This window comes from Ruegeria sp. BB1, assembly GCF_056539465.1.
The window spans coordinates 1-230686 of the sequence record NZ_JBQFVB010000004.1; the positions used below are offsets into that span (position 1 = coordinate 1).

221 protein-coding genes, 5 tRNA genes and 1 pseudogene (1 of these 227 cut by a window edge) are annotated in these 230686 nt (G+C 55.8%); 108 read left to right on the plus strand and 119 right to left on the minus strand.

Going from position 1 to position 230686, the window contains the following annotated elements:
* Positions 1-164 precede the first annotated feature (164 nt).
* From ACR0AL_RS10935 to pdxR, 4 genes are all read right to left on the minus strand, one after another.
* Positions 165-1166, minus strand: coding sequence for a HupE/UreJ family protein (locus ACR0AL_RS10935; RefSeq protein WP_480662987.1), 1002 nt, complete (start codon positions 1164-1166; stop codon positions 165-167).
* The gene (locus ACR0AL_RS10940; RefSeq protein ID WP_170350145.1) at positions 1163-1984 is read right to left on the minus strand and encodes a peptidylprolyl isomerase; all 822 of its coding nucleotides are present in this window, start codon (positions 1982-1984) and stop codon (positions 1163-1165) included. Before ACR0AL_RS10940 ends, ACR0AL_RS10935 begins: the two co-directional genes overlap by 4 nt.
* 126 nt (positions 1985-2110) lie before the next feature.
* Entirely contained in the window at positions 2111-4030 is a 1920-nt protein-coding gene (locus ACR0AL_RS10945; protein ID WP_480662989.1) for a DUF3604 domain-containing protein, read from the minus strand.
* A gap of 139 nt (positions 4031-4169) precedes the next feature.
* The gene (pdxR, locus tag ACR0AL_RS10950) at positions 4170-5573 is read right to left on the minus strand and encodes a MocR-like pyridoxine biosynthesis transcription factor PdxR (protein ID WP_480640988.1); all 1404 of its coding nucleotides are present in this window, start codon (positions 5571-5573) and stop codon (positions 4170-4172) included.
* A gap of 93 nt (positions 5574-5666) precedes the next feature.
* Here pdxR and ACR0AL_RS10955 point away from each other — a divergent pair, with 93 nt between their 5' ends.
* The 3 genes from ACR0AL_RS10955 (at position 5667) to ACR0AL_RS10965 (ending at position 10419) form a co-directional block, all read left to right on the plus strand.
* Positions 5667-6317: a pyridoxamine 5'-phosphate oxidase family protein gene (locus ACR0AL_RS10955; RefSeq protein ID WP_170350148.1), complete on the plus strand. Its 651-nt coding sequence runs from the start codon at positions 5667-5669 to the stop codon at positions 6315-6317.
* A gap of 9 nt (positions 6318-6326) precedes the next feature.
* Positions 6327-7097 (plus strand): pyridoxine 5'-phosphate synthase, encoded by a 771-nt coding sequence (locus ACR0AL_RS10960; protein WP_480662991.1) that lies wholly within the window; start codon positions 6327-6329, stop codon positions 7095-7097.
* 136 nt (positions 7098-7233) lie between these two features.
* A complete protein-coding gene (locus ACR0AL_RS10965; RefSeq protein ID WP_480662993.1) occupies positions 7234-10419 on the plus strand; it encodes an ATP-binding protein in 3186 nt (1061 codons plus the stop codon).
* Positions 10420-10437: 18 nt separating this feature from the next.
* Here ACR0AL_RS10965 and ACR0AL_RS10970 read toward each other — a convergent pair whose 3' ends face one another.
* Both ACR0AL_RS10970 and ACR0AL_RS10975 read right to left on the minus strand, forming a co-directional pair.
* Positions 10438-12672, minus strand: a complete 2235-nt coding sequence (locus ACR0AL_RS10970) for a CHASE2 domain-containing protein (RefSeq protein WP_480662995.1) — start codon at positions 12670-12672, stop codon at positions 10438-10440.
* A 106-nt stretch (positions 12673-12778) separates the two neighbouring features.
* On the minus strand, positions 12779-13651 hold the full coding sequence (locus tag ACR0AL_RS10975) for a FecR family protein (protein ID WP_480662997.1): 873 nt from the start codon (positions 13649-13651) through the stop codon (positions 12779-12781).
* A gap of 474 nt (positions 13652-14125) precedes the next feature.
* On the opposite strand from ACR0AL_RS10975, the gene ACR0AL_RS10980 reads away from it, so the two are divergent.
* From ACR0AL_RS10980 to ACR0AL_RS10990, 3 genes are all read left to right on the plus strand, one after another.
* Positions 14126-14215 (plus strand) — tRNA-Ser (locus tag ACR0AL_RS10980).
* Between the two features lie 189 nt (positions 14216-14404).
* Complete coding sequence (locus tag ACR0AL_RS10985) at positions 14405-14965, plus strand: DUF4365 domain-containing protein (protein WP_480662999.1); 561 nt, start codon at positions 14405-14407, stop codon at positions 14963-14965.
* A 2-nt stretch (positions 14966-14967) separates the two neighbouring features.
* On the plus strand, positions 14968-16098 hold the full coding sequence (locus ACR0AL_RS10990) for a hypothetical protein (protein WP_480663001.1): 1131 nt from the start codon (positions 14968-14970) through the stop codon (positions 16096-16098).
* Positions 16099-16560: 462 nt separating this feature from the next.
* Here ACR0AL_RS10990 and ACR0AL_RS10995 read toward each other — a convergent pair whose 3' ends face one another.
* The 8 genes from ACR0AL_RS10995 to ald form a co-directional block, all read right to left on the minus strand.
* Positions 16561-16776, minus strand: coding sequence for a helix-turn-helix domain-containing protein (locus ACR0AL_RS10995; protein ID WP_480663243.1), 216 nt, complete (start codon positions 16774-16776; stop codon positions 16561-16563).
* Between the two features lie 268 nt (positions 16777-17044).
* Positions 17045-18520 (minus strand): NAD-dependent succinate-semialdehyde dehydrogenase, encoded by a 1476-nt coding sequence (locus tag ACR0AL_RS11000; protein WP_480663003.1) that lies wholly within the window; start codon positions 18518-18520, stop codon positions 17045-17047.
* A 1-nt stretch (position 18521) separates the two neighbouring features.
* Positions 18522-19799: a 4-aminobutyrate--2-oxoglutarate transaminase gene (locus tag ACR0AL_RS11005; RefSeq protein ID WP_480663005.1), complete on the minus strand. Its 1278-nt coding sequence runs from the start codon at positions 19797-19799 to the stop codon at positions 18522-18524.
* A 104-nt stretch (positions 19800-19903) separates the two neighbouring features.
* Complete coding sequence (locus tag ACR0AL_RS11010; RefSeq protein WP_480663007.1) at positions 19904-20923, minus strand: ABC transporter substrate-binding protein; 1020 nt, start codon at positions 20921-20923, stop codon at positions 19904-19906.
* Positions 20924-20942: 19 nt separating this feature from the next.
* The gene (locus tag ACR0AL_RS11015; protein WP_170403489.1) at positions 20943-21737 is read right to left on the minus strand and encodes an ABC transporter permease; all 795 of its coding nucleotides are present in this window, start codon (positions 21735-21737) and stop codon (positions 20943-20945) included.
* On the minus strand, positions 21737-22618 hold the full coding sequence (locus ACR0AL_RS11020) for an ABC transporter permease (RefSeq protein WP_480663010.1): 882 nt from the start codon (positions 22616-22618) through the stop codon (positions 21737-21739). The genes ACR0AL_RS11015 and ACR0AL_RS11020 overlap by 1 nt, the downstream gene beginning before the upstream one ends.
* A gap of 3 nt (positions 22619-22621) precedes the next feature.
* On the minus strand, positions 22622-23800 hold the full coding sequence (locus ACR0AL_RS11025) for an ABC transporter ATP-binding protein (protein ID WP_480663012.1): 1179 nt from the start codon (positions 23798-23800) through the stop codon (positions 22622-22624).
* 6 nt (positions 23801-23806) lie between these two features.
* Entirely contained in the window at positions 23807-24922 is a 1116-nt protein-coding gene (ald, locus tag ACR0AL_RS11030; protein WP_480663014.1) for an alanine dehydrogenase, read from the minus strand.
* A 184-nt stretch (positions 24923-25106) separates the two neighbouring features.
* Between ald and ACR0AL_RS11035 the strand changes: the two genes are divergently transcribed.
* Positions 25107-26477 carry an aminotransferase gene (locus ACR0AL_RS11035; protein WP_480663016.1) on the plus strand — a complete coding sequence of 457 codons (1371 nt, stop codon included), beginning with the start codon at positions 25107-25109 and terminating at the stop codon, positions 26475-26477.
* Positions 26478-26482: 5 nt separating this feature from the next.
* A complete protein-coding gene (gene aguB / locus ACR0AL_RS11040) occupies positions 26483-27364 on the plus strand; it encodes an N-carbamoylputrescine amidase (protein ID WP_480663017.1) in 882 nt (293 codons plus the stop codon).
* A gap of 82 nt (positions 27365-27446) precedes the next feature.
* Here aguB and ACR0AL_RS11045 read toward each other — a convergent pair whose 3' ends face one another.
* Genes ACR0AL_RS11045 through ACR0AL_RS11060 form a run of 4 tightly spaced genes read right to left on the minus strand, consistent with a single transcriptional unit; the run spans position 27447 to position 32162 of the window.
* Complete coding sequence (locus ACR0AL_RS11045; protein WP_480663019.1) at positions 27447-28553, minus strand: agmatine deiminase family protein; 1107 nt, start codon at positions 28551-28553, stop codon at positions 27447-27449.
* 8 nt (positions 28554-28561) lie between these two features.
* Positions 28562-29491: an ABC transporter permease gene (locus ACR0AL_RS11050; RefSeq protein WP_480663021.1), complete on the minus strand. Its 930-nt coding sequence runs from the start codon at positions 29489-29491 to the stop codon at positions 28562-28564.
* Entirely contained in the window at positions 29488-30495 is a 1008-nt protein-coding gene (locus ACR0AL_RS11055) for an ABC transporter permease (protein WP_480663023.1), read from the minus strand. Before ACR0AL_RS11055 ends, ACR0AL_RS11050 begins: the two co-directional genes overlap by 4 nt.
* An 11-nt stretch (positions 30496-30506) precedes the next feature.
* Positions 30507-32162 carry an ABC transporter substrate-binding protein gene (locus ACR0AL_RS11060; protein ID WP_480663025.1) on the minus strand — a complete coding sequence of 552 codons (1656 nt, stop codon included), beginning with the start codon at positions 32160-32162 and terminating at the stop codon, positions 30507-30509.
* A 210-nt stretch (positions 32163-32372) separates the two neighbouring features.
* Here ACR0AL_RS11060 and ACR0AL_RS11065 point away from each other — a divergent pair, with 210 nt between their 5' ends.
* Positions 32373-33362 carry an ABC transporter ATP-binding protein gene (locus ACR0AL_RS11065; RefSeq protein WP_480663027.1) on the plus strand — a complete coding sequence of 330 codons (990 nt, stop codon included), beginning with the start codon at positions 32373-32375 and terminating at the stop codon, positions 33360-33362.
* Positions 33359-34378 carry an ABC transporter ATP-binding protein gene (locus ACR0AL_RS11070; protein WP_480663028.1) on the plus strand — a complete coding sequence of 340 codons (1020 nt, stop codon included), beginning with the start codon at positions 33359-33361 and terminating at the stop codon, positions 34376-34378. Before ACR0AL_RS11065 ends, ACR0AL_RS11070 begins: the two co-directional genes overlap by 4 nt.
* Here ACR0AL_RS11070 and ACR0AL_RS11075 read toward each other — a convergent pair.
* Positions 34324-35241 carry a LysR family transcriptional regulator gene (locus tag ACR0AL_RS11075; protein WP_480663030.1) on the minus strand — a complete coding sequence of 306 codons (918 nt, stop codon included), beginning with the start codon at positions 35239-35241 and terminating at the stop codon, positions 34324-34326. The genes ACR0AL_RS11070 and ACR0AL_RS11075 overlap by 55 nt on opposite strands.
* 102 nt (positions 35242-35343) lie before the next feature.
* Here ACR0AL_RS11075 and ACR0AL_RS11080 point away from each other — a divergent pair, with 102 nt between their 5' ends.
* From ACR0AL_RS11080 to ACR0AL_RS11090, 3 genes are read left to right on the plus strand one after another with little or no spacing between them, the layout of a single operon-like run.
* Positions 35344-36360 (plus strand): agmatine deiminase family protein, encoded by a 1017-nt coding sequence (locus tag ACR0AL_RS11080; RefSeq protein WP_480663032.1) that lies wholly within the window; start codon positions 35344-35346, stop codon positions 36358-36360.
* Entirely contained in the window at positions 36357-37406 is a 1050-nt protein-coding gene (locus ACR0AL_RS11085; protein WP_480663034.1) for an agmatine deiminase family protein, read from the plus strand. Before ACR0AL_RS11080 ends, ACR0AL_RS11085 begins: the two co-directional genes overlap by 4 nt.
* A gap of 23 nt (positions 37407-37429) precedes the next feature.
* A complete protein-coding gene (locus ACR0AL_RS11090) occupies positions 37430-38350 on the plus strand; it encodes a helix-turn-helix transcriptional regulator (RefSeq protein WP_480663245.1) in 921 nt (306 codons plus the stop codon).
* 3 nt (positions 38351-38353) lie between these two features.
* On the opposite strand, the gene ACR0AL_RS11095 is transcribed toward ACR0AL_RS11090, so the two are convergent.
* From ACR0AL_RS11095 to ACR0AL_RS11110, 4 genes are all read right to left on the minus strand, one after another.
* Entirely contained in the window at positions 38354-40021 is a 1668-nt protein-coding gene (locus tag ACR0AL_RS11095) for an amidohydrolase (RefSeq protein ID WP_480663036.1), read from the minus strand.
* Between the two features lie 57 nt (positions 40022-40078).
* On the minus strand, positions 40079-41338 hold the full coding sequence (locus tag ACR0AL_RS11100; RefSeq protein WP_480663038.1) for a M20 family metallo-hydrolase: 1260 nt from the start codon (positions 41336-41338) through the stop codon (positions 40079-40081).
* 144 nt (positions 41339-41482) lie between these two features.
* Positions 41483-42784, minus strand: coding sequence for an NAD(P)/FAD-dependent oxidoreductase (locus tag ACR0AL_RS11105; protein ID WP_480663040.1), 1302 nt, complete (start codon positions 42782-42784; stop codon positions 41483-41485).
* Positions 42777-44285 (minus strand): aldehyde dehydrogenase family protein, encoded by a 1509-nt coding sequence (locus ACR0AL_RS11110; protein ID WP_480663042.1) that lies wholly within the window; start codon positions 44283-44285, stop codon positions 42777-42779. Before ACR0AL_RS11110 ends, ACR0AL_RS11105 begins: the two co-directional genes overlap by 8 nt.
* Before the next feature lie 205 nt (positions 44286-44490).
* Here ACR0AL_RS11110 and ACR0AL_RS11115 point away from each other — a divergent pair, with 205 nt between their 5' ends.
* Positions 44491-44937, plus strand: coding sequence for a hypothetical protein (locus tag ACR0AL_RS11115; RefSeq protein WP_480663044.1), 447 nt, complete (start codon positions 44491-44493; stop codon positions 44935-44937).
* 305 nt (positions 44938-45242) lie between these two features.
* Here the strand turns inward: ACR0AL_RS11115 and ACR0AL_RS11120 are convergent, their stop codons facing one another.
* The 20 genes from ACR0AL_RS11120 to ACR0AL_RS11215 all read right to left on the minus strand — a co-directional run bounded on the left by ACR0AL_RS11120 (position 45243) and on the right by ACR0AL_RS11215 (position 65635).
* Positions 45243-46145, minus strand: a complete 903-nt coding sequence (locus ACR0AL_RS11120) for an FAD:protein FMN transferase (protein WP_170350152.1) — start codon at positions 46143-46145, stop codon at positions 45243-45245.
* A complete protein-coding gene (locus tag ACR0AL_RS11125) occupies positions 46142-46657 on the minus strand; it encodes a nitrous oxide reductase accessory protein NosL (RefSeq protein ID WP_170350153.1) in 516 nt (171 codons plus the stop codon). Before ACR0AL_RS11125 ends, ACR0AL_RS11120 begins: the two co-directional genes overlap by 4 nt.
* A complete protein-coding gene (locus tag ACR0AL_RS11130; protein ID WP_170350154.1) occupies positions 46654-47475 on the minus strand; it encodes an ABC transporter permease in 822 nt (273 codons plus the stop codon). The genes ACR0AL_RS11125 and ACR0AL_RS11130 overlap by 4 nt, the downstream gene beginning before the upstream one ends.
* Positions 47472-48365, minus strand: a complete 894-nt coding sequence (locus ACR0AL_RS11135) for an ABC transporter ATP-binding protein (protein WP_170350155.1) — start codon at positions 48363-48365, stop codon at positions 47472-47474. Before ACR0AL_RS11135 ends, ACR0AL_RS11130 begins: the two co-directional genes overlap by 4 nt.
* The gene (locus tag ACR0AL_RS11140; RefSeq protein WP_480663046.1) at positions 48355-49611 is read right to left on the minus strand and encodes a nitrous oxide reductase family maturation protein NosD; all 1257 of its coding nucleotides are present in this window, start codon (positions 49609-49611) and stop codon (positions 48355-48357) included. The genes ACR0AL_RS11135 and ACR0AL_RS11140 overlap by 11 nt, the downstream gene beginning before the upstream one ends.
* A 3-nt stretch (positions 49612-49614) precedes the next feature.
* Positions 49615-51522 carry a TAT-dependent nitrous-oxide reductase gene (gene nosZ / locus ACR0AL_RS11145; protein WP_170359395.1) on the minus strand — a complete coding sequence of 636 codons (1908 nt, stop codon included), beginning with the start codon at positions 51520-51522 and terminating at the stop codon, positions 49615-49617.
* Between the two features lie 16 nt (positions 51523-51538).
* Positions 51539-53662, minus strand: coding sequence for a NosR/NirI family protein (locus tag ACR0AL_RS11150; RefSeq protein ID WP_174821564.1), 2124 nt, complete (start codon positions 53660-53662; stop codon positions 51539-51541).
* A 44-nt stretch (positions 53663-53706) separates the two neighbouring features.
* Positions 53707-54111 (minus strand): DUF2946 family protein, encoded by a 405-nt coding sequence (locus tag ACR0AL_RS11155; RefSeq protein WP_480663048.1) that lies wholly within the window; start codon positions 54109-54111, stop codon positions 53707-53709.
* Between the two features lie 148 nt (positions 54112-54259).
* Entirely contained in the window at positions 54260-54523 is a 264-nt protein-coding gene (locus tag ACR0AL_RS11160; RefSeq protein ID WP_170350160.1) for a hypothetical protein, read from the minus strand.
* Complete coding sequence (locus tag ACR0AL_RS11165) at positions 54480-56033, minus strand: cytochrome D1 domain-containing protein (protein ID WP_480663050.1); 1554 nt, start codon at positions 56031-56033, stop codon at positions 54480-54482. The genes ACR0AL_RS11160 and ACR0AL_RS11165 overlap by 44 nt, the downstream gene beginning before the upstream one ends.
* Positions 56008-57222 carry a heme d1 biosynthesis radical SAM protein NirJ gene (gene nirJ / locus ACR0AL_RS11170; protein WP_170359403.1) on the minus strand — a complete coding sequence of 405 codons (1215 nt, stop codon included), beginning with the start codon at positions 57220-57222 and terminating at the stop codon, positions 56008-56010. Before nirJ ends, ACR0AL_RS11165 begins: the two co-directional genes overlap by 26 nt.
* A 3-nt stretch (positions 57223-57225) precedes the next feature.
* Positions 57226-57708, minus strand: a complete 483-nt coding sequence (gene ahbB, locus ACR0AL_RS11175; RefSeq protein ID WP_170350163.1) for a siroheme decarboxylase subunit beta — start codon at positions 57706-57708, stop codon at positions 57226-57228.
* Positions 57705-58154 carry an Lrp/AsnC family transcriptional regulator gene (locus tag ACR0AL_RS11180; RefSeq protein WP_170350164.1) on the minus strand — a complete coding sequence of 150 codons (450 nt, stop codon included), beginning with the start codon at positions 58152-58154 and terminating at the stop codon, positions 57705-57707. The genes ahbB (ACR0AL_RS11175) and ACR0AL_RS11180 overlap by 4 nt, the downstream gene beginning before the upstream one ends.
* A complete protein-coding gene (ahbB, locus tag ACR0AL_RS11185; protein ID WP_170350165.1) occupies positions 58151-59140 on the minus strand; it encodes a siroheme decarboxylase subunit beta in 990 nt (329 codons plus the stop codon). The genes ACR0AL_RS11180 and ahbB (ACR0AL_RS11185) overlap by 4 nt, the downstream gene beginning before the upstream one ends.
* 4 nt (positions 59141-59144) lie before the next feature.
* Complete coding sequence (locus tag ACR0AL_RS11190) at positions 59145-60290, minus strand: cytochrome D1 domain-containing protein (RefSeq protein ID WP_480663052.1); 1146 nt, start codon at positions 60288-60290, stop codon at positions 59145-59147.
* On the minus strand, positions 60287-60595 hold the full coding sequence (locus ACR0AL_RS11195) for a c-type cytochrome (protein ID WP_254438747.1): 309 nt from the start codon (positions 60593-60595) through the stop codon (positions 60287-60289). The genes ACR0AL_RS11190 and ACR0AL_RS11195 overlap by 4 nt, the downstream gene beginning before the upstream one ends.
* Positions 60596-60641: 46 nt before the next feature.
* The gene (cobA, locus tag ACR0AL_RS11200) at positions 60642-61403 is read right to left on the minus strand and encodes a uroporphyrinogen-III C-methyltransferase (RefSeq protein WP_480663054.1); all 762 of its coding nucleotides are present in this window, start codon (positions 61401-61403) and stop codon (positions 60642-60644) included.
* A gap of 189 nt (positions 61404-61592) precedes the next feature.
* Complete coding sequence (locus tag ACR0AL_RS11205) at positions 61593-61994, minus strand: cupredoxin domain-containing protein (RefSeq protein ID WP_480663056.1); 402 nt, start codon at positions 61992-61994, stop codon at positions 61593-61595.
* A gap of 56 nt (positions 61995-62050) precedes the next feature.
* Entirely contained in the window at positions 62051-63835 is a 1785-nt protein-coding gene (locus ACR0AL_RS11210; protein ID WP_480663058.1) for a NapC/NirT family cytochrome c, read from the minus strand.
* Between the two features lie 123 nt (positions 63836-63958).
* Positions 63959-65635, minus strand: coding sequence for a cytochrome D1 domain-containing protein (locus ACR0AL_RS11215; RefSeq protein WP_480663060.1), 1677 nt, complete (start codon positions 65633-65635; stop codon positions 63959-63961).
* 238 nt (positions 65636-65873) lie between these two features.
* Between ACR0AL_RS11215 and ACR0AL_RS11220 the strand changes: the two genes are divergently transcribed.
* The 7 genes from ACR0AL_RS11220 (at position 65874) to ACR0AL_RS11250 (ending at position 72534) form a co-directional block, all read left to right on the plus strand.
* A complete protein-coding gene (locus tag ACR0AL_RS11220; protein WP_480663062.1) occupies positions 65874-67055 on the plus strand; it encodes an NnrS family protein in 1182 nt (393 codons plus the stop codon).
* A 99-nt stretch (positions 67056-67154) separates the two neighbouring features.
* A complete protein-coding gene (locus ACR0AL_RS11225; protein WP_170350172.1) occupies positions 67155-67604 on the plus strand; it encodes a c-type cytochrome in 450 nt (149 codons plus the stop codon).
* 16 nt (positions 67605-67620) lie between these two features.
* Complete coding sequence (locus ACR0AL_RS11230) at positions 67621-68988, plus strand: cbb3-type cytochrome c oxidase subunit I (RefSeq protein ID WP_170350173.1); 1368 nt, start codon at positions 67621-67623, stop codon at positions 68986-68988.
* A gap of 5 nt (positions 68989-68993) precedes the next feature.
* Entirely contained in the window at positions 68994-69803 is an 810-nt protein-coding gene (locus tag ACR0AL_RS11235) for a CbbQ/NirQ/NorQ/GpvN family protein (RefSeq protein ID WP_170350174.1), read from the plus strand.
* Positions 69804-69812: 9 nt separating this feature from the next.
* Positions 69813-71735: a nitric oxide reductase activation protein NorD gene (locus ACR0AL_RS11240; protein ID WP_170350175.1), complete on the plus strand. Its 1923-nt coding sequence runs from the start codon at positions 69813-69815 to the stop codon at positions 71733-71735.
* Positions 71732-72280, plus strand: a complete 549-nt coding sequence (locus ACR0AL_RS11245; protein ID WP_170350176.1) for a cytochrome c oxidase subunit 3 — start codon at positions 71732-71734, stop codon at positions 72278-72280. Before ACR0AL_RS11240 ends, ACR0AL_RS11245 begins: the two co-directional genes overlap by 4 nt.
* A 5-nt stretch (positions 72281-72285) precedes the next feature.
* Positions 72286-72534: a nitric oxide reductase F protein gene (locus ACR0AL_RS11250; RefSeq protein WP_480663064.1), complete on the plus strand. Its 249-nt coding sequence runs from the start codon at positions 72286-72288 to the stop codon at positions 72532-72534.
* A 56-nt stretch (positions 72535-72590) separates the two neighbouring features.
* On the opposite strand, the gene hemA is transcribed toward ACR0AL_RS11250, so the two are convergent.
* Positions 72591-73814 (minus strand): 5-aminolevulinate synthase, encoded by a 1224-nt coding sequence (gene hemA / locus ACR0AL_RS11255; protein WP_170350178.1) that lies wholly within the window; start codon positions 73812-73814, stop codon positions 72591-72593.
* Between the two features lie 178 nt (positions 73815-73992).
* On the opposite strand from hemA, the gene ACR0AL_RS11260 reads away from it, so the two are divergent.
* Positions 73993-74685, plus strand: a complete 693-nt coding sequence (locus ACR0AL_RS11260) for a Crp/Fnr family transcriptional regulator (protein WP_170350179.1) — start codon at positions 73993-73995, stop codon at positions 74683-74685.
* Between the two features lie 271 nt (positions 74686-74956).
* On the opposite strand, the gene ACR0AL_RS11265 is transcribed toward ACR0AL_RS11260, so the two are convergent.
* The 4 genes from ACR0AL_RS11265 to ACR0AL_RS11280 form a co-directional block, all read right to left on the minus strand.
* Positions 74957-75454: a GNAT family N-acetyltransferase gene (locus tag ACR0AL_RS11265; protein ID WP_170350180.1), complete on the minus strand. Its 498-nt coding sequence runs from the start codon at positions 75452-75454 to the stop codon at positions 74957-74959.
* An 81-nt stretch (positions 75455-75535) separates the two neighbouring features.
* Positions 75536-76039 carry an outer membrane protein gene (locus tag ACR0AL_RS11270; protein ID WP_480663066.1) on the minus strand — a complete coding sequence of 168 codons (504 nt, stop codon included), beginning with the start codon at positions 76037-76039 and terminating at the stop codon, positions 75536-75538.
* Positions 76040-76182: 143 nt separating this feature from the next.
* Positions 76183-76575, minus strand: a complete 393-nt coding sequence (locus ACR0AL_RS11275) for a hypothetical protein (protein WP_480663068.1) — start codon at positions 76573-76575, stop codon at positions 76183-76185.
* 101 nt (positions 76576-76676) lie between these two features.
* Positions 76677-77870 (minus strand): NAD(P)-dependent alcohol dehydrogenase, encoded by a 1194-nt coding sequence (locus tag ACR0AL_RS11280; RefSeq protein WP_480663070.1) that lies wholly within the window; start codon positions 77868-77870, stop codon positions 76677-76679.
* A gap of 366 nt (positions 77871-78236) precedes the next feature.
* Between ACR0AL_RS11280 and ACR0AL_RS11285 the strand changes: the two genes are divergently transcribed.
* The 4 genes from ACR0AL_RS11285 (at position 78237) to ACR0AL_RS11300 (ending at position 82884) form a co-directional block, all read left to right on the plus strand.
* Positions 78237-78998 (plus strand): TetR/AcrR family transcriptional regulator, encoded by a 762-nt coding sequence (locus ACR0AL_RS11285; protein ID WP_170350184.1) that lies wholly within the window; start codon positions 78237-78239, stop codon positions 78996-78998.
* Positions 78999-79033: 35 nt separating this feature from the next.
* Positions 79034-79603: a chloramphenicol phosphotransferase CPT family protein gene (locus tag ACR0AL_RS11290; RefSeq protein WP_480663072.1), complete on the plus strand. Its 570-nt coding sequence runs from the start codon at positions 79034-79036 to the stop codon at positions 79601-79603.
* 941 nt (positions 79604-80544) lie between these two features.
* Positions 80545-80940: a hypothetical protein gene (locus tag ACR0AL_RS11295; protein WP_170350186.1), complete on the plus strand. Its 396-nt coding sequence runs from the start codon at positions 80545-80547 to the stop codon at positions 80938-80940.
* Positions 80941-81366: 426 nt separating this feature from the next.
* Positions 81367-82884, plus strand: coding sequence for an AMP-binding protein (locus ACR0AL_RS11300; RefSeq protein ID WP_480663074.1), 1518 nt, complete (start codon positions 81367-81369; stop codon positions 82882-82884).
* A 29-nt stretch (positions 82885-82913) separates the two neighbouring features.
* On the opposite strand, the gene ACR0AL_RS11305 is transcribed toward ACR0AL_RS11300, so the two are convergent.
* Positions 82914-83114, minus strand: a complete 201-nt coding sequence (locus tag ACR0AL_RS11305) for a hypothetical protein (protein ID WP_170350188.1) — start codon at positions 83112-83114, stop codon at positions 82914-82916.
* Positions 83115-83242: 128 nt separating this feature from the next.
* On the opposite strand from ACR0AL_RS11305, the gene ACR0AL_RS11310 reads away from it, so the two are divergent.
* The 5 genes from ACR0AL_RS11310 (at position 83243) to ACR0AL_RS11330 (ending at position 89558) form a co-directional block, all read left to right on the plus strand.
* Complete coding sequence (locus ACR0AL_RS11310; RefSeq protein ID WP_480663076.1) at positions 83243-84973, plus strand: sensor histidine kinase; 1731 nt, start codon at positions 83243-83245, stop codon at positions 84971-84973.
* Positions 84970-86310: a sigma-54-dependent transcriptional regulator gene (locus ACR0AL_RS11315; protein ID WP_480663078.1), complete on the plus strand. Its 1341-nt coding sequence runs from the start codon at positions 84970-84972 to the stop codon at positions 86308-86310. The genes ACR0AL_RS11310 and ACR0AL_RS11315 overlap by 4 nt, the downstream gene beginning before the upstream one ends.
* A 125-nt stretch (positions 86311-86435) precedes the next feature.
* Positions 86436-87446, plus strand: coding sequence for a TRAP transporter substrate-binding protein DctP (gene dctP / locus ACR0AL_RS11320; RefSeq protein ID WP_170350191.1), 1011 nt, complete (start codon positions 86436-86438; stop codon positions 87444-87446).
* Positions 87447-87513: 67 nt separating this feature from the next.
* The gene (locus ACR0AL_RS11325) at positions 87514-88146 is read left to right on the plus strand and encodes a TRAP transporter small permease subunit (RefSeq protein ID WP_170350192.1); all 633 of its coding nucleotides are present in this window, start codon (positions 87514-87516) and stop codon (positions 88144-88146) included.
* A gap of 11 nt (positions 88147-88157) precedes the next feature.
* Positions 88158-89558 (plus strand): TRAP transporter large permease, encoded by a 1401-nt coding sequence (locus ACR0AL_RS11330; RefSeq protein ID WP_170350193.1) that lies wholly within the window; start codon positions 88158-88160, stop codon positions 89556-89558.
* A gap of 164 nt (positions 89559-89722) precedes the next feature.
* Here ACR0AL_RS11330 and ACR0AL_RS11335 read toward each other — a convergent pair whose 3' ends face one another.
* Positions 89723-90685: a LysR family transcriptional regulator gene (locus ACR0AL_RS11335; protein ID WP_480663080.1), complete on the minus strand. Its 963-nt coding sequence runs from the start codon at positions 90683-90685 to the stop codon at positions 89723-89725.
* 116 nt (positions 90686-90801) lie between these two features.
* Here ACR0AL_RS11335 and ACR0AL_RS11340 point away from each other — a divergent pair, with 116 nt between their 5' ends.
* The gene (locus ACR0AL_RS11340; RefSeq protein WP_170350195.1) at positions 90802-91695 is read left to right on the plus strand and encodes a dimethylarginine dimethylaminohydrolase family protein; all 894 of its coding nucleotides are present in this window, start codon (positions 90802-90804) and stop codon (positions 91693-91695) included.
* Between the two features lie 856 nt (positions 91696-92551).
* Here ACR0AL_RS11340 and ACR0AL_RS11345 read toward each other — a convergent pair.
* The 8 genes from ACR0AL_RS11345 to ACR0AL_RS11380 all read right to left on the minus strand — a co-directional run bounded on the left by ACR0AL_RS11345 (position 92552) and on the right by ACR0AL_RS11380 (position 103083).
* The gene (locus ACR0AL_RS11345) at positions 92552-94036 is read right to left on the minus strand and encodes a SpoVR family protein (RefSeq protein WP_480647860.1); all 1485 of its coding nucleotides are present in this window, start codon (positions 94034-94036) and stop codon (positions 92552-92554) included.
* Positions 94029-95351, minus strand: a complete 1323-nt coding sequence (locus ACR0AL_RS11350; protein ID WP_170350197.1) for a YeaH/YhbH family protein — start codon at positions 95349-95351, stop codon at positions 94029-94031. Before ACR0AL_RS11350 ends, ACR0AL_RS11345 begins: the two co-directional genes overlap by 8 nt.
* A 15-nt stretch (positions 95352-95366) precedes the next feature.
* Positions 95367-97301: a PrkA family serine protein kinase gene (locus ACR0AL_RS11355; RefSeq protein WP_170359454.1), complete on the minus strand. Its 1935-nt coding sequence runs from the start codon at positions 97299-97301 to the stop codon at positions 95367-95369.
* Between the two features lie 889 nt (positions 97302-98190).
* Positions 98191-98772 carry a GNAT family N-acetyltransferase gene (locus tag ACR0AL_RS11360; RefSeq protein WP_170377254.1) on the minus strand — a complete coding sequence of 194 codons (582 nt, stop codon included), beginning with the start codon at positions 98770-98772 and terminating at the stop codon, positions 98191-98193.
* A 19-nt stretch (positions 98773-98791) separates the two neighbouring features.
* Positions 98792-99277: a GNAT family N-acetyltransferase gene (locus ACR0AL_RS11365; RefSeq protein WP_480663083.1), complete on the minus strand. Its 486-nt coding sequence runs from the start codon at positions 99275-99277 to the stop codon at positions 98792-98794.
* Positions 99278-99598: 321 nt separating this feature from the next.
* Positions 99599-100867, minus strand: a complete 1269-nt coding sequence (locus ACR0AL_RS11370) for an O-antigen ligase domain-containing protein (protein ID WP_480663247.1) — start codon at positions 100865-100867, stop codon at positions 99599-99601.
* A 5-nt stretch (positions 100868-100872) separates the two neighbouring features.
* On the minus strand, positions 100873-102354 hold the full coding sequence (locus ACR0AL_RS11375; protein ID WP_170350202.1) for a GumC domain-containing protein: 1482 nt from the start codon (positions 102352-102354) through the stop codon (positions 100873-100875).
* Between the two features lie 114 nt (positions 102355-102468).
* Positions 102469-103083, minus strand: a complete 615-nt coding sequence (locus ACR0AL_RS11380) for a response regulator transcription factor (RefSeq protein ID WP_170350203.1) — start codon at positions 103081-103083, stop codon at positions 102469-102471.
* A gap of 252 nt (positions 103084-103335) precedes the next feature.
* Between ACR0AL_RS11380 and ACR0AL_RS11385 the strand changes: the two genes are divergently transcribed.
* The 4 genes from ACR0AL_RS11385 (at position 103336) to ACR0AL_RS11400 (ending at position 108802) form a co-directional block, all read left to right on the plus strand.
* Positions 103336-104709, plus strand: coding sequence for a WecB/TagA/CpsF family glycosyltransferase (locus tag ACR0AL_RS11385; protein ID WP_367647927.1), 1374 nt, complete (start codon positions 103336-103338; stop codon positions 104707-104709).
* A 20-nt stretch (positions 104710-104729) separates the two neighbouring features.
* Entirely contained in the window at positions 104730-105611 is an 882-nt protein-coding gene (locus tag ACR0AL_RS11390; protein WP_170350204.1) for a UTP--glucose-1-phosphate uridylyltransferase, read from the plus strand.
* Positions 105612-105712: 101 nt separating this feature from the next.
* Positions 105713-106219, plus strand: coding sequence for a putative pterin-binding protein (locus tag ACR0AL_RS11395; RefSeq protein WP_170350205.1), 507 nt, complete (start codon positions 105713-105715; stop codon positions 106217-106219).
* A 132-nt stretch (positions 106220-106351) separates the two neighbouring features.
* Positions 106352-108802: an ATP-binding protein gene (locus tag ACR0AL_RS11400; protein ID WP_480663249.1), complete on the plus strand. Its 2451-nt coding sequence runs from the start codon at positions 106352-106354 to the stop codon at positions 108800-108802.
* A gap of 1 nt (position 108803) precedes the next feature.
* On the opposite strand, the gene ACR0AL_RS11405 is transcribed toward ACR0AL_RS11400, so the two are convergent.
* Entirely contained in the window at positions 108804-110033 is a 1230-nt protein-coding gene (locus ACR0AL_RS11405) for a polysaccharide biosynthesis/export family protein (protein WP_425081578.1), read from the minus strand.
* A gap of 195 nt (positions 110034-110228) precedes the next feature.
* Between ACR0AL_RS11405 and ACR0AL_RS11410 the strand changes: the two genes are divergently transcribed.
* From ACR0AL_RS11410 to ACR0AL_RS11425, 4 genes are read left to right on the plus strand one after another with little or no spacing between them, the layout of a single operon-like run.
* Positions 110229-111467, plus strand: a complete 1239-nt coding sequence (locus tag ACR0AL_RS11410) for an oligosaccharide flippase family protein (protein ID WP_480663085.1) — start codon at positions 110229-110231, stop codon at positions 111465-111467.
* Positions 111464-112378, plus strand: a complete 915-nt coding sequence (locus tag ACR0AL_RS11415) for a glycosyltransferase family 2 protein (RefSeq protein ID WP_480663087.1) — start codon at positions 111464-111466, stop codon at positions 112376-112378. The genes ACR0AL_RS11410 and ACR0AL_RS11415 overlap by 4 nt, the downstream gene beginning before the upstream one ends.
* A gap of 20 nt (positions 112379-112398) precedes the next feature.
* On the plus strand, positions 112399-113385 hold the full coding sequence (locus ACR0AL_RS11420) for a glycosyltransferase family 2 protein (protein WP_480663089.1): 987 nt from the start codon (positions 112399-112401) through the stop codon (positions 113383-113385).
* Positions 113386-113398: 13 nt separating this feature from the next.
* Positions 113399-114310 carry a glycosyltransferase family 4 protein gene (locus ACR0AL_RS11425; RefSeq protein WP_480663091.1) on the plus strand — a complete coding sequence of 304 codons (912 nt, stop codon included), beginning with the start codon at positions 113399-113401 and terminating at the stop codon, positions 114308-114310.
* Between the two features lie 541 nt (positions 114311-114851).
* Here ACR0AL_RS11425 and ACR0AL_RS11430 read toward each other — a convergent pair.
* A tRNA-Thr gene (locus ACR0AL_RS11430) sits at positions 114852-114926 on the minus strand.
* 83 nt (positions 114927-115009) lie between these two features.
* Between ACR0AL_RS11430 and ACR0AL_RS11435 the strand changes: the two genes are divergently transcribed.
* The 9 genes from ACR0AL_RS11435 to ACR0AL_RS11475 all read left to right on the plus strand — a co-directional run bounded on the left by ACR0AL_RS11435 (position 115010) and on the right by ACR0AL_RS11475 (position 120806).
* Positions 115010-115165 (plus strand): hypothetical protein, encoded by a 156-nt coding sequence (locus tag ACR0AL_RS11435; protein ID WP_170350212.1) that lies wholly within the window; start codon positions 115010-115012, stop codon positions 115163-115165.
* 6 nt (positions 115166-115171) lie between these two features.
* A complete protein-coding gene (gene murA, locus ACR0AL_RS11440) occupies positions 115172-116440 on the plus strand; it encodes a UDP-N-acetylglucosamine 1-carboxyvinyltransferase (RefSeq protein WP_170350213.1) in 1269 nt (422 codons plus the stop codon).
* Positions 116437-116913 (plus strand): DUF2948 family protein, encoded by a 477-nt coding sequence (locus tag ACR0AL_RS11445; protein WP_170359514.1) that lies wholly within the window; start codon positions 116437-116439, stop codon positions 116911-116913. Before murA ends, ACR0AL_RS11445 begins: the two co-directional genes overlap by 4 nt.
* Positions 116914-117432, plus strand: a complete 519-nt coding sequence (locus ACR0AL_RS11450) for a GNAT family N-acetyltransferase (protein WP_480663093.1) — start codon at positions 116914-116916, stop codon at positions 117430-117432.
* A gap of 60 nt (positions 117433-117492) precedes the next feature.
* A complete protein-coding gene (gene hisD / locus ACR0AL_RS11455; RefSeq protein ID WP_480663095.1) occupies positions 117493-118791 on the plus strand; it encodes a histidinol dehydrogenase in 1299 nt (432 codons plus the stop codon).
* Between the two features lie 92 nt (positions 118792-118883).
* Positions 118884-119363 carry a UPF0262 family protein gene (locus ACR0AL_RS11460; protein ID WP_480663097.1) on the plus strand — a complete coding sequence of 160 codons (480 nt, stop codon included), beginning with the start codon at positions 118884-118886 and terminating at the stop codon, positions 119361-119363.
* A gap of 3 nt (positions 119364-119366) precedes the next feature.
* Positions 119367-119819 (plus strand): arsenate-mycothiol transferase ArsC, encoded by a 453-nt coding sequence (locus ACR0AL_RS11465; RefSeq protein ID WP_170350218.1) that lies wholly within the window; start codon positions 119367-119369, stop codon positions 119817-119819.
* Between the two features lie 2 nt (positions 119820-119821).
* Positions 119822-120220: a ketosteroid isomerase-related protein gene (locus ACR0AL_RS11470; RefSeq protein ID WP_170377293.1), complete on the plus strand. Its 399-nt coding sequence runs from the start codon at positions 119822-119824 to the stop codon at positions 120218-120220.
* The gene (locus ACR0AL_RS11475; RefSeq protein ID WP_480663099.1) at positions 120213-120806 is read left to right on the plus strand and encodes a GNAT family N-acetyltransferase; all 594 of its coding nucleotides are present in this window, start codon (positions 120213-120215) and stop codon (positions 120804-120806) included. Before ACR0AL_RS11470 ends, ACR0AL_RS11475 begins: the two co-directional genes overlap by 8 nt.
* 93 nt (positions 120807-120899) lie before the next feature.
* Here ACR0AL_RS11475 and ACR0AL_RS11480 read toward each other — a convergent pair whose 3' ends face one another.
* Positions 120900-121220, minus strand: a complete 321-nt coding sequence (locus ACR0AL_RS11480; RefSeq protein WP_170350221.1) for a hypothetical protein — start codon at positions 121218-121220, stop codon at positions 120900-120902.
* Positions 121221-121526: 306 nt separating this feature from the next.
* Here ACR0AL_RS11480 and ACR0AL_RS11485 point away from each other — a divergent pair, with 306 nt between their 5' ends.
* From ACR0AL_RS11485 to ACR0AL_RS11520, 8 genes are all read left to right on the plus strand, one after another.
* Positions 121527-122402, plus strand: coding sequence for a carbon-nitrogen hydrolase family protein (locus ACR0AL_RS11485; RefSeq protein ID WP_480663101.1), 876 nt, complete (start codon positions 121527-121529; stop codon positions 122400-122402).
* Positions 122403-122493: 91 nt separating this feature from the next.
* On the plus strand, positions 122494-122712 hold the full coding sequence (gene infA, locus ACR0AL_RS11490) for a translation initiation factor IF-1 (RefSeq protein ID WP_005978431.1): 219 nt from the start codon (positions 122494-122496) through the stop codon (positions 122710-122712).
* An 11-nt stretch (positions 122713-122723) separates the two neighbouring features.
* Positions 122724-123302 (plus strand): Maf family protein, encoded by a 579-nt coding sequence (locus ACR0AL_RS11495; RefSeq protein WP_480663103.1) that lies wholly within the window; start codon positions 122724-122726, stop codon positions 123300-123302.
* Positions 123299-124321, plus strand: coding sequence for a ribonuclease E/G (locus ACR0AL_RS11500; protein WP_480663105.1), 1023 nt, complete (start codon positions 123299-123301; stop codon positions 124319-124321). The genes ACR0AL_RS11495 and ACR0AL_RS11500 overlap by 4 nt, the downstream gene beginning before the upstream one ends.
* On the plus strand, positions 124318-124500 hold the full coding sequence (locus tag ACR0AL_RS11505; protein ID WP_170350225.1) for a DNA gyrase inhibitor YacG: 183 nt from the start codon (positions 124318-124320) through the stop codon (positions 124498-124500). The genes ACR0AL_RS11500 and ACR0AL_RS11505 overlap by 4 nt, the downstream gene beginning before the upstream one ends.
* A 79-nt stretch (positions 124501-124579) precedes the next feature.
* Positions 124580-124654, plus strand: a tRNA-Phe gene (locus ACR0AL_RS11510).
* A 280-nt stretch (positions 124655-124934) separates the two neighbouring features.
* Entirely contained in the window at positions 124935-125603 is a 669-nt protein-coding gene (locus ACR0AL_RS11515) for an ATP-binding protein (RefSeq protein ID WP_480663107.1), read from the plus strand.
* 8 nt (positions 125604-125611) lie between these two features.
* Positions 125612-125932 carry a hypothetical protein gene (locus ACR0AL_RS11520; RefSeq protein ID WP_480647880.1) on the plus strand — a complete coding sequence of 107 codons (321 nt, stop codon included), beginning with the start codon at positions 125612-125614 and terminating at the stop codon, positions 125930-125932.
* 112 nt (positions 125933-126044) lie between these two features.
* On the opposite strand, the gene ACR0AL_RS11525 is transcribed toward ACR0AL_RS11520, so the two are convergent.
* From ACR0AL_RS11525 to ACR0AL_RS11550, 6 genes are all read right to left on the minus strand, one after another.
* Positions 126045-126121: transfer RNA gene (locus ACR0AL_RS11525), tRNA-Met, on the minus strand.
* Between the two features lie 83 nt (positions 126122-126204).
* Positions 126205-127179, minus strand: coding sequence for an alpha/beta fold hydrolase (locus tag ACR0AL_RS11530; protein ID WP_170350226.1), 975 nt, complete (start codon positions 127177-127179; stop codon positions 126205-126207).
* Position 127180: 1 nt separating this feature from the next.
* Positions 127181-128653 carry a flavin-containing monooxygenase gene (locus tag ACR0AL_RS11535; protein WP_480663109.1) on the minus strand — a complete coding sequence of 491 codons (1473 nt, stop codon included), beginning with the start codon at positions 128651-128653 and terminating at the stop codon, positions 127181-127183.
* A 133-nt stretch (positions 128654-128786) separates the two neighbouring features.
* The gene (locus ACR0AL_RS11540) at positions 128787-129026 is read right to left on the minus strand and encodes a hypothetical protein (protein ID WP_170350228.1); all 240 of its coding nucleotides are present in this window, start codon (positions 129024-129026) and stop codon (positions 128787-128789) included.
* 33 nt (positions 129027-129059) lie between these two features.
* On the minus strand, positions 129060-130214 hold the full coding sequence (locus tag ACR0AL_RS11545; protein ID WP_170350229.1) for an aromatic ring-hydroxylating oxygenase subunit alpha: 1155 nt from the start codon (positions 130212-130214) through the stop codon (positions 129060-129062).
* Positions 130215-130313: 99 nt separating this feature from the next.
* Complete coding sequence (locus tag ACR0AL_RS11550) at positions 130314-131219, minus strand: LysR substrate-binding domain-containing protein (protein ID WP_170350230.1); 906 nt, start codon at positions 131217-131219, stop codon at positions 130314-130316.
* Positions 131220-131767: 548 nt separating this feature from the next.
* Between ACR0AL_RS11550 and ACR0AL_RS11555 the strand changes: the two genes are divergently transcribed.
* From ACR0AL_RS11555 to ACR0AL_RS11565, 3 genes are all read left to right on the plus strand, one after another.
* On the plus strand, positions 131768-132274 hold the full coding sequence (locus tag ACR0AL_RS11555) for a hypothetical protein (RefSeq protein ID WP_480663112.1): 507 nt from the start codon (positions 131768-131770) through the stop codon (positions 132272-132274).
* A 115-nt stretch (positions 132275-132389) separates the two neighbouring features.
* Positions 132390-134021, plus strand: coding sequence for a bifunctional aspartate transaminase/aspartate 4-decarboxylase (locus ACR0AL_RS11560; RefSeq protein WP_480663114.1), 1632 nt, complete (start codon positions 132390-132392; stop codon positions 134019-134021).
* A 29-nt stretch (positions 134022-134050) separates the two neighbouring features.
* The gene (locus tag ACR0AL_RS11565) at positions 134051-135724 is read left to right on the plus strand and encodes an aspartate:alanine exchanger family transporter (protein ID WP_170350233.1); all 1674 of its coding nucleotides are present in this window, start codon (positions 134051-134053) and stop codon (positions 135722-135724) included.
* Position 135725: 1 nt separating this feature from the next.
* On the opposite strand, the gene aspT is transcribed toward ACR0AL_RS11565, so the two are convergent.
* Complete coding sequence (gene aspT, locus ACR0AL_RS11570; RefSeq protein ID WP_170350234.1) at positions 135726-137426, minus strand: aspartate-alanine antiporter; 1701 nt, start codon at positions 137424-137426, stop codon at positions 135726-135728.
* 472 nt (positions 137427-137898) lie between these two features.
* Between aspT and ACR0AL_RS11575 the strand changes: the two genes are divergently transcribed.
* A complete protein-coding gene (locus ACR0AL_RS11575; RefSeq protein WP_170350235.1) occupies positions 137899-139071 on the plus strand; it encodes an SGNH/GDSL hydrolase family protein in 1173 nt (390 codons plus the stop codon).
* 659 nt (positions 139072-139730) lie between these two features.
* Here ACR0AL_RS11575 and ACR0AL_RS11580 read toward each other — a convergent pair.
* Positions 139731-140741 carry a LacI family DNA-binding transcriptional regulator gene (locus ACR0AL_RS11580; RefSeq protein ID WP_480647887.1) on the minus strand — a complete coding sequence of 337 codons (1011 nt, stop codon included), beginning with the start codon at positions 140739-140741 and terminating at the stop codon, positions 139731-139733.
* A 211-nt stretch (positions 140742-140952) separates the two neighbouring features.
* Here ACR0AL_RS11580 and ACR0AL_RS11585 point away from each other — a divergent pair, with 211 nt between their 5' ends.
* The 6 genes from ACR0AL_RS11585 (at position 140953) to ACR0AL_RS11610 (ending at position 147013) form a co-directional block, all read left to right on the plus strand.
* Positions 140953-142221, plus strand: a complete 1269-nt coding sequence (locus tag ACR0AL_RS11585) for an ABC transporter substrate-binding protein (RefSeq protein ID WP_480647889.1) — start codon at positions 140953-140955, stop codon at positions 142219-142221.
* Positions 142222-142297: 76 nt separating this feature from the next.
* The gene (locus ACR0AL_RS11590; protein WP_170350238.1) at positions 142298-143143 is read left to right on the plus strand and encodes a carbohydrate ABC transporter permease; all 846 of its coding nucleotides are present in this window, start codon (positions 142298-142300) and stop codon (positions 143141-143143) included.
* A complete protein-coding gene (locus ACR0AL_RS11595; protein ID WP_117871523.1) occupies positions 143140-143976 on the plus strand; it encodes a carbohydrate ABC transporter permease in 837 nt (278 codons plus the stop codon). Before ACR0AL_RS11590 ends, ACR0AL_RS11595 begins: the two co-directional genes overlap by 4 nt.
* Positions 143977-143999: 23 nt before the next feature.
* The gene (locus ACR0AL_RS11600; RefSeq protein ID WP_170350239.1) at positions 144000-145040 is read left to right on the plus strand and encodes an ABC transporter ATP-binding protein; all 1041 of its coding nucleotides are present in this window, start codon (positions 144000-144002) and stop codon (positions 145038-145040) included.
* A gap of 12 nt (positions 145041-145052) precedes the next feature.
* A complete protein-coding gene (locus ACR0AL_RS11605) occupies positions 145053-146330 on the plus strand; it encodes an MGH1-like glycoside hydrolase domain-containing protein (RefSeq protein ID WP_480663116.1) in 1278 nt (425 codons plus the stop codon).
* Positions 146327-147013: a D-lyxose/D-mannose family sugar isomerase gene (locus tag ACR0AL_RS11610; protein ID WP_480663118.1), complete on the plus strand. Its 687-nt coding sequence runs from the start codon at positions 146327-146329 to the stop codon at positions 147011-147013. Before ACR0AL_RS11605 ends, ACR0AL_RS11610 begins: the two co-directional genes overlap by 4 nt.
* Positions 147014-147404: 391 nt before the next feature.
* Here ACR0AL_RS11610 and ACR0AL_RS11615 read toward each other — a convergent pair whose 3' ends face one another.
* Positions 147405-148304: a LysR family transcriptional regulator gene (locus ACR0AL_RS11615; RefSeq protein WP_480663120.1), complete on the minus strand. Its 900-nt coding sequence runs from the start codon at positions 148302-148304 to the stop codon at positions 147405-147407.
* A gap of 96 nt (positions 148305-148400) precedes the next feature.
* On the opposite strand from ACR0AL_RS11615, the gene ACR0AL_RS11620 reads away from it, so the two are divergent.
* Both ACR0AL_RS11620 and ACR0AL_RS11625 read left to right on the plus strand, forming a co-directional pair.
* The gene (locus ACR0AL_RS11620) at positions 148401-149048 is read left to right on the plus strand and encodes a class I SAM-dependent methyltransferase (protein WP_170350242.1); all 648 of its coding nucleotides are present in this window, start codon (positions 148401-148403) and stop codon (positions 149046-149048) included.
* A 66-nt stretch (positions 149049-149114) separates the two neighbouring features.
* The gene (locus ACR0AL_RS11625; protein WP_480648036.1) at positions 149115-149588 is read left to right on the plus strand and encodes a GNAT family N-acetyltransferase; all 474 of its coding nucleotides are present in this window, start codon (positions 149115-149117) and stop codon (positions 149586-149588) included.
* On the opposite strand, the gene ACR0AL_RS11630 is transcribed toward ACR0AL_RS11625, so the two are convergent.
* Positions 149555-150706 (minus strand): AraC family transcriptional regulator, encoded by a 1152-nt coding sequence (locus ACR0AL_RS11630; protein ID WP_480663122.1) that lies wholly within the window; start codon positions 150704-150706, stop codon positions 149555-149557. The genes ACR0AL_RS11625 and ACR0AL_RS11630 overlap by 34 nt on opposite strands.
* Here ACR0AL_RS11630 and ACR0AL_RS11635 point away from each other — a divergent pair.
* The 3 genes from ACR0AL_RS11635 (at position 150700) to ACR0AL_RS11645 (ending at position 152542) form a co-directional block, all read left to right on the plus strand.
* Positions 150700-151527, plus strand: a complete 828-nt coding sequence (locus tag ACR0AL_RS11635) for a Rossmann-fold NAD(P)-binding domain-containing protein (protein ID WP_480663124.1) — start codon at positions 150700-150702, stop codon at positions 151525-151527. The genes ACR0AL_RS11630 and ACR0AL_RS11635 overlap by 7 nt on opposite strands.
* Positions 151528-151555: 28 nt before the next feature.
* Positions 151556-151960, plus strand: coding sequence for a DUF4345 domain-containing protein (locus tag ACR0AL_RS11640; protein WP_480647901.1), 405 nt, complete (start codon positions 151556-151558; stop codon positions 151958-151960).
* A gap of 174 nt (positions 151961-152134) precedes the next feature.
* On the plus strand, positions 152135-152542 hold the full coding sequence (locus tag ACR0AL_RS11645; protein WP_170350246.1) for a (R)-mandelonitrile lyase: 408 nt from the start codon (positions 152135-152137) through the stop codon (positions 152540-152542).
* A gap of 173 nt (positions 152543-152715) precedes the next feature.
* Here ACR0AL_RS11645 and ACR0AL_RS11650 read toward each other — a convergent pair whose 3' ends face one another.
* The 3 genes from ACR0AL_RS11650 to ACR0AL_RS11660 all read right to left on the minus strand — a co-directional run bounded on the left by ACR0AL_RS11650 (position 152716) and on the right by ACR0AL_RS11660 (position 154646).
* Positions 152716-152928 carry a hypothetical protein gene (locus ACR0AL_RS11650; RefSeq protein WP_480663125.1) on the minus strand — a complete coding sequence of 71 codons (213 nt, stop codon included), beginning with the start codon at positions 152926-152928 and terminating at the stop codon, positions 152716-152718.
* Positions 152929-153434: 506 nt separating this feature from the next.
* Positions 153435-153788, minus strand: coding sequence for a putative quinol monooxygenase (locus tag ACR0AL_RS11655; RefSeq protein ID WP_480663127.1), 354 nt, complete (start codon positions 153786-153788; stop codon positions 153435-153437).
* 96 nt (positions 153789-153884) lie between these two features.
* Positions 153885-154646, minus strand: a complete 762-nt coding sequence (locus ACR0AL_RS11660) for an IclR family transcriptional regulator (protein ID WP_170397014.1) — start codon at positions 154644-154646, stop codon at positions 153885-153887.
* A 70-nt stretch (positions 154647-154716) separates the two neighbouring features.
* Between ACR0AL_RS11660 and ACR0AL_RS11665 the strand changes: the two genes are divergently transcribed.
* The 3 genes from ACR0AL_RS11665 to ACR0AL_RS11675 are packed head-to-tail and all read left to right on the plus strand — an operon-like array spanning position 154717 to position 156902.
* Positions 154717-156072 carry a selenium-binding family protein gene (locus tag ACR0AL_RS11665; RefSeq protein WP_170377337.1) on the plus strand — a complete coding sequence of 452 codons (1356 nt, stop codon included), beginning with the start codon at positions 154717-154719 and terminating at the stop codon, positions 156070-156072.
* Entirely contained in the window at positions 156069-156434 is a 366-nt protein-coding gene (locus ACR0AL_RS11670) for a 2Fe-2S iron-sulfur cluster-binding protein (RefSeq protein WP_170377340.1), read from the plus strand. The genes ACR0AL_RS11665 and ACR0AL_RS11670 overlap by 4 nt, the downstream gene beginning before the upstream one ends.
* Before the next feature lie 3 nt (positions 156435-156437).
* Positions 156438-156902 carry a CoA-binding protein gene (locus ACR0AL_RS11675; RefSeq protein ID WP_480663129.1) on the plus strand — a complete coding sequence of 155 codons (465 nt, stop codon included), beginning with the start codon at positions 156438-156440 and terminating at the stop codon, positions 156900-156902.
* A gap of 417 nt (positions 156903-157319) precedes the next feature.
* On the opposite strand, the gene ACR0AL_RS11680 is transcribed toward ACR0AL_RS11675, so the two are convergent.
* The 5 genes from ACR0AL_RS11680 to ACR0AL_RS11700 all read right to left on the minus strand — a co-directional run bounded on the left by ACR0AL_RS11680 (position 157320) and on the right by ACR0AL_RS11700 (position 163739).
* Positions 157320-158216, minus strand: coding sequence for an NAD(P)-dependent oxidoreductase (locus tag ACR0AL_RS11680; RefSeq protein ID WP_480663131.1), 897 nt, complete (start codon positions 158214-158216; stop codon positions 157320-157322).
* A gap of 348 nt (positions 158217-158564) precedes the next feature.
* Entirely contained in the window at positions 158565-159602 is a 1038-nt protein-coding gene (locus tag ACR0AL_RS11685) for a TRAP transporter substrate-binding protein (RefSeq protein WP_170350253.1), read from the minus strand.
* 67 nt (positions 159603-159669) lie between these two features.
* On the minus strand, positions 159670-160998 hold the full coding sequence (locus ACR0AL_RS11690) for a TRAP transporter large permease (RefSeq protein WP_170350254.1): 1329 nt from the start codon (positions 160996-160998) through the stop codon (positions 159670-159672).
* Positions 160995-161555, minus strand: coding sequence for a TRAP transporter small permease subunit (locus ACR0AL_RS11695; RefSeq protein WP_170362787.1), 561 nt, complete (start codon positions 161553-161555; stop codon positions 160995-160997). The genes ACR0AL_RS11690 and ACR0AL_RS11695 overlap by 4 nt, the downstream gene beginning before the upstream one ends.
* A 1284-nt stretch (positions 161556-162839) precedes the next feature.
* The gene (locus tag ACR0AL_RS11700; protein WP_480647909.1) at positions 162840-163739 is read right to left on the minus strand and encodes a LysR family transcriptional regulator; all 900 of its coding nucleotides are present in this window, start codon (positions 163737-163739) and stop codon (positions 162840-162842) included.
* Positions 163740-163855: 116 nt separating this feature from the next.
* Between ACR0AL_RS11700 and ACR0AL_RS11705 the strand changes: the two genes are divergently transcribed.
* The 4 genes and pseudogenes from ACR0AL_RS11705 (at position 163856) to ACR0AL_RS11720 (ending at position 166359) form a co-directional block, all read left to right on the plus strand.
* Positions 163856-164410 (plus strand): NAD(P)H-dependent oxidoreductase, encoded by a 555-nt coding sequence (locus ACR0AL_RS11705; RefSeq protein WP_170350256.1) that lies wholly within the window; start codon positions 163856-163858, stop codon positions 164408-164410.
* Positions 164411-164444: 34 nt separating this feature from the next.
* Positions 164445-165182 (plus strand): SDR family NAD(P)-dependent oxidoreductase, encoded by a 738-nt coding sequence (locus tag ACR0AL_RS11710; RefSeq protein ID WP_480663132.1) that lies wholly within the window; start codon positions 164445-164447, stop codon positions 165180-165182.
* A gap of 425 nt (positions 165183-165607) precedes the next feature.
* Positions 165608-165811: pseudogene (locus ACR0AL_RS11715) on the plus strand (integrase); the annotation flags it as partial.
* Positions 165812-165822: 11 nt separating this feature from the next.
* Complete coding sequence (locus tag ACR0AL_RS11720; protein WP_480663134.1) at positions 165823-166359, plus strand: adenylate/guanylate cyclase domain-containing protein; 537 nt, start codon at positions 165823-165825, stop codon at positions 166357-166359.
* A gap of 199 nt (positions 166360-166558) precedes the next feature.
* Here ACR0AL_RS11720 and ACR0AL_RS11725 read toward each other — a convergent pair whose 3' ends face one another.
* From ACR0AL_RS11725 to ACR0AL_RS11735, 3 genes are all read right to left on the minus strand, one after another.
* Positions 166559-166966: a universal stress protein gene (locus tag ACR0AL_RS11725; protein ID WP_170397468.1), complete on the minus strand. Its 408-nt coding sequence runs from the start codon at positions 166964-166966 to the stop codon at positions 166559-166561.
* Positions 166967-167026: 60 nt separating this feature from the next.
* A complete protein-coding gene (locus tag ACR0AL_RS11730) occupies positions 167027-167476 on the minus strand; it encodes a phasin family protein (protein WP_480663136.1) in 450 nt (149 codons plus the stop codon).
* 131 nt (positions 167477-167607) lie between these two features.
* The gene (locus tag ACR0AL_RS11735; RefSeq protein ID WP_480663138.1) at positions 167608-168078 is read right to left on the minus strand and encodes a c-type cytochrome; all 471 of its coding nucleotides are present in this window, start codon (positions 168076-168078) and stop codon (positions 167608-167610) included.
* Between the two features lie 263 nt (positions 168079-168341).
* On the opposite strand from ACR0AL_RS11735, the gene ACR0AL_RS11740 reads away from it, so the two are divergent.
* The gene (locus ACR0AL_RS11740) at positions 168342-169562 is read left to right on the plus strand and encodes an APC family permease (protein ID WP_170550711.1); all 1221 of its coding nucleotides are present in this window, start codon (positions 168342-168344) and stop codon (positions 169560-169562) included.
* A gap of 48 nt (positions 169563-169610) precedes the next feature.
* Entirely contained in the window at positions 169611-171227 is a 1617-nt protein-coding gene (locus ACR0AL_RS11745) for an MFS transporter (RefSeq protein WP_170550713.1), read from the plus strand.
* A 9-nt stretch (positions 171228-171236) separates the two neighbouring features.
* Here the strand turns inward: ACR0AL_RS11745 and ACR0AL_RS11750 are convergent, their stop codons facing one another.
* The 8 genes from ACR0AL_RS11750 to ACR0AL_RS11785 all read right to left on the minus strand — a co-directional run bounded on the left by ACR0AL_RS11750 (position 171237) and on the right by ACR0AL_RS11785 (position 181233).
* Positions 171237-172811, minus strand: coding sequence for a trypsin-like peptidase domain-containing protein (locus ACR0AL_RS11750; protein WP_480663141.1), 1575 nt, complete (start codon positions 172809-172811; stop codon positions 171237-171239).
* A gap of 150 nt (positions 172812-172961) precedes the next feature.
* Positions 172962-173465: an Hsp20/alpha crystallin family protein gene (locus ACR0AL_RS11755; protein ID WP_170533370.1), complete on the minus strand. Its 504-nt coding sequence runs from the start codon at positions 173463-173465 to the stop codon at positions 172962-172964.
* 196 nt (positions 173466-173661) lie between these two features.
* Positions 173662-174780, minus strand: coding sequence for an ABC transporter permease (locus tag ACR0AL_RS11760; protein ID WP_480663143.1), 1119 nt, complete (start codon positions 174778-174780; stop codon positions 173662-173664).
* Positions 174781-177477 carry a ribosome-associated ATPase/putative transporter RbbA gene (gene rbbA, locus ACR0AL_RS11765; protein WP_480663145.1) on the minus strand — a complete coding sequence of 899 codons (2697 nt, stop codon included), beginning with the start codon at positions 177475-177477 and terminating at the stop codon, positions 174781-174783.
* The gene (locus ACR0AL_RS11770) at positions 177474-178469 is read right to left on the minus strand and encodes an HlyD family secretion protein (RefSeq protein WP_480663147.1); all 996 of its coding nucleotides are present in this window, start codon (positions 178467-178469) and stop codon (positions 177474-177476) included. The genes rbbA and ACR0AL_RS11770 overlap by 4 nt, the downstream gene beginning before the upstream one ends.
* A gap of 347 nt (positions 178470-178816) precedes the next feature.
* Positions 178817-179356 carry a SnoaL-like domain-containing protein gene (locus ACR0AL_RS11775; RefSeq protein WP_480647929.1) on the minus strand — a complete coding sequence of 180 codons (540 nt, stop codon included), beginning with the start codon at positions 179354-179356 and terminating at the stop codon, positions 178817-178819.
* Between the two features lie 296 nt (positions 179357-179652).
* Entirely contained in the window at positions 179653-180438 is a 786-nt protein-coding gene (locus ACR0AL_RS11780) for a formate/nitrite transporter family protein (protein WP_480647931.1), read from the minus strand.
* A gap of 348 nt (positions 180439-180786) precedes the next feature.
* Complete coding sequence (locus ACR0AL_RS11785) at positions 180787-181233, minus strand: universal stress protein (protein WP_058283451.1); 447 nt, start codon at positions 181231-181233, stop codon at positions 180787-180789.
* A 375-nt stretch (positions 181234-181608) separates the two neighbouring features.
* Between ACR0AL_RS11785 and ACR0AL_RS11790 the strand changes: the two genes are divergently transcribed.
* Both ACR0AL_RS11790 and ACR0AL_RS11795 read left to right on the plus strand, forming a co-directional pair.
* Positions 181609-181989, plus strand: coding sequence for a hypothetical protein (locus ACR0AL_RS11790; protein ID WP_170377375.1), 381 nt, complete (start codon positions 181609-181611; stop codon positions 181987-181989).
* 133 nt (positions 181990-182122) lie between these two features.
* Complete coding sequence (locus ACR0AL_RS11795; RefSeq protein ID WP_480647935.1) at positions 182123-182647, plus strand: flavodoxin domain-containing protein; 525 nt, start codon at positions 182123-182125, stop codon at positions 182645-182647.
* 428 nt (positions 182648-183075) lie between these two features.
* Here ACR0AL_RS11795 and ACR0AL_RS11800 read toward each other — a convergent pair whose 3' ends face one another.
* Positions 183076-184410 (minus strand): tetratricopeptide repeat protein, encoded by a 1335-nt coding sequence (locus ACR0AL_RS11800; protein ID WP_480663149.1) that lies wholly within the window; start codon positions 184408-184410, stop codon positions 183076-183078.
* Between the two features lie 99 nt (positions 184411-184509).
* Here ACR0AL_RS11800 and ACR0AL_RS11805 point away from each other — a divergent pair, with 99 nt between their 5' ends.
* The 5 genes from ACR0AL_RS11805 to ACR0AL_RS11825 all read left to right on the plus strand — a co-directional run bounded on the left by ACR0AL_RS11805 (position 184510) and on the right by ACR0AL_RS11825 (position 188792).
* Positions 184510-184728, plus strand: a complete 219-nt coding sequence (locus ACR0AL_RS11805; protein WP_170350274.1) for a hypothetical protein — start codon at positions 184510-184512, stop codon at positions 184726-184728.
* Positions 184729-184753: 25 nt separating this feature from the next.
* Positions 184754-186220, plus strand: coding sequence for a guanitoxin biosynthesis MBL fold metallo-hydrolase GntH (gntH, locus tag ACR0AL_RS11810; protein ID WP_217353331.1), 1467 nt, complete (start codon positions 184754-184756; stop codon positions 186218-186220).
* 14 nt (positions 186221-186234) lie between these two features.
* Positions 186235-187215 carry a CobW family GTP-binding protein gene (locus ACR0AL_RS11815; RefSeq protein WP_480663151.1) on the plus strand — a complete coding sequence of 327 codons (981 nt, stop codon included), beginning with the start codon at positions 186235-186237 and terminating at the stop codon, positions 187213-187215.
* Between the two features lie 165 nt (positions 187216-187380).
* Positions 187381-188145, plus strand: coding sequence for a transporter (locus ACR0AL_RS11820; protein WP_480663153.1), 765 nt, complete (start codon positions 187381-187383; stop codon positions 188143-188145).
* Positions 188146-188312: 167 nt separating this feature from the next.
* Positions 188313-188792 (plus strand): hypothetical protein, encoded by a 480-nt coding sequence (locus ACR0AL_RS11825; RefSeq protein WP_170350276.1) that lies wholly within the window; start codon positions 188313-188315, stop codon positions 188790-188792.
* Here the strand turns inward: ACR0AL_RS11825 and ACR0AL_RS11830 are convergent.
* From ACR0AL_RS11830 to ACR0AL_RS11845, 4 genes are all read right to left on the minus strand, one after another.
* A complete protein-coding gene (locus ACR0AL_RS11830; protein WP_480647941.1) occupies positions 188776-189621 on the minus strand; it encodes a hypothetical protein in 846 nt (281 codons plus the stop codon). The two genes, ACR0AL_RS11825 and ACR0AL_RS11830, sit on opposite strands and share 17 nt — an antisense overlap.
* 76 nt (positions 189622-189697) lie before the next feature.
* Complete coding sequence (locus ACR0AL_RS11835; RefSeq protein WP_226689575.1) at positions 189698-191344, minus strand: arylsulfatase; 1647 nt, start codon at positions 191342-191344, stop codon at positions 189698-189700.
* 864 nt (positions 191345-192208) lie between these two features.
* Positions 192209-192284 (minus strand) — tRNA-Ala (locus ACR0AL_RS11840).
* A 141-nt stretch (positions 192285-192425) separates the two neighbouring features.
* On the minus strand, positions 192426-192752 hold the full coding sequence (locus tag ACR0AL_RS11845) for a TIGR02300 family protein (protein WP_170350278.1): 327 nt from the start codon (positions 192750-192752) through the stop codon (positions 192426-192428).
* Positions 192753-192852: 100 nt separating this feature from the next.
* Between ACR0AL_RS11845 and ACR0AL_RS11850 the strand changes: the two genes are divergently transcribed.
* The 3 genes from ACR0AL_RS11850 (at position 192853) to ACR0AL_RS11860 (ending at position 195465) form a co-directional block, all read left to right on the plus strand.
* A complete protein-coding gene (locus tag ACR0AL_RS11850) occupies positions 192853-193548 on the plus strand; it encodes a M48 family metallopeptidase (RefSeq protein ID WP_226688892.1) in 696 nt (231 codons plus the stop codon).
* Positions 193549-193578: 30 nt separating this feature from the next.
* The gene (locus ACR0AL_RS11855) at positions 193579-194226 is read left to right on the plus strand and encodes a GntR family transcriptional regulator (RefSeq protein WP_170350280.1); all 648 of its coding nucleotides are present in this window, start codon (positions 193579-193581) and stop codon (positions 194224-194226) included.
* Positions 194227-194337: 111 nt separating this feature from the next.
* The gene (locus ACR0AL_RS11860; RefSeq protein ID WP_170398516.1) at positions 194338-195465 is read left to right on the plus strand and encodes a lytic murein transglycosylase; all 1128 of its coding nucleotides are present in this window, start codon (positions 194338-194340) and stop codon (positions 195463-195465) included.
* A gap of 4 nt (positions 195466-195469) precedes the next feature.
* Here the strand turns inward: ACR0AL_RS11860 and ACR0AL_RS11865 are convergent, their stop codons facing one another.
* Complete coding sequence (locus tag ACR0AL_RS11865) at positions 195470-196432, minus strand: acetyl-CoA carboxylase carboxyltransferase subunit alpha (RefSeq protein WP_170350282.1); 963 nt, start codon at positions 196430-196432, stop codon at positions 195470-195472.
* Positions 196433-196553: 121 nt separating this feature from the next.
* On the opposite strand from ACR0AL_RS11865, the gene ACR0AL_RS11870 reads away from it, so the two are divergent.
* Complete coding sequence (locus ACR0AL_RS11870; protein ID WP_480663155.1) at positions 196554-197387, plus strand: AraC family transcriptional regulator; 834 nt, start codon at positions 196554-196556, stop codon at positions 197385-197387.
* A gap of 1 nt (position 197388) precedes the next feature.
* Here the strand turns inward: ACR0AL_RS11870 and ACR0AL_RS11875 are convergent, their stop codons facing one another.
* A complete protein-coding gene (locus tag ACR0AL_RS11875; RefSeq protein WP_480663157.1) occupies positions 197389-197985 on the minus strand; it encodes a LysE family translocator in 597 nt (198 codons plus the stop codon).
* A 73-nt stretch (positions 197986-198058) separates the two neighbouring features.
* Between ACR0AL_RS11875 and ACR0AL_RS11880 the strand changes: the two genes are divergently transcribed.
* Both ACR0AL_RS11880 and ACR0AL_RS11885 read left to right on the plus strand, forming a co-directional pair.
* A complete protein-coding gene (locus ACR0AL_RS11880) occupies positions 198059-198511 on the plus strand; it encodes an Lrp/AsnC family transcriptional regulator (RefSeq protein ID WP_170350285.1) in 453 nt (150 codons plus the stop codon).
* 117 nt (positions 198512-198628) lie between these two features.
* Positions 198629-199207 carry a PA14 domain-containing protein gene (locus tag ACR0AL_RS11885; RefSeq protein ID WP_170350286.1) on the plus strand — a complete coding sequence of 193 codons (579 nt, stop codon included), beginning with the start codon at positions 198629-198631 and terminating at the stop codon, positions 199205-199207.
* Positions 199208-199243: 36 nt separating this feature from the next.
* On the opposite strand, the gene ACR0AL_RS11890 is transcribed toward ACR0AL_RS11885, so the two are convergent.
* Complete coding sequence (locus ACR0AL_RS11890) at positions 199244-200203, minus strand: L-malyl-CoA/beta-methylmalyl-CoA lyase (RefSeq protein WP_170359907.1); 960 nt, start codon at positions 200201-200203, stop codon at positions 199244-199246.
* 295 nt (positions 200204-200498) lie between these two features.
* Between ACR0AL_RS11890 and dgcN the strand changes: the two genes are divergently transcribed.
* The 3 genes from dgcN (at position 200499) to ACR0AL_RS11905 (ending at position 203466) form a co-directional block, all read left to right on the plus strand.
* The gene (gene dgcN / locus ACR0AL_RS11895) at positions 200499-201500 is read left to right on the plus strand and encodes an N-acetyltransferase DgcN (RefSeq protein ID WP_480663159.1); all 1002 of its coding nucleotides are present in this window, start codon (positions 200499-200501) and stop codon (positions 201498-201500) included.
* A gap of 63 nt (positions 201501-201563) precedes the next feature.
* On the plus strand, positions 201564-202529 hold the full coding sequence (gene dgcA / locus ACR0AL_RS11900) for an N-acetyl-D-Glu racemase DgcA (RefSeq protein WP_480663161.1): 966 nt from the start codon (positions 201564-201566) through the stop codon (positions 202527-202529).
* Positions 202530-202605: 76 nt separating this feature from the next.
* Entirely contained in the window at positions 202606-203466 is an 861-nt protein-coding gene (locus tag ACR0AL_RS11905; RefSeq protein WP_480663163.1) for a D-amino-acid transaminase, read from the plus strand.
* Between the two features lie 44 nt (positions 203467-203510).
* On the opposite strand, the gene ACR0AL_RS11910 is transcribed toward ACR0AL_RS11905, so the two are convergent.
* The 3 genes from ACR0AL_RS11910 to ACR0AL_RS11920 form a co-directional block, all read right to left on the minus strand.
* The gene (locus tag ACR0AL_RS11910) at positions 203511-203825 is read right to left on the minus strand and encodes a DUF1244 domain-containing protein (RefSeq protein WP_480663166.1); all 315 of its coding nucleotides are present in this window, start codon (positions 203823-203825) and stop codon (positions 203511-203513) included.
* Positions 203826-203930: 105 nt separating this feature from the next.
* The gene (locus ACR0AL_RS11915; protein ID WP_170359919.1) at positions 203931-204170 is read right to left on the minus strand and encodes a DUF6868 family protein; all 240 of its coding nucleotides are present in this window, start codon (positions 204168-204170) and stop codon (positions 203931-203933) included.
* Positions 204171-204256: 86 nt separating this feature from the next.
* Entirely contained in the window at positions 204257-204994 is a 738-nt protein-coding gene (locus ACR0AL_RS11920; RefSeq protein ID WP_480663168.1) for an N-formylglutamate amidohydrolase, read from the minus strand.
* Positions 204995-205127: 133 nt separating this feature from the next.
* Here ACR0AL_RS11920 and pyk point away from each other — a divergent pair, with 133 nt between their 5' ends.
* A complete protein-coding gene (pyk, locus tag ACR0AL_RS11925) occupies positions 205128-206573 on the plus strand; it encodes a pyruvate kinase (protein ID WP_480663170.1) in 1446 nt (481 codons plus the stop codon).
* A 48-nt stretch (positions 206574-206621) separates the two neighbouring features.
* Here pyk and ACR0AL_RS11930 read toward each other — a convergent pair whose 3' ends face one another.
* A complete protein-coding gene (locus ACR0AL_RS11930; protein ID WP_174818870.1) occupies positions 206622-207065 on the minus strand; it encodes an Lrp/AsnC family transcriptional regulator in 444 nt (147 codons plus the stop codon).
* A gap of 199 nt (positions 207066-207264) precedes the next feature.
* On the opposite strand from ACR0AL_RS11930, the gene ACR0AL_RS11935 reads away from it, so the two are divergent.
* The 4 genes from ACR0AL_RS11935 (at position 207265) to rplT (ending at position 210030) form a co-directional block, all read left to right on the plus strand.
* Positions 207265-207702, plus strand: a complete 438-nt coding sequence (locus ACR0AL_RS11935) for a universal stress protein (protein WP_170350295.1) — start codon at positions 207265-207267, stop codon at positions 207700-207702.
* Between the two features lie 14 nt (positions 207703-207716).
* The gene (locus tag ACR0AL_RS11940; RefSeq protein WP_170350296.1) at positions 207717-209267 is read left to right on the plus strand and encodes an alanine/glycine:cation symporter family protein; all 1551 of its coding nucleotides are present in this window, start codon (positions 207717-207719) and stop codon (positions 209265-209267) included.
* A 182-nt stretch (positions 209268-209449) separates the two neighbouring features.
* Complete coding sequence (gene rpmI / locus ACR0AL_RS11945; protein WP_010443552.1) at positions 209450-209650, plus strand: 50S ribosomal protein L35; 201 nt, start codon at positions 209450-209452, stop codon at positions 209648-209650.
* Positions 209651-209664: 14 nt separating this feature from the next.
* Complete coding sequence (gene rplT / locus ACR0AL_RS11950; protein ID WP_152457001.1) at positions 209665-210030, plus strand: 50S ribosomal protein L20; 366 nt, start codon at positions 209665-209667, stop codon at positions 210028-210030.
* A 118-nt stretch (positions 210031-210148) separates the two neighbouring features.
* Here the strand turns inward: rplT and ACR0AL_RS11955 are convergent, their stop codons facing one another.
* The 3 genes from ACR0AL_RS11955 to ACR0AL_RS11965 form a co-directional block, all read right to left on the minus strand.
* Entirely contained in the window at positions 210149-210778 is a 630-nt protein-coding gene (locus ACR0AL_RS11955; RefSeq protein ID WP_480637639.1) for a C39 family peptidase, read from the minus strand.
* A 235-nt stretch (positions 210779-211013) separates the two neighbouring features.
* Positions 211014-211475 (minus strand): hypothetical protein, encoded by a 462-nt coding sequence (locus tag ACR0AL_RS11960; RefSeq protein WP_480663172.1) that lies wholly within the window; start codon positions 211473-211475, stop codon positions 211014-211016.
* A 122-nt stretch (positions 211476-211597) separates the two neighbouring features.
* Positions 211598-212989 carry an aminotransferase family protein gene (locus ACR0AL_RS11965; protein ID WP_170350299.1) on the minus strand — a complete coding sequence of 464 codons (1392 nt, stop codon included), beginning with the start codon at positions 212987-212989 and terminating at the stop codon, positions 211598-211600.
* A 221-nt stretch (positions 212990-213210) separates the two neighbouring features.
* Here ACR0AL_RS11965 and ACR0AL_RS11970 point away from each other — a divergent pair, with 221 nt between their 5' ends.
* A complete protein-coding gene (locus ACR0AL_RS11970) occupies positions 213211-214839 on the plus strand; it encodes an acyl-CoA synthetase (RefSeq protein WP_170350300.1) in 1629 nt (542 codons plus the stop codon).
* Here ACR0AL_RS11970 and ACR0AL_RS11975 read toward each other — a convergent pair.
* The 9 genes from ACR0AL_RS11975 to hmgA form a co-directional block, all read right to left on the minus strand.
* The gene (locus ACR0AL_RS11975; RefSeq protein ID WP_170350427.1) at positions 214836-215177 is read right to left on the minus strand and encodes a DOPA 4,5-dioxygenase family protein; all 342 of its coding nucleotides are present in this window, start codon (positions 215175-215177) and stop codon (positions 214836-214838) included. The genes ACR0AL_RS11970 and ACR0AL_RS11975 overlap by 4 nt on opposite strands.
* An 89-nt stretch (positions 215178-215266) precedes the next feature.
* On the minus strand, positions 215267-215905 hold the full coding sequence (gene maiA, locus ACR0AL_RS11980) for a maleylacetoacetate isomerase (protein WP_170350301.1): 639 nt from the start codon (positions 215903-215905) through the stop codon (positions 215267-215269).
* Between the two features lie 4 nt (positions 215906-215909).
* Positions 215910-216107: a DUF2783 domain-containing protein gene (locus ACR0AL_RS11985; protein WP_170350302.1), complete on the minus strand. Its 198-nt coding sequence runs from the start codon at positions 216105-216107 to the stop codon at positions 215910-215912.
* Positions 216108-216111: 4 nt separating this feature from the next.
* Positions 216112-217722 (minus strand): FAD-dependent oxidoreductase, encoded by a 1611-nt coding sequence (locus ACR0AL_RS11990; RefSeq protein ID WP_480663174.1) that lies wholly within the window; start codon positions 217720-217722, stop codon positions 216112-216114.
* Positions 217723-217858: 136 nt separating this feature from the next.
* A complete protein-coding gene (locus ACR0AL_RS11995; RefSeq protein WP_480663176.1) occupies positions 217859-218809 on the minus strand; it encodes an MBL fold metallo-hydrolase in 951 nt (316 codons plus the stop codon).
* A complete protein-coding gene (locus ACR0AL_RS12000; RefSeq protein WP_170359943.1) occupies positions 218809-219285 on the minus strand; it encodes a DUF2059 domain-containing protein in 477 nt (158 codons plus the stop codon). The genes ACR0AL_RS11995 and ACR0AL_RS12000 overlap by 1 nt, the downstream gene beginning before the upstream one ends.
* A 28-nt stretch (positions 219286-219313) precedes the next feature.
* The gene (gene fahA / locus ACR0AL_RS12005) at positions 219314-220570 is read right to left on the minus strand and encodes a fumarylacetoacetase (protein ID WP_480663178.1); all 1257 of its coding nucleotides are present in this window, start codon (positions 220568-220570) and stop codon (positions 219314-219316) included.
* A 22-nt stretch (positions 220571-220592) separates the two neighbouring features.
* Entirely contained in the window at positions 220593-221216 is a 624-nt protein-coding gene (locus ACR0AL_RS12010) for a LysE family translocator (protein WP_480663180.1), read from the minus strand.
* 7 nt (positions 221217-221223) lie between these two features.
* A complete protein-coding gene (gene hmgA / locus ACR0AL_RS12015) occupies positions 221224-222579 on the minus strand; it encodes a homogentisate 1,2-dioxygenase (protein WP_480663182.1) in 1356 nt (451 codons plus the stop codon).
* A gap of 57 nt (positions 222580-222636) precedes the next feature.
* Here hmgA and ACR0AL_RS12020 point away from each other — a divergent pair, with 57 nt between their 5' ends.
* Together ACR0AL_RS12020 and ACR0AL_RS12025 are read left to right on the plus strand one after the other, a co-directional pair.
* Positions 222637-223089, plus strand: a complete 453-nt coding sequence (locus tag ACR0AL_RS12020) for a MarR family winged helix-turn-helix transcriptional regulator (RefSeq protein WP_480663184.1) — start codon at positions 222637-222639, stop codon at positions 223087-223089.
* A 65-nt stretch (positions 223090-223154) separates the two neighbouring features.
* Positions 223155-224393: an adenylate/guanylate cyclase domain-containing protein gene (locus ACR0AL_RS12025; RefSeq protein WP_170350310.1), complete on the plus strand. Its 1239-nt coding sequence runs from the start codon at positions 223155-223157 to the stop codon at positions 224391-224393.
* Positions 224394-224419: 26 nt separating this feature from the next.
* Here the strand turns inward: ACR0AL_RS12025 and ACR0AL_RS12030 are convergent, their stop codons facing one another.
* Together ACR0AL_RS12030 and ACR0AL_RS12035 are read right to left on the minus strand one after the other, a co-directional pair.
* Positions 224420-225238, minus strand: a complete 819-nt coding sequence (locus ACR0AL_RS12030) for a DUF2189 domain-containing protein (RefSeq protein WP_170350311.1) — start codon at positions 225236-225238, stop codon at positions 224420-224422.
* Positions 225239-225334: 96 nt separating this feature from the next.
* Positions 225335-226144 (minus strand): division plane positioning ATPase MipZ, encoded by an 810-nt coding sequence (locus ACR0AL_RS12035; RefSeq protein ID WP_170350312.1) that lies wholly within the window; start codon positions 226142-226144, stop codon positions 225335-225337.
* Positions 226145-226350: 206 nt separating this feature from the next.
* Here ACR0AL_RS12035 and ACR0AL_RS12040 point away from each other — a divergent pair, with 206 nt between their 5' ends.
* Positions 226351-227238 carry an AEC family transporter gene (locus tag ACR0AL_RS12040; protein ID WP_480663186.1) on the plus strand — a complete coding sequence of 296 codons (888 nt, stop codon included), beginning with the start codon at positions 226351-226353 and terminating at the stop codon, positions 227236-227238.
* 79 nt (positions 227239-227317) lie between these two features.
* Positions 227318-228913 carry an MFS transporter gene (locus ACR0AL_RS12045; protein WP_480663188.1) on the plus strand — a complete coding sequence of 532 codons (1596 nt, stop codon included), beginning with the start codon at positions 227318-227320 and terminating at the stop codon, positions 228911-228913.
* Positions 228914-228958: 45 nt separating this feature from the next.
* On the opposite strand, the gene ACR0AL_RS12050 is transcribed toward ACR0AL_RS12045, so the two are convergent.
* The 3 genes from ACR0AL_RS12050 to rplS all read right to left on the minus strand — a co-directional run bounded on the left by ACR0AL_RS12050 (position 228959) and on the right by rplS (position 230017).
* The gene (locus ACR0AL_RS12050; protein ID WP_170517944.1) at positions 228959-229186 is read right to left on the minus strand and encodes a hypothetical protein; all 228 of its coding nucleotides are present in this window, start codon (positions 229184-229186) and stop codon (positions 228959-228961) included.
* 214 nt (positions 229187-229400) lie between these two features.
* Complete coding sequence (rpmE, locus tag ACR0AL_RS12055) at positions 229401-229622, minus strand: 50S ribosomal protein L31 (RefSeq protein WP_170350316.1); 222 nt, start codon at positions 229620-229622, stop codon at positions 229401-229403.
* 11 nt (positions 229623-229633) lie between these two features.
* Positions 229634-230017: a 50S ribosomal protein L19 gene (gene rplS / locus ACR0AL_RS12060; RefSeq protein WP_170350317.1), complete on the minus strand. Its 384-nt coding sequence runs from the start codon at positions 230015-230017 to the stop codon at positions 229634-229636.
* A gap of 380 nt (positions 230018-230397) precedes the next feature.
* Between rplS and ACR0AL_RS12065 the strand changes: the two genes are divergently transcribed.
* On the plus strand, positions 230398-230686 hold the 5' portion of the coding sequence (locus ACR0AL_RS12065; RefSeq protein WP_170350318.1) for a glycoside hydrolase family 25 protein. The gene runs 512 nt beyond the window's last position; 289 of the gene's 801 nt are visible here — the first part of the coding sequence; it begins with the start codon at positions 230398-230400; its stop codon lies beyond the right edge, outside the window.

Consider the following 230686-nt stretch of genomic DNA (forward strand, 5'->3'; position numbering starts at 1 on the left):
TCAGAACAGCCCGGTCACACTACAATTGATCCCCAAGATCAATCGCTTAACACCCTCAACCCGTCAGAACCACAAAACAATAGGGTGAGAGGCAATAACCTCATCCAAAACAAAGCTTCAATGCCGGAAAACCAAATAGACCTCAGCGATGCGAGGCCAATAAATTAAAACCCACTGACACGCTCGACCAGCCAATAGACCGACACGCTGCCGATGACATAGCCAGTGATTGGTCGGGTAACCCCGCTCAGCCGTGATGGATTAAAGCGCGCCACTTGACGCCACAGAAACATTCCTACTGACAGGCCCGCAATAAAGGTAAGTTGTCCGGCCTCGACCCCAAGGTTAAAGGCCAGAAGTGCAGCTGGGATATCCTGAGAGGGCAGGCCGATCTCGGACAGGGCACCGGCAAAACCCAGCCCGTGTAGCAGACCAAAACAAAAGCAGACAATCCATGGGTATTGCTCGGACAGTCTGATCTGCCCTTCTTTGTGTTTGAGAATTTCCAGGGCCAGGAAAACGATCGACAGGGCAATCACCGCTTCGACCGGGGCGGCAGGAACGTGCAGCACCCCCAGCGTTGCCATTGCCAGCGTGATCGAATGCGCGACTGTAAAGGCTGTCACTGCGCCGACCAGCCGCCAAGGATCACGCACCAGAATGAACAAGGCGAAGACAAACAGAAGGTGGTCCCACCCTTCTAGGATATGCTCGAAGCCAAGCCAGAAATAGCTGATGAAAACGGACCATGTGGTCGGATCTATTGGCAAAGTCAGGGCCGGCTCTTCAGGTGTGAACCGGAGGGTGGAAATCGCAGATTCCAGTGGCTGAACGCGCAGAAGGACATCGTTGTTTTGTCGTTCGAGGCCCCGGATTCTGACTTTGTGTCCTTCGATCTCAGCCCCGCACTCTGCAACCCAAGAGGAAACCCAAGCAACCGAGTCGAAGATCGGCGGTGGACCGTGCGATGGGGTGCAAGCTTCGGGCAGGATCGCGTCAATCCTCATGGGTTGGCCGTTCACATCCGGTATGCGCCACATCACTTGCCAGGTGCCTGGCGTCAATTGGTGGAGGTCCAGATATCCGGGGTCAAGCGCGTGTGCATTGCCGGACTTTGGGGTGCAGGCCAACCAGATCGCTATTATCAAGCAAAACAGGGCCCTCATTCACCGGACCCTGGTGTTTCAACCCGGTACTGCGCGGCAAGGGTTTCGTATTGCGCTTGCGCCAGTTCCTCGGCCGTGTCCCGACGCCATGCTATCAGAACCGCATCGCGAATGTCCGTAAGTGGCGGCAGATATTCGAGGCGCGTTTCGGTTACACGGACCAGATGCATCCCATATCCCGATTGAATCGGCCCAGCCCAGACGCCCGGTTCTAATGGGACCAGCGCAGCCGAAAACCCCGGGCCAAATGCGGCATCGACGGCGCCGGCGGGCGACAGCGGCATTGATCGAGGCATCAGGGATCGTACACCAAACTCTGACCATTCCCTGCCCGCTGTTAGTGCGGTAAGCGCGGTGTCCACATCCTCGGGCACCGGCTGATCGCCCAGATACACCTGATCGAATGCAATCTGCCAAGGTTTAGTAAAACGTGCCGAGTTTGCTGCGACATAAGTTTCAAGCACTGCATCTTCGGGGTCTACCGAGGCGGCGATTGCATCCGACAGGAAATCCATCTTTTGTGCCAACCGTGCCCGGATTACCTGATCCCCGCGATCCAACCCCAGGTTGCGCGCCTCGCGCACCAAGATTTCCTCGCGCACCAGGGCGTCGATCAGCACCTGCAACTCTGCGTCATTGGGCGGGCGTTTCCAGGTTGTTTCAAAGCGGGTGACCAAAAGCGTGACATCAGCGTCGTCGATAACAATTGCATCACCCCGTTCAGCGCTTTCGTCCTTTGGGCCCACAATGGCAAACCAGCCAAAGATGGCGGCTCCGATCAGAATAAAGTGGAGCAGGGGTTCTTTCAAAATATGCATGCTTAGTTCCGAAGACGCTTTCAGACCCGCCTTAATAGTAGTGGCGGGTCCTTGGATAAGTCAAACAGACTGCAGAATAATTACGCTTATATTCCAACGCAGTGGTGGTTCTTCGAAAAAGGCCATTCACCCCGGAGTGTACCAAATCGGTGAGGAATAGGCGCGTTCCTGATGTATCAGTTGTGCGTCTTCCGGCAGATCAATGCCAAACCGCAACTTGTCGTATAGCAACCAACGCGGGGTGGGGATTTCCAGAACCCTGACGTAATAAAAGGCCCGTTCATTCGGGTCGAAATCCGGGTCGGACCAAACAGTGATCAACTCGGACGCGCCGATGGTATTGCTCCAGCTCGCGGTTTCCACATCCACAGTATTACCGACCTCGGGTAGGTTGCCATCTGCATCCTGTGGCCGATCATCAGACCAGGCGACATTATAAACCTTTTCCTGCATCGACCCGTCTGCATCCAGCCATCCTTTGACGACCTGAACCCGATCCAGATTTGCACCGATCGGGTCGCGCAAGGCACCAATCAGGAAATTCGGTGCGCCATCCCCTTCGCGCGGGCGCAGGTCACCACCCATGGGTACGCCTTTCGTGTAACCGACATCCGCCAGAAAGCGCGTCTCAAGGTCGCCCTCGTCAAACGCCCAGCCTCCAAAGAAACGCAAACCGATCCGAGGACCGGTGGTCGCATAGGTTTCGCGGCGCTTGAACGCATCGAAAATGGCTGAGCGTGTGTTGTCGGTGGCCCAAACGGCAGTGTAGCCCGAAGCGACCAGCAGATCGCCCGGTATCTCGCCCAGCTCATTGGCAATAAAGGGATGTTGTATCCGGGTGGGCGACGGTTCCACACTTACAGATTTGCCAAAAAAGTTGTCTTCTTCGGCGGTTGCCAGCGAAGTATGGCTGTCAGTCGCGCCGCCCATGCCGAATTTATAGGGGTTCACGCCGAACTTTTCTTCTAGCATCAGGCCGCGCTTGAGGGCTTCGCGCGCATACTCGCCCGCCAGCATGTCCTCGGTTTTCAATTCGGTGATATCGAGGTTGCCAATATCCCAGTTCTCATAATCGGCAAAGGGATCATCCGGGCTGAGATACGGGTGGGCCTCGCCGTCTCCTTTGATTTGCGTGACCTCGTAGTGAGGCTCCCACCTTGCGCGGTTCTGGACGTATTCTTCGTCAACCTGGCCACCGTGATACGTGTCTTCGGTTGGGAACATCCAGCCGTTCGAAAGGTTGCCGTTATGGGCGAAAGCCACCGCCCGGCCGCCGGTTTTGGCTTCGTAATCCTCCAGCCAAGAGTAAAGCGCCTTGGGATCGGTGTTGCCGTAGGGTGGCTGTGTTACCGGCGGAACAACCTGCAACGCGCGGATTGGTCCGTCGCGCAACATAACATTCCGGTGCAGGTTGAAGCCCTTGGGCACCGAGGTCCATTCGAAACCGATAAACGCGGTGAATTGACCGGGATCGTTGTGCCGTTCCGCGGCCAGGACAATATGTTCCCAGGTGAACGCAAAAGCATCGGCCCCCGGGCTGTAGGACTCCAGCAAAATCTCCGGCAACGTCATCTGAGAAAAATTTGTGATGATATCGAAGGCTGCTTTACCAGCTTCTTCGCCACCGGCCTTGTATCCTTCGTACCATTCCAACCCCTTCGGGTCTGAGATCACACCGGGTTTGCCCGCCTGCAGATCGGGCGCGAAACCCATCAGGTCAGTATGATCGGTCAGAACCATCCAATCCAGTGGTCTGGCCAGTCTGACTGGTTGCCCGGTGGAGGAAATCACCTGCTCGCCTTTAGCAAATCGCCATGCGTCGTCAGGCAGCAGCGTGTTGCCGAATGCGCCCGCATCTAGTGACAGCCCCGTATGCAGATGCGTGTCGCCCCAAAGCGGGCGCTCGGGGAAAGTGCGGTTGGCGTAGGGTGAAAAGGGACGCTCGGCAAAGGTTCCCTCGGCGGCTTCCTTGGTGGGAACGGCATCGGCAAAAGCGCTTGCCGGGACTGAGACGAAAGTAAGTAAGCAGACAGACAGTCGAAGCATGTGAACCTCCCCATTCACAGAGTTCGTGGATTCAGCGTGTGAAATACCGAGAATATATATTCTAATTTGACGATATCATGTTGTGTGCTTCACGTGTGAAAAACTTTTTGACCATTACCAGTGGGCAGCGTGGCTTGCTTCAAAGTGGCAGCTGTATAAGAGAAACCAACCGATCCGCCGCGTCTGAAAGTGTATCTTCGTCAAACGCCGCGTACCCCAGCAGTAAGCCCTGCATCTTTTGCGGCAACACACATTGGTCAGACAGTGCGCTGATGCGCAGTCCGTTTTCCCCGGCACGCTGGCTGATTTCAATGTCGGACATTCTGTCTGCAAGTGCCGCTCGAAGTGCAACGCAAAGATGCATGCCCGACGAGTCCGGCTGAAGCTCCAGTAGGTCACAGGCGGGGGCGAGCGCGCTGAGCAGATGGCTCTGACGTCGCGCATAAACACGTCGCATGCGTCGTAAATGCATAGCGAATTCACCGCTGTTCATGAATGTCGCCAAGGCGGGTTGCGGGATCAGCGAGGCGCGTGGTCCCACACGATCAAGATAGGTCCGCGTGCTTTGCAGCATGTGTTTGGGCACAACTAGATACCCGATCCTCAGTGCCGGGCTGACGAGTTTTGAAAAGCTGCCAAGGTAGATCGTGTTATTGAGGCCATCCAACCCCGAAAGCGATGGCAAAGGTTGCCCCCGATAGCGGAATTCGCTGTCGTAGTCGTCCTCGATCACCACCGCACCGGTCTGTCTGGCCCAATCCAGCAAGGCGACCCTGCGGGGCAAGGGCAGGCTGACCCCTGTTGGATAATGCCGCGAAGGCGTGACGATAGTGGCATGGGCCTTGTCTGGAAGGCGTGTCACATCCAGCCCGTCCTGATCGATACGCACGGGGCAGGCTAAGTTTCCTGTATCCCTCAGAATCGTGTGAAGTTTCGGCCAGCATGGGTCTTCGATCGCAACTTGTTTGCCCGCACCAAGCAGCCCGTGGAATATAACCTCGAAGGCTTCGCGCGCGCCTGAGGTGATCACAACCTGCCCCGGATCACAGGACAAGTGTCGCCACGCGGCAACGTGGTCCGAGATGGCCGCGCGCAGCGGATACCAACCCAAAGGGTCCGCTCGCGCCAAAAGCTCGGGTGTTGGGTTGCGCCATGCGCGTTCAAGGTGGCGTGCCCATTGTTTGTGCGGCAGCAGGGATTGATCCGGCAGACCGGTTTGAAAGGGCAGCCATTTCTGGGTCTTTGGACCCGCCGGGCGGGGGATGGGCTGCGGTTGCGACAGGTGGGTGATCTCGCTGGCCACAAATGTACCGCTGCCTTGCCGGGTGACCAGATACCCTTCGCTGATCATCTGGTCATAAACCGCCTGAACCGTTGTTCTGGATATCGACAACTCGGATGCCAGTGTGCGGCTGGCTGGCAGCCGCGTCCCGACCAGGTCAGAGGACTTAGATATGAGACCGCGCAGCGCCTCAAGCAGTTGCGCCTGAAGCGAGGTCTTCAGCGATGCATCCACCGAGATCGCAAAAAGATCTCGATTCAAATTGGCCTTAGGAAAAGTTTTAAAATTGGACATTTAAAAACATCCAATACCCGGGCACTACAGACATAGCAAGATCAAACCCGAGCTATGACCATGAATGAGACTTTGAACATCACCGACAAATCCCGCCTGCGTCGATCCCATGAGCGGGGGCATTTCGACCGTGCCACCATCAACAGTATCCTGGACGCGCAACCCATGTGCAGCGTGGGTTATGTGATTGATGGCAAGCCCTTTGTCACTCCGACGTTGCAATGGCGAGAGGGCAATCGCATCTATTGGCACGGGTCCTCGGCCAGTCGTGCGCTGCGCAATTCTCGCAATGCGCAGGTTTGTCTCTCGGTCGCAATTCTTGACGGGTTTGTCCTAGCTCGGTCCGGTATGCATCATTCCGTTAATTCGCGGTCGGTCACGTTGTTTGGCACCGCGGTCAAGGTTGAAGACCCGGCAGAAAAGCTGGACAAGCTAGGCAGGTTTGTGAACGGCCTGTTCCCGGGGCGATATGAAAGCCTGCGGCCCGATCACGCGCAGGATCTGAAGGCAACAATGGTGCTGGGCATGGATATATCGGAAGGTAGCGCCAAGGTCCGCACGGGCGGTCCAAATGACGAGGAAGAGGATTATGATCTGCCCATCTGGGCCGGGGTCATTCCCGTTCACACGTCGGTTGGTGATCCTATTCCTGATCCCCGAAACATCGATGGCGTGCCGACGCCCGAACATGTGCAATCCTTTCGGCTGTAGGGCAGGGTGATGACGGACCTTTCGGTAAATCTGAATGTTGCCGCCCTGCTGCGCAACAGGCGTGAGCACCCCTGGCCGGATTTGATAGGTCTGGCAAGGATCGCCTTGAACGCGGGCGCGGCGGGCGTGACGGTGCACCCTCGCCCGGATGAGCGTCACACCCGGCCCGATGATGTGCGCGGGCTACGCTCTATGCTTGACGCGGAATTTCCAGACCGGGAATTGAATGTCGAAGGCTATCCAGATGAACGGTTTCTGTCGCTGGTTCAGCAGGTGCGCGCGGACCAGGTGACGTTGGTTCCCGATGATCCGGGTCAGGCGACAAGTGATCATGGTTGGGATTTCCCGGCACAGGGCGCGATGCTTGCGGATGTGGTTGCCGGGTTACAGGCGAAGGGTCACCGCGTGTCGCTGTTCTGCGATCCCGAGGCAGCGCACATGCCCCATGCCGCGATGACCGGAACAGATCGGGTTGAACTTTATACCGGCCCGTTCGGCGGATCTTATGACGACCCAGTGGCCGAGACGCGGGAACTTGACCGTCTGACCGCCGCAGCGACCGCGGCTGCGGCGCAAAGGCTCAAGGTCAATGCGGGCCACGATCTGACGGTCAGTGGCACGCGCAAACTGATCGCTTGGATCCCGTCGATTGCCGAAGTGTCCATCGGGCACGCGTTGTTTTGCGATGCTCTGAACTTTGGAATGACTGAGACGGTTCGTCGGTATCTTGGGGTCTGCAGCATCCCTCAGGCAGATGATCTTTGGGCGGAAACTGTCTGAAACAGACAGGTGTCGCCGACTATGATCGCACCCGGCTTTGGGCGTGACATTTTCACTGCTATTTGAATAAGCCTTTGCGGCAATTCATCTGCAAATACTGGCGAGCCTGGGTTGGCTGTAGTACACCTTTGCAGGTATGGGGAAGATTGCGGATAAACCTAAGCGGGAACAAGCAGATAGCGAGCAACGGCGTCAGGTCACGGTGCTGTTTGCCGATATGGTCGGCTACACCGCAATTGTTGCATCGCTTGGGGAAGAACAGGCGTTGGGCTTTGTTCGGCTGACCTACGATACGCTGGTCCGGGCGGTCGAGGCCCACGGTGGAACGGTGCGCGATTTTGCTGGCGACAGCATAATGGCGCTGTTCGGCATTCCCGACGCGACCGAAGATACGGCACTGCGGGCCTGCCGGGCCGCTATGGCGATCCATGCGGCATTCGAAGCGTCCGCCGCGGATATCGAAGCGCGTTTCGGCGTGCGCCCGAAGGTGCGTGTGGGGATCAGTTCCGGTACGGTTCTGATGGCGGCTGTCCAGGGCGAGAGCGGCCCGACGACTGCTGTGGGCAGCACAGTGAATCTGGCCGCGCGGCTTGAAAATCTTGCCCCGTCGGGTGGAAGCCTGATCTGCGACACCACACGGGGGCTGGTCCAATGGGTGACCGAACTTGGCTTTTTCGGCGAACATCAGATCAAGGGTCTGTCCGCGCCGCAAAAGCTGTGGCAGTTGCAGGCCGTTCACCCCGACGCAACCCGGTTCGACGCATCAGTGGCGCAAGGGTTGAGCGGCTATGTTGGCCGAACAGATGAACTAAGCACGATCTCCACCGCGCTGGAGCGGGCAAAAGACACCCGGTCCGTGATTGACCTGGTTGCCGAGCCGGGGTTGGGCAAAACGCGGCTGGTTTTCGAGTTTCTTCATCGCCTACCTGCGGACGAGGTGTCGGTCCTGACGGGAAACTGCTTTGCCGATGGCCAGCAGGTTCCGTTTCTGCCCTTCCTGGAAATCACGCGAAATTCATTTCTCATCACCGATGTCGACAACCCGCTGCGGGTTCGGGCCAAGCTTGAGGCCGGGTTAAAAAAATCCGGGCTGTTCACGCAACAGAACCTTGGGTTAATGATGAATTTTCTGGGTCTCACACCGCCCGAGGGGGCTCTGGACGGTCTCGACGGTGTTCTGATCGGTCTGCGTATTCGCGAGTTGCTGACCGAGCTGCTGCGCCTGAAATGCGCGCGGGGCCAGGTTGTTTTGCTGATCGAAGATGGCCATTGGATCGACAGCGCGTCAAAGAATTTGCTGGCGAATATGATCGAGGCTCCGGGTCTGTCGAACCTGCTGATCATCCAGACACGGCGACCCGAATACACACCCAGTTGGCAAAACATGACAGGGGTGACAACCGTGGCGCTTCGCCCGCTGAGGGTCGAAGACCTTGCCACGCTGGCGCAAAACCGTCTTGGGGTGGATGCTCTGCCCGATGGGTTGGCAGAACAGCTGGCTGACCGTGCTGGGGGCAATCCACTGTTTGGCGAAGAAATCTTGGGCTTTCTGCTGGATCAGGGAGTTTTGCTCGTCGAAAATGGCCGCGCCCATATCGAAGCGGATATCAGCGACAGCGGGTTGCCCGTCACCATGCGCAGTCTTTTGACAGCCAGAATTGAACGACTTGATCCCGAAGATCGCGCCTTGCTGCAGGCTGCAGCCGTGATTGGTCGGCGTTTTGATCCCGGTCTTTTGTCCCAGATCACCGAGACGACCAAGTCAACCGGCGCCACCCTACAACGGCTGCAAGCGCAAGATGTGCTGTACCGCGAGCCGAATTCGTCGGATTACATCTTCAAACATGTGCTGCTGCGGGATTCGGTCTATCAAAGCCTGGTTCTGTCCCGCCGGTCCGACCTGCATCTTGCCATTGCCGAGGCGTTGGTGATGCGCAACGCCAACCGGTTGCACGAGGCCGCCGAGGTGCTGGCCTTTCACTATGGACAGACGGATCGGGCAGATCAGGCGTTTCACTACAGTGCCATGGCTGGTGATAAATGCCTCGGCGTTTATTCACTGGACGAAGCCAACCGGTATTTTGTGGACGCTCTTGAGCTGTACCAAAACGACCCAAGTTGCGCCACAGATGCAGAATTTGCCGGATTCATGGCCAGTTTCGCGCTGTGTTCCAATATCTCACTGCGGGTCAAAAAGATTATCGAACTGGCCGGGACAGTTCGCCCGATCCTGCAAAAGGCTGGTGACAGTCAGGATCACACGTTGTTCCTGCACCACTATGTTTCTTGTCTGGTCTGCAACGGCAAGTATCACGAGGCGCATTGGGTTCAGCAGGAACTGACAGACATGGCAGGTCGTCTGAATGATCCGGCCTCTAAGGCGTATGCCATGGTGAATGAGCTTTCGGTCTCAATCTATCACGCGCCGATCGACAATGACCGTTTCGAGGCGCGAAAACGCGAAGTCGAGGCTGTGCTGGATCAGATCGACGACGCCTATATCCACAATTTTTATCAGGCCACTGTTGGCTGGAACGAACTGACACGGGGGCGGGTGGCGCGGGCGCATGCCGCATCAGATCGGATGATCGCCTTGGGAAAAGCCAAAAACGACCCGCGTGCGCTGGGCTATGGAACCGCCATGAAGGCGCTGATCGCGATGGTCACCGATGATCACGAACTGGCGCTTGAAATGGCTGAGAAGGCGCGCAAAGCATCAAAGGTCGAATTTGAGTTGGCCATAGCCGAAGCAGCCAGAGTAGGAGCCATGGTGCCGCTGGAAATGCCAGGGGCGACTGAGGTGGTCCAAAACCACATCAAGGCCTGCAACGAAAAGGGGTGGACGCTGTTCACCTTCGGGCCCGCGGCGATGCTGGGGGTGGCCTATGCGCTGAACGGTCGGATTACGGACGGGTTGCGCCAGATTGAATGCGCCATTCAGAAACGTACCGACGAGGGCACTCAGATATCCGCTGACTGGGCCCGTCTGTTTCTGTGCGAGATGTATCTGGCCATCCTAACAGGTGAAGGCGGCGGTTCGCTGGGGGTTCTGTTTCGAAATTTCCGGTCGATCCTTTGGGTTATGCTGTTTGGAAAAAAACGTCTGATCGCGATGGTTGAGCAGGTGCGCAAGAACCCTCAGTTCGACCAAAAGGGCCACTATATCGCGCGCTGTGATATGATCATGGGGCTGCTGTACAAGGCGAAGAAAAAGAAGGCGCAGGCTATCGAGCATCTAAGCCGGGCCCGCGTCATCGTCGAGTCTGCAGGGCGATCTCCGATGCTAACACGCATTGATGCGGCGCTGGCGGAATTGGCATAGCCTTTCCATTCAAATTGCTCAGGCTGATGGTTTCCGGGCGCGTCTTTGGTGGCTGAAGATCAACTGATTGGATTGGAAATCCGACCGGAAATCGGCAGCCCTGCCGGACAGCGCGTAATAAAACTTCATCAATCCGGGTTCGATATGGTGGGCTTGTTCGATGCAATCCTCGCATATTCGTTCAATCCGATCCTGAGGGTGCCGGTCCCGAATAGCCGCGATCAGCCTTTGGTGGGTTGTTTCCAATTTCTGAAATTCAGGGGTTTCCAGTACGTCTTGATTGCCAACCAGCACGAAAACGGGTTCCAGGTCAGTTCGTCCCTTAAGGTCGACATACCCGGCCTCAAGCATCGCCATTTCGTGCCGCGTTTTCTCATACACCGAACTTGAGACAACGATGTCATAGTCCACATGGCGGCAGCTTTGTTCGATCCGTGCGGCGACGTTCACCACATCCCCGATGACGGTATAGTTGAACCTGCGCTTTGACCCGATATTACCGACGCAGGCCCGACCCGTGGCGCAACCGGTCGCCAGCGCAATCGGCGGCCGCCCCTGCATGACGTCCGAGGCGTTGAACTCTACCAGCGCCCGTCGCATCAACAGCGCCGCCTTTGCGGCACGGCATGGGTGATCTTCGACTGGCAGGGGAGCGTTCCAAAACGCCATTACCGCATCGCCGATGAATTTGTCTATGGTGCCCCGTTCCAGCAATATCTGGTCGCCGATCTGAGAAAAAAGTTGATTCAGCAAGGTGACAAGATCGGTGGCCGAAACAGACTCGGACAAAGGCGTAAAGCCTCGTATATCCGAGAACATGACGGTGATCTCTTGTGTTTCACCGCCCAGTTGAAGCTGATGCCCAGACACCTCAATTTCGTCCAGAATCTCGGGCGCGACATAGTGGGAAAAGATCTGTCGGATCACACGTTTTTCGCGCTCGGTCGAGATGAACAGATAGCCCGCCAGCAGGCCGAAATTAGCCATGCCCCCCATCAGCGGAAAGGTAACGTCGAACAGAACCAACTGGTGCTGGAATGCCAGCCAACTGATGCCAAGGACAACCGCCGCAGCAACGCCACCTGCAACAAATGACGCAACCGCCCCGAACCGCGCCATGACGGCCGTGACCACTACGCCAAGAATGACGAAAGACAGCAGTTCGAGCGCCGACGTCACATCCGAGCGGCTTAGCATTTCGTCGGTCAGGACCTGTTCAAGAATTTGCGCATGGATCGACACGCCCGGAACAGATTCACCCAAAGGTGTCTGGTGCATGTCAAACAATCCGGCGGCCGACGTGCCGACCAGAATGATCCGCCCTTCGATTTCGGCGCGCAGATCGGGATTGTCCTGTGGCTGCATGATATCATCAGCTGACAGATACAGGTCCGGGTTATCGCGCCTGTATCTGACCCAGACCTCGCCGTTTTCGGTGGTTGGTAGGCGGAATTGACCAATCTCGACCGCCAGCATGATACCGGCCTCATCCGGCATGCCTTCGGCAATGATGACGGGTTCGTCTATGGCAACCCTTAGCGCCTCAATCCCCAGCCCCGGCAGCGCACCATCCGGCCCGCCCCACAAGATAGGCACGCGGCGCACGATGCCCATACCGCCAAGGGGTGAGACATTGACCCCTCCGATGCCTGCTGCCGTTCGATCCAGCGGTGAGGCTGGTGGGGTCCAATAAGGAACAGTAATCAGCCCTGAGGTCGGCGATTCCCCTATTTCGATGATCCCGGTCATCGGCGTGACGTGCCTGCCGTCGCTGGATTGCCGGGCAGCTGCGCCCAATACAACCGGCCAATTGGCGATCTCCATTCCGAAAAGCACGTCATGGTCCAGCTTCTCGGCGTGGCGCTCAACTGACAGCACCCCAGAGAGCGAGGGTTCTTCCAGCAACCGCGCAGGCGAGAACCTGTCAGGTTCGACGAACAAAATGTCAAAGGCGATAGCGGCAGCCCCATATTCGCCCAGGTTCTGGACCATCTGTGCCAATAGGGTTCGGGGCCAGGGCCATTGCCCCCAGTTTGCAAGCGACTGTTCGTCGATATCCACCACGCGGACAGGCAGATCAGGGTTGTATTCGCGGGGTGAGATGCGTTGCAGAATGTCGAAATAGATCAGCCGTGTCATCCGCACCGGATACGGATCGAGAACCCGGATAAAACACCCGAAAAGGATCAGGCCCAGCCCGACCAGCTGGAAGGCCCGCCGCCGCCCTGTTCTTTCTTTGGGCTTCCCGGTCACGTTTGCCTCCGAATATCGTGGTCAGCCCGGACGGACCTGAACGGGATGTGCGCATTTTTCTGCGACAACGACGGATCTGATGTCATGCAGCGGGGCCTGTGTTTGCTCAACCGCCGCTATTGCCGCCGTTACCGCCAGTGGTGCCACTGCCGCTGCCGCCGCCAAATCCCCCTGTTCCGCCACCACCAATCGTGCCACCGCTGCCTGGCCCGCCGCTGCCGGAACCGCCGCCGATCGAGCCGCCACTGCCATCGCCACTGCCGCTACCGTTTCCGACATTGCCGCCACTGCCGTTGCTGCTGCCAGTGCTGCTGCCGACGCTGCCGCCATTGCCGATGCCGACGCCGACGCTGTTTGACGGGGACGACCCGGAGGCCCCAGCGCTTTGCACTTCACGCGGCCCCCAGTTAGGGCCGGATGCAGGGACCTCTGATCGTTGCGGCAGAGGTGGCACGGCGTCCCTGCCGCAGCCCGTCACATCTGTTTGCAATGGAATCAGCAATTGCTCTTGTGACTGAACAAAGGGGAACCCTTCTTCCACCGCTTGTTCGTAACTTTCCTGATCGACAGAGCGCCCGATACGTCCACTCTGTGTGGTGGCGAGAAGGTTGCATTTGCGCCCGGTCTCTTGGCAAATGCCGTTCTGACCACACATTTCTACCCGGCCCTGTAAAATCAGCATGGCGCTTTGCGCGCCGGGCGCGACCCATATGTCAAAAGTCGTTCCGCGTACGGCCATGGTCGCAGTGGGCGTTTGAATCGAGTAGGCGCGCTTTTTACTTTTGCCAGAGATAAAGCGAAAGCTGCCGCCAAGGGCCTGAACCGCGAAGTTCTTGGCCTTTTTGTTGCCGCGCAGCATTGTCACATCCAGTGTCATCCGAGCATTCGGGCCAATCGCGATCTTGGTTTCATCGACGAAAATCAACTGAACCAGACCGCTGCCGTCTGTGGAAATGGAGTCGCCTGACGCAACTTCCATCCCTGCGCGCAGGGGCTGCGATTTCCCCGCGCGCGTTATTTCAGCGCCTTGTTCGACGCCAATGACTTTTCCTATGTTGGCTAAGGCCTGCAACGGCAGAAGCAAAACACAACAAACAATGAGTAACGATTTCAACCAAGCCAACCTAACGTCCTTCCCCCACAGATAGGTACTGAGCGCATCGCGCCCACCGCTCGGTTTGCCCCTCAATAAATTCGTATTTTTGAATTATACGCTAATAAATCTATACAAATATGCCTTATAGCCCGTGTATTTGGCAAGTTTTCAGTTCAGAGCGCGTCATTTTGAGTAGTTTGAAGAATTCCTTCGCGCAATTACGACTGCCTATATCTGTCTTCAAGAGCGTCGAAATTTCGCTGATTGCGTGTGCGTTTGCGACGAATTTGAGAAAAGTGAGCAAGGCATAGAAAATCGCCTTGTATCCGGGTGACAGGCAAGGATATACCCGCCAGCGGAGACGTGGCCGAGTGGTCGAAGGCGCTCCCCTGCTAAGGGAGTAGGCCCGGAAGGGTCTCGAGGGTTCGAATCCCTTCGTCTCCGCCACCATTCTGGCATGTGGTATTTCCATTATATATCAACGTGTTGATTGATTGGGCGTTCACCCATCACCACACGTCAGCACCACACGCTTTGTACAACAATCTAAACTGCGAGAATCGAAACCTCAGAGCGAATAGTTCTTGAATCCAACTCTATTTTTGGTTGTATGAGCTGGATGACTTTGAGATTGCTATGAATTTTCCAGCCGCCATAAATCCAGATCACTATTCGTCGATGTCTGCAAAGCAGGAAGGGTTCGCGGGCGCGCATATTCGGGCTGTCTGCGCTTCACTCGGTTGCGCTGTCAGCAAACCCGAACCGGACGATGACAAGATTGACTTCACCATTTCATCAAGAGTTCGCGGGCTGCAACTGAGCAAGCCAAAGCTGGATGTTCAATCCAAATCTAAACTAATTTCAGCTCCGCTCGACCCAAAGGCAGACGATTTTTCTTACACCGCTGACAAATCTCTTTACGATAACCTTCGTGATGAGAGGGTGGCTACACCTCGAATACTCGTGGTTACGCTCGTGCCAGCCGAAAGTGAGGCTTGGATCGCGTATGATCGCGACTTTACGAAACTTAGTTTTAGCTCTTATTGGATATCGATTAGGGGAAGGGAAGAGCTTCCTTCGGATCAGCAATCTAAAACTCTTAGGATACCGACAGCCAACCTATTTTCTGCAACATTTCTTCACGAAACCATGCATAGAATAGCCGATGGCTTTGAGCCGTTTGAGCCGGGCGCGTGAGGATGAACAGTTTCGACACAGACTTGCTTAAGCACTTGCAGGTAGAAAATGTACTTGCCTTCTTGGAGGCAAATGGATGGGTGCGGCGTAGTAGGCAAAAGTATTCGACTGTTTGGGAGCTGGAGGATACCGAGGTATTGGTACCGGCACAGGGGACACGCGATTATTACCCCCGAATCCATGAAGTTCTTTCAGAAATTGCTCTAGCGGTCGACACCAGCATTGAAGAAGTCTTTCGTAAGATGCTGATGAGCGGGTTCGAGAGGTTAAAGGTGTCCGCCGTTGGGCCGGGATCGAAAAACGGGACGGTTTCGTTTGATGATGGCGCAAAATTACTATCGAATATACGAGAGCTGTTGCTCTCTTCAGCAAGCTCCGTAGTCGAACCCCGCAGGGTCTATCATGGTAGGCGTCCAGATCGAGCTACTACTTTTATGAATGAAGCGCGGCTTGGGCAGACGGAACACGGCAGCTTTGTCATGACTGTACTAGCTCCGGTTATGAAGGACCGAAGCGAACACCTGCCAGGAATTGACCCGCCTCCTCCATATGGCTCCCAAGTTCTTAAAACACTTCTGAATGCCACGTCGGTAGCTGCCGACGCAGCGGCTGAGTCTTTCGACGAAGCTGAATGGTTCGACAAGAGATTTGTCCCATTGGTCGAGAAAGGTGTCAGCGCAAATCTTTGCTCGGCACTGAGTGGCATGTTGGAGGTGAACGGCACCGAAAAAGTGACCTTAACAGCCAGTTTGAGCGACCTTAGGAGCTACGAGGCTCCAATAGTTGAAGTGCCGACGCTGGTTGCTGAGCGTCTTTCACAGGCAGCGTCTGAGTTTCGTAAGGACCCTCCGCTGGAAGGTGTTTACGTTGAAGGCAAGGCGATTAGCTTCCGTAGGGAAAGCGTGAAGAAGATTGGAAAAGTCTCCTTGAAGGGGATTATAGGAGGCGAGAGTAGGCGTATCACCTTCAGTCTGCCTACTGTCCAATACAACCTGTTTCTTGAAGCTCACAAAGAAGATCATCCGATTAGTTTTGTCGCCGATCTCAAAAAGGCCGGTACGTCTTATGAGGCTACCGATATTCGGGAGCTGCGTTCCGGTGCGGATCAGGATTTGTTTATAGATTTCGATTGAGGGTTCCTTAAGGGTGGATGTCCCTCTGTTTTGTTTCAACGCAGCGACTGGTCGAACCTATGTCGTGTCAGGTGGGTAGAACGCCAGCCGACAATTCACACCATGTGATGAAGGAGCTACGTAGAATCGAAAACTGCTTTCAAGATTTACGATGGTATATTGCCATTCGGAAATGGGTGTTTCCCCCGTGCCCCCCTTCAGTCACCCCAAGGGCCGAAACCGCTTCTACGCACCATGGAAGTGACCCTAGAACGGCTGAAGGCCCGTCAGGTAACTCCCCAAGCTGAAACACCTTCCAGCAATCTGTGAGTCTCTGTGTGCCGCCTTATAGGCAACTAGCGGGAGGACTTCAGTCAGTGAGGCGTGGATGCTGAGACAGTTACCCTCAAAGGATGGACATGCTCAGCGTCCGACCGTCAGTGTTTTCTTCGGAGACGCTGAGGATGCCGTCCTCTGCTGTCACTACGCTGTCTCCTCTTTGCTCGACAGGATGCGATAAACGGACGCTCGTCCGATGTTGAGTTGCCTTGCGATGTCAGTGGGCCGTACTCCTTGCGCCTTTAGTTCTCTGACCTCCTCCGCTTTGGCTTGTGCAGTGGGCTTACGGCCTTTGTACTTCCCTGCAGCCTTGGCCTTTACTAGGGAAGAAGCTGAGATGGAGGCGTTTAGGAGGGTGATGAAAGAATACCAAGAGTGGGCTTAGCGGTTTGGGTCCTTCTCGGTGGATGTAACGTGGGTTTGTTTGCGCCGTGTTGAGTTAGTCAGCACATAGTTTTTGATCAGGTGGCATTTGGGTTGGGGTTGTTGTTATCCCAACCGATGCCCTGCCACTTAGACGTGGCAGGTACCGTAATGTCCGATCTGACGGGCGACTTAAAAGCAACCGCTCCGCTATAGAGACGCGGCTTCGCGACTTGGTGTTATGTGCATTCCAGGACGGAGGGCTTCAGTCGATACCACCCAAGCAAAGGTATTTGACCTCCAGAAAGTCATCTGCTCCATATTTCGAGCCTTCGCGACCCAGTCCGGATTGCTTGATGCCGCCAAAGGGCGCCACCTCAGTTGAAATCAAGCCAGTGTTGATCCCGACCATCCCGCTTTCCAAAGCCTCAGAAACGCGCCACACACGGGTCAAATCACGGCTGTAGAAGTAGGATGCCAACCCGAACTCACTATCATTGGCCATGGTGACGACATCAGCTTCATCCTCGAACCGGAAAAGCGGGGAGATCGGACCAAATGTCTCCTCCTTGGCTACTTTCATATCTTGGGTCACATCAGTCAAAACCGTTGGCTCAAAAAATGTGCCACCAAGATCTGAACGCTTTCCGCCTTCGACTATGACCGCGCCTTTGGATGCCGCATCAGCAATGTGTTCTTCAACTTTTGCCATTGCAGCCTCATTGATCAAAGGTCCGATGGTCACGTGATCGCTGAAGCCATCGCCGATGCTCAATCGGGCAACCTTTTCTTGAAGTTTTCCTGCGAATTCATCGTATACACCCGACTGCACATAAATGCGGTTGGCACACACACAGGTCTGCCCGTTGTTGCGGTATTTTGCGATCATTGCACCCTCGACCGCGGCATCGATGTCGGCGTCATCAAAGACGATGAAGGGCGCGTTGCCACCTAATTCCAACGACATTTTCTTGATGGTATCCGAGCACTGCCGCATCAGGATTTTGCCAACCCTTGTGGAACCGGTGAACGTGATTTTGGCGACCTTTTCATTCGCGCAGAGTTCTTGGCCCACTCCGGCACTGTCAGATGATGGGATAACGTTGAAAACGCCTGCGGGAATACCTGCACGTTCACCCAACACCGCCATGGCAAGTGCTGACAGCGGAGTGAGCTCAGCGGGGCGTGCAACAAATGTGCAGCCCACAGCCAGCGCAGGGGCAACCTTGCGCGCGATCATCGCATTCGGAAAGTTCCAGGGTGTGATAGACCCAACAACGCCCACTGGTTGTTTCAAAACAACGATGCGTTTGTCGCGCTGGTGACCGGGGATAACGTCACCATAAATCCGTTTGGCTTCTTCGGAAAACCACTCAATGAAGGATGCCCCATAGATGATTTCACCGCGGGCCTCGGCCAAAGGTTTACCCATTTCTGCGGTAAGGATCATTGCCAGATCATCGGCGTTTTCAACCAGCAGGTCATGCCATTTGCGCAAAACAGCGGCGCGTTCCTTGCCGGTGAGTTCAGCCCATTCTGACTTTGCAACGTACGCTGCGTCGATCGCGCCACGCACGTCGTCAGCATCCATGTCCGCAACATTCGCGATCAGATCGCCATTGGCCGGATTATAGACTGCAAAGGTCTTATTCTTAGTGATCCACTCTCCATTCACGTAAGCACGCGTTTCCAGCAGAGAGGGGTCTTTGAGGTTCAGTTTCATCACTTTGGTATCCAGCATTTCAGGCTTCCTTCACGGCGTCGATGGACGCTTCGAGAATGTCCATTGCTTCAGCAAAAACGTCGTCGGGCACGGTCAGCGGAGCAAGAAATCGGATGACGTTCCCGTAGACGCCACAGGTCAGCAGAACCAATCCGCGCGACAGGGCCTCTGCCCGAATGGCGTTGGCCATTTCCGGGTTTGGCGAGCTGCCGTCTTTTGTGTTGAATTCAGCGGCAATCATGAAACCGGGTCCACGGATATCGACGATTTCCGGTGTCCGTTCGCGGATCATTTCCAGGCGCTGCTTCAAGCGTGAGCCTAGTTCATTGGCCCGCGCGCACAGGTCTTCTTCCTCAATTACATCCAGCACGGCGTTGGCTGCGGCAATACCTAAAGGGTTGCCGCCGTAGGTCCCGCCCAGCCCGCCCGGCTGCGCTGCATCCATCAGTTCCTTGCGCCCGGTTACGGCGGCCAGAGGAAGCCCGCCAGCCAAACCCTTTGCCATCGTGGTCAGGTCAGCGCTGACGTCGTAACCATCCATCGCAAATAGGTTGCCGGTCCGGGCAAATCCGGTTTGCACCTCATCAGCGATCAATACTATGCCATGCGTATCGCACAGAGCGCGTAGACCTGACATCAACTCAGCCGGAGCAGCATAGAACCCGCCTTCGCCCTGAACAGGCTCAATAATGATTGCTGCCACACGTTCGGGGTCGAGATCAGCTTTGAACAATTTGGTCAGGGCACCCAGCGCCTCATCCGTGGACGTTCCGTGCAGCTCCACAGGAAAGGGGACATGGAAGACGTCCGGCATCATTGCTCCAAAGCCTTTCTTGTAGGGGGCAACTTTACCGGTCAGGGACATGCCCATAAAGGTACGCCCGTGAAATCCACCACCAAAGGCAACAACTGCCGGACGACCGGTCGCGGCACGCGCTATCTTGATCGCATTTTCAACAGCTTCTGCACCGGTGGTGACGAAAACCGTTTTCTTTTCGAAGCGACCTGGCACTTTTTCGTTCAGACGTTCGGCCAGGCGGATGTAGTTTTCATAGGGGAGGACCTGGTGACATGTGTGGGTGAAATTAGCAGCTTGTTTTTGCACTGCGTCCATCACCCTGGGATGACAATGGCCAGTGTTAACCACCGCAATTCCAGCCGCAAAATCGATATAGCGTTTGCCTTCAACATCCCAAACTTCTGAGTTGGCAGCCCGCTGGACGTAAACCTGCGTCTGCATACCTACGCCATTTGAAATGGCTGCATCGCGACGCGCGCTGATATCGGAATTAAGCATGAATTCTCCTGTTCATGCAGGTCTTCGGCCTGTCATGATGTCTTAATGCCAGATGGCACATTCAATTGGGAAACAAGGCGGGCCAGTCTTGCCCGCCCTTCGATTTACTGAAGGAGGGTCGTCCAGACTTTGCTCTGCAATTCAGTTGCGATCTCGGAACAGGTCTCTGAGAATACCAACGGCGTTCCGTCAGGGGGGGATAGCTCAGGCGCGGATGCCATCGCCTCACTCAGGAATTCTTCACTGCCTGAAATGCCGTTCGAGTAACCAGCAAAATTTGATTGGACAGCGATGTTTTCCGGACGCAAGACAAACTCAATGAATTTGAGCGCATTGTCGTAGTTCTGCGCGCCGACCGGTACCGCCAAGTTGTCGGCCCAGGTCAAGACACCCTCTCGTGGAAAGGCGTATTTCAAAGCTGGGTTTTCAGCACGAGCCCGGATCGAGTTCCCGTTCCAGTTTTGGTGCAGGGCCGCGTCGCCGGAAGTGAGGCGTTCGAGAATTCCATCAGAGTTGTAGACTTCCACATGAGGTTTCTGCTGCTTCAGCAGTTCAAGAACCTCGCGCATTTCATCCTTGCTTTCGCTGCAGACCCCATAGCCGAGATAGATCAATGCCATGTCGACCACATCGCTCGGGGCTTTAAACATTCCGATTTGACCGTGCAACTCTTCTGGTGGCCGGAACAGTGTTTCATAGGTGTCGATATCACCGCCAAAAACGTCCGTATTCACTGTGAAGGATGTCGATCCCCATTGCCACGGTACTGTGTATTCGTTCTCAGGATCCCATGGAGGGTTACGGAACCCTTCAGCTATGTTGGAATACCCTTCCAGATCCTGTGCATTGATTTTCTGAAACAGATCTTCTGCGACGAAGATGGGCACGTAGTTATGGCTTGGCACGACGATATCATAGCCGGACGCACCGGATTTCAGTTTGGCCAGAAGCGTGTCGTTGGAGTCATAAGTGTCCATCGTCACCGTAATCCCAGTCTCCGCCTCGAACTTCTCGATAAGCTCAGGCGACGTGTAGTCGGTCCAGTTATAGATATAGAGCTCACCTTCGGCCAAAGCGCCGGACGCGACGAGGCCAAGGCCAGTCACCAGTGTTGTTAATTTCATAGTATTTCCTCCCATTGGTTCAGAATTTCCCGCGCTTTTCAACGAGGTAAGATAGAGTGACGAAGAAGATGGAAATGATCAGAAGCACAGTGGAAACTGCGTTTACCTCAGGTGTGATCCCGATCCGAACCAAGCTGTAGATGTAGATTGGCAGGGTGGTAGACCCGGCTTCTGCGACCATCAGTGTGATGATGAAATCATCAATCGAAATAATGAAGGCAAGCATCGCGCCGGATACGATCCCCGGTGCCAGAAGCGGAAGCGTGACAAATCGCAAGGTTGCCCATTTGCTCGCATAAAGATCGCGTGCGGCGGTTTCCAGGCTTTCATCCATTCCCTGCAATCGCGCTCTGATTGGCAAGTAGGCGAATGGAATGCAAAAAACCGTATGCGCAATGATGATATTTCCTAGGCCCAGTGACAGCCCGATCGTTGCGAACAAAGTTAGCGTCGCGACAGCCGTCACAATCTCGGGCACCATCAGCGGCAACAACAGCATGCCGTTAAATAGTGGTTTCCGGGGCAAGGACTTGTTTCGTGTCAGCGAGAGCGCAGCCATCGTCGCCATTGTGGTTGAAAACACAGTCGCGGTTGTTGCGATGACCAGGCTGTTCCAGGCCGCACGACGAATGTCATCGTTGGCCAAGGCCTTGGCATACCAGTCCAGCGAGAAGCCGCCCCAAACAGTCGCGGACTTTGTGGCATTGAACGAAAAAATGACAAGGATCAGCAAGGGCAGGTACAGGTAGACAAAGAAGCCAAGTGAAAACCACTTCAACCCTGGCAATGCGCGGATATCACGGGATTTTGGCATCAGTGAACAAGCTCCGTTCCTGAGTTGCGCGCGTTACGTGCATAGAAGAGCAGTGCCAGCATCACGACGATCATGATCACGACGGACAAAGCAGAGCCAAACGGCCAGTCTCGCGAAGTTGAGAACTGCAATTGTACTAGGCTGCCCAGCATCAGGTTCTTACCGCCACCCAACAATTCCGGAGCGATAAAGGCACCAAGGCACGGAATGAACACCAGGATCGAACCAGCTACGATTCCCGGCAGTGAAAGCGGAACCACGACGTGGCGCAGGGCACCAATCCGCGACGCGTAGAGATCGCGCGAGGCCTCGATCAGACGCACATCCAGACGTTCGAGCGACGCATAGATCGGCAAAACCATGAACGGTACATAGGTGTAGATCAGACCCAGAATGATCGCACCTTCAGTGTAGAGAAGCGGGATGGGTGATTGGATAACACCGAGGCTCAGCAACATTTCGTTGATCAATCCGGTGTCCCGCAGGACCAGAATCCAACAATAGGTTCGGATCAGTAGGTTGGTCCAAAACGGGATGGTGATCAGCAAGATCAGCAGGTTTCGTCGCTCGGCCGGTTGCATGGCGATGTAGTAGGCAACCGGAAATCCGATCAGCACGCAGGCCGCAACCGAGACAGCGGCGACCCAGATGGAACGGAAAAGGATCAACAGGTAAGAGGGGTTGAACGATAGGTTGTCGTCAAAATCCCTTTCAAGCAGCAGCCTTGAATAAGCTTCAAATGACAACTCGGGGCGAACACCACCGTAGGGGTTCTTTTCCAAGAAAGAGTAAACCACGATGATCAAGATCGGCAGCAGCATGAAGAAGACGACCATGATAGTCGCCGGGGCTATCCCGGCAAAGGTCCTGATCCTTTGCATCGTTCAGGCCTCCAGAACGCGGACGGCCGAGGGATCGATCCCCACGTGAACAGCGTCACCGGGCAGTGCAAGTGCATCGCCGTTGTGATGATTTTCAGAGCGCACAACAATGCTTGGCCCATTCTGCAGATCAATGGCGTAATCCGTCGTATTGCCTAGGTACGAAATCTCGCGCACGTCTCCTGGCAGTGTTTCAGACGTAGCTGATGTCAGCAGATCGAGCTTCTCAGGCCGTACAAACAGTGTAACATCTCCGGCTGGCGGAGTGTTTTCAGTTCGCGCGGCGATTTCGATTTCGGGCGATATCCGAAAGCGGGCTGTATTCCCGTTCTGATGTGTCACCTTGCCTTGGAAGAAATTTGCGTCCCCGATGAAATCCGCGACAAAGCGATTCCGGGGCTGTTCATAAATCTCAGAAGGCGATGCGATCTGTTGCACACGGCCAGCCGACATCACCGCAATGCGATCACTCATCGATAGGGCTTCTTCCTGATCGTGAGTCACAAATACGAACGTAATGCCTGTTTCACGTTGAAGACGTTTAAGCTCAGTTCGCATCGATTGACGCAGTTTGAGGTCAAGCGCGGATAGGGGTTCGTCCAGCAGCAGAACTTTTGGATGCGGGGCCAAGGCCCGCGCCAAGGAAACACGTTGCTGTTGCCCACCAGACAATTGTGAGGGCCGGCGGTTGGCAAATTGGGACATTTGCACCAAGTCCAGCATCTCCAGCGCAGTCTTTTGTGCCTGAGCAACATCCGTTCCTCTGCGGCGCAGGCCGAAAGCCACGTTTTCAACAACGGTCATGTGTGGAAACAGCGCATAGTGCTGAAACACGGTGTTGATGGGCCGCTTCTCCGGCGGCATTGAGGAGATATCCTCGCCGTAAAGCCGCAGCTCACCCGAGGTGAGATCTTCAAACCCTGCGATTAACCGCAACAAGGTTGTCTTGCCGCATCCTGATGGCCCGAGCAGTGTGAAAAACTCGTTGTCGTTGATAGACAACGTTTCATTCTTCAAGGCCTCTACCGGGGGTGAACCCGGATAGCTTTTGCAAATATCAATTGCCTGAATTGCTGGGGTCAAAGACTCATCTCTCATTTGGATTGGTAGTGCTGCTTGAGTTTGGCAGAGGGTACGCGGCCCTTGAATCACCCTTAGTGGGTAGGGCTCAAAGGGCCGCAATCTATCTCAGGCGCATTTCAACGCTTCTCGTGGGTCGCAATATCCGTACTCAAGGCTGTCAGCGGCTGCTTTGTAAGTCAGCTTGCCCTCGTGCACATTCAGACCCTGTAGAAGGAAGGGGTTATCCAATGCCCTGAGACCGTTGTTCGCCAGTGCCAGCCCGTGTTGCAACGTGGCATTGTTCAATGCGTAGCTGGATGTTTTGGGAACTGCGCCTGGCATGTTGGCAACGCAGTAATGAACCACACCATCAACAACGTAGGTCGGGTTTTCGTGCGTCGTAGCCGTTGAAGTTTCAAAGCACCCACCTTGATCAATGGCGACGTCGACCAACGCCGCGCCTTCTTTCATCGTGGCCAGCATGTCCCGTGTTACCAGGCGTGGCGCCGCCGCGCCGGGGATGAGAACCGCACCGATTACGGCATCCGCTGTTGCCACCGCATCAGCCAACGCCGCTTTGGTGGAATAGACAGTATGAACTCGCCCATCGAACAAGTCATCCAACTGACGAAGGCGCTTTAGTGAGCGGTCAAAAATTGTAACCTGTGCTCCCAACCCGACGGCCATCTTGGCAGCATTGGTGCCTACAACGCCGCCGCCGATCACGACGATCTCGGCAGGTTTTACACCAGGCACGCCACCAAGTAGCAGACCCTCGCCATTGTTGTGCTTCTCCAGTGCGCTCGCTGCGGCTTGGATGGACAGACGGCCAGCGACTTCAGACATCGGAGCAAGCAAAGGCAATGTCGCATCGGCATCGGTTACGGTTTCATAGGCAATCGCCGTGCAACCCGATGAAAGCAAACCTCTGGTTTGCTCAGGATCAGGCGCCAGATGGAGATAGGTGTATAGGATTTGCCCTTCACGCAGCTGGCTATACTCCGACGCTTGGGGTTCCTTGACCTTCACGATCATATCCGCGGTGGCAAAGATTTCTTCGGCTGTATCAGCGATTATGGCGCCCGAAGCGCGATAGGTCTCGTCACTTGCCCCGATGCCAGCCCCGGCCAAGGATTGGACAACGACCTCATGGCCTGCCGCCACATACTCGCTGACCGCAGCGGGCGTCAGCCCTACGCGATGTTCGTTTGCTTTGATTTCTGTAGGCACTCCGACCTTCATTTTCGCCACCTTTGCTGAATGGATGCTTCCCCAGACACACTCTGAGGGTCATTGGGCAGCTACCTAGATGGAGGTCTCTGGTCGCGTCGATACCACGTGTGGGGGACTGTGTTGGGCACGGTTGTTAGCCGATGCTGACCTCAGGAATCAGCCGAATGGCGCACAAGCATTCATGGAGTCTACGATGACCACCCTCGATCGAAACGCCGCATTTGACCAAGATCGCGCGCACCTCATCCATCCCTATACCGATTTCTCGACATTCTCGAAGGAAGGCAGCCAGATAATTGAACGCGCCGAGGGAATGCATGTCAGCGATACTGAGGGCAACCGCCTGTTGGATGGCATTGCCGGGCTTTGGTGCGTCAACATTGGGCATGGACGCAAGGAGATGGCAGACACCATCGCCGAGCAGGTCATGAACATGCAGTACTACAACCCGTTTGGCCACAGCTCCAACGTTCCTGCCGCCAACCTGGGTGCGAAACTCGCAGAGCTTGCGCCAGGTGACTTGAACCACGTTTACTACACATGTGGCGGCTCAACAGCGAATGATGCCGCCATTCGGCTGGTTCATTTCTATTTCGACCAGAAAGGTCAGCATCGAAAGAAAAAGATCATTTCCCGTCAAAACGGATATCACGGCGCGACCTATGTCGCCGCATCACTCACCGGAATTCACGGGACAAAACACGGGTTCGACCGGATTGGAGAAGACTTAATAACCCACGTGTCTGAAGCCAATCTTTATGCCAAGCCGGATGGTTGGAGCGACGCTGAATACTGCGACTACCTCGTTCGCGAATTCGAGGCGCGCATCCAGCAGCTGGGTCCCGACAACGTAGCGGCCTTTATTGCTGAACCCATCATGGGCGCTGGCGGTGTGCTGGTCGCACCCAAGGGGTACCACAAACGTATGTGGGAGGTCTGCAAGCGCTACGACATGCTTTACATCGCTGACGAGGTCGTGACTGCGTTTGGGCGGCTGGGTGAATGGTTCGCTTCAGAAACACTGTTCGATTACCAGCCTGATATCTTGGTCTGCGCCAAAGGTCTGACCTCTGGCTACATTCCTTTGGGCGCCACTCTGATTTCGACCAAGGTCTATGATGTTATAGCGAAGCCGCAATGCGAAGGCGGCTTGTTGTCGATGGGGCTGACATATTTCGGGCATCCTGTCGCCTGTGCCGCGGCATTGAAAAACATCGAAATCATGGATCGTGAAAATCTGCTCGAAAACGTGCGCGAAGTCGGACCTTACTTCCAAGAGACCGCAAAGTCGCTTCTGAATCTCCCGATTGTCGGAGATGTGCGCGGAAGCCACCTGATGATGGGAATAGACTTGGTAAGCGACAAGTCGAGCAAAGCACCGATGGATGCCGGTGCTAACGCCGGGCATCACGTGTTCCGCAAATGTATGGAGCGCGGCGTGATTGTCCGCCCAGTCGGCGACCGGATCGTGTTGTCGCCCCCGCTGATCATTTCAAAAGAACAATGCGACGAGATAGTAGGCGCAATCAGCGAGAGCATCACTGAATTTCAGGCAGAAAGGTAATTGGTATGCGAAATATCACTCTCGCCGCCACGCAGATGTCCTGTAGTTGGGACATTGATGACAACATTGCCAGAGCCGAAGGACTCGTCCGGCAGGCCGCCGACGCTGGTGCGCAAGTCATTCTTTTGCAAGAGTTGTTCGAAACGCCGTACTTCTGTTTGGAACAGGATCTCCAATACTTTGACATGGCGCGCACGCTTGAGGACAGCAAAGTGGTAAGCCACTTTGGTGCGCTAGCGAATGAGTTGGATGTGGTCCTTCCGGTTTCGTACTATGAACGCGCTGGCCTGACACGGTACAACTCGTTGGCAGTGATTGACGCAGACGGCTCAGTTTTGACCAATTATCGCAAAACGCATATTCCACAAGCACCCGGATATGAGGAGAAATTCTATTTCAGTCCTGGTGACACCGGGTTCCAAGTTGTCGGAACCAAATACGGTCGCATTGGGTGCGGTGTTTGCTGGGATCAATGGTTTCCAGAAACGGCACGCAGCCTTGTTTTGCAGGGTGCCGAAGTTCTGATGTTCCCAACTGCGATCGGATCTGAGCCCAAGAAACCGGAACTCGACAGCAGCGGCCATTGGCGTCGGACAATGCAAGGGCACGCAGCGGCGAATATGGTGCCGCTTGTGGCCTCCAACCGTGTCGGCAAGGAAACTCAGGGTGAGACGGAAGGTCAGTTTTATGGAACGTCGTTCATTGCTGGGTATACCGGTGAGATTCTTGCGGACGCGGATCGCGCCACAGAAACCGTGATCACCGCGAGCGTGGATCTGGATGCCGCCAATGCATATCGCGACAATTGGGGTATTTTCCGAGATCGGAGACCAAATATGTACCAAACCTTGCGCAGCTTGGATGGAATGACTTCGCAGGGTCAATAAGCCAACTACCACTCACAAACTCCCCGAAACTTGAAGGGACCGCATTGCGGTCCCCTTTTTTGTTTTGCTGGTCTGATTTGAGTCAGACGGTTGGCACCTGTTGCGTAATACAGTGGACACCACCACCACCGCCCCCGATCATCCTTCCTGAAACACCTTTGACTTCGTGGTGCGGGAACACTTCGCGCAAAATCGCAAGTGGTTCATCGTCTTCCGACCGGCGCCCCGAGACGGGCACAACTATCGCGCCGTTACAGATGTAGAAGTTCATGTGGACGACATCAAAGCTGGTCAACGGAATCTCAACTACGTCTAGCTTCCGACCAGTAGCATCGGTCGCGGTTTCGAGGATTGCCCGAGCCTCCTGCGTGATTTGCGTGTTCGGATCACTCGGATCGTCAGTTGTGTGCAGTAAAACCAGGCCAGGTGCTGCAAATGCCGCTATTCCATCAATGTGACCGTCGGTAATCGGGTCCGGTGTCAGACCTCGAGGCAGCCACAAGACTTTCGTCACGCCGAGATGTGTCCGTAATTCGGCTTCGATTTCAGCCTTGGTCCAGCCAGGATTTCTGTTGCGATTCATCAGGCACTCTTCAGTGGTCAGAACGGTTCCTTGCCCATCAAATGCAACCGCCCCTCCTTCAAGCACCAGGTTGCTCTGATACATCGGCATGCCCAGCTTTGCAGCGAGCCTTCCTTTAACAAGCTGATCGTCACGATACGGAGGGAATTTCTTGCCCCACCCATTAAAGGTGAATCCTGCGACTCGACGATCACCTGATGAGTTTTTCAAGATCATGGGACCGCTGTCGCGCGACCAGGCGTCGTTCAGCGGCATTTCAACCAGCTCGATCTGGCTGCTGAGCATGTTTTTGGCGGCTTTAAGATCCTGCTTACGAACCGCCATCATTACAGGCTCGAACTCAGCGATGGTATTTGCGGTTTCAGCCCATTCCCTTCGGGCATCCTCCAAATCGCGGCGGCGCCAATTCTGGGGGGATGGAAACTGCATCAAGGTCCGCTCGTGCTTTTCCCATTCAGCAGGGAAGTGATAGCCATCTGAGCCACCAGCGCCTTCCTCGATTGTTGCGCCCGTCTGACTATAATCCACTTGTTTGTCCTTTCTGGCCCAAACCGGAGGCGCCAGGCCAAAAGATGCGGTCGCGACCATGAAGGACCGTCTGTTCATGTGTGTCACTATACTCCGGCCTCCGATGCCCCAAGAGATGGATCTAAATGATCGCGCAAGGAGTCGCCCAATAGGTTGAACCCAATGGCGACCAGCGCAATTGCGCCCCCCGGGAATACGGCAAGCCACCAGGAGGCAGGTTGGTGAGTTAGGCTTTCGAAAATCATAACCCCCCATTCCGGAGTAGGCGGCTGTGCGCCCAATCCCAGAAAAGACAGGCCCGAGGCCGCCAAAATGACGAACCCCACATCTGTCGTTGCTTGCACAATCACAAGTGGCCACACCATCGGCAGCAACGATGTGAAGATCAGGCGCGTATGCGATGCACCAAGGCAACGACTGGCCGCGACAAATTCTTGTTCTTTCAAGGAAAGCACGCGGCTGCGGATAAGTCGGGCGTACCAGGGCCAGAAAACCGCTGCCAAAGCGACGGTGGTTGAGATCATGCCGCCACCAAAGCTCGCGGCAATGGCTGCGGCCAGAATCAATGCCGGAAAGGCCAGAAACAGATCCGTAACCCGCATCAACACCTCATCAACCCATCCGCCGACATATCCTGCAACCAGACCGACCGAGGTGCCGACCACAGATGCTACAGCCAAAACCGCGAATGAAACCGATAGCGAAATCCATGATCCGGCAACGACCCGGGCTAGCATGTCTCGCCCAATCTTGTCGGTACCCATCCAGTGTTCTCCACTCGGCGGTTCGAGCCGTGCCATGATGTTCATCTTCAACGGATCGAAGGCGGTGACATGTATGTCCAAAAGATAAGCGGCAAATGCCGAAACCGAAATGACGACGATAAATGAAACGATGCAGACGGCAAGAAAGGCCTGACCGGAAGACGTGGCAAAACTAACAATCTGAGCTGCGCTTTCGCCTCCCGGAAATTGCAATCTATGGCCAGGGCGGATCAAGTTGGTATCTGAGCTCATGTGAGTTTCACCCGCGGGTCGAGCAGCGAATAGCTGAGGTCGACCAAGAAGTTGATCAAGGTGTAGGCAATCGAAACGACAAGCGTGATCGCCATGATGGCGTTGTAATCCGAAGAAGCGATTGCGTTGGCTGTGTAACGGCCTAATCCCGGCCAATCGAAGATCAACTCAATGAAAACCGCTCCTGATATCAATAGACCTGTGTTCAGACCAAATATCGTCACGATCGGCAGAAGCGCGTTACGCAGGGCATGCCGCAAGTAGACGCGAACCGGCCGAATGCCTTTGGATCGCGCCGTTCGGATGAAATCCTGCGACAGAACCTCAAGCATTGTGGTGCGAACGACGCGGATTGTGATCGCCATTGAAGGGATGGCCAAAACGGTAACCGGAAGGATCATGTGCTTCAGTGCATCGACAAACAGGTCAAATCGACCGGCCAGAAGGCTATCGAGTGTCATGAAACCCGTTACGAAGTCCGGAGGCGTGACACCAGTTCCCAGACGACCCCCAAACGGCAATAGGCCAAGCGTAGCAAAGAACAGTAGTTGAAAGACCAATGCCAACCAGAAATCCGGTACGGAAAGGCCCAGTACTGCCACGCCCCGCACTCCGACGTCCGAGGGCGCGCCACTGCGCACCGCAGCCAAAACACCCAAAAGGACACCAATTACAAGTGAGATGCAGGCCGCAAGAATGACCAGTTCCAGCGTTGCCGGAAAAAAGGTGACGATGTCTTCGGATATCGGACGGCGTGTTACAATCGAACGACCAAAGTCACCTTCCATTACGTTGCTCACATAAGTCAGGAACTGCACGCCTATTGGGTCATCCAGCCCCAGGCGTTCCCTGACTGCCGCCACAGCGTCAGCGTCGGCCCGGGCACCGGCGATCAGACGTGCGGGATCGCCCGGCAAAAGCCGGGCGAGCGCGAATGTCATCAATACGACTCCACCGATCAGGATCGTTGTTGCGACTGCGCGGCGGAGAATAAACCGAAGCATCTGCTTGCCGCTCAGTAGCCGCGCGACAGGTTGTACATGTCCAGCGTCGAGACATAGATCGGATTGTTCTCGACGCCTTTGATGTCATTTCGCGACACGAATTGTGCGCGTTCCTGAAGGATCGGAAGCCAGGCAGGGTCCTCGGTTGTCAGAATATCTGCAAGGCGCTGGAACTTGGCCGCCATATCCTCGGTCATGACCTGATTGCGGAGCTCTTCGATCAACGCCGTCGCCTCATCATTGGCATAACGACCCGCATTGCCGTCATAAGTTGCTGCGTCTCCGCTAAATAGACCCCAGGCAAAGCTGTAAGGGTGATCAACGTTCGGCCACCAAGAGAAGTAGAAGAGATCCGGGCGTTCCTCAGCTTCACCTTCGCCGAAGAACACATCGAGATAGGCCGAGAAAGACAACTCCTGAAGTTTCAAGTCGATGCCAATTTCAGACAGCCAGGCCTGCAGCAGTTGACCTTCGATATCCCCGAAGCCTGCATAGTAGGCCATTGTGAGTTCGGTGCCTTCCGCAATGCCAGCCTCTTTAAGCAATGCCCGGGCGCGATCCAGGTCGAAGGGCAACAGGCGATCCTTGCCATCGAGGCCTTGCATTTGAGTAGGAAACACCGATGTCGGCTTGTCTGCCGTGCCAAGGGCTACCTGCTCGATATATGCGTCGTGATCAAACGCATGGCTGATTGCTTGCCTTGCTTTTGGATCAGCAAGCTTACCATCTGTCGCAAACGCCACGTATTGAACCGTGAAGGTGGGCGCGTCGATCATGTTGAACCTTGGATCGTCCCGCAGAACCACCATGTCTTCGGGCTCCATCGCCAGTGTCATGTCGGCCTCACCGGTCTCCAACAGTTGTCTGCGCGTCGCAGACACCGGCATCGTCTTGGTGATGACACGGTTGAAATGTGGATGCTCCCACCCGCCACGATAGTCTGGGTTGGCAACAAAGGTGGCGTCTTGGCCTGGATTCAGGCTTTCCATCTTATAAGGACCCGTACCGACAGGGTTGGACTGAAGAAATTCCGACCCCATGTCATCATCGCCCTTAGAATTGGCTTCGGCAGCAGTCGGGCTGGCCATCCAGAACCCGTATTGCGAGCTAACCTGTCTGTCGAAGAAGGGACGTGGTTCTCCCAGATCAAAGCGGACAGTCCTGTCATCGACGACGACAATCTGTGTCTCGGGATCGTCAAGCTGCCAGGTTCCGGCGAGGCCCGCAGGATGCAGCACCATCCGGGTCACCGCTTTTTTCACGGCTTCTGCGTTGAACGGCGTGCCATCGTGGAAGGTCACGCCATCGACCAGCGTGAACGTCCAGCTTGTGTTGTCTTCATTGGCTTCCCAAGCCTCTGCTAGCGCTGGTTTGACCGAAAGAGTATCGCTTCCGTCAAGAATCGTCAGGGTCTCGTAGATGGGACGCAAGCCATAAGCCCACTCGATATTCGTCGCTGGGTCCAGGTTCTCGACCGTGGCGTCGACCAGAACAACCAGCGTATTGGGATCGCGCGCGCCAATGTCAGGAGCAGTTGCAGCGGTGTCCGCCCATACGCGACCTGCGGGGGCGAATGCCATCGCCGCCATAGAACACGTCCCAGCAAGGAATGATCGGCGTGGCAATCGGAACTGTGGAGAATTTCGTGTCGGTGTGCGTTTGGTCATGGCTGGCTCCCTGTAGTTCATCCAACGAGCGTGATGCATCGCGGTTTGTGCTTTTTGATGGGAGCCAGCGTCGCAGTTTGCCGTCCAACCTGTCGATACCACCTATGGGGCACAGCCGCCTAGCGCAGAACCATGTATGAAAAACGAACGGTCGTAACTCGGCTCGGAACACCACTGCACAAATTCCGCGGAATAGGAACGCCTCTGCAAATGGAACTATTGAGAGTTGATAACCTGTCCGTCTCAGTCGGAAACGGACCCCGGTCTGCAGCAATTGTGGACAGGTTGTCATTCCAACTGAAACGGGGCCAGTGTCTTGGCGTCGTCGGAGAAAGCGGCTCCGGTAAAAGTACAGCGGCCATGGCGATTATGGGATTGCTGGACAAGCGCTCTCTCAAAGTTTCCGGAGCTGTTGAATTTGATGGCCAGGATCTCCTTCAGCTATCGCCAAAGAAACTACGTGATCTACAGGGCACTGAAATTGCGATGGTTTTCCAAGATCCAATGAGTAGCCTAAACCCGGTCTTGCAGATCGGTGACCAGATAATCGAATGTGTTCAGGCCCACCGCAAGCAACCCGCGAAAGAGGCATGGTCTCGTGCCGTGGAGGTATTGACGCAGGTGGGAATGCCCGACCCGGAGGGAATGCTTAAGCGTTACCCACATCAACTGAGCGGTGGTCAGCGACAGCGTGTGATGATTGCGATGGCAATTGTATTCAAACCCCGGTTGCTAATTGCAGATGAACCGACAACGGCACTGGACCTGACCATTCAGGCGCAAATCCTTGATCTGCTTAAGGCTCTCTCTCGAGACCTCGCTATGGCGGTCGTTTTGATAACGCATGATCTGGGCGTCGTTTCGCAAATGAGCGACGAAGTTATCGTGCTTTATTCAGGTAAGGACGTGGAACGCGGACCTACCCAACAGGTACTTGAGAACCCTCAACACCCATACACGATTGGCCTTCTCGGTGCGCATCCTTCGCTGGATGCAGATCAAGACCGACTCACTCCTATCCCTGGCGCGCCCCCTTCCATTTGGGAACGCCCTTCGGGGTGCGCTTTCCGGGATCGATGCAGTGAGGCCGTGGACACCTGTGCCGAGGCGACGCCGTCGCAAGTCATGATTGATAAGAGTGACCATCTGGTGGCGTGCCACTTGCGCAGCGGGACAACACCTCAGAGGAAGACCGCATGACTAAACCAGCACTCAATATAGAAAACCTGTCAGTCGAGTTTGCGTCATCTGCGCCGCGAGGGATTTTTGAGGCACCTTCCACATTCCGAGCCCTCAATAACATCACTTTGTCCGTAAACCCCGGAGAAGTGCTCGGCTTGATAGGCGAGTCCGGCAGTGGAAAAACGACTTTGGGAAAAGCGATTGTTGGGCTTGTCGAGCAGTCGAGTGGGTCTTTGATGGTGAATGGTGAGGCACTTGATGCCACCAAGCCTGGTGACCGACGCAAATTGGCCGGTCAGGTGCAGATGGTGTTTCAGGATCCCTATTCCTCGCTGCATCCTCAAAAAACCGTTGGATATACGTTGGCCGAACCGTTTCGCATTCAGAAAACGGCAGATCGAAGCAATGAAAAAGACCGTGTTCGGGCGTTGCTTGAGCGGGTTGGGTTGAATCCGCAGCATGCGGCGCGGTTTCCCCAACACTTTAGCGGCGGTCAGCGGCAGCGCATCGCGATAGCCCGGGCTATCGCAAATAGCCCGTCGATAATTGTGGCGGATGAGCCGGTCAGTGCGCTTGATGTGTCAGTTCAGGCGCAAATCCTGAACCTTCTGGATGAACTGCGCACTCAGGAAAACATGGCGATGCTGTTCATCAGCCACGACCTTTCAGTCGTACGCCATCTTTGCCAGCGTATCGCCGTCATGTACTTGGGGGAGATTGTGGAAACTGGTCCATCCAAAGCTCTTTCCGCCAACCCAAGGCACCCTTACACAGCAGCATTGATGTCGGCAGTGCCACGTGTGAAGACAAAAAACAAAGCACGCTCAAAGCCGATCGTTTTGAACGGCGATGTGCCTTCGCATGATGCGATACCTTCTGGCTGTCCTTTTCACACGCGATGCTGGCTGTATGAGCAAAAAGGCCGTCCTGCGCGATGCCGTTCGGAGGTTCCAAAACTGGTTGATCAAGCCGAACATCATCAGTCAGCTTGTTTCTTTCCCGAAGATGTGGCCGTGTCTGCCGAAGGGGCGTGAGCCATCAGCCAGTCCCACAAGGCCCGTACAGCGGGTCGTTGCAGATCACGATCCTGGGTGACGATGTACATGATCCGGCCGGTTTCCAGTACGTGCTCGCCTACCTTACACAACTGCCCCTTTTCCAACCACGGCGCTGCCAAATCGGGGTTCCCCAGATAGACGCCGAGACCTTGCGCGGCAGCATCCAGTGCATAAACGGGATCGGAGAAATTTAGACCCGCCGAGTAGTTTTCACGCGATAGCCCGGCACGAATGTACCAGGTTTGCCAATCGTCCGGTTCTTCATCATGAATAAGGGGTGCGGTTTCAGGGTTGCTATGAAACGTCTCCAATAAGCTTGGGGCGCAAAGAGGAACACGTCGCTCCGAGAGAAATTGGGCCCCAATTTCATCGGGAATCTGCGGCGGGTCGTAACGAAATGAGATGTCATATTCCGTCTCGACCAATTCGGCTGTCAGCTCGCCTGTGTACAGCCATGGTTCTACTTCCGGATTTGATGATTTGAGTTCAGCCAATCTCGGCATGAACCAACTGGCTGCAACGACCGGCAAAATCTGCACGACAACTGTTCCTGGCTTTGAGTACGCATCAAGCCGTTGAACGCCTTGACGCACAGTTTCCAGCGCCTCCAAACTCGTTCGATACAGATCTCTACCGGCATCAGTAAGTTCGATGCCGCGCCCAACACGGTGAAACAGAGGTTGCTCCAAATGGGTTTCTAACGTGCGAATCTGATGCGAAATCGCGGACTGGGTCACGTTCAGCTCATCCGCTGCATGCGAAAAGCTTCCCAAGCGCGCCGCCGCTTCAAATCCTACAAGCGATCCAAGTGGTGGGAGGAGGCGATAGGGATTATTCATGAATTACACTAATGGGTTTCCCAAGAATTACGCGTTTGTCCATCACTGTATCTAATGAATAGACTCCAAACAAGACACAGCTATTGAAGATCGGAGTCACACGTGCAGCGGCAAACACCAAAACAAGCCGGATTTCACATGCCAGCAGAATGGGCAGATCACGAACGGACGTGGATGATGTGGCCATCACGCGCTGAGGTTTGGGACGACATCTCGGAAACGCGCCGGAACTACACTGATGTGGCCCATGCCATTCGCCAGTTTGAACCATTGACCATGCTGGTTCGGCGTGAAGACATCGCTGTCGCGCGTGATCTGTTGGGCAGCGATATTGATCTGTTGGAGCACCCGATCAACGACAGCTGGGCACGTGATGCTGGCCCTTGCTTCCTTGTCGACGGAGAGGGCAACAAGGCCGGAACCTCATTCCGCTTCAACGCTTGGGGTGGCAAATACGCGCCGTTTGCGGGTGACGATACAGTCTCATCAACAATCCTCGAAAAATCCGGAGTGCGTAAGTTCGTATCGGACCTGATCGCTGAAGGCGGCGGAGTCAGCGTCGATGGTGAAGGCACAATTCTCACCACCGAGAGCTGTTTCCCGAACTTGAACCGCAACCCTGACTGGACACGGACCGATATCGAAACCGAATTGAAAGAGATGCTGGGTGGCGACAAGGTTATCTGGCTTCCGGGAAACGTCGAAGAAACGGAAACAGACGGGCACGTCGATGGTATTGCCGCCTTTCTGGCGCCGGGTGTGGTTTTGGTCGAAGGCGAAGGGCCTGCGGATCACGAGTGGCATGACATCAATGTTGCCAACATTTCGGCACTTGAGAACCAGACCGACGCCAAAGGACGCCCGCTGTCACTGATACGTGTTCCGGATGCAGCGGATTTTGCAACGGATAACGAAAAGTTCTGCCGTTCATACGTGAATTCCTACATCTGCAACGGTGGTGTGGTGATGCCGAAATACGGCCTGCCAGAAGATGACATGGTCCGCGAAGTGTTCGAGCAATACCTGCCAGGCCGCCATGTTGCCCAAGTCGAAATCCCATCTATCGCCATCGGTGGTGGCGGCATTCATTGCATCACGCAACAGGAGCCAAAGTCATGAACAAGGAACTGAGCCAGACCCTGATCAGCAGTACACCCGGAGAGTTGGGCTTTGTGATGCCAGCCGAAACAGCACGTCATGCCGCTTGCTGGATGGCTTGGGTCCACGACGACCATCCCGACACCTGGGGGAAGGATATTGCAACGGTCCAGAATGCCTTTGTCGCGATTGCCAGCGCGATCTCCCAATTTGAGCCCGTGCGAGTGATCGCAGCACCCCATGCCTTCAAACTGGCCCGTCGCAAACTGCCAGGGCACATCGATGTGATCGCGCTGGATCAGGATGACCTGTGGTTCCGGGATACTGGGCCTTTGTTTGTGCAGAATGCAAATGGTCAGACCATCGGGTCTAACTTGGTGTTCAATAACTGGGGCGGCAAGTTCCCACTTGAGCCCGGCGACAGGGACGTAGGTGAAAAGCTGGTATCTCATCTTGAGCTTCCATATTTTCAGGCGCCCCTATGTGGCGAAGGGGGCGGGCTAATCAGTGATGGACGCGGGACTGTGATCACCACGGAAACCTGTTTTCTCAACTCCAACCGCAACCCGGGAATGACCAAGGCAGATGTCGAACGCGAGCTGTTTCACGCGATCGGCGCACGCAAAGTCATCTGGTTGCCCGGCGATGAAAACGAATGGATCACGGATGGTCACATCGATGGTGTTCTGACCTTTACGCGGCCGGGTCATGTTCTGTTTGAGGACAACCCTGACAACGAAAACCCTCATCAAAGGGTCTGTCGGGAAAACCTGAAAGCACTGCGTGGACAAACCGACGCTGACGGAAATGAAATCGAAATTACACTGATGAACGAGGCTTACCTTTATCATCACGAGAGCGAGTTCACCGCTACATCATATGTGAATTGCTACATTGCAAACGGTGGTGTGGTTCTGCCCAGTTTTGGAACCCCCGAGACAGACGATGCGGCCGTCGAAACCTTCAGGAAAGCCTTTCCCGATCGTCAGATCGTTCAGGTCGATATCCGGGACATCTGTTGGAACGGTGGTGGCATTCATTGCATGACCCAACAGCAGCCCGCTTGACAGTCAAGAAACGGAGGTTGGATATGCTTAGTCTAAAGATCAACAATGACGCAATTGGAACTCCACCAATAAATTCCATGTCAGGAATTGATCGGGCTCAATCAGCCGAAACCTTAGCGGGCTTGGCCACGATCATAGAAAAAGTTGGCCACGAAGAGTTCCTTGGCGCGCTTGCAGCCCTGTGCCAGTCTATATCGGGCTATGACAGCACCTTTGTGACTGCGTTCTTTCCCTCACATTCGCCGGTCGAATTGTTCGACAACCTCGACGATCAATACTGTGATGCGACAATCAAGCCCTACCTTGATTTCGCCTACCTGCTCGACCCGTTTTACAACCTGTTTCTGCAGGGTTTCGGTGACGGGGTGATGGCTTTGAATGACTGCGCACCGGATGATTTTCTGGTCTCGGAATACTACCAGACGTTCTATTCAGGCACCGGGTTGTTTGATGAAACCGTGCTCTTTATCCGCTTTGATCAGGACGCATGCTTAGTTCTTTCACTGGGAAGCCGGGAAGAGAGTTTTCAGTTGTCACCACAGGCCCGATTGGCGTTGGAAGAACTGTTGCCTTGCATTGTTGCCCTCTGCCGTCGGCACTGGCCACGACTGGATCCAGATACTGTCATTGGTCACGGGCGCATCGGGCAGCACCTCAACAAGTCCTTCGAGCGCTTTGCCACATCAATTCTTAGCGAACGTGAAGCAGAGATTGTTCGCCTCATTCTCAAGGGCCACTCGTCCAAATCCATTGCGCGTGAACTGGGCAACAGCCCCGAGACAGTTAAGGTCCACCGCAAGCGTATTCACGCAAAGCTGGGGATTGCCTCTCAGGGAGAGTTGTTTTCCCTGTTTCTCGAGGCACTCTCCCGAACGCCTGCGAATGCAACGGAAGACCCACTTGTTTACCTCGATCGAAAGTTGAGCGCTCCGTACGACGCCTGAAGCCTATTCTTCAAAGAGGCCATACGCGTCAAAAACAGGCTCACCCTGAAGCAAAGTGACTTCGATCTCGGCAGAGGGGATCTGGCTGACTGGTAAATCCAGGATGTTCTCGCTGATCACAACCAGATCGGCATATTTTCCGACTTCGATGGACCCTGTTTTGTCATCATGTTGAAGGAGGTAAGCCGGATTGATGGTCATCGCTTCAATCGCTGTTTCAACGTCTGGAAAGCCGTTCGTTTCACGACCGACAGACGCGGAGATTTTGATAAGCGGGTTGAGTTCGTCTGCATCCCAATCGCTGCTCATAGTGACTGTGGCTCCGGCGTTCAGCAAATCTCCTGCAGGCAATAGTCGATCTGTCCTGTCACCGATGAATTCTCCGATAAAGTCGATGTAGTCATCTTCCAGCGCACTTGGCGGGATCTGGAAATCGGCAACGGCATTCAGTTCTGCAAATCGCGGATAGTCTGCCGGATCGACCAAATAAAGATGCGTCAGTCGGTGCGGCCCTGAGTCTGGGTTCGCATCGACGATTGCATCCAACGCCAACCGTGCGCCGTTATCGCCTGTTACATGAAAATGCAGTTGGAACCCTGCCGCGCTGAATTCATGAGCGACCTCATTCAAATACTCGCCTGGGAAATAGAGATAGCCAAGCTCGGGACCGGCGTCGTTCTCATATGGCTCAAGTAGAGCTCCGGTTCCTTGGCTCAAAATGCCATCAACATATATCTTTGCTTGGTTGAACCGCACCAAACGGTCGGGGTCATTGTGATACAGTCCCTTTAGTTCAGAAAGTTGCTCTTCAAGGGGGCGGTCCGGATAAACGTAGAAAGCATTTGATGCACGTACGGTTAACTCTCCGGCTTCTTCAGCCCAATCCCAAACACGATGGTGTCCCTGAGGCCAATAGCCGCCAGCGTCGCTAATGGTTGTGATTCCGTTCTGGTTCAACTCATTGGCCGCCGCAAGCAGGCTGTCATAGGCAAAGTTCAGATGATCTTCGGTCGGCAAAAATGCCAAGGTGCGCAAGTTATGAGGCGCGTTTTCCAGCACCACACCGTTTGGGTCGCCTTGATCGTTACGTAGAATGATATTGCCGTTCGCCTTGTCGCCAGACACATCGTACCCCGCCGCCTTCAGAGCTACAGAATTTGCCCAAGCTCCGTGACCGATGTCGTCCAGGATCAAAATGGGACGGTCCGGCAGCAACTCGTCCAGAAACTCAACTGGGTTTGGGTGTAGATCCAACAGGTTCGGTATGTTTACGCCCGAAGCGCGAACCCACAGGCCCGTGCTATCATTCTCTGCGCATTCCAAGATGCTGTCCCGGTACCCGTTCAGGCTGTCAAATGGTTCGAATTCGCAAAGAGCTGCGTTTACGCCTGCCTCAATCGCATGAAGATGGGCGTCCTGAAAACCAGGCAGAACCATGCGCCCTCCAAGGTCGATGATCGACGCGCCAGACCCAACTGCGGCAACAACCTCAGCTTCTGTTCCAACGGCGACAATAACCCCGTTTTCGTCGATTCCGACTGCCTCAGCCCAATCTCGATTTTCGTTAACGGTGTAGACATCGGCACCCGTGAGAACCAAGGGCTGTGAAAACGCGTTTCCCGCTGCCAATGGGGAGAGCAATGTGGTTGCGAGGATGAAGGCTCGGGTCATTGGGGATCCCTTCAGTATTGCCGTGTCGTTAAGGTTTGCGTGTAAAGATTCTGCTTCTTACTCCTGCAATTGCAGGGCGTCCTGGTTCGCTTTGGCAAAGCGCAACGCCATATCCAACAGGACATTGGCTCCAGCGGCGGCATGTTCTGGCTTTGTATACTCCAGTTCATTGTGACTGATCCCGTCACGGCATGGAACGAAGATCATCGTTGTGGGTACGACCTGCGCGAGATTGAACGCATCATGTCCTGCCCCGGAAACGATTTCCATGGAAGGCAAGTTACGTTGATTGGCTGCCTCGCGGACCCCGCTCACCATTTCTGGATCGAACTGAACCACGGGAGAGTGCCAACGACATTTTGCTTTCACTTCTAGCTTTGGATGTTCGTTTGCAATGTTACAAATCCCATTGAGAAACGCCTCTTGCATAGCAACCAGATCGGCTTCTTTTGGGTGCCGCAGGTCAACGCTCAGACAAACTTGCCCCGGAACAACATTGATCGAGCCCGGACGCGTTTCGATTTTGCCAATAGTTGCGCGCGCGTTTTCATCCTTCTGCCCGATCCGATAGACCAGTTCGACAACAGGCGCTAACGCGGGCACAGGATCGCGGCGACTATGCATCGGGACTGGCCCTGCATGCGTTTCCTCACCTGTCAGCGTGACATCGTACCAACGGATACCTTGTCCCCCGGTGACAACCCCGATTGCCTTGTCTTCCATTTCCAAAATTGGACCTTGCTCGATATGCAGCTCGACATACCGCTCAATCTGTTGAAATCCCGGGGGACACCCCTTGTCATACCCATGGTGCGCCGTTTCTTCAGCGACAGAAACGCCTTGATCATCTGTGGTTGCAAGAACACTCGGTAGATCAAGAACGCCGCAATACACTCCAGAGCCCATCATCGCAGGCTGAAACCGGGCACCTTCTTCATTGGTCCAAACGACAAGGTCGATCGGTGCCCGAGTCCTGATCTTGAAATCATCCAATGTCTCAAGAACCTCCAGGCCCGCGAGAACACCAAGAATACCATCGAACCTGCCGCCATTTGGCTGTGTGTCCAGATGCGATCCGATGGCAAGGGGGAGCGCATCGGGATCAGTGCCATCGCGGCGAATGAACAAGTTTCCGATCTTGTCAAACATTGCCCGATACCGGCGGGACTCACACCATGCAAGAAACAATTCCCGGCCATCAACATCGTCCTGTGACAAGGCAAGCCTGCGACTTCCATTATTCGGGATCTCACCAATTTCGGACATGTCCATCAACCGGGACCACAAGCGTTCGGGATTGATCGAAATTTTCGTCATTTTCACCATCTATTCGTGATTAGGCGGTCTGAAATCAGGTGTGACCGCCTTCATTCTTTGCATTAGTTCAAAGCCCAACAATCCCCCATGAGGGGTACTGTTCGCCCGATCTGAGTTGATAAGGAGGCGTTCGAACCAGCGGCACTAGTGCAGTTTCAATCGCGGGTGCACGCGTTCTCGCAGAAGCTCACTCGCGATCAACAACGACCCGCGTACGTTTCCATGCAGGATGAGTTGATGTCGCCGGTACAGCATTTTGTATGCTCGTCTTGCGAACCAGCCGTCGATGGTCTGACTTCCCATCAAATTGCCCATCAATTGGCCAATTGTGGAGTGACCACCCAAGTTCACCAGTGAACCGCGATCCTGATATCGAAACGGTCGGGGCTTCGCGGAGGAAAGCAACACACGGCTCAGTTCCGTTGCCAGATGTTCGGCCTGCTGAGACGCCACTTGCGCCTTCGGCGGTAGGGGGCGGCCTACACCTGCACCAACGAGACGGGCGCAGTCGCCCAAAGCCCAGATACCTTCCGCATTCTCAACTTGTAGAGTCTCGCAAACCGCAAGAAAGCCGGTATTCAAGCTTTCTTCTTCGAAAAGCTTGTTCAAGGAGTTCGGTGCACCAATTCCTGCAACCCAGGCTGTTATGTTAGACTGAAGACACATGTCGTCATCAAGCTGAATAGATCCTCCCGGAAGCACTTTTTGAACTTTACAAGAGGTGCGAACCTCTACGCCTAGTTCTTCAAGCCGGGTTTGCGCCTTCTTTGACAGCTTTTCGTCAAGCACCGGAAGCAACCTTGGCGCGGCTTCAATCAGCCTGACTTTGACGTTTTTCTCAGGATCAAAGGCGTCAAACCCATATCGCGTCAGGTGCCGGATAGCCTGAGTGAGTTCGGCCGCCAGTTCGACACCAGTCGCGCCTCCGCCAATTACGCTTATGTGGAGTTGCTTTTGCGCGGCATCTGGTGCGGTATCGATCCGCAGGCAGTGCTCGAATAGCGCATCTCGATACCGGTGCGCCTGATGAAGCGTATCCAGGAAAAAGCAATTTTCGTCGATACCAGGAATACCGAATGTGCGCGGCTCGCTTCCAAGGGCCATAACCAGATGGTCATAGTTCAGTGTACGATTGGGAATGGATTCACCGAAGGTGCCTTCGCGCCCAGATATCTCGACTGTCTTATCCTTCTGGTTGATATGCAGCACTTCACCAGTTCGAAACCTGAAACCATGCATTTCCGCCAAAGAAAGATAGCTGATTTCGTCTCCGGAATGCCCACGTGTGCCAGCGGCCACCTCATGAAACAAAGGTTTCCAGACATGGGTCATCTTTCGATCGACTAACGTCACCCGGTGCCTGGGCGTCCGACGGAGTTTTTTGGCCAGGCGAATGGCAAGTTCCAATCCACCTGCACCACCGCCTAAGATCAGGATTTCAGCCATCGAGCGTGACCCATACCGATTTCGTCTGGGTATTCTCCAAAAGGGCATCCATACACTTGTCTCGGCCTTGTCCGGACTCCTTCCAACCGCCCCAGGGTTGGGTCATGTCTCCGTTCATGTAGCCATTGATCCAGACCATCCCGCAATTCAGATCACGGGCGACCTTGTGCGCGTCGCCCAGGGTCTGCGTCCAAATCCCCGCGGCAAGCCCATATGCACTGTCATTGGCCAGTTCGAGCGCGTGATCGGGTCCATCATGTTTGAGGATCGCGCCAACCGGGCCAAAGATCTCTTCCTTCGCAATCGTCATATCGGATGAAACGTCGGTGAAGAGTGTTGGCGATACAAAGCAAGCTTCGGGCGAGGCAGTATGCGATGATCCGCTGACGATGGCTGATGCACCTTCCTCAACAGCGCCTGAAACATAGCCAAGCACACGTTTCTGATGCGCACGATTTACCAAAGGACCCATCGTAGTCTCAGGGTCGAGCGGATCGCCCGGGCGAAAGCCCTCAGCGGCCTTCGTAAGGTGGTCGCAGAATTCATCATGTACTTCGCGCGCGACCAGAATTCGCGACCCTGCGGTACAGACTTCTCCTTGATTTCCGAAGATGCCAGCCGCCACAGATGCAGCGGTCTTTGCTAGATCCGGCGCATCCCTGAGGATGATCTGAGGGGATTTTCCGCCGAGCTCTGCGGACACTTTCTTTAAGTTAGAACGCGCGGAGTACTCGTACATCAGGCGACCAACACCGGTCGAACCAGTGAATGCAATCTTGTCGACCTGCAAGGACTGCGCCAGGGCTGCGCCCGCAACTGATCCGCGGCCCGGAACCACGTTGAACACACCTTCCGGACCACCAGCTTCAAGAAATAGCTTACCCAATAGAATTGCAGTAAGCGATGTATCTTCGGCAGGTTTCAGCACCACGCTGTTTCCTGCTGAAAGAGCAGGCGCGATCTTCCAAACCGCCATCATCGTTGGATAGTTCCATGGCGTGACACACCCTACGACACCAAGAGGTTGCCGCTGGATGTAATGGAGCGCATCGTTCGCTGTGACCGGGCAATCCCCGCCAATCTTGTCGACACATTCTGCCATGAACCGCATGGTCAGAACACTTCCCGGTACGTCGATTTCCAGCATCTCGGAAATCGGTTTGCCCATTTCAAGTGTATCCAGCACAGCGAAAGTGTCGCCGCAGCTTTCAATCAAATCGGCAAATCTGTTGAGAATACGCACTCTGTCGCGCGGCGGCATTCTGGACCACACGCCATCGTCAAACCGCTTGCGTGCGACGGCGGTAGCACGAGTAACGTCGCCGGTTGACGCACATTCAATGCTCGCGACAAGTTGCTGGCTATACGGATTAAGAGAAGCCAGTGTTTCGCCGGTTTCCGACTTGCACCATTCCCCATCAATCAACAGTCTTGTTTCTGGAGTTTGAGTTGCTGCGAACCTATGCCAATTTTTGTCGTTCGTATCGAGCACCAGCGACACCTTTCTCGTGAAATATTCTGAGTCGCCGCAACATTAGGCACCGGCTTTTCGACCAACGAGTCCCACGTAAGGGGGATTACCATGCAAACCGTAAGCTTTCAGAAACGATGAAATGAACTGATATTCCGGGCTTAGTGGAAAATCATGGTTGTGTTTCTCCGAAAAAACGCACCTCTGCCCCCGGATCAAAGGCAAAGGTAATCGAATGAATTGGTGGGCAAGAAATGCTAAGTCGATTGAAGCTTTGGCCGCGGTTGTAACCGTGTTCATTGCTATAGCTGCCCTAATCGGCGCCAAAGTTCAGCTTGACCGCCATGACCAAATTCAACGAGAACAGTCTGCTCGCGACACTTACCGAGCCCATCTCGCACTCGCTACGGCGCAACCCCAATTTGCGCGACCCGCAGACGCGTGTAGCCTTATTCAATCTGCTGAAGGCGGTGCGTACGAAGCCTTTGTTGACCACTTGCTGTACTCCGCAGAACAAATGCTGGCGGTTGAAGAGGGTTGGTCTGCAACCTTCTCGGGACGGCTTACTCCTCATTCAAACTATCTGTGCTCAGAATTTTCGCCACATATTCCGGTTGGTGAGGTTGGAAAACTGGTGCAGCGATTTAGGACCAAGAACTGCCAGGTGGATCCGTCGTGTTGAATTTCCCAAAGCAACCGTCGCCAAAGGCAAACGCTGGCATTGGAACATATTCTCCTTACGTTGTCCCGCATAAAATCCCGCATACATTGTTCAGTGGTTTGTGGGTGGATAGTCCTTAACCTCATGTATTATAAATGATTTCTAGAGTGGTGTCGTTTTGCCTAGACTCTCTTCGTCTCCGCCACCTACCATTTTTAGATGCGGTCGGAACAACGGCTTATGTTGTAAGCCGTTGTGGGCACTTGATGGTTTGGCTTATTGGAAAGCCAATGGCCTCGCTTACTAAGGTGACCACCGAAGTTTTTTCAGATGTACATTTCTTTGCGCGCCTCGGGGAAGGACCTGATCGCGGCGTCAACGCGCGTTTCAGGCAACGCGCACAAGGCCGTGGACAGCCCGTCGGCGATGGCTGCGCTGGGGGCTGAGACCGATACTATGTGGTTCGTTGCTACCTCGTCTTGCGGGTTCAGGATGTGGCCTTGATCATCGGTCAGCATGAGGTTGCCTGCGTCCGAGGTTGCAACGGCACGATCGCTTAATTCGATGGATTTGAGAACTTCTCTGCCGGGTCCGGCCAGTCCGACTTGCCAGGCTTGCCCGTCTTGGCGATGGCCAAGGGCGGCGATTTCCCCCATATTTACCAATACATCGCGTAGACCGTGCGAGGCCAGCAAAGCCGCGATGCGGTCGGTAATGGCGCCTTGTGCGATACCGTTCAGCGTCAGTGCTGAAACACCGGGTTGGGGCAGGCGGATCATGTCGGACCCGATTAAAACGCGAGACCATCCAATGGATTTTCGGGCGGAATGGACCTCTTGCGCGGTGGCCCCGTTAGCCAGCGCGGACCAGAGCGGTTGAACTGAAGGATCGAAAACGCCGTCTGTGGCCTCGTGCAAGGCCGAACACAGGCTGAGGACGTTCAGCAGTTCGGGAGCTGGGGCTGGCAGTTGCCCGTCGCGATTCAGTCGGCTGAGTTCGGATTGCGGTCGGTACAGGCTGAAGATGTTCTCAAGCCGGTTCACTTCGGCTTCGACCGCGGTGATGATTGGCGCGGCCTGTGTGTCCGTCAGCCCCTCAAGTCGCAAGCTGGCCGAGGCCCCCAGCGCGACCCCGTGCCAGTGAGACGTAGGGGCAGAATTGGCACCCGCGGGAAAGGCGGCACAAGCGGCGGACATGGTCAGAAACCGGCGGCGGGAGAGGGCGGTCATGAGGGGGTCTCCAGTTTCAGGTCCAGATCAACGGGGCCCAGAACCTCGGTGTCGGGGATGCCGGACAGAGGCAGCAGGTTGCCACCGTACTGGCCAATAAAGGTTTCAGCGGCAGCGGGGTCTGCAAAGGGCACCACCTCGCGCGCGCCCATGCCGCCCGCAACATTGGCTCCGACCACAAAGGTTGCGCCCTCGGCGGCGATCCAGTTGGAAACACCCGGCTGTTGCCAGTTGGGCGCGGCGCCCATATCGCTGACATAGACCGCTGCAATGGGTGCATCACGCTCGGGGCTTTTTAGGTAGGCCACCATGTCGCGCACTTGGGCGAAGAACAGAGGTGTAGGGTAGCCTTCCAGATGGATCTGACCTTTGGGGCCACCATGTTCAGCGATGTTCATCTGGCAGAAAAAGCTTAGCGCATCGGGGGTCAGGTCCACTGGATCAGGGGCCTCGGCGATCTCTTCCTTGCAGGCCGCCAGCGCGACAAACGCGATCAAAGCAAGACGTTTCATGGCTCGACCCTCCGAAACGCGGCGCGGGCGAGGATAAAGCCCAATACCGGCCAGATCAGCAGGGAGGCAGGAGCGGCCCAGACGGGCAGTGCCTGCGCGGCCCCGGTCATGCCGGACGCCATCGCAACGCCTTCGGTCGCGGCGATGTTCCACAAACGGAATGCGTCGGCCGGGTTGGCTACCATCACCCACGGAAAGACGGATTGGGTGAAGGTGCCGCCCTTGTCCATGACGACGGCTCCCAACAAGCCCAGATCATAAAGGACGACAAAGACCAGCCAGAGCCCGGCCGACAAACCTGCTGCTGCCGTGGCGCCCCTAGCCAGGGCAGACAGCAGGTAACCCAGCGCCAGAAACACGGCGCCCAGCAGGATGGATGTGAGGATTAGGCGTAGCAATGCCATCAGGCTTTCTGGCCCCGCGCCGCCGAACCATGCGGCCACTGCACCAGCGGTGCCAAAGCCGACGGTCATGGCAAAGGCAAGTGCGGCCAGATGGGCGGTGAATTTGCCCAACAGGATTTCTCCACGCCCCGCCGGATAGGATAGCAGCAGCGATAAGCTGCCCCGGTCCACGTCACCTGCGATGGCATCAAAAGCGATCATCAACGCCAGTAAGGGGGCAAGATATACTGACAACGTAGTCATCGAGGCAACCGAGACGGTCAGCATATCGACGCCCAGCGTACCGGTAGGCGCGCTGCCTGCAAAGGTTAGCGCCAAGGCGAACAGCACCATGATCAGGGTGGCCACCAGCAGCCAGCGGTTGCGGCGCAGGATCAGCATCTCCGTGCGGGTAATGGCGAGGAAGCGGGTCATTGCATCTCCTCCTGAGCGTAGTGGCGATAAAGGTCTTCCAGCTTGGGTGGGGTCATTTCCACATCCGCCACGGCATCGCCCATTCCAGCGATCCGGCGCAGGGCCTCCATTTTGTCATCTGGGGAACACAGCAACTCAACGGATGCGCCATTGATCCGGTCGCCACCCAATGCCGCGGCCAGCGCTTCGGGGTTGGTGCTGGCGCGCACGCGCAGGCGGATCGGTAGACCAGCTAGGGCCGACAGGTTAGTCAACGTATCATCAGCCACCATCCGGCCTTTGCGCATGATGGCGATGCGGTCGGTGCGCGCCTCAACTTCGGTCAGGGCGTGGGATGCGATCAGGACAGCGGTACCTTTCGCTGCCAACTCGTCAATGATGGCGTAAAGGTCTTGCCGCGAAATGGGGTCTAGCCCCGAGGTGGGCTCATCCAGCAGCGCCACTTTCGGCTGACCCAACAGAACTTGAGCCAAGCCCAGACGTTGCCGCATCCCTTTGGAATACGTTCCGATCCGGCGATCCAGCGCATCGCTGAGACCGACACGGTTCAGCAGGCCGGGTACATCAGCTTTGGTTCCCGACAATTTCGCAAACAGTGTTAGCTGTTCCCGTCCGGTTAAAGCGGGATGAAACGACACCGCCTCGGGTAGATACGCGGTCTCGCGCCGCGCTTGTTCGCTGCCGGGGGTGGCGTCTCCGATCCGAATGGCTCCGCCATGGATCGGCGTCAGGCCGAGGATGGATTTGATCAGGGTCGACTTGCCCGCGCCGTTATGGCCCAGCAGCGCCACGCGCTGTCCGGGGGCAAGAGACAGGTTGATATCGTCAAGAACGCGAGTTTTTCCGCGGTCCTTGCTGACATGGTCGATAACTAGGGCCTTATCCGTCATGAGGCACCTTTTTCATAGCTGGGGGTTCAGGGGCTTGCATCAATGGATTGCTGTCCATCACGCCGCCCGGCAACAGGGCCGGGAAGGCAGATTGCGACCAGCGCACCAGCTGCACGGCGGGGGAGCCGAGCAGCAGTTTGGCTGAGGGTTGGGTCCACAGCACATGGTCCATCGAGTCGTTGGGGCGATAGGGGGTATCGGCGATGCCGTTGCCATCCACATCATATGCGGCGAAATCGGACCAGTAGTTGCCGCGCCCGTCTTCGGACCACTCGACCCATTTGGTCGAGACGTATTTCACCTGTGTCCGGTTCCCGATGAAAGAGTTGCCAACGATGCGGTTGCGTTCGCTGCCAGCGGTAAAGTGGATGCCGATGCCGCATCCCTGGAACCAGTTGTCGGTGAATTCGTTCTTATTTGAATTATACAGGAAGGTGCACTTTTCCTTGGCACCTTTTACTACATTGCCGGTGATGGTGCTTTTATTGGCGTAGTTCAGCATCACGCCATGTTCGCGGTCACCGATGGACACGTTGTTGGCCACGGTCACGTTTGTGGTGAACATAACCGCGTAGCCGAGATCATTACCGATCGAGACATTGTCGCTGACGACCGAATTGTCCGCATACATGTAATGCACGGCGAACCGCAGGTCGCGGAACAGGTTGCCTGTGAAGGTGTTCTTTTTCGACGAGTTCACAAAGATCCCGTCGCGCCCGTACCGGATGTCGTTGTCTTCAACCCGCGCACCCGGCGCGTTCCAGACGTAGACGCCATTGCCGCGGTCATTCATCCGCCGGTCCTGCCGACCTTCGATCCGGTTGCCACGCACGATGCTGTCCTTGGCACCGTGAATGTCGACGCCATAAAGGTTGCCCAACAACACATTGTCTTCGACCACCGGCGCTTTGGCCGTTTTGGTCAGTTGGATGCCGCTGTCGATCCCGTCATGGCTTGAGCCCGAGCCGATCACCGTCAGACCGCGTACGGTCACGCCCGGTCCGGTCACGGTGATGACGCTTCCCGTGCTCTGGCCGTCAATGGTGGCTTGTCCCAACCCGTCGAGGGTTACGGGCCGGTCCAGAACCAGTGTTTCGGTGTAGACACCGGGGCTCAGGCGGAGGGTGTCCCCATCCGCCGCCTGCGCCAGTGTTTCATTGATGGCCCCCGCCCGGTTGGGCACATCCCAGTCCGCCGCCCATAGGGGCGAGCCAAGCAGGAGCGGTATGAGCAGAGGCCAACGCATGGGTTATGCTCCCTGCGGCTCGACCAGCATCCGGCCGCGCATTTCCATGTGCAGTGCGTGGCAGAACCACTGGCAATAGAACCAGTGTACGCCCGGACGGTCGGCTGTGAAAGTGACCGAGGCGGTTGCCAGCGGTGCAACTTCCATCGCGATGCCGTAGTTACCCAGGCAGAAGCCGTGGGTCACGTCGTCCACGTCATCCAGGTTGGTGATGTAAACCGTCACCTCGTCACCCTGTTTGACGGTGAACTTTTCCAGGCTGAAGGTCGGAGCCTGCGATGTCATGTAGACCCGCACCTTGTTGCCGTCCCGGATGGGTTCTTCGGCGCCTTCTTCCAGATCGATGCCATCAGCTTCGGCCTGTTTGCGGGCGTCTTCCCATGTAACATCGGCGCGGTCCCAGACGTTTACCGGGTTGACGATGTCGCTGCGAACGATGATCGAGTCATGCGGCTCGGCAAAGGTCGGACCGTCGTGAACCACTTTCATCTCGTTGGACGAGATGTCGATCAACTGCTCGTTCTCGGGCTTCAGCGGACCCACGTTCAGGAAGCGGTCTTTCGAGAACTTGTTCATCGAAATCAGCCACTTTCCGTCGGCATCCTTGGTTTCACCCATGGAGGTCGAGTTGTGGCCCGGCTGATAGTGCACGTCGACCTTCGAGATGATCGGATCCACATCGGCACCGCCGTAAGCCTCGATTGCCTTTTCGATGTTCCACTTCACGATCTGGCTGTCCAGGAACAGCGTGGTGAACGCGTTGCCCTGGCCGTCATAGGCGGTGTGAAGCGGGCCAAGACCCAGTTGCGGCTCACCCACGATGCACGACCGCGGATCGGCATCACTTTCGAACAGGGCGTCCAGTTTGGTGACGTCCATGATCGACACGGTCGGCGACAGCTTACCGTTGATGCAGACGTGCTTGCCGTCGGGCGCGGTGTTGATGCCGTGCGGCGAGTTCGGGATCGGAATGTAACGGGTGTACTTCTTGTTCTGACCCTTACGGCCGTCCAGAACCTTGACGCCTTTCAGTTCCTGATAGTCACCGGCCTCGATACCCGCCTCGATTTCTGCGATGTTGAAAACAACCACGTGGTCCAGCTCGTTCTCGGTCATCTCGGCCAGGTTCATACCCATTTCCGAGTTGTAGGAGGTCGAATAGGCGTATTTGCCCTGATAGTCACAATCGGTGTTGTCGAGGTTGCCCGACACCATCACCTGCCACGCCACTTCCATAGTGTCGCCGTCAAGCGCGGTGAAGATGTTCACGTATTGCGACGGATCGTCCAGCACTGTGCCGTCGTTGACCAGCGGGGTTTCATCCTCACCATTGGCAAAGACATAGCCGGTGCGCGGGAATTTCTGCGGACGCAGACCGTGGATCGCCTTGGCGTTCGGGATCTCGGTGATCTTGTCGCATTTCATCACGTCGCAGCGCACGCGGGCAACGCGGGTGTTGGCCTTGTCATTCATGAACAGGTAGCGGCCATCGTAGGTGCCATCGGTGAACGACATATGCGGGTGGTGCAGGTCGCCGTTGTCATAGGTTTTCATGCCACGCTTGGCGAGAAACTCTTTGGTTTCAGGCAGCAGGCCGTCGGTCATGATTTTCAACGACTCATTGGTCTGACCCCAGCCGGTGGCCGAGCAGCGGTTGAACACTGGCACGCGCATCAGTTCGCGCATGGACGGGAAGCCCAGGATGCGCAGCTCGCCAGTCTGACCTGAGGACCAGAAACCGTAATATTCGTCCAACTCACCAGGCTGCAGGTTGGCGTTGGCTGCAGCGCTGGCTTGTTTCGCGGTCATCAGGGTCGAGCCCAGACCGGTCCCGGCCAGCACCGCGCCAGTTGCGGTTGCACCTAGCATCCCTCGGCGTGTGATGTTCAGCTTGTTGTCATGTTCCGACATGTTCGTTCCTCCTTTTTTAGGAAACGGATTGCGGTTTGGCGTTCGGATGGTTCGCCGGTGGCTGTCCGAGGGGGGTCTTGAGGTCGACCGACCCTGTCTTGGCCCGCCGTTTCAGTTGGCGGATAACGACGGGACATTTGTCCTCGGACTGGTAGAGCACCTGACAATGCAGGCAGGTGACGCACTCGTTCGGATTGATCTCACCGGTGGGGTGGATGGCCTGAACGGGGCATTCGTTGGCGCAGGTTTGACAGGGGGTGCCGCATTCCTTGTAGCGGCGCAGCCAGTCAAACATGCGGATACGGGCGGGGATCGCCAGCGCTCCGCCCAGCGGGCACAGATAGCGACAGTAGAACCGTTCGATGAACAGCCCGATCCCTAGCAGGGTCAGCGCAAAGACCACAAACGGCCAGTCGCGCATGAATTTCAGAATGATGGCAGTCTTGAAGGGCTCAATCTCGGCATATGTTTCGGCCAGCGGGATCGAGACGAAGCTGAGGCCGAAAAGGCCCAGGAAGATCATGTACTTCGCGGGCCAAAGCCGTTCGTTCAGGCCCCATGGCAGGGTCCATTGCGGGATGCGCAATGCCCGCGCGATCTTATTGGTCAACTCCTGCAAAGCGCCAAACGGGCACAGCCAGCCGCAATAGGCCCCACGCCCCCAGAACAGCAGCGCGGCGGCGACCGCGAACCATTGGATGAAGACCAGCGGATCCAGCAGGAAGGCGTCCCAGCTGAACCCGGTCCGCAGGCTGCCAGCCAGTGCCATCAGGTTCACCACACTCAGCTGCGCATTGGCGTACCAGCCGATGAAGAACAGGGTCATGGTCAGGTAGCCGATGCGGAACCAATAGAAGACCCTCGCGTTCATCGTCACGTGGAACTGGAAGAAGAACGTCGCTGTCAGGACCAGCAGCATGACGCCAAGGACGCCAATTTCGACTGTGCGGTCCTTCCAGATGCGCTTCCACAGGGCGGCTTTGGCGGCGGCCTCGCCGGTGGCGTCGTCAACAACGGTTGGGGCGGTAACGGGCAGCAGGTACTGCTCGGGTAGTTTGTAGCCCAGATCGAAAGTCAGGAAGGTTTTCTCAACTGCGCCCACGGCCCGCTGTACCAGCAGTTGCAGGCGGAACGGCTCGGCGGGATCAAACTCCGCCTCGGCTGGGATTTTAAAGATATCAAGTTCGGTGAAGCTGGGCGCATCAGCGGCCGCAACCTTGCCTAGGCGCTCTTGTTGCTTGTCAAAGAACCGGACCGAATTGTCGCCTTGGATCAGCTGAATCCGGTCGAAGATCCCACCGCGCACATAGCCTGAGCCTTTGAAGCTGTAAGCCCCGCGCCCCAGTACCAGAATGGCCTGTTCGCCGTCGTCCAGCCACTCGACCAGGTTTTGATACTCGGCTTCACCCAGCAGGGATTTCCCGATCGAGGGAACCGAGACCAACGCCATATGCATATCGATAAACGTGTCATCCGGTTCGCCCGGTTCCGGGCGTTTGATGGCGCGCTGATCTCCGGTAGCTTCAAAAGCGGCGTTGACCTGACCGACATCCAGCGTCAGCCGCCGGATCGAGCCGTCACCCGACAGGGTGGTCCAGTCATAGATGGCGTTCTTAGCCATATCGACTTCGCGTTTCGGCCCGTCGGCCTGTAATGGCGACAGCCCACCTAAACCCAGCGCGCGGGCCACTTTGATACCGCCGCGCACAAGGCTGTCGTCGATCACCATGATGGTCACGGTGGCACCCGAGATGATGTCGAGGTCATGCCCCTCACCACCCGTTGCGGCCTCGTGTTTCAGGTCCAGACCGGTGTAGCCTTCGGTCAGCTCGACCATGCGCGAATTGGGAATGCCGATCAGTACGATGGGTTCCGAGTGTTTGACCAGTTGCACACCGGTCAGCACGGCATCAGCGTTTATTGCGGCAACCACATGGATGGGTTTGCCCGAATAGCCGGTGGTGCCCACGAAATCCGAAGTCAGGAAAGCCCAGGCGACGGTTTCGCCCCCCTTCAGAACCGGAGCAACAGGCACGTCATCGCGCACCGGGCCAAAGGCATCGGCACCGGGGGCAAGGTCAGAGGGCTCAATCTCGGGCAGGAAGCTGGCAAGGCTGTCGGCATGGGCGCTGATCGCCATCAGGCAGGACAGGACAAAGGCCAGCAGGATATGGGTTGCGCGACTTACGACCACGGCGCACCTCCGGTTACTTGGATTGACGCCATGGACGCGCGCGGGGCGCGTTCGGATGTTTCTTGGGGCGCGTGCGGGGGGCCTCTGGTTTCGGGCCATAATCGCCTAACTTGGTAGCAATTGACCAGATTGCGGTCATCGCAGCGAGCGACCTGAACAATCCCGCCCGACTTCAGTTCCGGCAGGTTTGGCAGGGGTGCCGCAGCGGTGACGGCGCACAAGGCACAGTCGGCGCATTTCGGGCAGGGCGCGGTTGGGTCTTCGGTCCCTTCTTCGAGGTCCACTTGAACCCAGACCGCGCCTGCCTCCGAGCAGATCTCAACCCACATGCTTTTTCCGGGACTCGCCAGCGCCGGACTAAGCAGTTGCAACAGCAAAAGAAGGGTGCCTGCCATGGCGCACGCCGCGCGTGAAGCGCGGACAGACAGTGTGTGCAGTGGGACTGGGGCAGACATGGAGAATCCAACTCGGCGTTCTTTCCTTTGTCCTACGGGATTCTCTCAGACGGATACTTGACTTAGGTCAGGTATTCGAAATTTGTGACTAATCGTCGGCTTCATCCATCAACCCGCGCAACCAGCGCCCGGCCAGCCAGGATGCGGGCAAGCCCAGCGGGATCGACCACAGGATTGCGCTTACTGGTGCGATCACGCCAAGCCCCATGCCATTGGCAACCAGACCCGCCAGAAACAGGTTGATGGCCACGGTCAGTGCCGTGGCGGGGTAGAGCAGGATGGCCAGTTTCCAGACCGGCCATTTGCCCTCAGTGGCTGGTACCTTCCGAGAAGGTGATTTTGTTCCAGACATTATATTTCCCCGAAGGTTTGCGCATGGGCAAGCGGCGAACCTCTTCCAGAGTTTGCGCGTCATAGACGATCACGGCACCATCATCTTCCCAGATCGATACCAGTGCATGGCGCCCATCCTTGGTGAACTCGACATGGGCCACGGTTTTACCCGGCGCTGGGCGTAAAGTCTTTACGATTTCAAGGCTTTGCTTATCGATTACGTGCATCGCATCCTTGTTGGGCCCAAAGAACACATCGGCCCAGACGTAATGAGAATTCTCATGACTACGCATGAAGAAACCCGGCCCTTCGGTCTTGATCCGTTTGACCGTTTCCCATGTCTGCATGTCGATCACAGACACGGTGCCGTCGGTCAGGTGCGGCGTGGCCATCACGGTTGTATCGCCGTACCGCCACGTGATGCCTGATCCCAGATGTGGCATACCCGGCAGGTCTAGATCAGCCACTTTCTGACCGATGACCAGATCAATAACCTGCCCGCCCTTGCCGTCGCGCGAGGCACCCATGACGTATTCATAGCTTTGGTCGAAAAAGAAATCGTCCAGATAGTCAGGCGTGGTGATCTTGCGGACCGGGAAGGGATTTGGGTTCTTGAACTGCCCTTCGATACGGAAGTCATGACCCAGTCCGAACTGAGGCGGGTTGTCGCCGTAAAAAACCTCCCAAATCTCGGGAACATCTTTCAGGGCTAGCACAAAGCTTTCGCGTGGCGGGGCCTGATAAACGGCAGAAACGCGGCTGGGATTGCCCTTTTTGCTTTTGATCTCGATGACCTTGGCGACCGAAAGGTCGCTGGTCGACAGCAGGGTCAGGCTGTTGGGCAGGTAATTGGCGACGGCCACCCATTTTCCATCACCTGACATGGCGATGTTGCGGCTGTTCAGCCCCGCGCGCACGCGGCCCACCTGTTTCAGAGCCCAGATATCGTATTTCTGAACCCAACCATCGCGCGACATGATGAAAACATAGCGCCCGTCGGGGCTGAACTTCGGGCCTCCGTGGACGGCGAACGGAGTTTCGAACCGATCCAATACTTCAAACGTATCACCGTCCAACACGCTCACGTGGTGATCGCCGGTTTCGACGGCCAGCGTGATGTTCATCGGGTCGCTGTCCCAGACGGGAGCATCGACCGGGCTGTATTCTGCGTCCAGCGTACGGCTGGCCATGATCTCGGCCTCGCCCCATTCGGGGTTGGTTTCCAGCGGGGATTTCAGCCAACCCGCCAGTTCTTCGATCTGCAAGGCGTCAAGTTCATGCGAAAAGGCGGGCATCTGGGTGGCTGTACGCCCCTCGGCAATCACGGCGGCCACACGCGGGCCGCGCATGCGTTTCAGCGTCTCGGGGATCAGGGCCGGGCCAACACCGCCCAAACGGTTCTCGCCATGGCACGAGGCGCAGTGTTCGGCATAGTCCGACGGGGCGTCGGCCCATGCTGAACCAGCCAGCAGCAGCGAGCAGAGCGTGCCTATTTTCAACGTGTCAAAAGAACTGATGTGCCGGATCATGACGTTTCCCCCGGAACGGCGTGACCTTAAGGCGTTCGCCTGCGTCATCCACGCCGATTTCTTGATTGGAAAGATAGCAGGCCGGATCTTCGGCCCAGGGATCGCCGGTCACCTGCAAAGCCCGGATACGAGTGTTGCCGCCACAGACGTCCTTTAATTGGCAGGCCCCGCAGCGCCCTTTCAGCGGACGTGGTCGGGTGCGCAGCATAGAGAGCATCTGGTCCTCGCTGGCCCACAGCTCTGAGAACGGTTTGGTCTTCACGTTGCCGACCGTGTAGTCGGACCAATACGTATCGGGATGCACGCGCCCCAGATTGTCGATATTGGCCACGCCCAACCCGCTGGAATTCCCGCCCCACGCGGCGAGATGTTCGCGCACATGAGCGGCCTTATCGGCATCGAAATGCGTGCGCACCCAGTTCAGGAAGTACCCCGCATCTGCATCATTATTGCCGGTCACAATGTCCAGCGGGCGCCCGCCGGAGGCGGCCTCCCACGCGCGCTCCAGCAGCAGGTCCAGCCCGTTACGGGTGCGCAGGTGTTCAGCATCTTCGCCCCGGTTCTTGTCGCCACGCCCAGCATAGACCAGATGCGACAGGTAGAACTTGTCGACCCCTTCGTCATCGCACAGTTGCAGCAGGTCGGGCAGGTGATGCTGAGTGCCTTCTGTCAGGCAAAATCGCAGGCCCACTTTGATCCCACGTTTCTTACACTCGCGCACACCGCGCAAAGCGTCGGCAAAGGCGCCTTCAACGCCGCGGAACCAGTCATTTGTGGCCCCGATCCCGTCTAGGGAAATGCCGACATAGTTGAATCCCACATCGGCAATCATATCAGCGGTTTCATCGTAAATCCGCGTGCCGTTGGTCGACAGCGCCAGCATCGGCACCAGATCGCGGGCGCGTTTGGCAATGTCGAAGAAATCAAACCGGTCCAGCGGTTCCCCACCCGAGAGGATCAGGGCCGGGACGCGAAATTGGCCCAGATCCTCAAGGGTTACCATGGCTTGCTCGTGGCTGAGCTCACCGGGGAACGCAACATCCGCCGAGACGGTGTAGCAATGGCGGCATTTCAGATTGCAGCGCCGCGTCAGGTTCCAGATCACCACCGGTTTCACCGGTCCGGGGCGGCGTTTTCGCACCGGGGTCGGGGTGACGAGTTGGTGCATGTATTCGGTCAGGCGGAACATGTTTCAGCCTTTCGCTTTCAGGCGCAGCCCGGTCTTTTTCAGAATGCGCGTGGAATAGAGGATGTCTTTAGCCCGACATGCATCGCCGAGAATGGCGGTGATCTCGGCGCGCTTTTCTTCGACCTCGTCACGGTCTGCGCCGTGAACCATGGCAAACAAATTGTAAGGCCAGTCGGGCAGGGCGCGGGGGCGTTCATAGCAGTGGGTGACAAAGGGCAGCGCGCCGATCTGGGTGCCCAGTTCAGTCACACGGTCGTTTTGCACATCCCACACGGTCATGCCGTTCGAGGTCATGCCCAGTTTGTAGTGATTAGGAGCAGCGGCAATGCGACGGATAACGCCGCGCGATTTCAGTTCGGCCAGGCGGAACAGCAACGCGTCTTCGTCCATGCCAAGACGCTCGGCCACCCGCGCATAGGGCGCGGGCACCAGGGGCAGGCCGCCTTGCAGCGCCTCGATAATCTCTCTGTCTTTTGCGTCGATCATGCCGCTACCCGGAAGCCGATGAAGAATTCCTGCAATTTGGGGAAACGGAGAACCTCGATCCCCGTTTCCCGTTCGATCGCATCAGCGGTGGCCTCGATCCCCTCGGGCGTTTCGGTGGCCAGTACGAACCACATGTTCAGCCGGTGCGTACGTTCATAATTATGGGCAACCTCCGCGTGCGCATTGACTTTGGTCAGGACGGTTTCGAAATTTTCGACCGGCACCGCCATGGCGCACAGACAGAACGCACCCCCCATGGCGGCCGCGTCGAAAAACGGACCGAAGCGGGTGATGATGCGTTCCTCTTTCATGCGGCTGAGGCGGTGCAGCAATTCGCTTTCCGGAATGCCAAGTTCGGTGGCAATCGCGGCATGGGGATGAGGGATCAACGGCAGGTCGTCCTGCATTCGGTTCAGGATTGCACGGTCGGTTTCGTCCAGTCTCATGCGGCGGCCTCTTTTGGTTGGATCAATGCGCCGGTCTGTTTAAAACAGCGGGTCGAAAACAAAACTTTGTGGCGCGCACCGGCCAGTTCCGGCAGGGCAACGGCGCCGGACAGAACTTCTTGCGCCTCGCTGCGCGAGCGGGCGTGAATCATGGAATACAGGCGGTAAGGCCAGACGTCCTCGACCGGGTTACGTTCATAGCACAGGGTCACGCCGGGATGTGCGGCCAGCGCCGGGCCGGCGGTGTCGATCTGACTGGCGGGCATGTCCCAAACCACCATCGCATTGGCCGACCAACCCAGCGCCCGGTGACGTACGATGACACCGAGGCGCGAGATGATGCCGGCATCGTGCAGCGCCTTGATCCGCGCCAGAACCTCGGGCGTGGATCGGTTCATTGATCGGGCCAGCGCGGTATAGGGTTCCGCGACCAGTTCTAGGCCGGAACTGAGCGCCTGTAGCAGAGCACGGTCGCCGTCCCGCATGGCCGAGCGATCCACCTTGCGGGGGCCGGGCACATTGCGGGAATTGCCCGACATTCGAAAACCAAGATCGACATTGAATGGGCGTACCAGCCGCAGGTCCAGTACCCGCAGCCCGGTACGTCGGGCGATCCGGGCAAGGGTATCGTTCACATGCACCCGGTCCGGCCCGGTGGCAACGAACCACAGGTTCCACGTATCCTCGCGCTGGTAATTGTGGTTCACTCCGGGTTCTGAGTCGATCAGGGCGGCGATTTCTTCCAACTGTTCCTCGGGGGCAGCAACGGCGGCCAGGGTGCTGGCCGATACTGCCCCCGGTGCAATCGTCGCACCCACCCGCGTGATCCGACCGGTTGCGCGCATCCGGGTCAGGCGATCGATGACCTCGGCCTCGTCCAGACCCAACGCTGCGCCAAGTACCTCAAACGGATGGTCGGTTATGGGAAAATCGCGCTGAAACTCGTCCAGCAAGCGACAGTCGATCGGGTCAGTGATGTGATCCATCGTCTCAAAGCCCCGTTCTGTGCGCACGTGCGGTGAAGAAGATGCCTGATGGGCTGTCCGCTTCAATCTCGCGTAGCTTTTCAAAGGTTTGCGTGTCATAGACCATGACTTTGTTGGCATCGCGCACGCTGATCCAGACCTCGTGCCCACGCGGGGTGAATTCCATATGCAACACCGCCGGACCGGGTTTAAATTCGTGGATGATGTCCTTGGTGACGCTGTCGATCACTTGAATCGTATCGTTCAGCGGATGGGCGAAATTCACCCAAACCTGCCGTCCGTCGGGCCGGGCCATGGCAAAGACCGGCTGACCGTGGGTCTGTGTGCGTCCGGTTTCGGTCAACGTGTCGGCATCGATCCAAAGAACCTCGTGATGGCCCACGGCGGGTAGAACGAATTCGCGGCCTGTCAGCGCCCAACCTTCCAGGTGGGGCATCTTGTAGACAGGCATTTCTTCCTGCCCGCGCCCGTAATCCGGTAGCACGCGGATCGGTTCCGGGGCCTCGGCCCAGAGATCCAGCGCGGTCAGCCCGTCCTCGCCGAACAGGCCAGTGATATAGGTGCGGCCATTGGCGGTGATCAGCGCGTCATAGGGGTTTTTGCCCATATCGGGGATCTTGGTGATCTCGGGCGTGCCTGTTGCGAAATCGGCAATCCAGGTTTCGCCAGAGTCCCACATGGTGAAGACGAACCTGCGGCCCGGCGCGTCGACCAGACCGATTGTTTTGCTACCCGTGGGGATATCTGCGATCAACTCAAGCGTATTGGCATCGAACACGCGGACGCCGCCAGGTTCATAGTTCGACACGGCGACTAGCTGTCCGTCGTCTGAAATTGCGCCACCAATTGCGTTACCGGCCTGTACGACGCGGTTCACGATCTGTCGGGTGACGATATCGACTTTGGTCAGCCCGCCATCGCGCCCGAACACATAAGCAAAGCGTTCGTCGGGCGAATAGACCAGCGAGGCATGGGACAGATCGCCCAGCCCTTCGATCCGCGCCAGCGCGGCCCGGTCGGATTGATCTACCAACAGGACCGAACCCTTGGCGCGTTCGATCACAAGACCAAGATCACCAGTGGCGGTTGGTTCAGCATGCGCCGAGGTCATCATCAGGGTGGCGGCAAGGCCAAGAATAAGCTGTTTCATTGTGCCTCCTGTTGCAGCAGGTAACGGGCGATCCATTCGGCCTCTTCCTCGGTAATAAGGGGGCGCCAGGGGGGCATTGCCGTGTCGGGAATTCCGTCGAGAATGACGCCGGTCAGCACGTCCGGATCATAGTGTTGCAGCGTTTGGGACCGAAGATCGGGACCAAGGCCACCCTTCAGCGACAGCCCATGGCACGACCCGCAATCCTGATGGACAAGCCGTTTCAAGGCGTCGGGGTTCAAGGTGTCGGCGGCAAATGCCGAGGTGGCGATCACAACCGCGCCGGCCAGCAGAACCGAAGTCAACGGTTGGCTGCTCTGCCTGCCAGGCGCAACAGTCCGGTGACCTAGCCTAGCCATGCGCTTGTTCCATCAATTCGGCCACCGAACGTTCGGCATACAGCGAAACCACCTGTCCGATGATGAACAAAGTGGGTGCCTCAAGTGCAGCGCTGCGCACGTCGGTGGCCAGCCTGTCCAACCGGGACACGATACGGCGTTCGGCCCGTGTGGTGGCTTTGCTGACAGCCAGAACGGGGGTCGATCCGGGCAGGTTCTCGGTCATCAGCCCCATGGCGATTTGGCCAATGTTGGCTACGCCCATGTAGACCACCAACGTCGAGTCGGGATCGGCCAACCGCTTCCAATCCAGGTCCAGCACCTTGTCTTCCTGCCGGTGGCCAGTGACATATTGGACCGAGGTTGCCAGCCCGCGATGGGTCAGCGGCACGCCGGTCGAACAGGATGCCCCCTGCGCGGCCGTGATGCCGGGTGCGTACTCGACCGTGACGCCTTGGGCCACAAGATACGCCGCTTCTTCCGAGCCACGGCCAAAGATCATCGGGTCGCCGCCTTTCAGCCGTGCAACGGTGTGACCGGCGCGGGCCTCTTCCAACAGAATCTCATTGATGCGATCTTGCGGTACGGTATGGCATTTGGGGGCCTTGCCGACCGGAATCAGCCGCGCCTTTTCGGCATGCAGGGCAAGAATGTCGTCCGAAACCAGCCGGTCATAGACGACCACGTCGGCCTCTTGCAGCATGCGCAAGGCACGCAGGGTCATGAGTTCGGGGTCGCCGGGGCCGGCGCCAATCAGAAAAACCTTACCGCTCATGTGCAAACTCGCTTGGTCTGAATGTCTTCCGAGCCCGGGGTTTGCCTGCGAAAATGGACGTTGCTGGGCGAACCGGGCGTGTCATGAGAACAGGTTGGCGGATTCTGCGCGTGGCTTCCTTGACTAAAGTTAAGGAGCGCGGGATTTGCGCCCGCGCTCCTTTGACTTGCCTGTATTTTTTGCCTCGGCTCAGGGTTCTACGGTGATCATTCCGATCATGTTCTGCGTTTCCCAATGCGGCCCGCACAGGTATTCCTGCGGGCCTGGAGTAAGGAATGTCAGATCAACGGATTCCTCGGGGAACAAACGGTCGCTTTCGGGTTCGCTGCCGTCTTTCAGCAGCACACTGTGACTGGTGCGTTTGTCCACGTTCATCCAGCGCACTGTCGTTCCTGCTTTCACGGTCAACTGACCGGGGCAGAAATTGTATTTGTACATCAGCACCACTTCGGCGTCTTCGACGGCTGACGAAGGTTGCCCGAACAAGTCGACATAGCGTTGCTCAGCCTCGGCGCAAATCTCGGCGGTTTCATCCGCCAAGACGGGTGGGGCGAGAAGTAGAAGTGCAGGAAGAAGGCAGTAGGGTTTCATGATCCATCTCTCCTTTCCAAAAAAGGGCGGGGGCCGGGTTTTCCGGCCCCTATCCGTTATTGTTTGACCACGTTAATGTTGGCGCTGTCGTCGTCCAGCGCCAAGCTGGTGTTCAGCGTAACGTGGTGGAACCGCGCGGCGGCAAAGTCATCATGAATGGCAAAGCCCACCGTATAGGTCTGACCCGGTTCCAGCGGCACGTCGCCGGGCGCACCCGAGTTCAGTGGCCGCGAGAAGACGACGGTCCACACGCCACCGGACAGATTGGCCGAGGCGGCAATTTCCCCGTCATTGACCACGCGCTGTTCCAACAGATAACCGTTGGAGGCGCTGCCATCGGCATAGACACGCATCAGGTCCAGATAAGTGCCATCGTCCAGGTATTGCTGGATCTGCGCTTCGGCCTCCAGCTTGTCCCAGCCACCCAATGCCTTGCCGCGGCGACCTTTGACTTCGACCTCGGTCCGGCTTTCGCTGATGTATTTGGTCACTGTGTCCTGAGTGCTCAGGCGGCCTGCGATATCCCCATTGGCGGCAATCGCGTCAGCGCCCGGATCAAATGGCATATAGCTGTTGTCTGCGTGGCACGAGGCCCAGCAGCCTACCTGATCGCCCAACTCGATCCCGGTACCGGTGATCATCATTGCGACCTTGATCTGGTTGTCGGGGTCCATCTTGCCGCCATCGACGAAGGGGGCAGGGTTATGGCCTGCATCCGGCCATTGCATGCGGATATAAAGGTTCTCGTCATCATGCGCGGCCTGCACGGTCGCATCGATCACACCACGTTTGCCGGGGATCGGGGTTGGTTCCAGATCACCGCCTGCAACGATCTTGTTGCCGATCGTATCCAGTTCTTTGGCGTGACAGGTCGAGCACTGATCGCCGCCCTTGGTCAGGGGACGGGCCCCGCCGTGGAACTTGCCGTTCTGCACCCACTCAAACGAGGCTTGACCGGGGTAGAACAGTTTCAGATCGGCGCTTGCAACGGCATTCCAGTCGACGGTGCTGCCAACATCACTGCCGCCGCCTGCCGGTGCTGCGGCTTCTTCGCCATTTGCCTTGGCGCGTTCTTCGGCGACGGCTGCGTCTACGGCGGCCGCGATCTGTGCCTGAACGGCCTCTTGCTGGGCGGCTTTGGCTGCTTTTTCAGCCTCGGCTTCGGCAGCTTCCTTGGCTTCGATCTTCGCAAGGCTGGTCAGGTATTCCTGCGGGATTTCACGAATGAAGGCCGGGTTGGGTGCCTCAAGCTTTTCCAGATAGTCCTCATCGGCCCGATCACGGGCGTCCGAGTGGGCAATCCCCTTATGGCAGTCGATACAGGTCTGGCCGATCTCCATCGCATTCAGGTGCTGCTGACGTGCGCGTGGTTTCTGGAACTCGGGCATCATCGATTCAAAATCGTGGCAGTTGCGGCATTCACGTGAGTCCGTGGATTTCATCCGCTCCCATTCATTCATCGCCAGATGTACGCGCTTGGCTTCAAACTTTTCACGGGTGTTGATGGTGCCGACCAGCTTGCCATACAGCTCTTTGGACGCCTTGATCTTGCGGATCATCTTGTGGGTCCAATCCTTGGGAACGTGGCAGTCGGAACAGACCGCGCCCACGCCAGACCGGTTCACGTCGTGGATCGTGCCGGTGTATTCCTCATAGACGAAATCACGCATCTCGTGGCACGAGACACAGAATTCCTTTGTGTTGGTGGCTTCCATGGCGGTGTTGAACCCGCCCCAAAAGACGATGCCCGCGACAAAGGCCACGGCTATTCCGGCCACGGGCATTCCCCACAGGAAATACCGGCGCCAAATTGGTTTCTTTTTTTCCGGTTCGGAAGTCATATCCGGGCTCCGTTTGGCTTTCTTATCTGGCCTTGGGTGGCAGGCCGGTGGATTTGGCTGTTTGGTCAAACGAGGAAAGGGCGGGCGAGGGGCCCGCCCTTTCCGGTTTTGGTTGCGAACTCGTCAGGTGACGTGGTTCGAACGGTTGTAGACATTGAACTTGCCGGTCGGAGCATAAAGCCCTTCGATGCGGCCGATTTCTTCCAGCGTCTTGGCGTCGAAGATCACGATCTGACCGTTAGGTTCTTTCGAGTCCGACAGGTTCCACTTGGAAACCCAGACCTCGGTACCATCCGCGTTGAATTCGAAGTGAACAGCGGCGCTGCCTTCGTCTTCGGTGATCTGGATGGTTTTCACGATCTCGCCGGTCTCTTTCGAGATGACCTGCACCGATTGCTGAACTTCAGGTTCCGGGTGCTTGGTCTGGTCAGCCCAGATGTAGTCCGAATTCGGGTGAGTACGGACAAACAGGCCGGGGCCGTCGGTTTCCACTTCGTAGCAGATCTTCCAGGCATCATCCGGGCGGTTTTCGGGATCGTTACCCCAGACGGTTACGGTACCCACACCAAGGTGTGTCGTACCAGCAACCGGGCCGCAATTTGGGTCGACCCAGTTGGCACCCGGGCCGGGGTGCGGCAACGCGGCTGTGTCGATCATCGCTTCCAGCTTGTGGGTTTCGGTATCGACAACCACCATCTTGTTCGACGCGTTCGCGGCGATCTGGAAGTATCGGCCTGTCGGGTCAAAGAACCCGTCATGCAAGAACTTGGCGCTGTCGATCTTGTCGATCCGCAGGTTGTCCAGATCGGTATAATCGACCTGCCACAACTGCCCCAATTCCTTCACGGCAACGATCCAGGTGGGTTCGTTCGGAGTTGTGTAGATTGCGGCCACACGGGCCTCTTCCACGTAATCCCCGTCCACGTTCACACCGCGGGTTGATACGACCTTGACCGGTTCCATGGTCTGGGCGTCGACGATTGCGAAATGCGGCGGCCAATAGCCCCCACCGATGACGTATTTGCCGTCACCAGAAACGGCAACGTCGCGGGCGTCATAGGCAATCTTGACCTCGGAAACCAACATCTTGTCTGGCGTCTGCCAGAGGTCGATCTTAGTCATCTTGCCGTCACGGCCCATGGTGTACCAGAAACGCCCGGGCTGTTCTGGCTCTTCCAGTGCGTGGTGTTCAGATGCTTTCAGAACGTGAACGGCATAGCCGGTCGGGATGTGTGTCAGAACCTCTTTCGTGTCGCCGTCGATCACGGCCACCTTGCCCACATCGCGTTCGATGACAACAAAGAAGTTTTCCCAATTACGGCCATGCAGCGGCTCGGTTGGATAATCGCCTTCTTCGACATAGACCTTACGGGTCGCCATCATCTGTTCAAGTGACATTTCAGGCGGCTTTGGCGGCTCCATCATGATGTAGGTCGCCATGTCCTTTATTTCCTGCTCGGTCATGATGTCCGAGAAGTTGTTCATCCCGCCTTCGGTACCCCAGGCGATGATCTTTTCAAGCCGTTCCTGACCTAGTTTTAGGGTGCCGGATTCGGTTACGGTGCCATCGTCGTTTTTGGTTTTGACCATCGGTTCAAGACTTTTACCGGTGGCACCTTTACGTAGAACGCCGTGACAGCCTGCGCATTGCTCGAAATAAAGTTGTTTGGAGGATTCAAAGGCTTCCTCGCTAAGGGTTGGCTCTTCGGCGAAGGTTGGCGCAGCGACGCTGCCCAGCAGCATCGCCAAACCGACCCCAAAGGCGCGGCCAGTTTTGTTGTAGCTGATTCCAAGTGACATGATCACTCTCCATTTGCGTGGTGAGGCAGGTCCAAGGGTGAGACATCGCGCCCGACGGCTCCTTGACGAAAGTCAACGCCAGGGGCCCATTTCAAGGGTTCGGCAGGAAAAAATGGCGAAAAAAAACCGTCATAAAATCTGTGTTTTAGAGGCATGTTTTTCGTGAGGATTGATTTTTGTTAAGTCCGTTGCGCGGGTTGGCTGCTAGGGCTGAAAAAAACGGTTGAGGAGAGCAGCCATGCCCACAATCATCGCCCGCATTCTTGGTGAAGGATTTCGTGTTTTCTTTCTGTCTGCCGGTCTCTACGGCCTGTTTGTCGGCGTGGTCTGGGGGCTGTGGCTGACAGTGCCTTACATGGCGCCGGATTACGGTATGACGCCGCCGATGTGGCACGCGCATGAGATGATTTTCGGCTATGCGACGGCCGCGCTGGGCGGGTTCTTTCTGACCGCAGTACCGAACTGGACCGGCGCCCCCGAGGCGCGGGCGCACTTTATCACTCTGGCTGCCGGGCTGTGGTTGGCCGGTCGGATGGCCATGTGGTTTTCAGGTGTATTGCCGCCAGTTCTGGTTGCGGTGGTCGACCTGGCCTTTGTGCCGGTTCTGGGGGCCAAAATAGCTACGCAGCTGATCCGCCGTCCCAAGCCGCAGAACATGATTTTCCTGCTGTTGCTGAGCTTGATCTGGGTCGCGGACATGATGACACATCTGCAATGGATTGGGGTCACTGAAGGCACTCTGCAAACTGGGCTGCGCGCGGGATTGTTGGCGTTGTGTGCGATGATCGCCATTTTGGGTGGTCGGATTACTCCGGCCTTTACCCGCAATGCCATGAAACGCGCTGGGGTCCCAGAGGCGGACTGGCCGGTTTCGGTCGCCTTGTTCGACAAGGCAGGCATGGTTCTGGCCCTGATCTTGCCGCTGGGTGTTCTGGTGCTCGGTGCAGGGCCGTTGGCCGGGGTTTTGGCGCTTGCCCTTGGGGTGGTTCAGATACTGCGCATGGCCAATTGGCGCAGCCGCTGGGCCGCCCGGCAGCCAATTCTGCTGGCGCTGCATTTGGGTCTAGGCATGTTGGCGATGGGGTTGATCTTGTGGGGGCTGGCAGTGCTGGGTCTGGGCAATGAAATCGCCGCCCTGCACGTATTGGGCATAGGGTGTGTGGGCGGTATGACCCTGGCAGTCATGAGCCGCGCCGCGCTGGGTCACAGCGGCCGTGCAATAATCGCGCCCGCCCCGATGGTCGTAGCCTATGGTCTGATGGCGGTTGCTGCCCTGTCACGCTGGATCGGGGCCGAGCTGAACGCAGGCTATATGGTGGCGATGCTGTTGTCGGACGGCCTGTGGGTCTGTGCCTTTGCGCTTTACCTGATCGCCATGTGGCCTGCGCTGACGGGTCCTCGTACGGGCCGGGAGGGATGATTTTCATTTACTTCCGCCAGCCTTGACTTTCGTTAAGGCCCTCCTACGGCCCAGCCGCCATTCTGGCTAGACAAGCTAAACTGCGCAAAGGAGAGCGCAATGCGAGAAGTCATGACCAAGAGCATGGCTCGCAACATATTCTATGGCGGGTCCCTGTTCTTTATCCTAATATTTCTGGCCCTGTCGGCCCATTCCCACTGGTACATCGTGAATTCCGAGAATTCGGCAAAACTCGATGAAAGTGTGGTTCGGGGCAAGCACGTCTGGGAAAAACACGCGTGCATCAACTGTCACACGATCTTGGGTGAAGGGGCCTATTTCGCCCCCGAAGTCGGCAACGTGATGACACGTTGGGGTGTGCTGGACGACCCGGAATCAGCCTTTGAGTCCCTCAAGGGCTGGATGGAGGCACAACCGACCGGCATTCCCGGTCGTCGGCAGATGCCCAATTTCAACCTCAGCGACGAAGAAATTCGCGACCTGACCAACTTCCTGATCTGGACGGACAATATCGACGCTCAGGACTGGCCGCCCAACGAGGCTGGCTGAGAAAGGGAACGGAGCAATGAAATACGAATCCCAAAAAATCGCCTACGCCTACTTTGCGGTGGCCATGGCCCTGTTCGTGATACAGGTTCTGGGTGGCCTTCTGGCTGGCCTGATCTATGTATCACCAAATTTCCTGAGCGAGCTTTTGCCGTTCAACATCGTGCGGATGCTGCACACCAATGCGCTGATCGTCTGGCTGATCCTGGGCTTCTTCGGCGCGGCCTACTTCCTGATCCCGGAAGAGGCTGAACGTGAAATCCATTCACCCAAGCTGGCCTATCTACAACTGATCATTCTGGTTGTGGGGACGTTGGGTGTGGTGCTGACCTATACCTTCAACCTGTTCGAAGGAAACTGGCTGCTGGGCAAAGAGGGGCGCGAGTTCCTTGAGCAACCCAAATGGGTCAAGGCCGGCATTGTCGTGGCCGCGCTGATCTTCCTTTACAACGTGTCGATGACCGTTCTGAAGGGCAAAAAGACCGCGATCACCAACATCCTCTTGTTGGGTTTGTGGGGTCTGGCGCTGTTGTTCCTGTTTGCCTTCTACAACCCCGGCAACCTGGCCTTGGACAAGCAATACTGGTGGTATGTTGTTCACTTGTGGGTCGAAGGTGTGTGGGAACTGATCATGGCCTCGATCCTGGCCTACCTGATGCTGAAGTTGACCGGTGTTGACCGCGAGGTGGTTGAGAAATGGCTGTATGTCATCGTCGCTGCAGCGCTGTTCTCGGGCATCCTTGGGACAGGTCACCACTACTACTGGATCGGTACACCAGCGTATTGGCAGTGGATCGGTTCGATCTTCTCGAGCCTTGAGGTGATCCCGTTCTTTGCGATGATGGCCTTTGCCTTCGTCATGGTCTGGAAGGGCCGCCGGGACCACCCCAACAAGGCCGCGTTGCTGTGGTCGCTGGGCTGTGCCACGCTGGCCTTCTTTGGTGCCGGTGTCTGGGGTTTCCTGCATACGCTGCACGGGGTGAACTATTACACCCACGGCACGCAGATTACCGCGGCCCACGGTCACCTGGCCTTTTACGGCGCCTATGTCTGCCTCAACCTGGCGATCTTCACTTATGCCATGCCGATCCTAAAAAACCGTGATCCGTATAATCAGGTGCTGAACATGGGTTCGTTCTGGCTGATGACCAGCGGTATGGTCTTCATGACCTTCGTGCTGACCTTCGGCGGAACCGTGCAGACGCACATGCAACGTGTGATCGGTGACTACTTCATGGACGTGCAGGATCAGATCGCGATCTTCTACTGGATGCGCTTTGGGTCTGGTGTAGTCGTGGTCCTTGGTGCGCTGCTGTTCGTCTACTCGATCTGGGTGCCCCGGAAAGAGGTCATCGAACCCGGCGCGGCCGAAACCCCTGCGGAGTAATGCAAATGGATGGCTCCATACAAATGGGAACGGGGGCGGCAAACGCCCCCTTCTACCTGCCCCAGGGCGATGAATGCGATGTGTTCACCGCCGCCTATAACAACGATCTGCCGGTTCTGCTGAAAGGGCCGACAGGTTGCGGCAAGACCCGCTTTGTGGCCCATATGGCCGCGCAGCTTGGCCGCCCGCTTTATACTGTCGCCTGCCATGATGATCTGGCCGCTGCCGACCTGATTGGCCGCTATTTGCTGAAAGGCGGGGAAACCGTCTGGGTCGATGGCCCGCTGACCCGCGCAGTGCGCGAAGGCGCAATCTGTTACCTGGATGAGGTGGTCGAGGCCCGCAAGGACGTGACCGTCGTGCTTCACCCTTTGACTGACGACCGGCGCATCCTGCCGATTGATCGCACCGGCGAAGAACTGGCAGCCGCGCCCGGCTTCATGCTGGTGGCATCCTACAATCCCGGGTACCAGAATATCCTGAAAACCCTGAAACCTTCGACCCGGCAGCGGTTCATTTCGCTGGAATTCGACTTTCCGTCGCCTGAGATGGAGGCCGAGGTTGTCGCCCAGGAAAGTGGCCTGGCGCTTGAACGCTGCAAACCGCTGATCCGGTTGGCGAACAAACTACGGGGGCTCAAGGGTCAGGATCTTGAGGAAGGCGTTTCTACCCGACTGGTTGTCTATGCTGCGACGCTGATCGCACAGGGTATGTCGACGGACCGCGCCATTCTTGCCGCAATGATCGAACCTCTGACTGATGACGAGGATATCAAACGCGGGCTCCTCGATCTTGTCACGGCTGTCTTTGGGTGAGGCCGGCCAATGGTCAAGATCGATTTTGAGCCATGGGAACCCGAAGAAACGATCGGGAAACTGTGGCACACCCTTGCCAGCCGCCTCGATGCACCTGAGGTGCATGTTGGAGCCGCGGTCGACCTTTCTGAGGTCGCGGGGCGGCTGGCAGTCCTCTTCCGAGGGCTTGGGGGTAGTCCGGGCGTTGAATTACGCCCGGTCTCACCCGAAATTTCACGCCACCGGTTAAGCTGGCGTCGCCGCTTGGGAACTGAGGCCGAGCTGATGCCGCGTGCTTCGTTCGATGGCGAGGTATTGCGCCTGCCGGACCGTCTGGCCGTTTTCCCGGCGCGCGAAGCCAACGGCGCGCTATATGTCTGGCTGGCAGCCGTTTCGGCCCATGCCGACACCCGAATTGATGAGGATGACCCCCTGCGGGCCGACCTGCATGCGCTGATCGCTGCGCGACAGATGGTCGAGGCCACGCTGGAAAACGCGCCCGGCTTGCTCCCCCTTTATACCGAACTGTGCAAGGGTCTGCTGCACCAACGTGATATCCCTAACCTGCCGCCGGTCGAAGCCGCGCTAGAAGAACTGGTTCGCCATATGCTGGGTGATCCGGCATCGCTGTCTGCCAAGGCGGAACAGCTGCTGGAGCTGGATGACAGCCTGTCTGCTCCGCGCGGGTATCAGCGTTTTCGCCCGGTCCCCCTGTGGCCCGAACTGCGCGCCGTCGGGTTTTCGGAACATAACGAGGTGGAAAACCCCGATACAGATGGCCCGCCCGAGGAATCGGGTGAGAAAACCCACCGCGCCCGCCGCCGTAAATCTGATCAGGCCGAACGGAAAGACAGCCTGATCCTGCACAAATTCGAGGCGATCCTCAGTTGGGCCGAGTTTCTGAACCTGAACCGCCGGGTCGATGATGACGATCCCGACAATGCCAAAAAGGCGGCCGACGATCAGGAAGAGATCGGGCTGGGCCAAATCTCGAAGGCACCGCCCACCAAGCTGAAGCTGCACCTGGATCTGGCGCCCGAGGATGTGAATCGCGAGCGTCTGTCGGGCCGTATCCTTTATCCCGAATGGGACGTGCGCACCGGTCAGTACTTGCCAGACCACGTGAATGTCCTGTTGTCGGATGCCGATATCCGCGAAGACGCAGCCGAGTTTGGCAAGGACCCGGCCACTGCCCGCCGCATCCGCGCGGTGAAGCGCCAGTTCGAGGCGCTGCGCCCCGGTCGGGTTATGACACGCGGCCATCTGGACGGCGACCAGTTGGATATCGAAGCCGCCGTGCGTGCCGAGACTGAACGTCGGGCTTGTGGGGAAGCCAACGAGCGCATCTGGCAGCAATCCCGTCCCGAAGCTCGCGATCTGGCGGTCTCGATCCTGCTGGATGTCAGCCGATCCACCGAAAGCGCAGTCACAGGCCGCGCCGTGATCGATATTGAACGCGAGGCGCTGGCCGCGTTGGCGTGGGGGTTAAATGCTTGTGGGGATGACTTTGCGATCCACGCCTTCAGTTCTCTGAAACGTCAGCGTGTCTATGTGCAGCGCTGCAAGCGGTTTGATGAGCCAATGGGCGGAACGGTCGAACAGCGCATCGCGTCACTGCGCCCGGGGCATTACACACGGCTTGGGGCGGCAATCCGGCATTGCTCGGCCGATTTGGCGGATCAATCGCGCAAGCGCCGGCTGCTGCTGGTGATCACCGATGGCAAGCCGAACGACCTGGATCACTATGAGGGTCGCCATGGTATCGAAGATACGTGCATGGCCGTCCGCGAAGCGCGTCGCGCCGGGCAATCGGTCTTTGGTGTCACCATCGACAAAACCGGCAAAAGTTGGTTCCCGCGTATGTTCGGGCAAGGCGGTTTTGCGGTGATCCCTGACCCGCACCGCCTGACGATGGCTTTGCCGCAAATCTATCGCCAACTGGTCGGCGCATGAGCGATGCCTCTCTGATCGACGAGCTTCCGGGCGAGTTGCTGATGTGGGTTTTGATCGTCTCGGAACTGCTGGTGTTTGGCGCTGGGATGATCGCCTTTATGGGCGTGCGTCTGACCGACCCGGCGGGTTTTGCCGAGGCGCAGTCACATCTGCATCGCACTGGAGCGGCGTTTAACACAGCGGTTCTGGTCACATCGGGGTATCTGGCCGCACAGGCGTTGCACTGGCGACAGGTCGCGCGGCGCGCGGCGGCGCGCATGGCCTTGATCGGCGCGGCCCTTCTGGGCGTTGTTTTCCTGATCATCAAAGGCACGGAATACGCGGATAAAATGGCGCAGGGGATCAATTATGAAACGCATCCCTTCTTCCTGTTCTACTACCTTCTGACTGGTTTTCACGCGGCCCATGTTCTGGCCGGGGTCGGCATTCTGTTACTGGTGTCCTGGCGGGATGACGCACGCAATATCGAGGCGGGCGCGCAGTTCTGGCACATGGTCGACCTGGTCTGGATTATGCTGTTTCCGGTGATCTATCTGTTGGGATGAGGGCGATGGGGGACAACACTCTGACACGGGCCTGGCTTGCCCTTTTGGGGCTAAGTGTCGGCTCAGCGGTACTGACCTTGTTGCCGGTGCCGTCTGCGGTCATGGGGGGTGGCATTCTGTTGCTTGCGCTGTTCAAGACGCGCTTAATCCTTTCGCAGTATCTGGACCTTGCTAAAAGCCTAGCATGGTTGCGCGGATTCACCATGGTTCTAACCGGATTTTCGGTGCTGATCTTTGCCCTCTACCTCGTTTGAAGCAGAAAAAAGCCGCCCGATTTGGGCGGCAGTTTTTTAAGCAAGGAGCGCTTTGTTTACTGGGCAGCCATCGGCATCCGCGCGATCTGGCAGCGTTGCCATAGGGCTGACAGCGCGCCGACCAGATGTTCGATATCTTCGTCCGTATGCACCGGAGAAGGGGTGATCCGCAGACGCTCGGTTCCTTTGGGGACAGTGGGGTAGTTGATCGGCTGGATGTAGATACCGAATTCTTCAAGCAGCGTGTCCGAGATGAATTTGCATTTCACCGGATCACCCACCATCACCGGGATGATGTGGCTGGGGTTGGGCAGATGCGGAATGCCTTCTGCATCCAACCGGGCACGCACCTGCGCCACGCGGGATTTCTGCTGATCGCGTTCGGTATTCGACTGTTTCAGGTGCCGGATCGAGGCCGCAGCGCCCGCCGCAATCGACGGTGGCAAGGCGGTGGTAAAGATAAACCCGCTGGCAAAGCTGCGCACAAAATCACAAAGTGCGGCTGAAGCCGCGATATAGCCACCAACCACACCAAAGGCTTTGCCCAACGTGCCCTCGATCACGGTCAGTCGATCCATCAGACCTTCGCGTTCGGCAATGCCGCCACCGCGCGGGCCGTAAAGACCGACGGCATGAACCTCATCCAGATAGGTCATCGCGCCGTATTTGTCGGCCAGATCGCAAATCTCTTGGATCGGCGCGATATCTCCGTCCATCGAATAGACGGATTCAAAGGCGATCATCTTGGGGGCGTCAGGATCGGTAGCAGCCAGCTTCGCCTCAAGGTCTTCAAGGTCGTTGTGCTTCCAGATCACCTTTTGCGCGCGCGAATGCCGGATGCCTTCGATCATCGAGGCGTGGTTCAGCGCGTCCGAGAAAACGATAAGGCCGGGGATTTTCGCAGCAAGGGTGCCAAGGGCCGCCCAGTTCGAAACATAGCCAGAGGTGAACAGAAGCGCGGCCTCTTTGCCGTGCAGATCGGCCAGTTCGGCCTCAAGCAGGACGTGATCGTGTGTGGTGCCCGAGATGTTCCGGGTGCCGCCAGCACCAGCGCCGCACCGGTCCAGCGCGTTATGCATCGCCCCGGTCACCGCCGGATGCTGCCCCATGCCCAGATAGTCGTTCGAACACCAGATACGTACGTCGCGCTGTACCGCCCCGTCGGTTTGACGTGCGTTTGGGAATGATCCGCAGCGGCGTTGCAGGTCGATAAAAACACGATAGTTTCCTTCGTCCCGCAGATCGTCCAGGCTCTGGGTGAAAAATCGCTCGTAGTCCATTATACTGGCTCCCCGGATTGCTGGCTTTGGGCCGAATTTATGTGCATGGTGACGCCTGCAACATGACAATAGTCAAGTTGAAGCAGGAAAAGGCTGGCGCGCCGGGCAGAGCTTTGGCATAGCCTTGCGAAAAAGGACGTACCGGTCGGACGATCGACCAGGGAAAAGGGGAAACTCCGTGGCACACGAAGCACAAAAAGCGATCGCGCGGCAATCGCTTTTGCTCAAGAGTTTGCCGGACCAGCATGTCGATACACTGCTGAGCCACGCAATTTGGCGTAGCTATGATCGGGGCGAAACGATCTTTCTACAGGAAGAAGAGGCCAAGGCCGTCCACGTAGTTCTTGCCGGTTGGGTCAAGTTGTTCCGCATGTCCCCAACGGGGGCCGAGGCAGTGGTCAGCGTCTTTACCCGCGGCGAAAGTTTTGGTGAGGCCGTCGCGCTGCGAAACGTCCCTTACCCCGTTTCTGCCGAGGCCGTTTCGGCCTGCGACGTGATGCATATCCCAAGCCCTTTGCTGTTGTCGTTGATGAAAGAAGACCCCGAGATCGGCGTTTCCATTCTGGCGTCCACGTTCACGCATCTGCATTCGCTGGTTGCACAGCTGGAGCAGCTCAAGGCGCAGACGGGTGCGCAGCGGGTAGCAGAGTTTCTTCTGAACCTGTGTGACGCCAAACCCGATGGCTGCGACGTAGAGCTACCTTATGACAAAATGCTGATCGCCGGGCGTCTAGGGATGAAGCCGGAAAGCCTTAGCCGGGCGTTTTCGCGGTTAAAAACGGTTGGTGTGCAAATCAACCGCAACCACGCCGTAATCTCTGATATCGAGCGCCTGCGGGATTATGCTGAAAGTGATCCGTCGGACAAATGATCAGCCCGACGGGCGTTTTGGGTTTTCCGCGGGGGGCTGAGGATGCTGGTCCTTGTCTGACTGAGGTTTTGTACCCCCGTATTGCCGCGCATGGGTTGCGACAACCCGGCCCGTGATCCGGTATTTCCAACAGATAAAAGAAGACAGGGCTGCGTTGCGCCCCTTGATACCCGGACAATCAAAAAGCAAAGGATGTTGGGGATGACGGTCTGATCGGGCGACTGATGAAGGTGACCCTCGCTCGAATGGTCCGGGGAGTTGTTTGCGCAGCTCAATGGTACCTGTAGACGAGATCATTGGGGTCATTTCGCTCGGCATTTGAATCCAAAATTCCTCCAAGCCGCTCAGCAAGGCGGCAGGAGCGGAAGTTGTTCGGATCGATATAACTGACGAGCGACTGGGTTACGTTCCATGTACAGGCCCAATCTCGCAGCGTTCGCGCAGCTTCAAACGCATAGCCTTTTCCTTCGGCATCAGCATAGACAAACCAGCCCAATTCGGGTTCGGGGAAAAGCGGTCCGGAGTTGATGCTAACCTGCCCAAGGCACGCTCCTGAAACACGGTCTTCCATCATCAGTGCCCCGTGTCCCATGAGGGTCCACTGAGCTATGTCATGACAGAAAATCCCCCAGGTCATGCGGTCAGAGACCGGGCCTCCCATGAACTTTGAGCGCTCTGATGTCATCAGCGCAAGATAGTCGGGCCAGTCTGCCATTATTGGTGGTCGAAGTAGCAGTCGTTCAGTTTCAAGCGTTGGTATTTCAGTCACCTGGTGGCTCCCGGGATTTGAATTATGAGTGGGGGGCAATTGACTGTCCCCTGCTTGTGTCAGGTTCTCAAACGCCTTCTGTCAGAACTTGTAAGACACCCGAAGCGCGACAGAGTCAGCTGTGATGTCGTCAGCTGACGTGTCATATGTGTCTCGCAGGTACTCAAGGCCGACCAGAACTCTGTCCGTTGCGCGATACGTAACGCCAACGCCAGCAGAGTAGCCATCTTCACTGATGGAACCGCCATCGATGTTCGCATATCCAATGACGCCGTACAGATACGTCCGGCCAAATACGTGTCCGCCTTTGAATTTCAGGCGTATCGTATCGACCTTTTTTGTTATGTTGTCAGACCCAAGCTCAGCGCCCGCATCATAAGTCAGTTCACCGCCAACTACATAGCCGTCAAAATTATGAAGATATCCGGCGTGGAGGCCCAACGCTGCGTTTCCGTTGTCGTTTTCGTCTTGGGAAACATCAACCGTGGATAGCTGCAAACCAGCATTGAAGCCGGTCCAGCTTTCGTCTGCCAAACACATTGTGGGAGCCATAGCGGCCAGTGTGATCAATGTTATAGTCTTCATTTTTAGTCCGTTTTCTTGTTTGTGTGGACAGGGGTATCTGCCCGCTGGACCTGCACTATGGTTCAACGGGGATGGCTTGCTGTTCGTCGGGGTGTTGGATTTAACGCCGGCCTGTTGCAGGTCGGCGGTGACCCACCCTCAGATCAAAGGATGGGTTTGGGCTTGCTGGTCAGTTGCAGCAGTTTTCCCGCGTCGTCATATCGTGCAGTGACGAGAACCCGCCGCGCATGGGCCACTTCCAAAGGCCCCCCGACAACCTCCCAGAGCCCGAAGGTAAAGAGGTCCAGCGTTCCGTGGCCTGCCGCCCGAGCAAGGTTTGGCTTTGTCCGGGGTTCGACGTCATAGACGGCCACCCAATCACCATTGGCTTGTTGCTGTAGCTGCTCAGGCGACCCCAACTGCCGTTCGACATCCATCCGGGTGGCCTCCTGGCTGACAACGCTCAGGTCTGGACCATCACTGCCTTTTGCGGCCATGTTGGCGGCACACCCACTCAGCGCGGCGCCCAGGGTAAGCGCGACTACCATTGACTGCATGGGTCGAACACAGCTCGCAATGCGATCGGTTGGATTGCGTCGATTGCGGTGAGCGGCAGATGAAACGGGATTGTCCGACCCCGGTGATTTCCAAATTTTTGTCATAGTGTTACCGTGTCTTGATTGAATTTCGTTTTGTGCCGGAACAGTGATTGCTTGAGGTGCACCTCAGGTCTGGAACTGGTTTCCGGCCGGCTTGATTTTTCGTTGGTCAAAAAGTTGATGACGATCCGACCTCTTGTCCGATGGGACATCAGAGTTCTGATTGCGGCCCGTATTTGCGGCAAATCGAATGGAATCTCGGCTTCAATTGGAGAGCGTATGTTGTGCTTTGCGATGCTCAGCATTGCCGCGTAGGCGTTGTTCCGTGGCAAGGAGGCACAAAAACGATACCGAGGACCGCGGAGCCGTGTCGCGATACTGCGGCATGTAACGTGGCCGACACCCAGAAGAAACTCGCCCCTGGATAACTTGCGTTCACCAATGTGGCGTATGGGGCCAACAATCGTGACGAACCGGCCTTTGCGTTTCAGTATTCGGTACGCTGCGGCCTCGATGTCCCGACCGCCTACCAGATCAAAGACCCTGTCGTAGGTGTTTTTGCCCTGCGAACCAAAACTGGTGACGTTGTAGTCGATCGTGTGATCTGCACCCAACGTGCGCACCAGATCGGCATTCGCGCCGCTGCAAACCCCGGTCACGATTGCGCCCTTTGATTTGAGGAACTGAACCATCATGGATCCGACGGCACCCGATGCCCCAACAACGAGGCAATGGTCACCTTTTTCGACGCGTGCGGTGTTGATCGCACCCCACGCAACACAACCCGATAGTGTCACGGCTGCCGCCTCGACATGAGACAAGGCCGGGGGTTTGAGCATCAGATAGTCGTGCGAAACGCATCTGTATGTTGCCCAAGACCCGTTTTCGCCAAGCTCGTTGGGAACGACGATCACTTCGTCTCCAACATTGAACCGGGTTGCGTCCTGACCAGTTGCGACAACGACCCCTGACACCGAAGTCCCCATGACGTAGGGGGAATTTGCCGAAGCGTGTTTAGGCCCGAAGAAACGACCAAGAGCGGTGCCCTGAGCCGCATAAATTTCATCGACATGCAGTGATGAAGCGAACAGCAGAATCGCGACTTGGTGGCGCGAAGGTCTTGGCACGGGCACGTTCACCAATTGCAATGCTTCCGCGACATTCCCAGGCTCAGGCAACTCTGTCAAAGCGATTGCCGTCATGCTTTTGGCTGCGCGGTAAACCGTGGAAAGCGCTCTTACATTGTCCAACATGTTTCTCTCCTGAGAGGTTTGGATCAATTGAGGGAGAACGGATTTACGAGCCAAGTCTGCGGACTTGTTTGAGACAAAGATCGCCTGGCTTCGTCCCAGTCCAGGGAAAGCCTGACCAGAAGTTCAAGCAAATCCCGGATACCAGCCAGCCGAGATGTTTGGCGTAACTCGGATATTGAAATATCCCTGCAGACAAGAGCATTCATGGCATTCGATCCTGTGTAGTAGACACAACTCAACTGGGCGCGCGAAGCGTTGTAGCTTGCGGTCTTGGGCTGCATCAGCGCATCATTTATTTCGGGGCGGCAGGTGAATTTCGTTGTCCTGCCAGATGAGTCGGGATATAAACCGACCGCAGGTCTGTAATTGCAGACCGTCGGTCGGTTTGCAAGGGGGAAATGTATGAAACCTACGAAGCGGAAGAATATGCAGCCAGAGGCGCGGCGCGCGCAGTTACTGGGGTGTGCGCAAATGTTGTTCTTTTCGAAAGGTTTCGAAGATACGACCATTCAGGATGTGCTGGATCTGGCCGGTGTTTCGAAAGGTGGCTTTTATCACCACTTCAAATCCAAGGATGAGCTTTTGTTCGGGGTATTGGATGGCATGGCAGAAGGCGTGTTCGCGCAAATGTCTGTTGTTGCTTCTGACGAGAAATCTTCGGCACTCGATCTGTTGCATAACTTCACCCATCTAAGGGCAAACTACCTGCGCGAGCATGACTACCCAGGCCAGGTCGAGATGTTCAAGATCATGAACCAGGACAAAAACCTGTTCCTGCTCGAACAATTCAAGCGCAGGGTCAGAACTGGTGCCATGCCGGTCCTGACCAAAATCATCCGGAAGGGCTGTGACGAAGGAACGTTCACTGTCGCCGATGTCGATACGACGGCAGAGCTTATACTCTTCCTTATGAACTTCTTTGATTTTGCATTGCTGCGCGCCATCGACGCCCGGGGAACTGACATAGCAGATGAAGCCGCACGCAATTTACAGGCGGCGATCGATATGCAATTTCTAACACTCGACCGAATTCTGGGTCTGCCGGATGGGACAACAGATTTTGGATGGCCGGAAGCGGTGGATGTTACGATGGAAACTGTGCCTTCACCCCCTTCCTCAGCCAAATAACGGACCTTGGCAGCGATCATTCAGTCACGAGACCAATGGCGACAGTAATTCTCCTAAACGGAGTAGGGAGTGTTGGTAAAAGTTCTATCGCAAAAGCGCTTCAGAACATTACGACACTACCGTTCCTTCACATCGAAATGGATGCCTTCCTGGCAATGTTGCCACAGCGGCTTGCTGGTGATCCAGATGGATTGAGTTTTGAAAAGCGTGTGGTGGGCGGGAAAGCAGTGACCTTCGCGCGGGTCGGGCCAACAGCCAGTCGCGCACTTTCCGGAATGCGCCGTTCAGTTGCTGCAATGGCGCGCGCCGGGAATAATTTGATTGTTGACGAGGTGTTGTTTGGAAACACGGAAGCCGGGTCTGCGAGCGCGGTAGCTGAATATCAAAGCTTACTGGAGCCGTATGATTTTTACATGGTTGGTTTGTTTGCTTCGCTGGACGTGCTGGAGGCACGGGAACGAAAGCGAGGCGACAGGACGCTCGGGCTTTCCAGATGGCAATTCGAGCGTGTTCATGATGGGATGAAATATGACTTATCGGTGAATACAGAAGATGCCTCGCCAATTGCATGCGCAGAGTTGATAAAGGAAAATTTGAACCTGTAGGTTGCGAAGATACACAATCCCATCGCTGACCACGTCAATATGACCACCAATGCGAACGATCATCCGGCCCTCGCTCAATCAACCCAACGTCTCGGCGCATGTGGTCGGACAATGGTGTTGTAGTGTTGGGATTTCCTACTGAGCCATTTCTTTTTCGAAAATCTCCTGAGTGTTGCCAAATTCGACGCAACTGACGGGCGCAGAACTCCAAAATACTGCGCGGGGCACGAATTGTATTATGATGCATGTTTCGAGCTTTCAATTTCGGGCACAGCTAATGCGTCCACGAAATGGGTGTCGTGGAGCGACCGGCGTTTTTGTTTTAAGTACTCACGAGGTGAGAGGGCGGTCAGGCTTTAGTGGTTTTCCGAATCCATCAATACAGACCGCTGGTCTGTATATCTAGACCGGCGGTCGGTTTGTAAAGGGAATTCAGCACTCACCAAAACAATCGTCGGTCCCGGAACAAAGATTCCATCTGCACCAGCCGTGGCATAGGCTGCCGCGCTCTAGAGCTTCTCCGACAAGTATTTCATGCGTGACGGGTTGCTTCGCGCGATGCACGAGTGGGCCGCAGCAAACGCAGATAAGCTGGTCTATCCGAGGTGAAGTTGGTTTGATGTGAGCTGGAAATGTCTGCTTTCGGGAAGCTGCACTGCAACACCACAGCCCTTGGCCAACGTCTCTTTTGGGTCGTGCCACGTCGCAGCCTGGGGTATTATTGCTTCGGTCGCTGTGCTGAAGTCGAATGTCCGCTACAATGCTCAAACTCTTAACGGATTCAATTAACTTCTAGCCGTTCGATGCCAATAATTTGGGGCAACGTAGTGGTCTGTGGATGCCGGTGTTTCCTTGTCTTTGACCCGTGTTGAGACACGCTTGTTGAGAACAGTGAACCCAAAATGTATTTTAGGCCGGATTGCGAACGAAGGGAAATCTTCATGATCAGGACTTCTGCGCTGGCGCTGTTTGCTTTCTTCTCGGCAACCTCGGCATTCGCAACTGTTGAATTGTATTGCGAAGCCCCTGATGGATCAGGCGCAGTTGTTGCTGTCGGATTGGGAACTGTCCCTGGACTCGCAGTCGTGAGTGCGACCATTCACGCAGACAGCAAACACTGGAGCTTAACAGAAGTTGATGGTGCGATACCAATCATCGTGGCGCAGGGGGCCGATGTCGATATGCACACCGTCATCGACTTCGCCGATCCTGAATATAGCCGGATCGTTGCCTCGGTTCGATTGATAACAGCCGTCGAAGGTGACGATTTCGTCACCGTGGGCACACTCACGATACCAGAAGTCGGTGCCTTCCCGCTGATCTGCGAAGGGCCGTAGCTGTCCGATATTTCGCAATACTCGGAGGTCAACTCGGCGGAAGCGGTCATCTCAAGTTATGCTTTACTTAAATGTCTGAAAAGGGCCGTTGGCGTCGCAAACTTAAGCCGAAACTATGCAGATGCTGCGCACCCCCCGATGGTTGCTATGTAACACAAACCGAGCTTTGGTTCGGGACAATTGGACCACTCACGTTGCGCTGATGTTCGCGTAATTTCCAACGTGGAAACTCGACTTGTTTAAGTGCAGGGTAATTAAGGGCTGCACTTGGAGGAATACGTTTTGATGGAATCGAGTTCTGACACTGAGACTTCCCCAGAATACTCCAAAACGGTGGAGAAATTTGACCTGGAGCTGGCAAAGTCTTCCTTTTTCGGCAACTTCAGCGACGGGATAAATGCATGCGTAGAATGTTGTGACGCCCATTTGCAGGGCAATCCCCGTGCTTTGAACTGGGTTGCATTGGATGGGCACCATGAGACGCGCAATTTTGCAGAGTTGCGCGAAGAAGCTGCGCGTTTCGCCAACTTGCTGGAAGAACAAGGCATCCAACCCGGTGACATCGTGGCGGGTCTGTTACCTCGCACCCCGGATCTTGTGACAGTTGTTCTCGGCACCCTCCTGGCTGGCGCGGCCTATCAGCCTTTGTTTACAGCCTTTGGGCCCAAGGCCATTCAGGACCGTTTGACCATGAGTGGCGCGAAGTTGGTTGTGACTGACGCCGCGAACCGCATCAAGCTCGACGGAGTGGAAAGTTGTCCGCCTGTCGCGACGATTGTGGAAACGAGACAAGGCGTTATTGCCGGAGACATTGATTTCCGCCAGGCGATGGCCGCGCATTCGCCTGAGTTCGTCCCTGTTTTGCGGAACGGCGATGATCTGATGTTCATGATGGCGACATCTGGAACTACAGGTCCCGCCAAAGGAGTGCCCGTGCCCCTAAAGGCACTGGCTGCCTTTCGATCTTACATGGTCGAAGGGATCGGCCTGCAGCATGAGGATGTTTTCTGGAATATAGCCGATCCAGGCTGGGCCTATGGACTCTACTATGCATTGATCGGCCCGCTACTATTGGGACATGCAACCACTCTGGTCGAAGGGCCTTTCACAGTGGACAGTACATATGACGTGATTTCGAAATTGGGCGTGACTAACTTTGCAGGCGCGCCTACTGCGTTTCGACTAATCATCGCCGCGGGAACCGAGCGCGCGTCACAGTTGCGCGATCAGATCCGTTGCATCAGCAGCGCAGGCGAGCCACTGAACCCCGAAGTCATCCGTTGGTTCGAGACCGAACTGAATGCGCCGATTAAGGATCATTATGGGCAGACGGAAACGGGTATGCTGGTGAATAATCATCACGGGCTCGAACATCCGGTACGCCCGGGATCGGCTGGCTATGTGATGCCAGGATACAGGGTTGAGGTTCTGGCTGAGGACGGCAGCATCGCCGACTTCAATGAGCCAGGTCAATTGGCCGTCAACATTGCGGATTCACCTCTCTTGTTCTTTAGCGGCTACCTAAACATGGGCACCAAATCGATCGAGAACGGATACTATCTTACTGGGGACACAGTGGAGCGGGATGAACACGGATGTATAACGTTCGTTGGTCGGAACGACGACGTTATCACCTCTTCGGGTTATCGCATCGGACCGTTTGACGTTGAAAGCGCTCTGATCGAACATCCCTCTGTAACGGAAACGGCGGTCGTAGGCGTTCCTGACAAGGAACGGACCGAAATAGTGAAAGCGGTAGTCGTACTGGCGGATGGCACAGAAGGTAATGATGCGTTGGCCGCGGAGTTGAAGGACTATGTCAAACAGCGCCTTTCTGCTCACGCCTATCCTCGGCTTATCGAATTCGTCAAAGAACTGCCGAAGACACCCAGCGGTAAAATTCAGAGATTTCTGCTTCGCCAAGCGAATGTCAGCGGTGCGTAATCAAGCTTCTCGAAGGCAAGCTCCTTCGTTCAACTGCATGCCAATTCTACCAGGCAGAGAACGACGGTTTTTCCCGCGTTGTGTAAGTTCGGTTTGAACAGGATTTTGCGTTCGCGGCGAAAGTCTGCAATGCGGGCTGCGACCGCAGCATCGAAACAAAGGGTTGGATGTCGGCTCTGGGCCGAATCTGCTTGCGGAATGCAAATAGTTGTTTCGGCATGTTCGTTCATTGCTTCGCGTTCTCTAAATACTCGGTCATTCTTGTTTGGCCTAAACATCCAAATGTTAGTTTAGTACGCTTGGGATGGACGGCTAATACCTACTGTGATCCTATGCCGTCGCAGTTCATGGGCATTCGATGCGATCAGCTTCGTATATTGTAGGTATTTTGATAGCCATTGCCGCCAGCATTGGCCTTTATTTGGTTTCTTACCAGTACTTCGTTTCGGAGGAGCTTTCGAAAGCTCAGGGCCGGCTCTCTCTTTACCAAAGCTCGGTAAACAGCGAACTCGAACGATTTTCCCACCTCACATATGTGCTGTCACAGGATTCTTTTGTAATTGGAACAGCTGAAGGAGACGGCACCGGAACTTTGAACCGACGCCTCGAGGATTTTGCGGAGCAGGCGGGGCTGGATGCGATCTACTTGATGGACGAAGACGGGATCACGATTTCCGCATCGAACTACCGCGACACTGGGAGCTTTGTTGGCCAGAACTACGCTTTCCGTCCGTATTTCCAAACTGCCATTTCTGGTGAACAGGGCCGCTTTTATGCCATCGGGGCAACGACTGGTCTGCCAGGCTACTTCATCGCCAACGCAGTGCTTGACGACCAGGGCGCTTCAACTGGCGTCATAGCGATTAAGATCGATTTCTCCAATCTTCAGGATAGTTGGAAAAACTCGGGCGAACAGGTTCTTTTGGCCAATGAAGACGGCGTCGTTCTGCTTTCTTCGAACTCGAACTGGCAATATCGCGCGTTGACGCCTTTGTCAGTACCACAGCAAGAACGGATTCGAGATGCCAGGCAGTTTCCGGGGCAAAACTTAGATGCGTTGGACTGGATTGAGTTGCCGGGAGATCAGGCCAGAATTGCGGGGACGAAGCGTCTGCATCTTGCAGCTACAGATTTACCCCACGGCTGGTCGCTTCACTATTTTGCAAGTGACGATCAGGCCGTAGCGCGCAGTTGGCTTGTAACTGCAGTTTTTGTCCTTTTGGCGGGGCTTACATTTATCTTTTTCCAGATACAACGCGCGAGGCGCGTAAGCGCGGCCTTGGAGCGGTCCGAAGAAGAAGAAGGAAAGCTGCGGGAGGCAAATGAAAGGCTCGCTATCGAAATCGACGACCGCAAGACAGCCGAGCGGAGTCTCAAGCGCACCCAAAGCGAGTTGGAGCGCGCAAGCCGATTGGCGGCTCTGGGGCAATTATCCGCGTCGGTCACGCATGAACTGGGCCAGCCCATCGCTGCGATGCGCAATCACCTGGTGGCAGAAGAGATCTCATCTTCCGGTGAGTCCAAGCTACCCCAAAAAATTGGAAGTCTGGTCGACAGGATGGAAGGGATCACGCGCCAATTGCGGTTCTTCGCGCGCTCAGAGAGCGAGGCGTTCGACGACGTAGACTTATGCACTTCGGTCAATGCTGCGTTGGCTCTGGTTGCGCCAAACATCGAGCAGGGCAAGGTGAAAATCTCAGTTGATGCGCCGACCGGTCCGGTTTTTATCCGGGGCAGTGCACTGCGGATCGAACAGGTCATCACTAATCTTTTGCGCAATGCGATTGACGCGATGGACGAAGCGGATGCACCTGAAATCCATATCGCTGTCATAGCTACTTATGATGAAGCGGTGTTGGAAATTCAGGACAACGGTCACGGGTTGGGTGAGGCAACGCTGGCTGAGTTGCAAGAGCCATTTGTAACCACAAGAGAGAGCGGGAGAGGCATGGGCTTGGGACTGGCCATTTCCACCAGCATTGTCAAAGATCACGATGGCAAGATGACGGCCCGAAATCGTGATGGCGGCGGAACAGTTTTTCGTGTCACCTTCCCGATGGCCTCAATTACTAACGAAACGAACGAATGACCCAGCGGCAACCCTTTAAAGTTCTGGTCGTCGATGATGACAAATCAATGAGACAGTCTCTTCTCGAGTTGCTCGAAGCCGCCGGCTGGACTGTTAGCGCCCTGTCGCGCGCGACCCACGTGATGGAGTATCTGGCCAGCGCGTCGCCCGATGTCATTCTGTCCGATGTGCGTATGCCGGGTATGTCGGGGCTTGATTTGCTGGCCAGTCTGGACAGACAAGTGGCGCCTCCGGTGGTATTGATTTCGGCACATGGTGACATCCCGATGGCGGTTCAGGCCATACAGGACGGGGCGTACGGGTTCATCGAAAAGCCATATGAACCACGGCGATTGCTTACGGTCCTGAGGCACGCAGCTGAACAAAACAGAATGCGGAGAAGCAATGCCCGCCTCAAAGACCGGCTGTTCAAACTGTCAGGCCTTGACCGCATCCTGCTGGGCCAAACAGACGCCATTACAGACTTGCGACAAGAAGTACTTGATCTTGCTGATACATCGGTTGCGGTTTTGTTGCAGGGAGATACGGGCACCGGGAAAGAGCTGGTTGCTCACGCTTTACATGATTTGGGCCGCTCGCCGGAGGCACCGTTTCTGGCACTGAATTGCGCTGCATTGTCGGCCGATACGTTTGAAGCGGAAATGTTCGGCATCGCGGGTGAATCCGACGGAAGGCTTGCGGCGGCGTCGGGAGGGACCTTGTTTCTGGACGAAATCTGCTCGTGCCCACCAGCGGCGCAGGCCAAGCTACTAAGGGTCATCGAAGATCAGCAGGTGCTGCCGGTGGGGGCTGTGTCACCGGTGCCGGTAAGCTTCAGAGTCGTGTCAGCAACCAACGAAGACGTTGTACTGGCAGCAGACGAAGGCCGCTTGCGTCAGGACCTTTTGTTTCGATTGAATACTGTCGTCCTGTCTCTACCTCCGCTACGTCAAAGACGGGATGATCTGGTTCTTTTGGCAACGCATTTCTTGAACGAATACGCAAAGGTTTATGAGATAGACGCGCCAGAACTCGATCAGGACGATTTGGCCGCTCTGCTTTCACATAGCTGGCCCGGCAATGTGCGTGAATTGCGCCATGTCTGCGAACGGCGCATTTTGGCGGCCCGATGCGGAGGAGGGTCGGTGGCGCAGGCCATCCAAAGCGATCAGCACTTCGACGAAGTGCCGGATACCCTACGCGAAGCGGTTGCTGCTTTTGAACGCGAGCTCATCGGCAAAGCCATCAAGGCGCATAAAGGCCGCATGGATGCCGCCGCCGAAGCGCTTGGAATCGGCCGACGGACGCTCAACGAAAAGATCGTCAAACTCGGTCTCGATAAAGAGGCGCTGTTGTAAGCGAAACCACTCTGCGGATATCCGCAGGGAAACAGAAATTCCTCGCGCATTTTCCTTCATAGGCAGGCTGCTGCACATCCTGAATACTCTGCCCAAACACATTGCGTGATCTGGGAGGAGCCACTATGCGCAAACATCTTAACCGGGCGGCCATTGCAGCTTTGTCGCTGACCGTTGCATCCGAAGCACTGGCTGTCGAATGGAACGTTTCCCTGTGGGGCAAGCGTCGCGCCTTTACCGAACACGTCGAGAAACTTGCGGAGTTGGTGAACGAAAAGACGGGCGGTGAGTTCACGCTCAACATCAGCTATGGTGGCCTGTCGAAGAACAAAGAAAACCTCGATGGGATTTCGATTGGTGCGTTTGAAATGGCGCAGTTCTGCGCTGGCTATCACCGCGATAAGAACCCTTCGATCACTGTCTTGGAACTGCCGTTTTTGGGCGTGACATCCCTTGAACAGGAAGTCGACCTGTCGATGGCCGTTTATCAACATCCGGCCGTTGTCGAAGATCTGGCCCGCTGGGACGCGACTCTGCTGATGCCGTCTCCGCTGCCGCAGTACAACCTTGTTGGTGTCGGTGAAGCACCCAAATCCCTAACCGATTTTGAAGGTCTGAGCGTTCGGGCGACAGGTGGCATCGGCAAGGCGATGGAGACGGTTGGAGCAGTTCCGACCTCGATGTCTGCATCCGAAGTGCGTCAGGCAATGGACAGCGGCATCGTCAAAGCGGTCAGCTTTGCGCCACACGCGCATATGTCCTTCGGCACCATTGAGAATGGCACGTGGTGGACGACGAACCTCAATCCCGGCACCGTCAACTGCCCTGTCGTGGTGAACACGCTGGCACTGGAAGATCTGTCTGACGAACACCGCGAAGTTCTGCTGGGGTCGGTGGATGAGGCACTGGATCACTACGTGAGCCACTACCAGACCAAAACGATGGAAGCGTGGGGCCCTGAACTGGATCAACGCGGCATCGAACGGGTCACTTTCAGCGATGAAGAAATCGCAGCGTTCAAAGAAGCCGCTGCCGCCCCCGCGGCCGAGGCCTGGATTGCAGAAAACACCGAGCGTGGCCTGCCAGCACAAGAGCTTTATGACCTTGTGACTGGGAAGATCGCAAACGGCAGCTAATCCACTCACTGCCCGGCGTCGCCTACCTGGCGTCGGGTGCCTTTCCCCCTGACAGCGGAGCAAAACGATGGCCGGGTCATCCCTGGTGCTGTCTGACGACAGCCGTCTCAGCATTCTCGATCAACACCTCTACAAACTGGAAAGCTTTCTGGCCCTGATCAGCGGTCTTGCGGTTTTCTCGCTGATGGTCATGGCCGTAGTCTCCGTTGGTGGTCGGAATTTCGCCAATGCGCCACTTCCCGGCTACGTGGATTGGATCGAGCAGGCCATGCCGTTAATCGCCTTCATGGGGATTTCCTATGCGCAGCGTGATGGCGGTCATATCCGAATGGACATGGTTGTTGGAGCGCTTAGAGGCCGGACGCTCTATATCGTTGAGTTCATTACAACCGCTGTCATTCTGGCGCTGATCGTCTTGCTGATCTGGGGGAGCTGGGCGCATTTCGCACGCAGCTTTGACTTTGGTGCTCCACTCTGGAGCCGCGACAGCTCCATCGACATAGGTATCCCGCTGTGGCCCGCAAAGCTGTTGGCCCCCGTTGCCTTTAGCGTGCTTTGCCTAAGGCTTTCTTTGCAGCTCTGGGCCTACGGGCGCGCGATCCGGCACCCCGATCAAGCACCTATTGCCGTCCCGCTGATAGCTGACGCAGCCACTCAAGCTGCAATGGAAGCCGAGCACGTCTCGGGCCACGATAACTGAGGTTAAATCTGATGGAACCCATTGATATTGGTCTGATCGTCTCGGGCGGTATGCTTGTTCTTGTGGTGCTGGGGATGCGCGTGGCCTTCGCCGCCGCGACAGCTGGCATGGTTGGTCTAATCTGGATCTTCTGGGCCAAGTTTGGTTATGACCCGGCGCGGTTCGGCAAGGCTGTGACTGTGGCCGTCAAAACAGCGGGGCAGGTGCCGCACTCCAAGATTTCAAGCCAAGCGTTGAGCCTTATCCCGACTTTCATCCTAATTGGCTACCTCGCCTATTACGCGGGCCTGACCAAAGCACTGTTCGAAGCCGCAAAGCGTTGGCTGGCTTGGGTCCCCGGTGGGCTGGCGGTTTCGACCGTTTTCGCAACCGCTGGGTTTGCTGCGGTATCCGGAGCCTCGGTCGCGACTTCCGCTGTGTTCGCCCGTATCGCCATCCCCGAGATGCTGAAGATCGGATACGACAAGCGTTTTGCTGCAGGTGTCGTCGCTGCAGGCGGTACACTCGCTTCGCTCATCCCGCCTTCGGCCATTCTGGTCATCTACGCGATTATTGTCGAGCAGGACGTGGGTAAACTGCTGTTGGCCGGGTTCATCCCGGGCATGTTCTCGGCGGTAATTTATGGCTTGCTGATCATTGGCATGGCCGTCGTTATCAAAGGATTTGGTCCCGCAGTCACCGGATTTACATGGAAAGAACGTTTCCTCTCGTTGCCGCCCGCATTGCCCATCGTGATTGTCGTCGTCACCATCATCTTCTTTGTCTACAACCCGTTCGGCGGCGATGCTTGGGGTACGCCAACCGAAGGCGGCGCAATTGGAGCATTTGTTGTGTTCCTGATGGCGCTGTATCAAGGCATGCGCTGGTCCGAGCTCAAAGACGCGCTTTTGGAAACTGCCAAGCTGAGCGTCATGATTTTCACGATCATCTGGGGCGTTTTGGTCTACGTTCGTTTTCTTGGGTTCGCCGAACTGCCAAGTGCGTTCTCCGACTGGATTACCTCGCTTGAGATGTCTCCGATGCTGATCCTGATCTGTATTCTTCTGGCTTACGCTGTACTGGGTATGTTCATGGACGCGATAGGTATGCTGCTGCTGACGTTGCCGGTAGTTTACCCCGCCGTCATGGCGTTGAACGGTGGCGAAACCGTAAGCGCAGTCGAAAGTACCTTCGGTATGTCTGGGCCTATGTGCGCCATCTGGTTTGGCATTCTGGTTGTCAAAATGGCTGAGTTTTGCCTGATCACCCCACCTATTGGGCTGAATTGCTTTGTCGTGGCCGGCGTTCGTGATGACCTAAGCGTTCAGGATGTTTTTAAAGGTGTAACGCCTTTCTTTCTGGCGGATGCTGCAACCATCGCGATGCTCGTTGCCTTCCCTGCTATCGTCCTATGGCTTCCTGGTCAGGTTTGAATGACATGGAATGATTTTGGAGTGCGGTATGCCGGTGCAGCTAAGGTCTGCATCGATCAGCTGCACTGCAGAATACATGAGACTTGTTCAATGGCCGGTTCGGGCCGTTCGGTACACGTGAGAGTTCGGGCGGAAAGCGGTCATTCGCTGCGAGCGCAAGACAATCAGCCATTAGGGAGAGTAGCAGACCTTGCCCACAGAGAGGAATCTGAAGACAGATCAGATTTACATGCGCGTACAAGTAGCTCTGTGAAGGTCTTAACCACCAGATTTGGTTCGTCACCACGTTTGCGGACGAGCGTGATATGCGACTTCTGATCGAACCGACCATTTCCGACTGAGCGCATTCGTCCCTGACGTACCCAGATATCAGCCAAGCCTTCGGGAAGATAGCCGATGAAACGACCAGTCAGCACCAACATGGCAACGCCTTCGATCTGATGCGCTTTGGCTGTAGAGCGTAAGCCGCGTGAAACCGGCGCAACTTTTTGTTCGTTCAAATAGGCACGATTGCAAAAGTTTGCCTGAGAAAGAAATTCATCAACGGCGGCCTTCGTTTCTGCTTTGAACAAAGGATGGGTTTGTCCACAATACAGGCCAATTCGTTCCGTTTTCAGCGGCTCATATATCAACCCCGGTTTTTTATTGTGGAACACTCCGATGCCTAAAGCGATATGTCCGTCCTGAACCCCTATCTCGATATCGCCAGGCGCAACTGAATGCAATTCGATGGCCACATCTGGCGCAATACGAGCAAACTCTGACAAAGCTGGTAAGATAGGCGCGTTGTCATTGAAAACCCAATTGTCGATTGCTCCGATAGTCAACCGACCGACCAGTTTCCCGCGCGTCCCGTCTACGGTTTCATTAAACAAATCCAATGCTGCAAAAAGCTTGCGAGAGGCTGCATAGACGATTTCTCCTTTGTCGGTTAGGCGGAACCCCTTGCGTCCTCGCTGGCACAGTCTCAGACCCAAACGCGTTTCGAGATCGGATATCTGGCGCGAAATCGTCGAAGCGGACACGTTCAAAACAACTTGTGCTGCCGAGAAACCGCGTGCTTCAACGACGACAGAAAACACGTGCAGCAGATGAATGTCGGCTTTCGATAAGGAAGGAGGCAGCATACATGACCTTTACTTGTATGTTTATGCAAATAGTATCACTTATTTTGTAATTTTATAATTGTAATTGCCGTGCCAAGCTTTGCAATACAAGGAATGAGACCAGAGGAAATGGCACCATGGCGTTGAACGCGGAAAATGCGCCCAATTGGGGAATCAACAACGATTACGCAAAACTCACGGATGTTCTGCTTGGTCGTCCTGAATACTTCAAATGGGTTGAAGCAGGCCCATTGATCGGTCGGACGTTGGCCAATGCGCACAAAACCGGCGCGATCTTTGATCTACAACAGGCGATGTCACAACATGCTGAAATGGTGTCGATTTACGAAGAAAACGGCGTGAACTGTCACTATCTGGACAGTGATCCGGTCCTTCACCGCAATTTCTTCGCCCGTGACAGCTCGGCGATGACCCCCTGGGGCGCTTTGATTTGCCATATGCAGTTGAAGTGTCGGCGTGCGGATTATGCCACCGCGATAAAATTTTATCAGGACAACAATATCCCGATTTGGAAATTTGCGACCGCAGGACACTTTGAAGGCGGTGATTTCAACATCATCGAACCTGGCCGTGTTCTAATTGGCTATTGTGGTGAGCGGTCTGAGCAAGAGGGATCGGAACAAGTAGCCGAATTTGTACGCGCCGAGGGTTGGGAGGCAGTCGTTGCCCCGATCAGTCGCGAGTTTGTCCACATGGACGGGTTAATCGTTCCGTTGGCCGAGAAACTTGCCGTGGCCTGCATTGACGCGATGGAGCCTTGGTTGGTGGATGTTATCAAAGGATGGGGCATTGAAATAGTTGATGTCGAGTTCCGCGAAGCCAAAAACCTCGGGGTTAATCTGGTGGCGCTAGGGGATAGCAAGGTACTGTCTATGGCTGGTGCTACCGACCTAAACGCAAAAATGCGGGCCCTTGGGTTCCAGGTCTATGATCCTGATATGTCGATGTTCACCTTGGGCGGCGGTGGCGTTCACTGCCTGTGTCAGGCCCTGCATCGCGAGGCCGCATGACCAATATCTGGGCATAAAAAATGATCGTCCGCGGCAATGTCCGATGGGCATGACATAAATCGGGGCACAGCCTGTTGGAGATTGCATACGTGTGGCCCAAACCGACGAAAACCGACTGGCGCGCAAGACATTCCGTCATATGTGATGAGGGTGGGTGCAATGTCAGTATGACCGGTCGGCCAATGTACTTGCCCGCGGGCTAGGCCTAAATCTAGATCTGTCGCCCATTGCCCTTGGCGGGCATCTAGACACGCAACAGCATGGAGGCATTCTAATGAGCAACTATGGTGTTTTTACAGGCTTAGAGATTGTGCACTTATTTAAGATCACCATACCTAAACGGACGCTCTGATAGATGTTGCCAACTGGGGTAAGGAAGATGGATCACTGTTTGCGCCTGTCATGCTGAGTTCAGACGTTTGCGCAGCGAGCTTTGATCTGGAATTGGCGCTAAGCCGTTCGGAAGTGGATGGGCTTCGGGTTGCTAAAGAACTGGCCCCGTTCAGTTATTAGGTTGAAGTGACCTGTGGATCGCCCCAGATCGGTGGGTTTCTTGATGCGGTTTTGTTGCATTAACCTTCGGTACAACAGAAGCATCGCTGTCCCAAACGTGAAGATAACAATAACTCGGCGCAATCTTTCCATAGGGCGTCGATATCCGCGCGACATTATCTTGATCAAAATGCTCTGGTACTGTCGCTGTCCGCTGTCGTCCTAAGATTGCCGTGGGGCTTTGGGAAACAGGACTGCAGACGCACCATCTGCGCATGGCTCAGCCAGAGAAGATCAGATATGTCACCGCTCATTCTTCGAACGATGAATCACGCCGCAAAGCGGATATCAATGGGTCCCGAACCTAGTTTTCAAACGCCACATCAAAACCCCAGATTCGCTGCAGATAGCCTAAAGTCGCTTCGGACGCCTTTTTGTTCAACGGCACACCATTGCGCATGGAGTGATTTAACCTGAGGTGACGATCGCCCATCAAGTCTACGTCAACGATCTGAATATCGGGATCGTGTTCCGAAACGTCGAAACCGTGCGCCAAGGTGTCGCGCACTTGGTGATAACCGCGCTCGTCATGAATTGCGTCGACTGTGTAGAAAGGTTTCCCTTCGTCATCGGTCAGTGAAAACATGCGGAATCGGCGCATGACATTGGGGCTGAGGAACTGTTGCACGAAGCTCTCGTCCCGATAGTTGGCCCAGGCATCCTTTAATATATCGCGCCACGCGCCGCTTCCCGCTATGTCCGGAAACCATTCCCGATCCTCCTCGGTCGGGTCGGTGCAGATGCGCTGGATATCCTGCATCATCGCGAAACCCAGCGCATAAGGGTTGATCCCCATCGCGTTCGGAGCGTCAAAGCCGGGCTGCGTCAGCACATTGGTATGACTGTGCAATATTTCCAGCATGGCGCCATCCGTCAGCAGACCGGCGCGGTGCAGCTCGTTGGTGATGTAATAGTGAACGAAGCAGGCGCACCCTTCATTCATCACTTTGGTTTGGCGCTGCGGATAGAAATACTGTGCTATGTTGCGAACGATACGCAAAACTTCACGTTGCCAAGACTCCAGAATTGGGCTGTGGCGTTCAACGAAATAAAGCAGATTTTCTTCTGGCAACCCCATTTCACGCTTGCGTTTCCGCGCCTCTTCATCGGTTTTCGATGACTGTGTGGGATGATCGAAGGCGTCCCACAAATAGTGTACCGCACGTTCCTCCTCGATACGCCGCTCACGCTGTCTGGTTCTCTCATCCGCGAGCGATGAGTGGGGCGGGCGCCTATGCCGGAAAACGCTGGACGGCATGAGCGCGTGGGCGGCGTCCAGCAATTGCTCAACCTCGCGTTCCCCGTGCTGTTCTTCGCATTGGGCAATAAAGCCGCGCGCGTAGTCGAGGTAGTCGAGAATACCCTGTGCATCACTCCACTGACGAAACAGGTGATTGTTCTTGAAGAAATGATTGTGTCCAAAGGCCGCGTGGGCAATCACAAGGACCTGAAGCGCCATAGTGTTGTCTTCGAGGCAGTACGAAATACAGGGATCGGAATTTATGACGATCTCATAGGCAAGACCGTTTGCGCCCTTGCTGTAGGCTTTTTCTTCGTGAACGAAACGCTTCCCGAAGGACCAGTGCCGATACATGAGCGGCATCCCGGTCGACGAGTAGGCGTCCAGCATTTGCTGATACGAGATGATTTCTATCTGGTTGGGATAGACGTCAAGTTCGAGATCATCAATCGCCACAGATTCGATCGCGTCAAAGCTGCGCTGGATGGTCTCGAAATCCCATTCCGCTCCGTCAAACAGCGGCGCCTTAGCTTCGGCAGGATCAGCCATTGGAAACTCCGTTCGTCTTGCGTGCAAACAGCTCGTGCAGAACCGGGTAGATGTCACTGGCGCGCGCGATCCGTTTCATGGCGAAATTTGGCCAAGCCTCTGCGACCTGTCGGTACGAGCGCCACAGCTCCATACCATTGTCTTCGCTGTTCATCAGATTGGCTTCGGTCTCGTCGACGATCTCCGTATAGGCGAAATATTGGCACCACTTCATCAGTTCACTGTTCAGCAGGTCGGCGCACAGTTGCGAATCTCCGCTGAAATTTTCACCATCCGATGCCTGCGCGGCATAGATATTCCACAGTGCGGACGGATAGCGGGCTTCGATAATCTTTTTCATCTCGTTAAGCGCGCTGCTCACGACCGTCCCACCGGTTTGGCGGGAGTGAAAGAAGGTATCTTCATCGACTTCCGCGGCAATCTGCGTGTGGCGGATAAATACTAGTTCGATCTTGTCGTAGCGTTGCTTGAGAAAAAGATGCAGGAGGACGAAGAACTGCTTAGCAAGGCTCTTCTCCCGCTCTCCCATCGAGGCCGAAACGTCCATCAGGCAGAACATCACCGCATTAGCTGCCGGTTCGGGGCGCATCTCGAAATACTTGTAACGTACGTCCAGCGGATCAATGTAGGGAATGATCTTGCGTCGCCGTAGCATCTTGTCGAGCTGCTCGCGCAACAACTGCCTTTCCGCCTTTCGTGCCGCATCTGGTTTTTCCAACGCCTCCAGTTCTTCAACCTGTTGCGTAAGAGCCTGTATCTCGGTGTTTGTCGGGCGCCGCATTGCGAGACGTCGCCCGAACGCATTGCGCATTGTTCGCGAAACACTGAGGTTGGCGGGCGTCCCAGCGGCAGTATATCCCATGCGGTGCGGTTTGGAGACGGCAACCTCTTTCAGACTGCGTTTTACCATGTCGGGCAGTTCGAGATCCTCAAAGAACATGGAAAGAAACTCGTCCCGCGACAGGACGAACATGAACTCGTCTTCGCCCTCTCCATCGGGTGCCCCCTCACGTCCACCTTGCCCATCCTGACCCGACGGGGGTTTCTTAAGCCGGTCACCTGCTTTGAACGTCTTGTTTCCGGTTAGAACCCGGTGTCTGGAACCACCTTTGCTGTCATGTTGAAAATGCGGCTCCCCGATCCCTTCTGACGATACCGAGATATTTTCCTGCTGGTCGACATCAGCGATTTTCCGACGCCGGACACTTTCGTCAACCGCCTCTTTGACGGCAGATCGAACCCGACGCAGAAACCGCCTGCGGTTCCCAAGGTTCTTATCCTTGGGGTTTAGCCTTCGATCGATGAAATGGGCCATTTGAGCATAGACTCCTCATCCTGCCTTGTTGACCCGCATGTACCATTCAACCAAGCGCCTGACCTGTCGGCGCGTGTACCCGCGACCGATCATGCGATCGATGAACTCGTTATGCTTGGCTTCAGTTTCCTTATCCCTCTTGGCCCCAAAACTGATAACCGGCAGCAGATCCTGAATCTGACCGAACATGCGCTTTTCGATAACGCGTCTCAGCTTCTCATATTTGCGCCAGTCGGGGTTACGACCGCGATTGTTGGCCCGCGCGCGCAGCACGAATTTGACCACTTCGTTCCGGAAGTCCTTGGGGTTGGAAATTCCGGCCGGTTTTTCGATCTTTTCAAGCTCCTGTTCCAGAACGCCGCGATTGAGAATCTGGCCGGTATCCGGATCCTTGAAGTCCTGATCTTCGATCCATGCATCTGCAAAAGAGATGTATCTGTCAAAGAGGTTCTGACCAAAGTCAGAATAGGATTCCAGATAGGCTTTTTGGATCTCGTTGCCGATAAATTCCGCGTATCGGGGCGACAGATCGTCTTTCATGAAAGATAGATACCGGCTTTCAATCTCGTCGGGGAATTGCTCGCGTTTCACCGCCTGTTCAAGAACATAAAGCAGATGAACCGGGTCGGCGCCCACTTCCTCGGTGTCGTGATTGAAGGTCTCGGACAGCACTTTGAAGGCAAAGCGGGTCGATGTGCCCGTCATCCCCTCGTCCACCCCGGCCGCATCCCGATATTCCTGCACTGACCGCGCTTTGGGATCGGTATCCTTCAGTGTTTCACCATCATAGACGCGGAGCTTAGAAAATGTTGGCGAATTTTCATGCTCTTTTAGCCGAGTCAAAACACTGAACTGGCTCAGGATAGACAGCGTCTCGGGTGCGCAGGGAGATTCACCTAGGCTGCTTTCCTCAAGCAACTTCTCGTAAATCTGGGATTCATCCGAGGCACGTAGGCAATAGGGAACCTTGACCAAACTGATCCGATCCAGAAAGGCCTCGTTGTTCTTGTTGTTTTTGAACTGCTGCCATTCCGCTTCATTCGAATGCGCAACTATCACACCCTGGAAGGGGAAAGCACCGATATTCTCCGTACCAGCATAAGACCCCTCTTGCGTGGCGGTCAGCAACGGATGCAAGACCTTGATCGGCGCCTTGAACATCTCAACGAATTCCATCAACCCCTGCGTGGTGCGGTTCAGAGCACCGGAATAGGAATAGGCGTCTGGGTCGTTCTGGCTGAATTCCTCCAGCTTGCGAATATCGAGTTTTCCGACAAGCGAAGAGATGTCCTGGTTGTTTTCATCGCCCGGTTCAGTCTTCGCAACGCAAATCTGGCGCAGTTTCGACGGGTAGAGTTTGACAACCGAAAATCTGGAAATATCGCCGTCAAATTCCTGCAGGCGTTTGACAGCCCAGGGCGAAATCAATCCGTTCAACAACCGTTTGGGGATATTGTATTTGTTCTCTAGCATATCCCCCATCCGCGCACGGTCGAAAAGGCCAAGCGGCGACTCAAAGATTGGGCTGATCTGGTCATCCGCCTTCAGTACATAAATCGGCTGCCGCTCCATCAGGTTCTTAAGAATCTCGGCAAGCGTTGACTTGCCCCCACCGACTGGGCCCAACAGATAGAGGATTTGCTTGCGTTCCTCGAGACCCTGGCTGGCATGGCGGAAAAAGCCAACGATGCGCTCGATGGTTTCTTCGACGCCATATATGTCCTGGAAGGGCTTGTATCGCTTGATTGTTCGATTAAGAAATATGCGACTGAGCCGAGCATCCTGACTGGTATCAATAAGCTCGGGCTCGCCTATCGCGGCGATCATCCGCTCGGCTGCGGTAGCCCGCATAGTTGGGTCTTCACGACATTCCAGCAAATAGTCCTGCAATGTCATTTCGATGAGCTTTGTCCGCCCATACTCTTCTGCAAACTGCTCGAAAATCTCCATTTTAAAAGTTCCTCTAGGTTTCGTACTCCTTCGTCCCAGCGCGCTAAGTTCATCCTAGTCTACCACAAAACTGGTCCGTAATTATCTAATTTCTAATCACAATTTGTTTCCCGTTCGTTGCTCCTTTGAAATTAGTATTGTTTGACGCCTGCAATATCTTCCACTACGCGACCCTTTTTGCCGGCTTGGTCGCGCCAACGTTAGTGTGAGTAGAAACCTCTCGTGATCGGGCTGCGGAACATTTGCGGCCCAGTTTCGAGCGAACTCAAGTTCGACCTCTCGCGGGACGTCCCTAACGGCGGTGCGCGCGAGGCGGCGTCCCATCTTCACCATCCGATTTCCCAGGTTATTCGATCCGACACTAGGTTCTGGTTTTTGACGTGCCTCTGTGCATCGGCCTCCAGCCCCATGCATCCGGTATACGGCCCACCCAGGGCGACGACATCGTTGACAGCGCTTGCCACTACGTTTGCTGGTGGCAGTGCATTGTAGGTGGGGATACTTCGAAGGGGAAAACCTAAACACGGTCAATTCGCGATCCAACGTGTTGTCTGCGCAAGAACACTACCATATCGCTGGGTGACCAATAAGTATGGTGTCAATAGAACTGACGCCGGTTGGAAAGTGAACAAGTTTAATGCGGATTACTCACCGACCGAGGTAATTCGAGTGCCGATTGCGTTGGACAATCAATGGCAGCTTTGTTCGCAAAGTAGACATTCAAGCAAGTTGCAGCAAACGACCGCTATGCGGACAATCCCGACCTACGTAGCTCTCAGACCAACGACGGTTCTCGGGCGGTACAGCAAAAATGAGTGTGGCGCCCTTGCGCAACGTTAGCCCAAAAGCGAGAGTAGCCTACACAAGGAAAGACCGATTTCGCGCGGCGTCACGACAGCGACTTGATGAGGAGAACCCAGTTTTCGGTCTCAGTCTCCCACCCATCTTTGGCGCATGGGGCTTTATCCAGCTCAGAGTATCCCTTTCGCTCGTATAGACGTCTCGCTCCCACGTTTTCATCGGCGACAATAACGCTCATTTTGTTGTATCCCGCGTCTCGGGCTATCTCGTCGGCGACATCGAGTAGTCTTGAACCAAGTCCTTGCCCCCGGTTCTCTGGGTAACAAGCCAGAACATTCACATACCAGCTGTCTAACGCTTTGTTTTCCAGCTCCTGCAAGGGGCGGAACAACGCTGGGAAGTCATCTCCAATTTCTTCTGGTTCTGATCCGATCCCATAACCCGTGAGCCCAGCAACTGCCCCGTTTCCATAGTCAATTACAACTACTTGCCTCTCTCGTGCCTTTTCGGCCTGTCGCGCGCGACCGACGGCCCAAGGATCCTCGCCATCTTGTGCCAGCCCGGTCCAGATATGGAGCGGCAGGCCTTCACCTGCAAAATTCACTAAGTCCGCAAGTGCATGGGCATCAGTTTCAACGGCCAATCTCAAAGGCTTTTCAAGTGGTATCACGTCTCGTACTCCAAAGAATTCAAAGCATCATAGACATCTCATGCCAAGTCATTCCTCCATGGTCGGAAGTCGATGGCTGCAAATAGCTGTATCCAAATCGCTCATACAGTGGGACGTGATGCTCTTTGCACATAAGGAAGATCGCCGATTTACCCACTTTTCTCATGCGGTCGACGAATTCAGTCATCAATGCCCGCGATAGGCCCCTTCCCTGATGGGCTGGATCAACGACGACAGACATAATGACGGCATTCGGAGCGTCGGGATCATGCCCCACAAGCTCCTTAAATTCCTCATCAGACAATTCGACGTCATGGGCACATCCGCAATTGATAAAGCCAACGATCTCGCCTTGTACTTCAAGAATGAGGAAACCATCGGGATATTCCTCAATCCTCTTGGATATCTTTTTGAGGGTTGCTGCGTCGTCGCCTTCATAGGCAGCAGTTTCGATCTCAAAGCATCGAGTTGCGTCGGAAGGTTTGGCGTTTCTGAACGTGCTCATGCACGTGACACTAAGCGCGTCGGGGCAAGTTGCATAGCCGCCATTGGTTGGGCCCGCAGCATTCGGTACTTTGGGCTCGAAGCGGACCTTCGCTGCAACTTAAATGGGTGTCTGCTATGCGGACAAACCTGCCTTCCAGTGTATTAGTCGAACGTCCGCTTTCCGCGCTTTGCGGCAGTCGTTAAAAAACCAACAGGGCGGATACCCGATTTGAAAGTACTCACTTTACATGGTCAATATGTCCCTAGAAGCAGTGAAGGACCCGACCCAAAAGAGTGACCGCTGACACTACGCTGGCGTCGCAACAATCCTAGCGGCACATCAGCTTCCCAGACGCACTGATTTGACCTCTCGCAAATGCAATCCGAGCATCAGTAGAGTCGGCCAGAGGAGATAGGTTTGGATTTCAACGTTCTCTCCAAAGGTCAGCAGGAGAACTGTGAGCAACAGTCCGAGCGGCAGCCTCCCGCGTTCCGACTTTATGGCGTCCAGGGTGACGATTGCTAAATGAACGAGGAAAGGAACGAGAAACGCTGTAAATCCGGTCAGCCCTTTCACGAATAGCAACCCGTACCAGGTGTGATGGCTGCCTATCGGCATGTACTCAACAAGATGCGCTCCGGGTCTGACTGTGCCGTGCCCGAAAACCACCGCATCCGATTGCCAGCGCTCATACGCAATACGCTGCAGAGTTTCGCGTACGCGGGTACTGTCGGCGCGAGCGGATTTGAAGCTGTAAAGGGCTCGGTTGCCGAACTCAACAAAGACTGCGCCCCAAACGGCTACGGCGGTGGTGACTGCAGACAAAAGAATCCACCCCGAGCTGCGGGCGACAAGTGGCAAGAGGCTGGGTGACAGCGAGCAGATCACCAATCCAACCATGCCCATTCGGGACTTGGACATAAGGATCATCAGAACTCCGGCAGCCAAGCCGATGACCTTCCAGCTGCGGTGCTTTTCTTCCAGGGCAAATAGGACCATGCAAACGCCCAACAAGGCCGCGAATGGCGACCAGGGCGCAAAGAACTGCCACCGTGGTGTGCCGCTGGCGGGGTCGATTGTATACAGGTAGACCGAGAAATATTCAGGTCCCGGGCCGCCCACTGCTTTAATGGGAGATGTAAACAGCAGATGCGGCAGACCGGCATAGGGGGCGGCAATGAGCAACGGCAGAAGGCACAAGGTCCAAAGGCCCACCACGCATTGCCCTCTGACCAAAACCTCGCGCCGTATTGGCAAAACCGCCCCTGCTAGGATAAACAACGGGATCAGCGCCCAACCCTTTGCCCATCCGATACTCGATTTGATCGTGTTGGTGATGCCGAGGTTCCAATCCGCGTGGCCTGCCCATAGTGAGACCAGCATCACCAGCATGCCAACGCTCCAGATCCAGACCAGAGCAGGTACAGGGCCCGTTGCACGCATATCCCAGCGGATCGCCGGACCGAGATAAAGTGACACCCCGGCTATCGCAGCCAACATCCAACCTAGCACCGGACCGACAACATACAGCGCGCCAAGCCCGTAGAACGGCCATGTCCAGATCAGCGTACACCAGACGATCTTTTCGGCTGGCGTTTGAGGGGCCACACGCGTCAAGCTGCGGGCTCTTTCTGGTCTTTCAGCAGCTTTGAGATCAGCGGGTTTCGGATCCATGCCAGAACCAAACCCATCAGCAGCATAAGGCTTGCAACGATCCCGGCGGCAATCGAGATCTTCTTGTTCGGCGAAGACGGGCGAGTCGGCAGAGACGGGTTCTCCAGCACTTGGATCAAGGGATAGGAGGCATAGACATTGGTCTTTTTCGACTCGGACCGAGCGATGGCAGAGGCGAACACGGCTTCTGCCACGGCGAAATCTCTCTGCCGGTCCTCCAATTCAGCGGCGATGGGGGCGAGGTTTGACAGGCGCAGGGTTTCCAGACGAACTTGTGCGCGCTGTGTCGCGACATGCTCTTCCAATCCGGCGCGCAAGGCATCTTCGCGCACCAACTCGCTGAGCAACTGCGCCCGTTGTCCTTCCGGCGCGCGATCCAGTCCACCGAGCTGCTCGACCTCAAGACCAGTCACCTGCGCCGCGCGTTTTAAAGCAACCGAACGCGCCCCTTCATAGTCGTTTTGGGCATTCACATAGATTGGGTGGCGCGATCCGTAGGTCGCGTCGGCTTGCGCCAGCTTTGCAGCCCCCACCGACACATCCTCAAGCAACGATAGGTACTGCGCATCTGCATAGAGTTTCAGCGTTGCCGCCGCTGCGTCAGAGGGCAGATTCAACGCGACTTGAAGCGCGGCGACACGTTCCGATTGGCGTGCCAGCTCGCTCTCCTGCTTTCGCAGTTCCTGCTTTGCACGGTCATTAGCGGCGACCTGCTCTTGGTATTGCGCGACCGATATCAGACCGCTTTGCGACTGCAGCTGTTTGATCTCGGCCCGCGTGGCCTGAATTGCGCGCGTGTAGTCTTTGATCGCGCCGGTATTGCTGGCCTCGCGAGTGGCAATTTCATCGGCGCGCAGGGCGTCAATCTCAGCGAAAAAGGCGGCCACCAAGGCGTCACCATATTGCTGAGCGTCTGCCGAAGAGGCCGCCTGAAGCTCGATATGGATCAGGCTGGTTTGATCGACCAGTTGCACCCGCGGCTTTCCAAACGCGTCCCGGTCAGCCTCTACCGCCTTGGCTGCCGCGTCGAGTATACGGTCGGCCGACAACAAACGTTTATACGTCTCGGTCGGGCTGATTGACCCGTTGGCAAAGGCGGAATTCGCGTATGAGGATGCCTGACCGATATTGGCCAGATTGACCGATGCCGAAGCGCCAGATCCTGGCAGGATTAATGATGCGTGAGAGGTGTATTTGACAGGCGCGGTCGCCAAATAACCGCTGATCGGGGCCCAGATGCAACTCGCCCCAAGAAGGTATAATGCCACGTAACGGGGCAGGCGGCCTACATCGCTAAGGCGCCCGCCCTTTACGAAGCGACGCCACCCGAGCGTTCTGAAATTGGATCGGGAAATGCGCACCCAATGCAGAAATTGCATGTCGCGCGTGGACTCAGAGGAGTTCGAAATCTGTTGCGGCATGGAAAAACCCTTTCTTACAAGGGTGATACACCGCATCTGATTGCTGATCATTCGCTCAGCAGGCTAGGGGCCGAGGGGATTGGGAGCGTCCCCTATCCCTTCGGATAGAGAAGCCTAGAACAACCCAGCCTCGCGCGCAGCCAGGGCGGCCTGCGTTCGATTGCTGACACCAACTTTACGGTACAAAGTCTTCATATGCAGTTTGATCGTCGGCTCTGACAGATCCAGATCACGAGCGATTTCCTTGTTGGATTTGCCCTCAGTCAGCCCTTTCAGAACTTGCCGCTCACGCTCTGTCAGTTTTTGAGCCATGGGGTGGGAGTCTTCCGGCTGCTCTGCGTTCATGAAACCCGCAGGAAGGTATTGTTCCCCCATCGCCATAAAGCGGATCGCGTTGACCAGTGATTTAGCCGGTAAAGTTTTTGGGACGAAACCGGCTGCACCAAGCTCTAGCGCGCGTTGCGCCAGATCACGCGAGGTGTCGCCGGTAAACAGGGCCACATGCTGGGCACCGTCCAAAGCGATGCAGGTTTCAAGTCCGGCCAACCCGTTCATGCCGGGCATGTTCAGGTCCAGAAGAACCAGATCAAAGGCTCCGTCGTTCTCAATCAAAGTTTTCGCGGCTGGGAAATCCGGCGCGGTCTCCACCTCGATCCCGCCTGCTGCATCTATGAAGGCAACGAGCGTGTCCAAAATAAGCTCGTGGTCGTCAGCAATAAGAACTTTCATTTCAAACCTCCGTCTGCCCCCAACCACACCCAAATGCGTTAATAAGTCATTGAACCCATGGCATGAAGCCTTCCTGACGGACAGATGAATATCCAATCGGATAGGTCAGCGGGCCGTTTTCACCACGCTATGTGCTGCGGGGTCGTTTGAATAGACCTATTCTCCGATCCCTCTCCGGATGCTCGCCTATCGGTTGCAGGGTCTCATTGGCAGTCTAAAGCCACAGATTGTCATTGTTGATCGGAGAGTTCTATGCAGTTCCTGTCAGTCCAAGATATGTATAAAGGCGCGCAGCCGACACCCATACCAACTCTGGAAAAGACTGAGATAATGGGTCTGCCAGTTGTGAACGCTCGATCCGGACAGGTGATCTCCAAACTGCTGGATGGGACACGCCGGACTGTGTTTTTCCTGAATGCACATTGCGCAAACATACGGGCCCGCAACCATACCTATCGAGCAGCATTGGCCCGGGCAGATATGATCCTACCTGATGGAATTGGTGTAGACGTCGCGGCAAAGTTGCAAGGCGTCCAGTTGACCGAGAACCTAAACGGCACGGATTTTGTGCCCAAACTGCTGAAACGCGCTGCGCGTTTTGGGCAGTCGGTCTACCTTTTGGGGGGAAGTCCCGGAACAGCTCAGGCGGCGGCGGCGCGGTTGCAGCACATGATCCCCGATTTGGCCGTGGCTGGTACGCGTGATGGCTACGCGGGGGCCGCGCGGGTTGATGAGGCGATTGACGATATCAACCAGTCTGGCGCAGACATCCTGTTGGTCGCGATGGGCGTCCCGCTGCAGGAGCTGTGGATTATGCAGAACCGCCACCGGCTTGCCCCTTGCGTCGCGCTGGGCGTGGGTGCTTTGTTTGATTTCCTGGCTGGCAACGTGCGCCGGGCGCCGCGCCTTGTTCGGCGCGTCCGGATGGAGTGGGCATGGCGGTTGGCGATGGAGCCCCGCCGTATGGCCCGCAGATATCTATTGGGCAATTTCGAATTCCTCGGGCGTGCCGCGCACAATTCTGTTCCCAAGGTCTCAGCATGTCGCCTGCTGGACCTCACTTTGGCGGTGGTCGCGCTGTCTCTTCTGGCCCTGCCCATGGCCGCAATCGCCGCATTAGTGCGATTGGACAGTCGCGGCTCCGCCTTTTTTCGGCAGACACGTATCGGTCGAAACGGGGTGCCATTCAAGATGTACAAGTTTCGCTCAATGACCCAGGACGCCGAAGCACGACGTGCGGATTTGCTCACCCATTCGGATCGTGAGGGCGTGTGCTTCAAAGCCAAAAATGACCCACGCATCACTCGCGTTGGGAAGGTTCTGCGCCGGTTCTCGCTGGATGAATTGCCGCAAATCTTCAATGTGCTGAAAGGGGATATGTCGCTGGTTGGTCCGCGCCCGGCTTTGCCCGAAGAGGTTGCCGCCTATCCCGAACAAGCGCTGGAGCGCCTGCAGGTGCGTCCCGGCATCACCGGCCTCTGGCAGGTTTCGGGCCGCGCCGGCATCGGCTTTGACCACATGATCGAGCTGGATACAGCCTATGTCCGCTCCCGTTCGCCCCTTCTAAACCTCATCCTCATCGCAATGACCGCACGTGCCGTCGTGTCAGGTCGCGGCGCTTACTGATCAAACCTAGGAGCATTGAAATGACACGTATTCGCAAAGCTGTTTTTCCGGTCGCGGGTCTCGGCACAAGGTTTCTGCCCGCTACCAAATCGGTGACTAAGGAGATGTTGCCGCTGATTGACCGCCCCTTGATTCAATATGCGGTGGACGAGGCCCGCGCGGCCGGGATTGATGAGTTCATCTTTATCACCTCAACCGGCCAATCCGCGCTGGAGGCGTATTTTGGTCGCAACTCGGGACTGGAGCGTAAACTGAAGGATGGCGGCAAAACCAGCCTGCTGAACCGTTTGCGCTGCACGAACCTTGAGGATGAGACATATAGCTTTATCCAACAAGACAGCCCGCGCGGTCTGGGCCATGCAATCTCTCTGGCACGTGACATTGTCGGTGATGAACCCTTTGCCGTGATCCTGCCTGATGATGTGATCTACGCGCAGCGCCCGGTTCTGGCGCAAATGGTCCAGAACTTTGAAGGCAGCCATATGATCGCAACCGAAGCCGTCCCATCCGACCGGATCAGCGCCTATGGCGTGGTCGATATCGAGCATAGGACAGGGCAGGTGCAACATCTGAAAGGGTTGGTCGAAAAGCCCTCTGCCGATCAAGCTCCGTCAGAATTTGGCATTGTCGGGCGTTATCTGATGCACCCTTCGATTTTCGATCAGTTGGACGGATTGGCGCCCGGTGCGGGCAATGAAATCCAACTGACCGATGCGATCGCGGCCGATATCGAAGCGACCGGATGCCGCGGTTTCGCTTTTCAAGGAGAGCGCTTCGATTGTGGGTCGGTCGCCGGGTTTCTTGAGGCAACCACCGTCTTTGCATTGGAACGTGCAGAGCTGCGTGACGGGTTCAAAACCATGTTGCGACAGCGCATGAATCTGCTGTCTACCGCCGCATGAGACCGAGGCACCTATCCGTTCGGATAGGTGCATATCCTCATGCCCATCTGTCGCTACGGACCTCTTTCTGGTTTCTTAAGGTCACAAAAATGGAGACCGAGATGCGCCTGTTTTATGCGATTCTCACAGCGGCGTTCACCATTTGCCTGACGCCTGCGCAAGCCGAAGACTTGGGAACTCCGAAAGGAGAAGTCGTCCTGACCGTTTCGGGCAACATCGCACAGACCGGCCCCGACGGGACGGCGCAGTTCGATATGGAAATGTTGCAGGCGCTACCGCAGCGCAGCTTTGAAACCTCGACGATCTGGACTGAAGGCGAGACCAGCTTTGTCGGCGTTCCCCTCTCTGTGTTGCTGGAACAGATCGGAGCAGAGGGTGCTACGATCCGGGCAACGGCGATCAACGACTACGCGGTTGAGATACCTGTGGGCTCAATATCGGCGCAGGACCCGATTGTCGCCTATGAGATGGATGGCGCGGCGATGTCCCGGCGGCAGAAAGGTCCGCTATGGATCGTATATCCCTATGACAGTGATACCAAGTACCAGACCGAGGTGATTTACTCTCGCAGCATTTGGCAACTCGACAGGTTGGAAATCGTTAAATAGCGTGGGGTTACAACACAGTATGAAGTGGGTGATACGGGCTAGACTTTGACAAGAAATTTCCAATACCACTCGCGGCGCCGGTGGGCTTTCGGGCTCCTCGGTATCGCCGTTTTGGGTGCCCTTGCTTTGGTCGTGTTGCTTTCCGTCAAGGTGATATCCGACCTGCGCGACCGGCAGTCAGCCCGAACAGATAACGTGCAATGGACGCTGACGCAGGTCGAGGTCGAGTTCCTGTTCTACCTCAACGCGCTTGAGGCGGGTGTATCGGACGCAGAGCCAAGCACAGAAAACCTGGACCTTGTCCGGCGCCGTTTCGATCTTTTTTACAGCCGAATCGATATTCTAGACACCTCGCGTCTGTTTGAAACGCTGCGAAGCGACCCGAAATTCGCTGAACCTCTGAACGACGTCTCCGCATATCTGGAGGTCTCGGTGCCTACAATCGATGCTGAGGATCCTGGGTTGAAGGCGGAGCTGCCGGTTCTCTATGACGGCGCGCAAGGGATCGCTCAAAAAGTGCGAGAGCTTTCGGTCTCGGCGATCTCGTACTTTGCAAGCCAGTCGGATCAGCGCCGTGAAGAAACCGCGCTCAGCCTGTTTCAACTGGCCGTTTTGTCCGGGGGATTGTTTCTGACGCTGACCGCGGTCAGCGTCTATCTCCTGGTGGTCAATCGCAAGGCAGATCGACGCGGTGGGGCAATCCAGCAGGCCAACCAGCGCATGAATACGATCCTTTCTACCTCATTGGATGCCGTTATCGTGGTGAACGCCGCCGGTGAAGTGCTGGAGTTCAACCCAGCTGCACAGGCGATTTTCGGGTATTCCGAAGATGAGGCCAAAGGGCATTCGATCGGCGACTTGATTGTGCCTGCGCATCTACGCGCGGCGCATGATGAAGGCATGGAGCGGATGCAGAGCGGGGGCGACCGCCACGTGGTTGGCAAGGGTCGCGTTCAGCTTGAGGCGTTGCGCAGGAATGGCGATGTTTTTCCCGTCGAACTCGCTTTGCAATCCGCTCAGGCCGGGGACGAGGAAATTGTTATCGGTTTCGTCCGCGATATCTCACAAAGCGTTGCGGATCAGAAAGAGCTTGTCTCGGCCCGCGACCGTGCCCTTGCCGGGGAAAAGGCCAAGTCGGATTTTCTGACTGTTATGAGTCATGAGATCAGAACCCCGTTGAACGGGTTGCTGGGCAACCTCACCCTTCTCAAGAATACACGCACGACCAAACAGCAGTCTCAGTTTGTCCGCAACATGGAGATCTCGGGCCAGGTTCTGCAAAATCATGTGGATGCGGTGCTGGATATTGCTCGGTTCGAGGCCGGCAAGCTGTCTGTCGCGCACGAGCCAACCGACCTGAACGCGATGTTGCAGGACCTTGTGGATGGTCAAAGCGGCAATGCGGCCTCGCGCGGCAATTCAATCTCGTGGCAATGGGTGGGCGGAGCCTATCCGCATGTCGCGACTGACGCGCAAAGGTTGCGGCAAATTCTGCTGAACCTTGTGGGTAATGCGATCAAGTTTACCGAAAATGGCCGTGTGTCGATCGAGGTCGAAAGATGTGAACCTTCCGGTCAGGGTAAGGCACATGTCTACGAAGTGCGTGTGATCGACAGCGGGGCTGGCATCGCCGAGGATGAGATCGGCGCCATTTTTGATGACTTCTACACCAGCGATCCCTCTATCGGTCGCACGGTCGGAGGGACCGGGCTTGGCCTGGGAATTGCCCGCAGGTTCGCGCAGGCCATGAGTGGTGAGGTGGGGGCGGAAAGCACATTGGGCGAAGGAAGCGTTTTTTGGCTGCGGATACCGTTGCAGCCGTCAGCGCGCGACCAACTGCTAGAAGCTGCTCAGATCAATACCGAGACCACTCTCCCGCTGAACTTGTTGGTGGTCGAAGACAACGAGATCAACCTCGAGGTCATCTGCAACATGTTGGCGCTGGACGGTCACCGTGTAACTACGGCGGAGAACGGGCAGGTTGGCGTCGACAAGGCCAGCAGTCAGAGGTTTGACGCGATCCTGATGGATATCAGCATGCCAGTGATGGATGGGCCAACCGCTGCGCGCCATATTCGTGGCGGTCGGGGGCAGTCGACCGATGTGCCGATTATCGCTGTGTCGGCCAATGTCCTGCCAGATGCGGTTGAGACCTTTCGCGCCGCCGGTATGACGGCTTTCATTGGCAAACCGATCTCGCTGAATGCCCTGCGCAGGGCGCTTTCTGTGGTCATGCGCACCGACGGGCAGATTTCGGAACATGCGCAGCCAGATCCGTTAGCGGAGTTGAAAGTCAGCCTCGGCCCTGAAGTCTTTGCCCGCCTGCATGCCAAGTTCATTGCCGAAGGGGATGAATTGGTTGAACAGCTAGAAACCGGGGCATTTGACCAGACAGATTTAAATCAAATCGCTCAGGCCTGTCACAAACTGGCTGGGAGTGCAGCAACCTTCGGCGTGGAAGAGTTTCGAGCGGCGTTAGTTGCGGTAGAGACTGCAGCCAAAGAACACAAAGACATCACTAACAAACTCGCTGCAGTCTCCACTGCTTGGGAGCGGGCGAAATCATCGCCCGCTAGGGATTGACTTAGGGCGCCAGCAGTGCCGCTGCGCCGACGATGCCAACCGCGCGGGCGACCTCGGTCAGGCCGGTCACCTTACTGTCGTAGCATGCAATCGCATCTCCTGGCAGAACATAGGGGTCATAGTCATCGCGATCCCCACGTCGCAGCAGCTTTTCGATATTGCGTTCAATGACGATCGAGTTCCCGGTCATCGGGTTGCGGGTGAACAGGACCGCGCTGCGATTGGCATTGGTGGTTTTGGCCCCACCGACGCAATTGGTATCGACTACGGCCTGCAGGTAGCGCGTCCCATAGGGTACCTCACGCACGTCTCGTCCAATGGCCGACTCTGCGTTGCCGGTGGCAGGTTGCGTGAGGTTGGACATATAAAGCGTTACGCCGGGCGGGCTGATCGGGCTGGGACGCATCAAATCATCCTGGAAACACCCTCGGCTGTTGACCACGATCTGATCCCCGGTCAGCAGCATGATGTCGGTCGGATCCGAGCCTTCGAACACCCCGCGCAGGTCCATCCGGTAGATCGTGCCCTGCCGGTGCAGCTCAACCGCTGACAGATCCGCATCCGGGCGCACACCTCCGGAGGCGCGAATGGCGACCGAGAGGTTGCGCGCCTCGGTCGAGGCACCCAGTACGCCCTGACGCCCTCGATCCAGCGCGTCGCCGGGGATGCCTCCGATCTCGACCGAATGGGGTTCAAACACCGCGCCTTTCACGCCAACAGTGACCGAGGCGAAATCGCTGATGCGCGCCGTGACGCGCGGGGTACTGTCGTAGAACTGTGCGGCTACCAGAACTCGGGCCACGTCTCGCTCGACCTGCTCGGTCGTTCTGCCCTGCGCGCGCACCGGCGGCAGGTACGGCAGCTTCAGGTCGCCATCGCGGGACACAACATAGGTGTCGCTGAGAAGCTCATCCCCGTCGATGGTGATCTGCACCATATCATTGCGCGAAAGTTTCTCGCCCAGCAGAGGGCTAAGCGCGGGTTTAGACCATTTGGCAAAGGCGTTTGTGCCCTGATCCCCGGTCGGAGGCATACAGGCGCGCCCGTTCAAATGTTCCGCTTGCAGCAAGGGCGCATTTGCCCGGCGCCGTGATGGGGCACGGTACTGCGCCTGATAGCTTTCGCCTTTTGCAACGGGTTCGATGTTGCGCGGGGTCTTCATGCTGCTGCAACCCGACAGAGCAATCGCGCTGACGGCCCCTAAAACCAAAACTTTGAAATGTCGTTTCATTTTGAACTCTCCTGAACTGCATCCACAGCTACAGCAGTGTCTTGATGTGCGTCAGACCGGCATCGGGATTGCCGTTTATCCCAATCGGATAGGTCGCTCGCCCGATGGTTCGTCTGGCTGTCCGCCCGCGTCTGGGACAGGGATGTCGCGGCCAATTAGAACTGATCCCAATACAGTTTTTGGACACTTGGCGACATGACTCAGCGATTGGCACATTCCAGTTTCCTGCGGCACCTGCTAGCCTATGCGGCGTCCGAAGTGGCGGCAAAAGCCTCACGTCTTGCGGTGGTCGTGGTTGTGGCCCGCACCCTCAGCCCCGAGGCAATAGGGCTGGCTGCCGCTGCCCTCGCGGCAGGGGATATCCTAAAGGCGCTAACCGAGAACGGCGTGGGGCAGAGGATCATCCAAGCCCCGCAGTCCGAGCTGGAACAGCGCTGCAACACCGCGCATCGTATCTTCTGGGTCTGGTGCGGGGCGCTGTTTTTGCTGCAGGTGACTATCGCCATTGCCCTCTATGCGATAGGGCACCAGACCCTGGCGCTGCTGCTCGCTATTCTGGCCGGAGAGTACCTGTTCATGCCCGCCGGCCTGGTGCAGGCCGCGCTTGCGATGCGTGAGGGCAAGCTACAAAAGACAGCCGCTGTTGCCGGAGGGCAGGTGGTTGGCGCAAATGTTATGGCCGCGCTACTGGCGCTGCTCTGGGCCTCGCCGCTGGCTTTGGTTCTGCCCCGATTGCTGGCCGCCCCGATTTGGCTGGTTCTGATGCGCCGTCTACGTCCCTGGGCATCAAACCCGAAGCGTGGGTTTGCCGCCCTTCGCCCGTTTGTTGGCTTCGGCTGGGCCGTTTTGGGGGTTGAGGTTGTCAAAGTTCTGCGTTTGCAGGCCGACAAGCTTGTCGTCGGCGCGATGCTGGGGGCCGAGAGCCTTGGCATCTACTTCATGGCCTTCAACGCTGGGCTCGGCTTGGCGACATCGTTCACGCAGGCCTTTTCAGTCGTTCTTTTCCCACATCTTTGCGCAGCCCCGGACAAGACCAAGGCGTTGCGTCATGGGCTCGGTACGTCCCTCCTGGTACTGTCCCCGCTGGTTTTGCTGCAAGCCGCCCTTGCGCCGGTCTACGTGCCGCTGCTGCTGGGTGCTGAGTGGCAGCAGATTTCACCGGTGGTCTCGGTCTTGTGCCTTGCCGCATTGCCCAGCGTCATCTGGTCCGCCGTGGCCGGCTGGCTGCGGTCCGAGAACCGCGCGATCACCGAGCTACGAGTCAGCACGGCCCTTGCATTCGCATTGATCCTCAACACCGCGATCATGGCCCCGTTCGGGCTGATGCCGGTGGCGATGGGATACCTGATGACCAGTGCTGCCCTCATGTTGATCGCCTCTTGGGTGCTGCTGCCTCGGGATCAAAAGACAACAGAGAGGTTCGGCTTCCAATGACCCGCTTTACCATCATCGTGCCGTTTCACACCGATGCGGACACAATTGCTGAAACGCTGACCAGCATTCGCGCGCAAAGCTTCACGGAATGGGAGGCGATCTGCGTCGGCGACCGTCCCTCGAAGGCGTGCCTGTCCATCGTGCTAGATCACATCGCCCAAGACCCCCGTATCCGGGTCGCAAGCAGCCCCTTCGATGGCCCAAGTGCCGCCCGCAACTATGGGGCCGAACTGGCCAAGGGAGACATGCTGGCGTTCTGTGATGCAGACGATCTGTGGCACAAGGACAAGCTGGCGCAGCTTAACGAAGCCTTTCAATCCTCTTCGACGGATGCTGTTTTTGGGCAGATCGGGTTCTTCGCCGATCAGCTCGGAGATTCTCAGACATGCTCGACCGTTCCTAGCGCACCACTGAACATTCAGGACCTGTTGGCTGAGAATCCCGTCTGCACCATGTCGAATCTTTCGATCCGTCGCGAGGTCTTCAACGCCATTGGCGGGTTGGACACGAGAACGGTGCATAACGAAGATTTGGAGCTGTTAATCCGCCTCGTAGGCAAGGGGTTTACCGTCAATGGGGTCAATCAGTTCCAGGTCTGGTATCGCACCAGAGCCGGGAGCTTGTCCTCGGACCTGAACGCAATGCGCGCTGGGCGGGCTTATGCGGTGAAAACGGCTGCGTCTTTTGGCGTGTTCCCGTTGCGGTCGTCCGAGGCCGTCTATTTGCGCTATCTTGCCCGCCGGGCGCTGCGGTTGGGGCATCAGGGTCAGGCCCTGTCTTACACACGCAAAGGCTTGAGCCTGCATGCGCGCAGTTTCCTGCTGCCCCTGCGCCGAGGACTGCCTACCGCCGCAGGGGCCGCGCTGGCCCCGATCCTCCCGCAAGCGATCAAACGCGCGTTGTTTTCTTAAGAGTTCTGAAGGAGATCACCATGCCCACAGCATCCATCGTCGTACCCGCCTACAATGCCGAAGCAACCTTGGTCGAAACGCTCGCCTCACTGCAGGCGCAAACCTATGACGATTTCGAAATCATCATCGTCGACGATGGATCGCAGGACGCGACCTCTGAGATTGCCCGCGCGCACCAAGGCGACCCGCGCGTACGACTTGTCGGGCAGGCCAATCGTGGGCTGGCGGGGGCCAGAAATACTGGCATCGCTGCCGCGCGGGGTACGTTCATCGGCTTTTGCGACGCCGACGATCTGTGGATGCCCGAGAAGCTGGCGGCTCATATTCACCATCTCAAGGCCGAACCGGATGTGGGAGTTAGTTTCTCCGGCAGTGCCTTGATCGACGAGGCGGGGTTCATGATGGGGATCAAACAAGCACCCCGCCTGAAGGATGTGACCTCAGCCCATGTTCTGAACCGCAATCCAATCGGCAATGGATCGGCGGCCGTTGTTCGAAAGTCGGTACTGGAGGCTCTGGCCTACCGCCCGAGTTTTGAGATCGAGCGGGATTGGGTCTTCGATGAGACGTTCAGGCAGTCCGAAGATATAGAATGCTGGATGCGGCTGATGTTGACGACCGATTGGCAGATCGAAGGCGTTCCGGGGCTATTAACCTATTACCGGATCAATGCAGGCGGGCTGTCAGCGGCTTTGGACCGGCAGTTGGAGGCGTGGGAGCGGTTGGTCGCGAAGTTGCGCCCGATTAACCCTGAGTTCTTTGCCCAGCACGAACACTCAGCGCGGGCCTATCAGCTACGCTATCTGGCACGGCGGGCCATCACCAACCTCGAACGGGACACAGCTTGGGAGTTGTTTGCGCGAAGCGTCCAGGAAAGCCTCCGCCCGGTGCTTGAGGAACCTGTGAAGTCGTTCAGCACCTTCGCCGCGGCACTTGTGTTGAAAACGTTTGGACCCGGCCCGATCACCCGGCTGAGGCAAATGAAATCCAAACTGCAATCGATTTGAGAGAGGCATCATCATGGAACAGAAAAAGGTCCTCCACCTGGTAGACGACACGACAGCGGGCGGCGTGATGCGAATGCTCGACCATCTTTTGGCGCAGTCAGATCTTTCCGGCGCGATCGAGCAAAAGGTGTTGAAGGTCAAAAGGACCGCGTTTTCTTGGGGCAAACTGGATGCGGATGTCATCGTGTCCCACGTCGTACCAAGTTGGAGAAGCCTGCCCGCGTTCTCGGCCCTTCGCGCAATGCATGTTAATACTCGACTTGTCCATGTCGAACACAGTTACACCCGGGCATTCACCACCCTGAATGTCCCTCACAAACGTCGGTTTTTTGCGATGCTACGGGTGATCTATTCCTTCTTCGATCAGTTGGTGGCGGTCAGCCATGCGCAGGCGGACTGGATGCAAGAACGACGCCTAGCTGCTTCAGAAAAACTGGCCGTCATTCCTCCGGCCGTTGATCTTGAGCAGTTGTCACGAAAGACGATGCCTCCCAAGTCAAAGACCACAATTGGCGCCATCGGGCGGCTCGAGCAGCAGAAAGGCTTCGACATCCTGATCCAAGGCTTTCGGTCAACCCGAACGCCAGGCGCGCGCTTGTTGATCTTTGGCGAAGGCAGTCAAAGGTCATACCTTGAGGCGTTGGCTGAGGGTGACCCGCGCATCGAATTTCGGGGTCACGCCAAAGATCCGGCAGAAGCTTATCAAGCCGTCGATATCATTGCGATTCCCTCGCGTTGGGAGGCTTATGGACTTGTGCTGGACGAAGCGCTTGCCGCGAAGCGCAATGTGATCGCCAGTAAAGTTGATGGGTTACGTGACCGTGAAGGAGATACAAGAGTTTCATTCTGCAACCTTGACCCTAATGATTGGCGACTTGCGATCAATAATTTTCTGCTTTCCGACACTATTGAGAAAAGCAGCTGAATCAAAATCTGACACTAGATCTTTGCCTTTTTGCTGAGTCATTCGCAGCAAAATCAATTGTGATTTCAAAGAAATTGCCTAAGGTCAGCTTTGCGTTTTGTACGCGCTTACTTAGCGCAATACATCTTGGTGTCCGCTTTGGACTAAGAGCGGTCATTGCCTTGTGCTAAGTGGATGGCGGCTCGGTCCGCACCTCGGACGTAGCTCCGCCTTGTGTGAACGTCCCCTGTCGGGCTGAAGCGGGCATTCGTCCCGAACCCCCAATTCGACAGCCTTCAAAGAACACCTAGAGCTTTACTTAAGAGAGGATGGTCCTTTGAAAATCATGCCCGCAAAGTCGGCGAGCCTCAATAGCACACGCAGGGCTGACTGAGGGGGTAGGCCGGGGGGTGGGTTCGTCAGTTAGGTGCAGCCTATCATCGAATGCTCAAGCCAATCGGCGCAACGTAGCCATCGGATGAGGAATCCCGTGCGATGGCCCCCATGTGGTCGCCTATCCCCTGTGGGGGCACGCCGACAATTCTATAAGCCTTTGATTTTATGGTGCTGCTGGAGAGAATTGAACTCTCGACCTCTCCCTTACCAAGGGAGTGCTCTACCTCTGAGCTACAGCAGCGCTGTGGGCGGGTGATTAGACGCAAACGAAACAGGGCGCAAGGGTCTCTGGACGGTTTTTTTCACCTCCTGTAGAGAAAGATTATGGCAGATAGAAATACACCCAAAAAACATGGCAAATCCGCGGACGCTCGGGAAGAGCGGCTGAAGGCGGCGCTGAAGGCGAATATGGCGCGGCGCAAGGCGCAGGCCAAGGCGCGCGCAAGCTCGGATAACGATGCCGAAAAGGACGAGGGATAAGAGCAGATGGATTCGATTCTGGTGACGGGCAATGGGCCGCTGAACGGTCAGATACCGATTGCGGGGGCCAAGAACGCGTGTTTGACGCTGATGCCCGCAACCTTGCTGAGCGAAGAACCGCTGACGCTGACCAATGCGCCGCGGCTGAGCGACATCAAGACCATGACACAATTGCTGCAGTCTTTGGGGGCTGAGGTGTCGTCGCTGCAGGACGGGCAGGTGATCGCGATGTCGAGTCATGATCTGACCAGCCACACTGCGGATTATGAAATCGTGCGCAAGATGCGTGCGTCCAATTTGGTGTTGGGTCCGATGCTGGCGCGGTTGGGGCAGGCGGTGGTTTCGCTGCCTGGCGGTTGTGCGATTGGCGCGCGACCCATGGACCTGCACGTTGAGGGGCTTGAGGCGCTGGGCGCTGAGATCGAGCTGAAGGACGGCTATCTGCACGCCAAAGCATCCGGCGGGTTGAAAGGCGCAGTCCACGAGATGCGTTTTGCATCCGTGGGCGCGACCGAAAACATCGTCATGGCGGCCACCTTGGCCAAGGGCACCACGGTTCTGAAGAATGCCGCGCGCGAGCCTGAGATCGTCGACCTGGTTGAATGCCTGCGCAAGATGGGCGCACAAATCTCGGGCGAGGGGACCTCGACCATCGAGATTCAGGGCGTTGATCGCTTGCACGGTGCAACCCACCAGGTTGTGACCGATCGGATTGAGCTGGGCACCTATATGCTGGCCCCGGCCATTTGCGGTGGTGAAGTAGAGTTGCTGGGCGGTCGCATGTCGCTGGTTAACTCCTTTGCTGCCAAGCTTGACGCGGCGGGTGTCAGCGTCACGCAAACCGAAAAGGGTCTGAAAGTGGCGCGCAAGAACGGGCGCGTGACCTCGGTGGATGTGGTGACCGAGCCTTTTCCGGGGTTTCCGACTGACCTGCAGGCGCAGATGATGGCGTTGATGTGTACGGCCGAAGGCACCGCGGTATTGGAAGAACGCATCTTCGAGAATCGCTTTATGCACGCCCCTGAACTAGTGCGTATGGGCGCGAATATCGAAGTGCATGGCGGCACGGCCACTGTTACAGGTGTGGATCAGCTGAAAGGTGCGCCGGTGATGGCAACGGATCTGCGGGCCTCAGTCTCGTTGATTCTGGCGGGTCTGGCAGCTGAGGGCGAAACTACGGTCAGCCGGGTCTATCATCTGGACCGCGGATATGAGCATGTGGTGCGCAAGCTGGAAGGCGTGGGTGCAAAAATAGAACGGATCAAGGGCCAATGACAGACGCAAGTTTCCACGACGGGCGCGAGGCCCCTCTGAATCTGGGTGCCGAGGATGCAGAGGATCTGCAGGTGATCTCGACCCTGGCGCAGGATGCGGTATTTCCTGTAACCGAGATAACATGGCAGCCCTCGCAGCGCCGGTTCGGCCTGCTGCTGAACCGTTTTCGGTGGGAAGATAAGGATGCCGCGACACGCCGTGATCGTCCGTTTGAGCGGGTTCAGGCGGTTCTGGTGTTCGATTCGGTGCTGTCGGTGGCCAGTCAGGGCATCGACCGCAGCGACAAGGACATGGTGATGTCCCTGCTGTCGATTGATTTTGAGGCAGGCGAGGACGGGGCGGGTCAGGTTTTGCTGACGCTGGCAGGGGATGGCGCCATCCGGCTGAAGGTCGAAGCACTGGACGCCACGCTCAAGGATGTGACGCGGCCGTACAAGGCCCCTTCGGGTCAGGCGCCGCATCACCCCGAATAAATGCAGAACAAGCGCGGCATTTCACAGGCATTCTCGCAGATTCCAGCTGGAGTATCCCTGCGCCGCGCAACCGTTTTTGATGTGTTCGATCTGAGTCGGGTGTTGATCCGATCGATCACCCAGCTTTGTGTCGCGGATCATCGGGGCGACCCACAGGCCATCGCGCATTGGACCGCAAACAAGGACCCTGCATCCATCCGGGGTTGGATCGTGGCGGGTGCGCACATATGGCTGGCCGAACATGCAGGGCAGGTTGCCGCCGTGGGCGGTTTGCGCGACGACGAAATCACGCTGCTGTACATTGACCCGGATCACACTGGTCATGGCATCGGGACCGTCCTGCTGCACCGGCTTGAGAAAGACCTGATTGCCTCAGGTCAATTCGATGCCAGACTAGAGGCGACAAAAACCGCGCAGGACTTTTACCGGCGGCACGGCTGGCAGGCCACCGGGCAATGTGGCGCGCGTGGCGACGTGTCCTGTTTCGCGATGCGCAAATCGCTGCACTCAAAGGACTAAGGGTTGAGGCCAACTCATCCCGGCGATATGTCCCCATCAAACGCCCCGGAGTGCCTGATCATGCCCGTTTTCCTTGATACCACGTCGTCCGAGTTCGAATCCGCCTTTCAAGCGCTGTTGTCGGCCAAGCGCGAGGACAGCCCGGACGTAGACGCCACCGTAGCGCAAATCATCGATGATGTGCGCAGCCGGGGCGACGCGGCTGTGATAGAGTTGACCGCCAAGTTCGATCGGCTTGACCTGACGCCCGTTACTTTGACCTTTTCCGCAGAAGAAATCGACACTGCGGTTGCGCAGGTTTCGGATACGGACCGCGCTGCGCTGGAACTGGCCGCCGAGCGCATCCGCGCCTATCACGAAAAACAGATGCCTGAGGATCATCAATGGACCGACGAAGCCGGGGCGACACTGGGTTGGCGCTGGTCGGCGGTGTCGGCAGCCGGGCTTTATGTGCCGGGCGGGTTGGCCTCGTACCCCTCGTCAGTTCTGATGAATGCAATTCCGGCCAAGGTGGCGGGGGTTCAGCGGTTGGCTATTACGGTGCCAACGCCAGACGGGCAGGTGAATCCACTGGTCCTGTTGGCCGCGCGGCTTTCCGGAGTCGACGAAATCTATCGCATCGGTGGCGCGCAGGCGATTGCAGCGCTGGCCTATGGCACCACATCCATCGCGCCAGTGGACAAGATCACTGGCCCGGGCAATGCCTTTGTCGCGGCGGCCAAGCGCCGAGTGTTCGGCAAGGTCGGGATCGACATGATTGCCGGTCCATCTGAAATCCTCGTGATCGCGGACAAGGACAATGACCCCGATTGGATCGCGTTGGATCTGCTCAGCCAGGCCGAACATGACGAAAGCGCCCAGTCGATCCTGATCACCGATGATGCCGCCTTTGGGCAGGCAGTGGCGCAAGCGGTTGAGAAGCGACTTGAAACCTTGCAACGCCGCGTCATCGCAGGGGCCAGCTGGCGCGACTTTGGGGCAATAATCACCGTGCGCGATTTGGATGAGGCCGCCGCCCTGTCCAATCGCATTGCGCCCGAGCATCTGGAGCTGTGCGTCGCTGATCCGGTCGGGCTGAGTGAAAAAACCATCCATGCGGGTGCGATTTTCCTGGGCCAGTACACGCCCGAGGCCATCGGTGATTATGTTGGTGGCCCAAATCACGTGCTGCCCACCGCGCGTTCGGCCAGGTTCTCATCCGGTCTCAGCGTGATGGATTTTCTAAAACGTACCACGCTCAGCCAGATGACGCCCGACGCGCTGCGCGCCATTGGCCCTGCGGCGGAACAACTGGCGCAATCCGAAAGCCTTGAGGCGCACGGTCTGTCGGTGACCGCCCGCCTCAATGGGCTGAATTGACGCAAAGACCTATGGCACATGGCGTTTCTGTGCGTTGCTCAATGAAAACCATTGCTATAGGTCTGTGCTGAACTGAACGGACCACACGCGACATGACCCGCATTTCACATATCGAACTGGATGATCGAAACCTGCCGCCGCCGACCCCCGAGATTGAGCAAGAGCGCAAGGTCGCCATCTATGATCTGCTGGAAGACAACAGTTTTACCCTTCCTCAACGGGATGGGCGCACGGTGCCGGACGGGCCGTATCACGTGCAACTGTCGATCCGTGAAAAACGTCTGGTCTTTGACATCGCCACCGAGGCCGAGGAAAAAGCCGCCGAGTTCCACCTTTCGCTTGGCCCGTTCAAGCAGGTGGTCAAAGACTATTTTCAGATCTGCGAAAGCTATTTCAATGCGGTCAAGAACCTGCCACCCAGCCAGATCGAAACCATCGATATGGCCCGGCGCGGAATTCACAACGAAGGCAGCCGCGTGTTGCAGGAGCGGCTGGAAGGAAAGGCGGATATTGACACAGACACCGCCCGCCGTCTGTTCACGCTGATTTGCGTGTTGCATTTTGGGGGCTGACGCGTGAAGCCTTTGCCGCAGTCGGTCCTATTTTGTTGCGACCACAACTCGGTCCGGTCTCCGATGGCCGAAGGTATCATGAAGAAATTCTATGGTACCGGCACCTATGTACAGTCTGCTGGCGTCCATAACGACCTTGAGATTGACGGGTTTTGCATTTCCGTTTGTCACGAGATCGGCGTCGAGCTGTCCCGGCATCGCTCGCGGTCCTTTGATGAGATGCAGGAATGGGGCGACGATCTTAGTTCCTTCGACCTGGTCGTGGCTCTGTCGCCCGCCAGTCAGCGTCAGGCGCTGGAATTGACACGGGTTTTTCATCTGGATGTCGATTATTGGCCAATAATGGACCCTACTGGACTGGGCGAGAATCGCGAACAAAAGCTACATCACTACCGACAGACCCGCGATCAGATCATCAAGCATCTGAAAGACCGCTGGGGCGAACCTACGGAGTGACCATGAACCAGACCGTCCAAACCTATTTCGATGCCTTCAACGCCGGCGATGTAGAGGGCATGTTGGCCTGCCTGTCCGAGGATGTAGCCCATCACGTGAACGAAGGTCAAATTCGTGTCGGGAAAGAGAAATTCACGGCCTTTTGCGATCACATGAACCGCTGCTATCGCGAGAACCTGACTGATATCGTTGTTTTCGAGGCCAAGGGCGGCACACGTGCAGCGGCCGAATTCATCGTGAACGGCACCTATCTGGAAACTGACGAGGGCCTGCCCGAGGCCCACGGTCAGACCTACCGCCTGCCAGCGGGGTCGTTCTTTGACCTTCGGGATGGCAAGATCACCCGCGTCACCACCTTCTACAATCTTGCAGACTGGACCAAGCAGGTGTCCGGTGGCTGAGGTCACCGCCGTCCGCCCCCTGATCGGAGCGGCGCTAGAGGCCGCTCTGGACGATGTGGCGCGCTTGCGGATCGAAGTGTTTCGGGCGTGGCCCTACCTTTATGATGGCGATCTGACATATGAGCGGAAATATCTGCAATCCTATCGTGACAGCGACAAAGCAATTGTCGTCGGCGCCTTTGACAGCGATCGCCTGATTGGCGCGTCAACTGGGGCACCGCTGACTGACCACGCCGACGATTTTGCGGCGGCGTTTGAGGGCACCGGGCTGGATCTGTCGCAGATCTTCTACTGCGCGGAATCCGTTTTGTTGTCCGATTATCGAGGTCAGGGCGTTGGCCATAAGTTTTTCGATCTGCGTGAGGAGCATGCCCGAGCACTAGGTTTCAGCAAATGCGCCTTTTGCGGCGTACAGCGCCCGGCGGATCACCCGATGCGGCCCGAAAACTACCGGCCGCTGGACGCCTTCTGGCGGGCGCGGGGATATGAGCCGCTGCCCGGAGCAATCGCGCAGTTTTCGTGGAAGGATATTGGCGAAGAGAGCGAGACGCTGAAGCCGCTGCAGTTCTGGATACGGGATATCTAACAGATGGCACTGACCCGTTAGCATGTAGTAATCCCGCAAATTGGCCGGCCTTTCCGATCTTCAGGGGAAACTGATGGTCGCCAGAACGAAGTGCTATGCCTTCTTTTCCCACCCTCGCTTTACGCCAGCCAAAATTGCTGGTCCTGCTTCTGCAGTTGGCACAATTTCCATGATGTCATTGTGGAAAAGCGGCCAGAATTGCGCACAGATCCCGATTACTTCGGCTTTGGAGTCCGCCTCAAGGAGAACATAGCCCTCAGTATTGCTTATCCAACCTGTGAATTTGACTGGGCCTTCCCCTTCCACAAGTTCGCTGGCATCGCCGACCATATCGGTCCACGCAGCGATCTCCCCCTCGCGGTCCTTTGGCCATGCCGCCGCCGAGCAAGTGAAGTGATTAATGTAATGAGGCATGTCAATTTCTCCCGTTATGAAAAACCCTAAACATCAGTTGAGTGTTACACAGTCTAAGACCGCCAGATTACGCGCCGATGAGGTGCTTTACAATTTTGCCGACAGCGTCCGATTTGACAGCTTGGTAACGTTGCCGAAATTGGTTAATGCAAATCTGGACAGTAATGCAGGTTTATTGGGTCGTCCAAACCAACTCTGTACTGGGTAATTTGCGGGCTGGCGTGCTTACTTTTGGTTCAATTGAGCTGTACAGGCTATCCATTTGCAATCTACTGTCGCGTGACCAAAAGATTTGGGTTTCAAAAAATGAAAGTCGCAACCGCTGCCTACAACCTCGATTGGCTCGACAGTTGGGCGCAGTATGAGGACAAGCTAGGCCGCTGGGTCTCAGACGCCGCCGGACAGGGGGCTGAGTTGCTGGTCTTTCCTGAATACGGTGCGATGGAGTTGTCGACATTGGATGGGGTCGACGTCGCGGGCGATCTCGAGCGTTCGATCCGGGCAGTGTCTGATCGGATGGAGGCGGCGCGGGCCCTGCATCAGCGTCTTGCGCAGGAATACAAGACCTACATTCTGGGCGCGTCGGCCCCGATTGTGGATGGGCCGGGCCGACCGGTAAACCGTGCAGCACTGTATGCGCCCGATGGTGGGCAGGATCATCAAGACAAACAGATCATGACCCGCTTTGAGCGCGAAGACTGGGATATCGCGCCGGGCGGACCGCTGAAACTATTCGATACCGCGTTGGGCAAGATCGGCGTGTTGATCTGCTATGACAGCGAATTTCCCCTGTTGGGCCGAGCGCTGAGCGAGGCCGATCTGATCCTGGTCCCCTCATGTACCGAGGCTTTGGCAGGCTATTGGCGGGTTCGGATCGGCGCGATGTCACGGGCGCTGGAAAATCAATGCGTTACGGTGATGGCGTCTCTGGTCGGGGACAATGACTGGTCCGAGGCGGTGGACAAGAATACCGGCACCGGCGGCATTTTCGGCCCACCCGACAAGGGGTTTCCTGCGACTGGTGTGTTGGCCGAAGGCGCTTTGAACCAGCCGGGATGGACCTATGCGGATATCGACCTTTCAGCAATTGCCGAAGTTCGCACCGATGGGCATGTTCTGAACCGCACTCATTGGGAGGAGCAGTCGCCGCGAGTCGATTCCGTCACATTATCGCGCCTTTAGGTGATTCTGGCCTTGAAATAAGCCCAAAATGGGCTCATTTAAGCGCACATCCCCGTAGATTCTGCGGGTGCAACGTAATGATGGAGACAACATGGCCAAGGAAGATACGCTCGAATTTCCCGGTGTCGTGAAGGAACTCCTGCCTAATGCGACGTTTCGGGTCGAGCTGGAAAACGGCCATGAGATCATCGCACATACGGCAGGCAAGATGCGCAAGAACCGCATCCGTGTTCTGGCCGGCGACAAGGTTCAGGTCGAGATGACCCCCTATGATCTGACCAAGGGTCGGATCAACTACCGCTTCAAGTAACGCCTGCCGCAATGGCGTTTATCTTAGGATCGGGCAGCCCACGGCGGCTGGACCTGCTGGCCCAGCTTGGCGTGCAGCCCGATGCAATTCGCGCCCCCGACATTGACGAAGCGCCTTTGAAAGGCGAATTGCCAGTGCCTTACTGTAATCGTATTACACGGGCAAAAGTACAGGCTATTCAGGCGGATAGCGATGATGTCACCCTGTGTGCGGATACGACCGTCGCGCTTGGCCGTCGCATTCTGGGCAAGCCCGAAGATGCGGGGCAGGCTGCCGAATTCCTACATGCGCTGTCCGGTCGGCGGCATCGCGTGATCACTTCGGTCGCTGTGCGGCGTGGGGATCGCGTGTTGCAACGTGATGTGGTCTCGCAGGTCAAGGTCAAGCGCCTGTCGGACGTTGAGATTAATGCCTATCTGGCAACCGGAGACTGGCAGGGCAAAGCAGGTGCTTACGCCATTCAAGGTCCGGCCGGGGCGTTCATTCCCTGGATTTCAGGTTCGTTCACCGGCATCGTAGGGCTACCCCTGTCTGAAACTGCCGCCCTTTTGCAGGGTATCGGCTATCCCTTGTATCGTGAGGTGTCATGAAGGGCCGAACCATCGTTCTGGATCATATCGACAACCGCGAAGCTGCCGCCTTAATGGTGGATGGCAAGCTGGATGATTTCCTGATCGCAGGGGATGCCCCCGCACCGGGCACGATCTATCGCGCCCGTGCCGACCGCCCCGTCAAAGGGCAGGGTGGCATGTTCCTGACAACTCCCGACGGTCCGGCCTTCTTGCGGCAGGTGAAAGGGCTGGCGCCGGGCGCCCTGATGCTGGTGCAGATCACTGGCTATGCGGAGCCGGGCAAGGCACTGCCGGTTACAGATCGCATCCTGTTCAAAAGCCGCTATGCGATTGTCACACCCGAAGCGCCGGGTCTGAATATTTCACGCTCAATCCGCGACGAGGACGAACGCGACCGTCTGCTAGAGATTGCGCATGACTGCATGGACGGCAGCACTTACGGCCTGATTTTGCGCTCTTGCTGTTTGGGCGAAGATGCGGGCGAGATCGCCGAGGACATCAACGCCATGTTGGCCCATGCCGATCAGGTTTTGAATGATCCGGGAACCGAACCCGAGCTGTTGTTGGAGGGCGATGGCCCTCACGTTCTGGCCTGGCGCGACTGGACTGACCCGGCCGAAGTGGTGACGCAGGACGGAAGCTTTGAAACACAGGGCGTGTTGGATGCGTTGGATGACGTGCGCGGTATTTCCGAACCGCTTCCAGGCGGAGGGTACTTGTATATTCAGCCTACACGCGCGCTGGTTGCGGTGGATGTGAATACAGGATCCGACACCTCTATGGCTGCCGGAACCAAGGCGAACTTCGCCTGCGCCAAGGTGTTGGCGCGTGCGTTGCGCGTGCGGGGTCTGGGCGGGCAAATCACCTTGGACCTTGCCCCAATGCCGAAGAAGGACCGGCGCGGTTTTGAATCAACCCTACGCGCCGCGTTCAAGGCAGATGGAATTGAAACCACCCTGGCGGGTTGGACACCATTGGGCCATTACGAACTGCAACGCAAACGCGGCCGTATTCCACTGACGGAGGTGTTGAAATGAGTTGCCCGATCTGTGGTGAAGACACGGTAACCAAGTTCCGCCCCTTCTGTTCAAAACGCTGTGCCGACCTCGATCTGGCCAAGTGGTTGAACGGCTCATATGCGGTTCCGTCGCAGCGGGAAGAGGACTTGGACACGGATGGATCCGAAGGTCAAACCGAGCAATCGCGTCCACACTGAAAAAATCTGAAAAAGCCTCTGGACACTGCCTGTGGCAAGTCATAGAAGGCCTCCACCCAACGATGAACATCGTTCCCGTGCCCGGGTAGCTCAGGGGTAGAGCAGTGGATTGAAAATCCTCGTGTCGGTGGTTCGATTCCGCCCCCGGGCACCATTAAATCAATAAAAATTAATGACTTAAATAGAATCGATGGACGTAAGATGACGTAAAGTTCGATTCCACTCAGTAGAATCGAACCATCATCCTCTCCGTATGGATTCCAAGCCTGAACAGCTTAAGGCCGTTAGTGCTAGGCTTGGTTCTCGATTTTGGTTTTTTTGCGCTACGCATTCCTGTTTTGGCACATGTCGCTACAATCTATGGCTGTGCTTGTATTGAAGATTGAATGCTAAGATGGTTTGCTCAAAAGAGTTTTTTAGGAGTGATTTGAGAAGTGGCTGGCGTATCGCGGAAAGAGTTTTTTGAGAGAATTGACGGAACTCCTCAAAAACGCATGTTTCTCTCAATAATGGCAGACTACGACCTGCCGACGGCAATCTGTGAATTGGTCGACAACGCGATTGACCATTGGATCGCAACAGAAAAACCCGACGGCACTAAAATTTGGCTGTTCCTGGACACAGAGCGCCAACTCATCACGGTACGCGACAACGCGGGCGGCGTTCCTGTTGATCAGATGAGGTTATTGATCGCGCCGGGAGCCACCCGATTATTCGATACAGGAAACTTGATTGGTAACTTCGGAGTAGGAGGAAAAAGAGCCAGCGTGGCATTGGGGGAGCAGGTCACAATCACTTCTCGTTTCAAGAAGCAGGATAGTTACCAGCTAGAAATTACGAAGGACTGGTTAGCAGACGAGGACTGGAGAATCGACGTAAGTCGCGTTCCCAACATTGATCCCAACACAACAAACGTCAGTATTTCCGAAGTTCGCCAGGGCTTTTCTCAACAAGATTTGGATGAACTATACAAGCATCTAGAGGCGACGTACGCTAGTTTCATAAAGGAGGGTTGCCAGATTTTCTTGAACGGCACCCCGGTGGGAGCAACGACTTTCGACACATGGGCCTATCCGCCGGGTCACCCCCCTACACCCCGTTGATTGGCGACTTGAAAGCCGAAGGCGAGGAGTTCGAGTGCGCCGTCTATCTGGACCGGTTGGATACGGTGAAATACTGGATTCGGAATATCGAGAACAAGAAAACCTCTTTCTGGCTCCAGCTACCACACGGAAAGTTCTATCCGGATTTTGTAGCGATGCTCGACGATGGGCGAATCTTGGTTGTCGAATACAAGGGCGCGCATCTTTTCGACTCGGAAGAAGCCAAGCGCCAGATTGGCGACGCATGGGCTGACGCCAGCGGTGGCCAATGCTTGTTCTGCATGCTGACTGACCGAGGATTCGATCTTATAGACAGGACAATCAGTTAGGTCCGCGTTAGAATCCCTTCCGCCGGGTTGCTGTCCCATTGCAGTCCCGGTGGATAACCTGCAGGGAGGACTTTGGCCACAGGACGTAATGTCTTTATCTTCAAGGGGATTTTGGTAGCGGAGGAGGGACTTGAACCCCCGACACGCGGATTATGATTCCGCTGCTCTAACCAACTGAGCTACTCCGCCATGAGTGAGTGGCGATTTAAGCGAGGGGCTGTGGCGGGTCAAGAGGGAAAACACGGTCAAAGCCGGATTCTTTTCTACGCCGTTCAAACCGTCTCGGGCGCCGCCTTGGTTTCGAAATACTTGGTTTCTGCGATCTGGCGGATGAATGCGGCGCATGTGTCCGGTGCCGTGATCAGGATCATATGACCTGCCCCGTCGATCCACTCGTTTGACAGGCCGAACTGGATCATTGGATCGCCGTGCGCGTGGGCTGCAAGTATAGCGTCCTGTGTGCCGTATAGAATGCCGCCGGGTACGGCTAACTCCTCATAGCGGGCGACCTGCGCCGCCATGCTGTCATCAATCCCCACGACGTCCTGCGATCCGGTGATGAAGGCCGACGGGCGCAGTCCAAGCGCACCGCCAGCACGATCCAGAAAGTCCGCAGGCGCAGGGTCGGGGGCGAAAACGACGTCCAGAGTGTGTGGTGCAGTTTTGGCGGCCACGGGTACAGCGATTGTGTTGCCGATCAGGCTGCGTAGCCATTCCGTGCGGATTTCCAGTGGTTTGAAAACCTGGGGTGTCGACGGCAAAACTTGCGTCAGAGGGGCCAGCAGAGCCAGGGCCTTGATCTTTTCTGGGCGGTCCAGCGCCATGGCCAACGACACCGCACCGCCCAAGGAATGGCCCACAAGGACAGCGTCGGTGACGTCCTTGCTGTCCAGAAACTCTTGTATCATGCGCGCCTGCTCGGGCAGACGGCCCAGATCGGCACTGTCGCGGGTCGAATAGCCACAGCCGGGCCGGTCCACTGCGATGACGTGATAGTCATCGGCCAGCATGTCGACCAAGGCATAGGTGAAATGCTGCAACTGCCCAGCCAGCCCGTGGATCATGACAAGGGTCTGCTTCGACGGATCGCCCTTTTCCACATAATGGATGCTGCCGCCGTTCACGGGCGCGATGACCCCAAGCTGCGGAACTCGGATTTGGCCTTGGCGAGTCAGTTTGCGGGTCCACAGTTTCATGCCGACAAAAAATGCGACGATCAGCAGGGCGATGGTTAGAAGAGTGGTCATGTCAACGATCTCCGGCTGGGGGAGGGGCAGGGTGATATTGTTCCAGCCCGGATCGGGCCATGCGCTTTTCATACTCGGATACAGTGCCGGGCCAAAGCGTCGTGTTGCGGCCTTGGGCATCCTGATACCACGAGGTGCAGCCGCCCGCTTGCCAGACGCTGTCTGAGTGGCGGTCCTGCATTTCCTGCGTAAAGGCTTCTTGTTTCGCGGCGTCAGGTGTGATGGCCTGTAAGCCGTTGCGTTGCATCTGATCCAGCACCCGGCCTATATGGCGGACCTGTGCTTCGATCATCAGCACGACCGAGTTATGGCCCAATCCGGTATGTGGCCCCAACAGAATAAAGAAGTTCGGAAAACCTGCGATGGCAGTGCCCAGATTGGCCTGCATCCCATCGGTCCACGCTTGGCGCAGGGTCAGGCCATCGGTTCCGGTGATGTCCAGACGCTCGACCACGTCCGTCACATGAAAGCCTGTGCCCCAGATCAATACATCGACCTGGGTCCGGCAGCCATCCGCGGCGATGATCTGATCTCCCTCGATTGTCGCCACCCCGTGCGGGATTACTGTCACGTTGTCCCGCGCAAGGGCCGTGTACCAGTCATTCGAACTGAGGATACGTTTGCATCCAATCCTGTAGCCAGGGGTCAGGCGTTCGCGTTGTTCGGGGTCAGTTATCGCTTTCTCCAGCCCGTTTCGCCACATCTTCATGGCAAAGTTGACCATCCGCTCTTCACCCCGAAACACAAGGTGGCGATACTCAAAAATCCAGTAGATCAGTTTGCGGCGTATCCGGGGCAGGATGGGGATGCGCCTATAGAGTCGGCGAACCCACGGTGCAATTGGCCCGTCGGGGCGGGGCAGGACGTAGGGCGCGGTCCGTTGGAAGATGGTGATTTGGGCTGCCGTTTTCGCAATTTCAGGCACAAACTGAACGGCTGAGGCACCGGTGCCGACCACAGCGATGCGTTTACCCACAAGTTCAACGTCGTGATCCCATTCGGCAGAATGGAACTTGGGGCCGGGAAAGCCGTCGGCACCGGGTATGTCGGGCACATCCGGTAGATGCAGTGCCCCAATGGCCGAGACTAAAAAGCGCGCCGTCCAGTGCTGCCCGCCCTCGGTTTCCACCTGCCATTGGTCGCCGTCCCAGTGCGCGGATTTCAGTTGCTGGTGGAAATGGCACAGGTCGTAAAGGCCCTCATCCCGGCAGATCTTTTGCAGATACGCCTGAATCTCGGCCCCACCGGCATAGGCGCGGCTCCAGTCCGGGTTCAGGTGCGTGGCCATCGAATACAGATGCGAGGGAATATCGCATGCCACGCCGGGATAGGTGTTTTCGCGCCATGTACCGCCGATATCGCCCGCTTTTTCAAGGATGGCGATATCGCTGTTTCCACGTTTGCGTGCCTCGATTGCCATGGTCAGCCCCGAGAACCCGGCACCAATGATCAGCATTTCCGCGCTGTGCGCCATGCACCTGCCCCTCCCAAAGCAACCGTGACGGTTTCATTTGACTATAGGGGACCTAAGACGTCTGAACAGCTTCCCGTGGGGTCACATAGAGTTTGGATAGCCTGGCGCGATTCGCCCTGACGTGACACCAATCTTAAAATTCGAGACGATGTGCCCGACCATGCGCGACAAGGCGTGCATTAAGTGTCTCGGCCTCGGGCGCACCGGATTCTAGCGCGAAGACAAAGGCGTGGGTTAGGTAAAAACAAGCGGCATCAATGTCCTGTGCCGCCTCGCGCTCATCCGCAGCCATTGTGTAATAGTGGGTCAGGGCAGCATGATCGTTCTGCTCATGGGCCTTTAACAGCAGGCGATCCAATTCGTCTTTTTCCATTGGACCTCCTGCCAAAAGGGGCCGGCCGAGAGGTTATTCCGCCCGTCCGTTTTCGATCTGCGTTGCGACCCAGTGATGGAAGTTATGGGTCGGCCCGTCCATTGCGGGTGAAAACCGTCCGCCATCGAACAGCACCCCGTGGCGACCCTTTTGCATACCTTCGACAACAAAGACATCTTCTTCGAAAATGGCCCGCCACTGTTGTGCGTTTGTGGTGCGAAGCCCGTCCAGATGCGGCGTGTCCTCAACGCTTTTGGCATAGTACAGCCGGATATGTTCGACGGTGTTTTCGTGGTCGACCGGCTCAAGCAAGATTGCAAAGGCATGGTCGCGCTGCACCCCCAACAGGACGTTCGGGTATAAGGCTACGTATTCCGCGCCTTCATCCCACTTGTCACTAAGGTCTTCAAAATCGGGAAAGGTGGTGCCGTCCTGATCCTTTAGCTGCCGGTAGACCAGCGTGCCCTGACCGGAGTAATGCCCGCGGACTTCGATGTTATAGTGATCTTCCAACCGGGAATAGCTGTTCAGGCCGGGATGCACCCAAGGCAGGTGATAGCTTTCGCAATAGTTCTCGACCGCCAGTTTCCAATTGGTTTTGACCTCCAGCTTGAACGAGGCCATCTCGCCGCCGTCATGCAGGGGTTGTTCGAATTCCTTCCACCGATCCAGCAGGGCACCATGGGCATCCTGAAACTCGGGTGCGTTGCCGTCTACGTTCACAAAGATCACATCGCGCCAGACATACGACCGGACACGCACCAGCCCTAGATCCTTGTGATCGACGTTTTCGTGCTTGTTCTGACCGGGGCCGCCCACATGCGGGGTAGCGCGCAGCTCACCTTTCAGGCTGTAGCACCAGCTGTGATAGGGGCAGCGGATCGCGCCTTCGATCTTGCGGGGCGTATCCACAAGGATCATGCCGCGGTGGCGGCAGGTGTTCTGGAAAACCCCGATCTCTCCGTCGCGATCACGGACGATCAGTAGTGGCATACCCAGAAAGTCGACGGGTTTTGCATCGCCTACCTCGGGGACATCCAGACCAAACCCGATCCCGGACCAATTGGCAAAGAGGACCGAACGCTTTTCTTCGGCAAAAACAACCGGGTCGATATAGTGTTCATTCGGCAGGCCATTTGCGATAGTCACATCGTTCAGAACGGATGACAGCGCGCTGTGCTTGTTCATCGGGCTCTCCTGTGGGTTGCTAGATGCGTTCTTTTCCGTATTGGCGGATGGTGTGACCCTTTCTCAATATCAGAAAACCTCACCACTGGGTGATCTGATCTAAACTGAACCGTCCTGAACCTCTTGAATGATCCATGATTTTAAGGCGCGGGCGCTGTCCGAGAGGTCTTCGTCCGGGCGGCCAACAATGTAGAATTGGTTGGGCGCAGTCAGATAGTGCGGGCCAATGGCGACCAGCTTTCCCGATTGCAGCATCGGCTGGATCAGCCGTTGCCAACCCAGCGTCAGCCCAGCCCCCTTGCGCGCCAGTTGCAGGGCAACCGAATAGCTGTTCACCCTGGAGTCAATCTGGATCGTGCCCACATATCCCAGTTGTTTGAACCATTCCGGCCAGGTGGTCCAAGTGCGGTCTTCCGAGGCCATGTGGATCAAGCGTTCGGCTGCCAGCGCGTCGAGGTCAGCACCAGCCAATCGGTCCGCGACCTCGGGGCTGGCGACGGGGATCAGGTGATCGCGGAACAGGGGGGTATGCGTCAAGTTCGGGTCGGGGTCGCGCCCGTAGCGAATAAAGAAGTCCACATCCGGTCGGTCCCGAAAAGGGCGATCCTGCGACAGCTGGTCCACGTTGACGTCCGGCATTTCGCGCCAAAATCGGATCACGGCGGGTGACAACCACAACGCCGCCACTGCCGTGGTCGATCCGACCGTGACTTTGCCGCCAGATTTGCGGTCACGGATCGTTGCCAGAACTTTCGAGATACGCCCGAATGACGACGACAGCGCCTCGTAAAGCGCGTTGCCGTCTTCGGTCAGATCGACGCCGCGATGCTTGCGCTGGAACAGCGTGGTTTCCAGATCGCCCTCCAACGCTTTGATCTGGTGGCTGACCGCGCCCGGCGTGACCGACAGTTCCTCGGCTGCATTCTTAAAGCTCAGATGCCGCGCGGCGGCCTCGAAGGCGGACAAGGTGGTCAGGGGCGGTAGGTTATAGTGGCGTCTGGACATAACGATTTGGGAAGTATTGCCTGATTTCAGATGAGCTCTCTTCATCCGAGTATTGGGCTTTTTATCGATGAAGGCCAGAACCACGTGCGTAGCAGTATTGTGTGCCGGTCAATTTGCTGGATAGGCGCGGTGAAATGTGGCCGTAAGCGGCGGGGGGAGCTGCTCTGCCCATAGGCGAGTCCGGTTGGTCAGGCGCTCACCCCCTGGTCCCGCTCGTACCCCCTCGTTAAATTCAAACTCGTAAACTGATCAGCAGGATTAGGTATTCATAGATGCGGAAATGGGCATAACTATTACAAGATCGTGTCAGTTCTATGTATCTTTCGGTCGAAACCGCGCAAATTGCCCCAATCTTAATGTGCATGTTTTCAACATACCTGCTGGTAATTACATCCTTTCCGCTAGTTATGTTTGTGTTAAATAGCTGGTCGTGACTTTTTTATTTCGCCAACAAAGGGATGTTTTCTGCAAAAAATGGCGTTAAATCGCATTCGGATTTCCTTTAGAATTTCCATGTCCTCATTAGACTTTGATGCTGGAGGACATCTATGAATTTGGAATCCCACGAAGCCGCAACAGAGATTGCACCGCGTGTCATCTCGATCGCAAAGCGCGAGCGCGAGATATTCCGGGCATCCAAAGCCGCCGAGGCCGCGTTTGAACAGGTCGCCTGCGCAGCCAAAGATGGCGCCGCAGTACATGGTGAGTTGCAGGACCGTGTCTTTTCCATTTTTCGCTGGTATTTCCTGTCAGCCTTTTGCACCCGTATGCTGACGGGCGCTGCGCATCGTCTTGAGCATCAGACCTTGCAGGTTTCGATGGATATTTTCAGTGCCGTCAAAATGGTGCTGACCGAAAGTGAGATTGAGCGGTCGATGGCTTTGGTCAGCGTCGAGCACACGTCGCCGACGATAGTTCGGGCGAATGACATTGGTAGCCGGGGGCATACTGTGGGCTGGGTTGCTGCAGGGCTGCATGAAATGGGGCGGGAATTCCCTGGCGAGATTCAGAATGCGCTGGCCGGTGCGCTGGCGGCGTCGACCCGGATCAACTGACCGCTGCGCAGTTATCCCAACGTCAGCGATTGACTACACAGTTTACACACATGCGAATCCTTGCGTACGATCCGATAGAATTTTTCCGATTGTTTTAACGCAAGGGTTTGATGCCATGTCAGAAACACTGGACCTGCATAAGTTCGAAAACCTAAGTCCTTTTCAAATCAAAGACGAACTGATCAAGCTGGCGCAGAAAGAGTCACGCCAGATGGCGCTGCCTTATCTGAACGCAGGGCGTGGCAATCCAAACTGGATCGCCTCCAAAGCGCGCGAGGCGTTTTTCCTGCTGGGTCAGTTCGCCATGACCGAAGCACAGCGCCATCGCAACGAAGCGCAGGTCGGTCTGGCAGGGATGCCGCAGGGGCCGGGTTGCTATGATCGGCTCAACGCCTATTGCGCGGACTCGATCGCGAAGAACGGCCCTCCGGGCGCAGATACTCTGGCCGCTGTGGTGGATTTCGCGATTGAGAAATTCGGTTTTACCCCAGACGATTTCGTGCTGGAACTCACCGATGGCATCGTCGGTGATCATTATCCAATGCCGGACCGGTGCATGGCGCATAACGAAGCCATCGTCCATGAATACGTGATGTGGGCGATGTGCGCGGGGCACCGGCCCGATGCCAAGTTTGACATTTACGCGGTCGAAGGCGGCACTGCCGCGATGTGTTATATTTTCAAGGCGCTCAAAAACCAACGGTTGCTGAGTGCGGGCGATACCATTGCGCTGGGCACGCCGATTTTCACGCCCTACCTGGAAATGCCGGTGCTTGAAGATTACGGGCTGAATGTGGTGGACGTGTCCTCGGAAGAAGAGGACCATTTCCAGCTGACCGATGACGATCTTGAGCAATTGTCCGACCCAAAAGTAAAAGCGTTGTTCCTGGTCAACCCGGGCAACCCGTCCTCGGTCGCCATCAGCCCCGAGGTCATGGCTCGACTGGTCGAATTCGTCAAAACCCGGCGGCCTGACCTGATCATCCTGACTGATGACGTCTATGGCACCTTCGTTCCAAACTTTCAGTCCGTTATGGGTCATCTGCCCGAGAACACCATCGGGGTTTATTCTTACTCTAAATATTTTGGCTGCACGGGGTGGCGTCTGGGGGCCATTCTGGTGGCCGAAAACAACATCTTCGACAAGATGATTGCCGAGGCTCCGGAGGAAACCAAGACCGTCGTCAATGCGCGATACGAGACGCTGACCCCCGATCCGTCGTCGTTCAAGTTCATCGACCGGATCGTCGCCGACAGCCGCGATGTTGCACTGAACCACACGGCAGGCCTGTCCCTGCCGCAGCAGGTGATGATGACGCTGTTTTCGCTGGTCGAGTTGATGGACGAAGATAAGGGATATCAGAAGTTCTGCTGGGGTATCCTGAAACACCGTTTCGATGAACTGGTCGAGGGGATGGGTATCGACGTGCCCGACAACCCATTGTTCGACAAATATTACGGCATCATTGATTTCGAATTCTGGCTGCGAAAATATGTTGGCGAAGAGGTGGTGGTGTGGATCAAGGAAAACGTCCACCCGCTGGATATCTCGTTCAAGCTGGCGCAGGACCATGGGATCGTGCTGTTGAACGGATCGGGCTTTGATGCACCGAACTGGTCGGCACGTGTTTCTTTCGCCAATCTGGACGATAGCGCCTATCGCCAAATTGGGCGTGCCGTGCGGGCGGTGGCTGTGGGCTATGTACAGGCCTATCGGGCCTCGAAAGGATTGCCGCTACACGGCTGAGGCAGAGCCGCAGGGAAGGGGAGCTTATCATGGAGTTGATCGGGTCGATCCTGGGCCCTCATCCTGCGCTGGCCTTGTTCTGCAGCCTTGCCCTTGGCTATGCGCTAGGCAAGATCACCATCGGCTCGTTTACCGTTGGATCGGTGGCGGGCTGTCTTCTGGCCGGTGTTCTGGTCGGCCAGACCGGTGTGGTCGTTTCAGATGACCTGAAACAGGCGTTCTTTTTACTGTTTCTGTTCTCCATTGGGTACCGAACCGGGCCACAATTTTTTCGGTCTTTGAACTTTAGTGCGTTGCCGCAGATTGCCATCACAGTGTTGCTTTGTGTTGTGGCGCTGTTGGTCGCGGTGCTGTTAGCTCCGCTTATGGGGCTGTCCGTTGGAATTGCTGCGGGGCTTTTAGCGGGCGGTGTCACGGAAAGCGCGACCTTGGGTGTTGCCATTGACGCCTTTGCCAAAGCTGGCGCCGACGAGACCGCGCAAGCCATTTTCGACGGTGAGATTGCCACCGGTTTTGCTGTGGCTTACTTCGTCGGGGTCATTGCGACCATCATTTTCCACACGCAGCTGGCGCCCAGGCTCTATGGCAGGTCGCTGAAAGAGGCCTGCGCAGAATACGAGGCCGGGTTGAACAGCAACGACGCCCCGATGGTGTCCGAACACCGCGATTTCGAAGCCCGCGCTTATCGTATCAATCCCGAATTCGTCGGCCACAGGATTTCCGAGCTTGAGGCCCGCGTGCCCGAACATGTCCGCGCGTTTTTCGATCGTATCCGCCGGGGGAATAAGATCCTGCCCACCACACGCGATATGGTGCTGCAAGAGGGTGACATAGCCGCCATCGCCGGCGTGCGATCCTATCTGATCGAACACACCGCCTTATTGGGGGAAGAGGTTGAAGATCCTGAACTTCTGGACTTGCCGGTTCAAACCAACGACATTGTTGTGACCAACAACGAGGTGGTCAACAAGACCCTGGCTGAACTGTCCGCCCGTCCCGAAGCGCGCACCATCTACCTGCGCGGCATCATGCGCAGCGGCGAGCGTTTGCCAATCTTTCGCGGCGTGACCCTGCACAAGGGTGACGTGCTGACCGTTTCGGGCACTCGCAGTCATATCGAGGATGCCGCTGCACGCCTTGGTTATCTGGACCGTGAAACCAGCAAGACCGATATGGTTTTTGTGGCCTTTTTCATCCTGATGGGCGGGTTGATCGGTATCCCCGCGTTGAAGTACGGCGCGATAGAACTGGGGCTTGGGACGTCGGTCGGCGTGCTGCTTGGCGGTCTGGTGGCGGGGTGGTTGCGCTCGGTCCACCGCACATTCGGCTTTGTGCCTGAGGCAACGCTGTGGATTTTCGACTCGCTTGGTTTGTGCGTGTTTGTGGCCTGCGTGGGCATCACCTCGGGGCCGAGCTTTGTGACCGGGGTGATCGAAAGCGGGCCATCTTTGATCTTCGGGTCGGTGGCCATCGTGTTGTTGGCCCATGGGTCGGCGGTCATTGTTGGGTGCAAGGTCTTTGGCATAAACGAGGGCGTTCTGGCGGGCACCTGCTGCGGGGCAGGGACCTCGGCCCCCGGTCTGGCTGCCGTGCAGGAAGCGGCGCAGAGCCAGGTTCCAACCCTGGGCTATGGTCTTGGCTATGCCGTGGGCAACGTCTTGCTGGCCCTGTGGGGCTCGGTCATCGTGATCGTTTTGATGTAGCTTACGGCACGAATGCCACAACCAACGGACCCCAGAGTGTCAGGAATATGTTCGCCACCGCATAAGTCATCGTAAACGCGGGCGTCGGGGTTGCATTCCCGGCTTTTTCCAAAAGCGTTGCAAAACCGGGATTACCCGACCGCGACCCTGTCACCACTGCACAAGCCTCGACCGGGTTTTTGATACGCAAGACGAAATAATTGATCGGGAACTGCACGATCATCGGCATCAGTGTGACCACGACGCCCAACAACAGCAAGGTGATCCCGTATTGCTGAATGGCTTCAAGCGCAGGCTTACCCGCGTTCAGGCCAACAACCCCAACGAACACGGCCAGGCCAAAGCTTTGTAGGAAATTCGCAGCCCCACGATTGATCCCACCGATCTTGGGCCGCCGGATGCGCAGGTATCCGATGATTAGCCCGGTTACCAAGCAACCAAGACCGGACCCAAGCGCCACTTTCGTACCGGCAATGACAAAACTGATCTCACCGATCAGATAACCAACAGCCACGCCGATCCCCAGTGCAATGAAGTTGGTGACCGAGGCTGCGGGCGGCACATAGCCCGCCATTTTAGCAACCCGGTTCAGATCATCCTTGTGACCGACAATGCTGACTTCGTCACCCGCGTGGATTTCGGTGTTGTGCAGCACTGGCACTTCATGGCCCATGCGGATGATTTTTGAGATGTGGACGCCCCGCCGCTGATCCGCCGTCAACGCCTCGCGCAATTCCACTAGCGTCTTGCCGGTCAGTTTGCGGTTGGTGACCACGACATTGCGGCGCTCTTCCACAACGGTCAGTTCGGGCGGGTATTCTCCGATTTCACCGCTAGCTGTACCTTCGAATTGTGTCAGCGTTCCGACCAGGCCAGAAACCACGATCACGTCCCCTGCGCTGATCAAAGTACCCGGCGTCGGATCCACCGGGACGCCGTCCTGCAGCAGCTTTTCGACGACCAGATCACCGTCATAGCTGCCCTCGATGGATTTGACCGATTGGCCTGCAATCGCGGCGTCTGCATTCACCTGATAGGCGCGGGCATCAAAACGGTTCATCGGAAGGAACTCACCTTCCTCCAGCTTGCGACCGCCACCGCTGAGCTTCTGAGCCAGCTTGATTGCCTCTTGGCGCAGGTCGACACGCATGATGATCGGGATAACGCTGACCGCTAGGATCGGACCGATTGAGCCAAAGATATAAGTGACCGAATACCCCACCGCGATATTGGTTTTCAGCTTTTCTGCCTCATCCGCTGCCAGCCCCAGCAAGTCGATGGCATTGCCGGCGGTGCCGATGATCGCTGACTGCGTCAACCCTCCGGCGGCCAACCCGGCGGCCAGCCCTTTGTCCAACCCCGCCAATCGAGCCACGACGATGACGAAGAACAGCCCCCATAGCGTCATCATGAACGCGGCCAGCAGCTTGGTCAGGGCGGTTCGGTTCAGAGCCGCAAAAAACTGCGGGCCGCCATTGTAGCCGACCATGAAAATGAACAGCGAGAAAAAGACGTTCTGAACATCCGTACTCAGGTTGATACCGCCGATCTGACCCACGAAAACGGCCACCAGCAAGGTTCCGGCGATGCCACCCAGTTCGAACTTGCCGACCCGGAACTTGCCGACGCCGTATCCCAGGCCAAGACAGAGAAAAAGCGCCATGATCGGAAAGGCTCGGAGCTGTTCAGTGATCAATTCCATCTTAAATTCTCCAGGGTTCAAGTCTGGCTTTAACGGCGCCACGAATGGTGCTTCAGAACGCTGATAATGCTTGGAAATTTAGATTATCTGTTTTGCGTCGCGCTCAGGTAAGCATCGGTTTTGTGATCTGTCAAATTGCCTGGCGAAATTAGTTTCTGTAATTGGGTCGAACGTGACGCGCGGGAACATGGTTCACAGAAATATTTGCCTACGACAACAGCTAAGACTTTAGGTCGCAATGCTTGAGGGGATAACCTCCCTGAATGCTCCGCCCAAGAAAGGCTCAGTTTGAATGGAACTTGAAATTTATCGCCAAGTTTTGGTCCCACGTCCCATGTGCAGAAATTAAATTGTAAGAAATCGAACATGAGCTAATGTGATGTGGTCGGAAAACAGCATTCCTAGGCGGTACATTGGCTATAATTTTCAGACTAGTGTCAGCGATCACTGGAGATTTAGGGGCGTTTTGATAATGTCAGTGTTGAGAATTTTATTGATCAATTTTCTGGTTGCGGTGGGGCTCTATGGCATATGTGAAATTACCGTCTCTACATATGTGTACTTCTCAAGCGGGCAATCAATCTGGGTTGCGGAAGAGGCAGGCAAAACTGTCCAGTTTGATCCTGTAATGGGATATAAACTTACGGAAACCCCGTCGCGATACCTTAAGATCAGTTACGGTGTGCTAAGCTCTTTGGGCACGATAGAGGGAAACGCGCAGGGATTTCCTGACAGGGACGATTTTCCAACCGAAAAAAAGTCGCCGGATCAGCGCGTATTAGCTGTTCTAGGCGATTCATTCACTGCGGGAAATTATCTTTCGCACAATTGGCCTGACAGGGCCGAAGATTTGCTGAAAATGAAGGGCGAGGATGTCGCCTTATTGAACCTTTCAGGTGACGGTTGGGGGCTTGGAAACTGGGCCAGTATCATTGATGGCATTCTTCAACAGGATCCATATGAGCTCGATGGGTTGATTTTTGCGGTCTGGAAATGGGATCTCGGGCGCCGGTTCAGATATGCTGACTACCGAGATCAGAATCGCCGCGCTGCCATGCAGGTGTCAGGTTGGAGCCGGGACGACCACCCAAAAGACCTTGCAGAGGCAATGGAAACACTGGATGGTGCGGGTCCTGAGAATTCATGGATCGTTTCTTCCGAAGAGTTTGATGCAGTTCTTCGCGGAAAACAAATGTCTCACCCAGTCTGGCGCTTCGTGGTTTTCGATCGAGTCAAATCGTTGCTTACACCGGTCGTCCATCAGTTTCGCCGGGGGCGGAATGACGAGGACTGGGCGGAACGGACAGCTTGTGTGGGGGAAAGCGACCCAGACAGGATTGCACTTTTCGATTCCATTAAGAGCTATGCACAGGACCGTGACCTCCCGATCCTTGTTGTCTACATCTGGAGCCGTGAGGGGTTGATCAATGGCGCCGTCAACGCCGATCTGTGTCGGAGGGAAAACGCGCGTGCATTTGCCGAACATATTGGCGCAGAATTCGTCGATGGGGGCGCGGCCTTTACGGGCGTTCCTCGTAGCCAGCTAAAGCAGCTCTGGCTTCCCCATGACGGTCACTGGGGGCAGGGCGGCTCTGACGTTTTTGCTGCCTTTATGACTAATATCTTGGTTCGTCCGTGGCCGTAACGGGCCCCGTGCTACGCTCATAGCACGAAACCGGACACTTCCCTTTAGTGGCGTAGCATAAGGTACTTGTCATGGGGCAACAACAGCCGTGCATGCCATATCTCGATTGTTAGAGATATGCTTCCACGGTAATTTTATGCAGCAGCTGTCTTACACCGCTCAAATGCAAACAGTTTTATTTGGCTCGACCCTCAAAGGTTTTCCTTTTTCGCCCGAAAAAGCACAATGAAATCAATGCGCGGTAACTCGATTGCTGCACCCAACATTCCTTTTTTGCAGCAAAGTTTTTCCTTCCAATGGCAAAGAAAAAGCCAGCGATACGCTGGCTTGCAAGAACATTTATGATCCAAGAGTAGATCGCGTCGGCGAAAAACTATGCGGTTTCTTCCGTTTATTGCCCAACTGACCCGCCACAGGAGTGCCTTGGGCGAACCGGATTTCCGCTTCGCCGTCGGTTGGGACGTTCGCGCATCCTAGCCGTGTGCGCGCAATTTGCCGGAGTCGTAGACCGGGCAGGCGGTAATGTCGGCCGTAGTTTCTGCTAAGGGCTCTCACTGCCAATTCGGACTTGGTGCAGAGAAGGTCCGTAGCGAGCCCAAAATGTCAAACATCGCATGGTACTGCAATGAACGCCTGCGACAGCAACTGAGATATACACTTTAGTGGTCAGGGGCTGTTCCCGATGTTCCTCGAATTGTCAGAGTCGCAGAATACTCGAAATGACGGACTGGCAGATCGGGTGTTCGCATTCGGTCCAGAAGGACCTCGGCCAACCGCTTGCCTAACTTCTTCGGGTCGATCGCCATGGTCGTGAGGCCGGGCGTCGAGACGGCCGCATCCTCGATGTCATCGAAGCCTACTACCGAAAAGTCATACCCTGGTTTCAATCCGGACTGGATCAAGCCGAAGCAAGCGCCAAGCGCCACAACGTCTCCGTTGCAAACAATACTCGTCACCTCGGGGTGTTGGTGACGGAGGGCGGCAATAGCGTCAACGCCAGCACTCTTATTCTCATCGCATGGCCAGACAATTGGCTGCACGTCATCCATCTGCTTTAAAGTGCCAAGGTAACCGGCAATGCGTTCTTCACGCACGGACGATTGCTCGGTGCCGCCAAAATAAGCGATGTGCTTGTGCCCTAAGTCTATCAAGTGCTGCGTGGCTTGTGCGAGGGCTTCGGTATTTAGAATGCCGACATGGTCGAAAGACTGCGACACCTTTCGCATGAATGTCACAGCGGGAACACCGTGAGCATTCAGAAGCTCTATAGATACTTCGCTTGTGTCGAGCGCCGGAACCCAGATCAAACCACGTCGGCCAAATCTGATGCAGGCTTCCAGAAGGCGGTCTTGACGTTGAAGATCGCCTTGCGCATCGAGGATCGACACCATGAACCCTTCGGATTCGAGCAAGTCGACGGCGCCACTCACAACCTCTGCGTTAAACGGGTTTGCCAATTTGTTTAGGATAAAGCCGATCTCGCGATTGTCCCCTGATCTCATTGTAGCCGCCGCTTGATTTGGGACGTAGCGCAGACGCTTGGCTGCGCTCAGGACTTTCTGACGTGTCTTCTCTGAAATTCGGCCGGTGTCACGCATAACTTGGCTAACGGTTGGAACCGATACGCCCGCTTCTTTGGCAACGCTGGATAGGGTGGGTTTTTTCTTCATGGGTCACAGTTTAGATATATCGTTTGCCTAAAGTCGCAAGTGGGTATGCAATTGGCAAGCAAATTATGGCGAAAGCTTGGCGGCAACAGGCTTGACTCAAGATACAACGATATATCATATTAACTGCATTCGCCCGCAGACTGACCCAAAGGTGTCGGCGAGGGAGAGAGGTTGTCGGGTTTCGGTCAGCCTCAGACATAGGGAGGAAATTATGTCGATTCATCTGAAACTGTCGGGTGCCGTGTCCGGTGTTGCGATGCTTGTTGGCGCAGCTGCCGTGCAAGCTGAAACTCTGTTCTGGTCGACCCAGGCCCGGCCCGCCGAAGAAGCGCAGGCTATGCGGACTGAGGTTCTTGGTGGCTTCGAGGGTGGGGTGGACTACCAACCGAACGAAGATGGCCCCTGGCTCACTCGCTTGCAAGCCGAGCTGCAAGCCGACTCAGGCAGCATTGACTTGCTGGGTTCCTTGCATGGCAACTTCTCGGCGATGAACCCTGATGACCTGATGGACCTTTCCGATCTTGGCGTCATGTCGGCGTCGGGCACTTTCAATGATCTGGCTAAGCTGGGAACCGACAGTCTGCAATATATGCCGTGGATGCAGGCGAGCTATATCATGGCCGCCAATACGGAAGCGCTGCAATACCTGCCTGAAGGTGCGGACATCAATGCACTGACCTATGACCAGTTGATCGCGTGGGCGGCGAACGTTGAAGAAGCGACAGGTCAGAAGAAGTTCGGCTTTCCAGCGGGACCCAAGGGTCTGAAACACCGCTTTTTCCAAGGTTATCTTTACCCGTCCTACACCAACGGTGTTGTGCGGACCTTTGCTTCGCCCGAGGCTGTGACGGCATGGGAAAAGTTCAAAGAACTTTGGAGCCATACGAACCCCGCATCAACCAACTTCTCATTCATGCAGGAGCAGCTGTTGAACGGCGATGCCTGGATTGTCTTTGATCATACTTCGCGCCTTGCGCAGGCTTTCAATGAGCGTCCCGACGATTTCGTCGCCTTCCCGGCGCCTGCTGGACCGACTGGTCGTGGCTTCATGCCTGTTTTGGCAGGTGTTGCCATCCCACGCACCGCGCCGGATGCCGAAGGTGCCAAAGCTTTGGTGACTTATCTGATGCAGCCCGAGACACAGATCGCAACCCTTAAAGCCACTAACTTCTTCCCTGTGGTTGATGTTGAGCTACCAGACGACCTACCTCCTTCGGTCAAAGCTGCCGGCGAAGCGGTTGCTAAGATGAGCAGCTCGGCGGATGCTAATCCCGGCCTTTTACCCGCTGGTCTGGGTAGCATGGGCGGCGACTTCAACCGTGTATACGTGGATGCATTCGAACGCATTGTTTTGGCTGGTCAACCCATTGAGCAGGTTCTGGAAGATCAAAAGAAACAGCTGGAAAAGATCATGGCCGAAACCGGCGCGCCTTGCTGGGCACCAGATGCGCCTTCGGAAGGTGCCTGCCCGGTCGAGTAAGACCTTCCATGACTGCCGGGCCGCGGAAGCTGTGGCCCGGCTCCCCAGCAAATCCCCAACTTAAAGGAGCGGTCCGATGGAAGCGCGGCTATTGCCTTACTTTCTGATCCTCCCGGTGACCCTGTTTCTCTGCCTGTTTTTCCTATACCCGTTTGCGCTAGTGGCGCAGCAGGCGTTTGGAACTGAGAACGGATTCTCACTGGATAACTTTCGCGAGGTTGTGAGCTACTGGAAGTTCCCGATTTCGATGAAGAACACTTTTCTTCTGGCCGCAGCCGTGGTGCCAATTCAGCTGGCGCTGTCACTTCTAATGGCCACGATGGTCACGAAGATGCAAAAGGGCCGTGATCTGGTTCTGTATATTTGGACCATTCCCTTGGGAATTTCTGACCTTGCTGCAGGTATCATCTGGTTGGCGATCTTCGAGCAGTCGGGCTTTCTGAACTCGATGATGGTAGGGCTTGGTGTCACTGACCAACCTGTAAGTTTGCTGAGTTATCAAACACCCTGGGTTGTGTTCCTGGCGATTATGCTTGCCGAGATTTGGCGTGCGACCGCGATTATGCTTGTGATCCTTGTGGCGGGCATCGGTCTGATCCCCAAGGAATACTACGAGGCTGCGGATGTGTTTGGCGCCTCGCGCTGGAAACAGTTCACCCGGATCACTTTGCCGCTTCTGCGCCCATCGCTGCAAACTGCCCTGGTCCTGCGTGTCATTCTGGCCTTTGAAGTCTTCGCTGTGGTCGCAGCCCTTGGGGGAACGATATTCCCGGTGCTTATGGGCGAAATCTACGCCTATCAGTTTGACTTGCAGAATGGCGGAGCAGCAGCAGCGCTGGCGATCATCGTTCTGATCATCTCGATCGTCTTCACTCTGATCATCATGCGCGCTCTGCGCGTCCCGAAAGGAGCCACGATATGACGGCAGTTGCAGACGTTGTGGCCCCTGACGCCCGCAAAGCGGGAAGGGGGCTCTATCGGGCTGGGGTTATCCTGCTGTGCGCTTGGGTGATTATTCCGCTCTACCTACTGTTCGTGAACACGATGTCTTCACCGGATACGGTGAACAGTTTTCCCAAGAGCTTCATTCCGGAGTTCAATATGGGATCCTTGGAGTTCTTTATGGGGTTCCAGGGGATGCTGAGGGCGCTTTGGAACTCGGTTGTGGTGGCTTTGATGACGATGGTGATGTCCATCGCCATAGGCGCCCCCGCGGGCTACGCGCTATCGCGGTTCGACTTCCGAGGGAAAGAACTGTTCCGACTGCTGATCCTGCTGACACGGGCCTTCCCGCTTCCGCTTTTGGCACTACCCTTGGCAGTTCTCTTCATCCGTACGGGCTTGGATGATACGGCTTTTGGTCTGGCGCTGGTTCATACAACGTTGGCGATCCCCTTCGCGGTGCTCATCACCTTTTCGCTCTTCTCGGGTATCCCGCTGGAGCTCGAAGAAGCAGCCTGGACATTGGGTTGCACACGGCTGACCGCATTCACCAAGGTGATCCTGCCTTTGGTGCTACCAGGGATCACAGCTTCGGCGATTTTCGCCTTTGTGATCTCGTGGAACGAAGTGTTCGCGGCCGCCGTTCTGACCATCGAGAACCGGACGCTTCCCGCGTTCCTGTTGCAGACCCTGGGCGAGGCCCCTTTGCACCTGAAATTTGCAGGCGGCTTTATCCTCGTGGTGCCTGCGCTGATCTTCATCTTCGCCGTGCGCAAATATCTCTTTGCGATGTGGGGCATCGCCAACCGCTGAGCGGTGGCTGAAAGGAAACTGTTATGGCTGAAATACAAATCAAGAACGTCGCCAAGAACTTTGGATCTTACCAGGCTCTTCACGACATCAACCTGACCATCGCAGACCAGGAATTTATGGTCCTTTTGGGCGCCTCGGGCTGTGGTAAATCTACGCTTTTACGCATTATCGCAGGGTTGGAAACGGCTACGACCGGTGAAATCTGGATCGGTGGCCGCCGGGTAGATCACTTGTCGCCCAAAGATCGCGGCATCTCGATGGTGTTCCAGAACTATGCGGTGTTCCCACACCTGACTGTGTTCGAGAACATTGGCTTTGGTCTTCGGATGCAAAAGCTGCCCGATGATGAAGTCAAACGCCGGGTCGAGAGAACTGCTGGGCTGATGCATATCGAACAGCTTCTAAAGCGCTATTCGGGAGAATTGTCCGGCGGCCAACGTCAACGGGTCGCTGTTGCCCGTGCGTTGGCAATGGAGCCGGACGTGATCCTGATGGATGAGCCGCTGTCGAACCTTGACGCGCTCCTACGCATGGAGATGCGTGCCGAGTTGAAAGGCGTTCTGGCCGAAAGCAAAACCACCGCCATCTATGTGACACACGATCAGGTCGAAGCTATGTCCATGGCTGACCGGATCAGCGTTATGCATCAGGGCAAAATTGTTCAGGCAGCCTCACCCATCGAAGTGTACAGGGATCCAGCGGCCGAGTTTGTGGCCAGTTTCATCGGCAACCCTCCGATGAATTTCCTCCCCGCTGAAGCTGCGGGCTCTGGTCGCTGGACAGTGGCGGGACAGAGCTTTGACGGGCCGGCAAATGGAAAAGATCTTAAATGGGCCATCCGTCCAGAAGATCTGCGCATTGCGGATCAGGGTTTCGGAGCGCGAGCCAAAGTAGTGGAGCCTCTGGGCGCACATTTGCTCGTGACTTGTGAAGTGGACGGACACCAGTTCCGCGCCGTCCTGGACAGTGAGCTCAGCGTGAAACCTGGTGACGTACTTACGCTGGCGCCGCAAGAAGGCCGGGGTCGCTGGTTTGACCCCGAAACCACTTTGGCTGTCGCGTAAAGGAGAAGATATATGAGCCAAGCGCTGATTGATCAGGCTCGTGAAGTAATGGAAGGAAATGACCGGGGTAGCTATACAGTTCCCACCCATGGCCTCTATCCCTTTCAGTGGAATTGGGACAGCGCATTGTCCGCGCTTGGCTTCTCACATTTTGACATGAATCGGGCATGGGTCGAGGTCGAGACTCTTATGGCTCATCAATGGGACGATGGTATGGTGCCCCATATCATCTTTCATGAACCCGATGACGGATATTTCCCAGGCCCTGAAGTCTGGAAAACCGGTCAAGTTATACCCACGACTGGCATCACCCAGCCAGCGGTCGCGGGCTTTGCTGTGCGGAAGCTCTACGATCGGTCCAACGACAAGGCTGTTGCGCGCGAACGGTTGGCTGAGCTCCTGCCAAAGGTTCATGCGTGGCACCAATGGTTCTATCGCGACCGCGATCCCGAAGGTACGGGGTTGGTCGCAATCATTCACCCTTGGGAGTCTGGCCGAGACAACTCGGTGGATTGGGATGAAGCGCTGGAAGCCATGCCGATCGAGGGCGTCGCGCCATTTACGCGGCGCGATACGACACACGCCAACCCTGATCACCGCCCGTCGGACGAGCAATACAAGTGTTACATCTGGCTGCTTGAACATTTCCGAGGGCTTGGTTGGGACAATGCGAAGCTCCACGATGCCTCACCCTTCCGGCTGGTTGATCCGGGCTTCAACGGTATCCTGATACGTTCCTGCGACGATGTAGCGGATTTGGCCGAAGTCCTGGGCGATACCTCAATGGCTTCGGAGGCGCGAACAATGGCCGTGAAGGGTCGTGCGGCATTGGAAAGCCTTTGGAATCAGACACTTGGACAATACACGTGTTACAACCGCGCTGCTGATCATCTGCAGAGCACGCCCACGGTAGCAGGGCTGCTCGCAGCAATTGCCGATGTCCCTCATGGCCGCGCTGAGGAGTTGGTACGCAGGATCGCCTTGTTGGGCCAGCGATGCGGCTATCTGGTGCCCAGTCACGACCCGGCAGATGGCGCTTTTGACAGCCTGCGCTACTGGCGCGGGCCGACGTGGTTAATCGTAAATTATTTGATTGCTGAAGGTCTAGGTCGGTCCGGGCAGGGGGAAATGGCACAACGCATCCTCGCCGACAGCCTAAAGCTTATTCAGAAAAGCGGCTTTGCAGAATATTATGACCCGATGAGTGGTGAACCTTGTGGCGGCGGCAGCTTTACGTGGACCGCAGCCATGGTAATCGAAATCCTCAAAACCAAAAGAGTGCCGGCATGAAGCGTTCGCGCATCAATGAAATCATGGCCCAAGCAGATGAGATGATCCGCACTCACGGGGTCACGTCGCCGCCCTTTGCCTTTTGGACACCCAAGGAGTTTAAGGCCCGTGAAAGTGAGGCCCGTCACGTGATTGACGCAAGGTGCGGTTGGGACATCACCGATTATGGTGACGGTGATTTTGACAAGATGGGCCTGTTCCTCTTTACCCTGCGCAACGGGTTACAGAGTGATTTGGCCAAGGGCGGCGGCATGTGCTACGCCGAGAAGCTGTTGATTTCAAGGCAGGACCAGCTGTCGCCCATGCACACGCATGTTCTGAAAGCTGAGGATATCATCAACCGCGGTGGCGCAACTCTGATTGTTGAGCTTTTCGGCTCAGGCAACGCGGGTGGTTTTGCAGAGGATCGCGGCGGTGTGGTCTGGCTGGACGGCATCCGACATCATTATCAACCGGGCGAAAAGCTGCGCCTGGCACCGGGTGAAAGCGTTACCCTGCGTCCTGGTGATTGGCACGCGTTCTGGGGCGAAGGCGGGGATGTGCTGATAGGCGAGGTCTCGACCGTCAATGATGACGAGACCGACAATATTTTTCGTGACCCAATTGGCCGATTTGCCGAGATTCAAGAGGATGTCGCTCCGACACATCTGTTGGTCAGCGACTATTCCAAATGGCTGGGTTGATCGATGAAAACAGTGGCGGATTCTCGGCAGACCTTTCGCAGACTTTGATCCCCATAGCCGCGTTTAGGCAATCATCCTGCATTGAATAATTTGGCAATGTTGTAAGGGCCTCATCTGGCCGTTCACTACATTGTGCTTCAACTCCCAGAGTTAACCAAAGCGGACCTTCACCCAGCATCTCGCGGCGGCGGCTTCGTCCCGCATTTCTGCCGTTCAGCAGATTTCAGCGAACGTCCGCTGCGAGTTCAATGCAGACCTTCAGGCGAAATTCCTCGGAATGACCGCCAACAATGACCGCTATCCGTTCCTAAGCCGTCATCTGACAGAAAGACTCAGATGACTGCCTTGAGCCCGAAGCAGGTTCCAGTTCACACACCAGACCAACTCACGTTCAATAATTTGTCCGCGAGCCGAGATGGTCTGCGAGCTGATCGAATACCAACCTGATCCTTCGCGCTGTTTGTAACTCAGAGTGTGTGGCCAACCAGATAGGAAACTTGAACGGCTCGCGTTCGGGCAGAACACGCTCCACACCGGGCGTAAGGGCCGCCACATCGTCTGACATAACACTAATGCCGAAGCCTTGGCGCACAAGCTCCCATGACACTATCCCGCTCTGCGATCCAATCCGGAAATTCTTGCGGGTTACTTCGATGCCAGCCGGATTGAGAAATCCAATCATCGTGTCAATGTCTCCAAAACCGACGAAATCCAACTTGGCAATTTCTTCTTCATTTCTTGGTCGTCCAACCTGTTCGAGGTACGAAGGGGCGGCGTAAAAATGTGCCGTCGCTTCTGCCACCAGTTTTGCAATCAGGTCCGGCTGTGTTGGGCGAACATGCCGAATTGCAATATCTGCTTCACGCCGCTGTATGTCTCGTATATCGTTTGCCGCAACGACGTCGATCTCAAGCCGCGGTGCCGCGAGCCTGATCTGCTTAAGAATAGGCGGAAGCTGATAGGCTGACATCACGTCGGACGCAGTGATCCTGACTTGCCCTTCAATGGCTTGTGACTGGCTTGTTGCAGTCAGAGAAATCCTATTCGCAACATTTGCCATTTCACTGACATGTACCAACAGCTCAGCACCAGCGGTTGTCAGATTAAGCGACTTGCCAACCCTTTCAAACAAGGTGACGCCGAGCGCCTGTTCCAGCGCGGCGACTTGCCGACCCACAGTTGGCTGGGTCTGCCCAAGCACGCGCGCCGCCGCGGAAAACGAACCTTCTTCTGCCGTTGCAAGAAAGGACCGTGCCTGGTTCCAATCGAAATTGATAGCGTTCCAATTCATGCATTAATGCATAACAGTTCTGCAATATCTGGCAATTCCATAAAATCGTGTTTTAATTTACTGGCTGCTGTGAAAAGTTTGAAAGAGAGATAAAAGATGGCTGCATTGTCCAAAGATGCCGAGTTCTGGAGCAAGATTTCGCGCAAATATGCGGCTGATCCTATCCGGAACATGGAAGGGTATCTGAACACGCTCGAACGTACAAAATCCTACCTGCAAGCCGAAGACAGTGTGTTGGAAATCGGGTGTGGGACGGGGTCAACCGCGTTGCTATTGGCACCGCATGTGGCTCAAGTCACTGCCTCCGATCTCGCACCGGGGATGATCGAAATCGCCAACGAGAAACTCGCCGAAGAAGAGCTGGAGAATGTCACGTTCAAAGTGGCCGAGGTTCTGCAGCACGATCCTGACGACGGTTCTTACGACGCTGTCCTCGCGCATAATCTACTGCACCTTGTACCCGACATGGGTCATGCACTCGAACACATTGCGACCCTTACAAAACCCGGTGGGGTATTCATTTCCAAGACCGTCTGCGCTCCAGAGAGTGGAGGGTTCAAATATGGCATAATCAGCCGAATAGCGATCCCGATTATGCAGGTGCTCGGGAAAGCTCCGTTCGTAAATTTTGTGTCCGTAGCTGAACTCCAGCACGCTATTGAACGTGCGGGCTTCGATATCGTTGAGACAGCGGATCAAGCCGGGTTATTGCCGAGCCGGTACATTGTCGCGAGAAAGCTGTGAAACAGTATTCGCGCCATAATTACTTTGCATCCAAGGGACAGCTCGGGCCATCAAGTGAGTACAATGATGAAAGATGGGATTTCATTTGCACGCCTTTCGGAAATCGATCCGAATGACATTGCGGTTCATATGTCCGACCCCCGGGTAGCAGAGCATATGCCGCTTTTGACGTTCAAATGGAATGTTGAGGTCGCAAGAGAATTTATCGCCAAAAAGGAAGGCTACTGGGCGCGGGACGGTCTTGGACATTGGGCGTTTTTGTCAGGCGGTCGGTATGTTGGTTGGGGGGGCTTTCAAAAAGAAGGTGACGAGTGGGATTTTGGGTTGGTTTTGCGGCCCGACGCCTTTGGACTTGGGAAACGGATTGCCAAAATGGCAATCGACTTTGCGATCGCTGACAAACGTATCCCCTTTGTCACGTTTCTGCTGCCACCTAGTAGAAATAATCTGGGTGCACTCCGGAAACTCGGTGCCAAACGCATCGGCGAGATCGAATACGAAGATGCTCAGTTTCTCAAGTTTCGCCTGGATACGGAGTGAATTCCGTTCTTCCTGATTTTTCCCGGTGGCACGCCAAATACCCGTTTGAAGGCTTTGTTGAACGCAGGCTCTGACAAGTATCCGATGTCAGCGGCAATCTGCGAGATTGGTTGATCGGTGGACACCAACCTTTCGCTGGCCAGGTGCATACGCCACGTTGCAAGATACTGGATTGCTGGAACGCCTACCAACCCAGTAAACCGCGCCGCGAACGCGGATCTGGACATACCAGCAACCTCCGCGAGAGACTCGACTGTCCAAGCCGCAGCAGGCGTACGGTGAATGGCGACTATCGTGCGCCCGATCTGCGGGTCTCGCGCCGCTTTCAACCAGCCGCGGTTTGCGTCTGGTGCGCTGTTCAGCCAACGACGAATGGCCTCGATGACAACGACATCTGCCAGGCGCGTAATCACGGTTTCGCCACCCGGTCTCAATTCCCGCGCCTCTTTTGCGATGAATTGCAAAGTCGCCTGTAGCCAGCTTCCGGCATCCTCTTCCCACGGGTCGATTTTGAGCACATCCGGAAGCAAGCCCATCAACATACCACTGGCGGCGTGATCGATCCGGACGAGGCCGTACATGATGCCCGTCTCCGCTCCACCACCACCGTATTCCAGTGTTTCATAGAGCTCGGTCACCTTGCGAATGGGCAACTCTTCCAGCGTCAAAAGCGGCGTGTCTTCCGAGCTGAAAAAACCGATGGGCGCACCGTTGGTCATCAAGACCAGGTCGCCTTTTTCGACCTCAAAGGGGTCATCTTGTCCGACCTTCATCAAGCACCGCCCGTGTGTGATGACCGCAAAGCTCAGTATGTCGGGAAAGCCTGGTATGGACACGCCCCAAGGAGCGGACATGCGCGACTGGCAGTAGAATGTGCCGGTGAGCTTCAGAAGATGAAGGATTTCCCCCAGCGGATCGCCAATCGGCTGCGCCAGCGCATCGGGGTCGGGGACATGAGGGTCAAACTGGTTCATGTCATGAGATTGGACGAAATTCACCTGTTCGTCTATTCGGTTTGGACGATTGGATAAGAATGCGGGATTTTGAAGAATAGAACATCTCGGATGATTGCTTAATTTCGGGCCATCAACTGAACTCAAGGAGATGACCAATGACACAGCAATCCATTCTCGTACTTGGCGCAACAGGTAAAACCGGATCGCGGATCGCGACACGTCTGGAAGAAAAAGAGCAGACAGTCCGGCGCGGATCGCGGAACAGTGAAACGCCATTTGACTGGGAACAACCGCAGACCTGGCCCGCAATCCTGGAAGGCGTTTCGGCGGCCTATATTTCTTACTTTCCTGACATCGCTTTTCCTGGCGCGGTTGAGCAAGTCGAAGCCTTCACAGCATTGGCTCGTGAAAAGGGATTACAGCGTCTTGTTCTGCTAACCGGGCGTGGCGAGTTTCATGCGGAACGAGCGGAAGCAGTCGTACGCAATTCCGGAGTTCCGTTCACTATCGTTCGTGCAGCATGGTTTGCACAAAACTTCTCTGAAGGGGCATTGCTTGGTCCGGTCATGGCAGGTGTCTTGCCGATGCCCGCCGGCGAAGTACGCGAACCGATCATCGACGTGGACGACATCGCCGATGTTGCCGTAGCTGCTTTGACAGAAGAAGGACACGACGGCGAACTGTACGAGGTCACGGGACCACGTCTCATGACGTTTGCCGACATGGCCGCAGAGCTTTCGCGCGCCATGGGCAGGACTGTGCAATACCTGCCAATTTCATTCGAAGACTTCCACGCGGAAATCGCGCACGCGAATGGCGAGATGATTGCTGATGTGATCACGGACATCGCGCGTGAAACGCTGGACGGGCGCAATGCGAACCTGACGGACGGTGTCCAGCGTGCGCTTGGACGCGCACCACGCGACTTCGCCGACTTCGCAAACAAAGCTGAAATGTCTGGCGCGTGGACCAAAGCCGCTTGAGGCAGGCCAAAGGAAATTGGAGACAAACATGAAACTTGAACTTAGAGGCAGGCTTATCTTGGGCATGTCCGGATTAACTGCATTCGCAATAGGTCTGGCCATTACTCTGGACCCACAGTCTTTCTACGCTAATTACGGCATCGTACTCTCGCCGCAGCCAAACCTGATGAGTGAGTTGCGTGCACCTGCTGCCAATCTCGCGGTACTTGGCCTGATCATTTTGTGCGGAGCCTTTTACCAAAAGTTGGTCCAGGCCTCAGCCTTGCTTGGGGTTACGGTTTTCTCATCTTTCGCCGTGGGCAGGACAATCAGTTTCGTCCTCGATGGTTGGCCTTCCGAAAACATTCTTGCCGCATTTGCGATAGAGGTTTTGCTTGCGGTGTTGTGTTTGTGGGTTGTCGGTGGAAATGCGAAATCTCCAGCGCCAGCCTGAGACGGCTTTGTCTGCAACTCGGCCGTAGGTCCTGTTCAATCCGATCACCGGTTCCAGTCGCATTCTGGGCATTCGACAATGGCGCTCTGATGGCCGCGTCGACCCGGCGCACCTCTGGGTTTGAAATCGGAACTCTGCTAAGTCGCCAAGAGCAGCGCATCGAAGGAGCACATCATGGAGATTCACCGCGCCGGGGACCGGCCCTCTCAATTTCCCGGCAATGAGTATTTCACCGGTACGGTCCGCTTTGATCCCGTTGTAACAGGGAATGATCCCTCGCCGGTCAAGATCCTTACGGTGACTTTTGAGCCCGGCGCACGGACAGCTTGGCACACGCACCCTGCCGGTCAAACGCTGCATGTTTTGTCGGGCTTGGGCCTGGCTGGGTCTGAGGGGCAGCCAGTGCAGGTGTTGCGCCCTGGCGATACGGTGTGGTTCGCGCCAGGAGAGCGGCATTGGCACGGCGCGTCGCCTGACTGTGCGATGACCCATCTGGCTGTGCAGACCTCTGTTGAAGGCAAGACTGCGGATTGGATGGAGCATGTCTCAGACGAGGATTACAGCGCAGCCCGCGCAGAATGAAGCGTTGGAGCCCTACCGAGCAAGTCGCAGCAGAGTAACCCCTTCTACGCCCATTCAAAGAGGGGTTAACGGATTTTTTCATCTCGTGACAGGCGCGGCCCTCGTTTCGTCCCTGAGAGGCCCGCACAGCGCGTTTTCACTTTTCTGGATTTCTGGCCCCCTCAGCCACCCATTTACCCTGCAAAATCCCATCGCTGCAGAACGTCTCTCGTCCGTGCCATTTTCTGCGCGTTGGCCACAACCTCATGCGATCCGTCGCGCACCGCCTCATCGAACAGAAAAGGCTCCTCGTACCCACATGCATTGCAGGCAGCCTTCTCACCCGTAACCACCGTATCCAGCGATCCGCATTCCGGGCATCGTGCCTGGACGTCATCGTTGAACATATCACGACCTCTCCTTCCTTTACCGATTGCCAGAACCGGGTCCCCCCGCCAGCATCGCTGATTGGCGCATCCGCTTGAACTCGTCTGGGGTGACGGTTCCGCTGCTGACATCGATACCTTTTGGGATCCGAGCTCTCTTGTGTCCGATCGCGCGAACGCTGCCTCTTGTAATCTCCAGACAGGTCGACCCGTAGCATGTCAGCCCGCTTGTGTTGATTTGGATGGCAGTCTGACCGTTCGCGTCAGTGACCAATGGAGCCTGTGTAGGTGGGCTGCACGCTGAAACCAGCAACGCGAACCCAAAATAAATCCATCTGTTCATACGAAATTCCCTTTTTCTCTGAAATAGGCTGGCAGCTGTTCAGTCAAATCTGTCGGGTGTCAGCTTCCAGCGCATCGAAGACGCTCTCGAAAAATCATCGCATGATCGCATCGAGTCCAAAGCGGACCAGCACCAAAACCCGTAATGTTCTCGCACGGGCGAAAATTTCAAACGTTGGTCAATTTTACCATAGTAGCAGGCTTGCTTTTTGCGCCTCGAAACCTTTTGGCGTCGGAAAAAGCGAGCGCATCCTGGCAACAAGTTCGATCTCACCATCCAGCATCTTTCGGACAGTGTTCAACCAGTTATTGAAGGTTTCAGATTCCCAATGATCTTGGACCGCGGCTTCGTTCCTGAACACTTCGTAGAAATAGAAACGATTTGGGTTTGTTTCATCCACCATAATATGAAACTGGAAAACTTCGGGTTCTTCACTGACAACATTTTGCGCTTGGAAGATGCTGGCGTCCAAAAAGGGCTGCCGATACTCAGGTTTTACGTTGATCACGAAGAACCCACCAAACATTGCATTGTCCATATTTGTCTCCTTCATTGACCTAAAAGCGGCGAAGGTCGCAAAACACACCCGTCCTGCTGGATGACGTTTTCCTACAGCACTGCGATACCCATGAACCTAAGCGGGTATCCTTTCTTTATCTGCTTCACCCCATCCTAGCGCGCGTGCAAGTTCGTGTGACATTGTGGTAAGTGTATGGCCAATCTTTTCTCGCTTCGAAGGTGTAAACACCCGAAGAGACGCGGTAGCGCCGATTGAAAGCGTCGCACCAACACCTGTCTTAGTCAGCGTTGTTGCGACAGAACTGATCCCGCGCTCGAGCTCTTCAACACATACGGCATACCCTTTGGCTCGAATGACATCGAGTTCCGCGGCCAGATCCTTAGGGTCTGTAATCGTGCGATCTGTGTACCGCTTAAGCTGCCCATCCAATCGGTCTTGAGACAGCAGCTCAGGCGACACGGCGGCGATTGCCTTGGCGCAAGAGCACGCGTGCATTGGTCGTTTGCCCATACCTGGATGAAGAAAAGACACGCCCGTCTGCGGTGTCTCCACATGAATAATCTCAACCCAATGGCCCCGTAGCCGAGACAAGAAGAACGCAGCGCCATAGTCATTCGCGGCGCCAGAGAGGACAGGCGCAATCACCTGCAAAAGAGCGGGATCAGAGTGATCGCTCAACGTGATACGCTTTAGCCTAATCCCAATCGCGAACTCACCGCGGGTTGGTGTTTCAAGGAGGCCGGACAAAACAAGGTCTTGAACCAGCCTGTAGGCCGTCGGTTTAGGTATATCGGACTGGGCACAGATATCCGCTACGGACGCACGTCCTTTTTGACCCACGATTTCCAAAATCAGCGCTAATCGTTCGAGATGCATTTTTCTCACTTTATGATAACTAAGTTTTCGATATACGATACAATTTAGGGAATCAAGGGAGGAGCACACGATGGATGGACAATGCTGTGGACCGGGCTTCAAGAGTCCGCAAGAAGCCATCAAAGCCCCCCGAGAAAAGCTACTCTACACGATCGCCATCTACACCGGGACAGGGATCCAGAAACCTGATTACCTTGCTACTGTGGATGTCGACCCTGACAGCCCGACCTATTCTCAGGTAATCAATAGGCTGGAAATGCCGGGGATTGGGGACGAGCTTCACCACATGGGGTGGAACGCCTGTTCGTCCTGTCACGACGACGGCTCTATGTCCCGCAAATACCTGATCCTGCCAGGCGTACGCTCTAACAACCTTCACATCGTTGATACAGCCACTGACCCGCGTGCGCCGCGGTTGCATAAGGTCATCGACGGAGCCGAGATTAAGGCCAAGGCAGATTTATCGGGCCCGCATACGGTGCATTGTTTGGGCTCGGAAATCATCATTTCCTTCCTTGGAAATGCCAAGGGTGAAGCTCCTGGAGGCTATCTGCATCTCGACAAAGAGTTCAACATCGTCGGTCGCTGGGAAACCTCGATGGGCGATATCAAGTTTGGCTACGATTTCTGGTACCAACCGCGCCACAACGTGATGGTCAGTTCCGAATGGGCTGCGCCCAATACCTTCATGCCGGGCTTCGATCTGGAAGAAGTGGGCCATCTGAAATATGGGCGGGAGCTGCATTTTTGGGATTTCGAAAAGCGCGAACCGGTCGAAAGCTTCTATTTGGGTGAAGACGGGCTTTTGCCACTGGAAGTCAAGTTCCACCATGACCCCGACAGCACGCATGGGTTCTGTGGCGCAGCTCTTTCGACCAATGTGATCCATTGGTGGCAAGACGATGCTAAAAAGTGGCGGTGGGAAAAGATCATCGACGTGGAAAACGAGATGCACCCCGAATGGCCGATCCCGTTGCCGGGGGTTATGTCGGCGATCCTGATCTCGATGGACGACAAATACTTGTACCTGAACAATTGGCTGCATGGAGATATGCGCCAGTATGACATCACCGACCCGCATAATCCCAAGCTGACCGGCCAAGTGTTTATGGGGGGCCTTTTGGGTAAAGCTCCGATCGTTAACGGGGTCGAGGTCGCGGGTGGTCCGCAAATGTTCCAGCTCTCTCTCGACGGACGAAGGCTTTATGTCACGACCTCGCTGTTTTCGACTTGGGATAACCAGTTCTATCCCGAGATCCGCGAAAAGGGCGGGGTTATGGTGATGATCGATTGCGACCCTGAAAACGGTGGTATGAAGATCAACGAGGATTTCATTGTGGACTTTGGCAAAGAACCGAATGGTCCGTCGCGCTGTCACGAGAGCCGGTATCCGGGCGGTGATTGCACAAGCGACATCTGGCTATGACTATGTATACCGTGACGATCGCGAACAGAGATGGCGCGCAATACTGTGTGGATGCGCGGCGTCCACTTCTGGAAACGCTGAGAGAACAGGGCGTCGACTTGCCTTTTGGGTGCAAGTATGGCGGCTGCATTACCTGCGCGGCAAAACTAAAGACTGGCGCGATCGATCAACGCCGACAGGTTGCGCTGAATAACCGGCAAATCGCGAACGGCTATGTGATCCTTTGCGTGGCACGTCCAACATCCGACATCACGCTTGAGATAGGGGTCGAGAGCCATGACAAGCTGTACCGCAATCCGTTTCTCGACCCACTCAAACCCCACGAACTCAAGGCTGACATTGCGACGCCGAAGGAAGGTTAACCGATGCAAGAAGCAGATATTGATCGCATCTACGATTACGACCCCAAGTACCTAGCCGACATCCTGCAGTCGGTCAAAACCATTGCAATGGTGGGGGCTAGCGCGGACAAAACAAAATTCAGTTATGGCGTTCTGCGACAGCTCAGTGAAATCGGCTATGATATTGTACCGGTGAATCCTAACCCGAATGTTTCGGAAATTAGAGGACTCAAGGTCTACAACTCGCTAGAAGAGATCGACAAACATGTTGATATGGTTGACGTCTTCCGCCCAAAGGAAGAGTTATATGGCTTTGCCGAGGAGGCTATCGCAATCGGGGCAAAAGTTCTTTGGGGTCAAATCGGTGTGTACGACGACCAAGCAGCGCAACTCGCCGAAGCGGCGGGCCTTAAAGTCGTGATGAACCGATGCCCCAAGATTGAACTCTTCCGCCCTTTTTGGAAGCCGCGCCTGGACCTAAAGATATGATGGAAATTCGATTGGTAGCGGCCTCCTCAGCTTCCAATGAGGGTGCCAATTGAGATTTTGTGCTTACGGAAGAGAAGACAAGTAATCCTGTCACTCTACACAACCGCCTAGTCTAAAACCAAAAATGTCCGATTTGTTTGGAGAACCAAAGGCCGCTTTGTCCGCAGTGCGGTTTAGCCAGACGTGCTTTGGTTTCAATTGTCGCTTCTGGCCGACGATCCGGCCGTTGTTCCAGGTCGGGCAAAGAGTGCGAATGGCAGGTAAGTCTGGGTTTCCATAACTGATCCTCCGCTCCGCTATGCACGCCCACAACGACAACCCGACGATGACGAGGGACGATAACAGGATGCTGCACCGCCTCCAAGGCCGGTCTGAGCCCAAAGCAGAAATCGCGGTTTGCTCTATCGTTGTGATAACTTATTGCTTTTGCGCAAGGACGTCTATTATCGCAGTGAGAGCCTTGTCTTCAAGCCCTTGATCTATACCCAATTGCGCCATCTCAACAAACAGTCGGGGCAATTCATCCCGGGCGCCAAGAGCCTCAAAACTAGCGAGAACATCTTCCAAAGCTGCGGCGTAAGTACTCATCGAAGCTGGTGGGTTGTCATAGGTGGCTTGAGGCGCTGTCGCAGCAAAGTAGTCGTAATAGGGTTTCATCATTCCCATAGATATGGGCACAAGATCTGAGAAGGTTTGCATGGGGATACCTGCCTTCTTCGCTGCCAGCGCTCCGTAAATCATTCCCCACATGAAACCTTGGCGAACTGTAAAAAGTCCCGCAAAGAGTGCAGCCAGCATTCCAGCTTGGCCACCCACATGGACAGAGCTTCCGCCCAAATTTCTAATGATTGGACCGTGGATCTTCCACTGTTCTTCGGTTCCAACGACCGACAGTACGGTATCCTTATCTCCGATCATATGCGGATAAGCATTGATGATGCCAACCATCCACGAGGCGCCAGCGTTTTCCACGAGTTGCGCTAAGTCTTCAGCATCCTCTGCGCCTCCAGTTGAGAGTTCGATTATGGTCTTGTTGGGCAGCGAATTAGCCGCATTGGACAAGAGTTCTATTGTCTGCGGGTGCGATTTTACGCAGGTAATCGTTACAGGACTGGCAGATATCGCCTCAGAAACAGTGGCCGCCACAGTTGCTCCTTCGGAACCAAGAGCGGTCGCTTTCTCGGGTGTCCTATTCCAAACAGTTACAGATCGGCCTGCTTTCATTTGAGCTCGGGCAAGCGCTGTACCCATGGACCCAAGACCTATTACTGAAATGTCCGTCATGCTGAACTCCTCCCAAATAACCAATTGCAAACAACGGCGCGGTTTTGTCTCGCCGAAGTGCCAACGGGGCGACCAATCAGATCACCGTACTTGGAAAACGGCTCGCTATACTAAGGTTTTCTGAACAGGTCTTTTGGGAAACGGGTGCTTCACAGTCGCATCACCATTGACCGATGGTCAGGCACTAACTACCGCACTCTCGCCGAGTGGTGAAAACTCGGCGCGGCATTTTAGACAATTCTACTGGCCTGACTGACACTGATTGCAACTTGCATGGCAACGCCTTCAGTTAGAAAATGCTCCGATATTTAATCTGGCTGCCACAATACTAAAAAAGGAATTTGAAGTGGCCCCTGTCAGAGGCCACTTCTAAGCGTATCACTCAAAGTTGTACGGCGCACCGGCTTGGTTGATCACACTGTTGTATTCTCGGAAAATTCCAACGATTTTCTCATGCACTTCGCCTTCCTGGGCAATTTCTTCCCAGAACTCTTTGGCTGCATTCTCGACCTCGGCCCATTCGGACGCTGGCACTGATCGCAATTCCAGCTTATCGCCATTTGCGCGCAGTGCCGCTTCTCCGCCCCAATACCATTGATTGCGATAGGTGTGACCTGCTTCGATACCCGCCATCACGATGGATTTGAGGTGATCCGGTAGCTCTGCCCAACGCTCCTGGTTTGCAAACCAAGATCCGATCCACGCACCCGAGATGTTGTTGGTCAGGAAATAGTCCGTCACATCAGCCCAACCAACCGTGTAGTCCTCGGTAATGCCGGACCACGCCATGCCGTCAAGCTCTCCGGTCTGTACGGCGACTTCCGCGTCTTCGTAGGGAATGTTCACCGGCACGACGCCAAACTTGGCGAGGAACCGACCAGCAGTTGGGAAGGTGTAGAGTTTTAGCCCATCCAGATCAGCAACCGATGTAATTTCCTTCTTTGTGTTGAAGTTGCACGGGTCTTGCCCAGCTGCAGACAACCACTGAACACCAACTTTGGCATACTCGTCGCGCCAAATATCCGCCAACCCGTATTGATTGAACAAAACCGGCACGTCGAGAATGTGCTTTGTCGCGAAGGGAAAGTACCCGCCAAAGACGCGAAGCGGTGTCGGTGACGCCATCGAGTCATCGTCCGAATGAACCCCGTCGATTGTTCCGCGCTGAAGCGCTTGGAACAGCTCGCCCGTGGGTACAATCTGATCTGCGAAGAACAGCTCGATTTCCAGCTCGCCGTTGGCATTGGCGTTGATGTAGTCAATTGCAGGCTTGGTCACATGCTCGCCCAACGCACCTCCGGCATAGGTCTGGAACCGCCATTTGATGGGGGCCTGCGCCTTTACAATAGCCGGTGCAGCAAGCGTCGCGGGCGCGGCCAAAGCGGCGGTCCGCAAAAATCTACGTCTTGTAGTCATGGTCTTCCTCTCCTGTGCTTTTCATTGAACTTGATCCGGTTAACCCGGTTTCTCGTTCTTTACGTGCTCAGTTTCCGTAGACGATGCCCGGAAGCCACAATGCGATGTCTGGGAAGGCCATCACCAATCCCAAAGCCAATGCCATCACTGCTACAAACGGTATGATGGACCTGTAAATATCTCCAATCGTCACCTCTGGTGGGGCCATGGCCCGCATCAAAAACAGGTTGTACCCAAAAGGCGGAGTCATATAGGCGATCTGACATGTGATCGTGTAGAGGACACCGTACCATATCAAATCAAACCCCAGCGCACCGACCAGCGGCACGTATAACGGAGCGACGATGACCAGCATGGCGGTGTCATCCAGAAACGTACCCATAACCAGAAAGCTGAGCTGCATCAGGATCAGGATGATCCACGGGTTCAGGCCCAGCTGCACCGTAAACAGGTTTTCGATCGCCTTGACCGCGCCCAGCCCGTCAAAAACCGCGCCGAAGGCAAGGGCCGCAAGGATGATCCACATAAACATGCAGGTAATTCCAAGCGTCTGTTTGATCGAGGTCTCAAAGACCTGCCACGTCATGCGGCGTTTCAGAACCGCCGCCATCAAGGCCGCGATTGCCCCCAAGGCTGAGCTTTCGACCAGTGAGGTCCAGCCATTCACGAAGGGCACCATCATCACCGCAAAGATGCCTATGGGCAGCAGACCAGCCCCCAGCAGGCGGAGTTTTTCGCTCCAGGTGACCTGCGCGCGTTCTTCGGCGCTCATCACAGGGCCGAGCGATGGGTTCAGGCGACAGCGGATGGCGATGTAGATGATGAACAGCGTGGCCATCATCAACCCGGGAATAACGCCTGCCAACCAAAGCTGCCCGACCGGTTGACGGGCAATCATGGCGTAAAGGACCAACACAACGGAAGGCGGCACGAGAATTCCCAAGGATGAACCGGCCTGTATGACCCCCGTCACCATACGCTTGTCATAGTTCCGGCGCAGCAATTCGGGCAAAGCAATTGTCGCTCCAATCGCCATACCTGCAACGGACAATCCGTTCATGGCTGAGATCAGAACCATCAGACCGATTGTGCCTATAGCCAGCCCGCCGGAAAGACCGCCCATCCAGACATGGAACATACGATACAGGTCATCCGCGATCCGGGATTCCGACAAAACGTATCCCATGAAAATGAACATCGGCAGCGTAAGCAGGGGGTACCAGCGCATGACCTTGATCGCTGCCGCAAACCCCAGATCATAGCCCCCCCTGTCGCCCCACAGGAAAAAGGCGGCAATCACTGCTACGAACCCGATAGCCCCGAATACACGCTGCCCGGTTAACAGCATCAGCATCATGGTCGAGAACATGAGCGCGGCTATCAATTCATAGCTCACCCGCGGTGTCCCCCTTCAAGGTCTTCGGGGGCCATATGCACCGGCTCATCATCTTTCGGACCCATATCATGTCCTCGCAACCGCAAGATGTCTTTGAACAGTTCCGAGATTGACTGCAACAGCATCAGCAGAATGCCAACCACCATGATCGTTTTGATGGGCCAGATATAGGGGCGCCACGCGGACGAGGACCTCTCGCCGCCATATTGGAACGAGTACATCAAACTGTCCCAACCTCCCCACAATAAAAAGGCCAGATACACGATCAGAAAAAGCACCGTCAGCACGTCAACCTGGCTTTTTCGGCGGTCTGTCCATTCTCCATACAGCAGGTCCATCCGAACATTCGCACCCATCTGCATCGCATAAGGACCGCCAAGGATGTAGTAAGCGACCATGGCAAACTGTGCCATTTCAAGGGTCCAGAGCGAGGGGACAAAGAAGGTCTTGGACACAGAGGAATACAGCAGGATCGCCATCATAAGAAAAATGCCATACATGATGACCCGCCCAATCGTCCTGTTGGCACGATCCACAAATCTGACATAGGCCTTCATCACATCTGTCACGAAGCCGCCTTTACATAATGTGATTTGTCATGTGAGCCAGCGTAGAGCGAAAATTTCTCCGAGCGACTAAGAACTAACATCCCGCATTCGCGCGGAAAACCGCTATAAAATTCACGCATGTTGAGCTCTACCCCAATACTTTCCCTCTTCATCAGAGCGACATGTCGGATAGCTGTCAAGTTGGTACCAGGCATAATTGGCTGATTAAGGTGATGGTTCTAGAGCTTCATGGCAAACCTATTGTTGCAAGTCGCCCTTACTTGCTACTTTTTCATTTCGATGGATGCACTTTTTTGTGTGAGAACAAACCTTTCAGAGCGACAAAAACAGAGAATTTGGCGCGAAGGAGCGTAATTTAACATTTCATTCAAATACGACCTTTATTTGAGATCGAAACCGAACCTGGGGAGGCCAACAATCTTCCAGATGAGATGCCTAAGGTCCTTAGTGATTTTGTGACGTCCTAGGGGCGCCTGCAATTGAAGTTGTATCTTCTTGCCGAGTAACAGTTATAGCTATCGACAAATCGCTGCGCGGCCCATCCTTACCTAAATGAATGTTCATCAGATAATACCAGTGGCAGCAGTGCCCGCAGTTCGAGAGTTCGGCAAGCCTCCTTTTTCGCTAGTGCAGCGAATGGCGGCAAAGCGAGCTGCGACCGCAGCATCTCGGTTGGTGGCTGGAGGTCGGCTCTGGGCCGAACGCTAAGGCAGGGTATTCTGCTGATCAATCACGCCCAAGTAACACACACTGCGCCGGTTTCCAGGTTGCGAAGAGGCTCATTGGCTTACTGTTTTACGTCGACTTGAAGCGCTTGAACCGTCGAAACACTCTAAAAGCGCAAAAATCTCAAGGTGTTGAATTCAATGGCAGGCGAGTCTCAATAATTCAGTCCCATTATTTACGTACTCCGACAATTCTTGTCGGATCACCTTAATGGTGAGACTGCGGTTCCAACAAAATCAGCTACTTAGAGTTTTCAATTTTTGAGACTCCAGAATCCGAGATTTTCTAACCAAACAAATAAAAAGCAGTCCTTCATTTAACGCGCGGAGAACGACTGCACTGAGCCCATCCTGTGAATTTGATTTTCTCGCTGCGTACGCTCGCAGCACAGACTTTGCCGCGTGCGCATCATCTTGTGCACAGCAACGCGTCTGAAGAACCGGTCGTTCCTGCGCAGCGCGGCGACAATGGATGCGCCAACTCACAGGTCGCGGACTTAGTGCTAATTCAGACGACATTGGAGTGAGCTCAATAGCGCCCTTTTGATTAAGCACCAACGCGGTTCTTTTTCAGGTGTTGAATAAAGAGGCGCAGTGGTGTCATCGAACGGTATTCCCGCGGGAAAAAGATATTGATGCCGGGGATGGAAACCCTGTTTTGGACTAAGACTTCTTCGACTAAACCGGATGCCAGTGATTCCAGATACGTGTCGCGAAACGTATAAGCTATTCCCAGCCCGCGGGCCGCCATTTCAACCGTGACCGGCGAAGAGTTTGCAATCAGGCTACCGCCCACTTCGACGGCGTACTCACCTTCAGGGCCGGTGAATGTCCAGGGGGCGAATTGGCCGGAGCTTTGGAAGCGGTAGCGCAGACAATTATGTTCCAACAAATCCCTTGGGTTTTCTGGGGTGCCATTCTCCGCAAGATACTTCGGGCTTGCCACCACAGCTGTTTGCAATGGACTTGTTAAGCAGATGGCAATCATATCCTGCGCAATCATGCCACCCATACGAAAACCAGCATGGAAGCCCTCGCCAAGCACATCCGACAAAGCATCGGTTAGCAGCAGCTCAACCTCGATCTCGGGGTATAGCTCCTGGAATGAGACCAGCGCTTCGCGAACGACCAGATGATAGGCGATCTCGGAAATCGCGAGCTTCAACGTACCGCGGGCTGAATGGCCTGCTGTAAGTGCGCTTTCAAGCCCGTCGGCAAGTTGATCAAATGCCGGGCCTGAGCTTCTCGCCAGAGCACGCCCGGCTTCTGTCAGATTGATTGACCGTGTCGTCCGGATGAACAGTGCAGTTCCAAGTCTGTCTTCTAGGTTCTTTAGCTGATGACTTACTGTGGACCGTTTGAGCCCCAGCTTTTGTGCAGCAGCACTCAGGCTGCCGTGTTGAGCAATCGCATTGAACACTTCGAGAGTGGAAAGAGGCAGGCGCATTGGTGCATCTCCTACACCATAGAGATGGTTAACAGGCATATTGTTGTCTGTGATGGAGTATATAGATTTGGCCAACAAGTAAACGCAACTCCCCGGACGGCAGAGACAAATCACCAATGAACATTCTCGTTTTGACCGCTCATCCAAACCTCAAAGCCTCATTGGTCAACCGAGTGTGGTTTGACGCCCTGTCAGATGTGGCAGGCATCACAACCCGTGACCTGATGGCCGTCGGCGGGCGGGAGATGAAATTTGATCCGGAGGTCGAACAGGCCCTGCTTCGGAATGCTGACCGTGTCGTGTTGCAGTTTCCGTTCTACTGGTACTCCTCCCCGCCCGTACTCAAGGCGTGGCTTGATCAGGTGTTGCTTGCCGGGTTTGCCTATGGCCCCGGTGGCAACCAACTAAACGGAAAAGAGCTCGTGCTTGCCGTTTCCACTGGTGGACCGGTCGAAAGCTATCGGACTGGTGCATTCAACAACTTTTCCATGTCCGAGTTTCTAACCCCCTTTCAACAGACGGCACTTATGACTGGCATGACCTATCTGCCGCCATTCGTGCTTCACAGTGCTATGAGCCGGGACCAAATCAGGCTCGAAGCAAGCGTCCCGGCGTTGATTGCGCATCTGACGGGACAACAGACCGAAGCCAGCGCCAAGTTGGTTGGATAGGCACATACCCCTCGCAAAAAATCAGGAGAAGCAAATGGAAAACCTCGAAAACAAAGTGATCCTTATCACCGGTGGTGGTACGGGAATTGGGAAAGCCACGGCATCTGCCTTTATTGCCAATGGGGCGAAGGTGGTTATTACCGGTCGCAGACAATCCGTTCTTGAAGAAGCAACTCAGAAACTTGGGCCGCAAGCCTACGCTATTGTTGGGGATGTCAGCAAAGATGGCGAACCGGCCCGAATTATCGAGGAGACCATCCGCAAATTTGGCCGGCTGGATGTTTTGGTCAACAATGCTGGAACCGGAAAGATGGGTCCACTGTCTGAAACCAGTGACCAGGATATCGAAAGCATTTACCGAACCAACGTGTTTGGACCGCTGGCTTTTGCCCGCGAGGCAACCCCCCATCTTGCCAACAATAAGGGGGCAATCATCAATATTTCTTCGGTAGTCGCGCGCGGCATGATGCCTGGCGCTGCGGTTTACGCATCGTCAAAGGCAGCTGTGGACCACGCAACCAGACTCATTGCTGCGGAACTCGGTCCAATGGGCATCCGGGTCAATGCGGTCGCACCCGGACTTACAGACACGGAAATAACGGCAGACGTAAAGTCAAATGAACAAATGCTAGGAATGATTATCGCTCAAACACCGATGGGTCGCATCGGTGAACCTGCAGACATCGCAAACGCGGTTCTTTTGCTTGCCGATAAGCGTGCCGGGTGGATCACAGGCCAGTCTGTACAAGCAGGTGGAGGGTTCCTGTTGTAAGGCGACGAGCGTGATTTTGAACATCAAGCTTCAATAAATATCCGCAGAGGGTCAAAAGCGACCCGGCAACATCTTCAACATGATGTTGTCGGGTCTTCAATGATTACAGCATGAGATTTCTTGCCGAACCAAACGATTTGCTGAGTTACACCGTCGGGATCAATATTGCGCTGCTGAAGCAACGAAAACCGCAAAGACTGATTCACTTGAATTAGCCTTTGTAGGGCAATGTACGAACTCTGCGTTTAGCGCCTCTTCAAGCGTTAAGCAGCATCTGGAAGAATGGGGCTCAGACCAGCTCAATGCACCCGCAGTGTTTCCAGAAGAACAAACAATCGGACAACGGCCATTCAAACCAACTGTAAAGCTCAGGTGTCAGCGCAGTGCTGATGTCTGGGCCTGGCGGGAGGATTGGAGGGCCCAACATGCCAAGAATTCAACTTCCCGCTGTCACCCCGAAACGAAGCGCCTGGAACAAGGGCCGGTTCATTGGCCAGAAACGACCGCTGTTGCCGAAACAGGTCTGGGCGATCCGAGCGCGGCTCGAATTGGCGGGCAACCTGCGCGATCTTACATTGTTCAACGTGGCGATTGATAGCAAGCTTCGCGGATGCGACTTGGTGAAACTGGGTTTACCACCATGTGCGAGAGCGACGCCCCTGGCGATGTCGTTGATTTCTTAAGCGGGTATCATGACAGGTTGGGCAAGGCAGTTTTCGAGAACGAAGGCACACTGGACAAATATCTGGGCGACGGGCTGATGGGGACCTTCGGGACACCAGAGCCCAGTGAGAACGACGCCAGTAACGCACTTCAATGCGCCTTTGACATACTTGAGGTATTGAGCATCTGGAATCGTGACAGGAATGCTGAAGGGCTTCCTCCGGTACGCATCGGAATTGGCATCCACTTCGGTCCTGTAATTTCTGGTGACATCGGAAACCGGCGCCGTCTTGAATACAGTGTCATCGGCGATACCGTGAACGTCGCAAGCAGGCTGGAGCAGTTGTCGCGGAACCTAAAATCTTCTTTGTTGGTTAGCGATTTGTTGATCGAGGCCATAAGTCCGACGGACAAGGCTGGGCAATCCTTAGTTAAGAGGTTGGTGTCCGCCGGAGTGCAAGATTTGAGGGGGCGACGCGGAAAGATCGGCGTTTGGATCTACCCGCTGAAGTAGTAAGTGTTTGCGCATGGCTTTGCCATTCCCCCGAATTCAACTTTCGCAATCCATTCAGTCGGACCCGCTCATTGAGCCGGTCAACGCCATCCATTTCCATATGTTCATGCAGCGTGTGACGATCGTAAAACAACTCGGGTCTGGAAAATCGACTCATCCACAACGCTTAATCGACGTGCGGCACTTACCAGAAACCGGTTCAGCGGATCACGTGGACAGAACAATTGGCGTGGTGAACGACCCGGTTTGCAGTTGACCCAATAAAAATGTTCTCGATCCCCGGCTTGTGTGAGGCCAGCACTATGCAATCGATGTCATTTTCATTTGCGAAGTCAACGATCGCGCGGCCAGCACTCCCCGAGACAAGGCGCGGTTTCGCACCCGATAGCTCCGCAGCATTCCGATGTAAGCTTTCCTGAAGTTCTTTTCGCGTATTTGCCAGAACTTCCTCGGGTATCTGAGATGCCACATATGCAGGGATCGGTTCCTGCACATGAAGCACTGTGAATTCCGCATCGGCATTCGCCAGCAAACGAGCAGCTTCAAATGAGGCCTGTGTATCGTGATCTTTGTCCAGTGCGACTGGTACCAGAATGTTTTTATACATATGAGCTACCTTCCATTGCTCCAGCTGCGATCGTTCCGACCTCTGCGGTGATACGGCTCTCTATACCGGATCGGATTTCGGAGATTTACCCGCCTTCTTAGCTGTGCTTGCAACATCATCCATTGTCTTTTCCACAGCTTCGACTTCTGTTTCCGCTGCATATGCTGCACATCGGGCAACTGTTTCGAACCATTCCTGAGCGTCAGCCACAAGGCGTTCGGCTGAGTGCTTCTGCCACTCTGCTATGGATTGCAGCGCTTTAGCCGGATCAGTCGGGTCTGCAGCAGACGCCGAGTGCGCAGCCTCCAGCGCGGTTCGCACAGCCTCGTGACGCCTCTCAAACCAATGCTGAGCAAAGGCCTCTGCCTCTTTCAGCGATTTTTCCTGCATGTCCCAGAATTGCTCAAGCTGAGCGCCCAGAAACGGATTGGCTGAAGTAGATAGCTGCATCTGCTTGAAGATATCGACAAGTGGGTTGGAGTAACTTGATTTTGGCTTCTCTTCAGGCATCGGAGATTCCTCCTCATCTCTAAATGCTGAATATTAACTGAGATCGAGGAAACTTGCCTTAATGTAAATCAACCAGCGCCGGCAAACGTGGTAGAGGTGTCCTGCAATCCTAGGGTGAACTTTGTGCCAACCTATTCGGTCTGTATAGCCTCAAGATACGCAATCACATTCGCCAGTGGCACGCCGACTATCATCGGTTGGCCGTCAGGCATGGAAATCGCTACTTTTTTATCCGAATCCAATGCTGGACCAAAAATGGGCATTTCCCCGCCATGTGCCAGCAGTGGCGCGCGACCGTCAATTTGACGCGCCACCGCCTCAGTCGGAAAAACGCCGCCATTTTGCACCGCGAGCCTCGTCAGATCAGGTGTCCTTATTGCCAGCATCTCCGCCATTGGACCATCTCCTGTGGCCTCGAAACCATGGCATTGCCAACAATAAGTTCTATAGAGATCGTGCCCAATTTGAAGGTCAATATCCTGCGCTAGTGCAGTACTTGCAGCAAATATTGACAAAAGAAGTCCGCGACAAACTAGCATCTGTTCCTCCTCCGAGATCAGCATTTCGAGTTGAAAATACGCGGTATCGAATGAATGCTTCATTGATCTCGCTCATATTCAACCTTTGAGTACCAGCTGGGAAAAACCATCACGAAACGACGGTCGCAGCATTCGGATCCGCCTCTCTGATCAGTCTTAGCGCCTGATGATATAGATCAATGCCAAATAAAGAATTACATTTCAAAGTATGAATGTTTCAGAAGAAGCTCGGCATGAGCGGTGATGAGCCCTTGGTTTATCATCGGGGTGCTTGTTTGCGGCACAGCTTCGGTAACCCGGCAATTGCCCATCAAGGAGTGAGGTGAATGCATACAGTTGATCCACCGTCCCCTAAACTCCGACGTTCTCTCACCACCCCGTTGCTTACATTATATGGGCTCGGTGTTACCGTCGGTGCGGGAATTTATGTGCTCGTCGGCGCAACCGCCGAGGCCGCGGGCCCTTATGCTGCAGTTTCGTTTCTTGTTGCAGCGCTCGTCGTTTCGCTGACGGCTTTGTCGTACGCCGAACTCGCGACACGCTATCCCGTAAGCGCGGGTGAAGCGGCATACGTTGAAGCGGGATTTCAAAGGGACTGGATGGCGGTTCTAATCGGTCTTGCCGTTGCTGCGTCTGGGATTATTTCAGCCTCCGCTGTTGCGATTGGGGCGGCCTCATACCTTCACACCCTGACGGGGCTTGGCACCGCATTGCTTACGATCGGCGTTGTGTCGGTCATGGGGCTGATTGCAATCTGGGGCATTACACAATCGGTATTTGTGGCAGCCGTGATCACGGTCATCGAGATCGCGGGGCTTCTTTTTGTAATTGGCTGGGGCATGTCTGTGCAGGAACCGCAAGGCCATGAAATTAGTGAGATGATTCCGGGGCTCGAGCTCAGTACCTGGCGCGGTGTTATGGCGGCATCTCTGCTGGCTTTTTTTGCCTTTGTCGGCTTTGAGGACATGGCAAACGTCGCGGAAGAGGTAAAAGACCCAACCCACACAATTCCAAAGGCTATCCTTTTGACGCTCGTTCTGGCGACGGGTTTGTATCTAGCGACCTCGATCACGGTCCTGCTCGTTGTTCCTATCGATACCTTGTCGACCTCGGCCGCCCCACTCACGCTGGTTTTCTTCGACGCACCCGAAGTAATCAAACAAGGGTTCGCCGCAGTCGCGGTCGTTGCAACAGTCAATGGCGTCTTGATCCAGATGATTATGGCGTCGCGGGTGATCTATGGTCTTGCCGACCGGGATCATCTTCCGAAAATACTGGCGACTGTCCCTCAGGTTACCCAAACACCGGTCGTTGCAACCCTGTTGGTAGTTGCGATAATTCTTCTGCTGACGCAAACTTTGCCAATCGGCATACTAGCGGAACGCACATCCCAGATCGTTTTGGGAGTGTTTGTTTTGGTCAACATCTCGCTGATATTGCTGAAGTCCCGGCCAGGGACAACTCGGGAACATTTCCGCGTACCTCTTGTTGTACCAATCCTTGGGGTGCTGACCAGCGCTCTGCTTTTTGGTGCCGGATTTCTCTGAGAGGAAAACCGACAGCACAGGGTCACCAGAACGGGGTCCGACTGACGCATGAACACTGACCGATCAACATTTGGAAGGCGGATTTCAGGCTGGTGGCACCGGACTTTCGTCGATCTGATCGCGCAATTGCAATGGTCTTACCTGCCACCATTGATGGTTTACTTTGCGGCTGGGGTTTCGGGGCTAACATCCGTCGTCGGTGCGTTTTTTCTTAAGGACTATCTGAATTTATCCGCAGCTTTTGTTGCGGGATTGGCATTCTGGGCCGGGTTGCCATGGATTCTAAAAATGCCGCTGGGTCATCTGGTTGACCTGTTCTGGCGCTGGAAATCTCTACTGATTGTCGTTGGCGCATCCTTTATCACGGCGTCATTGCTCATCATGTACAGGCTTGTGGCTGCGCCTGACCAAATGGCCGGCATTATGCCACTTGAGGATTGGTACGTCGTTGCCTTGATGTTGGCTCCTTCAGGTTATGCCATTCAGGATGTCGTTGCTGACGCCATGACAGTCGAAGCAGTGCCGCAATCGGACCGAGACGGACGCGCGTTTATTCAGGACGAAGTTCGTGCCCGGCACACCACCATGCAGACCCTCGGCAGGATTGCGATCATATCCGGGTTTGCGGGGGTCGCCGCGGTTAACATCTGGATTTTTTCGGGGGCGGAAAATCTGGAGCAAGCCGATCGTTTGGTTCTCTACGGTCGGGTCTATCTCATTGCCCTGGCTATCCCACTGTTGTCTGTCAGTGGAGTGGTTCTTCACGCTCTGATACAGCGTCGCCTCGTTCGTCGAGGACACCTTCTGCACAAACCAGATCAAACCACCGAAGTCAGGTGGCCGATACTGCTGGGCGGACTTGCGTTTGTTGTTCTCAGCATAGTGTTGGGAACCGCAAATTTTGCCTTCGCGCAAGAGACCGTTTTTGCGGTGTCGCTCACGGTCATTCTCTACCTCATGTCGCGTTTGCTGAGAGAGCTGGAGTCGAAACAGGCCAAAGTTCTGATCGGGACAGCAACTATCATTTTCGTTTTTCGAGCAGTTCCCTTGCCAGGACCGGGCCTGACCTGGTTCGAGATCGACGAGCTTGGGTTTGACGAACAGTTCCTGGCCATTCTAGCGCTTCTGACCTCACTACTTGCTCTGCTTGGTCTGATTATCCTCAGGCCGTTTATGGCAAGTCGTTCGATTGCGCAGGTTGTAGTGTTACTCACGATTGCCGCCGGAGTGCTGTCCCTGCCAAACCTTGCCTTGTACTACGGGGTGCATGAATGGACGGCCGCGCGCACAGGTGGGGTCGTGGATGCAAGGTTTATCGCCATTCTTGACACAGCCGTTGAGTCACCGCTGGGTCAAATCGCGATGGTCCCAATGTTGGCTTGGATCGCGCGCAACGCCCCAACACATCTGAAGGCTACCTTTTTTGCGGTCATGGCTTCGTTCACCAACATGGCATTGTCAGCAAGCAGTCTCGGTACAAAATACCTGAATCAGATCTTTACCGTTACCCGCGCGGTTACCGATCCCAGAACGGGTACCGTTGCCTCCGTCGCTGACTATAGCCACTTGGGGAACTTGCTGATTACCGTGGGCTTGATCTCTGTCATCATCCCACTGGCTGTGGTTTTTTTGGTGCAAAACTCGCCTTATCAGACGCGCGATTGAAAATGCGGATCAATCGCTTTCATCGAGAAGTATCTTGAGGTGTGACACCGGAACGCCAATATTCGAGCCGCCAAATTCGGGTAAGATCGCGGCATTGATAGCAACCACCTCGCCGTTTCGGTTAAGGGCAGGTCCGCCGCTTCCGCCGGTTGTGGTTTCAGCATCATAAACGACTGCACCGGGACTGGTCTGGGCGACGATCCCCCGGCTGGCCAGAGGCCTGATCTTGTTCTGCTCTGAAAGGTGTTTTGCAATAGTCCAGAAATCGACGGCGCCGTCTCTCTCAAGCGTTTTCAGAAAATCCGGCCCAGCCTGCACAATCAAGGCCTTAAGGCCAGTCGGAAACCCAAGCAAGAAAACTTCTTCACCTGCTCGCGTCGGGTGAGGTGCCAGTGAAAGTCCAAGCCCTTGAACACGGTTCGCATCAACGGACAGAAGCGCCAGATCGGCCGTTTTGCTTGCCCTAAGCAATACCGCTTCCATTGGCTTGGATTGTTCTGGAAGATAAGCCAGCAGGCTAAGTATCTCTGCTTCAAGCCCTGCTGCCTTCAGGGCCTGCGCCCGATCCCCGGTCGTCCAGGGCAAGGCGACATGACGGTTGGTCACCAAAAGAGAGGTGTCCTGCAATAGAAACCCGGTTCCGGTGAACTGAAATTCTGCCGGCGCGCCTGCCGCATCTGGCTCAATCCATGGTTTTCCAAATGGAGTTTTTAGTTTCTCCCCGTCCGGGCCAAGCACATGCCGCAGCAATTTGCCGCTTTCGGTCTGTCGCAATCCGTAAGCACCCTGGATAAAGGCAATAGATCGCGTCGAGGCTGTGATAACTCGCCTTGACGCACCAGCGCGTTCTTCCAAAGTGCCAAGGCGCTGCTCGGTGGAAATCACCTGGTTGTCAAATGCTTCTCTGAGCGCGACCAGATCATCCGCCGTCAGTGCATCTTCTCGCGTCTGCGTAAGCATGACAGCAACCGCCTCGATCTTGAGAGACTCCTGTTTAAGGTTGTCCGCCAGCTTCCGGTCGTTCTGAAAAAGCAAATAGCCAAAGGCAAAGATCAGAAGAAGCACACCGATAACGGTAACCCTGAACAAAACCGTGGTTTGTGATGTCAGCCGACGCCCGCCTTCGCGCAGCGCACCGGACATTTTTCTGGCAAAGGGTCGTCGGCTGGAGCGCGCATACACATAAGCGTCACTTATTATGTCTTCGACCGTGTGATGTGCAGGGAATGAGTGGTCACACACCCTGTAGCGCGACATGGGCCCCTCTTCACCGAACTCAATCATGTCGCCATGCCCAAGAACTGCCGAAGCAGTTTTTTGACCATTGACCCAAATATCCCGGCCAGGCAACGCGTTTAGCGCGTAACCGCTTTGCGACCACTGAATGGTCGCCACGTCTTCGTCATGCGGGGGCAAATCCTCTTTCCGCCTGAACTTCAGGATACGATCAGGACCCACCGAAGCAGCCAAAGCGTTGCCGACAAGCCAGGTAACGGTTCCGCGGGACGGCCCCGTCAAGCTCTCCAGAAATGCACGGACATCGCCCGTTTCACTTTCCACATCGCTTTTGTCCGGCGTCCGCATTGTCCATCTCAGTTCTCTAGCCCTATTGGCACATTATCATGCGCAGCAGTGAAACCGCTATGGTGGGCAATAATGTGCTCGTTTTAAGAACACCAAAGGTCCGCGCATGCTGCCCGGACCATGAAGGTTGCGCGTGCGCCTCCATTGCGCCTATTTCGATGAGACCTTAATCTTCCGGCTGGGATCCTGAGGTTCGGATTTCGGCATCGTGACGTGCAGGACACCTTTGTCGAACGCAGCGGAAATCTCCTCGATATCGACTGCATCAGGCAGCGTCATTGTCCGAGTGAAACTGCCATAGCTTCTCTCGCTAACGCGCAGATCGCCTGTGTCATCATGCGTAACATTCTTCTGGCCCCGCAGCGTCAATCTACGGTCTTTGATTTCGACTTCGACGTCGTCTTCTTCGAGACCCGGCAATTCAGCCGTGAGAACGATCGCTGTATCCGTTTCGTGGATGTCAATCGCCGGCGAAATCGCACCCGTCATGTCCAACGACGGGAAGCCGGTGCGTTGCGCGGCTGTTTCCAGCGGAAGGAATGGCGCTGCGCCCCCGAAAAAGCGCGACATCATGGATTCCATTTCGCGTCGAAAATTATCAGAGAGCGGATGTGTTCCAGCAAACAGTTGCGGGGTATTTTTGTCTTCAAGCATTTTCTGATCCTCCTCCTTTGGTGCGATTGGGGGGAGGCTGCATTATGGCAAAAAACGCGTATAATTACCTTGATCTTTCGCAAGCAAGCGTCCTCGGTAACGCGCCAAAAGGACATCTCGGCCGTATCGGCATTCCGAATGAAACAAGGCGCATTACCGGTCATACGTCCAGGCCAAGGGGTAAACTGATCTGACTCTATTGCGCCACCGAGCGTCTGAAAAGCATCAGGCTGGACGCCAGAAGGACTGCGCCGAGTAACGCCATCCATAAGAACTCTGGCCAGACCGTCTCAAACCTCGCCCCCTTGAAGATGATGGATTGGCTGGCGGACATGTAATGGCGGGACGGAAGGATCGATGTTCCGACCTGAAGCCAGTCGGGCTGCCCCTCGATCGGTGTCTCTCCTCCTGACAGCATCAGCATCGGAAGGACTGTCAGCATTACCAAAAGTGCGAATTGCGCCATTGAGCGTGCAATCGTTGCAAGAAATACCCCAAGTGCGGTTGCTGTGAAGAGAAAGAGGGCGGTGCCAACTAAAAACAACACCTTCGACCCCGCGATGTTGATCCCCAGGAAACCTTGCATAACAAAGGTCAGCGATAAGGCGGCCGCGACAAGAACCACCGCTGCGTTTGCCCAAATCTTGGCCATCGCAATGTCAAACGGGGTAAGCGGCATCGCAAGCAGATGTTCGATTGTGCCATGTTCACGCTCGCGGATCATCGCGGCACCGGTGAGGATCGTGGTCAGCCACATGATCTGGCCGATGAGCGCCACGATGCCGGCAAAACGAACAGTATCACGGTTGGGATTGAACGCACTGCGTATGATGACATCGACGGGCAATGACTCAGCTAGGTCCGCACCAATGGCAAAGCGACGGATCTCGGCGTTGAGGATATTGACGATATAGTTTGCGCCAATCCCGGCCTGTTCCATCGCCGTCGCATCAATCAGAACCTGAATTTCCGGCGTGCGCCCGGCGCGAACATCTTTCTCGAACCCTGGTGGCACCGCGACCACAAACAGGAAATGCCCGGCATCCATCTTTTCGGCTCCGGTACCCGGTGCGATCTGGACAACGGGTTGAAACTCCGGAGGGAAGAACGCCGTGGCAAGAGACCGTGAAAGGGGCGAGCCATCCTCATCGGCAAATGCAATGGAGGCATTGTTGACCGAGTTCGAAACCCCCGTCGCCTCCATCACGGGTGCCAGCGTGAATGACCAGACCAGCAGCGCCATCATCACCCAATCACGCCGAAGGCTCATCATTTCTTTCAAGCCAAGCCAGAAGATGCAGGACAACCGTTGCATTTATTTCTCCTGCGCTCGAAGTAAAAGGGCAGCGATCAACGTTAGCACCGGTCCGAAACAGGCCAGGGCCAGAAGATCAGGGGCAAGCGCACCCCAGCCCAGCCCTTTGGTGAAGGCACCGACATTCAGATGCAGGAAATAGGATGACGGCCAGAGCGACCCGATTGTCTGCGCGCCGCCTTCAAGCGTTGACACCGGTTGTAACAACCCGGAGAACTGAATCGTAGGTACGACCGAGGCTATCGCGGTGGCGAAGGTAGCGGCCACCTGGCTTGAAGTCATGGTCGCAATGAGTAGCCCATAGGATGTTGTAGCCCAGACATACAGCAACGCGCCGATTGCCAGAGGAACCGGGTTGCCTTTGAGCGGTACATCAAAAACAAAGACCGTCATTCCAGCCAAGAGCAGGAAATTGGCGAACGCGATTGCGATATAAGGGATTTGCTTGCCAACAAGAAACTCAAGCCGCGTCGTTGGCGTCGCATAGAAATTGGTGATTGTTCCCAACTCTTTTTCACGTGCGACGCTGACCGCCATCAGAACTGCCGGTAACATTATCAATAGGATCGCAGGCATGGCCGGGGCCATTGCGGCAATACTCTCGAAACTCTGATTGTACCTGAAGCGTGGCTCGATACGGGCGATCTCGACCGGATGCACACCGTTTTGGCGGGCCATTGCCGCCAAAAAGGTATTGTGGAGCCCCGCCACATAGCCTTCTACAGTCTCGCCTTTGAACGGAATTGCGCCGTCCACAATTGCAAGCACGTCCGTTGCTTCAACAGAGCGGATCTTGCGCCCAAAGTCAGGTGGGAGTTCGACAACCAGCGAGGCATCTCCTCGGGCCAGCCGTTCATGGCCCTCATTGATACTCGTCAGTGGCTGTGTTGGGTTGAAGTAGCGCGATCCTGAAATCTCTGCAATGTAGGCGCGGCTTTCTGGCCCCTGTGACAAATCCAGTACCGCGAAATCCAGTTCTTCGATGTCCAGCGTAATCCCATAGCAAAAGACCAGCATCAGGATCACCGAGCCCAGGAACGCAAACGCCAAACGCACGCGGTCGCGCAAAATCTCGATGGTTTCACGCTTCGTGTATGCCAGTGTGCGCCTGATACCCCCGCCAGCGCTGTCATCAAGGGCATGAACCGATGCCTCAGGAGCTTTCACCGGTGCCGGAGGGTCAGCTGCCTTCAATACCGTGACAAATGCTTCTTCCAGACTGTCTACCTGTGCCCCGGCGATCAACTCATCCGGTGTTCCCTCAGCCAGAACACGGCCCGCGTGCATGAACGACACCCGATCACAGCGCTCTGCTTCGGCCATGAAATGGGTCGAGACGAAAATCGTCACTTCTTCATCTCTCGAAAGCTCAATCAGCAACGCCCAAAACGAGTCGCGCGCCTCAGGGTCCACTCCCGAGGTTGGCTCATCCAGGATCAGCACGCGAGGTCGGTGGATCACAGCGACGGCCAGGGAAAGACGTTGCTTGATGCCAAGTGGCAACGCAGTGGCCAGCATGTCCATATGTGCAATCAGGCCAAAGCGTTCCGCCAGTTCATCGATACGCCTATCGCGGTCCGTGATCGCAAAGATGCGGGCATGTAGCTGGAGATTCTGCCGAACGGTCAACTCGCCATAAAGCGAGAATGCCTGACTCATATAGCCAATCTCGCGACGCATCCTCAGGTCGCGTGCATCAACCGGTCTTCCGAACAACAGCGCCTCACCGTCACTTGCGGGCAGAAGACCTGTCAGCATTTTCATGGTGGTCGACTTGCCGCAGCCGTTCGACCCGAGGAAGCCGAAAATCTCACCACGGTTGATCGAGAATTCGACGTTATTGACTGCCGTGAAATCGCCAAAGCGCCGCGTCAATCCGCGTGCCGTGATCACTGGGTCTGCCTCACTGTGATGTGTGGGCGCTTTCCTTGGTGCGATCAGGGGATCTCCGTGCGCCTGCAACCGCCGGTAGGACGTTTCAAGATCGCTGGCTTCCCCCTTCAATTCTGCCGGAGAACCATGGAAAAGCACGCGCCCGGCATCCATCGCGACGATAAAGTCGAATTGTTCGGCTTCTTCCATATAGGCTGTCGAAACCAGTATGGAGAGGTCGGGAGTAGCCTCTCGGACCGCGTCGATCAGCGCCCAGAATTGACGCCGCGACAGTGGGTCGATGCCGGTGGTCGGCTCATCCAGAACCAAAAGCTTAGGATCATGGATCAGTGCACAACACAGCCCAAGCTTCTGCTTCATGCCGCCCGAGAGTTTTCCCATCAGACGATCAGAGAATGGCGCAAGCCCGGTTGCCGACAGCAATGCTGCGATCCGGATGTCACGCTCCTGTTGCCCCTGTCCGAAGAGACGCGAAAAGAACTCAAGGTTCTCGCGCACCGACAATTCTGCATAGAGGTTCCGGCCCAACCCCTGCGGCATAAATGCGATCGCTGGGCAGATTTTGTGACGATGGGCACGGTCGTCGATCGATCCACCGAGAACCTTGATCGTGCCGGATTGAAGCTTCTTCGCGCCGGTGATCAAACCCAAAAGCGTTGATTTGCCAACCCCGTCAGGCCCGATCAGCCCAATAAGCTGACCAACCGGCAGATCAAGCGACAGGTTATCGAGTGCAATGCGCTGGCGGTACTTATGCGTGACACCACTGACGCAGAAATCAGATGGGCCCGTCTGGGAATTCATTCGAACAATTCGGGTGGAATCCGCCTTTCCAGATATACCGGCCATACACTGTCAGAAGAAAGCCTGATCACAGCGATACCGCGAAGGCCGGTTTTCACATGTTCGATCCGTTCTGTGATCAGATCCTCAGGAATGCGAACCCGAACGCGAAAGACCAACTGTTCACGCTCGCTCAATGTCTCTACCTGCTTTGGAGTGAACTGGGCTTCGGGAGATACAAAAGTGACGGTTGCAGGAACGGCAAAATCCGGCAAGGCATCAAGTACGATGCGCGCCTCAGCCCCGATGGGCAGCAACCCCGCTTCGCGTGCGGGCAGGTACACGTCCATATAGACGTTCTCTAAGCTGAGAAGCGTAAGGATCGGCTCACCCGCGCCAACAACTTCACCGGGCTCAGCCAGTCTGTAAAGAATGCGCCCCGGCATAGGGGCAACAAGCGAAGCATCCTCGATCTGGGCGACGATCCGGCGCACTTCGGCTTCGGCAGCCGCGATCTGGCTGTCCGAGGTTGCAACCCGGGCCTTGGCGGCACCCAGAACGGCGTCGGCAACCTGAAATGCGGTTTCGCGATCTTCAAAGACTGTCATCGAAATGTTTTGACCGGCCAACAGTGCCTTTGCCCGTTCCAGTTCCTGCGCCGCGCGACGCTGTTGGCTTTCTCGTTGGACAACAACAGCCTCGGCTTCGGCCTTGGCTTGACGCGCCAATGCTACTTCGGCTTTGGCGCGATCAAGCGCTGCAGACAGTTCATCGGTGTCCATCTCGACCAACAGTTCACCCACAACAACCAAGTTGCCTTCTGCCGCCAAAACCTGTGCAACCCGCCCTGCGAAGGTGGGGGCAATTTCCACTTGTTCGGCCTCTATCCGTCCATTGCCCTGTACAAATCCAACTGGCAATTCACTGCTGTCTTCTGAAACGAATATGTACAACGCCGCACCTGCGAGAAGGAGCATTACGACGATCAGTATTGCGCGCACATTCTTTTTCATGATCTGGCGTACCGCGGTTAAAGCTACTAGGTGACGTTATCTCAAACCCCGCAAAACGCTTTGTTTTGGATCAAACAGAGCCCTTTAGAGGGTTGTTCAGGCCAAACTCGGGTAGAAAACCGGCGCAGCAGTCTGATTGTTAACCCGCATCAATGGCTCAATGCGGATTTCACGGCGTGACTTTAGATTTCGGTTGCGCCGAACTGACGGAATTGTTGCGCATGGGCAAGCATCACGCGGTCGAAACAAATGCCCAATTGTCCATCCATCGTGTCAAAGCACTTACAAGTCACACTTCCAGCGTGCGGATAAAATCAACACTGCGTCAGTATTGCGGGTTGCCGCTGCTACTTCGGCAACATGAAGAACTCTTCCAGTACAATCTTTCCGTCTGCTACTGAATAAACTGCAATCTCACTCAAGGTGATACGTTGCCCAGTTTCCTTCTGCTTTACGACAGCCTTATATCGCACACTGAAGCGGTTTGGGGGATGAACATAAGGGCCATCAACGTCAAATTCGATGATTTCATGAGCTGCCAGCCAATCCTCTCTTTTCCCTTTGATAGCATCACGGCCTTTGGTGATGCGAAACTGTCGAACCGGAGGCACAACCGCTTCTATGGATTGAGCGTTCTCGGCATACATTTCATCAACATTTGCAAGGCCCCTGCGATCACGCATCGCCTGAACAAATGTTCTTCCAATATCGACTAATTCTTCCATGATAGCCCTCATTTTAGGCATCAACTGTATCACATCTTGCCTTTTCCAATCTTGACGAGGATCAATGAATTTAGATGTTGGCGAAGAATCCAGTTCGGGAACGAGAGGGCAACTAGTGCAGTGGCAAAGAACGGCCCAATTCCCGGCACCGTCATCAGCCAATGCGCCATCTCCTTGCCTCGTGGTCGGTGAGTCACCTCCGCATCCAACTCTCATATCTGACTGATCAACCGACTCGCATCCCGATCAGCGGACTTAGGCAAGCCTGTGCCGCTTCCTCTTGTGTTGCACCATCATGCGACAACCGATATCGACCACGAAGACAACCATGCTCCTGGCATCTAGACTATTGAGTGCAGGAAAAGCTTGTTGTGGGCTGCACAATTAGACAACGCCTTCAAAACCAACTGAAACCGATCGTTTTGTTCTGGCGGGCGCAGTGATCGAAGAAGTGGGTCTTACCCTTTAGTAGCGCCAAGGTAAGCAAACCAGTAGGCCAAGGCGACTCCTCCCGCCCCGCCGACAATATTGCCCAGAGTAACCCACAATAGATTGGTCGCCGCTGAGAAAACCGGCACAGTTGCCCCCGCCGCCCAACCCTGCGGGAAGAAAAACATGTTCGCAATCGAATGCTCGAGTCCCAGCAACACAAAAGCAGTGACGGGCCACAAAACGGCCAGAACCTTGCCGGCGACGCTGCGGGCGGCAAAGGACAGCCAAACAGCAAGGCATACCAACCCGTTGCACAGTGCGCCACGGGCGAAGGCCTCCATCGGTTCCAACCCCGCTTTGGCATCGGCTATCACCACGGCGGTATTGCCCATCGGCCCCTCGAGCAGGCCGGTCAGAGAGAAGGCCAATGCAAGCCCGAGGGCGCCCACGAAGTTTCCGGCGTAGACGATGCCCCAGCTTCGAAACAGCAGTCGCAGTGGTATCTTGCGGTCGACCGCTGCGATCACCATCAAAACATTGCCGGTGAATAATTCTGCACCACCTGCGATCACCAGGATAAGGCCCAGGGAAAACACCGCGCCACCCAGAACGCGGATCGGCCCCGCAGCGCTGTCTGCGCCAGTAACCGCCATCGTATAGGCCGCTGCGCCAAACCCTATGAATGCCCCGGCCAGCATCGCAAGAACGAACATGGGTGCCATTGGCAACTTTGCCTTTGTGACCCCAGCAGTCTCAACTAATGTTGCAATTTCAGAGGGTTTATGAGCGTCGAACAGGGACGAGGTGTTCATGTCGGGCTCCAGAGTTAGAACGGATCTACGTTGGCAGGTAGTTTACAGCCTGTCTTCTGACCTTGAAACAATGCGTAAAAAAACGGGAAGTTCATCTGTTCCACCACAGTTCGGGTCGTTTCGCCTAACACAGTTTAATTGCCGGTCATCGCCACAGGCCCCAATGACCTCTGTTTCAGCCTCCGTTTTCGTGCCACCGTCATGAAGCAGTGGATATCTGACTCCATTTTCACAGTAGGGAGTTCAGCGTCACGGGGTAGCCATCGAAACTTAATTCTGCCACGAGATTTCAATGCTGAGCTTATTGATCGTCATCGTTTTTGTGCCGATTGGGACCAAGTTTGAAATTTAGGCAACGGTCAAAACCGCACAAGTGGCATTCCGACTGATGCCTTGAGAGGTGCTCCCTTGAATCAGGCTACCAATGCTTCCCAATCCGCGGCGGCCCGTCACAATCAGGTCAGCTTTGCATTGCTCGGCGCATGCGATGATCTCGTCGACCGGATCACCGCGTTGGGTATGTGTTTGCGAAACTGTCTGATTGTATTCTTTGGCAATCTCTTTGCCCGCGGAAATGATCTTGTCTGCTGCCTGCTGAACCTCTTCGTCTGAAGGCATTGTCGTGACGGCGTGATAGCCAGCAACAGCGCCCATTGCGAAAGCCACGGTTTGCGGCTGAGGTGTATGGACAAGGTGAATTTGGGAGCCATATTTGCTTGAGATATCACAGGCTACGCGTAGAGCTGCTTCTGACGCCTCTGATCCATCCAAGCCAACCACAATTATTTTGAACATGTCGCACACCCTCCTTTGTGAGGGGTCAGTATGGGTGAACTTGCAGCAACTAGCATTGACTCAAATCAACACTTTTCGCTGCAAATTCGAGCGTTGTCGTCCGTTCGTTTCCAGAAGATTCACGGTAACCGAACAAATTTAATGACCGTTGGAGCTGCAAGCTAGTCGCGCCAAAGGGGCGACAGCGTATTTTTACTGCAAAAAGCCTCCCGCAGGCATTGCTTTGTTCAAAGGGTGTCAATTTGGGCCCAATGATAAAGATCAAGAGTAATGGTGAGAAAAATTGCTATTATGGACGTGCTTTTCAATCCCTTTGGCGAAGTTGGCAGCTTTCCTACGACACGACATTCAATCTAATTCCTGAGGATAACGACTATGCAGCCCTCTCCGCCTTGGACTCGCCCAGCTGCAATAGCCGCGGCATTCTTCGGTCTCCTGACAATATTCTCCGGCGGAACGGCCCTGTTTGGGGGTGCCGCCGCTAAAGCAGCAGTTGGAGATGCAGTTCCACTCGTGCTTTGGTTCAATTTTCTGGCTGGATTTGTCTATTTGCTTGGTGCAATCGCGCTCTTTAAATCAAAAACCTGGGCAACTCGAATTGCCTGGGTGATAGGCTTATCAACATTATTTGTGTTCGCTGTTCTGATATTAGTGGCACTGTTTGGAACGCCGTTTGAATGGCGAACCGTCGGTGCAATGACCATACGCACTGGATTTTGGCTGGCGATAGCTGTCGCGCTTTCCAGAACCGCATGAGCCGACAAAACGACGCCGCACCCGCGTCCAAAAAACTTGGCAAGACAGTCACTTTTGATTGAGATCAAGGGCTGAAGCGAACGGTTTCGGCATAGTTGGCGCGCTTTTCGGATCGATTTACGGGAGGATCGAAATGACAGTGCTGATTGCCTACGGCACCGTTGAAGGTCAGACTGCCAAGATTGCTCGCTTTATCAACGATGTAACAAGAAAAGCCGGCTACGATACAATACTGATCAACACCGGAGACCAGATACGACACGTGTCCCTGACAGGTGTGGACAGGGTCATTCTTGCGGCTCCTGTCCATGAACGCCGGCACCCCAAGCTATTCGAAGCGTTTGTTGAAACGCATAGAGACGCGCTTGCGTCCCGGAAGTCGCTAGTGCTTTCGATAGGCCTAAAGGCGGCTTTTGCAAGAGGCCAGGAAGACGCCTGGGACTATCTTACCGAAATGCTGATGCGTACGCATTTTGAACCTGACCTAACGGCTTTGGTTGCGGGCGCTGTGCAGCCTGACAACTATGGGTATTTTGAAGAAGAGATCGTTCAGCATGTTGTCTTAAAGGATCAAAAGATCGATCCAAGGGACGGTGCTCGGGAGTTCACCGATTGGGACGCTTTAAGGGAAACCGTGGTAACATTCTTGGACAATTGATCCATCCCGTGGCTTAACTGCTGCCTTTCTTCAGTTGTCTTACCTGTAAATGTCGCCGCCACATTGCACCTACGCCAGTTTTAACAGGCGTTCGAATTCACTGAGTTCCATATCAGAACGCGGCCTAGATTGAAACTACAGCGAGCATGATCTTCCTAAGCCAATGAAACGCTCGTGTTCCAAATCATTCGATGACGGACATGCAAAAGGCCACCATGCTGCCGTTCGCCGCGTCAGCAGCACTGCACCTCACGAGCGGCGGCTATAGCGCATAAGCAGACTTTGCAAATCTGCAAAGCCCACCCTCAATCCACAGACGGCGTGGTCCGGCTCTATCGCCGATTTTGTCAACGCCGTGTGCTTTCAAAGCGGAGTTATATGAATAGATTTTGACGCTCGTTTCCAGGCAATAGGCGCGATACGCTTCGTCAGTATCTGCTCAGCGTCTCCAGTATTATATTCCGCGTATTGACGTCGTTGTGGAAAATCCTGCCGGCGAGAAACTCGGACGGAAACTCAGGCCATGTCCTGCGCATTTCAGCGACGAGCCGTCGTGCTTCTTCTGAATTTCCCAACTGATCATACGCAACGGCTTGGAATAAGAGCGAAGGCGCACTGACTGGCGCTCCGGCAGCTGGCGCTCCCTGAAAGGCTTCAACAACACTTTCGTAGTTCCCGAGCATAAGTTGTGAAACGCCCCAGATGTTTCTCGCACCAAACCTACCAGATCCTGATTTGGGTCTCTCCGGGTTGCTAACCTCGGCAGCAAGTTCCGGGGCGTTAGCCAAGATGGCCGTCATACCTGCAACGTCGAGAATATGGCCATCCTTCGGCGCCAGTTCGACGGACATTCTAGCGTATTTCAATGCCTCATTTGGCTGGTTTTTGACAGCCAGCACCCAACCATTTGTGCCGTTTGCCCACGCATCAGAGGGGGACAATTCAAGCGCTTTTCCAGACATTTCCGAGGCTTGATTGAAGAGATCATCCCTTTGTGCTTCATCCGGCGACAACACTGCCAGGATCGCCAAGACCTGCGCGGATCCGGCATAGCCGTCGGACAGAGCCGGGTCGAGTTCCCTAGCGTGCTGGAACATTCCCAGCGCTATTTGCTGACGCTTGACATCAAAAACGGGGAAAAACATGCCGCGGGCTTGATCCGCAAGGTTGACCGCCTGGAGTCGTGTCAATGATTGTTCACCAAGCGCCACACGTTCTGCTTGTTCGATGGATCGAGTTGTTGGCACAACCTCCCTGTTATCCTGGCTCATCCAGATGCCAAGCACAGCGACCAATGCAAGAACACCCAGTCCAGCATGCAGCAGTTGCCGCGAACGCCAACGGCCAACTGGATTGTCGCTCTTCAGTTCACTTGATGTGCGGTCTTCGATTGTAGGTTCGAATGAAAACCGCGGCTTGTATCCGCCGGGGTCAACAAAAATGCGAACTCCATTGCCGTCCCAGTGATCTTCGTAGAACTGATGCAAAAGACGACGCAGCCGCCTTGCCTCAACGCGAACCAGGTTTTGACCACCAGTACCATCTATGCGCCGCCCATAGACCTCAACAGCGATAGCTTTGCCTCTAATCTGAGTGCTTCGACCAGATAGAGATTCCTCGACTATGTAGGTGAGAAATTGCGTGAGTCGTGGTGAAGCTTGAAACCCGTCGCTTGATACGATTCGACTCAGAGCTTCCCGGATGAGTTCCGGAGAAGGCTGTTCAACATGTTGATTTACTAGCAAATCGTTGGATTTGTTCAATGTCAACTCACCCCCAGCTCACGGTGACTCACTTGGCCTTTGCGGTCAACCGCACTCATCTTGATTTGAGAATGGATAGTGGGCGTCGGGATTTTTCCAATGACGGTGGACCTGATTGAAGAAATTCCAGAACTTTCCGATGTGCTGTCGAGGCGCATGGAAACGGATGCGCTACTCGGCGAGGTCATCGAAGACCTGAAGAAAGCATCTGCGTTTTCGAAAGACGCATCGATCACGGCCTCAGAACGCGCCGAATGGGCCCACATCAAATCTGAACTCATCAATGAGCTTCGCCGCATGTTGAAGCGCAATATGTGAGCCACTTCTAACTGAGGACCAATCCATGACCAAGGAAGACAATAGAAAAGACCAAGACGACAAACAGGTTCAGGCGTCAGATCAAATTGAAGACCCGTCGCGACGGAGTGTTCTTAAGGGCTTGGCCACTGGAGCGGCTGCGACAGGGGCGGCTGGGTTAGCGGCAGGGAGTGCTGAGGCTCACCAAGGAGACGGCCCCTTGGGAGAAACACTCAAGAACCCATACGGTGGTCGGCCCGCAGGCGGCATCTCGTTACCGGAGTACTTCCGTCCGACGAAGTACATGACTGGTTCAAATGCGAACTATTTTCCACTTAGTGAGGAGTTGGGGCCAGATGAGATGCGCATCTCATTCTGTGGCTCAACACCATATCCGCCGCGTGAAGATCAGGCGGGTACTTGCATCATGGTGGAGTTGGGGAATGGAAAACGGTTCTTCTTTGACTTTGGATCCGGTTGTGTCCGCAATATCATTGCCATGCAAGTGCCGGGGCAACTGATCAACGATATCTTCATCTCTCATTTGCATGTCGACCACTACGCCGACATTCCTTATATCTATCCGTTCCGGGCCTGGTCTGGAGGGTATACACCATTGCGCATCCATGGTCCCTCTGGTCGGACGCCCGAACTTGGCACAGCCGGAATGGTTAAAGGTATGCAACAGATGCTCAAATGGCATCTTGAAGCTTTCGACGTGTTCCCAATTGGTGACGGCTATGAGATCGAGGTCAACGAGTTCGATTTCCGCCAAGAAGGTGGCATCGTTTATGACCAAGACGGTGTGACTGTTCGGTCCTGGCCGCGCAGTCATGCCAAGGACGGCGCAGTTGGTTATCGGCTCGATTGGAACGGTCTGAGCTTTGTATGGACCGGCGATGGACGCCCGGATGAGCTTTCACGGAAATACGGCGAAGGTGTTGATGTCTTTGTAACCGAAATGTCGGGACAGGATATTGGTCAGTTGATGACCTACAAATACGGTATCCCACAGGATCTCTTTAATTACACTATCGATACGCATCACACCTCCCACTATGCCGTCGGTAAGCTCTTTGCTGACACAAGGCCGCGTTTGGGAATGGTGACACACTATACCCAGGACGAAGACATCGACGCTGAAATGCTGGCTGGTATTCGCGCCCACTACGACGGTCTGTTCCAATGGGGTCTCGATGTAGCCGTTGTGAACGTGACCAAGGATGCAATCTGGTACAGGAAAGCTGCACTGCCCGGAAAATCCGGTACTGTGCCACCATTTCGTGAACTGGCTGCGGCAGCCGAGGCCGGGCGTATTGAGCTTCCGGATGAAATCACATTACCGAATCCGAGGCTCACCCGAGCAGATCAGCAAGACCAGAAGTACCGTGATATGGAGATCGATCCACGCGAATACTACCCAACTGACGTTTTCCGAGCACCCGGCGGGGACTGGCCGCAGGACTTTACCATCAAAGTTTCGGATGTAATCGGCTCGCGTGATGAAGACTGAGAGGAGATCGAACAATGATTGAATTTGGTTCGACTTCTGCGATCCCCGTAACGATCCTTACCGGCTTTCTTGGAGCCGGTAAGACTACACTTTTGAACCGGATCCTAACAGGCAATCACGGGTTGCGGGTTGCGGTTCTTGTAAATGACTTTGGATCCATAAACGTCGATGCAGACTTGGTGGTCGGCCTCGAAGATGACGTAATGAGTCTGGCAAACGGCTGCGTTTGCTGCTCGATCCGTGATGATCTGATCGAAACGGTAGAGGTCGTTCTCGCCCGGCCTGAGAAACCAGAATACATCGTCCTTGAAGCAAGCGGCGTGTCGGACCCATCGTCAATAGCGATGACGTTTACGGATCAGCGGTTCCGGGACATGATCCGCTTAGATAGTCTCATGTGTCTTGTCGATGCGGAACAGTTATTTGCCGCACCGGAACAAATGGAGTTGAAGCTCCGACAAATTGCATTTTCGGACATGGTAATTCTGAACAAGGTTGATCTAGTCGACAGGGGCACAGTTCAGAAAGTACACGATTGGCTGGGGTCTCGCTTCCGTCGGTATCGTCTGGTCGAAGCTGTCAACGCGAACGTCCCACTAGACATACTTCTTTCTGTCGGTCGCTTTGCCGCAGAACAACTGGAAACAGAAATACCCGATCATCATGAACATGGCCCCGACTGCGGTTGCCGCCACGCTGATCATTCAGACAGCTTTTCAACAACTATGATGAAAGCTGAACACCCCATAAGCCTATCCTCTCTCCGCAGCGCTATTCGGAAGCTTCCCGGTGATGTCTATCGTCTCAAGGGGTTTGTCTTCAGTGAGGAGGATCCAGATCATCGCATTCTTATTCAGGTCGTTGGAAAACGTATGGACATCGCACGTGATGGCGCTTGGGGTGACCGCAAACCCGAAACAAGGCTTGTCGCAATAGGCGCACCGGGGGCCCTCTCCGAGGATGTGCTTTCGGATACGCTTATGGAGACAGTCTGAAAGCCATGTTCGATCAAGGATTTTGGCTTTAAGTCGACCGTGCTGGATAATTTCATCCAGTTCGGCGGCGGCGGACTGTGAGTGGGCCATTGACGTCATTGCCAACCTGGCGGTCTCAAGTGCAAGCCACCCATGAGAAAACGGCCAGCCAAGAGGAGACCGCCTATGAACCTCAGGTTGCTACGCTGCTCCATACTTGCCGGGATTGGTGCCCTTTCTGGTACTGCTTGGGCAGAGTCCCAGGAAGAAGAACTAGCAAAGCTACTTGCTAACCCCGTGGCCGCTCTCATTAGTGTACCATTCCAGCTGAACCATGATCAGAATTTGGGTGCCGACAGAAATGGTTCGCATTGGATATTAAACGTACAACCGGTTGTTCCCTTTCATCTTACGGATGATTGGAACCTCATATCCCGAACAATTCTTCCAATTGCCTCCATAGATGGTGGCCTGCCGGGTTCTGGATCCGAGACTGGGCTGGGAGATACTGTTCAAAGCTTATTTCTTTCGCCCAAAAAACCAAGTGCGGGCGGTTGGATCTGGGGGGCTGGCCTCGTTTTTCTGCTGCCAACGTCGACAGATAACAGCTTAGGTCTCGGAGAGTGGGGTGCTGGGGTTACCGGCGTGGCACTCAAACAGCAGGGTCAGTGGACATATGGTGGCCTGACAAATCACATCTGGGACATTGATGGTTATACCGACATCAACCAGACGTTCTTACAGCCATTTATTTCCTACACAAATTCGAACGCGTGGACGTTCACATTAAACACTGAGTCCACCTACAGCTGGGAAACCGATCAATGGTCTGTGCCAATCAAAGGTGTTGTCACCAAAGTACCCAACTCGGGGATCAACTTATCAGCGTGGGCGGTGGAGTACGCTACTGGGCCGACGGCCCAGATAGTGGACCTGACGGTTGGGGCGTAAGACTTGTAGCTACCTTGCTATTTCCCAAATAGTTGAGCTTTTCCTGAGAGAATACCGCTTACCGGATGCAGGCATTGCGCTGATGAAAGCGAACGGTGGTTTGCTCCGCATCTCGGAGGATGTAGAGCTCGTAATGAAGGTCCGGTTTGGGCTGCGACGGGTCATTGATGCAAAAAGTAGCGAAAGGCGGCAACGAGCCCTTGGTGGCGAATGCTGCGTCGCTCAAAAACGGCCGCATTGCGCAGAAAGCGGGCTATGCAAAGTTCGTCAAACCGCCTCAGCCAGGCTTTGTATTTTTGACACCATCGCTGCAAAGCACTCGACTTAGCCGAGTTGGCGTCGATCATGGGGAGCGGTTTTCTAGTTTCAGCATCGTTGTAGGCAAGAGAATTTGGGAGGGCCGCCTCAATCGCCATAGCGCTCCTAATACTGTTAATGGTGTGACGGTGGCCCGCCAAAGCGCCGTTTTCGTGAAAGGTGCTGCCAAAAGAACCAAGAGACAGGCTGGAGCTAAAATAAGGAAAACCGCTATTGTCATACTTCTTGTCGTTCAGTCGACACTTGAAACATCAGTCTCAATGCGATTGCATTTCACGCACCTACACGGTTGTTTGCAATCAAAGTTCAGCGTCAAAATTGAGTATTGAAGCCAGCAAAGATCTGCCATTTTGCCTGCCCTGGCCCTTTGCTCGCAACTGAGTACTGCGGTTCGACAAAAACGTTGTAGGTGATGTCCTTCTTTTTGAACACTTGCCCGATACCCAAGCCGATTGGCACATTATAGCTGTCCAATTCAAAATCGTAGGTCATTATTGGCGCTGACCTTAGGTATGTCCCTCCACCGAGTTGGTAGAACAGAAAAGGTTGAAAAGCTCCGATATTTACATCCTTTGCATCACTGTCTCCGGCAAAGCTGGCTTGCCAAGTCAGAAGGTAACCGTATTGGAATATCGGTGACGACGCATTGAACAAAACGTTCGCGATACCGGCTGACCATTTTTTAGATCCAGACCCATCCGTCGAACCTGTTGGCGCGGTTAATTGAGGACCGACACCAAAGCTAACAGCCGGATTTCCAATATCTATAAGGTAAGCGGCGAAAACGTTGAGGTCACCAACGCCCGTCGTTTTCCCACTTTGTGCCGGGAATGAATTTAAAGGCAAAGAGGCCCTTAGAACCCAATTTGTGTTCCCCAAGCTCAAAGGTTGCGCATACCTGAGCCAAAACTGATTGCCAGTTTGGTCCGTTCCGGAAATATCGCCAATATAATAGTTCTGAACGTTGACCGCTTTGAAATTTGCCAGCGGATTATTCGCCTGAGCTGCTGCTGAGGCCGCGTCGCTCTCCTGTGCAACCACAGGATTGCCTGTTGCCGTAGATACTCCCAGAAAGACGAAAAGGCTAAAGAAGAACCTGGCAAGGAAATTCCGGGTCGAAGTTACATTTGTACCTGAAGCCTTCAGATTGGTCTGCACCTTGCTACTCCTTGCCCCACTCGACTGTGTCATCGAAGTGTCGAGGCGCCGCATAACGACGCCTCAACCATTTGCATCAATTCCCGGTTGGAAGGCTTAGCGAGAACCCGTCTTTTTCCAGCTGGTCTCGCACAGTCTTGAACCGGTGATACTCGGTTAGAGTAATCGGACCAGAATATGACTCGCTCTGAACTGGACGCGGCGGATACTCAATGTAGGTTTTTACCACACGTTCAAGTTCGCCCATCAGCGTCGGAACTGTCCAAGTGTTCTCACGCCCGGTTGTCATGAAGATGTCATACCGCTCCATGGGATCTTCCCACAGGTTGAACACCTGCGGAACGGTGGCAACGTATTTTTCAGCACCGCGCCAACCCAATTCGGCTGCCGGGGCTTCAGAACCGGCCCGTGCACCGTTGTCGCCACGCATGTTGAAGACAGCTTTCCATTCGTTAACGCGCACCGCGCCCGGCGAAAGTTCATTTTCTGTAAAATATGCCCAGGAGTTGCGCTGCGGATCAGCCTCTCCAAACAGGACTGGAGCCATATCGATGCTGTCAAAGATCGTCGGTTGACCTTCCCGGTCTTCGGTCGGCAACGGCACTCCTGCAAGGCTCGCAAAGGTGGCCATCAAGTCAGTACCACCGGTAATGTCGCTCGACTTCGAATCCGGCGCAATTTTACCTGTCCATTTGGCGAAGAACGGTACGCGGTACGCTCCTTCCCGGTCGGTTCCCTTAGTTCCGCGAAACGGTGTCATGCCGGCATCAGGATGAACATCCTGCCACGCGCCATTATCAACAGTGTAAATGATCAGGGTACTTTCCCCAATTCCAAGATCTTCCACCTTGTCGAGGATTTGACCAGTGTGGAAATCAAGCTCGACCACCTTGTCGCCGTACTTGTTCTTAACCGCTGACTTACCCACGAAATCAGGCGACGGCAGGTTAGGCTGGTGGTTTGCAGCCCAGTTGATCGACATGAAGAACGGCTTGTCCAGACCAGCAAGACGCTCCAGTTCCGCCACTGCCTTTTCCGCTCCAACCTTGTCCAACGCAGCTAGATCTGCGGTTGTCATGTCTTCAATGGTCAGCACTTCCTTGGCAGGTTCACCAGCTACACCTTCAAATACGCCAGTGGTGTTCTCTTTATAAAATGCCCTCTGATCGTCGGACATCTGCACATTCCAGTCGTCCAGAGCATAAGTATACGCGTTCAGGTGATAGAGGAATGTATTCTCCATCTTGTCATAGCCATGGGCAATTGGCATGGCATAATCCGCTTCACCGAGATGCCACTTACCCATGAAGTAAGTGTTGTAGTCAGCCTGTTTCAAAACAGACGCAATCGTCCATTCTGCCGCCGGTAGTCCACCACCTTGACCCTGAAAAGCAACCGTCGTCATGCCTGAACGGTTCGGGTAACGCCCGGTCTGCATTGCTGCACGTCCGGGTGTGCAGGAAGATTGAGCGTAGAAATCCGTGAACATCATCCCCTGCTTGGCCATTTGATCAAGGTTGGGGGTGTCCATGCCACGCGCTGCGCCACCATGATAGGCACCAAGGTCCCAATAACCAGTATCGTCAGAAACGATCAGAATGATGTTGGGTTTGCTCCCGTAGGTCGATAGCGATGTCGGATCGAAATCCTGAGCCGTCGCGGAGATCGCAAAAGTACAAAAGAAAGCAGCCAAAGGCGTGGCAACTTGGTGAGGTTTAATCATGTTAGTCTCCTTCTCGGGAAAAGCATCAAAGTTAAGAAATTGCGCCCTTTTAACGGTCTATATACCGTGCAGGACACAACGCGCCTTGGGCTATTCCGAATAGCTTCCTATTCTTATGGGTAGCTCAGACTTTAGGGGCACCGTTTCATCACCCTGAAAATCACAATGATGCGTCGACAGCTTTTAAGTAATCCTGGAGATCGTTTTCGGGAACCTTTTGCGGCGTTTGAAAGTCCAGACCAACGCTCCACCTTTTTGATCGACCTAACCCACGAACAAGACTTGCTTTCCCTGCAAAAAGTATGGCCGCCTCATTTTCATCGAAGGTTGTCAGTGGAAAACGGCAGAGAACCAACAACTCACATTATGTTATTGCGATTCATTTATTTGTCAAAAACTTCGTCGTGTGCAAATCCAGCCCCGGATGTCTTCGTCCTGATAGACCAAAGGCCAACCAAGCACTAACTTTCAATTTGGACCACTTAAATGGGGCAGCTCAGTTCGACCACGCGCTAGAAGCGGCCGTAATCGCGAATTGGGTTGGGCGCACCCAGAGCAGGCCATCGCTTTAGACCGTGTGCATTTTTTGCGCAGCAAGGATTTTGGGACCTTCCTATTAAATGTCCGGTTTGCGCTGTCTGCGGTTCTCCGGTGAAAGCGGGCCAATGGCGGCAAAGTCCGCTGCCCTGCCATCTGAGAAGCGCGTGGGAATGTCCGGTTTGCGCGGTTGGCGGCGTGCCGCGCTTGCATATGCGCGCGGCTTGATCGATTGCGGCTTCGGGCTCTGAGTTCCGCTTCGGCCCCAAAGGAAAATCCTGCTGCCAAAAAGGAAGAACTATGCGTTGCGGATCATTTGTTAGGTTTTGGTGGAGCCTAGGGGAGTCGAACCCCTGACCTCTTGCATGCCATGCAAGCGCTCTCCCAACTGAGCTAAGGCCCCATCAAGGTACTGCCGAAGCAGTGGACGGACGTTTATGAGACGGCAACGGCGAGCGCAAGACCAAAAATGGAATTTGCCAAAAAGTTTCCGACCCGCGTCCGGGGTGGGCATGAGGCGACGCGGGGCCGCCTCTGACCGGTTTTAGTTTTCGTCTTCCGACGACATGTCGGTGATATCGTCCAACGAGACGTTATCGTTGTCGTCGTCATCATCGTCCAGAAGATCGTCGTCCAGTTCGACGTCGACATTGTCGTCATCATCCAGAACGATATCTTCATCCGACGCGTTCTCACGCGCTTTGGCCGAGGCGGCATCTTCCGCATCTGCGGCGATCATCCGGCTTTTGCCGGTCTCAAGCTCCACGATCTCGCCGGTATAGGGGCTGACGATCGGGTCCTTGTTCAGGTCATAAAACCGCTTACCGGTTGTCGGGCAAACGCGCTTTACGCCCCATTCTTCCTTGGGCATGTGAAATCCCCTTGATATCAGGTGAGTCGTATCAACGATTCAGGTCACGTGCCACATGCAGCGGGCACTGTCAAAGCCTTTGCGCAGGAGAAACAGGTATATGGGAGATCACGCACTGCCCGGGACGCCACCGGTGCCACTGACGTTGCGCAAATCGGCGCGAGCGCGGCGGATCAGTTTGCGGATTTCCCAATTGGATGGCCGGGTTACGCTGACCTATCCACAAGGCGTGCCAGAAGCCGAAGCCTTGAGTTTTGCGCGCACCAAAGAAGAGTGGATACGTCAGCACCTGCTGGACCGTCCTGACCCTGCGGTGGTTCAGTTCGGGCAAACCATCCCGATCGAAGGCACAGAGCGGCGAATCGTGCCTGCCAGCGGGCGGCGCGTTCTGTTACAGGGCGATGAGGTTGCAGTACCCGAGGGTGCCGAGGCACGGCGTCTGGCGCGATTTCTCAAGGAATTGGCGCGTGATCGCCTGACCGGCGCCTGCGATGATTACGCGGCGATGCTGGGACGGTCCTATTCCAGCCTGACCATGCGCGATACGCGGTCGCGTTGGGGGTCGTGCAGTTCCGCTGGCGGTCTGATGTTTTCCTGGCGGTTGATCCTAGCGCCGCCTGAGATCCTGCATTATGTCGCCGCGCATGAAGTGGCGCATCTGGTAGAGATGAACCATTCGGCTGATTTTTGGGCGCAGGTCGAGCGGATTTTCGGCGATTACCGCGATCAGCGGCGTTGGCTGCGCGACAACGGGGCGCAACTGCATCAATACAGATTTGATGCGTCCGCGAGTTGACCCTGGGCTCATTTGTGATCACATGGGGATATGTTGTCAGCGCGTCCCACTGAATCCCATACTGCCACCCATGATCGGGTCTATCGTGTTCTTCGCGCACGCATTATGCACGGTGAAATGGCACCGGGGCAGGCGCTGACCCTACGCGGGATCGGTAAGGAATTTGGCGTCTCGATGACCCCCGCGCGCGAGGCCGTGCGCCGCTTGGCAGCCGAGGGAGCGCTGTTTCTATCCACATCGGGCCGGGTTTCGACGCCTGAGCTGACCAATGACCGGATCGAAGAGTTGGCTGCGCTTCGTGCGCTGCTTGAGGTCGAACTTGCCAGTCGCGCCCTGCCGCGCGCACATATGGCGCTGATTGACCGGCTGCAAAGCATCAACATGAACGTGGCCGAGATGGTCACCAAACGTGATGCCGTTGGCTATATTCGCTCAAACCTAGAATTTCACCGCACTCTGTATCTGCGGGCGCAGGCCCCGGCGATGCTCGCGATTGCGGAAACCGTCTGGCTGCAACTTGGTCCCACCATGCGTGCGCTGTACGGTCGACTGCGGCGGACCGACCCGCCGCATAACCACAAACTGATCATCGCCGCATTGCAGGCCGGTGACGAGCCTGGATTGCGTTTGGCCGTCCGCTCGGACGTGACTCAGGGACTGAGGTTGCTGGTCAGCTGAGCGGCTTGTTGCCGAAGCCCGAATTTTGCATCTGATTGACGTCGTCGTTCTGGTTTGGGGATTGGGTCTGGGCTAGTCTGGACCAAATCACAACAAGAGCAGTTTTCAGTTATGATCAATCGACGGATATTTTCTTTGGGGCTCGGGTCAGCCCTGTTGTCGGCCTGTTCCACAGGCACCCCAACCAGCACCCCGGCATCCCGGATGCGGCCTGTGCCCAACGCCGGGTGGGATGCGTGGGTTGCCGGTTTCAAGGGCCGCGCGGCGTCGCAGGGGATATCGCAGACAACCCTAAACCTGGCTTTTCAGGGGGCGGGGTACCTGCCCGATGTGATCGAGCGGGACCGCAATCAGGTCGAATTCAAGCGCTCGCTCGAGGATTATCTGGCCATTGCGGCCTCAGATGAGCGGATCGCGACTGGCAAACAGATGCTGGTGCGCCACGCCGGAACCTTGTCGCAGATTGAGGCCAAATACGGCGTCGATAAAGAAGTGATCGTTGCCGTCTGGGGCTTGGAAAGCCGCTATGGCGCGCGGCGCGGGGATGTGCCGGTGGTGTCTGCTGTGTCAACGCTGGCCTATGACGGGCGGCGCGGCGCGTTTTTTGAGAAGCAACTGATCGCGGCTTTGAAGATCATTCAAGAGGGCGACACAAGCCCGGCCAACATGACCGGCAGCTGGGCCGGGGCAATGGGGCACACGCAGTTCATTCCCACATCCTATCTGGCCTATGCGGTGGATTTCACCGGCGATGGGCGGCGCGATATCTGGTCCGAGGACCCGACGGATTCGCTGGCCTCGACCGCAGCCTATCTGGCACGCGCGGGTTGGGTGCGTGGACAGCCCTGGGGTGGTGAGGCCGGGACGGTGTCTGGTTCGCCCGTTGCAGTTCTGCAGCCGCAAAAGCCGGGGCCACGTATCGCGGTATTCCGCAATTTTCAGGTCATCAAGCGCTATAACAATTCGGACAGCTACGCGATTGGCGTCGGACATTTGTCTGACCGGATTGCAGGCGGTGCGCCGTTTCAGGCCTCATTCGGGCCAGACGCAACGGGTTTGACGCTGGAAGATCGCAAGGAGCTCCAGCGCCGACTGACATCGGCCGGCTATGATACTCAGGGCGCGGACGGGGTGATCGGCAACAACACCAAATCCGCCATCAGCGCCTATCAACGCGCCAGTGGCATGCCGGTCACCGGGGAACCCTCGGTTGCGTTGCTGCGCAGCTTGGGGGGCTGACGGTTTACGCCGCCAGCCCTTTCGAGCCGATATCGAGGAATTTCTGCCGGCGGTCTTGAATCAGGGCCGCCGCGTCTTTGCCGTCCAGTTCTTTCAGCATCAGGGTGATGGCATCCCGAACGGATTCGACGGTGGCAGGACGGTCGCGATGGGCACCGCCTTTGGGTTCCTGGATGATAAGGTCGCAGACGCCCAGCTTGTGCAGGTCTTGCGCGGTCAGGCGGAGCGCCTCGGCGGCCTCCCGCATCTTTTCGGCATCTTTCCACAGGATCGAGGCGCAGCCTTCCGGCGAGATCACCGAATAGACCGAATGTTCCAGCATCGCGACGCGGTTCGCCGTCGCAAAGGCCACAGCCCCGCCGGACCCGCCTTCGCCGATGATCACCGACACCAGTGGCACGCCGATCTTCAGGCACATCTCGGTCGACCGGGCAATGGCCTCGGACTGACCGCGTTCCTCGGCCCCTTTGCCGGGATAGGCGCCTGCCGTGTCGATCAGAGTGATCACGGGCAGGCCAAAGCGACCGGCCATTTCCATCAGGCGCACGGCCTTGCGATACCCTTCGGGACGGGCCATGCCGAAATTCCGTTCGATCCGCGATTTGGTGTCCGAACCCTTTTCATGACCAATCACCATCACCGGCTGATCGTTGAATCGGGCCAGACCACCGATAACTGCCAGATCGTCGGCAAAGTTGCGATCGCCTGCCAGCGGCGTGAATTCGGTAAACAGCGCTTCGACATAATCCTTGCAATGCGGGCGGTCAGGATGGCGCGCCACTTGGCATTTCCGCCAGGGGGTCAGATCGCCATAAAGCTCTTCCAGAAGCTTTGCGGCCTTGGCGTCTAGTGCGGCGGCTTCTTCGGCCACGTCCATCTCTTCGTTGGCGCGGGCCAGCGCACGCAATTCCTCGGCCTTGCCTTCAATCTCGGCCAGCGGTTTTTCGAAATCCAGATACTGGGTCATGACGCCTCTCAACGCGGAAGTTCTTTGCTATATGACCTGAGGTTGCGCGGGATGCAACTCAGCAAGATTTGTGGATGCGGAATATGCGACCACGGATAAGCAAAGAGAAGGAAGGTTGCCGATGGCAAACAGCTACGAAGATCGCATTCTGCGCGTCTTGACTTACATCCACGATCACCCCTCCGGGGATCTGTCGTTGGATGCCTTGTCTGATGTGGCTGCGATGTCCCGGTTTCACTGGCATCGTGTGTTTCGCGCGATTACCGGCGAAACCTGTGCGCAAGCTGTCCGCCGGATCCGGTTGCACCGTGCCGCGTGTTGGCTGGTGCAATCAGACCGGTCCGTGGCAGAGATCGCGTCGGCGGTGGGTTATCCCAATCTGAATTCTTTTGTGCGTGCCTTTTCACAGGCCTACAGCGCCAGTCCGGCAGCCTTTAGAAAATCCGGGCGTTGGCTGGTGCTCAATCGAAAATTGAGAATCGGAGAATATCCAATGCATCCCGTTACAACCCGTACTGAACCCGCTCGCCGCGTTATCGCCTTGGCTCATAAAGGGGATTACGCAGAGATCGGCAATAAGTTTGAGGCATTTGGTGCCCTATGTGAATCCCGCAATCTGTGGCCTCAGCTTGGTCCGGTCATCGGTGTTTATCTGGACAGCCCTGATGATGTGTCACAAGGCCAACTGCGCAGCTATGCAGGCGCCGAATTCAAAGGTGGTGACACACCAGAGGGTATGGAAGACGTGCAGATTCCAGGCGGCAAAACAGCTATTCTGACCTACAAGGGCCCATACTCCGGTTTGCACGCGGCGTATCACACGCTGTTCGGAAACTGGCTGCCCGAGTCAGGCGAGGAACCCGCGGACCAGCCATGCTACGAGATCTACCTGAACGATCCGCGCAACACCGCACCCGAAGAGCTGCTGACCGAAATTTGCCTACCGCTGAAATAGGTCAGTTTGGCCACAGGACCGGGTAGAGCGAGGCGACCAGCAGCATCGCCATGGTCCAGTTGAAAACCACCAACCGGCGCGGGTTTGTCAAAATCCGCGCCATCTGCTGCCCCAGCACCGTCCAGGTGCTGACCGACGGCAGGTTCACCGCTCCGAATATCAGCGCCACGATGACGATGGCTTGCAGCGTGTGATCTGGCGTGTAGGCCGTGGTGGCCGTCAGGGCCATGGCCCAGGCCTTTGGGTTGACCCATTGAAAAGCGGCGGCTTGCAGAAAGGTCATTGGATCACCCTCGGCCATCTTGCCATTGGCCGGGGCCGCATGCGCGATCTTCCACGCCAGATACAGTAGATAGACGACCGAGGCGAGTTTCAGCACCGTGTAGCTGACCGGGTATCGGTCAAATACCTGCACCAAACCGGCACCGACCAGCAGGACCATGACAGTAAACCCCAACCCGATCCCTAACATATGCGGGATGGTTCGGCGAAACCCGAAATTAGCCCCCGAGGCCATCAGCATCAGGTTGTTCGGCCCAGGTGTGATGGACGAGACAAAAGCAAAGGCGATCAGGGCCAGAAGGATGTCATAGGTCATGGCGGGGATAATCACTGACAAAACAGCAAATGAAATTGCGTTTTTGTGCGTGTTTGGGGTAATTACACAATTAATGGCGAAGATTGATCACATAAATCAACAAATATTGCGCGCGCTGACAGGTGACGGCCGTATCAGCAACCTGGAATTGGCGGACCGCGTTGGCCTGTCGCCCTCGGCCTGCTTGCGTCGCGTGCAAGAACTTGAGCGCGCTGGCGTGATCACCGGCTACCGCGCGGTATTAAGCCCGAAAGAACTGGGCGTAGGGTTCGTGGGTTACATCGGCGTTGGATTGGGAGAGCATACCAAAGCCGCGCAGGAAGGTTTTGAACGGGCCGTGCAGCATGCGCCCGAAGTGATCGAATGCCACAATATCACCGGCACCATCGAATACTTGCTGCGTGTGGAATGCGCTGATCTTGCCGAGTACAAAACCTTTCACACAGAGGTGCTGGGAACCCTGCCGCATGTGACGTCGATCACCTCCTACGTGGTGATGGATTCACCCAAGGATTTGCGCGCCTGACAGGGAAATTGTGAATTTTAACTGTCTTGCGGGGAAAATCCTCACATCCTAGTGTCACAGCAATGGGAAAACCAAAATGGGGGCAAACCCCTCTTATGCCGTCACAGGGAGACGATCATGAAACTTATCAAAGCCGGTGCGCTTGCCGCAGCTATGGCATTGATTGCCGGAGCGGTAGCGTCAGCGCCGCTTAAGCTGCAACCTGCAAGCCCACAACCCAGCCCGCAGGCCGGGTTGAATGTGAAATACTATGGTACAGGCAATCAACACAAGAAGATCCGAGATCTGAGCCAGGCGAAAAGCCTGCTGTCACAAGCGCAACCCGGAACACCGTTGCGGGGGTTGGATTACAGGGACACCAGCAAGGGTGAGGACGTCATGACATTCGACGGCGCTTACAACGTTGCTGCCGAAGTTACTGGGTATATGCGGTTCGACTCGCCGGGGATTTACGAGTTGGAAACGTGGTCAAATGACGGGATTGAGGCTTCGGTTGGTGGTCAACAGATTGGCCGCGTAACCGGTATTCAAGGCTGTGAAGCCAATCAACGTACCGAAGTTGAAGTGCCCCAGGCGGGCTGGTATCCGTTGAAGATCATCTATTTCCAAAAATTGGGATCCTCTTGCCTGATGATGAAGTCGGGCAAACAAGGCGAAAAGCTCACCTGGGTGCCCAACGACATCTTCGGGCGGTAACAAGAAGGCGCCCCGCAGGGCGCCTTTTTTTGGCCATTAGCCAGCGGCGATCAGTTCCGCCTGCGCCACAATCACTTCGGCCTGTTTGATCGAGGCGATATCGACCAGACGCCCTTTGTAGACGGTCGCGCCTTCGCCATTGGCCTTGGCCTGTTCCATTGCCGCCAGGATTTCGCGCGCTTCCGAAACAGCCTCGTCCGAGGGGGTAAAGACCTCGTTGGCCAGTGCGATCTGCTTGGGATGGATCGCCCATTTGCCGACCATACCCAGCGTGGCTGAGCGTTTGGCCTGTGCGATGTATCCCTCATCATCCGAGAAGTCACCAAATGGCCCGTCCACCGGCAGCACGCCATGGGTTCGGCAAGCGGCGACGATGGCCGCTTGTGCCCAATGCCAAGGATCGGACCAGTGCTTTTCGCCTTCGCGCAGCATGTAATAGTTTTCCTGCGTTCCACCGATGCCGGTGGTCTGCATGCCCATCGATGCCGCGAAATCCGCTGCACCCAGACTCATCGCCTGCATTCGTGGTGACGAGGCCGCGATTTCCTCGACATGGGCAATGCCTGCGGCAGATTCGATGATCACTTCGAAGGATACCGGCTTGGTGCGGCCCTTGGCGCGTTCGATGGCGGTAACCAGCGCGTCCACGGCATAGACATCTTCGGCGCAGCCGACCTTGGGGATCATGATCTGGTCCAGACGGTCGCCAGCCTGTTCCAGCAGATCCACAACGTCGCGATACCAATAGGGTGTGTCCAGTCCGTTAATGCGTACGGACATGTACTTGTTGCCCCAATCGACGGTGTTCAGCGCCTCGATCACATTGGCGCGGGCCGCGTCCTTGTCCGACGGCGCCACCGAGTCCTCAAGATCAAGGTTGATCACGTCTGCCGCTGACGCGGCCATTTTCGGAAACAGCTTGGTGTTCGATCCAGGCCCGAACAGCTGGCAACGGTTGGGGCGGGCGGGGGCGGCGGGTTGAAGGCGAAAGCTCATCTGGACCTCGTGCGAGAAATGAAATTACAATTTTTCTGCTCATTGAGGTATTAAATTGCGTGCTTATGCGCAAGCGTCTTTATGCAAGTGCGGCATTGCGTTCGCAGCATTTGCCGCGGAAAGCGATCAAACTGGTGATTAAAGTTTAATCACTGTGAAAACTTGAAAGAATATTTCAGTAAATGAAGAACTCGCGCGAAAATTTCCCACCAATGGCAACTATGTCAGGCGAAAACGCAAAGCACTCGTCAGGCGCGTCCCATAGGCTGCGCCGGAATCAAAGGAGTGAACCGCAATGATCGAGACACCGTACCTGCTGTTTTTGGGCGATGCGCCCGACCAATTGGCGGCCAAAGTGGCAGTTGGCATCAAAGACTGGCGCCCGGAAAACGCTGTGGGCCAATATCGGATGGACGGCTGCAAGGCCGATCTGGGCCTGACGGACATGACCCTGACCGAAGCAAAAGAGGCGGGCGCTAAGACTCTGGTCATCGGTGTGGCCAACCGTGGCGGCGTGATCAGCCAGGAATGGAAAAAGGTTCTGGTGATGGCGCTGGAGGAAGGCTTTGATCTGGCGTCTGGCCTGCACAACCTGCTGCGCGACGAGCCCGATCTGGTTGCCGTTGCCGAGGCCACGGGCCGCAAGCTGCATGATGTGCGCGTCCCCGAGGTCGAGTACCCGATTGCAAACGGCATCAAACGCAAGGGCAAGCGGTGTCTGGCAGTTGGCACGGATTGCTCGGTTGGCAAGATGTACACGGCGATGGCAATGGATGCCGAGATGCGCAAACGTGGCATGAAATCCACCTTCCGTGCCACCGGCCAAACCGGTATTCTGATCACCGGTGACGGTGTGCCGCTGGACGCCGTGATCGCTGACTTCATGGCCGGATCGGTCGAATGGCTGACACCCGACAATGACGACGACCACTGGGACTTGATCGAAGGGCAGGGATCGCTGTTCCACGTGTCCTACTCCGGTGTGACTATGGCGCTCATCCACGGCGGCCAGCCGGACGCACTGATCCTGAGCCACGAACCCACCCGTGAGCATATGCGCGGTCTGCCGACCTATACTTTGCCGACGCTTGAAAACCTGCGCGACACCGCGCTGGCACTTGCCAAGGTTGCAAACCCTGATTGTCAGGTCGTGGGTGTCTCGGTCAACACACAGCACATGAGCGAAGAGGACGCCATCGCCTATCTGGCGAAGGTCGAGGCCGATCTGGGTCTGCCCGCCACTGATCCGTTCCGCTTTGGTCCGGGCAAACTGGTCGACGTGCTGGCCGCGTTGTGATCAATAGACCCCGCCAGAGGACTCTCTGGCGGGGAAATCTTGAATGAATAAAGGAGTGGGCGCGTGCAGATTGACGTCTCTCGTGATGTATTCCGGTTGGCTCAGGTCTTTACGATCTCGCGCGGGTCTAGGACCGAAGCGAATGTGCTGACTGTACGTGTATCGGATGGCGCGCATCAGGGGCGGGGCGAATGTGTGCCCTACGCTCGGTATAATGAGACGCTGGAGTCGGTCGAGGCCGAAATTGCCAGTTTGCCCCGGACGTTTGATCGAGCGCAGTTGATGGATCTGTTGCCCGCTGGTGCCGCCCGCAATGCGGTAGACTGTGCACTGTGGGATCTTGAGGCGAAGCGCGCCGGAAAACGTGCATGGGAACTGGCCGGTCTGCCCGCGCCCGGCCCAGAGATCACCGCCTACACCTTGTCGCTGGACACGCCGGAAAAGATGCAGGCACAGGCGGCTGAAAACGCGTATCGTCCGCTGTTGAAGATCAAGCTGGGCACGCCAGACGACATGCCTCGTCTGGAAGCCGTACGCGCAGGCGCCCCTGACGCCAAGATCCTCGTCGACGCCAATGAGGGCTGGTCGGCCGAAGTCTATGCCGATCTGGCACCGCATCTGGTGCGGCTGGGAGTTGCGCTGGTCGAACAGCCTTTGCCAGCCGGGGAAGATGATGCCCTGATCGGGATGGATCGCCCAGTGCCGGTGTGTGCCGATGAATCGTGCCATGACCGCAGTAGCCTGCCCGCGATGAAGGGCAAGTATGACGTGGTAAACATCAAGCTCGACAAGACCGGCGGTTTGACCGAGGCGCTGGCCCTGCGTGAACAGGCGCTGGCCGAGGGTTACAAAGTTATGGTCGGATGCATGGTCGGCAGTTCGCTGGCTATGGCGCCCGCGACACTGCTGGCGCAGGGTGCGATGGTAACAGACCTTGACGGCCCGCTTCTGTTGGCCGAAGACCGCGACAACCCGCTGAATTTTGATGATGCCGGAGTGCATCCGCCTTTGGCGGCGCTCTGGGGGTGACGAACGCCCGGAAAATGATCCGGTGGATCATTTTCAGTAAGGAACGGGCGAAGCCCTGAGACGAAAAGGATATGACATGACCCGCACCGTTTACGTGAATGGCGAATACCTGCCTGAAACCGAAGCCAAGGTTTCCATTTTTGACCGTGGTTTCCTGTTCGCCGACGCCGTTTACGAGGTCACCAGCGTTCTGGATGGAAAGCTGATCGATTTTGAAGGCCATGCCGTGCGCCTCAAGCGGTCTCTGGACGAGCTGGAGATGGCCGAACCTTGCACCAAGGATGAGCTGCTCGAGATTCACCGCAAGCTGGTTGAGCTGAACGGCATCGAAGAAGGGCTTGTGTACCTGCAGGTCAGCCGTGGATCGGATGGCGACCGGGATTTTGTGTTCCCGTCGGCAGATACCATGCCCAGTCTGGTTCTGTTCACGCAGAACAAGCCGGGCCTGGCCGACAGCCCGGCGGCGAAAATGGGCGCCAAGATCATCTCGATCGAGGATATCCGCTGGGGTCGCCGCGATATCAAGACTGTTCAGCTGCTGTACCCGTCGATGGGTAAGATGATGGCCAAGAAAGCGGGCTGCGACGATGCATGGCTGATCGAAGACGGCTATGTCACCGAAGGCACCAGCAACAACGCCTACTACGTGAAAGACGGCAAGATCGTCACCCGCCCGCTGTCGACGGACATTCTGCACGGCATCACGCGTAAAGCCGTGCTGCGCATGGCGGCTGAGGCGCAGATGGAAGTTGAAGAACGCCTGTTCACCATCGACGAAGCGAAAGAGGCGGACGAAGCCTTCACCACCTCGGCAAGTGCGTTCGTCATGCCGGTGGTTGAAATTGACGGTGTAACGCTGGGGGATGGCACACCGGGCCCGATCGCCAAACGGCTGCGTGAGATTTATTTGGACGAAAGCCGCAAGGCAGCGATCTAAAGAAAAGGCCCGCCGGATTGGCGGGCCTTTTTCGTTTTAGGGGATTAGTCTTTTTTCCCAACATTTTCTTCAAACGCGACCTTGAAGGCGGCCTGTTTTTCAGGGCTGGCGTCGGTCTGATAGTTCGCCTTCCACTCATCCATGGTCATGCCGTAGAAAACCTGACGGGCTTCGTCCTTGCCCATCTCGATGCCCTTTTCATTGGCCGCTTCCTGATACCAGCGCGACAGGCAGTTGCGGCAGAACCCGGCCAGATTCATCATGTCGATGTTCTGAACGTCCGTGCGGTCTTCCATCAGGTGCTTTTGCAACCGGCGGAACGCGGCGGCCTGAAGTTCGATTTCGGTTTGCTTGTCCATTGTCGGGCTCCCAATGCGTGTCGTTTGCCTGACCTAACAATCCGAAGGCGTCGTTACAATAAACAGGAAGGGCCAGCAGGCCCTTCCCAGCGATCGATTTCGGTTTTAAGCCAGCTTCAGGGCCAGCCACGGCATCAGGCAGAAAACGATGGTCAGTATCTTGTAGTTGGCCAGATACCGGAAATAGGCCCTTTTCGCATCGCCAGGCTCCATCTGGAACATCCGGCCGTGTATCTTGGCAGCCCAGTCCTGTGAAACAACAATCATCAGAGTAGTGAACACCAGAAGGGCGAGGTTAAGGACCGTCATCCAGCCGAAGACTGTCGTCAGGAATTCCTGAGTCATGTTCGTCTCCTTTCCCTTAATATATATGGGCTCGGGATACCCTCACAATAACGTGAGACCCGGAATCGACCTTATTTGACCTGACGTCAAAGACCGCTTTCGCCCAAAGCGTCCTGCAGGATTATGGCCAAACGCTCTGCCCATTCACGCTGTCCGGCATTGTCCGCGATCAGATCATTACGCAGCTCGATCAAGGCGTTAGGGCGACCATGCGTTGTGCAGTGCCGATCAATTGCGTCACCGGGCAGCACGCCAGTATAGGGCTCGTTGACGCCAACACACAGGTCTGCTTCGGCCTCAAGACGGTCGATCAACGGGCGCGAGAACCGTTCATCCGGAGTGTGCAGCACTCCGATATGCCATGGGCGTGGGTCGCGGCCACGCAGTTGGCGGGTGAAGGAATGCATCGACACGATCACCGCATGCGGCAGGCCCGCCATACGTTCCAGCGCCTCGTGATAGGGGCGGTAGCACATGTTCAGACGCCGTTCACGCTCAGACGCGTCTGCGTGGCGGTTGCCGGGTATGATCGAACCGTCATACAGCTTCATCAGCAGGGTCGGGTCATCCTCACCCCGGTTGGGATCAATCACCAGACGTGAGAAATTGGCAGCAATAACTGGCGCGTTCAGGATCTCTCCCAATAGCTTTGACACCTCATACGCGCCCACGTCATAGGCGATGTGACGCTCCATATCCTCGCGCGGCAGGCCGAGGTCTCCGCCGTTGATTTCGGGGGGCACCGTGTTGGTTGCGTGGTCACATGTGATCAGCCAGCGCGAGGGGCGATCAGCGCCGTGGATAAAAAACGGGGAATACGTCATAAGCCTGTCATCTAGTTTGCCGCAGGTGTAGGGCAGTTGCTTCGGAAAGGGAATTGCGCAATAAGCAGCCTGATGCAATGTTTGCGGTAACATTTGTGCGATTCAGACAGAAGACGTGAGGAGAGAAATACCAATGCGACGCCTGAGAAATGTAAAAATCGTGGCGACGCTGGGACCGGCGTCTAATGATTATGACACCATCCGTGCGCTGCACGAGGCCGGGGCAGATGTGTTTCGTCTGAACATGAGCCACGGCAGCCATGATGAGATTCGCGAACGTCACCGGATCATCCGACAGGTGGAAAAGGATCTGGAAAGCCCGATTGCGATTCTGGCTGACCTGCAAGGGCCCAAACTGCGCGTGGGTGAGTTCGCCAATGACGCCGAAGAACTGGAAGAGGGCGCAGCCTTCCGTCTGGACCTTGACGCTACACCGGGGGACAGAGGTCGCGTTTGTCTGCCGCATCCCGAGATTTTCGCCGCACTTGAACCGGGCGCGCGGCTGTTGGTCAATGACGGCAAAATCCGCCTGATCGTTCAGGATTGTGGCAAGGAATTCGCCAATTGCACGGTGGAGGTCGGAGGCACGATATCGAACCGGAAAGGTGTGAACGTCCCCGATGTGGTTCTTCCGTTGGCCGCGCTGTCTGAAAAAGATCGCGATGATCTGGAGTTTGTCTGTAAATTGGGCGTTGACTGGCTGGGGTTGAGCTTTGTTCAGCGCGCCAAGGACGTCTTTGAGGCCCGCGCACTGGCTGATGGTCGCGCCTCGATCCTGTCCAAGATCGAAAAACCGGCGGCAGTTGAGGCATTTGACGAAATCCTCGATGCCTCGGACGGGATCATGGTGGCCCGCGGCGACCTGGGGGTCGAATTGCCGATCTCTGCGGTGCCTCCGATCCAGAAACGTCTGGTCAGGCGGTGCCGCGCGGCAGCCAAACCGGTGATCGTGGCCACTCAGATGTTGGAGAGTATGATCGAAAGCCCGATGCCAACGCGAGCCGAGGTTTCGGACGTCGCGACAGCGATTTATGAAGGCACTGATGCCATCATGCTCAGTGCTGAATCAGCGGCGGGGTCGTATCCGATAGAGGCCGTGCAAACCATGAACAAGGTCGCTATCGAGGTCGAGGCCGATCCGACCTACACCCAGATCATCGCCGCCTCGCGCACCGCAAAGGGCACCACAATTGCTGACGGGATCGTGGCAGCTGCGCGTGAGATTGCTGAAAAGACAGACATCAAGGCCATTTGTTGCTTTACCCAAAGCGGCACAACGGCGCTGTTGACCGCGCGGGAACGTCCCGGTGTGCCGATCATCGCCATGACGCCCGCCACCGGAACCGCACGGCGCCTGTGCCTGAGCTGGGGCTGCCATTGTGTGATGACGCCCGAGCTTGAGCGCTTTAAGGGTGCTGTTGTCAATGCCGCCCGCACTGCCCGCGCCAGTGGGTTTGCGACCGAGACCGATCAGATCGTGGTGACCGCTGGGGTGCCATTCAACGTGCCCGGAACCACTAATATCCTGCGTATTGCGCCCTGTGACGAACGTTTGATTTATAACACAGATCCGGGCTGATGAACTTGCGTCAACGTGCATACTGCCTCATGGCAGACAGGTCACTTGTCAAGCGACAGGGCTTTTTACGATCTCCATTACAGTAAATGAGCTTGTCTGGTGAATTCCAGGCAGCTTATTTATTTTCTCACCGAGGATATCGCGGAAGTGCGTGATATCCCGCGTGCGGACTGTCAGGAGATAATCAAACGATCCTGCCACCATTAAGCAGCTTTCAATTTCTGGAATATTGCGGACAGCGTCATTGAACCTGCCAAGAGATTGCTCAGCCGTCGCGGCCAGTGAAACCTGGACAACCGTGACCAAGGCTAGCCCCATTCGCTCTTTATCGACGATGGCACAATAGCCTTTGATGTACCCGTTTTTTTCCAAGCGCTTGACCCGCTCGGAACAGGGGGTATTGGTCAGGTTGACACGTGCCGCAAGATCGACGATCGATAACCTTCCGTTGATTTCCAGCTCTTGCAGGATGCGTTGGTCTATTTTGTCCAATTCTCTATCGATCAGTAAAAATCCCTGAAATTTTAGCGCAAGACGACATTTTTCACTGAATATAGACTAAAATAATCCCCAATTCCTAGTGATTATTCCTGATACTTATCTGAAGACAGCTGCGTCAATGTGTTCCAAGTTTGGCTGTCTTGTCGAGGGCACGGGCCTCGACCCAACGAAAAAAAATTGGAGAACCGACATGACAACAAAAATTGTCATTGGACTGGACGGGACAGAGACCGGGGAGCGCGCGATCGCTTTTGCCAAGGATTTGGCAGGGCGCATCGGTTCATGCGAGTTGCTTGTGGTTTATGTGATCGAATGGTCCCCATTTACTTTTCAAACACCTGAAGAAAATGCTCTGCGCCATAAGCGGCGCGAGGAAGAGGTCGAATTGGCCTCGACACGGATCGTCACCCCTGCGGTGGAAGCTTTGAACGCAGACGGTTTTACGGCCCATGGCATTGTACGCCATGGTGACGTGGCTGAAACGCTGAACGCGATCACAGTCGAAAACGGTGGTACCCAGATCGTCGTCGGACGCGCCTCGGCCGATGGGTTCAAGAAACGGCTCTTTGGCAGCTCGACCCAGAATCTGGTCATGCATGCCGATGTACCGGTCACCGTTGTGAACTGAGCGGAGGGACGAGAATGAATATGCTTAAAAAACTGGGCTTTGCCACAGCGGCTGCCCTGTTCGCCAGCCCCGCTTTGGCCCAAGAGGCGCCGGGTCTGGACGACAAGATCAACCAAGCCTTTGCTGATTTCACCGGGCCGTTCGTTAGCTTTATCTTTGCCCCGTTTCCGGGCACTAGCTTCCCTTGGATCGTGGGTTGGCTGGTCGTCGCGGCCACAGTGTTCACGCTGTATTTTGCCTTTGTGCAGCTGCGGTTCTTTAGTCACGCGATCAGCCTTGTGAAAGGCGACTATTCCGATCCCAACGATGCGGGTGAGGTCAGCCATTTTCAGGCGTTGGCCACGGCGCTTTCAGGAACGGTCGGTTTGGGCAACATCGCTGGTGTGGCGGTGGCCGTCGGGATCGGCGGGCCGGGCGCCACGTTCTGGATGATCGTCGCGGGCCTGCTGGGCATGGCGTCGAAATTCACTGAGTGTACGCTGGGCGTGAAATACCGCAACGAATACGACGACGGCACCGTTTCCGGTGGCCCGATGTATTACATGTCCAAAGGGTTCAGTGAGCTGGGCTTGCCGGGCGGTAAGATACTGGCTGTTCTGTTTTCGATCTTCTGTATTCTTGGAGCGCTGGGCGGGGGCAACATGTTCCAGGCCAATCAGGCGCACCAACAGATTGCAGGCATTGTCGGGGATTATCCGGGCTGGATTACAGGCCTGGTCTTTGCCGGTATCGTGTTTGCAGTGATCGTGGGCGGCCTGAAATCCATCGCGCGCGTCACCGAAAAGGTCGTGCCGTTCATGGGTGTTATGTACGTGGCGGCAGCACTAGTGATCATCATCATGCACGCAGACCAGATCGGCTGGGCCTTCGGCCAGATCTTTGCGGGTGCCTTCACTGGCCTCGGCATCGCAGGCGGTATGGTTGGGGCGCTGATCCAGGGCTTCCGCCGTGCGGCGTTCTCGAACGAGGCGGGCGTTGGTTCTGCGGCGATTGCCCACTCGGCCGTGCGGACCAAAGAGCCGATCACCGAGGGCTTCGTGTCGCTGCTTGAGCCGTTCATCGATACGGTCGTGATCTGTACAATGACTGCACTGGTGATCATCATCACTCAGCAGCTGATCATCGACCCGGAAACCGGCCTTTACATGCTGACCGAAGATGGTTCGGCTATTGCCACCGTTGATGGTAATTCGGGTGTCAGCCTGACGTCTGCGGCGTTTGGCAGTGCGTTCAGCTGGTTCCCCTATGTTCTTGCGATCGCGGTGGTTCTGTTTGCCTTCTCGACCATGATCAGTTGGTCCTATTATGGTCTCAAGGCCTGGACTTATCTGTTCGGCGAAGGACACACCAAAGAGCTGGTGTTCAAGGTCATCTTCTGCATCTTCGTTGTCATCGGCGCGGCGGCCAACCTTGGTCCGGTCATCGACTTCTCGGATGCGGCGATCTTTGCAATGGCGGTTGTGAACGTCTTTGCGCTCTACTTCCTGATGAAAGTAGTGCGCGAAGAGCTGGCCAGCTATGCAGCCCGCCTGAAAAGCGGCGAAATCCGCAAATTCGAGCACTAAATCAATCCACCGGGGCAGCCAACGCTGCCCCGGTGCCTGACCACCCTGCGAAAAGCGCAGATTCTGGTCAAAACCCCCTTGCCAGTATGGAAGAACTTGCGTAAACGGCGCTTCTGATCGCGTGACCGGCCAATGTGGCATGCCGAGTCGCGTCAAGTACCGAACCCCGAAAGGAGACGGAAATGCCTAAGATGAAGACAAAGTCGAGCGCCAAGAAGCGCTTTAAGGTGACTGCGACCGGTAAGGTCCTTGCTGGCCAGGCCGGCAAACGGCACGGCATGATTAAGCGGACCAAGAAATTCATCCGCGATGCCCGTGGCAACACCACCCTGTCCGCCCCCGACGCCAAGATCGTCAAGGGCTACATGCCCTACGACCGCTAAGAGGAGATTAAGAGATGTCCCGCGTTAAAGGTGGAACCGTAACTCACGCCCGTCACAAGAAGGTCATTAAGGCAGCCAAAGGTTACTATGGCCGCCGCAAGAGCACCTTCAAGGTTGCCCGTCAGGCCGTCGACAAGGCCAACCAGTACGCAACCCGCGACCGTAAGAACCGCAAGCGCAACTTCCGCGCGCTGTGGATCCAGCGTATCAACGCTGCTGTCCGTTCGCATGACGAAGCACTGACATATTCCCGCTTCATCAACGGCCTGAACCTGGCCGGTATCGAAGTGGACCGCAAAGTTCTGGCCGACCTGGCCGTGCACGAACCGGAAGCGTTCGGCGCGATCGTCGCCAAAGCTCAGGCCGCTCTGACTGCCTGATCCTCTGAAAAGAGACAGTGAATGAAAGGCCGTCCCTTTGGGGCGGCCTTTTTTGCAAGCCCGCACAAGTGCGATACTTAATTGGAACACAAAACGCGCTGCTTTGAAGTTCTCCGCGCTATTTCTTTGGATAGGCAAAAAATGCGCTGCGTGAATGTCCAAATCGGTGATTGTGCCAGTTTTCGCGCAACGAAGCGTAGCTTATAATGCGAGATTGGTTTCCCGGAAGATTGGGGTCTCGAACAAAGACGACCTGTTTCGCGTCGTCAAAGCCTATCAAAACAAAGGTATGACCCGCGTCTTGATGAACATCTATCAATACTGGCAATCCCTTCTCCAAGTTTCGTTTAATCTGCTTAAGCCCAGACGCAAAACCCGAGTTAGTTTTGGGATAATCGCGTATTTTCCAATTATACCCGAGCCTTTGAAGCGCATGGTTCATGTCACGCCAATAGGTAAAGTCCGCATTTCTTCGACTTTCTGGCTTGTAACCCTCAGCTAAAGCTTTGAGTTCTCTTGGGTCAGCGGCGTTGCCAAAGTAACTCATAACCATAGCGGCAGAAGTCGGCACACAAAGATTGTGCCCCTGACGGATATGGGGAACATCCAAACGCACAAGGGACTTCGAAATCTGTGGCGGAGGAAGTTTATTGTGAGAAACCGCCCCATACTTCCAACTTATTTCCGCGCTGAGGCACGAAGCACAAAATAGATAAGCAAAAGCAATTAACAACGACGTTCTTTTCATAGCCATCTCGATTAACCATTTGTCAAAATACAACGGAGGCTAGTCTAAAAGCCGTCAATTTGGCAAATGCTGCAATGAAAGAGTCGAGGCTGTTGGGTATCGCGCAAGTGGCCGCTTTGTCTCGTATGGCACGCAATTTGGGTTTTGAGCCCCAGAAGGCCCAGGGCGTTCAACGATGGACCCAGATATTTGGTGCTACATGGCGATATGCGGGGCAATCGCAAATAAGCATCACCTAATTGTTGCTGTCCTTCTTCACCAACTGCGCTGCAAAGGCCACGCCGGTTCCCGGTCCCGCATAGGTGACCATGATCACGTCATCCAGATAGACACCGTTGAAAATCCCAGCCGAGACGTCATCCCCCGATATCCCGGCCTCAGCCAATACGAACCGGGTGGGGTCATCCAGGCTGAAGGTGCCCATTGCTTCCTCGACGATCCATTCCTTGTCACCAATGCGCCGCCAGCGGTTGGTGGCGGTGATCAGGTTGCCGTCCAATTTGGTGACTTCCAACTCCATCTCGGTCTGCAGCAGGCCCTTCTCGTGGTTGGGGTTCGATTTGGCGAAGGCCACCAGATAGGTGCCATGCCATGTACCGACGATCTGAGGGAAGCCGCTGCCGTCTTCGGCACTGGCGGGGGCTGCAAGGGCTAGCACAAGGGCGGCGGCAATGCTGCGGAAAAGGTTGAGTGTCATGGGGCGATCTCCTGCAAAGGGTGCCATCAGGCTACCCGAGTTCTGGAAATTGGCAAACCATGGTTTAGAAACAAAAAAACCGGCGCCGAAAGCGCCGGTTTTCATAAGCTTTGTGCAGCGACTTAGCCGAACACACGACCAAGCGCGCCGTCGACGGCGTCGGTGATCTGGTCGATGTCATCTGCCGTTGCGATCAGCGCGGGCGAGAAGCACAGCGTGTTGTTGCGGCTGGGGATCGAGCGGTTGGTGGCACCGATGATGACGCCTTGCGCCATACAATCAGCCACAACGGCCTGAACCTTTTTCTCGTCCATCGGCTCTTTGGTTGAACGGTCTGCGACCAGCTCGGCACCCAGGAACAGGCCCTTGCCACGCACATCGCCGATGACCTTGTGCTTTTCCATCAGCGCCTGCAGGTTGCCCATCATACGGTCACCCATGTCGGCGCAGTTGCCCAGCAGGTTTTCGTCCTGAATGATGCGCATGTTTTCAACCGCAGCTGCCGGGCCGGCGGTGCAGCCACCAAAGGTCGAGATGTCGCGGAAATAGCTCATCGGATCAGCGGCATCGTCCTTGAACATGTCAAAGACTTCCTCGGTGGTGACCATGCAGGCAATCGCCGCATAGCCCGAGGCAACGCCTTTGGCCATGGTCACGAAGTCCGGCTTGATGCCGTATTGCTGATAGCCGAACCAAGTGCCGGTCCGGCCAACGCCGCAGACCACTTCGTCGATGTGCAGCAGCACGTCGTACTTCTTGCAGATTTCCTGCACGCGCTGCCAATAGCCTTCGGGCGCTTCGATCACGCCGCCGCCTGCGGTTACCGGCTCAAGGCACAGGGCGCCAACGGTGTCGGGACCTTCGCGCAGGATGACCTCTTCGATCTGATCTGCGGCCCAGACGCCAAAGTTTTCTTCGGGCGCGCCGTCCAGCTCGTGCTTGCGGTACTCCATGCAGTGGGGCACGCGCACGAAATCGGGCGCGAAGGGGCCGTACTGGGCGTTGCGCTCGTCCTGACCGCCTGCCGACATGGTCGCCAGGGTCGAGCCGTGATAGTCACGGTCGCGGTACAGGATTTTGGTCTTTTTACCGCCATAGCGCTTATGCGCGATCTGACGGACCATCTTGAAGGCCTTCTCGTTCGCCTCAGAGCCCGAGTTGGTGTAGTACACCCGGCTCATGCCCGGCATTTTGTCGATCAGCATTTCGGCAAAAATCGAACCGGGGATCGAACCTGCGGTATTGGCGAAATAGCACAGCTTCATCAGCTGTTCGTAGACCGCCTTACAGATTGATTCGCGGCCATAGCCAACGTTGACGGTCCAAACTCCACCGGACACGGCGTCCAGATGCTCTTTGCCCTTTTGATCCCAAACGCGCATGCCCTTGCCTTCGACAATGATGCGTGGGTCATTGGTTTCAAAGGGTTTATGCTGGATCAGGTGATGCCAGATGTGGGCGCGGTCGGCTTCGACTACGCGGGAAAGATCGTTTTCGTTGAACGTGCCGTCCATGACATGTCCTTTCAATAAAGCTCGTTGCACGGATTGCAGGGGCTATCCCGAACCGGCAGATGTTTTCGATGGCTCAGATCACCTTGAATGGCCTGTCGGAGATAGGGCCAGATTGCACCATCCCGTATTGCCAGTCCATTCCTGAGACGTATTTTTACGGGTTTGTCAGGGGCTCAACTTTGTGCTCAATTCGCGCAAATCGCGATTGGGAGGATCAGCGGATGGGAGCCACACAAATTTACGAGCGTCATCTGGACAAATGCCGGGCCAACTATGTGCCGTTGTCCCCGTTGAGCTTTCTCGAGCGCACAGCGCAGGTTTACCCTGATTACCCCTCGGTTGTGTATGGTGATCGCCGGTATAGCTGGGCCGAGACCTATGCCCGATGCCGCCGTCTGGCGGGCGCATTGGTCGCACGTGGAATAGGGCAGGGCGACACTGTGTCGATTATTGCCGCCAATATCCCTGAAATGTACGAGGCACATTTTGGCGTGCCCATGGCCGGTGCCGTTTTGAACGCGATCAACACGCGTTTGGATGCGGCGATCATTGCCTTCATCCTTAATCACGCGGAATCCAAGGTGCTGCTGGTCGATCCCGAATTTTCGGGTGTGGTGAAAGAGGCGCTGAAACAGGTCGACCACGACCTGCTGGTCATTGATATCGAAGACGCCAGTTTTGAGGGCGGAGAAAAGTTGGGCAACCTGACCTATGACGCCTTGCTGGCAGACAGCGATCCTGAATTTGAGTGGTCCTTGCCCAAAGACGAATGGGACGCGATCACGCTGAATTACACGTCCGGGACAACGGGCAATCCGAAAGGCGTGGTTTATCACCATCGGGGCGCGGCGCTGAACGCACAGTCGGACTTGTTGGATTGGGATATGCCGAAACACGCGGTCTATCTGTGGACCTTGCCGATGTTCCATTGCAATGGCTGGTGTTTTCCATGGGCGATGGCGGCCAATGCGGGCGTTTCGGTCTGTCTGCGCGCGGTGCGGGCCGAGCCGATCTATGCAGCCTTCAGGGATGAGAAGGTCACGCATTTCTGTGGCGCGCCAATTGTGCTGAATATGCTGGCCCATGCACCGGATGAGTTGAAAGACTTTGATCATCAGATCAAGGTGATGACTGCGGGTGCTCCGCCCCCTGCCGCCGTGATTGAAGCGATGGAAGCCATGGGGGTCGAGGTGACCCATGTGTATGGTCTGACCGAGACCTATGGCCCATCGGTGGTCTGCGCCTGGAAAGACGAATGGAACACCAAGGATGCACAGGAACGCGCGGCGCTGAAGGTGCGGCAGGGGGTGCGCTATTCGGCCCTGTCGGGCCTGATGGTGGCCGACCCTGAAACGCTAGAACCTGTACCTGCCGATGGCGAAACCATGGGTGAGATTTTCATGCAGGGCAACGTGGTGATGAAGGGCTATCTGAAAAATCCCGAGGCAACGGACAAAGCCTTTAACGGCGGTTGGTTTGCTTCGGGCGATCTGGGGGTGATGTATCCCGACGGCTATATCGCGCTTAAGGATCGGTCCAAGGACATCATCATTTCAGGGGGCGAGAATATCTCGTCGGTCGAGGTCGAAGGCATCCTGTACAAACACCCAGCAGTGATGGAGGCCGCAGTTGTGGCGCGACCGGACGAAAAATGGGGCGAAACCCCCTGCGCCTTTGTCGAGCTAAAGCCTGACGCCACCGCGACCGAGGCGGAGTTGATCGCATTCTGCCGGGATAACATGGCCCATTTCAAAGCGCCTAAGACAGTGGTGTTCGGAACCTTGCCCAAAACCTCAACTGGGAAGGTTCAGAAGTTTGTCCTGAGGGATCAGGCGCGTACGCTGACCTAAGCGCCCATCTTGTCAAAGATCGAAAGGTTCAGCTCAAGCATCTCACCCATCCAGATGGCCCGGTCCCGATGATCCTCAAGGTGCTGTCCGGTTTCGGGGTGGGTGAAGATGGTCAGGCCCTGCCGGTTCAGCATCAGCCAGGGAATGACCTGATCGAACGCGTCCGGTGCAAAGGCCAGCTGGCAGCTCCAGCGTGGGTGAGGGCCGACATTGCGTTCATGCACGCGACCCATATCAATAGAGAACAGCCCTGCCGCTTCTTCGCAAACCCGTCGTGCGGCATCCACTGTGTCCGCGTCAAAATAGACATGGGCGTGATAGCCGGTGATCTCGGGCATGGCGACCTCATCCATCTGTTTCACAGAAAACCTAGGTCGAACTTGCAGCCATTCCTATCCTCATCGGCACACATACCCTGTGCGCCGGGTTAAGTAGGGGCATTCGCATTTGGATGTGCCGCGGCAAAGGCGGGATGGTCGGCACAGGCGGCCTCGACTGCAAGGATGCGGGGCAGGTATGACAAATCAACCTGCCAGCGCCGCGCATTATAGAGTTGCGGCATCAAGCATAGATCGGCCAGCCCTGGGCTGCTGCCCGTGCAATAGGGTGTCTGGTCAAATCCCGCCAGCAGCGTTTCAAACGCCAGCAGGCCGGGTCGGATGAAGTGGCGCATCCAATCGCCCGGCATCCCTTCGGCGCCGTTGCTCAGCTTTGTGGCATATTGCGCCACCGACAGGTTGCAGACCGGGTGGATGTCCACCGCGATGGAGTGTGCCAGCGCCGTTGCCTTGGCGCGCAATGCAGGCTCGGCAGGCAATAAGCCCAACCCCCGGCTTTGATCCAGATAGTCGATGATTGCCAAAGATTGCGTCAATCGCAGCCCGTCAATATCCAGCACCGGAACCAGCCCCTGCGGGTTACGCGCAAGATGGTCTTGTGACTTCTGGTCCCCGGCCTTTAGATCAACAAAGACAGGGCGATAGGCAATTCCCGCCAAATTCAGCGCGATGCGCACACGGTAGCTGGCCGATGAGCGCCAGAAATCAAAAAGAACCACTTCGCCCATTGTTTCAGGTCTCTCTTAGGGCCGCGGCTTCGACTGCCTGGTTCAGCACGTCGGAGTCCCCGATATGGTTCGCCAAAACCAGGACCAGACGCGCGTTCAGCGCGTCGCTTGCGGATTTGTCCAACCCGTCATGGGCGGCCAGCAGTCCGGCATAGAAATCATCGGCATTGTCGAGATTGGGGGTGAGGATCAGATCAGTCATTTTCTTACTCCTTGCCGGTGGCCCGGCGGATCGCCTGCCGGAATGCGTTTTCTTCGTAGCTGTCACGCCGCGCGGCAACATGCTGGTCGGGGCGGATCAGATAGACCGCGCTGGCGGCATCGCCCAGATACCGACGCTTGAGTTCCAGCGTCAGGTCATCCTTGACCGACAACGCAAGCCGGGTGGCTTCAACCCCGTCTTCTTCGATCCGCTCGGGGGCGTCGGCGTCAATGGTCAACAGGGTGAACTTGCCTGCCAATTTTGGCAACAAGAATTCATCGCCCAGCGGCGCATCCGGGCAGGCCGAGCCCGGTCGCGTGATATCCGGGCCGTCCAGTGCATCGGCTGAGCTGAGCGAAGACCCCTGATAGGCGCAGGGCGTGCTCAACCGTCCGGAATTGACCAGAGGGCGGGCAAATTCGAAATGTTCGCTGAGGTCCAGAACCGCGTCCCGCAACAGTTGCGACATCTGGGATTTCGGCGTGATGAAGTCGGTCGAGCGGCTGGATTTCGTGATATTCTCATCCGCTGCCTGCACTCGCTCGCGGCTATAGCTGTCCAGCAAAAGCTCGGGCGCTTTGCCGTCCAGAACCAGTTTCAATTTCCAACACAGGTTATCAGCGTCCTGAATTCCTGTGTTTGCCCCAAGTGCCCCAAACGGGCTGACCTGATGGGCGCTGTCCCCGGCAAACAGAACGCGCCCATGGCGGAACCGCTCCATCCGGCGGCATTGGAACGTATACACCGATACCCATTCCAGATCGAAATCCACATCCTCGCCCAGCATGGCTTTGAGGCGGGGGATGACATTCTCGGGGCGTTTTTCGCGCTCTTTGTCGATGTCCCAACCCAATTGCAGGTCAATGCGCCAGACATTGTCGGGCTGCTTGTGCAACAGAGCCGACTGCCCGCGATTGAACGGCGGATCGAACCAGAACCAGCGCTCGGTTGGGAGATCGGCCTCCATCACCACGTCGGCGATCAGGAAGTTGTCTTCGAAGACGCGGCCATCGAAATCCAGCCCCAGCCTGCGACGGGTCGGCGAGCTGGCACCGTCGCAGGCAATCAGCCACTCGGCTTCGACGTTATAGGGCCCCTCGGGGGTTTCGACCTCAAGCACCACGTGGGTGTCATGGGTGCCGATGGCCTCGACCTTGTTGCGCCCGCGGATTTCGATGGGCGTGCCCGAAGCCTGCAATTGCCGCACACGGTCGACCAGAGCATTTTCGAAATAGTATTGCTGAAGATTGATGAAGGCCGGGTTTGCAAAACCCGTGTCGGGTTGCAGATTGAACTCATAGACTTGGCGATTGTCGAAATAGACCTTGCCGACATTCCACTGCACGCCCTTGTCCACCATGGGGCTACCCGCGCCCAGACGGTCAGCAATATCCAGTGTACGTTGCGAAAAGCAGATGGCCCGGCTGCCGAAGCTGACCTTGTCATTGTCATCCAACACCACGACCGGGACACCTTGCTGGGCCAGATCTATCGCAGTGACCAGCCCGACCGGCCCGGCACCGACCACAATGACCTTGTGCCGGATGGCGATGGCAGCGTCCTGATCCGGGCTGCGTTCGTATGCGTAAAGTGGGACTTCGAAAATCTTGTTCATGGGTTCTCCCCCGATACATATGCGCGCAAGACGCAAATCTCCTGTCCTCTGACGCGGCCACGCCCGAGACCTTGCCCAATGCTTTCATTGATTTTTCCGACGCAAAACGATCTGGATCAAATGCGACGGAATGTCCTTAACTTTGCAGATTCGACCACATCTCAAGGTCGCGCTGGGCGGTCCAGATGCGTGGGGTGTCAATGCCGCGTGCCTCGTCATAGGCGCGCGCGACGTTGAAGGGCAAACAGTGTTCATAGATCGCATAGTCGGCGAATTTGGGGTCGCATTCAGCGCGCACAGCTTCCCAGGCCTGTTTTAAGGTGCCGCCACACGCGGCGACCCGTGCCACCGGTCGGTAGGTGCTGTTGACGAAGTCGCGGGTGCTTTCAATCGCTGCGTTCACCATGTCTGCCCCGATCAGCGCATCTCCGCGCCCCGGGGCGATGGCATTCAGATCAAACGCCTTGATTGCGTCCAGCGTACCGCCCCAGTCGCCGAAATGCCCGTCACCGCAGTAGCAGGCGGAATGATATTCGACGATGTCGCCAGTGAACATTACGTTCTGGTCTGGCACATGAATCACGATGTCCCCGGCAGTGTGGGCGCGACCCAGGTGCATGAGGTCGACCCTGCGATTGCCCAGATAAACAGTCATCCTGTCCCGAAATGAAGTCGTGGGCCATGTCAGGCCGGGAATGCTTTCGTGCCCTTCAAACAGGCGGGGAAAGCGCTGAAACTCGCTATCCCAATCCTCTTGCCCGCGTTCGGCAACCATAGCGCGGGCCTTGTCCGACATGATGATCTGCTGCGCCTCGTAGGCACTCGCGCCCAGTACACGGACCGCATGATAATGCGTCAGCGCCAAATGTGTAATCGGCTTATCCGTGACCGAACGCACGCAGTCGATCACCTTGCGTGCCAGCTGCGGTGTGGCTTGTGCTTCGATAATCATCACGCTGTCGTCGCCGATGATTACGCCGGAATTTGGATCGCCCTGCGCTGTAAAGGCATATAGGCCCTCGCCAATTTCGGTGAACGAGATCGCCTTCTCAGAAAGATCCGATTGCGAGGCGAAGGCCTTTGTCATCAGTTTGTTTCCTGCAGGATCTTTGCCAACTCAGGTGTGACTTGTAACGTCACGCGCTGCATGTCAGCGGACAGGGCTCCCATGGTTTGCTGCATGAACGGCTGCATTTTGCCCATGATGGCGCTGCCATGCTCTGATCCGTAGAAATCGATCAATGCAGACAGTTCTTCGGCCGAGAACAAGTCAGCGCTGCTGTCGATCATCTGCTGTTCCAATTTCGGACGCAGGCTTTGCATCGCGCCAGACATCACAACACCAATACGCTGCAACTGATCCTCCGTCACAGTAACGCCCGGCGGAAGAGTGGCCGCAACCTGCGCTGCCATACCTTCGGGTGAGAACATGTTGTCCATCATCAATTGCACATCCGGCAACTTCACATATTCCTCGGCTAAGGCTTGATTATCGGCGGCCAAGGCCGAATGGCTGAACCCGATGGCCAGTATCAGAGAAGCAACAAGAGTTTTCAGGGTCACGTTTGATCCAATCACGTTTGGGCACGTTTCATCGTGCATATGGGGTGTCGAGCGCGGCGAGAACGGTTCCGGTGCAATTGCCGAAGCCAATCGTGTAACCGGCACCTTTGGCAGCGCCCTTCAACTCTAACGTGTCGCCATCTTCGATGAAACTGCGGGATTCACCGCTGTCCAGTGTCAGGGGTTCCTTTCCTCCCCAGCTTAGCTCCAGCAGTGAGCCGCGTTCGGGCTTAGTTGGACCCGAAATGGTGCCAGACCCCAGCAGATCGCCGGTGTTCATCGGGCAGCCGGATGTGGTGTGATGCGCCAGTTGCTGCGCGGCTGAATAGTACATTTCCTTGTAATTGGTCCGCGCGATGGTTGTGGCGGCCTTGCCATTGGGCGCCATTGAGATTTCCAGATCGATATCATACAGCATCGGGCCGCAATCTTTCAGGTGATCCAGCAGTTCGACCTCACGTTCCGGAGTGTCGCAGCGGAACGGCTCCAACGCCGCTTTGGTGATGATCCACGGGCTGATCGAAGTGGCCGTGGCCTTGGCCTGAAACGGGCCGAGAGGCTGGTATTCCCAGGCCTGGATATCACGCGCGGACCAGTCGTTCAGCAGGACGTAGCCAAAGATGTTGTCATCCGCCTCCTGCACCGAGATCGGACCCTCCGACGGGGTGCCGACGATGGCGCCCATCTCAAGCTCGATATCGAACCGTGCCGAGGGGGCAAAGCGGGGCGTGTCGTCATTCGGCCCTTTCAGCTGACCCCAGGGGCGGCGAATGTCCGTACCCGAGACAACAACTGACGACGCCCGGCCGTTATAACCGATCGGGATGTGTAGCCAGTTCGGCGGCAGCGCGTTTTCCGGGCCGCGGAACATGGTTCCGACATTCTGGGCGTGATGCCGTCCCGCGTAGAAATCGGTGTATTCGCTGACGGCAAACGGCATGTGCATTTCAGCCTCTGCCTGCGCGATAAGCAGGGGTTCGACCTTGTCTTGCTCTTCCGACCCTTCGGTCAGCAAATCTGTCAACCGATCGCGCAGGGCAGCCCAGACGGCGGGGCCTTGCTCCATCAGCGGGTTCCAAAAGGGCAGGTCAAACAGTGGCTCATCGGACAGGTCGATCAAACCCTCGGCTTCGGCCGTGGTGACATCCAGGATCAAGTCTCCGATGGCGACACCACAGCGGGGCTCGTCGCCCCCGGTCGAAAACACGCCAAAGGGCAGGTTGTTCAGTGGAAAAGGGTGGGCCGCGTCATTGGCCGAGGCCACCCAGGATTTCATCAAAGGCATCTGTGATCCTTGTTTGTCTGATCTATTGCGCGTCGCGCAAGGATTTTAGCCCCAGCAAAAGCGCGGCCACTATCATGAACCCGCCCCCAGCCCGATCCAGCCACAGCCGCGCCGAACCTTTGAGCCGCAAAGCCAGCCAGCTGGCGCTGCCGCCATAGGCGGTCAAAAACAGCCCGTCGATGGCCAGATAGGTGGCAGAGAGGAGTGCGAACTGCGGCCAGAACGGCAGCGTGCCGTCAATGAATAGCGGGAACAAGGCCGCGAAGAACACCACAGCCTTGGGATTGGCTGCTGAAGTAATAAAGCCCTGCATCCAAAGCGCCTTGCTGCTGGCGCGCGGCGCGGTCTGCGTGGTCGTGCGGTCCGCCTTTACGATCATCTTCACCCCAAGGAACACCAGATAGGCCACGCCTAGCCATTTGATCACCGCCAGCGCTGTGCCCGAGGCCGCAATGATCGCGGCCAGACCAAGCCCCGCAGCGAGCATTTGCAACAGATTGGCCGTCAGGTCTCCGGCTGCCGTGAACACGCCGCGTTTCAGGCCATTGGTTGCGGAATTGGACAGCATCAGCAATTGGCTGGGGCCGGGTGTGCTCATCAGCAGCAAGACGGTGACGACATAGGTGATCCAGATATCAAAGCTCATCTCAGCCTCACTTTTTGCCAGGGGTTCCGTCGAACTTTTTCTCAAGAGAGGTCCAGCAGTCAATGTAATCGTCCTGCAAGGGGGCCTCGTTGGCGGCAAAAGGCGTCAGATGCTGTGGAAAGCGGGTCTCGAACATGAAGGACATGGTGTTGTCCAGCTTGTCGGGGCCAAGGTTGGCATTCGAGGCCTTTTCGAACGCCTCGCGATCCGGCCCGTGCGGCAGCATCATGTTGTGAAGGCTCATCCCACCGGGAACAAAGCCCTGCGGTTTGGCGTCATACTGACCGTAGATGTTGCCCATCAGCTCAGACATGATGTTCTTGTGATACCATGGCGGGCGGAACGTATCCTCGGCCACCATCCAGCGTTCGCGGAACAGGACAAAGTCGATATTGGCCGTGCCCGGCTGCCCCGAGGGCGCAGTCAGCACAGTAAAGATCGACGGGTCGGGGTGATCAAACAGGATCGCGCCGACCGGGCAATAGGTGCGCAGATCGTATTTGTAGGGCGCATAGTTGCCGTGCCACGCGACCACGTCCAGCGGGCTTTGGCCGATCTTCGTTGTATGGAACTGCCCGCACCATTTGACGGTCACGGTCGAGGGCACCTCGCGGTCTTCAAACGCCGCCACCGGCGCTTTGAAGTCTCGCGGATTGGCCATGCAATTGGCGCCGATCGGGCCACGACCGGGCATCTCGAATTTCTGACCGTAGTTCTCGCAGACAAAGCCACGTGCGGGGCCTTCCAGTACCTCGACGCGAAAGACCAGTCCGCGCGGGATGATGGCAATCTCTTTAGGTTCCAGATCAATAATCCCCAGTTCGGTCGCAAAGCGCAGGCGGCCTTCCTGCGGCACCACCAGCAGCTCGGAATCGGCTGAGAAGAAGTAGGCATCCACCATCGACTCGGTAACCAGATAGATATGGCTGGCCATGCCCACCTGCGTGTTCACATCGCCCGCCGTGGTCATCGTGCGCATGCCCGTTAACCAGGTCAGCCCCTGATCGGAATGAGGCACTGCATCCCAGCGATACTGGCCCAGACTGATCACATCCGGATCAACGCAAGGCGCGGATTTCCAATAGGGCAGGTCTACCTTTTCGTAGCGATGCGAATGCTTGACCGAAGGCCGGATGCGGTAACACCACGTCCGCTCGGGCGGGTTGGCGGTAAAGGCCGTGCCGCTGAGTTGTTCTCCATAAAGGCCATAATTACAGCGCTGCGGGCTGTTCATTCCCTGTGGTAACGCGCCAGGCAAGGCCTCGGTTTCAAAGTCATTTCCAAAGCCAGGCATATAGCCTGCATGGGTGCCCACGGGCGTGCTGGCCTGGGTCATTTTATGCGGATCAGTCGGATGGTTCATCCTGTGTTCCTCCATTTGCTGCTTGAGGAATAATAGTTGTTTTTGTAACTAACAAGCATGACAGATGATCAATTTAGCGAAAATGATGGCTTTGATCTGCAAGATTTCCTGCCCTATCTGCTGAACCGCGCGGCCGAGGAAATCTCGTTAGAGTTCCAGCAGATCTACAAGGATCGTTACGGTATGCTGCGCACCGAATGGCGGGTTCTGTTTCACCTGGGCAATTATGGAGAGATGACAGCCAAAGAGATCGGCGAACGCGCCCGATTGCACAAAACCAAGATCAGCCGCGCAGTACACAGGTTAGAGTCCCGCCGGTACCTGGTGCGCAATCGCAGTGAAACAGACCGCAGGGTCGAAAACCTGATTTTGACCCACATGGGGCAATCCGTCTATCGCGAGCTAAGCGGTATTGCCGAGCAATATGACGCAAAACTGACGGCCCAATTTAACCCAGATGAAGTCGTGCTGTTGCGCAATATGCTGCGGCGGCTGGCACATATGGATTGAGCACTGGTAATCGCGGCCCCTGGTCCCCAGATGACAACCAGAGCGGACACTGGAAAAATATTAAAATGACAACCCTGACTGCCGAAACGGCAAAATCCAATGATCTTATTGACTGGTTGGTTACACGCGGCCTGGAAGGGGCAGCGAAAGAAGAGCTGCTGGATGGCTATTGCAACAAACTTTTGGAACTTGGCGTGCCGCTAATGCGTTTTCACGCCGCGCAGTCGGCCTTGCATCCCGTTTACGGCGGGACCGGCTTCAGCTGGTACGAGGGCAGGGGCGGAGAATCCGAGACCTTTGAGTATTCCGAGCAACCCAGCGAACAATGGCAGCAAAGCCCTTTGTTTGCGATCTTGAACAATGAGATAGACGAGATCCGCGAACGCCTGGTCGATCAGAATGAGCCCAGCCGTTTTCCCTTGTTAAACGACCTGCGTCAGATTGGTGCGACCGACTATTACGCCACCGGTGTTAATTTTGACGTTCCCACCCATAACGCTCCGAAAGACGCCAAAAAGGCGGTGGACGGGGTGCTGTTGTCTTGGACATCGAACGCCCCCAAGGGGTTCGAGGACAAAGATCTGGAATTGATCCACACAGCCTTGCCCCATCTGGGGTTGGCGCTGAAATCTGCTGCAAGTGCGCGTGTTTCCAAGGATTTGATGCGGGTCTATCTGGGTCGCGATGCGGGACGGCGGGTGCTGTCTGGTGAAATCCGGCGGGGATCACTGCAGCAGATCGATGCGGTGATGTGGAATTTTGACCTGGAAGGATTCACCAGCCTCTCCGAAGAGCTACCGGGTGCTGAAATCATCGACATGCTGAATGACTATCTGGCCGTAGCCGTTGGTGTCGTTCACGACAATGACGGCAATATTCTGAAATTCATGGGCGATGGGCTGATGGCGATGTTCGACGTCGGCGAGATCGACGAAGACGCGCGCGCCGCGCTGAAGGCTGTACCGATGTTGCAGCAGCGGATGGAGGCCCTGAACGCCCGCCGTAAGGCAAACGGTTTGCCAGTGGCCAACTTTACTCTGGCCCTGCATGCGGGCGAGATTCTGTATGGCAATATCGGGTCCGAGACCCGGTTGGATTTCACTGTTATCGGGCCAGCAGTAAACCAGACCGCACGGATCGCTGGGATGCATCGGTCGCTGGGGCAGAGAATTCTGATCTCGGATGACGTGGCCCGCGCCGCTCAGCCTTGCGGCCAGGACCTGATCTCGGTTGGGCGTTACATGTTGCGCGGTGTGTCCGAGCCGAAAGAGTTGTTTACGGTCTACAATGCCGCCGAGGCCTAGCCGGGGCATTTAACTGGCTGGATTGATTAGCTCTCTGCCGGTGAAACGGCCCGCTGATACAGGTGCCAGGTGGTGTGGCCAAGGATCGGCAGAGTGAAGATTAAGCCTAGAAAAGCCGGAACCATCGACAACAGCATGGTGACCGAAATGATCGCCGCCCAACTAAGCATGACCACCGGGTTTTCCGTGACGACGCGAATGGACGTTATCATGGCAGAAACGAAATTGGTTTCCCGGTCCAGCAGCATGGGCATGGCGATGACGGTCACCGAGAACAGCACAGCAGACAGAAAGCCGCCTACGCAGGTGCCAACAGCCAGAAAAGTCCAGCCCTGCGGCGTGAAGAAGACTGTGTTCAAGAACCCGTCAAAATCCGAAAAGGATGCATTCTGCAGGATAATCGCCAGCCAAAGCCGAACCTGATATACCCACACCCAGAATATGAACAGGGTGACGAAGGCCATCCAGCCCAGTTCACGCTTGCGTTGATTGGCCATGACGGTGAGGATTTCAGACCAGCCGAAGCTTTCCCCTTTTTGCAACCGACGGGACATTTCATAAAGCCCGGCCGCGGCAAACGGCGCGACCAGTGGAAAGCCTACAATGGCGGGAATGATCATCCAAATCTTGCCGAGCCAGACCAGACCCCAAACAAACACGATACCGAAAACCGCATAGAAGAGGCCGAAGAAACCGCTCATTAAGGGGCGAGCCAAAAAGTCGGAAAACCCGGCCTTCAGCGACGCAGTGATATCACCGGCGGTTACTTTGTTGACTTTGGGCATAGCCTGCTGCTGCGGCGTCAGTTTGTCAGGTGGCGTGGAACCAGCGGTCTTGGATGTCATGACATGCCTCCTCCGCAAACAAGTTTGCGTCAGGGGCAGCGCAAGAGCAAGGGTGGAGTATGGCTGCTTGGTTATGCAGCCTTGTCAGAACAACTTCTAAAAGTCGATCTCGACCCCAGGCAGGTTCAATTCCTTCATCATGTCGCGCAGTTCCTGCCGGGCTGCGATGTTCGAGATGTTCAGCTGTTTGACCCCGATATCCTTGAGGTCCAACAGTGTCAGGCCACGCGGGAACAACTCTCGAAAGATGACCCGTTCGGAAAAGCCCGACGCGACACGGAAGCCGATGCGCTGGGACAGCATTTCGATCGCGCGCTGCATCTTTTCCTTGTTGACCATACGCTGTGTACCGACGCGGTTGCGCACGACCACCCAGTCGATGGGTTTGAGCCCGGCCTGCGCCCGCAATTGCCGCGCGTTCCAGACCATTTCGGAATAGACCGAGGGTCCAAGGATCTTCTCGCCCTTTGAATCGATCCGTGCCAACAGGTCAAAGTCGATGAAGCTGTCGTTCAGCGGTGTGATCAGCGTGTCGGCCAGCGAATGCGCAACCTGACTGAGGCGGGTATGCGAGCCGGGGCAGTCGATCAGGATAAAATCGCTGTCGCTTTCCAGTTCAGAAACGGCGGCGGACAGGCGGTGGTCATAGATATTCTCACCGGGTTTCAGCTTGGAGGCGTCGATCTCGGGCAGGTCATGGTGGCGCGGGCTGGGCAAGGGGACCTCGGATCCGTTCATGAATTTGCCGCGATTTTCGAAATACCGCCCCAGGCTGCGCTGTCTCAGATCCAGGTCCAGGGTGCTGACTTTGTGACCCAGCCGTGCCAGTGCGGTGGCCACATGCATCGACACGGTCGATTTGCCTGCGCCGCCCTTCTCGTTTCCGACTACGATGATATGTGCCATGCCTGTATTCCCATGTCCCGCCGTGCTTCGCACACGTTGTTGCGAACCACTATATGTTGTGGAAACCGAGATGGGAAGAACCTCAATCGGTGATTTCAGGCTCTAAATTGGAAAACTATGACGTGGAATAGGGTTAAGCTGTGTGCTTGTCAAAAGCGGTGCCCTGTTTCAGTGTCAGACGCAAAGAATTGCGATAGGGGCGACCGGTGGATCATCTGTTTCTGAACGTTCTGAACGTGGTCCTACCCGTCTTGATCTGCGCCGGAATCGGATATTGTCTGGCCCTGATCAAAGCGCCGTTCGACAATAAGGTGATCGGGGGGATCGTGTCGCGGGTGGGGTATCCGACGCTGATCATCTCGCATCTGTCCGCTACCAGTATCGCTATTGGTACTTTTCTGGATGTAATGGCCGCCGCTGCACTGGCCATCGCCGGATTCGGAGTGCTGGGGTTCGTCGCCCTCAAGGCAATGCGCCTGCCGGTACGCGCATTTCTGACACCGCTGATGCACAGCAACGTGGGTAATATCGGCTTGCCGATCACGCTGCTGGCGTTGGGGGACGCAGGCATGGCCTATGCGATGGGGTTCGTTGTCGTCGTGCTGATCAGTATCTTCACCATCGGCATGTGGATTCCGGCCGGAGAATTCTCGCCCCGTAAAATTGCCACCTCGCCGATCATCTACGCTGTGACCCTTTCGCTGATTTTAATGGCGACTGGGTACAGCCTGCCGCAACCTATCGCCAAGTCCTTCGACATTCTCGGCGGGTTATCGATTCCGCTGATGTTGCTGACGCTGGGCCATACACTGGCGACTTTGCGGATCAAACGTCTGGGTCTGGCGGTGGTGCTGACCCTGCTGCATCTGGTTATGGCGGTTGCGATCTCAAGCGCGCTGGTTTGGGCGTTTGGCTTTACCGGGGCTGAACGCGGCGCGTTTATCCTGTGTTGTCTGATGCCATCTTCGGTTGCGACCTACCTGTTCATTGATCAGCACTTGCCGGAATACGGCCCGGATGTGGCCGGATTCATTTTGGTTTCGACACTGACCACGATTGTTGTTCTACCGGTTGCGCTGTCCTACTGGATCTGACGCGCACCCTATGCGAAGCGAAAAAAACTGCTAAACTGCTGATAAATTGGATTAAAGACCTACAATCTAAGGGGCGTTGATGACTGACAAGACCTCGGAACAAGTCACCCCGCAGGCTCGTGCCCGCGTGGTGCTGGCGATGACGGCGATCTGTATGATGGTCGTGGGGTTTAATACCACCGCCGTGACCACCATCCTGCCCAACCTGAAAGCCGAGTTCGACCTGACCCCGTCCGGGCTGCAATGGGTGATGGCAACTTATTCCGTAGCCAGCGCGACGCTTGTCACCATCGTCAGCCGTCTGGGCGACATTACCGGAAAGATGGGCGTATTTTTCTTTGGTATGATCGTCTTTGCGATCGGGTCGGCCTTGGCGCTGTTTGCTCAGGATGGGGTGATGCTGCTGATTGGTCGTGGTGCGCAGGGGGCAGGGGCAGCAGCGCTGTTCGGCACTTCGTTGTCTTTGTTGACCGCCGCTACGCCCGAAGAACAACGCGCCAGTGTCACCGGGGCCTGGGGCGCGATCGTTGGTCTGGCCATCGGTGTCGGGCCTATCGTCGGCGGGGCCTTTGGCCACTATGTCAGTTGGCGAGCGGTTTTTGCGGCCGACCTGGTGCTGCTGGCGGTGGCTTTCGCCATCGGACTGCTCGTCAGCAGACGGAAATACATACCCGACACCCGCCTTGCCGGGGCGAAATTTGACTATCCGGGTGCAGTTGCCATCCTGTTGTTCCTCGGGCCACTTTCCTTTGCGCTCAGCAATGGGGAAAGCGGTGGATGGGCCACGCCGCTTACGTTGGTGCCGTTGGCCATCGCGGCAATGGCGACCGTCGTACTGGTGATTGTCTCACGCCGCAGCTCAGATCCGCTGGTTGAACTGCGATACTTTCGCCATCCGCGTTACTTTATGGCAGCGGCGGGCATGTTTGTTACCGGTTTCACGCTGTTCTGCTTCTTTGTATATTTCAACACCTTCGTGCAGTCGCCGGACGCCTTCAGATACAGCTCTATCGGGGCAGGGTTAGCGATCATGCCGCTCAGCCTCAGCATGTTCGTCATCTCGGTGACCGCGCCCCGCTTTTTGGCGCCCTACAGTTTCCGGTGGCCCGTTACAATTGGCCTGGGGGCGATGGCCTGCGGGTTCCTGTTGCTGATGACAACCAACAATTCCACCCAATATGCCGAGATTTGGTGGAAGCTTTTGATTGTCGGCGTCGGTATGGGCATCTGTTTTTCCTTGCTGCCGCGCCTCGGCCTGCGTCTTCTACCCGAAGAACATGTTGGCCAGGGGTCAGGCGTGATCAACGCCTGCCTCTATTTCGGAGCCACCCTTGGAGCGGTGGTCGGTGGACTGGCCGAGTCCATCACAATTCGTCGCGGTCTGTCCGAGGTGATCGCTGCGCTGCCCGCTGGGTCAACCCAGCGCGAGGATCTGGCACATGCGCTGACCCACGGCACGCCCAGCCAGATCCAGCAATTGATCGCGGGGATGGACCCGTCGACCAGCTCTGTCTTAGCCAAAGCTTTGCGCGAATTGCAGGACAATGCCTTTGACAGCGCCATGTTGGTCGCCGCGGTTGCCGCGCTTGTCGGCATGGTACTGGCCTTGCTGCTACTGCGCGGGCCGGTGCCGCCGTTGCACAGTGCGGCAGAGCTGACGCGCGCACCCAGGTAAATGCATTAGCGGAAAAGGACGTCGACCGGTCTGGATCAAATGGGTTTAACCTCCAAGGTACACCCCATCTTTGGGTCGATAGAAAACCTTCTGATCGTGCAGCTTGCCAAGAAGATCATGGACGCGGCGCAGGGTGTTTTCGCGATCCACTTTCCCATCATCCGTTTCATCTGGTGTTGCCAGCGAACGGGAGGCAGCCAAGCCGCGCAAGGCTGTTTCGATCAGATCCATATCCTGCACCGAAAGTTCGAACATATCATTGTACTTGGGCATTTTAGGGTCTCCGTCGTATCAGGGCGGTTCTTGGTGCTAAGTGTAACACCTTTTCAGCATTGTGCGGCGATCACTGCGTGTGACGCGTGAGATCGGCGAGGGTGCCTTCAGGGGCTTCCTTTCTGGCAGGCCCTTTGTATCGTCTCACATGCCTGTCCCAAAAAGAAAAAGGCCGCCCCTCGGGACGGCCTTTCGCATTCGAAACGGGGTGGGATTAGAAGCCCAGACCTTCGTATTTCTTCTTGAACTTCGACACGCGGCCGCCGGCGTCCATCAGGCGCGACGAGCCACCGGTCCACGCGGGGTGCGAGGAGGGGTCGATTTCCAATGCCAGCTGGTCGCCTTCGCTGCCCCAGGTGGATTTCATCTGAACCACGGTGCCATCGGTCATTTTGACGTTGATGAAGTGGTAATCGGGATGGATGTCTTTTTTCATCTTTCCGCTCCTTACGCCTCGGCGCCAGCTTTGGGCTTGTAGTTTGTGACTTCTGCGATACGTGCGGATTTACCGCGACGGGTGCGCAGATAGTACAGTTTGGCGCGACGGACGCGGCCACGGCGGACAACGGTGATGCTGTCGATGTTGGTCGAATGCAGTGGGAACACACGCTCCACACCTTCGCCAAACGAGATTTTGCGGACGGTGAACGATCCGGCGATGCCGTCGCCACCTTTGCGCGCGATGCAGACGCCTTCGTAGTTCTGCACACGGGTGCGCGACCCTTCGGTCACTTTAAAGCCGACACGGATGGTGTCACCGGCTTTGAAATCGGGGATGTCTTTCCCCAGGGCGGCAATCTGTTCCGCCTCAAGCTGTGCGATCAAGTCCATCGCAGTTACTCCTATCTGCTCGTGGTTGGTCCACGAAGTTAAGCACGGCCTGAGAGCTCTTGGTCTTCACCGGGTCCTGCGTACAGCCCGCCAGAGGTCAGATCGAATGTTCCTTTGGTCTGGCCTGCCCTGACACGCCGTGGCTGAAGAAAGCTAAGCGATGCGCCATGATGCAAACCAAAACACCGGAGTCGCGTTACGCGGCACCGGATTGCGCTGCTTTACGGGGTTTGCGATCAGGGATCAAGATAAAAACACCATATTTTCAACGCAAGGGTGGTGGGTTTTCGCCGTAAGCAAACTGCACCGTTGCGTTATCAGGCGGATCAGGCATTCTGGGGGCAATTATAAGAGCAGTAATTTAAAAACAGGAACCGATCATGCGCATTGCATTGATGCTGGCCGTCATGGCCTTTGCGACCCTGTCCTGTGGTCGCAGCACACCTCCGCCTCAAAAGGTCGAGGCCAAAGCTTTTCTAAGTACAACTTCCCCTTCAGTCATCTACCCGGCCTTTGGCGACGCCGACCCGCATGACTGGGATGGGCGGCATCCTGGCCACTATCCGGTGCATGGGCTGGATGTCTCACGCTGGCAGGGGCCGATCGACTGGCATCAGGCCAAGGCATCAGGCGTCAGTTTTGTGTTCATCAAAGCGACCGAAGGTGGAG

Coding starts and splice junctions, on each gene's coding strand:
- ACR0AL_RS11985 (WP_170350302.1), bottom strand. CDS start 216,107: ATGACTGATCTGATCCTCACCCCCAATCTCGACAATGCCGATGATTTC.
- ACR0AL_RS11865 (WP_170350282.1), bottom strand. CDS start 196,432: ATGACCCAGTATCTGGATTTCGAAAAACCGCTGGCCGAGATTGAAGGC.
- ACR0AL_RS11220 (WP_480663062.1), top strand. CDS start 65,874: ATGCCCACAATCATCGCCCGCATTCTTGGTGAAGGATTTCGTGTTTTC.
- ACR0AL_RS11605 (WP_480663116.1), top strand. CDS start 145,053: ATGAGCCAAGCGCTGATTGATCAGGCTCGTGAAGTAATGGAAGGAAAT.
- ACR0AL_RS11365 (WP_480663083.1), bottom strand. CDS start 99,277: ATGAGCACGTTCAGAAACGCCAAACCTTCCGACGCAACTCGATGCTTT.
- ACR0AL_RS11770 (WP_480663147.1), bottom strand. CDS start 178,469: ATGAAAAAGAATGTGCGCGCAATACTGATCGTCGTAATGCTCCTTCTC.
- ACR0AL_RS11790 (WP_170377375.1), top strand. CDS start 181,609: ATGCAGCCCTCTCCGCCTTGGACTCGCCCAGCTGCAATAGCCGCGGCA.
- ACR0AL_RS11230 (WP_170350173.1), top strand. CDS start 67,621: ATGAAATACGAATCCCAAAAAATCGCCTACGCCTACTTTGCGGTGGCC.
- ACR0AL_RS11425 (WP_480663091.1), top strand. CDS start 113,399: ATGGAACAGAAAAAGGTCCTCCACCTGGTAGACGACACGACAGCGGGC.
- ACR0AL_RS12025 (WP_170350310.1), top strand. CDS start 223,155: ATGACAACCCTGACTGCCGAAACGGCAAAATCCAATGATCTTATTGAC.
- ACR0AL_RS11410 (WP_480663085.1), top strand. CDS start 110,229: ATGACTCAGCGATTGGCACATTCCAGTTTCCTGCGGCACCTGCTAGCC.
- murA (WP_170350213.1), top strand. CDS start 115,172: ATGGATTCGATTCTGGTGACGGGCAATGGGCCGCTGAACGGTCAGATA.
- ACR0AL_RS11470 (WP_170377293.1), top strand. CDS start 119,822: ATGAACCAGACCGTCCAAACCTATTTCGATGCCTTCAACGCCGGCGAT.
- ACR0AL_RS11315 (WP_480663078.1), top strand. CDS start 84,970: ATGACCCAGCGGCAACCCTTTAAAGTTCTGGTCGTCGATGATGACAAA.
- ACR0AL_RS11590 (WP_170350238.1), top strand. CDS start 142,298: ATGGAAGCGCGGCTATTGCCTTACTTTCTGATCCTCCCGGTGACCCTG.
- ACR0AL_RS11720 (WP_480663134.1), top strand. CDS start 165,823: ATGTGCGAGAGCGACGCCCCTGGCGATGTCGTTGATTTCTTAAGCGGG.
- ACR0AL_RS11600 (WP_170350239.1), top strand. CDS start 144,000: ATGGCTGAAATACAAATCAAGAACGTCGCCAAGAACTTTGGATCTTAC.
- ACR0AL_RS11920 (WP_480663168.1), bottom strand. CDS start 204,994: ATGACGTATTCCCCGTTTTTTATCCACGGCGCTGATCGCCCCTCGCGC.
- ACR0AL_RS11205 (WP_480663056.1), bottom strand. CDS start 61,994: ATGAAACCCTACTGCCTTCTTCCTGCACTTCTACTTCTCGCCCCACCC.
- ACR0AL_RS11405 (WP_425081578.1), bottom strand. CDS start 110,033: ATGAAACGACATTTCAAAGTTTTGGTTTTAGGGGCCGTCAGCGCGATT.
- ACR0AL_RS11100 (WP_480663038.1), bottom strand. CDS start 41,338: ATGACGAAAATTTCGATCAATCCCGAACGCTTGTGGTCCCGGTTGATG.
- ACR0AL_RS11395 (WP_170350205.1), top strand. CDS start 105,713: ATGCGCCTGTTTTATGCGATTCTCACAGCGGCGTTCACCATTTGCCTG.
- ACR0AL_RS11280 (WP_480663070.1), bottom strand. CDS start 77,870: ATGTTGGACAATGTAAGAGCGCTTTCCACGGTTTACCGCGCAGCCAAA.
- hemA (WP_170350178.1), bottom strand. CDS start 73,814: ATGGACTACGAGCGATTTTTCACCCAGAGCCTGGACGATCTGCGGGAC.
- ACR0AL_RS11385 (WP_367647927.1), top strand. CDS start 103,336: ATGCAGTTCCTGTCAGTCCAAGATATGTATAAAGGCGCGCAGCCGACA.
- ACR0AL_RS11415 (WP_480663087.1), top strand. CDS start 111,464: ATGACCCGCTTTACCATCATCGTGCCGTTTCACACCGATGCGGACACA.
- ACR0AL_RS12045 (WP_480663188.1), top strand. CDS start 227,318: ATGACTGACAAGACCTCGGAACAAGTCACCCCGCAGGCTCGTGCCCGC.
- rplT (WP_152457001.1), top strand. CDS start 209,665: ATGTCCCGCGTTAAAGGTGGAACCGTAACTCACGCCCGTCACAAGAAG.
- rplS (WP_170350317.1), bottom strand. CDS start 230,017: ATGGACTTGATCGCACAGCTTGAGGCGGAACAGATTGCCGCCCTGGGG.
- rbbA (WP_480663145.1), bottom strand. CDS start 177,477: ATGAATTCCCAGACGGGCCCATCTGATTTCTGCGTCAGTGGTGTCACG.
- ACR0AL_RS11745 (WP_170550713.1), top strand. CDS start 169,611: ATGAACACTGACCGATCAACATTTGGAAGGCGGATTTCAGGCTGGTGG.
- ACR0AL_RS11975 (WP_170350427.1), bottom strand. CDS start 215,177: ATGCCCGAGATCACCGGCTATCACGCCCATGTCTATTTTGACGCGGAC.
- ACR0AL_RS11310 (WP_480663076.1), top strand. CDS start 83,243: ATGCGATCAGCTTCGTATATTGTAGGTATTTTGATAGCCATTGCCGCC.
- ACR0AL_RS11330 (WP_170350193.1), top strand. CDS start 88,158: ATGGAACCCATTGATATTGGTCTGATCGTCTCGGGCGGTATGCTTGTT.
- ACR0AL_RS11445 (WP_170359514.1), top strand. CDS start 116,437: ATGACAGACGCAAGTTTCCACGACGGGCGCGAGGCCCCTCTGAATCTG.
- ACR0AL_RS11780 (WP_480647931.1), bottom strand. CDS start 180,438: ATGAACACCTCGTCCCTGTTCGACGCTCATAAACCCTCTGAAATTGCA.
- ACR0AL_RS11825 (WP_170350276.1), top strand. CDS start 188,313: ATGCAAAAAGTAGCGAAAGGCGGCAACGAGCCCTTGGTGGCGAATGCT.
- ACR0AL_RS11460 (WP_480663097.1), top strand. CDS start 118,884: ATGACCCGCATTTCACATATCGAACTGGATGATCGAAACCTGCCGCCG.
- ACR0AL_RS11380 (WP_170350203.1), bottom strand. CDS start 103,083: ATGAAAGTTCTTATTGCTGACGACCACGAGCTTATTTTGGACACGCTC.
- ACR0AL_RS11140 (WP_480663046.1), bottom strand. CDS start 49,611: ATGCGTTGGCCTCTGCTCATACCGCTCCTGCTTGGCTCGCCCCTATGG.
- nirJ (WP_170359403.1), bottom strand. CDS start 57,222: ATGTTCCGCCTGACCGAATACATGCACCAACTCGTCACCCCGACCCCG.
- ACR0AL_RS11915 (WP_170359919.1), bottom strand. CDS start 204,170: ATGACTCAGGAATTCCTGACGACAGTCTTCGGCTGGATGACGGTCCTT.
- ACR0AL_RS11935 (WP_170350295.1), top strand. CDS start 207,265: ATGACAACAAAAATTGTCATTGGACTGGACGGGACAGAGACCGGGGAG.
- ACR0AL_RS11695 (WP_170362787.1), bottom strand. CDS start 161,555: ATGAAGGCCTATGTCAGATTTGTGGATCGTGCCAACAGGACGATTGGG.
- ACR0AL_RS11820 (WP_480663153.1), top strand. CDS start 187,381: ATGAACCTCAGGTTGCTACGCTGCTCCATACTTGCCGGGATTGGTGCC.
- hisD (WP_480663095.1), top strand. CDS start 117,493: ATGCCCGTTTTCCTTGATACCACGTCGTCCGAGTTCGAATCCGCCTTT.
- ACR0AL_RS11375 (WP_170350202.1), bottom strand. CDS start 102,354: ATGCCGCAACAGATTTCGAACTCCTCTGAGTCCACGCGCGACATGCAA.
- ACR0AL_RS11165 (WP_480663050.1), bottom strand. CDS start 56,033: ATGATCCGGCACATCAGTTCTTTTGACACGTTGAAAATAGGCACGCTC.
- ACR0AL_RS11390 (WP_170350204.1), top strand. CDS start 104,730: ATGACACGTATTCGCAAAGCTGTTTTTCCGGTCGCGGGTCTCGGCACA.
- ACR0AL_RS11495 (WP_480663103.1), top strand. CDS start 122,724: ATGGCGTTTATCTTAGGATCGGGCAGCCCACGGCGGCTGGACCTGCTG.
- ACR0AL_RS11880 (WP_170350285.1), top strand. CDS start 198,059: ATGGCGAAGATTGATCACATAAATCAACAAATATTGCGCGCGCTGACA.
- ahbB (WP_170350163.1), bottom strand. CDS start 57,708: ATGATCGACGCAAAAGACAGAGAGATTATCGAGGCGCTGCAAGGCGGC.
- ACR0AL_RS11090 (WP_480663245.1), top strand. CDS start 37,430: ATGCTTAGTCTAAAGATCAACAATGACGCAATTGGAACTCCACCAATA.
- ACR0AL_RS10985 (WP_480662999.1), top strand. CDS start 14,405: ATGAATTTTCCAGCCGCCATAAATCCAGATCACTATTCGTCGATGTCT.
- ACR0AL_RS11625 (WP_480648036.1), top strand. CDS start 149,115: ATGAAAGATGGGATTTCATTTGCACGCCTTTCGGAAATCGATCCGAAT.
- ACR0AL_RS11120 (WP_170350152.1), bottom strand. CDS start 46,145: ATGACCGCCCTCTCCCGCCGCCGGTTTCTGACCATGTCCGCCGCTTGT.
- ACR0AL_RS11755 (WP_170533370.1), bottom strand. CDS start 173,465: ATGCTTGAAGACAAAAATACCCCGCAACTGTTTGCTGGAACACATCCG.
- dgcN (WP_480663159.1), top strand. CDS start 200,499: ATGATCGAGACACCGTACCTGCTGTTTTTGGGCGATGCGCCCGACCAA.
- infA (WP_005978431.1), top strand. CDS start 122,494: ATGGCCAAGGAAGATACGCTCGAATTTCCCGGTGTCGTGAAGGAACTC.
- ACR0AL_RS11990 (WP_480663174.1), bottom strand. CDS start 217,722: ATGAACAAGATTTTCGAAGTCCCACTTTACGCATACGAACGCAGCCCG.
- ACR0AL_RS11085 (WP_480663034.1), top strand. CDS start 36,357: ATGAACAAGGAACTGAGCCAGACCCTGATCAGCAGTACACCCGGAGAG.
- ACR0AL_RS11075 (WP_480663030.1), bottom strand. CDS start 35,241: ATGAATAATCCCTATCGCCTCCTCCCACCACTTGGATCGCTTGTAGGA.
- ACR0AL_RS11295 (WP_170350186.1), top strand. CDS start 80,545: ATGATCAGGACTTCTGCGCTGGCGCTGTTTGCTTTCTTCTCGGCAACC.
- ACR0AL_RS11005 (WP_480663005.1), bottom strand. CDS start 19,799: ATGCTTAATTCCGATATCAGCGCGCGTCGCGATGCAGCCATTTCAAAT.
- ACR0AL_RS11535 (WP_480663109.1), bottom strand. CDS start 128,653: ATGGCGCACAGCGCGGAAATGCTGATCATTGGTGCCGGGTTCTCGGGG.
- ACR0AL_RS11035 (WP_480663016.1), top strand. CDS start 25,107: ATGACCACCCTCGATCGAAACGCCGCATTTGACCAAGATCGCGCGCAC.
- ACR0AL_RS11000 (WP_480663003.1), bottom strand. CDS start 18,520: ATGCTGGATACCAAAGTGATGAAACTGAACCTCAAAGACCCCTCTCTG.
- ACR0AL_RS12010 (WP_480663180.1), bottom strand. CDS start 221,216: ATGAGCTTTGATATCTGGATCACCTATGTCGTCACCGTCTTGCTGCTG.
- ACR0AL_RS11885 (WP_170350286.1), top strand. CDS start 198,629: ATGAAACTTATCAAAGCCGGTGCGCTTGCCGCAGCTATGGCATTGATT.
- ACR0AL_RS11480 (WP_170350221.1), bottom strand. CDS start 121,220: ATGCCTCATTACATTAATCACTTCACTTGCTCGGCGGCGGCATGGCCA.
- ACR0AL_RS11795 (WP_480647935.1), top strand. CDS start 182,123: ATGACAGTGCTGATTGCCTACGGCACCGTTGAAGGTCAGACTGCCAAG.
- ACR0AL_RS11665 (WP_170377337.1), top strand. CDS start 154,717: ATGGATGGACAATGCTGTGGACCGGGCTTCAAGAGTCCGCAAGAAGCC.
- ACR0AL_RS11250 (WP_480663064.1), top strand. CDS start 72,286: ATGGGGGACAACACTCTGACACGGGCCTGGCTTGCCCTTTTGGGGCTA.
- ACR0AL_RS11345 (WP_480647860.1), bottom strand. CDS start 94,036: ATGGCTGATCCTGCCGAAGCTAAGGCGCCGCTGTTTGACGGAGCGGAA.
- ACR0AL_RS11960 (WP_480663172.1), bottom strand. CDS start 211,475: ATGACACTCAACCTTTTCCGCAGCATTGCCGCCGCCCTTGTGCTAGCC.
- ACR0AL_RS11305 (WP_170350188.1), bottom strand. CDS start 83,114: ATGAACGAACATGCCGAAACAACTATTTGCATTCCGCAAGCAGATTCG.
- ACR0AL_RS11970 (WP_170350300.1), top strand. CDS start 213,211: ATGGGAGCCACACAAATTTACGAGCGTCATCTGGACAAATGCCGGGCC.
- ACR0AL_RS11640 (WP_480647901.1), top strand. CDS start 151,556: ATGAAACTTGAACTTAGAGGCAGGCTTATCTTGGGCATGTCCGGATTA.
- ACR0AL_RS11955 (WP_480637639.1), bottom strand. CDS start 210,778: ATGAAAAGAACGTCGTTGTTAATTGCTTTTGCTTATCTATTTTGTGCT.
- ACR0AL_RS11700 (WP_480647909.1), bottom strand. CDS start 163,739: ATGCGCCTGCCTCTTTCCACTCTCGAAGTGTTCAATGCGATTGCTCAA.
- ACR0AL_RS11235 (WP_170350174.1), top strand. CDS start 68,994: ATGGATGGCTCCATACAAATGGGAACGGGGGCGGCAAACGCCCCCTTC.
- ACR0AL_RS11815 (WP_480663151.1), top strand. CDS start 186,235: ATGATTGAATTTGGTTCGACTTCTGCGATCCCCGTAACGATCCTTACC.
- ACR0AL_RS11735 (WP_480663138.1), bottom strand. CDS start 168,078: ATGAAGCATTCATTCGATACCGCGTATTTTCAACTCGAAATGCTGATC.
- ACR0AL_RS11095 (WP_480663036.1), bottom strand. CDS start 40,021: ATGACCCGAGCCTTCATCCTCGCAACCACATTGCTCTCCCCATTGGCA.
- ACR0AL_RS11845 (WP_170350278.1), bottom strand. CDS start 192,752: ATGCCCAAGGAAGAATGGGGCGTAAAGCGCGTTTGCCCGACAACCGGT.
- ACR0AL_RS11485 (WP_480663101.1), top strand. CDS start 121,527: ATGAAAGTCGCAACCGCTGCCTACAACCTCGATTGGCTCGACAGTTGG.
- ACR0AL_RS11505 (WP_170350225.1), top strand. CDS start 124,318: ATGAGTTGCCCGATCTGTGGTGAAGACACGGTAACCAAGTTCCGCCCC.
- ACR0AL_RS11645 (WP_170350246.1), top strand. CDS start 152,135: ATGGAGATTCACCGCGCCGGGGACCGGCCCTCTCAATTTCCCGGCAAT.
- ACR0AL_RS11835 (WP_226689575.1), bottom strand. CDS start 191,344: ATGATTAAACCTCACCAAGTTGCCACGCCTTTGGCTGCTTTCTTTTGT.
- ACR0AL_RS11215 (WP_480663060.1), bottom strand. CDS start 65,635: ATGTCACTTGGAATCAGCTACAACAAAACTGGCCGCGCCTTTGGGGTC.
- ACR0AL_RS11965 (WP_170350299.1), bottom strand. CDS start 212,989: ATGGACGGCACGTTCAACGAAAACGATCTTTCCCGCGTAGTCGAAGCC.
- ACR0AL_RS11050 (WP_480663021.1), bottom strand. CDS start 29,491: ATGAGCTCAGATACCAACTTGATCCGCCCTGGCCATAGATTGCAATTT.
- ACR0AL_RS10945 (WP_480662989.1), bottom strand. CDS start 4,030: ATGCTTCGACTGTCTGTCTGCTTACTTACTTTCGTCTCAGTCCCGGCA.
- ACR0AL_RS12020 (WP_480663184.1), top strand. CDS start 222,637: ATGACAGATGATCAATTTAGCGAAAATGATGGCTTTGATCTGCAAGAT.
- ACR0AL_RS10990 (WP_480663001.1), top strand. CDS start 14,968: ATGAACAGTTTCGACACAGACTTGCTTAAGCACTTGCAGGTAGAAAAT.
- ACR0AL_RS10965 (WP_480662993.1), top strand. CDS start 7,234: ATGGGGAAGATTGCGGATAAACCTAAGCGGGAACAAGCAGATAGCGAG.
- ACR0AL_RS11180 (WP_170350164.1), bottom strand. CDS start 58,154: ATGAGACTGGACGAAACCGACCGTGCAATCCTGAACCGAATGCAGGAC.
- ACR0AL_RS11905 (WP_480663163.1), top strand. CDS start 202,606: ATGACCCGCACCGTTTACGTGAATGGCGAATACCTGCCTGAAACCGAA.
- ACR0AL_RS11725 (WP_170397468.1), bottom strand. CDS start 166,966: ATGTATAAAAACATTCTGGTACCAGTCGCACTGGACAAAGATCACGAT.
- ACR0AL_RS11685 (WP_170350253.1), bottom strand. CDS start 159,602: ATGACTACAAGACGTAGATTTTTGCGGACCGCCGCTTTGGCCGCGCCC.
- ACR0AL_RS11020 (WP_480663010.1), bottom strand. CDS start 22,618: ATGCAAAGGATCAGGACCTTTGCCGGGATAGCCCCGGCGACTATCATG.
- ACR0AL_RS10940 (WP_170350145.1), bottom strand. CDS start 1,984: ATGCATATTTTGAAAGAACCCCTGCTCCACTTTATTCTGATCGGAGCC.
- ACR0AL_RS11530 (WP_170350226.1), bottom strand. CDS start 127,179: ATGACCACTCTTCTAACCATCGCCCTGCTGATCGTCGCATTTTTTGTC.
- ACR0AL_RS11855 (WP_170350280.1), top strand. CDS start 193,579: ATGTTGTCAGCGCGTCCCACTGAATCCCATACTGCCACCCATGATCGG.
- ACR0AL_RS11045 (WP_480663019.1), bottom strand. CDS start 28,553: ATGAACAGACGGTCCTTCATGGTCGCGACCGCATCTTTTGGCCTGGCG.
- ACR0AL_RS11560 (WP_480663114.1), top strand. CDS start 132,390: ATGTCAGAAACACTGGACCTGCATAAGTTCGAAAACCTAAGTCCTTTT.
- aguB (WP_480663017.1), top strand. CDS start 26,483: ATGCGAAATATCACTCTCGCCGCCACGCAGATGTCCTGTAGTTGGGAC.
- ACR0AL_RS11060 (WP_480663025.1), bottom strand. CDS start 32,162: ATGACCAAACGCACACCGACACGAAATTCTCCACAGTTCCGATTGCCA.
- ACR0AL_RS11910 (WP_480663166.1), bottom strand. CDS start 203,825: ATGGACAAGCAAACCGAAATCGAACTTCAGGCCGCCGCGTTCCGCCGG.
- ACR0AL_RS10935 (WP_480662987.1), bottom strand. CDS start 1,166: ATGAGGGCCCTGTTTTGCTTGATAATAGCGATCTGGTTGGCCTGCACC.
- ACR0AL_RS11620 (WP_170350242.1), top strand. CDS start 148,401: ATGGCTGCATTGTCCAAAGATGCCGAGTTCTGGAGCAAGATTTCGCGC.
- ACR0AL_RS11875 (WP_480663157.1), bottom strand. CDS start 197,985: ATGACCTATGACATCCTTCTGGCCCTGATCGCCTTTGCTTTTGTCTCG.
- ACR0AL_RS11125 (WP_170350153.1), bottom strand. CDS start 46,657: ATGAAACGTCTTGCTTTGATCGCGTTTGTCGCGCTGGCGGCCTGCAAG.
- ACR0AL_RS11115 (WP_480663044.1), top strand. CDS start 44,491: ATGAATTGGTGGGCAAGAAATGCTAAGTCGATTGAAGCTTTGGCCGCG.
- ACR0AL_RS11850 (WP_226688892.1), top strand. CDS start 192,853: ATGGGAGATCACGCACTGCCCGGGACGCCACCGGTGCCACTGACGTTG.
- ACR0AL_RS11785 (WP_058283451.1), bottom strand. CDS start 181,233: ATGTTCAAAATAATTGTGGTTGGCTTGGATGGATCAGAGGCGTCAGAA.
- ACR0AL_RS12050 (WP_170517944.1), bottom strand. CDS start 229,186: ATGCCCAAGTACAATGATATGTTCGAACTTTCGGTGCAGGATATGGAT.
- ACR0AL_RS11740 (WP_170550711.1), top strand. CDS start 168,342: ATGCATACAGTTGATCCACCGTCCCCTAAACTCCGACGTTCTCTCACC.
- ACR0AL_RS11325 (WP_170350192.1), top strand. CDS start 87,514: ATGGCCGGGTCATCCCTGGTGCTGTCTGACGACAGCCGTCTCAGCATT.
- ACR0AL_RS12030 (WP_170350311.1), bottom strand. CDS start 225,238: ATGACATCCAAGACCGCTGGTTCCACGCCACCTGACAAACTGACGCCG.
- ACR0AL_RS10955 (WP_170350148.1), top strand. CDS start 5,667: ATGAATGAGACTTTGAACATCACCGACAAATCCCGCCTGCGTCGATCC.
- ACR0AL_RS11435 (WP_170350212.1), top strand. CDS start 115,010: ATGGCAGATAGAAATACACCCAAAAAACATGGCAAATCCGCGGACGCT.
- ACR0AL_RS11585 (WP_480647889.1), top strand. CDS start 140,953: ATGTCGATTCATCTGAAACTGTCGGGTGCCGTGTCCGGTGTTGCGATG.
- ACR0AL_RS11015 (WP_170403489.1), bottom strand. CDS start 21,737: ATGCCAAAATCCCGTGATATCCGCGCATTGCCAGGGTTGAAGTGGTTT.
- ACR0AL_RS11335 (WP_480663080.1), bottom strand. CDS start 90,685: ATGCTGCCTCCTTCCTTATCGAAAGCCGACATTCATCTGCTGCACGTG.
- ACR0AL_RS11450 (WP_480663093.1), top strand. CDS start 116,914: ATGCAGAACAAGCGCGGCATTTCACAGGCATTCTCGCAGATTCCAGCT.
- ACR0AL_RS11225 (WP_170350172.1), top strand. CDS start 67,155: ATGCGAGAAGTCATGACCAAGAGCATGGCTCGCAACATATTCTATGGC.
- ACR0AL_RS11995 (WP_480663176.1), bottom strand. CDS start 218,809: ATGACAAAGGCCTTCGCCTCGCAATCGGATCTTTCTGAGAAGGCGATC.
- ACR0AL_RS11760 (WP_480663143.1), bottom strand. CDS start 174,780: ATGCAACGGTTGTCCTGCATCTTCTGGCTTGGCTTGAAAGAAATGATG.
- ACR0AL_RS11275 (WP_480663068.1), bottom strand. CDS start 76,575: ATGCAGTCAATGGTAGTCGCGCTTACCCTGGGCGCCGCGCTGAGTGGG.
- fahA (WP_480663178.1), bottom strand. CDS start 220,570: ATGCCTTTGATGAAATCCTGGGTGGCCTCGGCCAATGACGCGGCCCAC.
- ACR0AL_RS11190 (WP_480663052.1), bottom strand. CDS start 60,290: ATGAAACAGCTTATTCTTGGCCTTGCCGCCACCCTGATGATGACCTCG.
- ACR0AL_RS11065 (WP_480663027.1), top strand. CDS start 32,373: ATGGAACTATTGAGAGTTGATAACCTGTCCGTCTCAGTCGGAAACGGA.
- ACR0AL_RS11290 (WP_480663072.1), top strand. CDS start 79,034: ATGGCGACAGTAATTCTCCTAAACGGAGTAGGGAGTGTTGGTAAAAGT.
- ald (WP_480663014.1), bottom strand. CDS start 24,922: ATGAAGGTCGGAGTGCCTACAGAAATCAAAGCAAACGAACATCGCGTA.
- ACR0AL_RS11355 (WP_170359454.1), bottom strand. CDS start 97,301: ATGGAGATTTTCGAGCAGTTTGCAGAAGAGTATGGGCGGACAAAGCTC.
- ACR0AL_RS10975 (WP_480662997.1), bottom strand. CDS start 13,651: ATGGAAGTTGCGTCAGGCGACTCCATTTCCACAGACGGCAGCGGTCTG.
- ACR0AL_RS11870 (WP_480663155.1), top strand. CDS start 196,554: ATGGCAAACAGCTACGAAGATCGCATTCTGCGCGTCTTGACTTACATC.
- ACR0AL_RS11010 (WP_480663007.1), bottom strand. CDS start 20,923: ATGAAATTAACAACACTGGTGACTGGCCTTGGCCTCGTCGCGTCCGGC.
- ACR0AL_RS11615 (WP_480663120.1), bottom strand. CDS start 148,304: ATGAATTGGAACGCTATCAATTTCGATTGGAACCAGGCACGGTCCTTT.
- gntH (WP_217353331.1), top strand. CDS start 184,754: ATGACCAAGGAAGACAATAGAAAAGACCAAGACGACAAACAGGTTCAG.
- ACR0AL_RS11210 (WP_480663058.1), bottom strand. CDS start 63,835: ATGACTTCCGAACCGGAAAAAAAGAAACCAATTTGGCGCCGGTATTTC.
- ACR0AL_RS11550 (WP_170350230.1), bottom strand. CDS start 131,219: ATGTCCAGACGCCACTATAACCTACCGCCCCTGACCACCTTGTCCGCC.
- ACR0AL_RS11150 (WP_174821564.1), bottom strand. CDS start 53,662: ATGGCGATCAGCGCCCATGCCGACAGCCTTGCCAGCTTCCTGCCCGAG.
- ACR0AL_RS11675 (WP_480663129.1), top strand. CDS start 156,438: ATGCAAGAAGCAGATATTGATCGCATCTACGATTACGACCCCAAGTAC.
- dctP (WP_170350191.1), top strand. CDS start 86,436: ATGCGCAAACATCTTAACCGGGCGGCCATTGCAGCTTTGTCGCTGACC.
- ACR0AL_RS11555 (WP_480663112.1), top strand. CDS start 131,768: ATGAATTTGGAATCCCACGAAGCCGCAACAGAGATTGCACCGCGTGTC.
- ACR0AL_RS11240 (WP_170350175.1), top strand. CDS start 69,813: ATGGTCAAGATCGATTTTGAGCCATGGGAACCCGAAGAAACGATCGGG.
- ACR0AL_RS11635 (WP_480663124.1), top strand. CDS start 150,700: ATGACACAGCAATCCATTCTCGTACTTGGCGCAACAGGTAAAACCGGA.
- ACR0AL_RS11575 (WP_170350235.1), top strand. CDS start 137,899: ATGTCAGTGTTGAGAATTTTATTGATCAATTTTCTGGTTGCGGTGGGG.
- ahbB (WP_170350165.1), bottom strand. CDS start 59,140: ATGGATCACATCACTGACCCGATCGACTGTCGCTTGCTGGACGAGTTT.
- ACR0AL_RS11710 (WP_480663132.1), top strand. CDS start 164,445: ATGGAAAACCTCGAAAACAAAGTGATCCTTATCACCGGTGGTGGTACG.
- ACR0AL_RS12035 (WP_170350312.1), bottom strand. CDS start 226,144: ATGGCACATATCATCGTAGTCGGAAACGAGAAGGGCGGCGCAGGCAAA.
- ACR0AL_RS11135 (WP_170350155.1), bottom strand. CDS start 48,365: ATGACGGATAAGGCCCTAGTTATCGACCATGTCAGCAAGGACCGCGGA.
- ACR0AL_RS11545 (WP_170350229.1), bottom strand. CDS start 130,214: ATGAACAAGCACAGCGCGCTGTCATCCGTTCTGAACGATGTGACTATC.
- ACR0AL_RS11105 (WP_480663040.1), bottom strand. CDS start 42,784: ATGGCTGAAATCCTGATCTTAGGCGGTGGTGCAGGTGGATTGGAACTT.
- ACR0AL_RS11750 (WP_480663141.1), bottom strand. CDS start 172,811: ATGCGGACGCCGGACAAAAGCGATGTGGAAAGTGAAACGGGCGATGTC.
- ACR0AL_RS11055 (WP_480663023.1), bottom strand. CDS start 30,495: ATGCTTCGGTTTATTCTCCGCCGCGCAGTCGCAACAACGATCCTGATC.
- cobA (WP_480663054.1), bottom strand. CDS start 61,403: ATGAGCGGTAAGGTTTTTCTGATTGGCGCCGGCCCCGGCGACCCCGAA.
- rpmE (WP_170350316.1), bottom strand. CDS start 229,622: ATGAAAAAAGACATCCATCCCGATTACCACTTCATCAACGTCAAAATG.
- ACR0AL_RS10960 (WP_480662991.1), top strand. CDS start 6,327: ATGACGGACCTTTCGGTAAATCTGAATGTTGCCGCCCTGCTGCGCAAC.
- ACR0AL_RS11580 (WP_480647887.1), bottom strand. CDS start 140,741: ATGAAGAAAAAACCCACCCTATCCAGCGTTGCCAAAGAAGCGGGCGTA.
- rpmI (WP_010443552.1), top strand. CDS start 209,450: ATGCCTAAGATGAAGACAAAGTCGAGCGCCAAGAAGCGCTTTAAGGTG.
- ACR0AL_RS11155 (WP_480663048.1), bottom strand. CDS start 54,111: ATGGCAGGCACCCTTCTTTTGCTGTTGCAACTGCTTAGTCCGGCGCTG.
- ACR0AL_RS11565 (WP_170350233.1), top strand. CDS start 134,051: ATGGAGTTGATCGGGTCGATCCTGGGCCCTCATCCTGCGCTGGCCTTG.
- ACR0AL_RS11340 (WP_170350195.1), top strand. CDS start 90,802: ATGGCGTTGAACGCGGAAAATGCGCCCAATTGGGGAATCAACAACGAT.
- ACR0AL_RS11650 (WP_480663125.1), bottom strand. CDS start 152,928: ATGTTCAACGATGACGTCCAGGCACGATGCCCGGAATGCGGATCGCTG.
- ACR0AL_RS11420 (WP_480663089.1), top strand. CDS start 112,399: ATGCCCACAGCATCCATCGTCGTACCCGCCTACAATGCCGAAGCAACC.
- ACR0AL_RS11705 (WP_170350256.1), top strand. CDS start 163,856: ATGAACATTCTCGTTTTGACCGCTCATCCAAACCTCAAAGCCTCATTG.
- aspT (WP_170350234.1), bottom strand. CDS start 137,426: ATGGAATTGATCACTGAACAGCTCCGAGCCTTTCCGATCATGGCGCTT.
- ACR0AL_RS11610 (WP_480663118.1), top strand. CDS start 146,327: ATGAAGCGTTCGCGCATCAATGAAATCATGGCCCAAGCAGATGAGATG.
- ACR0AL_RS11595 (WP_117871523.1), top strand. CDS start 143,140: ATGACGGCAGTTGCAGACGTTGTGGCCCCTGACGCCCGCAAAGCGGGA.
- ACR0AL_RS11245 (WP_170350176.1), top strand. CDS start 71,732: ATGAGCGATGCCTCTCTGATCGACGAGCTTCCGGGCGAGTTGCTGATG.
- ACR0AL_RS11670 (WP_170377340.1), top strand. CDS start 156,069: ATGACTATGTATACCGTGACGATCGCGAACAGAGATGGCGCGCAATAC.
- nosZ (WP_170359395.1), bottom strand. CDS start 51,522: ATGTCGGAACATGACAACAAGCTGAACATCACACGCCGAGGGATGCTA.
- ACR0AL_RS11540 (WP_170350228.1), bottom strand. CDS start 129,026: ATGGAAAAAGACGAATTGGATCGCCTGCTGTTAAAGGCCCATGAGCAG.
- ACR0AL_RS11070 (WP_480663028.1), top strand. CDS start 33,359: ATGACTAAACCAGCACTCAATATAGAAAACCTGTCAGTCGAGTTTGCG.
- ACR0AL_RS11500 (WP_480663105.1), top strand. CDS start 123,299: ATGAAGGGCCGAACCATCGTTCTGGATCATATCGACAACCGCGAAGCT.
- ACR0AL_RS11160 (WP_170350160.1), bottom strand. CDS start 54,523: ATGTCTGGAACAAAATCACCTTCTCGGAAGGTACCAGCCACTGAGGGC.
- ACR0AL_RS11130 (WP_170350154.1), bottom strand. CDS start 47,475: ATGACCCGCTTCCTCGCCATTACCCGCACGGAGATGCTGATCCTGCGC.
- ACR0AL_RS11730 (WP_480663136.1), bottom strand. CDS start 167,476: ATGCCTGAAGAGAAGCCAAAATCAAGTTACTCCAACCCACTTGTCGAT.
- ACR0AL_RS11350 (WP_170350197.1), bottom strand. CDS start 95,351: ATGGCCCATTTCATCGATCGAAGGCTAAACCCCAAGGATAAGAACCTT.
- ACR0AL_RS11890 (WP_170359907.1), bottom strand. CDS start 200,203: ATGAGCTTTCGCCTTCAACCCGCCGCCCCCGCCCGCCCCAACCGTTGC.
- ACR0AL_RS11940 (WP_170350296.1), top strand. CDS start 207,717: ATGAATATGCTTAAAAAACTGGGCTTTGCCACAGCGGCTGCCCTGTTC.
- ACR0AL_RS11860 (WP_170398516.1), top strand. CDS start 194,338: ATGATCAATCGACGGATATTTTCTTTGGGGCTCGGGTCAGCCCTGTTG.
- ACR0AL_RS11655 (WP_480663127.1), bottom strand. CDS start 153,788: ATGGACAATGCAATGTTTGGTGGGTTCTTCGTGATCAACGTAAAACCT.
- pyk (WP_480663170.1), top strand. CDS start 205,128: ATGCGACGCCTGAGAAATGTAAAAATCGTGGCGACGCTGGGACCGGCG.
- ACR0AL_RS11805 (WP_170350274.1), top strand. CDS start 184,510: ATGACGGTGGACCTGATTGAAGAAATTCCAGAACTTTCCGATGTGCTG.
- ACR0AL_RS11660 (WP_170397014.1), bottom strand. CDS start 154,646: ATGCATCTCGAACGATTAGCGCTGATTTTGGAAATCGTGGGTCAAAAA.
- hmgA (WP_480663182.1), bottom strand. CDS start 222,579: ATGAACCATCCGACTGATCCGCATAAAATGACCCAGGCCAGCACGCCC.
- maiA (WP_170350301.1), bottom strand. CDS start 215,905: ATGGGCGAAGTGGTTCTTTTTGATTTCTGGCGCTCATCGGCCAGCTAC.
- ACR0AL_RS11270 (WP_480663066.1), bottom strand. CDS start 76,039: ATGAAGACTATAACATTGATCACACTGGCCGCTATGGCTCCCACAATG.